General features: G+C 61.2%; 205 protein-coding genes and 8 pseudogenes (2 of these 213 cut by a window edge). 93 read left to right on the plus strand and 120 right to left on the minus strand.

The window, feature by feature from the left end; all coding sequences use genetic code 11:
* A protein-coding gene (gene ptrR / locus IDM28_RS11440; RefSeq protein WP_101323028.1) for a putrescine utilization regulator PtrR crosses the window boundary here: on the minus strand, nt 1-117 show its beginning. Its footprint begins 750 nt before the window's first position; the window shows 117 of its 867 coding nt (coding positions 1-117); the start codon lies at nt 115-117; its stop codon lies beyond the left edge, outside the window.
* Nucleotides 118-224: 107 nt separating this feature from the next.
* Here ptrR and IDM28_RS11445 point away from each other — a divergent pair, with 107 nt between their 5' ends.
* Nucleotides 225-1610 (plus strand): aldehyde dehydrogenase family protein, encoded by a 1386-nt coding sequence (locus IDM28_RS11445; RefSeq protein WP_150569218.1) that lies wholly within the window; start codon nt 225-227, stop codon nt 1608-1610.
* A 57-nt stretch (nt 1611-1667) separates the two neighbouring features.
* Here the strand turns inward: IDM28_RS11445 and IDM28_RS11450 are convergent, their stop codons facing one another.
* Entirely contained in the window at nt 1668-3581 is a 1914-nt protein-coding gene (locus tag IDM28_RS11450) for an AAA family ATPase (protein WP_188035963.1), read from the minus strand.
* Nucleotides 3582-3649: 68 nt separating this feature from the next.
* The gene (locus IDM28_RS11455) at nt 3650-4546 is read right to left on the minus strand and encodes a helix-turn-helix domain-containing protein (RefSeq protein ID WP_188035964.1); all 897 of its coding nucleotides are present in this window, start codon (nt 4544-4546) and stop codon (nt 3650-3652) included.
* A 149-nt stretch (nt 4547-4695) separates the two neighbouring features.
* On the opposite strand from IDM28_RS11455, the gene IDM28_RS11460 reads away from it, so the two are divergent.
* The 3 genes from IDM28_RS11460 (at nt 4696) to IDM28_RS11470 (ending at nt 8525) form a co-directional block, all read left to right on the plus strand.
* Nucleotides 4696-6054 (plus strand): glutamine synthetase family protein, encoded by a 1359-nt coding sequence (locus tag IDM28_RS11460; RefSeq protein ID WP_188035965.1) that lies wholly within the window; start codon nt 4696-4698, stop codon nt 6052-6054.
* A 72-nt stretch (nt 6055-6126) separates the two neighbouring features.
* The gene (locus IDM28_RS11465; RefSeq protein WP_188035966.1) at nt 6127-7215 is read left to right on the plus strand and encodes a polyamine ABC transporter substrate-binding protein; all 1089 of its coding nucleotides are present in this window, start codon (nt 6127-6129) and stop codon (nt 7213-7215) included.
* Between the two features lie 14 nt (nt 7216-7229).
* A complete protein-coding gene (locus tag IDM28_RS11470; RefSeq protein WP_181106200.1) occupies nt 7230-8525 on the plus strand; it encodes an NAD(P)/FAD-dependent oxidoreductase in 1296 nt (431 codons plus the stop codon).
* A 47-nt stretch (nt 8526-8572) separates the two neighbouring features.
* Here the strand turns inward: IDM28_RS11470 and IDM28_RS11475 are convergent, their stop codons facing one another.
* Entirely contained in the window at nt 8573-9880 is a 1308-nt protein-coding gene (locus tag IDM28_RS11475; RefSeq protein WP_103437375.1) for a serine/threonine transporter, read from the minus strand.
* A gap of 106 nt (nt 9881-9986) precedes the next feature.
* Nucleotides 9987-11363, minus strand: a complete 1377-nt coding sequence (locus tag IDM28_RS11480; RefSeq protein WP_188035967.1) for an L-serine ammonia-lyase — start codon at nt 11361-11363, stop codon at nt 9987-9989.
* Between the two features lie 146 nt (nt 11364-11509).
* On the opposite strand from IDM28_RS11480, the gene IDM28_RS11485 reads away from it, so the two are divergent.
* The gene (locus IDM28_RS11485; protein ID WP_101319567.1) at nt 11510-12454 is read left to right on the plus strand and encodes a LysR substrate-binding domain-containing protein; all 945 of its coding nucleotides are present in this window, start codon (nt 11510-11512) and stop codon (nt 12452-12454) included.
* 6 nt (nt 12455-12460) lie between these two features.
* Here IDM28_RS11485 and IDM28_RS11490 read toward each other — a convergent pair.
* The 12 genes and pseudogenes from IDM28_RS11490 to IDM28_RS11540 all read right to left on the minus strand — a co-directional run bounded on the left by IDM28_RS11490 (nt 12461) and on the right by IDM28_RS11540 (nt 26666).
* A pseudogene (locus tag IDM28_RS11490) lies at nt 12461-13880 on the minus strand (undecaprenyl-phosphate glucose phosphotransferase).
* Between the two features lie 252 nt (nt 13881-14132).
* Entirely contained in the window at nt 14133-14903 is a 771-nt protein-coding gene (locus IDM28_RS11495) for a WecB/TagA/CpsF family glycosyltransferase (protein ID WP_188035968.1), read from the minus strand.
* Nucleotides 14900-16090, minus strand: a complete 1191-nt coding sequence (locus tag IDM28_RS11500; RefSeq protein ID WP_188035969.1) for a glycosyltransferase family 2 protein — start codon at nt 16088-16090, stop codon at nt 14900-14902. The genes IDM28_RS11495 and IDM28_RS11500 overlap by 4 nt, the downstream gene beginning before the upstream one ends.
* On the minus strand, nt 16087-17289 hold the full coding sequence (locus tag IDM28_RS11505; protein ID WP_188035970.1) for a glycosyltransferase family 4 protein: 1203 nt from the start codon (nt 17287-17289) through the stop codon (nt 16087-16089). Before IDM28_RS11505 ends, IDM28_RS11500 begins: the two co-directional genes overlap by 4 nt.
* 43 nt (nt 17290-17332) lie before the next feature.
* Nucleotides 17333-19015, minus strand: coding sequence for a glycosyltransferase family 4 protein (locus IDM28_RS24030; RefSeq protein ID WP_316937008.1), 1683 nt, complete (start codon nt 19013-19015; stop codon nt 17333-17335).
* 393 nt (nt 19016-19408) lie between these two features.
* Nucleotides 19409-20311: pseudogene (locus IDM28_RS24035) on the minus strand (DUF535 family protein); the annotation flags it as partial.
* Nucleotides 20312-20318: 7 nt separating this feature from the next.
* Complete coding sequence (locus tag IDM28_RS11515; RefSeq protein ID WP_101319574.1) at nt 20319-21296, minus strand: glycosyltransferase; 978 nt, start codon at nt 21294-21296, stop codon at nt 20319-20321.
* A gap of 56 nt (nt 21297-21352) precedes the next feature.
* Nucleotides 21353-21874, minus strand: a complete 522-nt coding sequence (locus IDM28_RS11520) for a serine O-acetyltransferase (RefSeq protein ID WP_150571683.1) — start codon at nt 21872-21874, stop codon at nt 21353-21355.
* A gap of 8 nt (nt 21875-21882) precedes the next feature.
* Entirely contained in the window at nt 21883-22839 is a 957-nt protein-coding gene (locus IDM28_RS11525) for a glycosyltransferase family 2 protein (protein ID WP_188035972.1), read from the minus strand.
* Entirely contained in the window at nt 22832-23449 is a 618-nt protein-coding gene (locus IDM28_RS11530; RefSeq protein ID WP_101319580.1) for an acyltransferase, read from the minus strand. The genes IDM28_RS11525 and IDM28_RS11530 overlap by 8 nt, the downstream gene beginning before the upstream one ends.
* Nucleotides 23450-23571: 122 nt before the next feature.
* The gene (locus IDM28_RS11535; RefSeq protein ID WP_188035973.1) at nt 23572-25038 is read right to left on the minus strand and encodes an FAD-dependent oxidoreductase; all 1467 of its coding nucleotides are present in this window, start codon (nt 25036-25038) and stop codon (nt 23572-23574) included.
* A 251-nt stretch (nt 25039-25289) separates the two neighbouring features.
* The gene (locus IDM28_RS11540; RefSeq protein WP_101319586.1) at nt 25290-26666 is read right to left on the minus strand and encodes an oligosaccharide flippase family protein; all 1377 of its coding nucleotides are present in this window, start codon (nt 26664-26666) and stop codon (nt 25290-25292) included.
* A 93-nt stretch (nt 26667-26759) separates the two neighbouring features.
* On the opposite strand from IDM28_RS11540, the gene IDM28_RS11545 reads away from it, so the two are divergent.
* From IDM28_RS11545 to galE, 3 genes are all read left to right on the plus strand, one after another.
* The gene (locus IDM28_RS11545) at nt 26760-28283 is read left to right on the plus strand and encodes an O-antigen ligase family protein (protein ID WP_188035974.1); all 1524 of its coding nucleotides are present in this window, start codon (nt 26760-26762) and stop codon (nt 28281-28283) included.
* A 5-nt stretch (nt 28284-28288) separates the two neighbouring features.
* Nucleotides 28289-30877, plus strand: a complete 2589-nt coding sequence (locus tag IDM28_RS11550; protein ID WP_188035975.1) for a cellulase family glycosylhydrolase — start codon at nt 28289-28291, stop codon at nt 30875-30877.
* 123 nt (nt 30878-31000) lie between these two features.
* Nucleotides 31001-31963 carry a UDP-glucose 4-epimerase GalE gene (galE, locus tag IDM28_RS11555; protein WP_101319593.1) on the plus strand — a complete coding sequence of 321 codons (963 nt, stop codon included), beginning with the start codon at nt 31001-31003 and terminating at the stop codon, nt 31961-31963.
* A 31-nt stretch (nt 31964-31994) separates the two neighbouring features.
* Here the strand turns inward: galE and IDM28_RS11560 are convergent, their stop codons facing one another.
* The 8 genes from IDM28_RS11560 to IDM28_RS11595 all read right to left on the minus strand — a co-directional run bounded on the left by IDM28_RS11560 (nt 31995) and on the right by IDM28_RS11595 (nt 41775).
* Complete coding sequence (locus IDM28_RS11560; RefSeq protein ID WP_101319595.1) at nt 31995-32792, minus strand: CpsD/CapB family tyrosine-protein kinase; 798 nt, start codon at nt 32790-32792, stop codon at nt 31995-31997.
* Nucleotides 32793-32803: 11 nt separating this feature from the next.
* Nucleotides 32804-34369: a GumC family protein gene (locus IDM28_RS11565; RefSeq protein ID WP_188035976.1), complete on the minus strand. Its 1566-nt coding sequence runs from the start codon at nt 34367-34369 to the stop codon at nt 32804-32806.
* A 20-nt stretch (nt 34370-34389) separates the two neighbouring features.
* Nucleotides 34390-35505, minus strand: a complete 1116-nt coding sequence (locus IDM28_RS11570; RefSeq protein WP_188036367.1) for a hypothetical protein — start codon at nt 35503-35505, stop codon at nt 34390-34392.
* A gap of 26 nt (nt 35506-35531) precedes the next feature.
* Nucleotides 35532-36089, minus strand: a complete 558-nt coding sequence (locus IDM28_RS11575; protein ID WP_101319602.1) for a polysaccharide biosynthesis/export family protein — start codon at nt 36087-36089, stop codon at nt 35532-35534.
* A gap of 291 nt (nt 36090-36380) precedes the next feature.
* Nucleotides 36381-36557 carry an EPS-associated small membrane protein EppA gene (eppA, locus tag IDM28_RS11580; protein ID WP_178080767.1) on the minus strand — a complete coding sequence of 59 codons (177 nt, stop codon included), beginning with the start codon at nt 36555-36557 and terminating at the stop codon, nt 36381-36383.
* Nucleotides 36558-37002: 445 nt separating this feature from the next.
* Entirely contained in the window at nt 37003-38121 is a 1119-nt protein-coding gene (locus IDM28_RS11585) for a glycosyltransferase family 61 protein (protein WP_150571690.1), read from the minus strand.
* 82 nt (nt 38122-38203) lie between these two features.
* Nucleotides 38204-39358: a hypothetical protein gene (locus IDM28_RS11590; RefSeq protein WP_188036368.1), complete on the minus strand. Its 1155-nt coding sequence runs from the start codon at nt 39356-39358 to the stop codon at nt 38204-38206.
* Nucleotides 39359-39570: 212 nt separating this feature from the next.
* Nucleotides 39571-41775, minus strand: a complete 2205-nt coding sequence (locus tag IDM28_RS11595) for a putative bifunctional diguanylate cyclase/phosphodiesterase (protein WP_409035075.1) — start codon at nt 41773-41775, stop codon at nt 39571-39573.
* 175 nt (nt 41776-41950) lie between these two features.
* Here IDM28_RS11595 and IDM28_RS11600 point away from each other — a divergent pair, with 175 nt between their 5' ends.
* Both IDM28_RS11600 and IDM28_RS11605 read left to right on the plus strand, forming a co-directional pair.
* Complete coding sequence (locus tag IDM28_RS11600; RefSeq protein WP_150569200.1) at nt 41951-43570, plus strand: NADP-dependent glyceraldehyde-3-phosphate dehydrogenase; 1620 nt, start codon at nt 41951-41953, stop codon at nt 43568-43570.
* Nucleotides 43571-43659: 89 nt separating this feature from the next.
* Nucleotides 43660-44853: a hypothetical protein gene (locus IDM28_RS11605; protein WP_188035977.1), complete on the plus strand. Its 1194-nt coding sequence runs from the start codon at nt 43660-43662 to the stop codon at nt 44851-44853.
* Nucleotides 44854-44895: 42 nt separating this feature from the next.
* Here IDM28_RS11605 and yiaY read toward each other — a convergent pair whose 3' ends face one another.
* From yiaY to IDM28_RS11630, 5 genes are all read right to left on the minus strand, one after another.
* A complete protein-coding gene (yiaY, locus tag IDM28_RS11610) occupies nt 44896-46044 on the minus strand; it encodes an L-threonine dehydrogenase (protein WP_150569198.1) in 1149 nt (382 codons plus the stop codon).
* 105 nt (nt 46045-46149) lie between these two features.
* A complete protein-coding gene (gene ilvA / locus IDM28_RS11615) occupies nt 46150-47706 on the minus strand; it encodes a threonine ammonia-lyase, biosynthetic (RefSeq protein WP_262500074.1) in 1557 nt (518 codons plus the stop codon).
* A gap of 186 nt (nt 47707-47892) precedes the next feature.
* Nucleotides 47893-48324, minus strand: a complete 432-nt coding sequence (locus IDM28_RS11620) for a PACE efflux transporter (RefSeq protein ID WP_103437398.1) — start codon at nt 48322-48324, stop codon at nt 47893-47895.
* Between the two features lie 54 nt (nt 48325-48378).
* Nucleotides 48379-49674 carry an ATP-binding protein gene (locus IDM28_RS11625; RefSeq protein ID WP_150569196.1) on the minus strand — a complete coding sequence of 432 codons (1296 nt, stop codon included), beginning with the start codon at nt 49672-49674 and terminating at the stop codon, nt 48379-48381.
* Nucleotides 49675-49681: 7 nt separating this feature from the next.
* Nucleotides 49682-50383, minus strand: a complete 702-nt coding sequence (locus tag IDM28_RS11630) for a response regulator transcription factor (protein ID WP_101319619.1) — start codon at nt 50381-50383, stop codon at nt 49682-49684.
* A 157-nt stretch (nt 50384-50540) separates the two neighbouring features.
* On the opposite strand from IDM28_RS11630, the gene IDM28_RS11635 reads away from it, so the two are divergent.
* The 6 genes from IDM28_RS11635 (at nt 50541) to IDM28_RS11660 (ending at nt 66163) form a co-directional block, all read left to right on the plus strand.
* Entirely contained in the window at nt 50541-51716 is a 1176-nt protein-coding gene (locus tag IDM28_RS11635) for an efflux RND transporter periplasmic adaptor subunit (RefSeq protein ID WP_150571695.1), read from the plus strand.
* A gap of 11 nt (nt 51717-51727) precedes the next feature.
* Entirely contained in the window at nt 51728-54844 is a 3117-nt protein-coding gene (locus tag IDM28_RS11640) for an efflux RND transporter permease subunit (RefSeq protein WP_188035978.1), read from the plus strand.
* A gap of 60 nt (nt 54845-54904) precedes the next feature.
* Nucleotides 54905-55483: a molybdenum cofactor guanylyltransferase MobA gene (gene mobA / locus IDM28_RS11645; RefSeq protein ID WP_188035979.1), complete on the plus strand. Its 579-nt coding sequence runs from the start codon at nt 54905-54907 to the stop codon at nt 55481-55483.
* Nucleotides 55484-55844: 361 nt separating this feature from the next.
* The gene (locus IDM28_RS11650) at nt 55845-64502 is read left to right on the plus strand and encodes a GH36-type glycosyl hydrolase domain-containing protein (protein ID WP_188035980.1); all 8658 of its coding nucleotides are present in this window, start codon (nt 55845-55847) and stop codon (nt 64500-64502) included.
* Between the two features lie 120 nt (nt 64503-64622).
* Complete coding sequence (locus tag IDM28_RS11655) at nt 64623-65351, plus strand: Crp/Fnr family transcriptional regulator (protein WP_188036370.1); 729 nt, start codon at nt 64623-64625, stop codon at nt 65349-65351.
* A gap of 248 nt (nt 65352-65599) precedes the next feature.
* Nucleotides 65600-66163, plus strand: coding sequence for a DUF1003 domain-containing protein (locus IDM28_RS11660; RefSeq protein ID WP_150571700.1), 564 nt, complete (start codon nt 65600-65602; stop codon nt 66161-66163).
* Between the two features lie 51 nt (nt 66164-66214).
* On the opposite strand, the gene IDM28_RS23870 is transcribed toward IDM28_RS11660, so the two are convergent.
* From IDM28_RS23870 to IDM28_RS23745, 3 genes are all read right to left on the minus strand, one after another.
* The gene (locus tag IDM28_RS23870) at nt 66215-66502 is read right to left on the minus strand and encodes a hypothetical protein (RefSeq protein WP_150571701.1); all 288 of its coding nucleotides are present in this window, start codon (nt 66500-66502) and stop codon (nt 66215-66217) included.
* 541 nt (nt 66503-67043) lie between these two features.
* Entirely contained in the window at nt 67044-67265 is a 222-nt protein-coding gene (locus IDM28_RS11665; protein WP_188035981.1) for a hypothetical protein, read from the minus strand.
* Between the two features lie 228 nt (nt 67266-67493).
* A complete protein-coding gene (locus IDM28_RS23745) occupies nt 67494-67814 on the minus strand; it encodes a hypothetical protein (RefSeq protein ID WP_223175916.1) in 321 nt (106 codons plus the stop codon).
* A gap of 288 nt (nt 67815-68102) precedes the next feature.
* Between IDM28_RS23745 and IDM28_RS11670 the strand changes: the two are divergent.
* Nucleotides 68103-68585: pseudogene (locus tag IDM28_RS11670) on the plus strand (hypothetical protein); the annotation flags it as partial.
* A 308-nt stretch (nt 68586-68893) separates the two neighbouring features.
* Nucleotides 68894-69199, plus strand: coding sequence for a hypothetical protein (locus IDM28_RS11675; protein ID WP_188035983.1), 306 nt, complete (start codon nt 68894-68896; stop codon nt 69197-69199).
* A 7-nt stretch (nt 69200-69206) separates the two neighbouring features.
* On the opposite strand, the pseudogene IDM28_RS11680 reads toward IDM28_RS11675, so the two are convergent.
* Nucleotides 69207-69435: pseudogene (locus IDM28_RS11680) on the minus strand (DUF2514 family protein); the annotation flags it as partial.
* 98 nt (nt 69436-69533) lie between these two features.
* Between IDM28_RS11680 and IDM28_RS11685 the strand changes: the two are divergent.
* Nucleotides 69534-69914, plus strand: coding sequence for a hypothetical protein (locus tag IDM28_RS11685; protein WP_188035984.1), 381 nt, complete (start codon nt 69534-69536; stop codon nt 69912-69914).
* Between the two features lie 4 nt (nt 69915-69918).
* Here the strand turns inward: IDM28_RS11685 and IDM28_RS11690 are convergent, their stop codons facing one another.
* The 40 genes and pseudogenes from IDM28_RS11690 to IDM28_RS11885 form a co-directional block, all read right to left on the minus strand.
* Nucleotides 69919-70170, minus strand: a complete 252-nt coding sequence (locus IDM28_RS11690; RefSeq protein ID WP_410524671.1) for a hypothetical protein — start codon at nt 70168-70170, stop codon at nt 69919-69921.
* A gap of 92 nt (nt 70171-70262) precedes the next feature.
* Entirely contained in the window at nt 70263-70625 is a 363-nt protein-coding gene (locus IDM28_RS11695; protein ID WP_188035986.1) for a hypothetical protein, read from the minus strand.
* On the minus strand, nt 70622-71248 hold the full coding sequence (locus IDM28_RS11700) for a glycoside hydrolase family 19 protein (protein WP_188035987.1): 627 nt from the start codon (nt 71246-71248) through the stop codon (nt 70622-70624). The genes IDM28_RS11695 and IDM28_RS11700 overlap by 4 nt, the downstream gene beginning before the upstream one ends.
* The gene (locus IDM28_RS11705) at nt 71248-71877 is read right to left on the minus strand and encodes a hypothetical protein (protein ID WP_188035988.1); all 630 of its coding nucleotides are present in this window, start codon (nt 71875-71877) and stop codon (nt 71248-71250) included. Before IDM28_RS11705 ends, IDM28_RS11700 begins: the two co-directional genes overlap by 1 nt.
* A gap of 47 nt (nt 71878-71924) precedes the next feature.
* On the minus strand, nt 71925-72503 hold the full coding sequence (locus IDM28_RS11710) for a tail fiber assembly protein (protein ID WP_262500075.1): 579 nt from the start codon (nt 72501-72503) through the stop codon (nt 71925-71927).
* Entirely contained in the window at nt 72504-74258 is a 1755-nt protein-coding gene (locus IDM28_RS11715) for a pyocin knob domain-containing protein (RefSeq protein WP_188035989.1), read from the minus strand.
* A gap of 6 nt (nt 74259-74264) precedes the next feature.
* Nucleotides 74265-74855, minus strand: coding sequence for a YmfQ family protein (locus tag IDM28_RS11720; RefSeq protein ID WP_188035990.1), 591 nt, complete (start codon nt 74853-74855; stop codon nt 74265-74267).
* Nucleotides 74852-75892 carry a baseplate J/gp47 family protein gene (locus IDM28_RS11725; protein WP_188035991.1) on the minus strand — a complete coding sequence of 347 codons (1041 nt, stop codon included), beginning with the start codon at nt 75890-75892 and terminating at the stop codon, nt 74852-74854. Before IDM28_RS11725 ends, IDM28_RS11720 begins: the two co-directional genes overlap by 4 nt.
* Nucleotides 75882-76283 (minus strand): phage GP46 family protein, encoded by a 402-nt coding sequence (locus IDM28_RS11730; RefSeq protein WP_188035992.1) that lies wholly within the window; start codon nt 76281-76283, stop codon nt 75882-75884. Before IDM28_RS11730 ends, IDM28_RS11725 begins: the two co-directional genes overlap by 11 nt.
* A gap of 1 nt (nt 76284) precedes the next feature.
* Complete coding sequence (locus tag IDM28_RS11735) at nt 76285-76776, minus strand: phage baseplate assembly protein V (protein ID WP_188035993.1); 492 nt, start codon at nt 76774-76776, stop codon at nt 76285-76287.
* Nucleotides 76773-77885, minus strand: a complete 1113-nt coding sequence (locus IDM28_RS11740) for a phage baseplate assembly protein (RefSeq protein WP_188035994.1) — start codon at nt 77883-77885, stop codon at nt 76773-76775. The genes IDM28_RS11735 and IDM28_RS11740 overlap by 4 nt, the downstream gene beginning before the upstream one ends.
* A 4-nt stretch (nt 77886-77889) precedes the next feature.
* The gene (locus IDM28_RS11745; protein WP_188035995.1) at nt 77890-79296 is read right to left on the minus strand and encodes a DNA circularization protein; all 1407 of its coding nucleotides are present in this window, start codon (nt 79294-79296) and stop codon (nt 77890-77892) included.
* Entirely contained in the window at nt 79293-81680 is a 2388-nt protein-coding gene (locus IDM28_RS11750) for a phage tail tape measure protein (protein ID WP_316936998.1), read from the minus strand. Before IDM28_RS11750 ends, IDM28_RS11745 begins: the two co-directional genes overlap by 4 nt.
* 129 nt (nt 81681-81809) lie before the next feature.
* Nucleotides 81810-82109, minus strand: coding sequence for a phage tail assembly protein (locus IDM28_RS11755; protein ID WP_188035996.1), 300 nt, complete (start codon nt 82107-82109; stop codon nt 81810-81812).
* Complete coding sequence (locus tag IDM28_RS11760; RefSeq protein ID WP_188035997.1) at nt 82109-82456, minus strand: phage tail tube protein; 348 nt, start codon at nt 82454-82456, stop codon at nt 82109-82111. The genes IDM28_RS11755 and IDM28_RS11760 overlap by 1 nt, the downstream gene beginning before the upstream one ends.
* 58 nt (nt 82457-82514) lie before the next feature.
* Nucleotides 82515-84010, minus strand: a pseudogene (locus tag IDM28_RS11765) (phage tail sheath subtilisin-like domain-containing protein).
* A complete protein-coding gene (locus IDM28_RS11770) occupies nt 84007-84186 on the minus strand; it encodes a DUF2635 domain-containing protein (RefSeq protein ID WP_188035998.1) in 180 nt (59 codons plus the stop codon). The pseudogene IDM28_RS11765 and the gene IDM28_RS11770 overlap by 4 nt, the downstream one beginning before the upstream one ends.
* Entirely contained in the window at nt 84183-84782 is a 600-nt protein-coding gene (locus IDM28_RS11775) for a hypothetical protein (RefSeq protein WP_188035999.1), read from the minus strand. The genes IDM28_RS11770 and IDM28_RS11775 overlap by 4 nt, the downstream gene beginning before the upstream one ends.
* Nucleotides 84783-84790: 8 nt before the next feature.
* Nucleotides 84791-85225: a hypothetical protein gene (locus IDM28_RS11780; protein WP_188036000.1), complete on the minus strand. Its 435-nt coding sequence runs from the start codon at nt 85223-85225 to the stop codon at nt 84791-84793.
* Nucleotides 85203-85580, minus strand: coding sequence for a phage head closure protein (locus IDM28_RS24215; RefSeq protein ID WP_188036001.1), 378 nt, complete (start codon nt 85578-85580; stop codon nt 85203-85205). Before IDM28_RS24215 ends, IDM28_RS11780 begins: the two co-directional genes overlap by 23 nt.
* A gap of 2 nt (nt 85581-85582) precedes the next feature.
* Nucleotides 85583-86134 carry a hypothetical protein gene (locus tag IDM28_RS11790; protein ID WP_188036002.1) on the minus strand — a complete coding sequence of 184 codons (552 nt, stop codon included), beginning with the start codon at nt 86132-86134 and terminating at the stop codon, nt 85583-85585.
* A 2-nt stretch (nt 86135-86136) separates the two neighbouring features.
* Nucleotides 86137-86382: a hypothetical protein gene (locus tag IDM28_RS11795; protein WP_188036003.1), complete on the minus strand. Its 246-nt coding sequence runs from the start codon at nt 86380-86382 to the stop codon at nt 86137-86139.
* A gap of 54 nt (nt 86383-86436) precedes the next feature.
* Nucleotides 86437-87750, minus strand: coding sequence for a phage major capsid protein (locus IDM28_RS11800; RefSeq protein ID WP_188036004.1), 1314 nt, complete (start codon nt 87748-87750; stop codon nt 86437-86439).
* Between the two features lie 61 nt (nt 87751-87811).
* Nucleotides 87812-88774 carry a S49 family peptidase gene (locus IDM28_RS11805; protein WP_262500076.1) on the minus strand — a complete coding sequence of 321 codons (963 nt, stop codon included), beginning with the start codon at nt 88772-88774 and terminating at the stop codon, nt 87812-87814.
* Between the two features lie 8 nt (nt 88775-88782).
* Nucleotides 88783-90015, minus strand: a complete 1233-nt coding sequence (locus IDM28_RS11810) for a phage portal protein (RefSeq protein WP_316936999.1) — start codon at nt 90013-90015, stop codon at nt 88783-88785.
* A gap of 41 nt (nt 90016-90056) precedes the next feature.
* A complete protein-coding gene (locus IDM28_RS11815) occupies nt 90057-90245 on the minus strand; it encodes a hypothetical protein (protein ID WP_188036007.1) in 189 nt (62 codons plus the stop codon).
* On the minus strand, nt 90242-92050 hold the full coding sequence (locus tag IDM28_RS11820; protein WP_188036008.1) for a terminase large subunit: 1809 nt from the start codon (nt 92048-92050) through the stop codon (nt 90242-90244). Before IDM28_RS11820 ends, IDM28_RS11815 begins: the two co-directional genes overlap by 4 nt.
* Nucleotides 92010-92477: a phage terminase small subunit P27 family gene (locus IDM28_RS11825; RefSeq protein WP_188036009.1), complete on the minus strand. Its 468-nt coding sequence runs from the start codon at nt 92475-92477 to the stop codon at nt 92010-92012. Before IDM28_RS11825 ends, IDM28_RS11820 begins: the two co-directional genes overlap by 41 nt.
* 135 nt (nt 92478-92612) lie before the next feature.
* Nucleotides 92613-92933, minus strand: coding sequence for an HNH endonuclease (locus IDM28_RS11830; protein ID WP_188036010.1), 321 nt, complete (start codon nt 92931-92933; stop codon nt 92613-92615).
* Between the two features lie 3 nt (nt 92934-92936).
* The gene (locus IDM28_RS11835; RefSeq protein WP_410524663.1) at nt 92937-93251 is read right to left on the minus strand and encodes a phage holin, lambda family; all 315 of its coding nucleotides are present in this window, start codon (nt 93249-93251) and stop codon (nt 92937-92939) included.
* Between the two features lie 356 nt (nt 93252-93607).
* A complete protein-coding gene (locus IDM28_RS11840) occupies nt 93608-95206 on the minus strand; it encodes a hypothetical protein (RefSeq protein WP_188036012.1) in 1599 nt (532 codons plus the stop codon).
* 71 nt (nt 95207-95277) lie between these two features.
* Nucleotides 95278-95985 (minus strand): hypothetical protein, encoded by a 708-nt coding sequence (locus tag IDM28_RS11845; RefSeq protein ID WP_188036013.1) that lies wholly within the window; start codon nt 95983-95985, stop codon nt 95278-95280.
* A 12-nt stretch (nt 95986-95997) separates the two neighbouring features.
* Nucleotides 95998-96315, minus strand: a complete 318-nt coding sequence (locus tag IDM28_RS11850; RefSeq protein ID WP_188036014.1) for a hypothetical protein — start codon at nt 96313-96315, stop codon at nt 95998-96000.
* Complete coding sequence (locus tag IDM28_RS11855) at nt 96312-96569, minus strand: hypothetical protein (protein WP_188036015.1); 258 nt, start codon at nt 96567-96569, stop codon at nt 96312-96314. Before IDM28_RS11855 ends, IDM28_RS11850 begins: the two co-directional genes overlap by 4 nt.
* Nucleotides 96566-97864, minus strand: coding sequence for a tyrosine-type recombinase/integrase (locus tag IDM28_RS11860; protein WP_188036016.1), 1299 nt, complete (start codon nt 97862-97864; stop codon nt 96566-96568). The genes IDM28_RS11855 and IDM28_RS11860 overlap by 4 nt, the downstream gene beginning before the upstream one ends.
* On the minus strand, nt 97861-98286 hold the full coding sequence (locus IDM28_RS11865) for a VRR-NUC domain-containing protein (RefSeq protein WP_188036017.1): 426 nt from the start codon (nt 98284-98286) through the stop codon (nt 97861-97863). Before IDM28_RS11865 ends, IDM28_RS11860 begins: the two co-directional genes overlap by 4 nt.
* Nucleotides 98283-98579, minus strand: coding sequence for a DUF1364 domain-containing protein (locus IDM28_RS11870; protein ID WP_188036018.1), 297 nt, complete (start codon nt 98577-98579; stop codon nt 98283-98285). Before IDM28_RS11870 ends, IDM28_RS11865 begins: the two co-directional genes overlap by 4 nt.
* On the minus strand, nt 98561-98773 hold the full coding sequence (locus IDM28_RS11875) for a hypothetical protein (RefSeq protein WP_188036019.1): 213 nt from the start codon (nt 98771-98773) through the stop codon (nt 98561-98563). The genes IDM28_RS11870 and IDM28_RS11875 overlap by 19 nt, the downstream gene beginning before the upstream one ends.
* Entirely contained in the window at nt 98770-99453 is a 684-nt protein-coding gene (locus IDM28_RS11880) for a replication protein P (protein ID WP_188036020.1), read from the minus strand. Before IDM28_RS11880 ends, IDM28_RS11875 begins: the two co-directional genes overlap by 4 nt.
* Nucleotides 99454-99464: 11 nt before the next feature.
* A complete protein-coding gene (locus tag IDM28_RS11885) occupies nt 99465-100178 on the minus strand; it encodes a DnaT-like ssDNA-binding domain-containing protein (protein WP_188036372.1) in 714 nt (237 codons plus the stop codon).
* A 250-nt stretch (nt 100179-100428) separates the two neighbouring features.
* On the opposite strand from IDM28_RS11885, the gene IDM28_RS11890 reads away from it, so the two are divergent.
* Both IDM28_RS11890 and IDM28_RS24040 read left to right on the plus strand, forming a co-directional pair.
* Nucleotides 100429-100923 (plus strand): hypothetical protein, encoded by a 495-nt coding sequence (locus IDM28_RS11890; RefSeq protein ID WP_188036021.1) that lies wholly within the window; start codon nt 100429-100431, stop codon nt 100921-100923.
* 164 nt (nt 100924-101087) lie between these two features.
* Nucleotides 101088-102236: a helix-turn-helix domain-containing protein gene (locus tag IDM28_RS24040; protein WP_316937000.1), complete on the plus strand. Its 1149-nt coding sequence runs from the start codon at nt 101088-101090 to the stop codon at nt 102234-102236.
* Between the two features lie 424 nt (nt 102237-102660).
* Here IDM28_RS24040 and IDM28_RS11900 read toward each other — a convergent pair whose 3' ends face one another.
* The gene (locus tag IDM28_RS11900) at nt 102661-103014 is read right to left on the minus strand and encodes a hypothetical protein (RefSeq protein WP_188036022.1); all 354 of its coding nucleotides are present in this window, start codon (nt 103012-103014) and stop codon (nt 102661-102663) included.
* 249 nt (nt 103015-103263) lie between these two features.
* Between IDM28_RS11900 and IDM28_RS11905 the strand changes: the two genes are divergently transcribed.
* The 3 genes and pseudogenes from IDM28_RS11905 to IDM28_RS24220 all read left to right on the plus strand — a co-directional run bounded on the left by IDM28_RS11905 (nt 103264) and on the right by IDM28_RS24220 (nt 104390).
* Nucleotides 103264-103647 (plus strand): response regulator transcription factor, encoded by a 384-nt coding sequence (locus IDM28_RS11905; protein ID WP_103437451.1) that lies wholly within the window; start codon nt 103264-103266, stop codon nt 103645-103647.
* Between the two features lie 18 nt (nt 103648-103665).
* A complete protein-coding gene (locus IDM28_RS11910) occupies nt 103666-103932 on the plus strand; it encodes a hypothetical protein (protein WP_188036023.1) in 267 nt (88 codons plus the stop codon).
* Nucleotides 103929-104390, plus strand: a pseudogene (locus IDM28_RS24220) (hypothetical protein). Before IDM28_RS11910 ends, IDM28_RS24220 begins: the two are co-directional and overlap by 4 nt.
* A 53-nt stretch (nt 104391-104443) precedes the next feature.
* Here IDM28_RS24220 and IDM28_RS11920 read toward each other — a convergent pair.
* From IDM28_RS11920 to IDM28_RS11930, 3 genes are all read right to left on the minus strand, one after another.
* The gene (locus tag IDM28_RS11920; RefSeq protein WP_188036024.1) at nt 104444-104905 is read right to left on the minus strand and encodes a hypothetical protein; all 462 of its coding nucleotides are present in this window, start codon (nt 104903-104905) and stop codon (nt 104444-104446) included.
* A 3-nt stretch (nt 104906-104908) separates the two neighbouring features.
* Complete coding sequence (locus IDM28_RS11925) at nt 104909-105334, minus strand: hypothetical protein (protein WP_188036025.1); 426 nt, start codon at nt 105332-105334, stop codon at nt 104909-104911.
* A gap of 305 nt (nt 105335-105639) precedes the next feature.
* On the minus strand, nt 105640-105897 hold the full coding sequence (locus tag IDM28_RS11930; protein ID WP_188036026.1) for a hypothetical protein: 258 nt from the start codon (nt 105895-105897) through the stop codon (nt 105640-105642).
* Nucleotides 105898-105952: 55 nt separating this feature from the next.
* On the opposite strand from IDM28_RS11930, the gene IDM28_RS11935 reads away from it, so the two are divergent.
* A complete protein-coding gene (locus IDM28_RS11935) occupies nt 105953-106876 on the plus strand; it encodes a DNA cytosine methyltransferase (RefSeq protein ID WP_188036027.1) in 924 nt (307 codons plus the stop codon).
* Nucleotides 106877-106940: 64 nt separating this feature from the next.
* Here the strand turns inward: IDM28_RS11935 and IDM28_RS11940 are convergent, their stop codons facing one another.
* Entirely contained in the window at nt 106941-107513 is a 573-nt protein-coding gene (locus IDM28_RS11940) for a hypothetical protein (protein ID WP_188036028.1), read from the minus strand.
* A 131-nt stretch (nt 107514-107644) separates the two neighbouring features.
* Here IDM28_RS11940 and IDM28_RS11945 point away from each other — a divergent pair, with 131 nt between their 5' ends.
* Nucleotides 107645-108514 carry a hypothetical protein gene (locus tag IDM28_RS11945; protein ID WP_188036029.1) on the plus strand — a complete coding sequence of 290 codons (870 nt, stop codon included), beginning with the start codon at nt 107645-107647 and terminating at the stop codon, nt 108512-108514.
* Here the strand turns inward: IDM28_RS11945 and IDM28_RS11950 are convergent, their stop codons facing one another.
* The gene (locus IDM28_RS11950) at nt 108515-108937 is read right to left on the minus strand and encodes a hypothetical protein (protein ID WP_188036030.1); all 423 of its coding nucleotides are present in this window, start codon (nt 108935-108937) and stop codon (nt 108515-108517) included.
* A 391-nt stretch (nt 108938-109328) separates the two neighbouring features.
* Here IDM28_RS11950 and IDM28_RS11955 point away from each other — a divergent pair, with 391 nt between their 5' ends.
* Together IDM28_RS11955 and yejK are read left to right on the plus strand one after the other, a co-directional pair.
* The gene (locus tag IDM28_RS11955) at nt 109329-109700 is read left to right on the plus strand and encodes a hypothetical protein (protein WP_188036031.1); all 372 of its coding nucleotides are present in this window, start codon (nt 109329-109331) and stop codon (nt 109698-109700) included.
* 275 nt (nt 109701-109975) lie between these two features.
* A complete protein-coding gene (gene yejK / locus IDM28_RS11960; RefSeq protein ID WP_188036032.1) occupies nt 109976-110986 on the plus strand; it encodes a nucleoid-associated protein YejK in 1011 nt (336 codons plus the stop codon).
* Between the two features lie 54 nt (nt 110987-111040).
* Here yejK and IDM28_RS11965 read toward each other — a convergent pair whose 3' ends face one another.
* Nucleotides 111041-111622, minus strand: coding sequence for a hypothetical protein (locus tag IDM28_RS11965; RefSeq protein WP_188036033.1), 582 nt, complete (start codon nt 111620-111622; stop codon nt 111041-111043).
* A gap of 121 nt (nt 111623-111743) precedes the next feature.
* On the opposite strand from IDM28_RS11965, the gene IDM28_RS11970 reads away from it, so the two are divergent.
* Complete coding sequence (locus IDM28_RS11970; protein ID WP_188036034.1) at nt 111744-112289, plus strand: hypothetical protein; 546 nt, start codon at nt 111744-111746, stop codon at nt 112287-112289.
* Nucleotides 112290-112314: 25 nt separating this feature from the next.
* Here IDM28_RS11970 and IDM28_RS11975 read toward each other — a convergent pair whose 3' ends face one another.
* Together IDM28_RS11975 and IDM28_RS11980 are read right to left on the minus strand one after the other, a co-directional pair.
* On the minus strand, nt 112315-112611 hold the full coding sequence (locus tag IDM28_RS11975; protein WP_188036035.1) for a hypothetical protein: 297 nt from the start codon (nt 112609-112611) through the stop codon (nt 112315-112317).
* A gap of 165 nt (nt 112612-112776) precedes the next feature.
* Nucleotides 112777-113535 (minus strand): HEPN domain-containing protein, encoded by a 759-nt coding sequence (locus IDM28_RS11980; RefSeq protein ID WP_188036036.1) that lies wholly within the window; start codon nt 113533-113535, stop codon nt 112777-112779.
* A gap of 84 nt (nt 113536-113619) precedes the next feature.
* On the opposite strand from IDM28_RS11980, the gene IDM28_RS11985 reads away from it, so the two are divergent.
* Both IDM28_RS11985 and IDM28_RS11990 read left to right on the plus strand, forming a co-directional pair.
* Nucleotides 113620-113886 (plus strand): hypothetical protein, encoded by a 267-nt coding sequence (locus IDM28_RS11985; protein ID WP_188036037.1) that lies wholly within the window; start codon nt 113620-113622, stop codon nt 113884-113886.
* Nucleotides 113883-114620 carry a hypothetical protein gene (locus tag IDM28_RS11990; protein ID WP_188036038.1) on the plus strand — a complete coding sequence of 246 codons (738 nt, stop codon included), beginning with the start codon at nt 113883-113885 and terminating at the stop codon, nt 114618-114620. Before IDM28_RS11985 ends, IDM28_RS11990 begins: the two co-directional genes overlap by 4 nt.
* Nucleotide 114621: 1 nt before the next feature.
* Here IDM28_RS11990 and IDM28_RS11995 read toward each other — a convergent pair whose 3' ends face one another.
* Nucleotides 114622-115494: a hypothetical protein gene (locus IDM28_RS11995; RefSeq protein WP_188036039.1), complete on the minus strand. Its 873-nt coding sequence runs from the start codon at nt 115492-115494 to the stop codon at nt 114622-114624.
* Between the two features lie 269 nt (nt 115495-115763).
* Between IDM28_RS11995 and IDM28_RS12000 the strand changes: the two genes are divergently transcribed.
* The 11 genes from IDM28_RS12000 to IDM28_RS12045 all read left to right on the plus strand — a co-directional run bounded on the left by IDM28_RS12000 (nt 115764) and on the right by IDM28_RS12045 (nt 123558).
* The gene (locus IDM28_RS12000) at nt 115764-116234 is read left to right on the plus strand and encodes a hypothetical protein (protein ID WP_188036040.1); all 471 of its coding nucleotides are present in this window, start codon (nt 115764-115766) and stop codon (nt 116232-116234) included.
* Nucleotides 116235-116315: 81 nt separating this feature from the next.
* Nucleotides 116316-117011, plus strand: a complete 696-nt coding sequence (locus IDM28_RS12005) for a hypothetical protein (protein ID WP_188036041.1) — start codon at nt 116316-116318, stop codon at nt 117009-117011.
* The gene (locus IDM28_RS12010) at nt 117008-117280 is read left to right on the plus strand and encodes a hypothetical protein (protein WP_188036042.1); all 273 of its coding nucleotides are present in this window, start codon (nt 117008-117010) and stop codon (nt 117278-117280) included. The genes IDM28_RS12005 and IDM28_RS12010 overlap by 4 nt, the downstream gene beginning before the upstream one ends.
* Complete coding sequence (locus tag IDM28_RS12015) at nt 117277-117729, plus strand: ASCH domain-containing protein (RefSeq protein WP_316937001.1); 453 nt, start codon at nt 117277-117279, stop codon at nt 117727-117729. Before IDM28_RS12010 ends, IDM28_RS12015 begins: the two co-directional genes overlap by 4 nt.
* Nucleotides 117726-118100, plus strand: a complete 375-nt coding sequence (locus IDM28_RS12020; protein WP_188036043.1) for a hypothetical protein — start codon at nt 117726-117728, stop codon at nt 118098-118100. Before IDM28_RS12015 ends, IDM28_RS12020 begins: the two co-directional genes overlap by 4 nt.
* A 43-nt stretch (nt 118101-118143) precedes the next feature.
* Nucleotides 118144-118377, plus strand: a complete 234-nt coding sequence (locus IDM28_RS12025) for a hypothetical protein (protein ID WP_150568857.1) — start codon at nt 118144-118146, stop codon at nt 118375-118377.
* A gap of 268 nt (nt 118378-118645) precedes the next feature.
* Nucleotides 118646-119143 (plus strand): hypothetical protein, encoded by a 498-nt coding sequence (locus IDM28_RS12030; RefSeq protein ID WP_188036044.1) that lies wholly within the window; start codon nt 118646-118648, stop codon nt 119141-119143.
* A gap of 39 nt (nt 119144-119182) precedes the next feature.
* Entirely contained in the window at nt 119183-119515 is a 333-nt protein-coding gene (locus IDM28_RS23880; RefSeq protein ID WP_262500078.1) for a helix-turn-helix domain-containing protein, read from the plus strand.
* Nucleotides 119425-120549: a site-specific integrase gene (locus IDM28_RS12035; RefSeq protein WP_262500079.1), complete on the plus strand. Its 1125-nt coding sequence runs from the start codon at nt 119425-119427 to the stop codon at nt 120547-120549. Before IDM28_RS23880 ends, IDM28_RS12035 begins: the two co-directional genes overlap by 91 nt.
* 20 nt (nt 120550-120569) lie before the next feature.
* On the plus strand, nt 120570-122156 hold the full coding sequence (locus IDM28_RS12040) for an ABC-F family ATPase (RefSeq protein WP_188036046.1): 1587 nt from the start codon (nt 120570-120572) through the stop codon (nt 122154-122156).
* A gap of 211 nt (nt 122157-122367) precedes the next feature.
* Entirely contained in the window at nt 122368-123558 is a 1191-nt protein-coding gene (locus IDM28_RS12045; RefSeq protein ID WP_188036047.1) for an MFS transporter, read from the plus strand.
* Here IDM28_RS12045 and IDM28_RS12050 read toward each other — a convergent pair.
* Entirely contained in the window at nt 123526-124569 is a 1044-nt protein-coding gene (locus tag IDM28_RS12050; RefSeq protein ID WP_188036048.1) for an alpha/beta hydrolase family protein, read from the minus strand. The genes IDM28_RS12045 and IDM28_RS12050 overlap by 33 nt on opposite strands.
* A gap of 149 nt (nt 124570-124718) precedes the next feature.
* Nucleotides 124719-125330, minus strand: a complete 612-nt coding sequence (locus IDM28_RS12055) for an FMN-dependent NADH-azoreductase (protein ID WP_188036049.1) — start codon at nt 125328-125330, stop codon at nt 124719-124721.
* 132 nt (nt 125331-125462) lie between these two features.
* Between IDM28_RS12055 and IDM28_RS12060 the strand changes: the two genes are divergently transcribed.
* Complete coding sequence (locus IDM28_RS12060) at nt 125463-126365, plus strand: LysR substrate-binding domain-containing protein (protein ID WP_101319665.1); 903 nt, start codon at nt 125463-125465, stop codon at nt 126363-126365.
* Nucleotides 126358-126717, plus strand: a complete 360-nt coding sequence (locus tag IDM28_RS12065) for an MmcQ/YjbR family DNA-binding protein (RefSeq protein ID WP_188036050.1) — start codon at nt 126358-126360, stop codon at nt 126715-126717. The genes IDM28_RS12060 and IDM28_RS12065 overlap by 8 nt, the downstream gene beginning before the upstream one ends.
* Before the next feature lie 16 nt (nt 126718-126733).
* Here IDM28_RS12065 and IDM28_RS12070 read toward each other — a convergent pair whose 3' ends face one another.
* On the minus strand, nt 126734-127174 hold the full coding sequence (locus tag IDM28_RS12070) for a DUF1294 domain-containing protein (protein WP_188036051.1): 441 nt from the start codon (nt 127172-127174) through the stop codon (nt 126734-126736).
* 1 nt (nt 127175) lies between these two features.
* Nucleotides 127176-128006, minus strand: coding sequence for an undecaprenyl-diphosphate phosphatase (locus tag IDM28_RS12075; protein ID WP_188036052.1), 831 nt, complete (start codon nt 128004-128006; stop codon nt 127176-127178).
* 390 nt (nt 128007-128396) lie between these two features.
* On the opposite strand from IDM28_RS12075, the pseudogene IDM28_RS24225 reads away from it, so the two are divergent.
* From IDM28_RS24225 to IDM28_RS12135, 13 genes and pseudogenes are all read left to right on the plus strand, one after another.
* Nucleotides 128397-129068 (plus strand): annotated as a pseudogene (locus tag IDM28_RS24225) (cache domain-containing protein); the annotation flags it as partial.
* A 138-nt stretch (nt 129069-129206) separates the two neighbouring features.
* Nucleotides 129207-129941 carry a methyl-accepting chemotaxis protein gene (locus IDM28_RS24230; protein ID WP_371411612.1) on the plus strand — a complete coding sequence of 245 codons (735 nt, stop codon included), beginning with the start codon at nt 129207-129209 and terminating at the stop codon, nt 129939-129941.
* Nucleotides 129942-130058: 117 nt separating this feature from the next.
* Nucleotides 130059-130625, plus strand: a complete 567-nt coding sequence (gene pnuC / locus IDM28_RS12085; protein WP_150569160.1) for a nicotinamide riboside transporter PnuC — start codon at nt 130059-130061, stop codon at nt 130623-130625.
* Nucleotides 130622-131173, plus strand: a complete 552-nt coding sequence (locus IDM28_RS12090) for an AAA family ATPase (RefSeq protein WP_188036053.1) — start codon at nt 130622-130624, stop codon at nt 131171-131173. The genes pnuC and IDM28_RS12090 overlap by 4 nt, the downstream gene beginning before the upstream one ends.
* A 299-nt stretch (nt 131174-131472) precedes the next feature.
* Nucleotides 131473-131910: a hypothetical protein gene (locus IDM28_RS12095; RefSeq protein WP_101319680.1), complete on the plus strand. Its 438-nt coding sequence runs from the start codon at nt 131473-131475 to the stop codon at nt 131908-131910.
* 1 nt (nt 131911) lies between these two features.
* Nucleotides 131912-132484: an adhesin gene (locus tag IDM28_RS12100; protein WP_150569159.1), complete on the plus strand. Its 573-nt coding sequence runs from the start codon at nt 131912-131914 to the stop codon at nt 132482-132484.
* A 51-nt stretch (nt 132485-132535) separates the two neighbouring features.
* A complete protein-coding gene (locus IDM28_RS12105; protein ID WP_188036054.1) occupies nt 132536-133972 on the plus strand; it encodes a heme utilization protein in 1437 nt (478 codons plus the stop codon).
* 61 nt (nt 133973-134033) lie between these two features.
* On the plus strand, nt 134034-134714 hold the full coding sequence (locus IDM28_RS12110) for a C39 family peptidase (protein WP_150569157.1): 681 nt from the start codon (nt 134034-134036) through the stop codon (nt 134712-134714).
* Nucleotides 134715-134751: 37 nt separating this feature from the next.
* Nucleotides 134752-135498: a hypothetical protein gene (locus IDM28_RS12115; RefSeq protein ID WP_101319688.1), complete on the plus strand. Its 747-nt coding sequence runs from the start codon at nt 134752-134754 to the stop codon at nt 135496-135498.
* A gap of 46 nt (nt 135499-135544) precedes the next feature.
* Nucleotides 135545-136828: a hypothetical protein gene (locus tag IDM28_RS12120; protein WP_103437478.1), complete on the plus strand. Its 1284-nt coding sequence runs from the start codon at nt 135545-135547 to the stop codon at nt 136826-136828.
* A gap of 134 nt (nt 136829-136962) precedes the next feature.
* On the plus strand, nt 136963-139161 hold the full coding sequence (locus IDM28_RS12125) for an LTA synthase family protein (protein WP_188036055.1): 2199 nt from the start codon (nt 136963-136965) through the stop codon (nt 139159-139161).
* Between the two features lie 138 nt (nt 139162-139299).
* A complete protein-coding gene (locus tag IDM28_RS12130; RefSeq protein WP_101319692.1) occupies nt 139300-139686 on the plus strand; it encodes a VOC family protein in 387 nt (128 codons plus the stop codon).
* A 31-nt stretch (nt 139687-139717) separates the two neighbouring features.
* A complete protein-coding gene (locus tag IDM28_RS12135; protein ID WP_188036056.1) occupies nt 139718-140287 on the plus strand; it encodes a hypothetical protein in 570 nt (189 codons plus the stop codon).
* A 54-nt stretch (nt 140288-140341) separates the two neighbouring features.
* Here the strand turns inward: IDM28_RS12135 and IDM28_RS12140 are convergent, their stop codons facing one another.
* The gene (locus tag IDM28_RS12140) at nt 140342-142012 is read right to left on the minus strand and encodes an MFS transporter (RefSeq protein ID WP_150569155.1); all 1671 of its coding nucleotides are present in this window, start codon (nt 142010-142012) and stop codon (nt 140342-140344) included.
* Between the two features lie 263 nt (nt 142013-142275).
* Between IDM28_RS12140 and IDM28_RS12145 the strand changes: the two genes are divergently transcribed.
* Nucleotides 142276-147153, plus strand: a complete 4878-nt coding sequence (locus IDM28_RS12145) for an NEL-type E3 ubiquitin ligase domain-containing protein (protein ID WP_188036057.1) — start codon at nt 142276-142278, stop codon at nt 147151-147153.
* Between the two features lie 5 nt (nt 147154-147158).
* On the opposite strand, the gene IDM28_RS12150 is transcribed toward IDM28_RS12145, so the two are convergent.
* A complete protein-coding gene (locus tag IDM28_RS12150) occupies nt 147159-149624 on the minus strand; it encodes a UvrD-helicase domain-containing protein (protein ID WP_188036058.1) in 2466 nt (821 codons plus the stop codon).
* A gap of 223 nt (nt 149625-149847) precedes the next feature.
* Here IDM28_RS12150 and IDM28_RS12155 point away from each other — a divergent pair, with 223 nt between their 5' ends.
* Nucleotides 149848-150546 carry a pirin family protein gene (locus IDM28_RS12155; RefSeq protein WP_188036059.1) on the plus strand — a complete coding sequence of 233 codons (699 nt, stop codon included), beginning with the start codon at nt 149848-149850 and terminating at the stop codon, nt 150544-150546.
* An 18-nt stretch (nt 150547-150564) separates the two neighbouring features.
* Here the strand turns inward: IDM28_RS12155 and xerC are convergent, their stop codons facing one another.
* Nucleotides 150565-151479: a tyrosine recombinase XerC gene (gene xerC / locus IDM28_RS12160; protein ID WP_150569151.1), complete on the minus strand. Its 915-nt coding sequence runs from the start codon at nt 151477-151479 to the stop codon at nt 150565-150567.
* Nucleotides 151480-151692: 213 nt separating this feature from the next.
* Between xerC and IDM28_RS12165 the strand changes: the two genes are divergently transcribed.
* Together IDM28_RS12165 and IDM28_RS12170 are read left to right on the plus strand one after the other, a co-directional pair.
* Nucleotides 151693-152340 (plus strand): DUF1345 domain-containing protein, encoded by a 648-nt coding sequence (locus IDM28_RS12165; protein ID WP_188036060.1) that lies wholly within the window; start codon nt 151693-151695, stop codon nt 152338-152340.
* A gap of 175 nt (nt 152341-152515) precedes the next feature.
* Nucleotides 152516-152776 (plus strand): DUF1652 domain-containing protein, encoded by a 261-nt coding sequence (locus IDM28_RS12170; RefSeq protein WP_150571718.1) that lies wholly within the window; start codon nt 152516-152518, stop codon nt 152774-152776.
* Here the strand turns inward: IDM28_RS12170 and IDM28_RS12175 are convergent.
* From IDM28_RS12175 to IDM28_RS12215, 9 genes are all read right to left on the minus strand, one after another.
* Nucleotides 152773-154854 carry a putative bifunctional diguanylate cyclase/phosphodiesterase gene (locus tag IDM28_RS12175; RefSeq protein ID WP_188036061.1) on the minus strand — a complete coding sequence of 694 codons (2082 nt, stop codon included), beginning with the start codon at nt 154852-154854 and terminating at the stop codon, nt 152773-152775. The genes IDM28_RS12170 and IDM28_RS12175 overlap by 4 nt on opposite strands.
* 163 nt (nt 154855-155017) lie before the next feature.
* Nucleotides 155018-156523 carry an efflux transporter outer membrane subunit gene (locus IDM28_RS12180; protein WP_188036062.1) on the minus strand — a complete coding sequence of 502 codons (1506 nt, stop codon included), beginning with the start codon at nt 156521-156523 and terminating at the stop codon, nt 155018-155020.
* Nucleotides 156520-159627 (minus strand): efflux RND transporter permease subunit, encoded by a 3108-nt coding sequence (locus IDM28_RS12185; protein WP_188036063.1) that lies wholly within the window; start codon nt 159625-159627, stop codon nt 156520-156522. The genes IDM28_RS12180 and IDM28_RS12185 overlap by 4 nt, the downstream gene beginning before the upstream one ends.
* Nucleotides 159624-162722, minus strand: coding sequence for an MdtB/MuxB family multidrug efflux RND transporter permease subunit (locus IDM28_RS12190; RefSeq protein ID WP_188036064.1), 3099 nt, complete (start codon nt 162720-162722; stop codon nt 159624-159626). Before IDM28_RS12190 ends, IDM28_RS12185 begins: the two co-directional genes overlap by 4 nt.
* On the minus strand, nt 162719-163987 hold the full coding sequence (locus IDM28_RS12195) for an MdtA/MuxA family multidrug efflux RND transporter periplasmic adaptor subunit (protein ID WP_150569144.1): 1269 nt from the start codon (nt 163985-163987) through the stop codon (nt 162719-162721). The genes IDM28_RS12190 and IDM28_RS12195 overlap by 4 nt, the downstream gene beginning before the upstream one ends.
* A 211-nt stretch (nt 163988-164198) precedes the next feature.
* The gene (gene tpx, locus IDM28_RS12200; protein WP_101319724.1) at nt 164199-164699 is read right to left on the minus strand and encodes a thiol peroxidase; all 501 of its coding nucleotides are present in this window, start codon (nt 164697-164699) and stop codon (nt 164199-164201) included.
* A gap of 167 nt (nt 164700-164866) precedes the next feature.
* Nucleotides 164867-166159, minus strand: coding sequence for a serine/threonine transporter (locus IDM28_RS12205; protein ID WP_101319726.1), 1293 nt, complete (start codon nt 166157-166159; stop codon nt 164867-164869).
* Between the two features lie 216 nt (nt 166160-166375).
* On the minus strand, nt 166376-167572 hold the full coding sequence (locus IDM28_RS12210) for an aromatic amino acid transaminase (protein ID WP_150571723.1): 1197 nt from the start codon (nt 167570-167572) through the stop codon (nt 166376-166378).
* 142 nt (nt 167573-167714) lie between these two features.
* Nucleotides 167715-168740: an Ldh family oxidoreductase gene (locus IDM28_RS12215; protein WP_150571724.1), complete on the minus strand. Its 1026-nt coding sequence runs from the start codon at nt 168738-168740 to the stop codon at nt 167715-167717.
* A gap of 144 nt (nt 168741-168884) precedes the next feature.
* Here IDM28_RS12215 and IDM28_RS12220 point away from each other — a divergent pair, with 144 nt between their 5' ends.
* The 11 genes from IDM28_RS12220 (at nt 168885) to IDM28_RS12270 (ending at nt 181264) form a co-directional block, all read left to right on the plus strand.
* Nucleotides 168885-169757 carry a MurR/RpiR family transcriptional regulator gene (locus IDM28_RS12220; protein ID WP_150571725.1) on the plus strand — a complete coding sequence of 291 codons (873 nt, stop codon included), beginning with the start codon at nt 168885-168887 and terminating at the stop codon, nt 169755-169757.
* Nucleotides 169758-169782: 25 nt separating this feature from the next.
* Nucleotides 169783-170535, plus strand: coding sequence for a transporter substrate-binding domain-containing protein (locus IDM28_RS12225; RefSeq protein ID WP_188036065.1), 753 nt, complete (start codon nt 169783-169785; stop codon nt 170533-170535).
* 80 nt (nt 170536-170615) lie between these two features.
* Entirely contained in the window at nt 170616-171335 is a 720-nt protein-coding gene (locus tag IDM28_RS12230) for an ABC transporter permease (protein WP_188036066.1), read from the plus strand.
* Nucleotides 171332-172042: an ABC transporter permease gene (locus tag IDM28_RS12235; RefSeq protein WP_188036067.1), complete on the plus strand. Its 711-nt coding sequence runs from the start codon at nt 171332-171334 to the stop codon at nt 172040-172042. The genes IDM28_RS12230 and IDM28_RS12235 overlap by 4 nt, the downstream gene beginning before the upstream one ends.
* A gap of 16 nt (nt 172043-172058) precedes the next feature.
* Entirely contained in the window at nt 172059-173303 is a 1245-nt protein-coding gene (locus IDM28_RS12240) for an NAD(P)/FAD-dependent oxidoreductase (protein ID WP_188036068.1), read from the plus strand.
* 20 nt (nt 173304-173323) lie between these two features.
* The gene (locus tag IDM28_RS12245; RefSeq protein ID WP_101319742.1) at nt 173324-174106 is read left to right on the plus strand and encodes an amino acid ABC transporter ATP-binding protein; all 783 of its coding nucleotides are present in this window, start codon (nt 173324-173326) and stop codon (nt 174104-174106) included.
* A gap of 310 nt (nt 174107-174416) precedes the next feature.
* Nucleotides 174417-175229, plus strand: coding sequence for a gamma-glutamyl-gamma-aminobutyrate hydrolase family protein (locus IDM28_RS12250; protein ID WP_188036069.1), 813 nt, complete (start codon nt 174417-174419; stop codon nt 175227-175229).
* A gap of 358 nt (nt 175230-175587) precedes the next feature.
* Nucleotides 175588-176499 carry a 5-dehydro-4-deoxyglucarate dehydratase gene (gene kdgD / locus IDM28_RS12255; RefSeq protein ID WP_150569136.1) on the plus strand — a complete coding sequence of 304 codons (912 nt, stop codon included), beginning with the start codon at nt 175588-175590 and terminating at the stop codon, nt 176497-176499.
* Nucleotides 176500-176598: 99 nt separating this feature from the next.
* On the plus strand, nt 176599-177966 hold the full coding sequence (locus tag IDM28_RS12260; RefSeq protein WP_103437500.1) for an MFS transporter: 1368 nt from the start codon (nt 176599-176601) through the stop codon (nt 177964-177966).
* 78 nt (nt 177967-178044) lie between these two features.
* Nucleotides 178045-179598, plus strand: a complete 1554-nt coding sequence (garD, locus tag IDM28_RS12265; RefSeq protein WP_150569135.1) for a galactarate dehydratase — start codon at nt 178045-178047, stop codon at nt 179596-179598.
* Between the two features lie 85 nt (nt 179599-179683).
* Nucleotides 179684-181264: an aldehyde dehydrogenase (NADP(+)) gene (locus IDM28_RS12270; RefSeq protein WP_188036070.1), complete on the plus strand. Its 1581-nt coding sequence runs from the start codon at nt 179684-179686 to the stop codon at nt 181262-181264.
* Between the two features lie 32 nt (nt 181265-181296).
* Here IDM28_RS12270 and IDM28_RS12275 read toward each other — a convergent pair whose 3' ends face one another.
* Nucleotides 181297-182046 carry a FadR/GntR family transcriptional regulator gene (locus IDM28_RS12275; protein ID WP_101319755.1) on the minus strand — a complete coding sequence of 250 codons (750 nt, stop codon included), beginning with the start codon at nt 182044-182046 and terminating at the stop codon, nt 181297-181299.
* 205 nt (nt 182047-182251) lie between these two features.
* On the opposite strand from IDM28_RS12275, the gene IDM28_RS12280 reads away from it, so the two are divergent.
* Nucleotides 182252-182581 carry a hypothetical protein gene (locus tag IDM28_RS12280; RefSeq protein ID WP_188036071.1) on the plus strand — a complete coding sequence of 110 codons (330 nt, stop codon included), beginning with the start codon at nt 182252-182254 and terminating at the stop codon, nt 182579-182581.
* 42 nt (nt 182582-182623) lie between these two features.
* On the opposite strand, the gene IDM28_RS12285 is transcribed toward IDM28_RS12280, so the two are convergent.
* Both IDM28_RS12285 and IDM28_RS12290 read right to left on the minus strand, forming a co-directional pair.
* Nucleotides 182624-183550 carry a LysR family transcriptional regulator gene (locus IDM28_RS12285; protein WP_188036072.1) on the minus strand — a complete coding sequence of 309 codons (927 nt, stop codon included), beginning with the start codon at nt 183548-183550 and terminating at the stop codon, nt 182624-182626.
* Nucleotides 183551-183570: 20 nt separating this feature from the next.
* Nucleotides 183571-184545, minus strand: a complete 975-nt coding sequence (locus IDM28_RS12290; RefSeq protein WP_188036073.1) for a quinone oxidoreductase family protein — start codon at nt 184543-184545, stop codon at nt 183571-183573.
* Between the two features lie 206 nt (nt 184546-184751).
* Here IDM28_RS12290 and IDM28_RS12295 point away from each other — a divergent pair, with 206 nt between their 5' ends.
* The 10 genes from IDM28_RS12295 (at nt 184752) to IDM28_RS12340 (ending at nt 197210) form a co-directional block, all read left to right on the plus strand.
* Nucleotides 184752-185633, plus strand: coding sequence for a DMT family transporter (locus tag IDM28_RS12295; protein WP_188036074.1), 882 nt, complete (start codon nt 184752-184754; stop codon nt 185631-185633).
* Nucleotides 185634-185832: 199 nt separating this feature from the next.
* A complete protein-coding gene (locus tag IDM28_RS12300) occupies nt 185833-188016 on the plus strand; it encodes a type VI secretion system Vgr family protein (RefSeq protein ID WP_188036075.1) in 2184 nt (727 codons plus the stop codon).
* Nucleotides 188013-188900: a DUF4123 domain-containing protein gene (locus tag IDM28_RS12305; RefSeq protein ID WP_188036076.1), complete on the plus strand. Its 888-nt coding sequence runs from the start codon at nt 188013-188015 to the stop codon at nt 188898-188900. Before IDM28_RS12300 ends, IDM28_RS12305 begins: the two co-directional genes overlap by 4 nt.
* Nucleotides 188901-188910: 10 nt before the next feature.
* Nucleotides 188911-191559, plus strand: a complete 2649-nt coding sequence (locus tag IDM28_RS12310) for a T6SS effector BTH_I2691 family protein (RefSeq protein ID WP_188036077.1) — start codon at nt 188911-188913, stop codon at nt 191557-191559.
* Between the two features lie 221 nt (nt 191560-191780).
* Nucleotides 191781-192764: a DUF6708 domain-containing protein gene (locus IDM28_RS12315; protein ID WP_188036078.1), complete on the plus strand. Its 984-nt coding sequence runs from the start codon at nt 191781-191783 to the stop codon at nt 192762-192764.
* Nucleotides 192730-192987 (plus strand): PAAR domain-containing protein, encoded by a 258-nt coding sequence (locus IDM28_RS12320; RefSeq protein ID WP_150572562.1) that lies wholly within the window; start codon nt 192730-192732, stop codon nt 192985-192987. Before IDM28_RS12315 ends, IDM28_RS12320 begins: the two co-directional genes overlap by 35 nt.
* Nucleotides 192988-193055: 68 nt before the next feature.
* Nucleotides 193056-193739, plus strand: coding sequence for a class I SAM-dependent methyltransferase (locus IDM28_RS12325; protein ID WP_188036079.1), 684 nt, complete (start codon nt 193056-193058; stop codon nt 193737-193739).
* 137 nt (nt 193740-193876) lie between these two features.
* Nucleotides 193877-194857: an aliphatic sulfonate ABC transporter substrate-binding protein gene (locus tag IDM28_RS12330; RefSeq protein ID WP_150569124.1), complete on the plus strand. Its 981-nt coding sequence runs from the start codon at nt 193877-193879 to the stop codon at nt 194855-194857.
* Nucleotides 194858-194875: 18 nt separating this feature from the next.
* The gene (locus IDM28_RS12335; RefSeq protein ID WP_188036080.1) at nt 194876-196240 is read left to right on the plus strand and encodes an LLM class flavin-dependent oxidoreductase; all 1365 of its coding nucleotides are present in this window, start codon (nt 194876-194878) and stop codon (nt 196238-196240) included.
* A gap of 133 nt (nt 196241-196373) precedes the next feature.
* Nucleotides 196374-197210 (plus strand): bifunctional allantoicase/(S)-ureidoglycine aminohydrolase, encoded by an 837-nt coding sequence (locus IDM28_RS12340; RefSeq protein WP_101319782.1) that lies wholly within the window; start codon nt 196374-196376, stop codon nt 197208-197210.
* 74 nt (nt 197211-197284) lie between these two features.
* On the opposite strand, the gene IDM28_RS12345 is transcribed toward IDM28_RS12340, so the two are convergent.
* The 3 genes from IDM28_RS12345 to IDM28_RS12355 form a co-directional block, all read right to left on the minus strand.
* Entirely contained in the window at nt 197285-197551 is a 267-nt protein-coding gene (locus tag IDM28_RS12345) for a DUF1652 domain-containing protein (RefSeq protein WP_101319784.1), read from the minus strand.
* Nucleotides 197552-197768: 217 nt separating this feature from the next.
* On the minus strand, nt 197769-198653 hold the full coding sequence (locus IDM28_RS12350; RefSeq protein ID WP_150569122.1) for a pirin family protein: 885 nt from the start codon (nt 198651-198653) through the stop codon (nt 197769-197771).
* Between the two features lie 108 nt (nt 198654-198761).
* On the minus strand, nt 198762-199643 hold the full coding sequence (locus IDM28_RS12355; RefSeq protein ID WP_101319788.1) for a LysR substrate-binding domain-containing protein: 882 nt from the start codon (nt 199641-199643) through the stop codon (nt 198762-198764).
* A gap of 157 nt (nt 199644-199800) precedes the next feature.
* Here IDM28_RS12355 and IDM28_RS12360 point away from each other — a divergent pair, with 157 nt between their 5' ends.
* Together IDM28_RS12360 and IDM28_RS12365 are read left to right on the plus strand one after the other, a co-directional pair.
* Complete coding sequence (locus IDM28_RS12360) at nt 199801-200202, plus strand: MerR family transcriptional regulator (protein WP_101319790.1); 402 nt, start codon at nt 199801-199803, stop codon at nt 200200-200202.
* A 20-nt stretch (nt 200203-200222) separates the two neighbouring features.
* Nucleotides 200223-201122, plus strand: coding sequence for a hydroxymethylglutaryl-CoA lyase (locus IDM28_RS12365; protein ID WP_188036081.1), 900 nt, complete (start codon nt 200223-200225; stop codon nt 201120-201122).
* A gap of 542 nt (nt 201123-201664) precedes the next feature.
* On the opposite strand, the gene IDM28_RS12370 is transcribed toward IDM28_RS12365, so the two are convergent.
* Entirely contained in the window at nt 201665-202186 is a 522-nt protein-coding gene (locus IDM28_RS12370) for an MgtC/SapB family protein (RefSeq protein WP_101319794.1), read from the minus strand.
* 127 nt (nt 202187-202313) lie between these two features.
* Here IDM28_RS12370 and IDM28_RS12375 point away from each other — a divergent pair, with 127 nt between their 5' ends.
* The 3 genes from IDM28_RS12375 to mapR all read left to right on the plus strand — a co-directional run bounded on the left by IDM28_RS12375 (nt 202314) and on the right by mapR (nt 205532).
* Nucleotides 202314-202553, plus strand: a complete 240-nt coding sequence (locus IDM28_RS12375) for a DUF3203 family protein (RefSeq protein ID WP_188036082.1) — start codon at nt 202314-202316, stop codon at nt 202551-202553.
* 120 nt (nt 202554-202673) lie between these two features.
* Nucleotides 202674-204083: a cytochrome c oxidase accessory protein CcoG gene (gene ccoG / locus IDM28_RS12380; protein ID WP_188036083.1), complete on the plus strand. Its 1410-nt coding sequence runs from the start codon at nt 202674-202676 to the stop codon at nt 204081-204083.
* Nucleotides 204084-204122: 39 nt separating this feature from the next.
* Nucleotides 204123-205532 carry a GntR family transcriptional regulator MpaR gene (gene mapR, locus IDM28_RS12385; RefSeq protein ID WP_188036084.1) on the plus strand — a complete coding sequence of 470 codons (1410 nt, stop codon included), beginning with the start codon at nt 204123-204125 and terminating at the stop codon, nt 205530-205532.
* 557 nt (nt 205533-206089) lie between these two features.
* Here mapR and IDM28_RS12390 read toward each other — a convergent pair.
* From IDM28_RS12390 to IDM28_RS12430, 9 genes and pseudogenes are all read right to left on the minus strand, one after another.
* A complete protein-coding gene (locus IDM28_RS12390) occupies nt 206090-206836 on the minus strand; it encodes an SDR family oxidoreductase (protein WP_188036085.1) in 747 nt (248 codons plus the stop codon).
* Nucleotides 206837-206894: 58 nt separating this feature from the next.
* Entirely contained in the window at nt 206895-208430 is a 1536-nt protein-coding gene (locus IDM28_RS12395; RefSeq protein ID WP_150572569.1) for a DHA2 family efflux MFS transporter permease subunit, read from the minus strand.
* Nucleotides 208427-209620, minus strand: a complete 1194-nt coding sequence (locus IDM28_RS12400) for an HlyD family efflux transporter periplasmic adaptor subunit (protein WP_103437529.1) — start codon at nt 209618-209620, stop codon at nt 208427-208429. The genes IDM28_RS12395 and IDM28_RS12400 overlap by 4 nt, the downstream gene beginning before the upstream one ends.
* Before the next feature lie 30 nt (nt 209621-209650).
* Nucleotides 209651-210124 (minus strand): MarR family winged helix-turn-helix transcriptional regulator, encoded by a 474-nt coding sequence (locus IDM28_RS12405; protein ID WP_101323035.1) that lies wholly within the window; start codon nt 210122-210124, stop codon nt 209651-209653.
* 198 nt (nt 210125-210322) lie between these two features.
* On the minus strand, nt 210323-211960 hold the full coding sequence (gene pgm / locus IDM28_RS12410) for a phosphoglucomutase (alpha-D-glucose-1,6-bisphosphate-dependent) (RefSeq protein ID WP_188036086.1): 1638 nt from the start codon (nt 211958-211960) through the stop codon (nt 210323-210325).
* Nucleotides 211961-212046: 86 nt separating this feature from the next.
* A pseudogene (locus IDM28_RS12415) lies at nt 212047-214307 on the minus strand (ATP-dependent DNA helicase).
* Entirely contained in the window at nt 214304-215956 is a 1653-nt protein-coding gene (locus IDM28_RS12420) for a VRR-NUC domain-containing protein (protein WP_188036087.1), read from the minus strand. Before IDM28_RS12420 ends, IDM28_RS12415 begins: the two are co-directional and overlap by 4 nt.
* A 25-nt stretch (nt 215957-215981) precedes the next feature.
* Complete coding sequence (locus IDM28_RS12425; RefSeq protein WP_188036088.1) at nt 215982-217391, minus strand: hypothetical protein; 1410 nt, start codon at nt 217389-217391, stop codon at nt 215982-215984.
* Nucleotides 217392-217901: 510 nt separating this feature from the next.
* Nucleotides 217902-218924: a zinc-dependent alcohol dehydrogenase family protein gene (locus tag IDM28_RS12430; protein ID WP_101319824.1), complete on the minus strand. Its 1023-nt coding sequence runs from the start codon at nt 218922-218924 to the stop codon at nt 217902-217904.
* A 212-nt stretch (nt 218925-219136) separates the two neighbouring features.
* Between IDM28_RS12430 and IDM28_RS12435 the strand changes: the two genes are divergently transcribed.
* The 5 genes from IDM28_RS12435 to IDM28_RS12455 all read left to right on the plus strand — a co-directional run bounded on the left by IDM28_RS12435 (nt 219137) and on the right by IDM28_RS12455 (nt 226251).
* Nucleotides 219137-220051 (plus strand): LysR family transcriptional regulator, encoded by a 915-nt coding sequence (locus IDM28_RS12435; RefSeq protein WP_101319826.1) that lies wholly within the window; start codon nt 219137-219139, stop codon nt 220049-220051.
* Between the two features lie 1821 nt (nt 220052-221872).
* Nucleotides 221873-222526 carry a methyl-accepting chemotaxis protein gene (locus IDM28_RS24235; protein WP_410524672.1) on the plus strand — a complete coding sequence of 218 codons (654 nt, stop codon included), beginning with the start codon at nt 221873-221875 and terminating at the stop codon, nt 222524-222526.
* 394 nt (nt 222527-222920) lie between these two features.
* A complete protein-coding gene (locus IDM28_RS12445) occupies nt 222921-225044 on the plus strand; it encodes a TonB-dependent siderophore receptor (protein WP_188036374.1) in 2124 nt (707 codons plus the stop codon).
* 257 nt (nt 225045-225301) lie between these two features.
* Nucleotides 225302-225895 carry a GNAT family N-acetyltransferase gene (locus IDM28_RS12450; RefSeq protein WP_188036090.1) on the plus strand — a complete coding sequence of 198 codons (594 nt, stop codon included), beginning with the start codon at nt 225302-225304 and terminating at the stop codon, nt 225893-225895.
* Nucleotides 225892-226251: a cupin domain-containing protein gene (locus IDM28_RS12455; protein WP_101319833.1), complete on the plus strand. Its 360-nt coding sequence runs from the start codon at nt 225892-225894 to the stop codon at nt 226249-226251. The genes IDM28_RS12450 and IDM28_RS12455 overlap by 4 nt, the downstream gene beginning before the upstream one ends.
* Before the next feature lie 93 nt (nt 226252-226344).
* Here IDM28_RS12455 and IDM28_RS12460 read toward each other — a convergent pair whose 3' ends face one another.
* The 4 genes from IDM28_RS12460 to IDM28_RS12475 all read right to left on the minus strand — a co-directional run.
* Entirely contained in the window at nt 226345-228756 is a 2412-nt protein-coding gene (locus tag IDM28_RS12460; protein ID WP_188036091.1) for a TonB-dependent receptor, read from the minus strand.
* Between the two features lie 85 nt (nt 228757-228841).
* Nucleotides 228842-229789: a FecR domain-containing protein gene (locus IDM28_RS12465; RefSeq protein ID WP_188036092.1), complete on the minus strand. Its 948-nt coding sequence runs from the start codon at nt 229787-229789 to the stop codon at nt 228842-228844.
* Nucleotides 229789-230298: a sigma-70 family RNA polymerase sigma factor gene (locus tag IDM28_RS12470; protein WP_188036093.1), complete on the minus strand. Its 510-nt coding sequence runs from the start codon at nt 230296-230298 to the stop codon at nt 229789-229791. Before IDM28_RS12470 ends, IDM28_RS12465 begins: the two co-directional genes overlap by 1 nt.
* Nucleotides 230299-230471: 173 nt before the next feature.
* Nucleotides 230472-230686: the final stretch of a catalase family protein gene (locus IDM28_RS12475; protein ID WP_188036094.1), read on the minus strand. Its footprint extends 883 nt past the window's final position; the window shows 215 of its 1098 coding nt (coding positions 884-1098); its start codon lies off the right edge, out of view; its stop codon occupies nt 230472-230474.

Below are 230686 nucleotides of genomic sequence, written 5' to 3' on the forward strand. Positions count from 1 at the left end.
AAGCTGCTTGATCCGCGTGGTGAGGTTCGACGGCACGCGGTGAATCTGCTGGGCAGCGGCGCTGATGCTGCCGTGCTCTGCCACTGCCTTGAAAATTTCCAGTTGCACCAGATCCACAGTCATTCTCCAAACGTGAACGTTGCGCTCATTATTATTCAGTTTTCAATACGGTTGCACGCCACTAGTCTGAGCTTCGTCAACTTACAACAACGAGGACCTCCGCCATGAGCGAGATCAGCAGCCTGACCCACGCCATTTCTGTCGACCCGTTCAGCGGTGAGCAGATCGGCCACTATCCGTTCGACACCGACGCCGCACAGGAAGCGGCGCTGCAACGTGCCAAGGTTGGCTTCAACCAATGGCGCCAGGTGTCACTGGGGCAGCGCAGCGAGTATCTGAACGCCCTGGCCGATGCTCTGCAGGCCAATCACGAAGCATTGGCGGTGATGATCAGCCGCGAAATTGGCAAGCCGATCAGCCAGGCACGTGGCGAAGTGACCAAGTGCGTTGGCCTGTGCCAATGGTACGCCGAGCACGGCCCGGCGATGCTGGCTGCCGAGCCTACGCAAATTGCGACGGCACGTATCGAATACCGCCCACTGGGGCCGATTCTAGCCGTGATGCCGTGGAACTTCCCGCTCTGGCAAGTGCTGCGCGGCGCGGTCCCGGCACTGCTGGCGGGCAATACCTATGTGCTCAAGCATGCCCCGAACGTCATGGGCAGCGCCTATCTGCTGCTCGACGTGATCAACCAGGCTGGCCTGCCAGCAGGCATCTTCGAAGTGCTCAACGTCACCCCGGACGGCGTGACCCGGGCGATCAATGACCCGCGTATTGCCGCCGTGACCCTGACCGGCAGCGTCCGCGCCGGCATGGCGATTGGTGCCCAAGCCGGTGCTGCGTTGAAGAAATGCGTACTGGAACTGGGCGGTTCCGATCCGTTCATCGTACTGGCGGACGCCGACCTCGATGCAGCGGTCAAGGCAGCGGTGATCGGCCGCTATCAGAACACAGGCCAGGTCTGTGCAGCAGCCAAGCGCCTGATCGTCGAAGAAAGCATCGCCGAGGCGTTTACCGCGAAGTTCGTCGAAGCCACGCGTCAGCTCAAGGTCGGCAACCCGCTTGAGGCTGACACCTACATCGGCCCGATGGCCCGCTATGACCTGCGCGACGAGCTTGACGGCCAGGTGCAGGCAACCTTGGCTGAAGGCGCGGTGCTGCTGCTGGGTGGCAAGAAGGCTGAGGGCGTCGGCAACTTCTACGAGCCGACCGTATTTGCCGGCGTTACGCCGCAAATGACCGCGTTCAAGCAGGAGTTGTTTGGCCCGGTGGCAGCGATCATCAGCGCCCGTGACGCCGACCACGCCGTGGAACTGGCCAACGACAGCGAGTTTGGTCTGGCCTCGACCATCTACACCGCCAACCTCGAGCTGGCTGAGCGGATGACCTCGGCGTTGGATACCGGTGCGGTGTTCATCAACGGCTACTGCGCTTCTGACCCGCGGGTAGCGTTCGGCGGCGTGAAGAAGAGCGGCTTTGGCCGTGAGCTGTCGCACTTCGGTGTGCGCGAGTTCTGCAACGTGCAGACGGTGTGGCTGGATCGCAATTGACAGCAGCGTGAGTAAAAGGGGCAAGTCGCTTGTGCGGCTTGCCCCTTTTTTTGCCAGCTAGTTGTCGCGCACCTGGTCCTGCACCCAGTCGAGCATGCCACCCGGCACAATCAGCTCATGCCTGGCCCGCGAACAGGCGGTGTACAGCCCCGCGAGCATGCGCGCTCGCTCATTGCGGTTACCGGCGGCGGCAGGCGCAACCATCAGCTCTGGCGAGACCATGACCCGGGCGAACTCCATGTTCTTCACGTCGCGCACCCTGGCCAGGAACAACTTGGGCGCCTTGTCCCAGCGATAACGGCTCTTGGCCTTGGCGAAATCTTCCGGCGTGTAGCCCCTGCGCAGCAGGTTGGCCACAGCAGCAAAGGCCTTGTCGTCGCCCTTGTCCTGTTCCAGCGCCTGCCAGCTGGCATAGCGGAACAGCATGTTGTGCCGCGGGCGCGTGCCGTAGCGGTACAACTCGATGCAGTCCTCGACAAACAGCTCGAACTCCTTGCGCGCACCTTTGAGCAAAACAAACGGTACGCCCTGATGGGTCAGGCGCTGGAACCAGCCGAACAGACCCCATTCGTCATCCACCAGCAGCGCCGTAGGTTGCTCGGGCACCGTCACCGTGTCGAAGAAACTGACCCGGGTGTAGTGCTCGGCGCTGCCGGTAAAGGCCGCCTGCACTGCGGCCGGGTGGGCCAGGATCAGCGGGTTCAGCACGCCCTCCATGGCCGGCCCGGCACGCAGCGAGTGATCGATGCAGCGCTGGCGGATGAACTTGCCGTGGTGCGGGCTGAGGCCGTTGAGGTTCTGCAGGTCGTCGCCCAGGGTAATGATTGCCTGCGGGCTGCGGTCGAGCACGGCGAGCATGGGCGCCGACAGCTCGTGGGCTTCATCGACGATGACATGGCTGAACTGGCTGTCGATCACTTCCAGCGTCAGCGACAGCAGCTTGACCCGGTGATAATCGCGCACCGGCAGCTGAATCTCGCGCGCCGAGGGGCGGATCAGCTGTTGCCAGTACAGGCGCGCCTTTTCCAGCAGCACCTCCTGATCCAACGGCGAAAAGCCGTGGCCCATCCACGGCAAATGGTGCAGTTCGATGGCGGTGTCTGCGCTGCGGCAGAAGCTGCGTACCGCCTTGATGCACAGGGCGACCACTTCACGCGCCGCCAACGGGCCGATGTCCGGCACTGCCAGCCACTGTACGACTTGCGCCTCCTGCGGGCGCCACGACAGTTTGCTGCGGTAGACGTCGCGCAGGCGCCACCCGTTGCTGGTCAGGTCGCGGTCAAGAATTTCATCGGCCAACTGGCCAAAAGTGCGCGCGGTAAACGCCGAGGCGTCCTTGATCCGCGCCTGCAGGGCGCGTAGCTGGCCTTCGGTCATGGCCAGCAGCAAGGTCCGCTGCGGGTCGAGCAAACGGGCGAACTGGTTGATCAGGAAGGTCTTGCCGGTGCCGGCAAACCCCTGCACGGCCACCGACTCGTCAACCCCCGAGAGAAACTCGCGCAGCAAGCGGTTCTGCTGGTCACTCAGGCGCAGATTGCTCGGCAACGACGGCAAGCCGACCGGTCGCAACGGCGTTACCTGCTCGCGATAGGCATCGGCAAAAGTAAAGCTCCAGCCACCTTCGCTGTCGCGCAGGTCGGCAACATCGACAGGCTGCTCGGCCGCCAGCAGGCCGATGCCGTTCTCGCCGAGCATGCCCAGGCCCATGGCGAACACTTCTGGGTCAAAACGGCTGGCGACCTGCTGCTGGAAGCGCGACGGCGCCGCCGCTTCAACCTCATCGGCAATCCGCACGATCTCGGCAAAGCGCCGCTGCTGCGCTTCGACCGAAGGCGCACCCTGCTGGCGCGGCACATTCTGGATAAACAGCACCGCAGCGCTTTCCAGCAGGCTGGCCTGCACAAAGAACTCGCTGGCGTGTTGACTGGCCAGGCCGTCGGCCTGTTCGCTGGTCAGGGGCAGATAAAACATCAGGACCTCGGTACATTACTGCCGCGCACGATACCAGCAATGGCTCTGATCTGCAGAACTGTACCGGGCTACCTGGCCCGCTTCAGCGTCTCGCTGGGCAGCTCGGCAAACAGTTGCCGGTAACTTTCCGAAAAGCGCCCCAGGTGCCAGAACGACCACTGCATGGCCACCTCGGCCACGGTCGCCCCAGCGCCACGCAACAAGTCACGGCGGGCGCCGTTCAAGCGGCGCAGGCGCAGCCAGTGCGCTGGCGGCATGGCGGTGAAGGCCTTGAAGATCTGCTGCAACTGGCGCACGGACACCCCGGCAACTTCGGCCAGCTCGACGAGGTTGAGCGTTTCGTCGGGGCAATCGGCGGCCCAGTCGCTGACCCGGCGCATGACCGCGCGCGCCTCGCTACGCCGGCCATGAGCATCGCCCTGCAGGCGTTGGCTGGCATTGTCGAGAATGAACAGGCAATCCTCGAGCAGCTGTTCGCCCAACGCCCTGCCCTGCAATGGGCTGTCAGCCTCGCCCAGCCGGGTCAGGGTCGCGCTCAGCCAGCTGCCGAACAGGTTGTTCTGCACCGAGTCCAGCGGGGTCATGAACAAGCCTTCCAGGCGGGCGACATCCAGGCCATGGCACTGGAGAAAGTCGCGGCTGAACACCACCGCCACTTCCTGATAGTTCTCGGGCGTGATCCAGATATTGCGGCTGTCTTCGTTGAGCAGGTAAAGGCTGTTCTCGCTGCGATCAAAGCAGAACGTCAACGACCCACTGGGCGCGCTGAAAAACTGCTCAACGCGGGTGTTCAGGCGTTCTTCGTAGACCTCGACGCCCTCAAGCTCCAGGCTGCGCAGTTGGCCATTGAACAACCCCGGCGACATTTGCCGGTATTGCTGCTGCCAGCCGGGCGTTGTGCGCACCTGTTCACTGACATCACTGGTCTGGAAAGCCTGAACTTGCAAGCCGTTGGCGCTGGTCACGCGGCATCCTATATGCACTCTTTTGGTGCATTTGCTGACGAAAGAAGTGGATAGATCAACCCTGCGGGCTGCGCCCAAGATAGCCCCCAGCGCAGCGACTGGGAAGATCCCTTCGCCTGGCGCGATCAAAACCCAACCAAGAGGTCTGTATGAACGCCCCCTTCGATCAGCTTTCCACCTGGCTGAAAGAACACCGCATCACCGAAGTCGAATGCGTGATCAGTGACCTGACCGGCATCGCCCGCGGCAAGATTGCACCCACGGCCAAGTTCCTCCATGAGCGCGGCATGCGCCTGCCTGAAAGCGTGCTGCTGCAGACCGTCACCGGCGACTATGTCGACGACGACATCTACTACGACCTGCTCGACCCGGCCGACATCGACATGATCTGCCGCCCCGACCCGTCGGCGGTGTACCAGATCCCATGGGCCATCGAACCCACCGCCATCGTCATCCACGACACTTTCGACAAGAGAGGCAACCCGATCGAGCTGTCGCCGCGCAACGTTCTCAAGAAAGTCCTCAAGCTCTACGCCGACAAGGGCTGGCAGCCAATCGTCGCGCCGGAGATGGAGTTCTACCTGACCAAGCGCTGCGAAGACCCGGACTTGCCTCTGCAAGTGCCGATGGGCCGCTCCGGGCGCGCTGAAAGTGGCCGTCAGTCGTTCTCGATCGATGCCGCCAACGAATTCGACCCGCTGTTCGAGGACGTCTACGACTGGTGCGAGATCCAGTGCCTGGACCTCGACACGCTGATCCACGAAGACGGCCCGGCGCAGATGGAGATCAACTTCCGCCACGGCGACGCGCTGGACCTGGCCGACCAGATCACCGTGTTCAAACGGACCATGCGCGAGGCCGCGCTCAAGCACAACGTCGCCGCAACGTTCATGGCCAAGCCGATCACCGATGAGCCCGGCAGCGCCATGCACCTGCACCAGAGCGTGGTCGACATCGCCACCGGCAAGCCGATCTTCGCCAATGACGACGGCAGCATGAGCGAGCTGTTCCTGCACCACATCGGTGGCCTGCAGAAGTTCATCCCCAAGGTGTTGCCGATGTTCGCGCCGAACGTCAACTCGTTCCGCCGCTTCCTGCCGGACACTTCGGCCCCGGTCAACGTCGAGTGGGGTGAAGAAAACCGCACCGCCGGACTGCGCGTACCGACCTCAAGCCCCGAGGCCATGCGCGTCGAGAACCGCCTGCCGGGCGCCGATGCCAACCCTTACCTGGCCATTGCTGCGAGTTTGCTCTGCGGCTACCTGGGCATGGTCGGCAAGATCGAGCCGAGCGCTGCAGTACAAGGCCGCGCCTATGAGCGCCGCAGCCTGCGCCTGCCGATTACCATCGAAGACGCGCTGCAGCACATGGAGGAATGCGAAATCATCCAGGACTACCTGGGCAAGCAGTTCGTCCAGGGTTATGTCGCGGTGAAGCGCGCCGAGCACGAGAACTTCAAACGGGTGATCAGTTCGTGGGAGCGCGAGTTCCTGATGATGAGTGTCTGATCATCTGCGGGGCGCCGAGCGCCCCGCCTTACGCAACATCACGACCCAGAATAAAACCAGAGAGGTGTCGACATGCGTCATTTGCAGTCCGTGATCCCCGCAGCATTCGCCCTGATGTTCGGCGCCGCCGCTCAGGCCCAGCCGAGCGTCAGCGTGTACAACTGGACCGACTATATAGGTGAAACCACCCTGGCCGACTTCCAGGCCAGCAGCGGCATCAAAGTGATCTATGACGTGTTCGACTCCAACGAAACCCTGGAGGGCAAGTTGCTCGCCGGGCGCACTGGCTACGACGTGGTGGTGCCGTCCAACCACTTCCTGGCCCGCCAGGCCAAGGCCGGCGCCTTCCTGCCGCTGGACCGCAGCAAGCTGCCGAACTTCAGCAACCTCGACCCCAAGCTGCTCAAGCAGCTGGAGCAGAACGACCCTGGCAATAAATACGCAGTGCCGTACCTGTGGGGCACCAACGGCATCGGCTACAACGTCGACAAGGTCAAGGCGGTGCTGGGCATCGACAAGATCGATTCGTGGGCAGTGCTGTTCGAGCCAGAAAACCTGAAGAAACTGCAAAAATGCGGCGTAGCCTTCATGGACTCGCCGGATGAACTGTTCCCGGCCATGCTCAACTACCTGGGCATGAACCCGCGCAGCGAAAACGAAGCCGATTACAAGAAGGCCGAAGCCAAGCTGGTGGAAATACGGCCGTACATTACCTACTTCCACTCCTCCAAGTACGTTTCCGACCTGGCCAATGGCGATGTCTGCATCGCTTTCGGTTACTCGGGCGACGTATTCCAGGCGGCCAATCGCGCGGTTGAGGCGAAAAACGACGTAAAAATCGCCTACAGCATTCCCAAGGAAGGCAGCAATCTGTGGTTCGACCTGCTGGCCATTCCCAAGGACGCCAGCAACCCTGAACAGGCCCTGGCCTTCATCAATTACCTGCTCGACCCTGAGGTAATCGCCAAAGTCAGCACCACCGTCGGTTATGCCAACGCCAACCTCGCGGCCAAGGCGCACATGGATCCGGCGCTGGTCAACAATCCCGAGATCTACCCGCCGCAAGAGGTGCTCGACAAGCTCTATGTATCGAGCACACCGAGCCCGAAAATCATGCGGGTCATGACCCGTTCCTGGAGCAAGATCAAATCCAACCGCTGAGCCGAGCCTGTGCCATGTCATTAGAGAGCCAACACGCTGCTTCGTACTACGCCGCCACGGCGCGCAGCAGCGCGCCCTACCCTGCGCTGCAAGAACAACTGAGCGCCGACGTCTGCGTGGTCGGTGGCGGCCTGACCGGGGTCAATACTGCGCTGGAACTGGCCGAGCGCGGTTTGTCGGTGATCCTCCTCGAAGCCCGGCGCATCGGCTGGGGCGCGAGCGGGCGCAACGGTGGCCAGCTGATTCGCGGCATCGGCCATGATGTCAGCGGTTTTGCCCGCTATGTCGGCCAGGACGGCGTGCGATATCTGCAACAGGCCGGGATCGACTCGGTCGAGCTGGTGCGCCAGCGCATTACCCAGTACGCCATCGACTGTGACCTGCGCTGGGGCTTCTGCGAGCTGGCCAACACGCCCGCCCAGTTTGCCGCGTTCAAGGACGAGCAAGCGCAACTGGCCGAGCTCGGTTACCGCCATGCCACGCGCTTGGTTGATGCGGCACACATCGGTGAAGTGGTCGCCAGCGAGCAGTACGCAGGCGGGCTGATCGACATGGGTTCAGGCCATCTGCACCCGCTCGACCTGGTCCAGGGTGAAGCGCGCGCTGCGGCAAAGTTGGGCGTGCGTATCTTTGAACAAAGCCCGGTGCTGCGCATCGAGCATGGCCCGAGCGTGACCCTGCACTGCGCCCACGGCAAGGTGCGCGCGCAGAGCCTTGTGCTTGGCTGCAATGCGCACCTGGACGAACTCGAGCCGCGCCTGAGCGGCAAGGTGCTGCCCGCTGGCAGCTACGTGGTGGCGACCGAGCGACTGCCTGAACAGGTGGCACAGGCGTTGATTCCGCAGAACATGGCTTTGTGTGACCAGAAGGTCGGCCTTGATTACTACCGCCTGACCGCCGACAACCGCCTGCTGTTTGGCGGTGCCTGCCACTATTCGGGCCGCGATCCGAAAGACATCGCCGCCTACATGCTGCCCAAGGTGCGCAAGGTGTTCCCGCAACTGGCCGATGTGCGCATCGACTATCAATGGGGCGGCATGATCGGCATCACCGCCAACCGCTTCCCGCAGGTGGGCCGCTTGAGCCAATACCCCAACGTCTACTATGCCCAGGGCTATTCCGGGCATGGCCTGAACGTGACGCACTGGACTGCCAAGCTGCTGGCCGAAGGCATCGCCGTCGGCCACAGCCAGGGCCTGGATGTTTTCAGTGCGGTGCCGCACCTGACCTTCCCGGGCGGCAAGGCCCTACGCTCGCCGCTGCTGGCAGCGGGCATGCTCTGGCATCGGCTGCGCGAAGTACTGGGCTGAGCCCACGGGTGCAGGCCCGCGCCGAATCGGCGCGGGGTTGAGCTGGGTCAGGCGAAGAAGCTGTAGAAGATCGCCGACAAGGTGATCAAACCGATCAAGGTAACGAACACATTGGACAGCTTGCCCGAGTACTTGCGCAGCGCCGGCACCTTGCGTACGGCGTACATCGGCATCAGAAACAGCAGGCAGGCAATCACCGGGCCGCCCATGCTTTCGATCAGGCGCAGGATGCTCGGGTTGAGGGTGGCGACCGCCCAGCACGTCAGCACCATGAACAGCGCGGTAACCCGCTCCAGACGCTTGGCAGGCCAGGCTTTGCCGCGCCCGCGCAGGCTCTTGACGATCATGCCCTGGAAGCCCTCGCTGGCGCCGATGTAGTGGCCGAGGAACGACTTGGTGATTGCCACCAGGGCAATCAGCGGTGCCACGAACGCGATCACCGGGGTCTGGAAGTGGTTGGCCAGGTACGACAACACCGAGATGTTCTGCTCCTTGGCGGCCGCCAGGTCGGCCGGGCTCAACGCCAGCACGCAACTGAAGCAGAAGAACATCACCGTCAGCACCATCATCACGTGCGCGGTTGCCAGCGTGCGGCCGCTCTTGCGGTCAGCGTCGGCGCCATAACGGTGCTTTTGGTCGACGGCGAAGGCCGAGATGATCGGCGAGTGGTTGAACGAGAAGACCATGACCGGGATCGCCAGCCACAACGTCAGCAGCAATTTGTTGACGCTGATGCCTTCACTGGCCTGGGCGAGGAAGGCGCCGTTCCAGTTCGGGATCAGGCTCAGGGCCAGCAGCAATAGTGAGGCGACGAAGGGATAGACCAGGATGCTCATGGCCTTGACGATCATCTGTTGGCCACAGCGCACGATCACCATCAGACCGCAGATCAGCAGCAACGACAGCAGCACACGCGGCGGCGCCGTCACGTGCAACTGATGCTCGAGAAAACTGCTCAGGGTATTGGTCAGGGCAACGCTGTACACCAGCAGGATCGGGAAAATCGCCAGAAAGTACAGCAAGGTGATCAGCTTGCCGGCGCCGGTGCCGAAGTGCTCCTCGACCACCTCGGTGATGTCCTCATTGCCGCTCTTGCGACCGGACAGGACAAAGCGGGTCAAGGCCCGATGTGCATAGAAGGTCATCGGCAACGCCAGCAGCGCGAGGATCATCAACGGCCAGAAGCCGCCGACCCCAGCGTTGATTGGCAGGAACAACGTCCCGGCGCCAATCGCCGTGCCATACAGGCCCAGGGCCCAGGTGGTGTCATGGCGGTTCCAGCGGGTTGCATCCACCGCCGCAGCCGCAACGGCCGCATCCGCACGAACAGTCGTGGTGCTATGTACATCGGTCATCAGATATCGCCTTGTAGTTATTTTTGTCGCTGATACAGCGGGTAGTGCCTTGGAGCTGAGTGCACGCTGCCTTGGCAGATGCGCATTCAGCCCCGTCGAGTACGGGTCAGCACTCGACGTACGCAACGGCGAGGCCGCCGCGTGAGGTTTCCTTGTAGTTGGCGTGCATGTCGGCGCCGGTGTCGCGCATGGTGCGAATCACCCGGTCGAGGGAGATGAAGTGCTCGCCGTCGCCGCGCAGGGCCATCTGCACTGCGTTGATGGCCTTGACGGCGGCAATCGCGTTGCGCTCGATGCAGGGGATCTGCACCAGCCCGCCGACCGGGTCGCAGGTCAGCCCGAGGTTGTGCTCAAGGGCAATTTCGGCGGCGTTTTCCAGCTGCGGTGCGGTCGCGCCGAGCACCTCGGCCAGGCCCGCGGCGGCCATTGAACAGGCCGAACCGACCTCCCCCTGGCAGCCCACTTCGGCGCCGGAAATAGACGCGTTTTTCTTGCACAGAATGCCCACTGCCGCCGCCGCCAGCAGAAACGCCACGACATCGTCGTCGCAGGCGCTGGGGTTGAACTTCATGTAGTAATGCAACACGGCGGGGATGATGCCGGCGGCGCCGTTGGTAGGCGCGGTGACCATGCGCCCGCCAGCGGCGTTTTCTTCATTGACCGCCAGGGCAAACAGATTGACCCACTCCATCGCGCTCAAGGTCGAGCCGATCACGTTGGGCTTGCTGACTTCCTGCAGGCTGCGGTGCAGCCGCGCGGCACGCCGCTTGACGTTGAGCCCACCGGGCAGGATGCCGTCATTGCGCATGCCGTTGGCCACGCACTCGCGCATCGCGGCCCAGATTTTCAGCAGCCCAGCGCGGATGTCATCTTCACTGCGCCAGGCGCGCTCGTTGGCCATCATCAGTTGGCTGACGCTGAGGCCGTGCTGTTTGCACAGGCTGAGCAGTTCGGCAGCGCTGGAAAACTCGTAAGGCAGCTTGACCTGCTCGGCGTTGCTCTGTGGCGCATCGATCTCGGCTTGCTCGACGATGAAGCCGCCCCCGACCGAGTAATAGGTCTGGCTGAACAGGCAGCCCTGCTCGCCCTCGGCATTGAGCGTCATGGCATTGGGGTGGTACGCCAGGCTTTCGTCCAGCAGGAGCATGTCGCGGCCATAATCGAAGTCGACCGGCTGGCGGCCGTCGAGCATCAGGCAGCGCTCCTGCAGCAGCTGGGCGATACGCGGCTCGATGCTGTGCGGATCGATCTGGTCAGGCCACTGCCCCATCAACCCCAGCAGGCAGGCGCGATCAGTGGCATGGCCGACGCCGGTGGCGGACAGCGAACCATACAGGCGCACCTCGACCCGCTGTACCTGAGCCAGTAGCCCGCGCTCGCGCAGCGCCTGGGCGAAGGTTGCGGCGGCGCGCATCGGCCCTACGGTGTGGGAGCTGGAGGGGCCGATGCCAATCTTGAAAAGGTCGAAAACACTGATAGCCATGCTAATGCCTGACCGTGGCGGCCTTGAACACCTGCGCACGGCTCTCTGGAAAAATTGAACGGTGTTGCCAAGTTGGGCGATACTGCCGCGCCACCACGGCAATGACCAACGAAAGATTCTAAGCTAGCCTTTAGCAGGACTAAACGATGAGAAGGCAAATTACTGGCCAGTTCTATGTCTGGCTGCATGTGTTTTCCTGTGCGGCGCGGCACTTGTCGTTCACCCGCTGCGCCGAGGAACTACACATCACGCCCGGCGCGGTCAGCCAACAGATGCGCCAGCTCGAAGAGCATCTGGGCTACCGTTTGTTCCTGCGCAAGGCCCGTGGTGTCGAGCTTTGCGCCGAAGGCCAGCGCCTGGCGCTGACGGTCGCCGAAGCCTACGGCAGCATCGAAGCGGAGTTGCTGCGGCTGGACGCCGGCGATATTCGTGGCACCTTGCGCCTGCGCTCGATCCCGTCATTTCTGGCCAAGTGGCTGACCCCGCGCCTGCCGCGCTTTCAACAGCGCTACCCGGACCTTGAGCTGCGGCTGGTGGCCGAAGACAGCAACCAGGCCCTGCACCCGGATGATTTCGACCTGGCGATCGACCTCAATGACGGCAGCTATCCGGGCATGCTGTCGACGCCGCTGCTCGACGAGCAGATATTCCCGGTGTGCTCACCTGCCCTGCTCCGTGGCCGGCCGCCGCTGCACGGGCCGGCTGACCTGGTGCATTACCCGTTGCTGCACGACATGACCGCCTGGCGCGGCAGTTCGGAGTACGCTGAGTGGGAGTTTTATCTGCAGGGCATTGGTGCCGGTGAGTTGAATGTGCGCCGCGGGCACACCTTCAACCGCAATCACCTGACCATCGAAGCCGCCATTGCCGGGGTTGGCGTGGCGATAGCGCGGCGCACCCTGCTCAATGATGAGCTCGAGCGCGGCGCGCTGATCGTGCCGTTCGGCGTAGCGCTGGCCAACCACAAGCGCTACGTGCTGCATTACCCGCCCGGCGGCTTGAACCAGCCGGGCGCGCGTGCCGTGCATGACTGGCTGGTGGAAGAAGCGCAGGCGTTTCGCGCGCTCCACCCGCTGGCATTGGATGTGTGAGCCGGCTCAGTACGCCTGTTTGCCGGTGAACGCATTGAGCGTGCGCACCAGAATCACGAAGTCCAGCCACAACGACCAGTTGTTGATGTACTCGATGTCCGAGTCGACCCGCTGGATCATCTGGCCGATGTCCTTGGTTTCGCCCCTGAAGCCACGGACCTGGGCCAGCCCGGTCATCCCCGGCTTGATGTTGTGGCGGGCGAAGTAATCGACGATGTCTTGCGAATACAGCGTGTCGTGATGCAGCGCATGCGGCCGTGGGCCAACCAGCGACATTTCCACCAGTCAGCACATTGAACAGCTGTGGCAACTCATCCAGGCTGGTACGCCGGATAAAGGCGCCGACCTTGGTAATCCGCGGGTCGTTTTTCTGCGCCTGCTTGACCACGCCGTTTTCCAGCGGGTGAATGTGCATGCTGCGAAATTTCCAGATGCGGAACGATTCGCCGGTCCAGCCCATGCGTTCCTGGCGGAAGAACACCGGCCCCGGGCTGTCGATCTTGATCGCCAGGGCGATCAGCAGCAGCACCGGCGAAGCACAGAGCAAGATCAACGCGGCCAGCACGCGGTCTTCCAGGTTCTTGAGGAACAGGCTCATGCCGGTCAGCGGGGTTTCCGACAGAGTCAGCACCGGGATCCCGGCGATTTCCCGCACGCTGTGGTTGATCAGCCGCAGCGAGAAGATATCGGGCACCCAGTTGACCGCAATGCACTTGTCGAGCAGCTTCAGATAGACGTCGTTGATGACCTCCGAGCCGCCCAGCGGCGTCACCAGATACACCGTGCGGATCGCATGCTTGGCTACCAGCCCATCGAGCTCGGAGATGTGCCCCAGCACCGGCGGTTTGCCGTCACCGGCGACGCGGCTTTGCTCGTCGGGCTTGTCGATCCACACGCAGCCCACCACACGCTCGCCAAACCAGGGGTTGTTGCTGATCTTCAGGTAAAGAAAGTTGGCAAGATCGCCCGTGCCGATGATCAGCGCATTGTCGGTACGCAGCGCATTGGCCATGAAGCGCTTCTGCACTTCGCGCACTGTGTAGTGCAGGAACAGCTGCAGGAAATAGCCGCTGACGAACAGTTTGCCCACCAGCAAGCGTGAGTAGGTTTCGCTCTGCTTGGTCAGAAACGCCATCACCATCAAGAAACAGAACGTCGCCGACCACGCCTTGAACAAGCGAAACGCCTTGATCGACAGGCCGACGTTGCTGCGGTAGATACCGTAGTGGTCATAGATCACTGCCAGCGCACCGATCAGCAACAGCAGCATGATCACGTAGTCGGAAGTGATGTAGCCGAACTGATCAACGATCAGGTACCAGGCGATGCCAGTCACCGCGATACCGTCAAGCCCAGCCTGAATGGCGTTACTCACGCCACTTCTGCGCTGGAGCAAGGAACGACTGCTTCGGGGCTCGAAAACCATCATCAGACCTCATCAGATGTGAGCGCAGCGATACATCACTGCTTACAACTTTGGTATTACAACCAACTGACTGAACACACTGCCAAGCCAATGCTGCAAGCACGCCGACGATTGAATTCGGCGTAGTTCCGGGGGGGTTATGGGGCATTTGATATCACTGTAGCAGTACCACGGAGAGGCGACGGGGCGAATCATCGTGGCGACGGTTTTTGGCAGATTCGCAGTGTCCGGCACCACCCTCAGCAGGTCGTTTCAGATGCGCTTCGGCGCGGCGCGCAGCGCGCTCGCGGCAGCTTTTCGGTAGCGCAACGCACGCAGCATGAACAGCGGATTGCCGATCACATACCGCTTGAACAGACGCCTGGGCTCACTCAGCAAGCGGTAGGCCCACTCCCCTTTCAAGCGGCGCACCCAGTGCGGCGCGCGGGTGACTTTGCCTCCGAGAAAATCCAGGATGGCGCCGCCGCAGATGATCAGGCACGGCCCAGCGGCTGCAGCCAGTTGCGCTGCGATAGCCTCCTGTTTGGGCATGCCCATGCCCAGCACAATCAACTGCGGCTGATACTGCCTGGCGAGCTCAAGGTAATGTTCAGCGTTGGCAAACCCGTGCTCGACCGAGACCAGCTCGATTGCAAACTGCGCCTGACAGCGAGCACCGGCCTGGCTCACGAATGGCTCCTCGGTGCCCCACAGCGCAACCCGTTTGCCCCGGTACGCCGCGATCAGTTTGGGAATCAGGTCGGTCCCGTTCATGTTCAGGCCTGGCTCGAGTGCCAGTTGGCGATACAGCAGGCCCATGCCGGCGCCATCGCGCAGCAGCAGGTCAGCCGCGCTCAGCGACGCACAATAGCCCTCGCTGGCAGCCACCAGATTCAGCGCATGAGCATTGACGAAGCCCAGCACCGTTGCCTGGTCGGGCGCCGCAAGGGTCACAATCAGCTGTTGCTCGGCAGCCCCATCGACAACCACCAGCAGCTTGCCGAGGATAGCGTCCCAGCGTTGTTGCCATGGCCGCTCATTCATTGACTGTCATCCCGCTTCGAACGCACCCATTCCACCTGACGCTTGAGCAAAAAACCCACGTACAGGGGGATTTTTTTCGCTGCGTAGAATGGCGCATAGAGCAACACCGAGAACGGTATCAGCTCGCGTGAGAAGCGCGCCCAGGCCAGCACCACTGCTGCGCCCATCAGCACCAGCGCAAGGCTGGCGATGGCTGCGGCAAACGCCACGCCGAGCAGTGCGAAGGCCAGCCAACTGACGACGAAGATGGCCATCAGGGCCAATACCAACAAGGCCAATGGTGGCACCAGCAGGTCCAGCGCCATAGCCAACAACGGCCCGTTGCGTTGCAGCAAAGCGGCGCTCAGTAGCTTCGGCCCTTCTGCCAGCAACACGCCTAGATGGCCGTGTTCCCAGCGGGTGCGCTGGTTGCTGAGGCCGTCGTCGCTGGTGGGGAACAGGCTGGTGACCTGGGCCTGCGGGCAAAACAACGGCGGCTTGCCGTCACGGCAAAAATCCAGGCCCAGCTTCAGGTCTTCAACCAGGTGACCGGTGGCCAGATTGGCCTTCGCCAGATCAGCCCAGGCGAAGGCCATGCCGGTGCCCATCAACTGGCATGGCAGCCCTATCCGGGCCCAGCCGCGTGGCCGCACCAGATTCTTTACTCGCCAGGCGAACTCGGCGACTTGCACCTTGAGCCCGGCCCCGGCAGGCGCGCACATCAGGTCAAGGGCCTGCACCGGGCGGCCGGTGGCGAGGCTGCAACGCGCCAGAGTTTCAATCGAGCCAGCACTCAACAGGCAGTCGGCGTCGATGATGATCACCACCTCCGGCGGCGCCGCGGCCAGCTGACGCACGCCGTAGTCCAGGGCATAGCCCTTGCCCCGCAGGTGCTGATGCTCGCGCTCGACCACCTCGGCGCCGGCCGCGCGGGCGAGTGCTGCGGTGCTGTCAGTACAATTGTCGGCGACTACCAGCAGGCGATCACTGTCGAGCAATTGCTGACGGATGCTGGCCAAGGTGGCGCTGATACCCTCTGACTCATTGTGCGCCGGCACCAGCACGGCCACCCGCGGCCTGGGGCCGGCAGCCAAAGGCACCGGCCGCGCCGGCAGGCACGCCAGCACGACCTGGGCAAACAGCACCAGGACCGGCAGCAGAATCAACAGCGCCAACAGCGCCAGCAACCAACTTGTCAGTGTGATCATGCGCCCGCCCTGAAATAGCTGGCCAATTTGGCCGCTTCGGTATCGATGTCGTGGCGCTCCAGCACCCGCTGATGGGCCGCATCGCCCATACGCTGCAGCACCTCGTCCGGTTGCCCAAGGCAGTCGGCCATCGCCGCTGCCAGCTCCTGTACTGCCCCTGCTGGGAACAGCCAGCCATTCTCGCCAGGGCGCACCAGTTCAGGGATGCCCGCCACATAGGTGGTCAGCACAGGGCGGCGCAAGGCCATGGCTTCCATGATCACCACTGGCAGGCCTTCGGCAAAGCTGGGCAAGACCAGGGCGCGAGCGGCGAGTAGCTCCTCGCGAACCTGGCCGCTGCTGATCCAGCCAGTAATACGCACCTGCCCCTGCAGCCCATAGCGGGCAATCAGGGTCTCGAGCTCTGCGCGCATCTCGCCATCGCCGGCCAGCACCAACTCGAACGTCGTGCCTTGCGCGGCCAACTTTTGCGCCGCCTCAAGCAACAGCAACTGGCCCTTCTGCTCGCACAAGCGGCCGACACACACCAGCCGCGGCACTGCCGGAACCGGCACCGGCGGGCCTGCATGGAAGGCCGCTTCCAGCCCGCAGTGCACGACCTTGACCTTGTCCCAATGGGCGTGCGCCACCCAGCGATACAGCTGGCTGCGGCCGTAAGAGCTGACGGCGGCGACAAACGCCGCACGGCGGACCTTCTCACCGATATGCAGAAACTGCGGTTTGTCGAATTCCTCCGGGCCGTGCACAGTGAAGCTGTAGTGCGGCCCGCCCAAGGCATTTGCGAGCATCACCACCTCGGTCGAATTGGTGCCGAAGTGAGAGTGCACATGCTCGGCGCCAAAAGCCTGCAACCACTGCACCACGCGGCACGCCTCGGCCAGGTAGATCAGGTGATAAGGCCAGCTGCGGTCAGCCCGTCGGCCCATGCGCAGGGCCAGCCACAGCGCACGGAAAAACCGCCGCGGCTGAGCGCGCAGAACCTCGAGCAATGGCTTGAGCAGCCCTTTGACGCCATCTTCAAGGACGTAGCGGGTCTTGCTCCGCTCAGCGATATCGTCGTTGTCCTGCAACTCACCGTCCCAACCACGCAGGGCGATCCGCTGTACTTCAATGCCCTGGCGCTCCAACGCGAGGATTTCGCGGCGAATGAAGCTGTGGCTGACCTTCGGGTACTGATTGATGAAATAAGCTATGCGCATAGGCAATCGATCAATCCCTGAATAATTAAATGAACCGCGCCTGCTACTGGCAGCTGCCTAATGCCGAGGGCTCGCGGGCAGCCGCATCGGCCTCGCTGAGCACCTCGTCATAGAAGCCCAGCAACTCGCTGGCCTGGTCGCTGAAGACAATGATGTTGTCCTTGAATGGATTGCGGTGCCGAGCGAAGCGTGGCTGATCATCGAGAATCGCCACGATTGCCTGGCGCAGGTAGGTCTCATCGCCGCTCAAGGGAATGATCGTGCCGTTGACGCCCTCAATGATGTCCTCGACCGTGCCGCCTGAGTGAGTACTGATCACCCAGACGTCGCGAACCAGCGCCTCGCGTACTGCCAGGCCGAAGGTTTCTTTGCATTGAGTGGGGAACAGCAGCACATCGATGCCCGAGAAGAACGCATCCATGGTGGCCTGGGTGTAACCAGGGATGATGCTCACCGTGCCGGGGATCTTGATGCTGTGCCGGTTGAACGAGCGAAAGCCCATGTTCAGCAGGTTGTCGACCACCTTCAACTCGTAGTCGGACCGGTCCAGGCCGCTGAAGGCGCGGATGATCACGTCGATACCCTTGACCGTCGAATCACCGCCGACAAAGCCAAAGCGAATGGTCTGCCCCGGCTGCTTCTGGTAACCGGCCGCCGGCGCCATGATGCCGTTGCGGTTGACCTGGATGTGCTCCGGATCGAAGCCGTTGGCAGCGTACAGGTCCTTGCAGAAGCGACTCGGTGCAAGCAACAGGTTGGCTTGCTTGAGCGTGTCCGCCAGGAGCTTTTGCCGATGTTGGTTGAGCGCCGCGTCGTCGACGCAGGTAGCGCACACCGCCAGGTCAATGCTGGTCTGCCCGCAGTAACGGCCTTGATCGTTGATCATGAACTGGCGCCCGCAGATCCACCAGGCGTCATGCAAGGTCACCACAAATGGGATGCCGGCGCGTGCGCAGCAATCGGCCAGCTGCGCGCCGAGGCCCTGGATCGAATGCAGGTGCACCAGGTCCGGGGCGACGCTTTTGAGTACGGCCTCGAAGATCGGCACGGTGGAATGGTTCTCGAACATGTCCCGGTCGGATATCTGTTCCGACAAGCCCATACCCAGCACTGCCGCGCCCTGCGCCTCGTAGCGATACAGGCTGTAGCGTGGCACGTCGGTATCGGGGATGGCCGTGAATACGAACTGCTGCCAACGGCCGGTAGCGCCAGTCAGCCGCGACATCTGTTCGGCGATGACCGTGGCGCCACCAAAGCTGCGTGGCGCAAAAAAGATGTTGGCCGAGAGCAGACGGCGCCCACTCTTGCTGGGCGGCGCGGCAAGCACTTGCCCCAGCTGCTCTGCGGTCTCTACCAGACACACCTGGCTCGCCCCTGCCTCGCGCATGGCCGTGGCCAGCGGCGGGCTTGCCGCCAGCGCCTGGTCACAGGCCAACAGGGCCTGGCGATGCTGGTTTACGGCGGCCAGCAGGCGGTTGATGGTGTCTTCGCTATGCCCGACAACATCGTCGCGTTGGCCATAAGCCACCGGGTCGAAGATCAGCTCGTCGCTGTCCCACCAACAGTTGACCTGGAGCCGCTTGGCCTCGGCAAACAGCGGGGCCAGTTCGGCTACCGCCGGTAGCTGGTGGAAGATCACCACCGAGCAGGTTTGCAAAGCAATCTGACAGGCACCAGCATCGCGCCAGTCAAACGAAACGCAGTGATGACCCAGGTCTTGAAACATGCGTTGCAACTGCGCCGGGCGGCGTTTCGGCTGCTGGTTGGCGCTGAATTCGCTGAGCAGCAGAACATCCCGTGGGAACAGCTCGCTGGCAGCCACTGCCGGCGCGGCCAGCGGCACTTTGGTGCGGGTCGCCGCCGGGCTCTTCCAGAGCAGCCGCGGCCCTTGCTTGAGCAGCTCGCGAACGATCTTGCGCAAGGTCGGGTAGACACCCGCCTTGCGCAGGTAAGCTCGCAAGCGCTGATCTGCGCGCGGCTCGGTGGTCAGCAGGCGGATCAACTTGGCGACCTTGGTGCTGAAGGTTCGAGAACCGATCGCCGGCTCATCTTCAGGCAGCCTCAGTGCAGAGCCAAGCCGCTGCCGGTGGCTGTGCAACTGACGCTGGCCAACCCCGCCGGGAATGGCCGCCTCGATGCTGGCAAAGACCTGATCCAGCAGCGCGTGGCGGCGGCGATACATGGCCCGTTTCTTCGCAGCGATGTCGTCGGCCGAGCGTCGCGCCGCGGCCACAGGCAGGCTGTAGAAGTCCTGATGCGCGGAGGCTACCGCGCCATGCTCAAGCCAGATGACGTCGTAGTTGGCGGCCAGGTCTTCACCTTTGTCTGCCCCGAAATAGGCATGCCGGTGATGCCGGTAGGCGTCGGCCACGGCATAGATCCGCGTCACGCCAATGGTGCGTGCCAGGCTCTTGAGGGCTTCGATCAGGAAGCTTCTGGGGCGCATGCCTTCGAAGTCCTTGGTCAGGTCGCGATAGATTGCCAGCGAGCGTTCGCTGTCGATGCCTTTGTGGATGCCCTGCACCGCGCCGATTACCAGGTTCAACTGGCCGTCCATATGGCACAGGGTGAATGCCAGCGACGCGACCCGCAGATCCCCCTGGAACAGGTTGAGCACCAGTTCGCCTTCGCGTTTGAACCAGATCGGCCGGTCCAGCACCAGGCTGCAGCCCGGCGAATAGGCCGACAGGTCGCACAGTTGCAGCGACTCGTCGCGGCCCAGCAACAACAAGGTGGGCAGGTAGCGGCTGACCACCTCATAGTGCGAGGCCAGCACACTCAAGCGCAGCGGCGCCTTCCAGGACTTGCTGATGTAGGGCCATTGCACCACACCGATGCAGTCCACTCCGAGACGGGCCATGCGCTGCTTGCCAAGCACCGACGAGATGCGCTGCATGAAGGCGCTCAGCTCAGGCCACTGCCTGGCCATCGCCAGTACCAGCTTGAATTTGTTGTTCAGTGCCCGCAGCGAGTAGCCCGGTTGCAACACAAGCACGCTTTTCGCTAACGATCTAACCATCATCGGCATCTCACTTGTACTCGATCAAACCCGACTTGCCGGCGGCAAACCTGTTCAGCAAAAACTTGACCTGGCCGAGCATCTCGGGGAATTTCGCCAGCACCAGAAACACCGCCTGCAGCCAGTTCTCGCGCGGTGAGCGAGCGCCGCGACGGGCCAGCCGCAGCGCTTGTAGTGGATAGATCAACAGCAGCAGCAACCACACTGGCCCAAGCACCAGGCTGAGCAGGATGATCAACAGCGGAATCAGCAGGCCCCACAGCCAGGCTCGGCGAGACTCGCGCCGCCAGTGCCGCTCGGGCGCCGCGCCATGCAACCAGGCGCCCTCGGCAAAGGCATAGCCGCCGCGCAAGGTGCGCTGCCACCACTGGCTGAAACGGGTCATGGCCGCGTCATGCAAGGTCATTTCCGCGTCCAGCCGCCATATCTTCCAGCCCCGCTTGCGCAGGCGTACGCACAGCTCCGGCTCTTCGCCGGCAATCAGCTCCGGGCGAAAGCCCGACACCGACAAAAATGCCTCGACGCGCATCAACGCATCGCCGCCGCAGGCCTTGGCCTGGCCGATCGGCGTGTCCCACTCAAGGTCACACAGCAGGTTGTACACCGAGTGCTCAGGGAAGCGCTCACGGCGCCGGCCGCAGACCACCGCGACATCGCCCTGGGCATCGAGAAAAGCCTGCGCGGCGGGCAACCAGCCACGGGCCACTTCACAGTCCCCGTCAACGAACTGCACGTAGCGCATCCCGGGCATCAGCCGCTGCAAGCAGGCGAAACCTTCGTTGCGCGCTCGCGCCGCGGTGAACGGTATGGATAGATCCAGCGCCAGCACTGCCACACCATGATCAGCAGCGCGTTGCAGCGAACCGTCGCTGGAGCCTGAATCGACATACACCACCTGCTCCGCTGACCCTGCAAGCGAGGCCAGGCAACGCTCCAGTCGCAAGCCCTCGTTCCGACCAATCACCACTACGCCGATACCTGTCACCATGAGCCTCACTCGCCAAACCGGAGCGCAACCGCGCGCACCTGCTCACTCTGCTGTCATCAATCCTGCGCCAACAATGCAGGTTTTTTCAGTTTGACGGTTGCTGGCACTCCGACCGCCAGGGCGTCATCCGGCACATCGATCAACACCACAGCGTTGCAACCGATCACCACGTTGTTGCCAATGCGGATGTTGCCCAGCACTTTTGCACCCGCACCGATATCGACGTTGTTACCGATGATCGGCGCAATCGGCTCGCTGACGTTCTTCAGGCCAACCACCACGCCGTTGCGAATTCGGCAGTCGTCACCAAATCGAGCATAGCCACTGATGACGATGCCGCCGAAGTGATCGATGACGAAATTGCGCCCGACCACGACTTCGCAAGGCAGCTCGATGCCGGTAATGATCTGGACAAACTTGAACAGCACTTTGTAAATCAGCGAAAACAACTTGCGTAGCAGCGCCGGGCGCACGCCGTAACGCCAGCGGCCAAAACGGTAGACCAGCATCACCCAGAAGCCTTGGGCGCCCCAGTCGCCGCCGTAGGCCTGCAAGTCAGCGCGAATATTGTCGAACATGGGCTCTCCTAGCGTGTCGGTTGGCTGGCCAGGCGCGTGGCAAGCAGCAGCTTCCAGGTTGCCACGTTGTGCTGCCAGCACGCCTTGATCGCTGGCCAGCCGCGGCCTTTGAGCAAGGCCTTGAGGGCCAGGACCAGATCGCCCACGCACACCAGCAGCATATGCAGGATCAGCCCCAAGACGCCGTGGTGCTTGCGAAAATAGAGCAGTTCGCTTTCGATCTGATAAGCCGAGATCTGCCGGCTGGCAGCCTCGAGCTTGGCCACTGACTTGGAGCTCTCGCCGCCGATGTGCACCACCGTCGTGTGCGGATAGAACACCACCTTCCAGCCAGCCTGCTTGACCCGCTTGCAGTGGTCGACTTCCTCGTAATAGAGGAAGTAACGCGGATCGAACAAGCCGACCTGATCAAGCACTTCCCGCCGTACCAGGTAGTAACAGCCCGGCAGCCAGTCACATTCGCGGACCGAGTCATGGTCCCAGTTCATTTCATCGACCATCTTCACGCCCGGGAACAGGCGTTTGAGGCCGGTACGCGCAATGAACACGTTCAAGGGCGTGGGAAAGTAGCGGCAGCACGGCTGCAGGTCGCCCTCGCGTCCTTCCAGGCGCACGCCGAGCACGCCGCAGTCCGGGTGCTGGTCCATGTAGGCGATGGTTTTTTCAAGGGTGTCGCTGGCGACGAAGGCGTCGGTATTGAGCAGCAACGCATAGCGGCCCTGCAGGTGCTCGAGCAATTGATTGTTGGCGCGGCCAAAACCCACGTTGTCGCGATTGCTGACCAGCAGCGCCTCGGGACAGACCTCGGCCAGGCGTTCCAGCGAGTTGTCGACCGAGGCGTTGTCCACCACCAGATAGCTGGCCAGGGTTTCGCTGTCGGCGCGGCGCAGGGCATCGAACATCGGCTGCAACAAGGCGCCGGTGTTGAAGTTGACGACCATGACGTCGACCGGCTTGCTAGCCATTGTTGTTGTCTCCAAAGAAGTACTGGCGCCTGACCTCGGCCAGCATCGGTTCCAGTGCCGGGTCGTAGGCGCCCTCGCGCTTCTTGATCAGGTCGATCCAGGGGTAGGCATTGCAGCGTTCCTCGACGCGCTGGATCATCTCGGCAGTGGTGCAGATGAACCTGGCCGGGTTACCACCCACCACCGTGCCGGGTGGCACGTCTTTGGTCACCACCGAGCCTGCCGCCACTACCGAGTCGGGGCCGATGGTCACCCGCGGCATGACGATGGCACCGTGACCGACAAAGCAGTTGTCCTTGATGTCGATGAAGCCCACCGAATCGAGCTGTTTGCCGTAGCACACCTCGATCAGTGCCACCACGGCATCGTGGCCGATCAGGGTGCAGTCGGACAGGCCGACATTGCTGCCCAGGCGCAACAGCGCCGGGTCGGTGATGTTGCAGCCTGGGTTGATGTGGATATTGGTACCGACCGAATAGAACTTGCCCCAGCGCGCCATGTACGCGCCCCAGTCACGGGCATTGGGGTTGCAGATTTTTTTATAGGCTGCGCCACCGCGCCCGGTCGAGTACACAAACGACGTGATTGTGTTGCGTATCCATCCATACATGCTGCTTGCCTCGCCAATAAAGCAATCCCTGGACTGTTGCTGAGGCGTCTGCGGTCTCGTTTTGTCCTTGCGACCGTTTGCGCACCCAACCCGTTATCAACCGCAGTGAAGCAACTACTCGTTCAAACAACCGCACCGCTTGCTGCCCGGAGCCTGGCGTTGAGGTGATCGGCCAGGCGCAGGGCAAACTGGATCAGCGGCATGGTCGGGTTGGAGGCGCCGCCCTTGGCAAAAATACTGCTGCCGGCGACATACAGATTGTCGGTCGCGAACACCTTGCAGTCAGCATCCACCACGCCAAATTCAGGCGAAGCGGCCATGCGCGTGGTGCCCATGTGATGCGCATGCGGGGCCATCTTCAGTGGCACGCTGCTCTCGTAGACAAAATCGTTGAGCTTGACGAAGCCCAGGCCCATTTCGGCGAACTGCTTGGCCATCTCGGCGCCGATGCACTTGATGGTATGCCGGTCGTCTGCACTCACCACCCAATTGACATTGACCTTGGCCACGCCCAGCTCATCCTTCTCGTCGAGCAAGGAAATACGGCTTTGCCGGTTGGGAAACTGCTCGATCATGGTGCCGATGATGCCGTCGCCTGGACAACTGAACTTGGCGATGAACTCGACCTTGCTGGCCACGCCCATTTCACAGGCGAGGTTTTCCAGAAAGTGCTTCACCTCGGCAGTTCTGCCGTAGGTCTGTACATCGGCCAGCACCGCCGTGGAAACATTGCCCTTGCCTGCCTGGTACTCGGCAACGAAGGCGTCGGTGGTGTAGTACTGGCGCGACTCAGTATCCTCGCCGTCCTTGAGGATAAAGGTGCCCATATCGACGTTCAGGTGCTCCATGAAGCAGCGTCCGACCGGGCCGTCCTTGCTGACCACGCCAGCGGCGCGCAGCGACTCGCTGTTGAGCAACTGCCGGGCGTTCTCGATCGCGCCAGTGGCGAGGATGAAGTGCCTGGCCTGCAACCGCGCGCGCTGGCCGTTGTAATCGGACACCAGTACAGCCCCGACGCGGCCAGTATCCTGAGCGAATTCGATATCGACGCAGTTGCAGTTGATGAACACGTCCAGGCCAGGGGTGTCGTTGAGCGCTGCTGCGTATTTTTGCGCAAAGCGCGTGGGCGGGCTGAGCAGAAACCGGTCTGCTTCGAACTCGCCGCCCTTCAGCCCGGCATTCATGGTGTGAAATTCGGCGCCTGCGGGCAGATCGACGATGTCCATGGCAGCAGCAAGGTACTGCTCGATTTCCGCATAGGCGATTGGCCAGCCGGGCATTTCGCCGGGTGGTGCCACAGAGAAGTCCGATGCGGTGAAGGGGCGGCAGCGCCCTGCCCAATGGTTTGAGGTGCCGCCCAGATAGCGCAGGCGGGTTTCTTCAGCGTACAGCTCAAGGCCGGTCGAGGTGCATTTGTAGAATGCCTGCGACTGCGGGGTGTATTCATGACCGCCCGCTTCGAGCAGCACCACCCGCCAACCGCCTGCGGCCAGGCGCAGGGCCAGGGTGATGCCGGCTGGGCCGGCACCGACGATGCACACGTCGTAATCATTGCGCAGCGTTTTGTCTGCCTGATAGTCCTTGATCATGCCGGCCCGTCCCGAAAATAGTCAGCAGGCAATACCCAGCCGTTTATCACCACGAACCCGGCCTTTTTCTCGGCAGGCTTTGCCACCGCGCTGGCACTCACGCCAAACATCGCCCCGCCGATCCCCAACACCACACAACCCCGAAGAAAGCCTCTACGACCGGACAGCCGACTGCAAAATTCAAGCTTCCCCATAATTCCAAGACCTGTGCCCGTGGATTATTGACATCTTAGTAGCTGGCCCGACAAGCGTCAGAGCCAGGCGAAAAAATGCGTGACCGCAACGCCGAACAACGCCCCGACCGCCAGCATGGGCAGCACCACCAGCTCGCGCTTGAGGCTGAACATGCCCAGCTTGCAGTTGACGCAGACCACCAGGATCAATGTCGGCAAGGTGTGCAGGGCGACCCCCCAGATCGCGTATTCGACGCCGCCCAGGGCCAGCAACAGCGGTAATAAGGCCCACAGCGAAACCAGCCGGATGATGTTGTCCATGGCCTGATACTTGGTCAGGCCGAGGGCCACCCAGAGCTGATGCGACATGGTGTAACGCAGGGTGAAGAACGACAACGACAGAATCGCCAGCATCGGGCCGGCTTCGGCATAGCGCTCGTCATACATCCAGCCGATCAGCAACGGGCTGGCAGTCAGCAGTACGCCGCAGGTAAACAGCATGGCCAGGTCGACCAGCAGCTTGAACCGGTAATACAGGCGCTTGAGCCGCTCCATGTCGCCTTCCCGGACTGCCTCGCTGAACGCGGGCAAGGCCACCGAGCCGCCCAGGCGCAACAGCCCGGTCTGGATCGCGCCCAGAATCAACACTGCAATCGAGTACACCCCCAGTTGCGCCACCGTCATGCTCGCGCCGAACCACATGCGGTCGCCGTACATCGCCAGCACACCGACCATCGACGACAACAGGATCCAGCGGCCGAACACGATCAGCTCCTGCAGTGCGTCGCGGTCCCACTGCAGGCGGTTGCCATGGCCGTGCATCGCCAGGTGGCCAAGCAAGGTGCCTGCCAGCGCCGAAATCAACCCGGCCAGCACCAACGACCAGATCGAACGGGTGAAGTAACCAATCAGCAACATCGCCAGCAATCCGATGAACTGCGACGCCAGTTCGATCAAAACCACGCGCTTCTGTTGGAAAGTTCGCACCGCCACATCTATCTTGGTCGACTGAAAGCCCCAGATGATCGCCGACAGGCCAGTGGCAGCCAGCACCATCGGCAGCTCGGGGGCAGCGTAGGCCGACTCGGCAGGCCACAGGTCAGCCCGCTGGGCATACCAGGCGGCCAGTGCCAACAGCAGGGTCAGACCAAACAGCACGAAACCGCGCACGATCTGCACGGTCCAGGCGGTATTGAGAAACAGCGGATCGTCGCCGCGCGTGCTCTGGATGATGTTTTGCCGCAGACCGACGTCGGACAGCAAATGCAGGAGCATCGAAACCGTGCCGGCAATGACCATCACACCGAACATTTCCGGCAACAGCAGCCGCGCCATGATCAGGTTGCCGCCCAGCCGCATGCCCTGTGAAGCCAGCAGCGACACCAGGTTCCAGGCTCCGGCCCAGATTGCCCTGGAGCGCAGGCTCACGGCAGCGGACGCTTCAATCGACGGCATGACTTCAATCTCTGACTGAATGGCTAGAAGTCACTATAGTTTCAATTAGCCATGATGCGAGTCTCAATAATCCAGGGATAGGTGCCCTAGCCAATGCCAGAACATTTTCGTGCACTGATCGTTATTTTGTTCGTGGCCAGCGTGGTGTTTGTGATGGCGCGCAAACCGGCACTGGATATCATTCCGCCGGCGGACTTCAAGCGCCGCCGCAACCTCTGGTTTGGCCTGACCCTACTGGCGTTTTTTTCCCACAGCTTCTGGCTATATGCCGCCGCCACCGCAGTGATCCTGTATGTGGTGCGGCGCCGTGAACACAATGTGCTGGCACTGTTTTTCATCCTGCTGTTCCTGATCCCGCCGGCGTCGGTGGAAATACCCGGCTTCGGCGTGGTCAATTACCTGTTCGAGATGAACCACATCCGCCTGCTGTCGCTGTGCCTGCTGCTGCCCACCGCACTGGCCCTGAGCAGGCAAGGCGACACCCTGGCCTTCGGCCGCACCCTGCCGGACAAGCTGCTGGCGGCCAGCCTGATTCTGATGGGCCTGCTGTACCTGCGCGAAACCACCCTGACCGATACCTTGCGCCAGAGCTTCTATCTGTACACGGATGTGTTTCTGCCCTACTACGTTGCCAGCCGCGGCCTGAAGCAGATCAGCGACTTCAAGGATGCGCTGCTGGCGTTCGTGCTGGCGGCGTTTCTGCTGTCGTTGATTGCCGTGGCCGAGTTTTCCCGCCACTGGCTGCTATACAACGCGCTGACCGATGCCATGGGCACCCAGTGGGGCATGTCCGGCTACCTCAGCCGCGGCGGCTCGCTGCGGGCCAGTGCTACCACCGGCCAGGCGATTGCGCTGGGCTACGTGATCAGCGTGGCGATAGGCCTGTTCCTGTTCCTCAGTAGCTATGTACGCAGCCGTTTGCAGTGCCTGCTCGGCGCATTGCTGCTGGCGGCCGGGCTGATCGTGCCGCTGTCACGCGGGCCGTGGATCGGTGCGGTGGTCATTGTCGGCGTATTCATCGCCACCGGGCGCAACGCGGTCAAGCGCCTGAGCCTGCTGGCCATGGCCAGCGTGCTGGCGCTGCCGCTGCTGAGCGTGATGCCTGGCGGGGAAAAGGTGCTCGACCTGCTGCCGTTCATTGGCAACCTGGAAAAAGAGAACATCACCTACCGCGAGCGCCTGCTGGACAATTCATGGGTCGTGATCCAGCGCAATCCGCTGTTTGGCTCGTTCGACTTCCGCAATACCCCGGAAATGCAGTCGATGATCCAGGGCGAAGGCATCATCGACATCGTCAATACCTATATCAACCTGGCCCTGCGGGTCGGGCTGGTCGGGCTGACGTTGTTTGTCGGCTTCTTCGTCAGCATCCTGTTCGGCCTGCGCAAGGCGCTGCGCGCCTTTCCCGACCGCAACGAAGAAGGTCGCCTGCTCGGCCGCGCCCTGTTGGCGACGTTGCTGGGCATTTTGGTGATCATCTTCACCGTCAGCAGTATTACCGTGATCCCTGTCGTGTACTGGTCGATTGCCGGGGTAAGCGTGGCTTACATACAGATGGTGCGCCGTGCCCGCCAGGCCGAAGCCGGTAGCGCATTCGCCAGCCTTCAATCCAGGTAATGACAATGACCTCACTGCGTATGCGCCCCCTCATGCGGGCCTCGGCCCTGCTCGCTCTGGTGCTGCTGCCGCTGCCGGCGTGGACGGCAGAGTGGTCAGTCAGCGTCGACCAAAGCAATGGCCTGCCGAGCCTGACCCGTGGTGGCGGCCCGGTCATGGCGTCACGCTTCGACTTCTGGGGCGCGGACTGGAGCTGGACCGGCTTCTACACCGCGCTCAAGGTCAATGCGCCCTATGCGTACAGCCTGATGGGCAAGAGCAAGGACCTCGACTTTGATCTGACCGCGAGCATCGCCAAGCCGCAGGCACAGACCCTGAGCTGGGACATCACCCTTGACGCCCACAGCAGGAAAACCGACATCATGGGCGGCGGCATCGTGTTCAACTTCGACCCGGCGCTGATTGCCGGCGAGATGGGCAAGCCGGTGTTGCTGCCGGGCAACAGTGGCTGGTCGTGGGGCAACGATGCCCAGGGCCGACGCATCGAGATGCGCTTCCAGCCCGCCTTGGCCAGAGTGTTCATGGAACGCGGCGACCCCAGTGAAATACGTGCGTTTTTCTATGAGGACCCGATTGTACCCGGTCGCCAGCAGATCAAGGCGACGCTCACGGTCAGCGGCGATATCGACATTGGCCAGACCACGGAAGAACGTTTTGGCCTGGCCGACCCGAACAGTTGGCCGGATGACCAGCTCGACTGGCGCACCGCTCCGGTCGACCTGTCATTTCTCAATGCCGGGGAGAAACCGGCCGGCAAGCGCGGCTTCGTCAAGGCGGACGGCGAGCAGTTGGCCTTTGCCGACAACACCCCTGTGCGCTTCTGGGGGACCAATCTGTCTGCCTATGCGCTGTACAACACCCCCGACGACGAGATCAAGCAACAGGCCAAGCGCCTGTCAGCGTTGGGCTTCAACCTGATCCGCCTGCACCATCACGATTCGCCCTGGGTCAGCCCGAATATCTTTGGCGATGTCAGCAAACTGCGCGATACCCAACAGCTCAATGCCGAATCGCTGCGCAAGCTCGACTGGTGGATCAAGTGCCTGAAGGACGAAGGCATCTACGTCTGGCTGGACATGCACGTCGAACGGGTACTGACCATCAACGACCAGATCAGCGATTTCGCCGAGCTGGCCAAGGGCAAGAACTACATCGACCTCAAAGGCTATGCCTACGTCAACGCCTCGATCCAGCAAGCGATGAAGCGCTTTGCCGAGCAGTACGTCACCCATGTCAACGCCTACACCGGCATGGCCTACAAGGATGATCCGGCGATTGCTGCGCTGTTGCTGACCAATGAAAACGACATCGTCCAGCACTATGGCAACGCGCTGCTGCCGGACAAGGGCGTACCGCGCCACAGTCAGCGCTACATGGAGCTGGCCAAAACCTTTGCCCAGCGCCACGACTTGCCGGCAGACCGCACCTGGCGTGCCTGGGAACCTGGCCCGTCGAAGCTGTTTCTCAACGACCTCGAGCACCAGTTCAACGTCAGCCTGATCGAGCACCTGCGCGGGCTCGGCGTGAAAGTGCCAATCGTCACCACCAGCAGTTGGGGCGGCAATGGCCTGAGTACGCTACCGGCGCTGACCTCTGGCGACATGATCGATGCCCACAGCTACGGTGCCAGCGGCCAGCTGGAAAAAAACCCGCTGACCAGCGACAACCTTGTTAACTGGCTGGCTGCGGCACAGGTTGCCGGCCTGCCGATGAGCGTGACCGAGTGGAACGCCCAGCCGTTCCCCAGCCCCGATCGTCACTCGCTGCCGTTGTACATTGCCGGCACCGCCAGCCATCAGGGCTGGGACGCGATGATGCAGTACGCCTACAGCCAGCAGGCTTTCATCGCCCAGTGGATCCGCGCCGACAACTGGAACGCCTACAACGACCCTGGCCTGATGGCGACCATGCCCGCCGCCGCCCTGCTCTACCGGCGCGGTGATGTGCAGCCCGCGCAGACCCGCTACGTCTTTGCGCCCTCACCCGCCACCCTGTTCAACCGCCTGATCACCCCGGCCAACTCGGTCCTGCTGCGCAGCGCAATGGAAAAAGGCCAGTTGCAGATCGCCCTACCGGCCTCCCCCGAGCTGCCCTGGCTGCGGCACAGCCCCATCGCTGCGGGCGCGCAGGTGCTGCAGGATCCGGACCAATCGTTGCTGGCAGCCGATGCCAGCGAGTCCAGCTCTGACACTGGCGAGCTCAAACGCAACTGGCAGCAAGGCGTGTACACCATCGACACCCCACTGACCCAAGCGGCGACTGGCTGGCTGGGCGGGCGTTCGATGAGCCTGGCTCAGCTAGGGCTCGACCTGCAAACGCCATACGCGAGCGTGGCCGTGCAAAGCCTGGATGGCAAACCGTTCAGCCAGTCACGCGAGCTGCTGATCTCGCTGGGCACCCGCGCGGTGCCGCGCCCGGATGACATGACGCCGTTTCACGTCGAGCCGCTGCAAGGTCGCGTCAGCATCAAGGCTGGGCCAGGTTTGAAGCTGTATACCGGCAAACAGCAGCAGTTGCCCGTCAGCTACGAGGACGGGCGCTATGTGATCACTTTCGATGGCCAGCACATGAGTAATTGGCTGTTCTTGAAATAGCCATTTTTGCCACCTACCCTCTCAGAAGTCAGCTTTAGTCCGCGTTTGCTCGACCCGCCTTAGATGCACCTGTTTGACCCACCCAGGAGTGGACGGAACAACTACAGATTCCAGGAGAATTGGATGAAGTTTCTGGTTGTCGGCGGCGCAGGCTACATCGGTTCACATATGGTCAAGCACTTGCTGCTGGCGGGGCATCAAGTTGTGGTCGCCGACGTCATGCCGGCCCACAGTGGGGTCGTCTGGGTCAATCTGGACATCGCCGACCGGCCAGCACTGGATGCGCTGTTTGCCTCTCATCGCTTCGATGCGGTGTTTCACTTCGCCTCGTTCATCCAGGTGGGCGAATCGGTCAGTGACCCCGGCAAGTATTATCAGAACAACGTCGCCGCGACGCTCTGCCTGCTCCAGGCGATGATGCAGGCAGACGTCAGGCAGCTGGTGTTCTCGTCGACCGCCGCAGTGTACGGCGACCCCCAGTATGTGCCGATCGACGAGGCCCATCCAAAGGCGCCGATCAACCCCTATGGACGCAGCAAATGGATGGTCGAGCAGATGCTCGAAGACTTCGATCGCGCCTACGGGCTGCGCTCGGTGTGCCTGCGCTACTTCAATGCGGCTGGGGCTGACCCCGATGGCATGCTGGGCGAGTGTCATGAGCCGGAAACTCATCTGATCCCATTGATCCTGCAGGCGGCCTCAGGTCGGCGCCCGGCAGTGACCGTGTTTGGCCGCGACTACAGTACCTCGGATGGCACCTGCATCCGCGACTATATCCATGTCAACGACCTCGCCTCGGCGCACGCCTTGGCGATCGACTACCTGCAGGCCGGCGGCGCCAGTACGGCGTTCAACCTCGGCAATGGCGAGGGCTTTTCCGTGGAGCAGGTGATAGCTGCCGCTCGCGGTGTCACGGGGCGGTCAATCAATGTCATCGAGGCAGGACGCCGCGCCGGCGACCCGCCGAGCCTGGTGGCCGACGCGAGTAAAGCTCGACAGATCCTCGGCTGGCACACCCAGTACCCACTGCTTGATGACATCCTTGGCCATGCCTGGAACTGGGAGCAGCAATACCCCTGGCGCTAAACACCAAGGGTTGGTCAGGGTTGAACACTACTCAGTAGTAAGAGCGGGTCTGCGCTTCGGCCTTGTTCAGCACGGCACCAATCAGGTTGGCGGTGGCCAGGTGGTACAGGCAGTCTTCGATTTCCTTTTTGCTGTTGTTGCCGTTGGCGACCACCAGCAGCACGCAGTCGAACTTGGGCAGCACGGTGATTGCATCGTCGGAGCTCAGCAACGGCGGCAGGTCGAAGATGCAGATGCGTGACTCGTAACGCTCGCGCAGGTCATGGATCAGGTTGTTCACCTTGGGCGAGGACAGCACCTCGGTGGACAATGGCACCGGCTCACGGGTCGGCAGCACGACAAAGCGCGGCAGGGTCGGGTTGACCAGCACCTCCTCCAGCCCAGCCTGATTGTTCAGGTATTCGTTGAGCGCCTTGCCCATCGGCAAGCCCAGGCTGCTGCCGACCCGCGGCCGGCGCAGGTCGAAATCAACCAGCAGCGCAGTCTTGGTGGTGTGGTGGGCGATGCTCATGGCCAGGTTGATGGCCAGCACGGTCTTGCCGGCCTCAGGCGTTGGCGAAGTGATCGCCAAGGTCCGCCAGCCGTTCTCTTCCATGGTTTGCAGCACTTGCGTGCGCAACAGGTCGAAGGCCCAACTCATGTTCGAATTCTTGTTGTAGGCGACGATTCGATGCCGCTCCAGATGCTCCGCGCGCAGCGGCACCACCGTGGTGTTGACGTAATCGAACTGGCCCAAGGCCTCGGGCTGCTGCAGCACCGGTGCTGGTTGCGCGGCACTCGCTGTTACAGGATGAAGGTTGCTTCCAGTAGCCGGCGTACGTCTGTCCATCGCTGCTTTCCCTATTCAAACCGAGCCATAGCTTTATAAAGCAGAAGGTCCAATGGCATGTAGAACAGGTGGACCATGAGTAACATGATAGCCACCAGTGCCAGTGCAGCAAGCACCGCCAGTACTCGCCAGCGCCTGCGTTTGGCCAGTTCAGCCTGGGTGGCGATGAACGGCACCGCAACCAATACCCGCTTGCCGACCACACTTTCCAGTGCGCCAACACCGCGCACGCGCTGGTTGAGCATTTCCATCAGCATCACCAGTGCCGCGCCGCCAGCCGGTGCCAGTACCGCGCCGAGGGCGACGATCTTCTTGCGATTGGGCTTGACTGGTTTTTCCGGCAACAGCGGCGGCTCGAGCAGAACAAAGCGCTCGGCCTTGTTTTCCTGCTCCAGGCTCTCGGTGATTTTTGCGCCCATTTCCTTGGCGCGGATTTCCTCGTACTTCTTGCGGGCGTTGTCGTGGTCGCGCATCAACGTGACCAGGCCGCGTTCGACCTGCGGCGCCTCGAGAATCTCCGCCTCGTAGCCTTCGATCTTGGCCGAGAGCTGACGCTTTTGCTCAACCAGCGAGGCGATGCGCTGCTGCGCGGCGCCGATTTTGGTACGGGCGCGGGCAACCTCGAGGCTGACGCCCGAAGACGCTTTAGGACCGCCACCTGCCGCCTGCAGCGCATCAATCTTGCGTCTGACGGCAATCACATCGGGGTGGGCTTCGGTGTAGGTGGTCAGCAGGCGAGCGTATTCAGCCTTGAGGCTGGGCAGATCCTGCGGCAAGTCAGCTGCACCGCCGCGGCTGCCATCGGCTTTGCTGGTGACACCGGCGTTGGCGGCAGACAGCTCTACTTCAAGGTAGCGCAGCTCTTCCTGAGCGGCCTTGTAATCACGATCGATCTCGCGGAATTCAAGCTCGGCGCGGGACAACATGCTCATGCGCAACGCCTGGTTCTCAGGCAAGGTGTTGGCGTGCGCCTGTTTGAAGTCAGCCAGCTGATTTTCCAGGGTGGCCAGTTCAGCGCCCAGCTTGTTTGCCTCCTGGGTAAGGAATTCGGTGGTTTCGGTGGCGCGCTCGGTACGCTGCTTGACGTTTTCATTGAGGAACAGCGTGACCAGCTCGTTGGCGACTTCCTGAGCCACCTCGGGACGCTTGTGCTCGAAGGACACGTTGAAGGCTACAGTGGTTTCACCGCGGCCTTTGACGAAGGTGCTGAGGGTGTTGACCACGATCGTGTTGCGCATCTGATCGATCTTCTCCGACTCGCTGAACTGGCGGCCCTTGTCGGCAAACAATTGGTACTTGTCGATGATCCGCAGCAGATTGTCGCGGGTCATAACTCGCTGGCGAATCACCTCGATGCGCTCATCGGCGAAGCTGCTGTTGTTGGCCGAGACCAGTTCAGGCGAGATCTGCTGCGACTCGACCAGAATGGTGCCGGTCGACTGATACAACGGTGGCACGCTCAGCGCGACCGCCACGCTGATGGCCAGAATGACCACGATGGTCACCCCGAGCAGCAGCGCACGGTCCTTGATGATGGCGATGTAATCCTTGAGGGACAGCTCGTATTCAGACTTCATAGTGGCCACCAGGCTGAACGTCAGAGGTCGGGGATTCGGTAAGTGAGGGTCAGGCCGACAATGGTGCCAACGGCGTCACCCAGGTCGTTCTGCTTGCGCTCGCGGTGCATAAAGGACAAGCGCACGTCCCAGAACTGCGAAAGCTCCCGGCTGGCCCACACGCCGTAGGTCTGCAAGGTATTCGGGGTCTGGCCCTTGCTGTCTTGCCAGGCCGCGTCGACGCCGACCCGGGTCAGCTCATCGACTGCATAACTCCAGCTTCCGCGCACGGCGTCGACTTCGGCAAAGCCGCCCTCGGCACTGGCCACCGTGCTGCGTTCGGCAGTCAACGTGGCGTCATGCCGTTCGCCGTTGTAGCGCAGCGATGCACCGCCTTCCCCGCGGCGCCCGCCGCCATCACCAGAGACCTGGTTGACGCCTACGCGCAGGGTACCCTCGAGCCGCTCGGAGAACTGGTACTTGACCCCGACCACCGGCGCGTAGCTGTTGGAAGCGCTGGCGGTGGTGTCATCGTCAGGCTCGTAGCGCCTGGCGGTGATGCCGGTGAAGAACTGGGTCTGCGCACTCCAGGCGTAGGTCAAGGTGAGTTCGCTGGCCAGTTCGTCGTAGCCGGTAAGCGTGTTGATGTCGTAGCGGGCCCGGTTGTAGGTGGTTTCGTTTTCCAGGGTGGTCCGCTCGGTCAGCGCGCGGTTCCAGTTGCCGATCAGCGAATACAGCTTCTGGGTGCCGTCAGTGGTGACCACACCGGTTTCAAGCACTGTGCCGGAAAGTGTCGAGCTTTCGCTGTACAGGCCACGCAAGCCAAAACCACCGGTTTCGGTCTCACGCTGCCAGCCAATACTCAGATTAGGGTCTTCGCGGTCATCGACCACCGACTTGTCGGATGAGCGCAGCACCGTCAGACCCAGGCCGAAGCGCAGCTCATCGCGATCGTATTTGCCAACCAGGCTGTAATTGGGCGCAATGATGGTGCGCACCACGCTTTGCTCCTGGGAGCTGAGCAATAGCGGGTTGCTGTCGTATTCGACAGTGCTGGGCAATGTTGCCGAAGACTGCCAGACGGCAGCGTGGACCGAGGCCGAGTACGGCAACATGCAGATTGCCGTTACAACACCTGTTGCGCGAAGCAGCGGCACGGTCGATTTTGCGCTCACCAGCCCGCTCAAGGGACGACCAGCGTATCGCCAGCCTGAAGTTGGATATTGGTGGACAGATCACGCCCCGAAACCAAATCCTTGTAACGCACCGGCAAGACCCGCTCGGTATTGCCGACACGGCGGATCACCTTGATCGCGCTTTCATCGGCGAACTTGTCCAGGCCGCCGGACATGCTCAAGGCCTGCAGCACCGCTGTCGGCCCAGACATCTGTACCGGGCCAGGCTTCATCACCTTGCCTTGCACATAGACCAGGTTGCCGTTGACCTCAGTTACCACGACGCTGACGTTGGGGTCTGGCATGTACTTTTCGAGTTGGCGGGCGACACGGCTTGCCGCCGTGGTGACATCCAACCCAGCGACATCAACTCGGCCTGCCAGCGGGAAAGTGATGCTGCCGTCGGGCAGCACTTTGGTTTCCTGGCGCAGGCTGTTATCGCCCCACACCGAAACAGTGACCTTGTCGCCCGGACTCAGCAGATAAGGCGAACTCTTTTCATCGGCACTGACCGTACCGGACCAGACCGCAAGTACGCAGACCAGTGAACCTAACAAACGCACCATGGGGGTCCCTCCGGCCAGGCGGCCGTCAAAAGAGCACTGAATGAGAACTACGCACAACCTCTCGCTCTACTGCAAAGCTGCATTGCCACCGCTACAGCGGCTCTGCGCTGCTTTACGGCCGTTGCCTCAATGCCCTGTCAATCAACCGGCGTTAGCGCCACTGGCATCTGGAATATAGCTAGGCTTTGAGAATTGACAAGCCGCTCCTAGCCAACCCTGCTGCTCTATCTTGATCGATCAGACCTGGCGCCCACCCACACAATTGAAAACCAGCCAAACGCTTGAAGCCGATCAGATTTTTCTTCTATTGGCGACGGCGACAAAACCCACAACTGCAAACGCAAACAACCATGCCGCTGTCGTCAGCGGGATGACGCTGTTCTGGCTTACATATGAATCAGCGGCACGAGCAGCACCGCTTAACAGCACCAGCAGGAAAATCGATTTGATAAACAGGGTCGAACGCATAATCCCCTCCAGAAAGAGGACAAACAGATGAGTTGGGTGCAGATCGCATGGGGTGTTGAAATGAGCTTATGGGCACAATGATATTACGTCAATGATCCGACACCATAATAAAACTCAATCGGGGGGCACTGTTTTCGTCAAAAACACGACAACTGAAATATGCTGTTTTGCCTAATCAGCTAACAACGGCCAAAAGCGCCTATGCTCGCTAATCTTCGCGGTAAAAGCGGGGCTTGATGACCGCTGAAATGCGAACATTTCGCGTCAATGGACCATTGCGCGGGCGCAAATCAGAGTTTAACTGGTTAGCAAACGCGGCGCGGTTATTCCGCTTGGCGATATATATTTTCTGCAGGTGTTTCATAAACGAGAAGGCAATGTAATCAATTGCATTTAACACGTGCCAAGTAGACATCCACTTGCACAATTGCCAGGCAACGGGGTATTAGCCTGCTGGCAGCAGATCGAGAGTTCGGTCAAGTTCATCCCTATCGATAATAAAGCCGTCACCTTCTGGTTGACCGACGACAAACGCGAAATGTTGCCCATCGCGATCTGCCAAGTATTTGTAATAACTGACAAAACGGTTGGGTGGTTGCAGGGTCAGGATGGTTCCGCCCTCTCGCAATACGTTGACGCCGTGGACCAGTTGGCTGCCTTCGACACCCGCAACAATCCTGGCACCCGCGCACGCCGCCACAATGGTGGGCACATCGTTGCGCAGCGGGTCGATGACGCGAAACCCATACTGCGTGCGCAGGTGCTCGGCAATCGCCAGTTCGTTGCGCAGCAGGCGCAGCTCGCCAGCGCCGCCGCGCAGCAAGAACACACCCGGATGCGGCGCATGGCTGACATGGGATAGCAACTTGTCGCCCATGGCGCGATAGCGTGCATGCCGGCTGCGGTTGTGGCTCTGGTCATCGAACAGGACCAACTCGCGGAAGAAGGCCGTGTGCAGGCGCAGCGGGTTCATCCCCAACCAGGCCTCATAGGGCGGCGCCTGAGTGAACAGCGGCAAACGTGCCGAGGGCGCAGTCGTTACCGGCACTCCCTCATCGCATGCCAGCGCATAGGTCACGCAGTCTTCCATCAGCCAGGTGCCAAACCACGAATTGCCATTCTGCGTGCAGTAGATCGCTGCGCGCTCGATCTCGTGCTCCACCGCGATCCCGGGAAGGGTGCGCGGCTTGGCCGACAGCCATAGGCTGGCGTTGTCCTTGTACAGAACGCCATCGATAAGCCAGACATCCTTGAGCAAATAGCCCCGGGTGGGGCCATGTTCGACCTGGATGCCGCCGGCCATGGTCGGGCCGGGATGCACATAGGGGAAAAAACGCGCCTCCCAGCCGGTTACCCGCTGCATTTGATCAGGCAGGTAAATTGCCGGTGGCGTGATGGTGCGCTCACCCGGGGCGATGTCCCAGCTCTTTACTGCAAGGCTCTGCAGGGATCTGGCAGCTGACCGCGCCAACTTTTGCCGGGCAATGTTCCGATATGCGGCAAGCGTCCAGGTGTGCTGGCGCGAGGCTGGCTGGCCACTAAAATTCGAGATATTGCTTGGCATGAAGCCTCCTCCCACAGGACGGGTTCAACACAGGTCGGTTCAACACAGGGGCGGTGCGCCAATTCGTCCTGACTAGCAGCCGCTAGGTGGACACAACCCGCTCCATCGTGGGGGGCGATTGCAAGCTGGCATAGCGGCTGCGCAGGGTCTGCAAAAACCCTTCGCCATGGCCGTGGCCGCCGTACAGGTAGATCTTGTGCAGCCCGCCGAACACCATCTCGTGGTAGCGGCTGGCGACCTCGTCATCACTGGGCCCTTCGGGCAGCCCCAGGTGCAACGTCAATTTGTTGCCCTCGACCGCGAACAGGGGCGTATCCCAGAGAAACTGTGCGGCTCCCGTCTTGGGCAAGCGCACAAACATATAGGCATGGTTACCCAGCGAATCGACATCCCCGCCCCGCCGTCGCTTCCACTTGAGCAGACCATCATCCGGACGCGCCAGGCACAGGCCAATGTCGTAATAGTCATAACCATTGGCCAACGCCCATTCGAGGGCCATGTAGGTGGTGATGGAATTGACCTCACGCAGCTTCTTGGCATCGCTGAATATCGCTTCGCAGTAACCAAAGCGCAGAGTGCTCCAGTAACGCTTGCCGCCGCGGGTGATCTCGCAGCCAAGATGGCAGGCGACCACTTCATCGCCCAGCGTGATCAGGTCCAGACGGCCGACACCCTTGGCGATGCGAAACACCTCTTCAGTGGCAAACTGGGCAGCATGAATGCCCTGCCGGGCGGTGGCGTAGGGGCGCAACAGTTCGCGGTCAGCCATGGCGATCTCAGCATCGTCGAGAGTCTGACGCATCTGGTACAGCGGCCGGTGCTTGCGAATGCTGCGGCGTAGTTCGCTGTCATAGCGGGCGGTGATGTCTTCCAGGGGACGACCCAGCGGCACCACGGCGCTCAGATAATGCGGCACCGACAACGCGCCGCTGGTGGGCATTTCGCTGATCACCACGGTTTGAGCGGCGCCACCTGACGACGCCACCGCGTAGGTTTCGGCGACAGCGGCCTGGCCCTTGCCGGCGATCAACAGCTTGGCCATTTCGCGCTGCTGCTTTCTGCCGATGTAGAGGATCTGATAAGGGCTCTCTTGCTTGAGCCGAAAGCGGCTGACTTCCCAGCGCCAGACACAGGCACGGCTGAGCACATCACGTAACCGATTCGAGACATGCCGCATCTCGTAGCGCATTGAGGGAGAGATGAATTTTCGAGCAACTGCCTGCAGGTTCTCTTTCATGTCTTCTTCAATGTCCTTGGCAAAAGCCATCCAGGCAAAACGCAGGGTCATCATCAACGCGCAGGAAAACGCGCCTAACTTATTGAAAGTTAATGCAATAGCTGTATGACTTCGCACTCATAATTGGTAACAATTAAAGATGCAAGGTAGCCCCTTTGCAAGCGGCATTTTGACAGCATGGCGCATGCTTTTATGGCGTCAAATTTTATCTTTCAGGTTGTACTGACTGGGCTGCGTTGACGCGCTGCCAGCCACGCCTGCAGGGCGGCTGCGGGCATCGGCCGCGCCATCAGATACCCTTGCCCCTGATCGCAACCTGCGTTGCGCAGGAAGTCGTACTGCGCCTGGGTTTCGATCCCCTCACCGGTGATCCGGAAACCCAAGGCATGGCCCAGGTCGATAATTGCCCGGGCAACGGCTACCGCGTCATCATCGTCAGGCAGGTCCTTGATGAACGCACGATCGATCTTCAGGTGATCGATGGGCAGCGAGCGCAGATAGGCCAAGGATGAGTAGCCGGTACCGAAGTCATCGACTGCAGTCGCCACGCCCATTGCCTGCAGTTGCGCGAGCACGGCGCAGGCCTGTTGTTGGCTCTCCATCAACAGGCTTTCGGTAATTTCCACTTCCAGCAACTGCGCTGGCAGCCCATGACTGGCCAAAGCGCCGGCCAGGCTGCTGACGTAATCACTGCGCTCGATCTGCAGCGCCGCAACGTTGATGGCCAGCGGTCCTGGCAAGCAGTCTGTGTTGCGCCAGCTGGCCAACTGCGCGCAGGCCAGTTCCAACACGCGCTCGCCCAGCGGGATGATCAAACCGGTCTGCTCGGCCAAAGGCACGAACTCGCCCGGCGCCACCAGACCATGCACCGGATCACGCCAGCGCAGCAGCGCTTCGACGCCTTCTACCCGGCCGCTGAACAGATCGATCTTGGGCTGATACCACAACTCGAATTCATTGTCCTGCAAGGCGCGGCGCAGGTTGCGCTCCATCTCCAGACGCTGCTGCAGGCGTGCAGTCATGTCCGGATGGTAAGGGCGCCAGGCATTGCGGCCGTTTTCCTTGGCGACGTACATCGCGGTGTCGGCATGACGCAGCAGGCTGTCGACATCATTGCCCTGCTGCGGGCACCAGGCCAGGCCGATGCTGCCGGTGACCAGCGCCGCGTTGCCATTGAGATCGAAGGGCCGCTGCAACGCCCGCAAGATCCCCTGCACCTGCTGGCTGACCTGGCTCTGGCTGCCCTGCAGCATGAACACGAACTCATCACCGCCCATGCGGCAAACCCGATCGCCTTTGTTCAGCTCTTGCAGAAACCGCGCCGTTGCCTGTTGCAACAACAGGTCGCCCATCGCGTGGCCGAGGCTGTCGTTGACCTGCTTGAAGCCGTCGATGTCCAGCATCAATACAGCCAGGCCATGGCCTTGATTGATGGCAGCGGCCAACTGCTGCTGGAACAACACTCGGTTGGGCAGCCCGGTAATGGTGTCGTAGTGGGCCAGCCGCACAAGCTGCGCCTGCGACTCGCGCAGCTCGCGGTTACGCCGTTGCAGCAGACGCCGGCTACGGTTGAGCTGAGCAACGAACAAGCTGAACAAGCCGGTAAAACTCAGGGCGAACAGGAACAGCGGCGAAGTGAACAAGGCCAGCGCAGGCCAACCTTCGCGAGGTTCGGCGACCAATTGCCAACGGCCACCCGGCACCTCGACGGTCTGCGTCAGCAGCGGCTCCTTGAACAGCCCGGCATTGCCCCAGATCATGCCGCCTTCGGCACCTTTACCGTCGCTGCCGCGCACGGCCAGGTCAATCGGCAGTTCCGGGCCGATACCGGCGGCCTGCAGCAAACGGTCGATATCGGCAACGGTAGAGACATTGCCCCAGTAGAATTTGACCCCACGCTTGCCGTTGACGAACACCGGGCGCCGGTAAATCAGCGCTTCACCGCCCTGGTGGAGCTTGACCGGGCCGGCCAGTACAGGCTGTTGCCGTTGCCGGGCGAGCTCGAGCATGGCGTATTGGTCAGGCAGGGTATGGTAGTCCAGGCCAATGACGGACAGATTGCCCCCACGTGGGTGCACGTCATTGATCACATCGCCTGGGGCCAGGGCCACATGGCGCATGTACGGCACCGAGGCCAGCGCCTCACGCGCCATGCCGCGAAAGTGCTCGGCGCTGATCACGCCATCGGCCGTGATCAGCTGGGCGATGCCCTCGGTCTCGCCAAACGCAGCGCGCAATTGCGCCTCAAGAGCGACCCTCACCCCCGATAATTGTGTAGCCACATGCGCCACCTGCTCGAGCTGCTGGCGCTGCATGTCTATGCGGCCCAGCAAAACTGACAGACCAATACCGATCAAGGCAAAGCCTACCGGCAACAGGCGGTTGATACCGCGCCGCACCGGGTTGGCGGCGGGCACTGAGGGATCTTGGTCGAGGAAAGCACTGATCATGAATGCGCGGTCGCAGGTCGATTGATTGTGTATCGGCGCAGGTTGGGCAATGTTGAGCCAGACTGGTGTTTTTCCTCGTGCGGGCGCATGCTCGGACAGCTGAAGCGTTTCACCCATACACTAATCGTGAGGTGCAGTATTCATGGACAGTCTGCTCGATTCGTTGTTTCCAACCGCCGATGACATCCCCGAGGCCTGGCGCCTCGGGCCGCCGCTGGAGCAACGCGATTATCTGGTCAATGGCGAACTGCGCCAATGGCCTGGCCCGCTGGCCACCGTGCGCAGCCCGATCTGGCTCAAGCATGGCGATGAAGAGCAGCAAGTCATCCTCGGCAGCGCACCGTTGCTGGACGCCGACACTGCACTGACGGCGCTGGACGCTGCAGTCCACGCTTACGACAAAGGCCGCGGTGCCTGGCCGACCATGCGTGTGGCCGAGCGGATCGAGCATGTGCAGGCGTTCCTTGACCGGATGCGCGAGCAACGCACGGCGGTGGTCAAGCTGCTGATGTGGGAAATCGGCAAGAACCTCAAGGATTCCGAGAAGGAGTTCGACCGCACCTGCGATTACATCGTCGATACCATCAATGCCCTGAAAGACCTCGACCGACGCTCCAGCCGCTTCGAGCTCGAGCAAGGCACGCTCGGCCAGATCCGGCGCGCGCCGCTGGGCGTAGCGTTGTGCATGGGGCCCTACAACTACCCGTTGAACGAGACCTTCACCACGCTGATCCCGGCGTTGATCATGGGCAATACCGTGGTGTTCAAACCGGCCAAGTTCGGCGTGCTTCTGATCAGGCCGCTGCTGGAAGCGTTCCGCGACAGCTTCCCGCCGGGGGTGATCAACGTGATCTACGGCCGCGGGCGAGAAACCGTCAGCGCGTTGATGGCCAGCGGCAAGGTCGATGTGTTCGCCTTTATCGGTACGCACAAGGCCGCCAGCGACCTGAAAAAACTCCACCCGCGCCCGCACCGCCTGCGCGCAGCGTTGGGCCTGGATGCCAAGAACCCAGGCATCGTGCTGCCCCAGGTCGACCTCGACAATGCAGTCGACGAAGCCGTCACCGGCGCGTTGTCGTTCAACGGCCAGCGTTGCACCGCGTTGAAGATCCTGTTCGTGCACGAGGATGTGGTCGACGCGTTCCTCGACAAGTTCCAGCGTAAACTGGCTGCCCTCAAGCCTGGCATGCCGTGGGCCCCGGGTGTGGCACTGACGCCGCTGCCCGAGCAAGGCAAGGTCGACTACCTCAACGCCCTGGTTGCCGATGCCACTGGCAAAGGTGCACGGGTGCTCAATGAAGGTGGTGGCCAGAGCCGCGGTTCGTTCTTCTTCCCTGCCCTGCTCTACCCGGTCAGCGCCGACATGCGCGTCTATCAAGAAGAGCAGTTTGGCCCAGTTGTACCGGTGGTGCCGTACCGCGACCTGGAGACGGTGATCGAGTACGTGCTCGACTCAGACTACGGTCAACAGCTCAGCCTGTTCGGCAATGACCCGGCCACCATTGGCAGCCTGGTCGATACCTTCGCCAATCAGGTTGGCCGGATCAACCTCAATGCGCAGTGCCAACGCGGGCCGGACACCTACCCTTTCAACGGGCGCAAGAACAGCGCTGAAGGCACCTTGTCGGTGCACGACGCACTGCGGGTATTCTCGATCCGTACCTTGGTGGCCACCAAGTTCCAGGAGGCCAACAAGGAGCTGATCAGCGAGATCATCCGTAATCGCCAGTCGAGCTTCCTGACCACCGATTACATCTTCTAGCCGCCTGCAAGGGGTCGGCCTCCAGCTTCAAGTTGAAAGCAGCCGCGCTTTGCTTGAAGCTTGGGGCTTGTAGCTGGGAGCTGCTCCACATGCGAATCATCGAAAAAAACGCCAGCCTGGTGCGAAGCCTGACCCTGGCCGAGGAAGAACTGCTGGCAGGCTTTGCTGCCGGCAGCCTGACCGGGCCGGCGGTGCTGCAGGCCAATCAGATGCTGATGAAGGTGCGCAGCGCCAACCAGTGGCTGGCCTGTGACTGTCGCAAGGACGCCTTGCCGGTGCTTAACATTGCCCTCAATGGCGATACTGGCAGGCTGGTCCTGCGCAATAATCCGGACACCCCCGAACATACCCCTGGCTGCCCGTTCAGCAAGGATGAGCGCGAGGCTGAACAGAGCCGCCACGAGAGCACGCCGCCGCCCGCGTGGCTTGCGCCGGACACGCCGCTGGGCCTGATTGGCGACTTCCGCAAGGCCAGCGAGCAAGGCCCCGCCGGCCCGGTCAACGAGGCTGCCGAACGCCGGGCACAACAGCACCTGCTGTCGCTGCTGCTGACCTGGATCGAAATCAGCGGCCTCAACGTCTATGCCAGCCACCTGAAAAAGGACCTCACCGCGCAGTTCGCCGAGCTGCGCAGCGTGGCCAGCCGTTACCCATTGCTCGAGCGCGTGCCGGCCAGCAACTATTTGGAAACGCGGCTGGACATGAAGCACATGATGATGCTCAAAGCACGCCTGCGTGAGGCGACGGTGTTCGGCAATCACCGTCGGCATGGCTTGCTGCTCGACTGCGTCGATCAGATCAAGGGGCGCAAGCTGTTCAATGCCCGCAGTGAGGATGGCTTCGACTTCCAGGGCCATCATCTGTACTGGGGTGGCAACCGCACCAGCGGTCCGCTGCTGGCCCTGGCGCTGTACTCGCCGGCCACTGCCGGGAGCAACTTCTATGAGTTGATCCACGTTGCCAGCGTGCCGGTGCTGTCACGCGCGCATCTGTTCCCGGTGTACCGCGACGAAGAACGCGAACCGCTCAAGGCGTTGGTGTCGCTGATCGACTGGATGGCCAGCAAAGGGGTCAAGGTGCTGATGCGCCGGCCGGTGATTGGAGGCCAGGTAATGGATGAGCTGGTGCTGACCTCGGATCAGGACCGGGTGTTGTCAGTGTCACTGCTGGAACAGCCGGTCGGGCCGGAGCCCGACACAGAGCACTTCAAGCGTTACGCCGACTTTAAAAGCCTGGAGACCTTCCGCAAGTTTGTCGCCGGGTTTTTCATGCGCGAGCGCTGAAGCGGCCTGGCCCCGCGTGGGGCCACCCCGCGCTGGAACGGTTCAGAACGCCGCGCGGAAGATTGCTTCGATTTCCGCCTGGCTGGCGGTGCGTGGATTGGTCACGCCACAGGCGTCCTTCAACGCATTTTCAGCCAGCAGCGGCACGTCCTGCATACGCGCGCCAAGTTCTGCCAGGCCTGCAGGAATGCCAACCGCCACTGCCAGGTGCTCGATCGCCGAAATCGCTGCGCCAGCGCCTTGCTCTGCATCCAGCCCACACACCTTGATCCCCATCGCCTTGGCGACGTCGCGCAAACGCGGCGAGCTGACCTTGGCGTTGAAGCGCTGCACGTGCGGCAGCAGCACCGCATTGCACACGCCATGGGGCAAGTCATACAAGCCGCCGAGTTGGTGCGCCATGGCATGCACGAACCCCAACGACGCATTGTTGAAGGCCATGCCGGCCAGGAACTGCGCGTAGGCCATGTTCTCCCGCGCCTGCAGGTCGCTGCCATCGGCGACGGCCTGGCGCAGGTTGTCGCTGATCAGGCTGATGGCTTTTAGCGCGCAGGCGTCGGTAATCGGCGTGGCAGCGGTGGAAACGTAGGCTTCGATGGCGTGAGTCAGGGCATCCATGCCGGTGGCTGCAGTCAGGCCCTTGGGCATGGCAACCATCAGCGCCGGGTCGTTGACCGAGAGGATCGGCGTCACGTTGCGGTCGACAATGGCCATTTTCACATGGCGGGCTTCGTCGGTGATGATGCAGAAACGGGTCATTTCGCTGGCGGTGCCGGCGGTGGTGTTGATCGCAATCAGCGGCAGTTGCGGCTTGGTCGAGCGGTCAACCCCTTCGTAGTCACTGATCCGCCCACCATTGGTAGCGCACAGGGCGATGCCCTTGGCGCAGTCGTGGGGCGACCCGCCGCCCAGCGAGACGATGCAGTCGCAGTGTTCACGTTGCAACACGGCCAGGCCTGCTTCGACGTTGGCAATGGTTGGGTTGGGCCGCGCGCCGTCAAACACCACGGCATCGATATCACGCATGGCGAGCAGGCCGGCAATGCGCTCGGCAACGCCAGCCCGGGCCAGGCCCTGGTCGGTGACGATCAATGCCTTGCGCAGGCCGTAGCCAGCGATGGCAGTCATCGCTTCGTCCAGGCAATCAATGCCCATGATATTCACGGCGGGGATGAAAAAGGTGCTGCTCATGGGGGCGGATCCTCAAGGTCTGTCTACCTTGAGAATCTGCCCAATCGCGGCCCACAGTGTTGATCCACAGCAACGATCAATCCGCCAGGCAGACCGACTATCGGTTTAGCCGAGGAATAGCCGATAGGCAGGGTTGTCGGTCTCGTCCCAGTAGCGGTAACCCATCTCATCCAGCGCAGCCGGCAGGCCCACCAGCTCCTCGTCGGGGACTTCCAGCGCGGCGAACACCCGCGCTTCGGCGGCACCATGGTTGCGGTAGTGGAACAGACTGATGTTCCAGCGTTTGCCCAGGCGCTCGAGGAAGCCCATCAACGCCCCTGGCCGCTCCGGAAACTCGAAGCGCAGCACCCGCTCATTGCTGCCTAGGGCAGCGTGCCCGCCGACGGTATGGCGCACATGCAGCTTGGCCAGTTCGTTGTCGGTCAGATCGAGCACCTGATAGCCCTGCCCGCTCAAGCTGGCCAACAACTGCTCGCGAGGGTCAGTCAGCGGGTGGGTCTGCACGCCCACGAACAGGCGGGCTTCCTTGCCTGGGTAAAAGCGGTAGTTGAACTCAGTGATCTGGCGCTTGCCCAGCGCTTGGCAGAAGGCGCGGAAGCTGCCGGGCTGCTCGGGAATGGTCACGGCAATGATCGCCTCGCGCTGCTCACCCAGCTCTGCCCGCTCGGCAACATGGCGCAGGCGGTCGAAGTTGACGTTGGCGCCGGAGTCGATCGCCACCAGCGTTTGCCCTTTTGCGCCCTCGCGGGCGACGTATTTCTTGATCCCGGCCACGGCCAGCGCGCCGGATGGCTCGGTGATCGAGCGGGTGTCGTCATAGATGTCCTTGATTGCCGCACACAGCTCGTCGCTGCTGACGGTGATCACTTCATCGACAAAGTGCCGGCATAGCTCAAAGCAGTGCGCGCCGATCTGCGCCACCGCCACACCATCGGCAAAGGTGCCGACCTGGGGCAGGATCACTCGTTCGCCCGCCGCCAGTGCCGCTTGCAGGCAGTTGGAATCGTGCGGTTCGACGCCGATCACCTTGATCTCGGGGCGCAGGTATTTGACGTAGGCAGCAATGCCGGCGATCAGGCCACCGCCACCCACCGGCACGAAGATCGCATCCAGCGCGCCCGGCTGCTGGCGGAGGATTTCCATGGCTACGGTGCCTTGCCCGGCGATTACATCGGGGTCGTCGAACGGCGGCACGAAGGTCGCGCCATGCTCGTCGGCCAAGCGCAGCGCGTGGGCCAGCGCATGGGGGAAGCTTTCGCCATGCAACACCACATTACCGCCGCGCGAACGCACACCCTCGATCTTCAGGGTTGGCGTGGTGGTGGGCATGACGATAGTTGCCTGCAAACCCAGATGGGCAGCGGCCAGGGCGACGCCCTGAGCATGGTTGCCGGCAGAAGCGGTGATCACGCCGCGCTCGCGCTGGGCTGCGGTCAGGCGCGATAGGCGGGTGTAAGCGCCGCGGATCTTGAAGGAGAACGTCGGTTGCAGGTCTTCGCGCTTGAGCAGGACCTGGTTGCCAAGGCTGGCCGACAGCGCCGCAGCGCCTTGCAGTGGAGTTTCAATGGCCAGGTCATACACCGGCGCAGCAAGAATACGCCGCACTTGCTCGGTTAGCAGTTGCGCGGGCGTGAGACGCGGGTTGACGTTGAGATTGGTCATCGATGACTCCTGGTGGTTGCGGTATTGCCCAGGAGTCAGAGAAAACAAACCCGCCTCCAGGGCGGGTTAGGTGCACGTACGCGCTAGCCCGCCAATCCGATAGTGGCGGTAATAATAATGTTCAGGGCGCGACGCTGCGGGAAGGTATTCATGGGTAAGGAACTTATCCTGTTGCGCTACAAGCCGTCAACACTTGGCTTGCTGCGCCGAGAGCGGCACATCGAAGACCTTGTCGAAGCCCCACTGGAACACGAACGCGTAGACGAAGAAAAACGCGAACAGCGCCAGGTTGGTGAGCAATGCCGCCCACAGGCTGATATCCAGCCAGTACGCCACCAGTGGCAGCAACAACACAACCAGCCCGCCTTCAAAGCCCAGTGCGTGGAGGATGCGCCGCAGGACAGTGCGCTTGCGTTTGGCCTGGCGCGCCTCCCAGCGCTCGAACGCCCAGTTGAAGGCCATGTTCCAGCTCATCGCAACCCCGGACATAAGCACCGACAGCGCCGTCGAGTGGGCCATGCCGGCATCGAACATCAGCGCCAGGGCGGGGGCTACACAGGCCACGGCGATGACTTCGTAGCAGATGGCCTGAACGATCTTGCGGGCCTTGCCTTGCATGTACGACTCCTGGGAGAAACGGCCCGCAAACGGTACGCCGCTTGTCGGCGGTGTTCAAGCCGCCGGCAAGCGTATGCGGAACTGCGCCCCGCCGAGCGCCGACTGGGCAACCGTGAGTGTGCCGCCCTGCCCTTCGATTGCCCGCCGGCTGATCGCCAGGCCCAGGCCAAAGCCGCCGCTATTGCGATCGCGGCTGCGGTCCAGCCGATAGAACGGCTGGAAGATCCGCTCGCGCTCCTCCTGCGGGATGCCGATGCCGTCGTCCTCAACCGTAAGCAGACAAGCGCCGTCCTCCAGGCGCAGGCGCAGCAGCAGCTTTTCGTCGCAATAACGCATGGCATTGCGTACCAGGTTTTGCACGGCGCGGGCGGTCAGGCGCGGGTCGAGGACGAAGCGCGGCAGGTTGGCCTCGGCTTTGACTTCCCACTGAACACCACGACTATCAAGCTCCTCGGCAAAACCGCCAAGGACGCTGTCGACCAGCTCCAGCAGCGACACTTCCACCCGTTCGTTGGCCTGCCCGGCGGTTTGCAGCCGGCTGTAGGACAACAACTCGAGGACCAGCTCATCCAGCTCGCGAACGTGGCCGACCAGCTCCAGCAAGCGCTTGCGGTTGGCTGGCGGCACTTCGTCAAACAGCAGCACCAGGCCAAAATCCAGCCGGGTCAGCGGCGTGCGCAGTTCGTGCGAGACGGCATTGAGCAGTTCACGTTGTTCGTTGACGTGCCGCTCCAGGTCGCTGGCCATGGTGTCGAACACACCGGCCAGTTCACCGATGTTGGAGCGCGCAGATATCTGCGTGCGCGCGGTTAGTTGCCCTTCGCCGAGACGCCGCGCGGTTTTCTTGAGCCGCTGCAGATCCCGCCAGTGTGGCCACACCCAGCCCAACAGGCAGCCGAGCAAGGCGGCACCGATCAGCACGGTCACGCCCCAGGACAGCAGGTTGATGTCGACCGGATCGGGCGGGCTGTGCAGGCTTACCAGCCACTCGCTGTTAAGCGCCGCCATTGCCGTTCGGTAGTAACCCCAGTCGCCCAGGCGCACAACATGCAAGCCTGCCTGCAGGCGCTCGCGTTCGGGCGCCGTTAGCGCAGCCTGATCCCAGCGCAGCAGTTGCACCTGCAAAGGGCGGAAAATATCCGCCACTTCACGCTCGACAGCCGGCCATTGCTCAGCCGGTGCCTGCTGGAACTGGCGCACGATCAGGGTTTGCACGCCCCTGGCCTGGTCTTGATTGAAGGCCATGAAACGTTCATGGAAAGCACCGACGATGGCATCGGGGATCAACAACAACGCGCCGGCGTAGGCAACGATGATCAGTAGGTAAAGGCGTACCAGAATCTTCAGCATGGTGCCTTCAGTACTCCCATTCGCCGCGGCTGAACAGGTAACCCTTGCCCCACACGGTCTTGATTTTGCGCGCTTCGCCGGCGTTGTCGTCGAACCTGCGCCGCAGCTTGGAGATCGCCACGTCCACCGAGCGATCGGTGCCGTTGAACTCGATGCCCCGCAACTGTTGCAGGATGCGGTCGCGGCTGAGCACTTCACCGGCGTTGCGCGCCAGCACCACCAGCAGATTGTACTCACCGCTGGACAGCTCGACTGCCTCGCCGCGCCAATTCACCGTGCGCTCGGCCAGATTGATAAGCAACCCGCCGACCTGGATCACATCGCTTTCCAGGTGCGGTTCATTGACGCTGCTGCGGCGCAGCAAGGTACGTACTCGGGCCAGCAGCACCCGCGGCTCGCAGGGCTTGCTGACATAATCGTCAGCGCCCATTTCCAGGCCCAGCACCTGGTCGTGGCTATCGTCGCGGGCAGTCAGCATGAGAATCGGCAGGCACTGTGATTCCTGGCGCAGCAAACGGCAGACCTGCAAACCATCCAGGCCGGGCAGCATCAGGTCGAGGATGACCAGATCAGGCCGCTGCCGCCGGCATTCGTCCAGCACCTGATCGCCGCGAGCAATGACGGTGACGTGGAAATCGTTGCGCTGCAGGTAGCTGGCAATCAGTTCGGACAACGCGCTGTCGTCTTCAACCAGAAGAATGTTCGGCATAAGTAGCTTGGCTGAGGGAAGTAAGTAATGAGGATATAGATCCTACGCAGCCGCAGCCGTTTTCCTTACACTTTTTCACATACGCCCTACAGTGCTTCACAGCTTATTGGTGGCCAAGTGCTTTAGCATAGCGCCGGTCATTATCGGAAAGCTGCGTATGTCTAACTATCCAACACTCCCCCTGCGCCATCTGGCGCCCTTGGCGCTGCTCGGTGTACTGCTCGCCGGCTGCGACAGCGCTGCCAAGCCAGACGACCAAGCGCCTCCGGCGCAGGTGCGGGTTGAGACCGTGCAGGTCCAGCCGCTGGCGATCACCAGCGAACTGAGCGGTCGCATCCTTGCCCCGCGCACCGCCGAAGTGCGTGCACGGGTGGCTGGCGTGGTGCTCAAGCGGGTTTATCGCGAGGGCAGCGACGTCAAACAGGGTGATGTGTTGTTCCTGATCGACCCGGCGCCGTTCAAGGCAGACCTCGACAGCGCCCGCGCCACCCTGGCCCGCGCCGAGGCGACCCGCTATCAAGCGCGCCTGCAGGATCAACGCTACGGCGAGCTGGTGGCCGACAAGGCCGTCAGCCGCCAGGAATACGACAACGCCCACGCCGCCTTGCTGCAAGCCGACGCCGAAGTTGCCCAGGCCAAAGCCGCGCTCGATCGGGCCCGGCTGAGCCTGGGTTATGCTACCGTCACAGCGCCGATTGCCGGGCGCATTGGCCGCGCGCTGGTCACCGAGGGCGCGCTGGTCGGCCAGAACGAAAGCACGCCGCTGGCGACGATCCAGCAATTGAACCCGATCCACGCCGACGTCACCCAGTCGACCCGCGAGCTGACCGCCCTGCGCCGGGCGCTGCGGGCCGGTGAGCTAAGCCAGGTCGGCGAGGATCAAGCCAAGGCCACCCTGATTCAGGATGACGGCAGTGCCTATCCGCTGCCGGGCAAGCTGCTGTTCTCGGACATCAGTGTCGACCCGAGCACCAACCAGATCACCCTACGCAGCGAATTCCCCAACCCGGACCTCGACCTGCTGCCCGGCAGCTACGTGCGCGTGCGCCTGGAGCAGGCGGTACAACCCAAGGGCATCAGCGTGCCGCAGCGGGCCATCCTGCGTGACAGCGCAGGCGTGGCCAAAGTCATGCTGGTCGATCAGCAGGACCAGGTCGTTGCCCGCGAAGTGGTCCTGGGCAATGCCCAGGGCGATCGCTGGATCGTCAATGAAGGCCTGCAGCCTGGCGACCGCGTGGTAATCGAAGGCCTGCAACACATCAAGGCCGGCGATCAGGTGCGGGTTGACCCAAAAGCTGACGCCAATCCCATCGTCCAGCACAACGGCCAGTGAGGGCCTGATTCATGCCGCAGTTTTTCATTGACCGGCCGATTTTCGCCTGGGTCGTAGCGCTGTTCATCCTGCTTGCGGGGGCGCTGAGCATTCCCAAGCTGCCGGTGGCGCAGTATCCCAACGTGGCGCCGCCACAGATCGAGATCTATGCCGTCTACCCGGGTGCTTCCGCTGCAACCATGGACGAGAGCGTGGTCAGCCTGATCGAGCAGGAGCTCAACGGCGCCGACAACCTGCTCTATTTCAACTCGCAAAGCAGCCTGGGCAGCGCCACCATCACCGCCACCTTCGAGCCGGGCACTCAGCCGGACCTGGCTCAGGTCGATGTGCAGAACCGCCTCAAGGTGGTCGAGTCGCGCTTGCCGCGGCCGGTCACCCAGCAAGGTTTGCAAGTCGAAAAAGTCTCGACCGGTTTCCTGTTGCTGGCCACCCTCACCTCCGAGGACGGCAGCCTCGATGAAACTGCCCTCAGCGACATCCTTGCGCGCAACGTGATGAACGAGATCCGCCGCCTCAAGGGTGTTGGCAAGGCGCAGCTGTACGGCTCGGAACGGGCCATGCGGATCTGGATCGACCCGGCCAAGCTGATCGGCTTCAACCTCACGCCCAACGACGTCTCGGTGGCCATCGCCGCGCAGAATGCTCAGGTGGCACCCGGCAGCATTGGCGATCTGCCGAGCCGGCCAACCCAGGAAATCACTGCCAACGTGGTGGTCAAGGGCCAACTGAGCACGCCGCAGGAATTCGCCGACATCGTCCTGCGGGCCAACCCGGACGGTTCCAGCGTGACCGTCGGCGATGTCGCCCGGGTCGAGATCGGCGCGCAGGACTACCAGTTCGGCACGCGCCTGAACGGCAAACCGTCGACGGCCTTTGCCGTGCAGCTGTCGCCCGGCGCCAACGCCATGCAGACCGCGACCCTGGTTCGCGAGAAGATGGAGCAACTGGCGCCGTTGTTCCCGGCCGGGGTCAAGTACGACATCCCGTATGACACCTCGCCATTCGTCAAGGTGTCGATCCAGCAGGTCATCACGACCCTGTTCGAGGCGATGCTGCTGGTGTTTGCGGTGATGTTTCTGTTCCTGCAGAACATCCGCTATACGCTGATCCCGACCCTGGTGGTGCCGGTGGCGCTGATGGGGACCTTTGCCGTGATGATGGCGCTGGGGTTCTCGATCAACGTGCTGACCCTGTTCGGTATGGTTCTGGCCATTGGCATCCTGGTCGACGACGCCATCGTGGTGGTGGAAAACGTCGAGCGGATCATGGCCGAGGAAGGCCTGCCGCCCAAGCAGGCAACGCGCAAGGCGATGGGCCAGATCAGCGGCGCTATTGTCGGCATCACCCTGGTGCTGGTCGCGGTGTTTCTGCCGATGGCCTTCATGCAAGGCTCGGTGGGGGTGATCTACCAGCAGTTCTCGGTGTCGATGGCGGTGTCGATCCTGTTCTCGGCCTTCCTTGCCCTGAGCTTGACCCCTGCCCTGTGCGCCACCCTGCTCAAGCCGGTAGCCAAAGGTGGCGAGCATGCCAGCAAGGGCTTCTTTGGCTGGTTCAATCGCCGTTTCGAGCGCATGAGCGACGGTTACCAGCGCTGGGTGGTGCACGCGCTCAAGCGCAGCGGTCGCTATCTGCTGCTGTATGGCGTGTTGCTGGCGGTGCTGGGGTATGGCTTCAGCCAGTTGCCGACGGCGTTTCTGCCGACCGAAGACCAGGGCTACACCATCACCGACATCCAACTGCCGCCGGGCGCCAGCCGCGCCCGCACCGAACAGGTGGCGGCGCAGATCGAGGCGCATAACAGCGGCGAGGCTGGAGTTGGCAATACCACGTTGATTCTTGGCTTCAGCTTTTCAGGCAGCGGGCAGAATGCCGCGTTGGCGTTCACCACGCTCAAGGACTGGTCCGAGCGTGGTGCTGCCGACAGCGCGCAAGCCATCGCGGACCGGGCCAATCAGGCGTTCAGCCAGATCAAGGACGCCGTGGCGTTCTCGGTGCTGCCGCCGCCCATCGACGGCCTCGGCGAGTCGACCGGCTTCGAGCTGCGCCTGCAGGACCGCGGCGGCCTTGGCCATGCGCAACTGATGGCCGCCCGCGACCAACTCCTGGCCGAGGCAGGCAAGAGCAAGCTGCTGGTCAACGTGCGTGAGTCGTCGCTGGCGGAAAGCCCGCAGATTCAGCTTGAAATCGACCGGCGTCAGGCCAACGCGCTGGGCATCTCGTTCGCTGATATCGGTTCAGTGCTGGATACCGCGGTGGGCTCAAGCTACGTCAACGACTTCCCTAACCAGGGCCGCATGCAACGGGTAGTGGTCCAGGCCGAGGGCGATCAGCGCAGCCAGGTCGAGGACTTGCTGAAGATCCACGTGCGCAATGACAGCGGCAAGATGGTGCCACTGGCAGCGTTCGTGCAGGCCAAGTGGGTCACCGGGCCGGTGCAATTGACCCGCTATAACGGTTATCCGGCGGTTTCCATCAGCGGCGAGCCAGCGCCTGGTTACAGCTCAGGTGACGCCATGGACGAAATGCAGCGCCTGGTCGATCAATTGCCTGCCGGCACTGCGCTGGAGTGGACGGGACTGTCGCTGCAGGAGCGCTTGTCCGGCAGCCAGGCACCGCTGTTGCTGGCCTTGTCGCTGCTGATCGTGTTCCTGTGCCTGGCGGCGCTGTACGAGAGCTGGTCGATCCCGACGGCGGTGCTGCTGGTGGTACCGCTAGGCGTGCTCGGTGCAGTGCTGGCAGTGACGCTGCGCGGCATGCCCAATGACGTGTTCTTCAAGGTTGGTTTGATCACCTTGATTGGCTTGTCGGCGAAGAACGCCATTCTGATCATCGAGTTCGCCAAGAGCCTGGTCGATCAGGGCCATGATCCGGTTGATGCCGCGGTACAGGCGGCAAGGCTGCGGCTGCGGCCGATCGTGATGACGTCGCTGGCGTTCATTCTCGGCGTGGTGCCGTTGGCGATTGCCAGCGGTGCGAGTTCGGCGAGCCAGCAGGCGATCGGTACCGGGGTGATTGGCGGCATGCTCAGCGCGACGCTGGCGGTGGTGTTCGTGCCGGTGTTCTTCGTGGTAGTGATGCGCTTGGCTGGGCGACGCAAGGCTGGCGTTGAGGCAAGCGAGCGCGGCTGACTGGACAAGCTGGGTGTGACATGGGAGGGTTTCTGGCTTGACTGCCAGGAGCCCTTTTTTATGTCTGCGCAATTGCCTGCCTGTTCTGTATTGATCCTTGCCGGTGGCCGGGGCGAGCGTATGGGTGGGCGCGATAAGGGGTTGCTGGAGTGGCGTGGGGAGCCATTGGTGGCGCATGTGCAGCGGGTGGTGCGGCCGTTGACCGATGATGTGGTGATTTCCTGTAACCGAAATCAAGAGCTGTACCGTGGGTATGCCGATCAGTTGGTGGCTGATGCCGAGGCGGATTATCCGGGGCCCTTGGCTGGGGTGATTGCGGGGTTGGCGGTGGCTCGGCATGACTGGGTGGTGGTGTTGGGGTGTGATGCGCCGTTGATTGACCGTCGCTTGATCGAGGATTTGCTTGAGCTTGCGGTTGGGCAGGATTTGCCGGCGATGGTGCGTCAGGGGGGGTATTGGCAGCCGATGTTTGCGGTTTTGCCTCGGCGGGTGTTGCCGTTGTTGCGGCGGGCTTGGTTGGAGGGGGAACGGAGTTTGCAGCGGGCTCTGGTGGGGGGTGGGGGGTGCTGTGGGCTGGACTGTGCTGTGGGGGATCCCAGGTTGTCGAATTTCAATACTCCGGAGTTGCTTGGGTCGTGATCTTTCGACTTTAGATGCTGGCTTAGGTTTGTGCTCTAATATACTGATATTTATCAGATTTTGTATTTTAGATGATGATTACTAGTTAGCCTTTCGTGGAGGACAGCCAATGGCCGATTGCTGTCTCTCGCCAAAAGCAGCAGCCAGCCAAAAGCGGCCTCTTGGATCGTGCACCTCTAACACAGCCCGTAGCGGCGATCCTGCCTATGTTCGCTAGCGAACAGACTCCCCCCCATGAACACCCCACACTCGTCAGTGGAACGCTGCACCCGGCGGCGCAACGCCCCGCACACCTGGCCTGGCGTAGAACCGCCTTCATTCCACATGCGACTTGCCCTGCGCGGGTCGTGCGAAGGAATTCATGCAAAATATCCTGACTCGCACCCTGTCCAGCCTATGGCGCTCACCGGCCATCTGGCTTCGGTGGAGTGCAGCGCGGCACAAGTTCGAATACGAGCCCATCCTGCGTTCCGACCTGTTCAATGCGCAGCAGATGGCAGATCACGGCATCGTACTGGCCCGTCAACATGTGCTCGGGCGCCTTTCAAGAAAGGACGCCTTGCTGGGCCGCCTGACTGACAATCAACTGCTGCTGGAACGCAGCTGCGCAGCGCTCATGACCGTGCAATTGTCCAGCCGACGCGCCACCCCTGCGGCAGAATGGCTGCTGGACAACTTCTACCTCATCGAAGAAAACATCCGTACCGCCAGAACCCACCTGCCCGACGGCTATAGTCGCGAGCTGCCACGCCTGGCCGAAGGTCCTTCGGCCGGCCTGCCGCGGGTTTACGACATAGCGCTGGAAACCATCGCTCACGGCGATGGCTGGGTTGATGCGCCCAGCCTGGATTGTTTCATCGCCTCTTATCAGACCATCACCCCGCTGACCCTGGGCGAGCTGTGGGCCATCCCGATCATGCTGCGCCTTGCGCTGATTGAGAACTTGCGGCGCGTGGCGTCTCGGGTCATGGCAAACCGCGATGACCGTAACCTTGCCGATGACTGGGCCGATCGCCTGATCGAGATGGCCGAGCGCGACGCCAAGAGCGTGGTCTTGACCGTTGCCGACATGGCGCGATCGGCACCGCCGATGACGCCATCATTCGTAGCAGAACTGGCGCGCAGGCTGCACGGGCAAAGCGCAGCATTGATATTGCCGATGGCCTGGATAGAACAAACGCTAGGCGAGTCGGGCCTGACCGTAGAACGCCTGGTGCAGATGGATGCCCAGCAGCAAGCCGGTGACCAGGTGTCCATCAGCAACAGCTTCGCCAGCCTGCGGTTGCTGACGGCGACCGACTGGCGCGAGTTCGTTGAGCTGCTCAGCCATGTCGAACAGGTCTTGTGCACGGATCCGGCAGGCGTCTACGCGAACATGGACTTTGCCACCCGCGATCGTTACCGCCATGTGATCGAACGCCTCGCCCGGCATTGCGTGCAGTCTGAAACCGAGGTGGCACAAGCGGCCATCGAACTGGCTAGCACTCCACAGCTCGTGAGCCATGTGAACGGGCATGTGGGCTATTACCTGGTGGCTGGCGGTTTGCCCCACCTTGAGCAGGCGCTGCACGCCAGCGTGCCGCTGCACCAACGCTGGAAGCGCCTGCTGCAGAGCGCCCCGTTGAAGTTCTACCTGTGCCCTGCACTGCTGCTGACGCTGCTGTTAGCCTGGCCGTTTCTCAGCAGCGCTTATCACCGCGGCACGCCAACCTGGGGCTTGGTCCTGCTCGCCGTGCCAGCGCTATTGATGACCAGCAGTCTGGCGATTGGGCTGGTCAACTGGCTGGTGACCCTCACGGTAGTCTCCTCGCTTCTGCCGCGCCTAGATTACAGCAAAGGCATACCGGCCGAGGCACGGACGCTGGTGGCGGTGCCGACGATGTTTGCCAACGCCGACGACATCGAGGTGCTAGTGGAAGGCCTGGAAGTGAGATTCCTGGCCAATCGCGATGCCAATCTGCATTTTGCGCTGCTCAGTGACTTCATGGACGCTCCTGCAGAGGTGATGCCCGAGGATGCCGAACTGCTCGCTCTGGCGCGGCAATTGATCGAGGCGCTCAACCACAAATATGCCGATGGCCAGGTCGACCGGTTCTTCCTGCTGCACCGGCCCAGGCACTGGAGTTCGACCGAACGGGTCTGGATGGGGTATGAACGCAAGCGCGGCAAGCTCGCGGAGCTCAACGCATTGCTGCTTGGTAAAGGAAAGGAGCGCTTCGCATTGATCGTCGGTGATGTCGCGCCACTGAGCGCGGTACGCTTCGTCATCACCCTGGACACCGACACCTTGCTGCCCCGCGATGTCGCGCGTCAGTGCATCGGTACCATGATGCACCCGCTTAACCAGCCGGTATTCGATCTACAGAGCGGTAAGATCGTCAGCGGCTACGCCATCCTCCAGCCACGCGTAGGGATCAGCTTGCCGAGCACGGCACGTTCGACCTACGCCCGCCTGTTTGGCAGCGATGCGGGTATCGACCCCTATACCCGCGCCGTCTCCGATGTTTACCAGGACCTGTTCCACAACGGCTCCTTCATCGGCAAGGGCATCTATGCCGTCGATGCCTTCGAACAGGCACTCGAAGGCTGCCTGCCCGATAACCGCATCCTCAGCCATGACTTGATCGAAGGCTGCTACGCCCGCTGCGGGTTGCTCAGCGATGTACAACTGTATGAGGAATATCCGTCGCGCTACAGCGCCGATGCCAAGCGCCGACACCGCTGGATTCGCGGAGACTGGCAAGTGCTGTACTGGGCCTTGCCGTGGGCACCGAAGCCCGAGGGAGGATTCGCACGCAACCCCCTGAGCAACCTTGCCCGCTGGAAGATTCTCGACAACCTGCGCCGCAGCCTGGAGCCAGGCGCCTTCCTGGCCATGCTGGTCTGGGGATGGTTGGGTTCGAGCGAAGCCATCTCCTGGACATTGGCGGTGGTCATCCTGGTCTTTGTCCAACCGACGCTGCAGTCAGTACTGGCGCTGGTGCAGAAAGCGGCCGATATTCCCCTGGGACAACACCTCAGCGCGGCATTACGGACCTCGGGCCAGCATTTCATGCGCGCGCTCTTGTCGATTGTCTGGTTGCCGTCCGATGCGTTGTTGAGCTTCGATGCGATTGGCCGCTCATTGTGGCGCATGCTGATCAGCAAACGCCGCCTGCTGCAGTGGCAACCTTCCCGTGAGGTGGAGCGTTCCAGTGGCACCGGTCTGTCAGACATGTATAAAAGCATGTGGATTGCCCCGGCACTGGCGCTGCTGCTATTCGCGGCCCTGCTCCCCTCCCTCGCCGTACTCGCACTGGCGGCGCCTTTGCTGCTGGTGTGGTTGGCAAGCCCGGCGATTGCCTGGTGGATCAGCCTGCCGACCACACCCGCGGGGTTTAGTCCGTCAGCGCAAGACCTGCGTTTCTTGCGCATGCTGTCACGCCAGACCTGGGCGTTCTTTGATCGTTACGTGAGCCCTGAGAACAACTGGTTGCCGCCGGATAACGTCCAGGAAGTACCCAAGCTGACCATTGCGCACCGGACCTCCCCGACCAACATGGGCATGGCCTTGCTCTCGCACCTGGCGGCCCACGATTTCGGTTACCTGAGCGGCGGGCGCTTGCTGGAACGCATCACTGCAATGCTTGAATCCATGGCGGGCCTAGAGCGTCATCAAGGGCACTTCTACAACTGGTACGACACCAAGACACTGCAGCCGCTGGCGCCTAGGTATTTGTCCACCGTGGACAGCGGCAACCTGGCGGGCATGCTGCTCACCTTACGACCGGGGCTGCTGGGATTGATCGACACGCCTCTGTTTGACCGAAGCACCCTGAGCGGCCTGGGCGACACCCTCGATGTGCTTCAACAGGCGTTAGAGGGCGTAAACCTCGATGACCGTGCCGTGCTTGAACTGCGCGTAAAGGTAGAGTCGGCGCTGGTCCAGGACACCCCGGACAACCTCCTGCCATTACTCGATCTAACGGCTGCTTTAACAATCGACAGTCCGCCCAGGGCTGCTGAAGAAGCCCATTACTGGCTACAGGCATTACAGGCGCAGTGCACGGATCTGCGGGCAGAACGACTACTCTTCGAGCTACCGTCGGCACCCGCCCGGGACAAGCCACCCGCACTCACCCTGCGGCAAATGGCCGAGCTCGATTGCACCCTGTGGCTGCCCGCAGATCAGGCGCAAGTTCAGGAGGTACAACGCCTGGCCCGCGCACGAATCATTCATCTTGAGCACCTGGCCGAATTTTGCGCGTCACTGGCCAGCATGGACTTCACCTTCCTCTACGATGCCCAGCGTGACCTGTTCTCGATAGGCTACAACGCCGACGAACGCAGGCTGGACCACGGCTATTATGATCTGCTCGCTTCAGAGGTACGCCTGACCAATTTCGTGGCCATCGCCCAGGGCCAGCTGCCGCAACAGGCCTGGTTCACCCTCGGACGCCTGCTCAGCAACAATCGTGGGGTGCCGGTGCTGCTTTCCTGGTCCGGATCGATGTTCGAGTACCTGATGCCCAACTTGATCATGCCTAGCTATGAAGGGACGCTGCTGGAGCAGACCTGTCGCGCGGCCGTCGCCTTGCAGATCGAGCATGGGAACCAGTTGGGCATCCCCTGGGGCGTGTCCGAGTCGGGTTATAACACCCTCGACGCCCACTTCAATTATCAGTACCGGGCCTTCGGCGTTCCAGGCCTTGGGCTCATGCGCGGGTTGGCCGAGGACACCGTGATTGCACCGTACGCCAGCGCCCTGGCGCTGATGGTCAAGCCGCAAGCGGCCTGTCGCAACCTTCAACGTCTGGCGGCCCAGGGTTCGGCAGGGCGCTATGGCCTGTACGAAGCGGTCGACTACACCGAGGCGCGCCTGCCGCGCGGCCAGCGCTATGCGGTCGTGCGCTCGTTCATGGCGCACCATCAGGGCATGAGCCTGCTGGCCTTGACCAGCGTGCTGTTGGACCTTCCCATGCAGCGCCGTTTCGAGTCGATCCCGGCCTTCCAGGCGACCGTGTTGTTGCTGCAGGAGCGCGTACCGAAAACCGCCGCGCCCTACCTGCATGCAACCCAGGCACGTGCCACAGGGGAAACCCCAGAGACGCAGGAAACCAGGCTGCGCGTATTCGCCGATCCCGGGCGCAAACGCCCCGCTGTGCAGCTGCTCTCCAACGGCCGTTACCACGTCATGCTCAGCAGTGCCGGGGGCGGTTACAGCCGTTGCAACGACATCGCCGTGACCCGCTGGCATGAAGACGCGACCCGCGACAACTGGGGCATGTTCTGCTACCTGCGCGATGTCAGCAGCGGCGTATTCTGGTCCTCGGCCCACCAGCCGACCCTGCACCGGCCAGAGAGCCATGAGGCGATTTTCAGCGACTCCCGGGCCGAGTTTCGTGTTCGCGAGCTCGACTTCGATACGCACACGGAGATCGTCGTGTCTCCCGAAGACGATATCGAACTGCGCCGGCTGCACATCACCAACCGCGGCCGCGTAAGCCGTAGCCTGGAGATTACCTCCTACGCCGAGGTGGTACTGGCGCCGGCGGTCAGTGATGCCATGCACCCGGCCTTCAGCAACCTGTTCGTGCAGACCGAACTGGTGCCGGCGCTGCAGGCCATCGTCTGCACCCGCAGGCGGCGCTCCACTGAGGAAGCCGTGCCCTGGATGTGCCACCTGCTGGCCGCCCACGGCGTGGACATCGACGCCATTTCCTACGAGACCGATCGAGCGCGATTTATAGGTCGCGGACGCAACGCTTGCGCACCGGCGGCGCTCGATGGCCATGTCCAGCAGCTGTCCGGCAGCGCAGGTTCGGTGCTGGATCCGATCGTAGCCATCCGCTGCCGTATCACGCTGGAACCCGGGCAAACGGCGACCATTGACCTGGTGACCGGCGTCGCGGACAGCCGTGACGGCTGTCTGTACCTGATCAATAAATACCGCGACCGCCACCTCGCCGATCGGGTCTTCGACCTGGCCTGGACCCACAGCCAGGTGTTGCTGCGCCAACTCAATGTCTCGCAGGATGATGCACGCCTGTTTGAACAGATGGCTGCTTCGATCCTCTACGCCAATGCCTCGTTGCGCGCGGAAAACAGCATCTTGATGGCCAATCGACGTAATCAATCGAGCCTGTGGGGCCAGGCGATCTCCGGCGACCTGCCCGTCGTCCTGCTGCAGGTTTCCACCGTCGAGAACATCGAACTCGTGCACCAGATGGTCAAGGCCCATGCCTACTGGCGGCAAAAGGGGCTGATGGTCGACCTGGTGATCTGGAACGAAGATCAGGCCGGCTATCGCCAGCAACTCCAGGACTTGATCATAGGTGTGGTGACATCCGGCAGCGAAGCCTCGTTGATCGATCATCCCGGGGGCATTTTCGTGCGCCCGGCACAGCAGTTGTCGAACGAGGACCGTACGCTGATCCTGTCGGTTGCACGCCTGGTGCTGAGCGAAGACAACGGCGGCATCGCCGAGCAGGTTCATCGGCGCCATGCCATCCCGGTACACCCGGCGCTCGTCCCCACGTTCAAGCACCAGGCAAAGGCAACACAAGCGACCCTGCCGGCTATCGAAGGTCTGCTGCTGGGCAATGCCTATGGCGGCTTCAGTGCCGATGGCAGCGAGTACGTCATGACCTTGCAGCCTGGCAGGCCGACGCCGGCGCCATGGGCCAACGTATTGGCCAACCCGCACTTCGGCACGGTGATATCCGAAAGTGGTGGCGCTTACACCTGGATGGAAAACGCTCACGAATTTCGCCTGAGCCCCTGGCATAACGACCCGATCACCGACGCCAGCGGCGAGGCGATATATGTGCGCGATGAAGAAACCGGGTATTTCTGGTCGGTGACGCCGCAGCCTTGTCCCGGTACTGGCGCGTACCGGACCCGGCACGGCTTTGGCTATAGCGTATTCGAGCACGACGAAGACGGAATCCACACCGAGTTGTGGGTGTATGTGGCGCTGGACGCTTCGATCAAATTCTCGCACTTGCAGATTCGGAATCGCTCAGGCCGCGCCAGACGCCTGTCGACGACCTGCTATGTCGAGTGGGTACTGGGCGACTTGCGCAGCAAATCGGCGATGCATGTGGTGACGGAAGCCGACCCTAGCAGCGGCGCATTGTTCGCCAGGAACGCCTATTCGATCGAGTTTGGCGAACGGGTGGCGTTCCTTGATACCGACTCGAGCGACATTCGCATCAGCGGCGATCGCACTGAATTCATCGGTCGCAACGGCAGTCTCAAGACACCAGCGGGACTGCAGCACGCGCGGCTGTCGGGCCGTACCGGTGGCGGCCTGGATCCCTGCGCGGCAATACAGGTTGCCCTCGACCTCGACAACGGTGAAGAGCAGGACGTGGTCTTCCGGCTCGGTGCAGCCAGGGATAAGGCGTCAGCCCTGCGCCTGGTTCATCAATACCGCGGCCTGGCGGCGGCCAGCGCGCAACTGGCGGCGGTACGCGGGCATTGGCGTGCGCAACTGGGCGTGATTCAAATCCAGACCCCCGACCCGAGTATCGATGTCATGGTCAATGGCTGGCTGATGTACCAAGTGATCGCCTGTCGCTTCCAGGCCCGCAGTGGCTACTATCAGTCCGGCGGGGCCATCGGCTTTCGTGATCAACTGCAAGACAGCATGGCGATGATCCATGCCGACCCCGCCAGCGTGCGTGGTCATCTGTTGCTGTGCGCAGCCCATCAATATGCCGAAGGCGACGTGCAACACTGGTGGCATCCGCCGCTCGATCGGGGGGTGCGCAGTGGCTGTTCAGACGATTACTTGTGGCTGGCATTGGCGACCAGCCACTATGTCAATGTCACCGCCGACCTCAGCGTGCTGGCAGAACCCGTGGGTTACCTTGAGGGCCGTCCGCTCAATGTCGGGGAAGAATCCTATTACGACCTGCCGGGCAAATCGCACCTCGTGGAAAGCCTCTACCAGCACTGTGTCCACGCCATCGAACACAGCCTGCAGCGCGGCAGCCACGGCCTGCCCTTGATCGGCACGGGCGACTGGAACGACGGGATGAACCGGGTCGGCCAGCTGGGCCGCGGTGAAAGCGTGTGGCTGGGCTTCTTCGGCTTCGACGTTCTGCAGCAGTTTGCCATCACTGCCCAGCTGCATGGAGACCCTGTTTTCGCCCAACGTTGCTCCCGGCAGGCCGCCCTGCTGCAGGCCAGTCTCGAGGAGCATGCCTGGGACGGCGAATGGTACCGGCGCGCCTGGTTTGACGATGGCCAGGTCCTGGGCTCGGCCAACAATGACGAATGCCGCATCGACTCGATCTCGCAAAGTTGGTCGGTACTGTCGGGCGCCGCCTCGCAGACCCGACGCCGCACGGCCATGGCCTCGGTCGAGCAGCACTTGGTACGGCCCGACACAGGCGCGGTCCTGCTGCTCGATCCACCTTTCGACAAGGGCGCGCTTGAGCCCGGCTATATCAAGGGCTATGTGCCGGGTGTACGGGAAAATGGTGGCCAGTACACCCATGCCGCCGTCTGGGCCGGCATGGCCTTCGCCAAGCTTGGCGACAATGCCAGGGCGTGGCGGTTGCTCCACATGATCAACCCCGCGGGCCATGAAGTCGCCAAGCGGATCGAAACCTACAAGGTCGAGCCCTATGTCATGGCTGCCGACGTCTATGGCACGCCGCCCCATGCGGGCCGTGGGGGGTGGACTTGGTACACCGGGTCGGCCGGCTGGACGTACCGCTTCATCGTCGAGTCATTGCTCGGCTTGCGGCGTGTCGGCACTTCATTGCACATCGAACCGCTACTGGCGCAGGGATGGCCTGGTTACACGCTGCACTACCGTTATGGGGCAACGACTTACCATATCGAAGTGCGGCCAGGCACGACCACTACGCTTGCGATCATGCTGGACGGCGAGTTGCTAGGCCAGGACACGCTTCAACTGTCGGATGATGGCAAGCAACATCAGGTATTGGTGACATGCCCGGTCAAAGCGCATCAGCCAGAAATACAAGGGCACGACACAACTGTCGAAGCTGATCTTGAGCGCTGAAATTCAGCGCTCTTGACGAACCTGGGTTATTGCGGCGGCGAATTCGGTGCCTTGCCGCGCTTGGTGCGCTTTGGAGTAACCTGTCCCCCTCAGGAAATTTTCCCTCGAAGGGCGGCTGATATGTTCGTTGTACCCAGGCCACAACAGAACTACCTGCTGGCAGCGCTTCCGGGGCCAGCGCTGGAACGCCTGCTACCCCATCTCGAACCGGTCGAGCTGCCACTGGGCAAAGTGCTCTATGAATCCGGCGGTGCCCTGCGACATGTGTACTTCCCCACCGATTGCATCGTGTCACTGTTGTACGTGATGGAGAACGGCGCCTCGGCCGAGATTTCGGTGGTCGGAAACGAAGGCCTGATCGGCGTGGCAGTCTTCATGGGCGGCGAAAGCACACCCAGTCGTGCGGTGGTGCAAAGTGCCGGGCATGCCTATCGCTTACCCGGCCAGCAACTCAAGGACGAGTTCAACCGCCATGAAGAGATGCTGATGCTGATGCTGCGTTACACACAGGCACTGATCACGCAAATGGCCCAGACGGCGGTATGCAATCGCCACCACGCCATCGACCAGCAACTGTGCCGCTGGCTGCTCTTGTCGCTTGATCGCCTACCAGGCAATGAACTGATCATGACCCAGGAATTGATCGCCAACATGCTGGGTGTACGCCGCGAAGGCGTGACCGACGCTGCCGGCAAGCTCCAGCGGCTGGGGGTCATCGAATACAGTCGGGGACATATCAAGATCCTGGACAGGACTCGCCTGGAGGAGCTGAGTTGCGAATGCTACGCCGTGGTCAAAAGAGAAACCGAACGATTGCAGCCTTACTTTCCATGTCCAAGCGACCCATGACGATGTCCGAAAGGCGGCGTTGGGTCGATAGAGGACATCGGCTAACCCCTGTCGCAGGTTGACCGATTCCTTGCGGACATCGATTTTCACCATTCCTCACTCACCTGAGCTTCTCACGCGCCCCCCCCCGCTGCCCGCCAGCGCCTTCCCCTATTCAACGATAACGCCTGCTCGCTAAAGGCGGCGCGCACTGGGAATTCTGGGGGCTAGTCTAGACTGGACATGAGAAATCACCACGGAGCCAGCAGATGGACCCGTTAACCTCTGATCAGTCTAAACCTCATGAAGCTCCTGAAGACGTCGACCATCTCAGGTTTCATCGCGCCCATGAGCATATGCACCACCCCTTTGGTAATGATGCATTTGCCCGCAGAGCCGAAGCTTTCGCCCGTTTTTTCGGCACACCGTTGTTCCTAGGTTCCCAGTCACTCGTGGTTCTTATCTGGATTGGTATCAGCTTATCGGGACTGTCAGCGTTCGATCCCTACCCCTTCATTCTACTGAATCTAGCGTTTAGTCTGCAGGCGGCCTACGCGGCCCCTTTAATTCTTCTGGCTCAAACTCGCCAAGCCGACCGTGACAAAGCGACCTCTGAAGCAGACGCACGACATCGAGAGGCAATTGCCATGGCCAATCAAAGACGGCAGCGGGACGCAGAGATTCACAGCCGGCAGCTACTGCAGTTACTGGAGCAAAATACACACCTCACGGAAGTAACAAAGCAAATGAGTGAAAGAATCGAGGTACTCACTTCGCAGATGCACTCGCACTTGCTTACTTCGTCAGAGAAAGCGCCTACATCTAGTAACTAAGACCCCTCATCTATTACCAGTTTCAAACAGCCCTAACGCCCGCCAGCGCCTTCAGAGCACATCCGAGGCAGGCAAACCTTCAGTGGCCACGCGCCGTGCCCGGCCCACGCCCCAAGCCAGCGCCCTGCTCATCGACTCACCAGGACGTGCATCGTAGGCCTCCTCATGAATGGCCATACCACGTGGTGCATATACCCCGATGAACATCTGAGTGCTACCAGTTCGCGACAGACGTACCTGGACATCAATAAACGTTCCATCGTCCAAAGTCTCATCATGAATTCGGTGGTGAAGCGTGGGGTCAGCCCAACCCCAGAAAATATCGCCGCGGATTCGCATGCCGTACTCCTACGACTCAGATAGTTATGGGGTTGTAGTAAGCAAGATAGCGAAAGCGAGGCGGTAATCAACTGCGGCTTAAGAGGCCGAGGGCTTCACCGGACGAGCGGAACCGCCTTACGAATCGACATTGGGCTTATCCAGAGTTGCGGCGAAGCTCATCCATTCATCGAACGCCTTCCGATGCTGGGCGCAGACATAGTCCCATCCAGCACCAGTAGTGCACCCGTAGGCCACTTGGCTCATCGTCGCAGCGGTTTGCATGTCCAGCTTCCGTAGCAGCTCATAAGCTTGAAATTGCCTCTCCCTGACTAGCTTTGTCACTGTAATCACCGATGTCCAAGGCCAGCCGAATGGCACGCTTATTCGGTAGACCCTTGCAGTACCACTTAAGTCATTAATCCTCCCGATTACACCGAATGACCTCAGAAGTGCGGCCAAGGAATCGTCATGTCTGAAGATAACAAGCTGATCCAGCCAGCGCCCTGGCCTGCCTGACTTCTAGGAGGGTGATGTCGACCGGTGCAAAGCCTGGCGCGCCTCAGGGCCGGATGGTTACAGTCGGGCGCATGCCGCCTATCTGTGCATCGGCATATTCAATCCAGCGCGCGAAGGCATCACGGTGCTGGCGGCACGTTTCCTCCCAATCAATCTGTTCCATCTGCTCGTAGGCTATTTGCTTCATCGTGTCAGCAGCCAAGTCGCTCAGATCCTTGAGAGCCTGGTACGCCTGATATTGGCGCTCATGCCTTTCAGTGTCCATGAGAGTTCATCCGCAAGTAATTAATAGTAGCCACTGATCAAGCGACCTTGGCAAGCGGCGTGAAGGTTCGCTACTTACTCAAAAAGCCGACGAGCGACACTAATATTCACCGCCTACGAAAGCGGAGCCGGCGGAGCCAAGACCAAGATTGAAGCCGTGCGCAACGGAGAGCATCTGATCGAACCTATCTATTGGGTGAAGTCATGATCGCCGTTGCTCAACTCCGCTCTATCCGGCTCTCAAACTGCGGTGGGTAGTCAGCACTCCCTTCTCATCAAACAAGAAAATCATCTGGTTTCCGCCCTTGTCCTGACAAACAACTCCATCAGTGTTCCCGTCAACAATTCCTTGGCAAGCCATATTCCATACATATGGACGGATTTGACACTTCAGGGTTTTGCCATCTTGGATAATTAGGTGGTTGGTAGCAGAGATATCTTTTGGATCGGGCTTGGGGCAAGCGCCTTCACCCCAGTTGACACCCTGATGATTTGGTTGCGAAGCACAGCCGGCCAATAGCAGAAGGGGTAAAAAACACCTGAAATTCATGAGCACCGTCCTTGGTTATGAAGACATATTCGAGGGTCGTCCATAGAAGCCCCTCTTATTGTGCGTCATTTCGCAGTGGCATTTGAAGGCTGTGGAACGTGACTCTCGACGATTGGCACGCTGACAGGCTCAGAAACAACTCATCTTGCTCGACTTGTCTGAAGACGTCTGAATCAAGTACGGCGGCCGGATCATCTACAGCAAAAGGAGATATGACGAATGGCTGGAAAGCCAATGGATCTACCCAAAGGGGTCGAGATCTTCCGCAATTCCCTCCGCACTCGTTTCACATGGACCCTGCTCCGCCGCGTCATCGCTGAAACAGACTGGACGTCAGCCAACGTGAAGCGCAACGCGATCACCAGACTCGCGACGATTCTGGATGCCGCAACCCGTGAGGGTCTGCTTACCAAGAACCCAGCAGTGCTGGTTGAGTTGCCAAAGCGCTCGAGGAAAGAAATCGACCCGTTCACCCTGGCTGAGGCCAACACCATCATCAGGCAGACGTCGGATCCACACAAACAGTGGGTGCCGGTGCTGAATGAAATGGGGATCAGACGTCGCCCCCCATACAACTGCCGCCACACCTATGCGACAATGTGCGCAATGTCCGGCCTCAATCCCGCATTTATTGCCCAACAGCTGGGTCACAGCGTTCAAATGCTGCTGTCGACGTATGCCCGTTGGCTCAACTCAAGCTCCGATTGGAGCGAGCTGGAAAAACTCAAGATTGGTATCAAATCGGTATCAGCTGAAAAGCCAGCCCCGTAAGTGACTGATAGGTAAGCCCTTTGATCTCCACCGCTAACATCACCATGCGCTAATGGATGGGGTTTAGCGGGGGGTAACGGGTTCATTTCATTGGGCTAAACACCCCTCACCTACCCTGCGAAACGCACCTGCTGGTTCGGCGATTGGTCCGGCAGGCTCCCTTCGCATCTTATGCCGAACAGGCATACCTCCGGCGTTCTGCCGACCCTCAAAGACCATTCGGACGCACCCTTCGGAAACGACCTACACCCAACCCGCTACGCCTCTGGATACCCTTCTCAGGCCAACCGCCAATGAGCAATCATTCCATGAGTAAAAACAATTTTATCATCACCTACAGGATCAGGAGCGACGAGACCTACCAGGCGCGTTACGACTCGTTCATTCGCACGCTCAAGGCCAGTGGCGACCAGAAATTCTGGAACGAAACATCATCCTTCTTCGCCCTGGGCGCCAAAATGACCGCCCAAGAACTGTGCTATGACCTGTGCAACAAGACCGGCTTCAACTGCGCCACCGACATGGTCGTTGTTCTTGATACTTCCAATAGGGAGTTAGCCTCAAGCGGTGTGATTCAGGACCCAGAACTGCTGAGTGATTGCTTAGGGTTCTGATGGCCGATCAGCATGCACTCATGCCGTCGTACTCCCCCTCGCACTGCTCTCCCGCTATCAGGGCACGGTCATACGCTTGCGCCAGCTCTCACGCTCGAGCATCAGCCCGTGCCAGCAGGTCGGAAAGCACCATGGCGGCGCGGGCGGCTGCATGCCCTCGGGCGATAGCGGCAGTATCCGTACCGGGGGCTGAGGGTGGCAGCGAAGTAGGCTGCATCGTTGCGCTGCCGGTTGCCACTAACAACGACCCCAAAGCTAGACTTCCGTTTCACCTGACATCTAGATTTCAGGTCGTCAGCTAGAATCCATCGCTACCTCTTCTAGAGTTATGGCTATGAGCAATTACTGGGTGGTGGGCGCAATGTTTGGGGGTTCAGAAGACCAATTACCAAAGTTCATCGAGCGGGGATATTGGTATTGCTGGGACCCCGAAAAGGTTCGAAAGCGCGAGATCCCTGTAAAAGCGCAGAGGCTTTTCCCGATGATCAAGCCAGGCGATCGAATTGCGGTGAAGAAACTGCAGGGGCAGGGTGCAAGCAAGATGTCCGTTCGAGCACTTGGCGAGGTAACCGCTGTTGACCATGACGAGTGGCGAATCTACGTCCGATGGCTAGTTACCAACATTAATCGTGAGGTACCAGTCGCAGGGTGCATGAGCGCTATTCAAGGTCCATTCAAAGAATCAGAGTGGCGCTCATCCATCTTCAGCATATAACGGCTCATCGACAGGCATCTATCGCAGCCTCCAGCTGCTTCTCATAGCCTATCCGCTGCCGCCGCTCAGCCAGAAGGGCCCGCACCTTCACTTCCAGGCTGTCCTCCTTGCGCAGGCCCGCCGCAGCCCATGGCGGCACTGCAACCTCAGGCGCGCGGCATGGCACCTGCACCGGAACTTCGACGCGCACATACTGGGTTTTAGGTTCAGCCCTCCCCGCGCAGCCGGCCAGCACCAGCACCAGTACCAGCACCAGCCCGCTGCCGCAGGCTAGGCCAAGAATTGCGCGGCCTGCAGCGCGAAAAAAGCCCTCCTCGCTCCCGCAGGAGCGCGCGGTAAGCACCAGTATCATAGGCCCAGCTCCTTATCGATGATCCAAGTGGCAGCGGCGCACTGGTCGCCGCCGGTCCGCTCCTGCTGCAGGCGGTTCGCCGCGGCGTAGTCGGTGTCGGCACTGGCCTTGGCCACGCCCACGGCTCGCTCGGCGGCAGCCTGGCGGTCGGCGGCGGCAAGCATCAGGCCGCCAATTGCTTTCCCTTGCTCCGTGGCCAGCCCGGCCAGGCTGTCGCGCGCGGCGGTGCACTGGGCGGTCTTGTCCTGCTGGTCGTCCAGCAGCGGGCGGAAGTGGTGAGTAGTGGCCCAGGTGCCAACGGCCATGCCCAGCAGGATCAGTAGGGCGGCCCCGGCGAGGCGCAGCGCCCAGGCGCTCATGCCAGCACCCGTACGGCGATGTCATACAGCGCCTTTCGCTCAGCGGCACCGTGTGGCACGCGCCCTGGCTTGCCGGTATTGATGATGCTGCCGATGTCCTGGATGCGGCCGGCGTCAGCCAGTTCGTTGAGCCCGTGCTTCGCCCACCACCAGGCAGCGGACTGAGCTGCGTGCTCGGCTTGCTTGAGCAGCTCGGGTTGATCCTCCAGCGGCAACCCCAGCGCAGCGCCAGCCGCCCGGTAGTTGTCGCGCCCGGTGAGCTGGATCAGACCGCGCCCGCGGTACCGCCACCCGTCTCCCGACGACTCGTGGCCATTTCCCATCCTGGCGCTGTAGACGCGGTTGGCGATCTTCTCCGGCTGCCGGGCATATGCCGGCGCGGTGTCGGCGGTGAACCTGGAGGGCCAGGTGCGCACCAGCGCCTCGGCGCTGTAGTTCAGGTTCTCGACCAGCACGCGCAGCTGACCCGACTCCTGGCCGATCTGCGCCAGGAAGGCGGCGGCGCGCAGCCGGCTATCGATCTTCCAGCGCAGCATGGCGCGGTTGATAGCAGGCAAAAAAATGCCCGCTACGGTGCGGGCCTTGGGCAGAACTTGCAGCATTTGCTGCTCAGTAATTGGCATCACGAGATGTCCTTGAATAGGTTGATTTCAAACGTCATGCCGGCCCACTGCCGGGAAGGGTCGCCGGCGTAATCCTCGGTCCAGTCTTTCGGCTCGCCCTTGAAACCGATCTGAACGACCAACGCCCGAGTCGCGGACAACTCCCACACGCCGTAAAATCCGTAATAGCGGCGCCCGGTTTGCTTGTGCGTAGCCAACAGAAAGCGCCGACCGCCCTGCCCCGGTCGATCCTCGACGTTCTCGTCGCCCCAGTAGCGGTAATCGCACTCTGTCACCGGGCAGCCGAACAGCGGGGAAAAGCGCATGTTGTTGGCCGGGTTGCGCAGGGCCAGCCACCAGAGCTTCGAGAGCCAGTGATAGGCGCCCAGGCCAAACGGCGCATTCAGGTGCCACCAGCCGCGCTTGTCGCCCAGGGCGCCGTCGCGATCGTTCGACCAGAGCCAGGCCCACGCAGGCAGCACGACCAGTTGCCAGTTGCCCGATGCCCGGGTGAAAGGCACCGCAGTGCCAAGGGTTCGGGCAAACGGCAGCGCCAGAGGCACGGCCAGCGCGCCGGAGAGGATCAGCGCAACGCGCACAGGGAACAGCAGCAGCCACTGGATGGCCGCCCGTATCAGGTGTTCAAGCATGTAAACCTCGGATTGCAGGTAGAAAAAAACCCCGTCAGTGCGGGGTTTCAGGAGGTGGTAACGGCCTGTTCGTCAGGCCAGGTGATTTCATGCGGAAAGCCGAGCTGCTGTTCCAGTCGGTTGAGTTCGACGCGGTAAGCTTTCCAGAAGCGTAGTTGCTGCACCTCTGCAGGCGTGGCGCTGTCGAGGTCGACTGCATCCTGCAGCGGCGCAATGCGCAGTGCGGCGGCAGTCAGTAAACGATCACGCTTCACCTTGGCCAAGATGACCAGGTCTTCTGCGGTGACGGTCGGGGCCACAGCTACCGGATAGCCATCAGGACCGTGCTGAATCGAGTTTCCCGCCGACTGGGCAAACTGTAGTTCCTGATAGAGCGCATGCGGGATTTCCACCAGCTGTTCAACCGGCGGCAGCATGCAGTCAGGGTTGGGCACGGTGATCGTGGGGGGTACGGCTGACCAGTCCAGCACCTCGATCATCGGTGCATCGCCTTCTCCATTCCAGCCAGGATCAATCTCCGGCACGGTGGGTCGCTGCCACTCGGGATCAGGAACCGTGAGTTCACGCGCACCATGGGCAAGCGACGAATAGAAACCGCCGTCCGCTCCGTAATAGATCAATTCCATTTATCGCCCCTTAGCGCGCCAGTACACGCTGTTAGTTGTGTTATTGCCGCTAACGCGCAGCATGAAGCCGGTTTTTGTGGGGCTGGTAAAGGCCGTCACGTCCGAACCCGAAGTGCCCGGATCACTGGCAAACGTTGCTGAGCCGTTCAAGCATTCGACCGGGAATGCGATCGGAAACGTGACGCTCAGCAGGGTGTTATCCGAGACGCCGGTAACTACTCCCCACTGCTCGACTTCGCCGGTGTCGGGGTCCTTCGACCAGCCATTAGCCAGCAATGAAGCAGTGTTCGGTGAACCCTTGTTGTACGCCAAGTCACGCACTATCTTGAGGGCGTAGGAACTGGCAGCCGTTGCTTGATCGTCGGAGGTAACGCTGTGATTCAGTTTCAAAATCCCGGCACGAGACCCGGTGGCAGTCGGGATCAGGCCAGGCAACGAATACTCGGTGACGTCCTTGTCCCAATCACTCCACACACCGTCATAGCGGCTTCGGGTAAAGGTCCCACCTCTGGCGGTATAGGGAATCAGACGCTGCGTCAGGGTACTGATGGAATACTCGTACACTTCGACATAGAAATAGGCCGCGACACCGGGACCATTGGTGTGAGTGCCATAGACGATGTACTCATAGCAACCCGGCGTGACAATGGCGTTGAAGTTAACGCCGGGGGTCGCCGGGGGTAACGATGCCCGCGCCCGAAACGCAGTATCACGGATCGCCTCGACGGTTTCGATCTTCGTGTAGGTCTCAGCCTTGTTCGCCTTGCCAGCCAGATGGTTGAGCATGGTGGTGGCGAAGTTAGGGTCGTTGCCGATCGCATCCGCCAGTTCTTTGAGCGTATCCAGCGCCGCCGGCGACGAAGCGACCAGCGCGGCGATGGCCGATTGCACAAATGCCGTGTTCGCCGCCTGCAGGGTATTGGTGCCTGCAACTGCCGTGGGCACCGTGGGGCTGCCGGTAAAGGCCGGGCTGGCCAGCGGCGCCTTGGCGGCCAGCAGTGTGTTGACCTGGCTTTGCGTGTAAGCATCATTGATGCCGTAGCCGGCCAGCGTCGTGGCATTGTCCGCCTTGCCCGCCAGCAGACTGTCCGTCTGCGTCTTTGTGTAGACGTCGGTGATGCCGTAGCCGGCCAATGTGGTGGGGTTGCTGCCAGCCGTTACGCGCCCCTGCACATCAATGGTCACCGAGCGATAGGTGCCAGCGGCCACGCCGGTTTTGCCGAACACCCGGACATACACCAGAGGAGTGGTGCCAAGGGTGGGTAGCGTGGTGTTCGACAGTTGCCAGATTGCCCCGCTGTGGGTGGTACCGCTCTCGACAATCACCAGGTGACCGGGTACGCATTCGGCACTTTCGTTGGTGTCCAGGGCGCGCACCCAGGCGCCGACTGCCACGGTGTAGATGCCGTTCTGCGAGCCGGATGCTTGATCCTTCACCAGCACCCTGTTGCCGACCGCCAGGGCAATGCCGTCGATGGTCTGCACACCCGACAGCGCAATAGCGCCAGTGGTGGCGACACGCACGCTGCGTTTAACGTCACTGGCTGCCAGGGTCTGAATCGCCTTCTGCAGCTGGCTCAGGTCGTTTTCGCTTGGCGTCAGGCCAGCCGCGACGATCACGGCCAGCAGTTCGTCAGTAACCGAGTTGCCCCAGGTCGCCGGAATCAGCGATCCGGGCTGCCCTGAGCTGGTGTTTTCGTCAACAAACTTGCCGCCGACCAAACCCACATTGGGCGTACTTTTCGGGTAATCCATAGGTGCTTATCCGTATTTGATTGTTTCAAGTGTGTGTGCCGGCGCAGCTCGGCTGACCAGGCACTCAAGCGCCCCGCTAGAGGCGCCGCCGAAGGTCTGCGCCCAGTGGCTAAATCCGAAGCGGCTCCCCTGAGCCAGGCGCGGCCCCGTCTGCAAGGTCCACATGAATTGCGCCGACCAAGTGCCGAAGCGGGCCGACCCCATGCGCGAGCGGCCAAAGCGAGGTGCCCGGTGCTCAATCACCCGCGCTTGCCGATAACCCATGCTGAACGCCAGTTCGACGAAGTACGCCGGGGTCTGCCCGCCCACCTCCAGCAGCCGCCGACGTACCGCCAACTGGCGGTCCTGAAACGTTGGGCTTTCGCCCATGCAAGGGTCAGGCAGACTCATGACACGCTCCCAGTCGGGCACCAGTTCGCGCACCGTGGCCGGTTCGCTCTCGGCAAGCAGCGCTGCGGCGCGCAGATCCTCGCGGGCCAGCTCCTGGGCAGCGGCCTGCAGGATTTCATCAATGCCCGGGTTAAATTCCCGCTCCCACGCCGGCCCCGGGGGCAACAGCGCACAGAGCTGCGCGTAGTAGTCGTCTGCCGTTCTCATACCCAGTTCACCCCGCCATAGGTCAACAGCTCGTTGCGCGCTGCAGACACGTTGCCGAGGGGCGCCAGGACCTTGTGGTCAACCTCGCCAGTCGCCGCGCTGATGGCCTCGCTGATGTGGGTGGCCAGCAACACACCACCCAGCTCGGACTCACGGTTGTGCAAGTCGATCAAGGCCGCTTCTACGGCGCGGCGCACTGCGCTGCTGTCAGGGGTCACGGACAACCGGTAGGCCACCAGCTTTTCCGCCGGCGCTAAGACGTAAACCTCGGCGGTAACCGGGCGTTCCTGCCCGATGTAAGCGGCCACCGTGGCGATCGCCTCGGCGTTGGGGATCAGGTTCACGTCACCGTCACGCACGAAGAACACCGCCACGGTGCCCGGGCCGAGCCACTGCCGAACGACCCAGGCGCGCGTCACGCCGGCCACCTCCAGCGCCCACGTTTCGTAATCGCTCTTGTTGCCGCCGTGGGGAATGACGCGGTAGGAGCGAATCACCCGACCGCGCAGCGTCTCGATGCTCTCCTGCTCGGTACCGCCAGTAATGCCCGGGGCGGTCACGGTGAACACCTCGTTCACGCCGAGTACTGGCGATACCAGGCGCAACTGGATGCCGACTGGCGTGTTGCCCAGTTCGCCGGCTTCCAGCGCCTCCAGTTCCACGCTGCCGGCGGCGGCGGTCAATTTCACCGAGGCCCGCACGCGAAACAGCACCTTATCGTCGCGCTGCAGCAGCGCGCCGGCGTCGAGCAGCGCCGAGGCGCCACCGGTGAAGGCGGCAGGCCCGGACGCCTTGACGGCCTCCAGACGGCCCCGCTTGAGGCGGGCATACGCCATACGCAACAGCGTTTCTTCGTCGGCGGTGTCGGGCAGGATCTGGTCGGCGATGTATTGCTGATGGCCATAGCGACCGTAGGCCGCTGCGCCCAGCACCCTGGCCAACACCTCGGAATCAGAGCGGACCAGCGCGCTACCGCCGGCCAGGTCGGACTGTGAGCGGGCAATCAGGGCGGGTAACGTAGGGGTTTCAAACGGCATTGATCACCTGCCATAGCGTGTCGAGTTGAATATCAATCAGCGTGCCGTCACGCAGGGTCAGCACGACCAGCATGTCGAGCCGGTCGACTCGGCGTGACGCCGTTACGGTAACGGCGCGGACTCTGTCGTCATCGGCCAGCCAGGCCAGCGACTCGCGGGCGAACGATTCGGCGTCGCGCACCGTGTCATCGGTCAGCGTGCGCCGGCGCAACTGCCACAGCCGCGAGCCGATGCGGTCGCGCTCGACCGTGGGGAACGTGTCGCCCCACCAGCCGTAACGCTCGTCATCGTCCAGGACGTCGCCGCCCTCGGCGCGCCGCCAGGTCAACAGGCTGATCACCACGGCGCGCCGCCAGGCCTGTTCGGTGGCTTCGTCGGTGAATAGCTCCATGTCAGGCCCCTTTGACTGGGCGCTTGTCCGAGCCTTCATGCACGTGCAGCGAGGTGCTGACCTCGGCGGCTACCACGTCGCCGGCTGCCTCGATGCGGCCAGTGGTGCGAATCAGTGGCGTATCGAAGTCCACCCCCGCCTGCGCCTTGATCTTGAGCGTCATCGTCTCGACCTCGATCACGCGGCCGCGCTTGAAGTGCAGGAAGTCGCCCTCGTCGGTATACAAAGCGACCTCGCCGCTCTCCAGCGCCTGCAGGCGAAAGCGCCGGTCCGAGACGCACACAACCACCCCGTGCGAGCGATCGCCGCCCAGGAACAGCGCCACGGCCTCGGCGCCGGGCTGCGGGTTGGATGTGAAACCGTAGGGTTCGAAGTGCTCCATGCCATCTTTCACTTCGTCGGCGGTCAGGCGCATCTGCAGACCCTGCAGCTTGCTACCGGCATCGACCAGGGCGACGACGCCCCGGGCAATCAGGTTTCTAAGGGGCTTCATTGGCTGGGCTTCCAGTCGGCGGGGATCAGGTACTCGAAGTTGTCGGCCTTGCCGCCCTTCTTGAGCTTGCGGGCCTTGTGCGGGTCTTTCGGTTCAGGGTCGAAGCTCTCGGGCGGGGCTAACACGATGTTGGCCACGGTGCCGGCGTCATCGAGCACGTATTCGATTTCACTGATCAGCATGTCGCGGTCGATGCCGATCAGCGGGTCGACCACCCGCACCACCATGTTGGCCAGCCACAGCGCGCCGTTGGACTGCCGCCACCCCTGCACCTTGTAACTCAGGGTCATCGCCTTGCCCATGCGGGTGCCGCGCTCCCAGTTGGCCCGGGCCTGTGCCAGCTCCGGGGTCATCTGGCCGCTCTCGTGAATCAGCAGCACGCGGTTGCGCGTGGCCCGAGGATCGACCACGCCGGACTTGACCTCACTGGCCTCGACCCCGAACGCGGTGTTCGATCCCGAGCGCTGGCCCGTTACGCGGTACTCGGAAAACACCCCGGAAAAGTCCAGCTCGGCACTGCCGGTCAAGATGTTCTCGCCCAACTGCAGGCGATCGACCGCCCGCCCCGCGCTGCCCGGGCGGATGATCACCACCCGGCCTTGTGCGTCATCGGTGGAAAGCAGCCGGGAAAGGGTCAACAGGCGGTCGATCGACTCGAACACCGTTTCGCCCGGCTCAATGCTGTGATCGCTCAGCTGCGTGGTTTCCGGCACCTGGCTCAGCACCTTGACCTTGTAGGGTTCGGCCAGCGACTGGACGATCTTTTGCACGCTCTGCCCGCGCCACTGCCCGGGCTTGTTGACGGCCGAGCTGTCGACCAGGTCCGCCGTCAGCGATCGGCCAGTGACCGAGCGATCGACGGTCTTGCTGTCGTACCTGATCGGCGTGGAAAAGACCCAGCCAGTCAGCACCAGGTCTTCACCGATCCGCACTTCGCAAAAGTCGCCCTGCCGCACCGGAATTTCTACATCTTGCCCGGGCCAGCGCCACGTCACGCCCAGGGTGAAATCGCGGCTTTGCCGCTCAATCCCGGCGCTGATGCTGACTTTCTTCCAGCCGCGATAATCCAGGCCGTTCACGCTCAGCGTGACAGCGTTCATGTTGTCCATAGGCTTACTCTTGAGCGATGGCCAGCGGCCCGGCAGGCAAGAACCCCGGGTGCTGCACTTTGTTACGCGTAACGATTTCCGAAGCGCGGGTAGCGTCGCCGTATTGCCGGTAAGCCAGCACCACCGCCGGCACGCTCTCACGCGCCGTGACAACGGTCAGGCGAACCCCTGCGCGGGCCACCTCAGTCAGGTGCGCCCGCACTTGCTTGCGCACCACCTGCAGCACCTCGAAATGTTCATGCGGCGCAACCTGGCCGGCCGACCACAAAGCCGCCTCGATCGCATCACGCACCGCCACCACGTCGGCAGTGACGGGCACGTCAGGACGCTGGATAGGCGCGATCGCTTGCTGCTCCAGAGACGGGAAACCGCTCAGAGGCTCAGGCGCCCGCACCACCGGCATGGCTGCTGCAGTACGCACGGCCAAAACGATCAGCGCATCACGGACCAGCTCGCGGGCGGCGTTCACCACCTGCGCCGTGGCCGTGCCGCCCAGCACTGCGGTGACGCTGTTACCCGAGCTGCTGCCGCTGCTCGCGGCCGCCTCCAACACTTCGGCTGCCAGCAACTGGGCCTGCTCGATATGGGCCGTGATCGCCCGGGCCGAGTCGGCGAAGCTGGCAAACTCCGGCTGCTGCTCGGGTAGCGCCGCGACCGTGCGGGCAAACTCGGGGTCGGCCTCCAGACTCGCGGCGGTTGCCGACGAAGCGCTGTCGGTTGCCCCCCAACGGTAACCCGACGACCGCGAGCTGCCACCGACACTGGCGAACTGCCCTCGGATCATCGCCGCGAAGTTGCCCGGGGCATTGATCAGCATGTCCACCAGCGCTTCAACCGAGCTGATCAGGCCGGTGATCTGGCGCAGCTCGGCAGCGATGGCCATCTGAATGCCAGCGATACCGTTCTGCAGCGCAACCACCGCCAGGCGCGCCCGATTGACCACGGCCATGACGGCCTTGTAACGGGCGATCGCCGATTCCAGCAGGCTTTCGGATGAATCCTCCAACTGGCGCGCTGTGTTCGGCACGCCTGCAGGAAAGCCCTTTTCGCCATCCTCGACAAACATCAGGCTAAACCGGGCCATGCCCCCTTCCCGGCGCTCATGGCTGACGTCGCATTCGGTGGCCGTGGCCATCAGCCGCCCATACCACGGGTGGATAAGCTCCCCGGCGCCGGGCTTGTCCAGCGCATTCAGCAGGTTGTCACGCAGCTCAATGAACTGCTCGCCGATCACGAACGCTTCAAGCTTGATCTCGCGGGTAACGCGGCCCATGTCCTCCACCAGCGGCTTGTCCCGCTGAGGGTATTCATGAACCTGCGTGCGCCGCCCGGCGGGCATGCTGTCGCTGTCGACAAAAAACGGCACCCCCCGAAAGGAGGCCGGGTGCAACTGATCACGCCACGTTGTCATCCCTCACCCCTTCCTAACGATCGGTAACCCACCTGCGGACTGACCTGCAGACCTGGCTGATTGGTTTGCCCCTGTTCCACGCGCATGCCCGGCGGCGCGCCCTCGAAGCGCACCACCATTGAGCCTTCGAGCTGGGCTTTGTTGGCCCGCCCCGACTGCTCGACCAGCGAACCCCGCGACGCCGGCAAGCTGCCCGGCGCACCTGCCTGCTGGACCAGTGATGGCCCGCCGGCGGGCTGCGCTTGCGGGGCCATCAACCCCGCCCCGGGGAAGCGCACCTTATTGGCCGTCAAAGCCGGTACCAGGAACGGGTCTTTACTGCTCGGGTCACGCGGGTCATAGGACACAGCAGGCAACGGCGCCGGCTTGGCGATCGGCACCGGGGCCTTCTGACCCAGCGGCATTGGCTGGAACGGTGCCGCCGGCGTCCGTAGCAAGCTGGCCGTACTGGTGGCAGCCGGCATCAGCTGCACCGGCTGAGCCGTCGGCTTGACCAACGCGCCCGGAACCGGCTGCATTTCGCCGTTACGCGCCTGCTGCTGCTCGGTCCAGGCATTGACCTTTTGCGTCGCTGCCTGGATCACCCCGCCGCCGTCCGAGTCAAAGCCCATGAACTTCATCATGGGTTCAACGATCGGGCGCAGCTTGTCCCATAGCCCTTTGAAGTAAGCCGTAATCGGCTCCCAGTGCTTGACGATCTGGCCCAGCGGGCTGAAATCAAACATGGTCCCGAGGAAGTCCAGGAACGGCACAGACACCGCTTTGACCAGCCCCCAGAGGCTGCCAAAGAATTCGCTGATCGGCCCCCAGTTGTTGACGATCATCCCTAGCGGGGTGAACGCAAACAGGGTTTTCATGAAGCCCATGAAGGGCACAGCCAGCGCTTTGACCAGCCCCCACAGGCTGCTAAAGAAGCCCACCAGTGGCTGCCAGTTGGCCACGATCTGGCCCAGCGGCGTCCAAGCGAAGGCGGTTTTCATCCACCCCCACACGGCCATCGCCGGCCCCTTGATCATGTCCCACACTTTTTCGAAGTACGGCCCGACGGTCGACCAGTTCGCGATCAGCACGCCGGCGGCCAGCGCGACACCGCGCACCACCAGCCCGATCGGACTCATGCTTGCTACGCCGTTCATCAGTGCCAGCGCTGCAGTAGCACCGGCAGTTGCCAGACGCAGCACGGTGAAGCCCACCGCGGCGCCGAGCACGCCCTTGATCAACCACGGGTTAGCCGCGGCTAAACTGGTGACGCCAGACACGATCGGGCCAATGGTCGCCATGAAGTCGTTGAGCGGCGGCAACAGCACCGTGCCGACGCTGATACCCAGGCGGGTTACCCGGTTCATCAACAGTTGCATGGCGTTCTGCGTGGTCGCTGCTCGAGCGGCATACTCGCTGTTCATGGAACCTGCGTATTCGCTCGCGTCCCCCACCGACTTAAAGTTCTTCTGCAGGGTGGGCAAGCTGGTCAGCAGCGGCGCGATCGCCCCCACCGATTCCTTGCCGAACAGATTGGTCAGCACTGCCGCCTGCTTGCTTTTCTCGACCTTGGCCAAGGTCTGCAGCACGCGGGTGATGGTGCCTTCGCTGTCGGTCTGCATCCCCTTGGCCATCTCGTTGGCGTCCAGGCGCAGCGCCTTATAGGCCTCTTTCTGCGATTTGGTCGCCGCCGTGCCGGCAGTCAGGGTCAGCATGAAGTTTTTGATGCCCGTCGCGGCTACGTCCTGCGCGATACCCACGCCGGCAAGGGTGGAACCCATCGCCGCCAACTGAGCCGCACTGACGCCGGCCACCTCACCCAGCGGGCCGATAGACGTCAGGATGTTGGAAATCTGCCCGGTGCTGGCCGCGCCGGTGTTGCCCAGATAGTTGATCTGGTCGGCCAGGGCTACCACCTCGTTCTGGTTCATCTTGAACGCGGTTCGCCACTTGGCCATCATCGAACCAGACTGTTCGGCGGTCGTGTCGAAGGCTACACCCATCTTTACCGCGTCTTCGGCAAAGCGGTTGAGTTCTTCCCGGGCGATGCCCGACTGTCCGCCGGCGGCGACGATCTGAGCAATGCCCTCGGCCGCCATCGGCAGCCGCTCGGACAGGCCCAACACGTCGTCACTCATCGCCTTGAACTGCTCCGGCGTGTCGAAGTTAACCACCTTCTTAACGTCCGCCATGGCGCTTTCAAAGCCCATCGCCGCCTTGATACCCATGACGAACGGCGCCGCAATGGCACCGCCCTGCAGGGCTTCACCAAAGGTGATCTTGCCAAGGCCCGAGCTGTTCAGTTGCTTGCGCAGCATGGCCGCGTTTTTACGCACGCCGCTGAGCACCGGCGACAGCTTGTCGACGCCGGTAATCAGGGCCTTTAGCTGGAATTTATCCGCCACCACCACCCCCAGTCAGGCTATGAATCCGCCACGCGTTTTCTTCACACTCAAAGAGCGTGTCGAGGGTCCAGCCCAGCGCCTCGCCCGGGGTGGTTTTCCACCACCAGGCAAGGTCAAAAGCCAGCTCGGTCAGGCTTCCGACTGATTCGAATCGCGGGGCATGAAAAAACCCACGATGAGCCAGGCAATGGCGTTCAAGTCAGGCAAGCCCAACTGATTCACCGAGCTGGACGGGATGGCGGCGCATACGGCGATGTACTTGGCCGCGACTTCCACGTCGAGAATGGGATAACCGCTTTCCCCGATGGTGTAGGGCAGCGACTTGATAGCGCGGCACTCCTGGACAGTAGGACGGCGCACAGTCAGCTCTTTGACTTCTTCGTTGTGGGCCTGAATAGGTTCTGCGAGTTTATGGTTAACGGTGCTCATTACTGCCAGTCTCCTTGGATGCCTTCGAATTTGAGCGAGACCTTGGCGTCATCGCCGGTCACTTTGGTGTCATCGACCAGGTACGCACCGCTCAGCACGTACACCGAGCCATCGGCGAGTTCCGCCGTGACGGTCATCGAAATGCCCGCGACCAGCTTGGCCCGGGGGAAGTTGGCAGTTTTCACCGCATCGACAATGACGTAGGGGGTCTGGTCTTCTTCTTTGAAGTAACCGGGAACGATGGTTTCGCGCTTCACAGCGGACAACGGCGCTTCGACGCCGCCGGTGATCACCAGCTGATCGCCGTCGACCTTGACAAAGCAGGTGCCTGCGACTTTCTGACCCATTAAGGGATCTCCCAGAAAAAAGCCCGCACGAGGCGGGCCGGGGGTTTAACGATGCGGATCAGGCCGCGTCGGGGTACTGCAGGCGGAACTGGTACAACAGCGCGAACACGCGCAGCTGGTTCACCAGGTCCGGCGGGAACAGCACGCTCAGCCGGTTCGGGTTGTTCGGGTCGCGCTCAACGATCAGGTACTGCTTGAACATCTCGGCGTTCTCGACAATGCCGTCGCGCTCCATGGCGCCGTAGGCCGCAATCAGCTCGCCGCGAATCACCTTCGGCGTGACGATCGCCTGGCCGGGACCAAAGCGGGTGCCGTCGTTGGCCAGCTTATGGCGCCCGTACTTGCTGGTGATGATGCTGCGCAGGTTGCGGATCACATACGCCGACTGGTGCAGCGTTTCGCTGTCCAGATAGGAGTCATCCGGCTGCCCGTAGGCGTTGCGCTGGTAGGTCGTAACTGCCCGTTCGATGCGGTAGCTGCCGCCGCTGTACACCGCTGTAGCGACGCCGCTGGTCAGCAGCGACTGACGTTCAGTCAGCGTGAAACGATCGCTCGCGGCTGCAGGGTCGATCCCTACCAGCACGCCAGTCTGGGTGGCCGGGCTGGGTCGGCGCTGATGAACACAGCGGTGCGCGCTGCCCAGACCGCTGTCACTTCCCACACTGGTTGCGGCACGCCGCGTTCAAAGCCGTGCACGCTGACATGCGGGTCATTGCGCAGACGTCCCGCCGCGACCAGCTCGCCGAGGGTGCCGCGCTTCGCGCTGTAGACGTGGCCGTACAGCTGCTTGGCCCACGACCAGCGACCGGCGCTGTCGTCCATCGTTTCTTTCCAGCCGTCCAGCGTCGCCGAATCGGTCCAGGGCTGAGCGATGAACTCGAATTCTTCATCGCCCAGCGCCGCCAATGCCGTGACCACATCAGGCGAGCCAGACCCGCCCGTCATGACCGAGGTCACAACCGTCAGGCCCGCCGGCGTGACTTCGCCGTTGACGCGCCCGAGTCGATTGAGCTGCAGCTGAATGTCATTGCCCAGGTCGCCCTTGAACTTGGCCACGACGGTGACCACTGCGTTTTCAACAGTGGCCGTTACCGGCAGATCAATCGCGTCATTGATCGCCGCTGCCAACGCGGTGGCCACCGCTTCGGCGGATGCGCCGGCAACCACCGAGGCGCGTACCCGCTGCCCGGCTACGTGCAGGTTGACCAGGCCCGCCGACTCGACCGACCCCGTTACGGTAACGGTGGCCTTTGCAGCGGCGCCGGCGGTCAACTTGAGCGGCAGACACCAGACCTCGCCGGCCACGTCCACGGAACGCCAGCGAGCGTGCATCGCCGCCAACATCGAACCATTGCCGCCGATGTCCTTGGCTTCGCTGGTACGCGACACCAGTACCAGGCGACCGATTTCCGGGCCGGTGGCGTCGTCGTTGACCTGGCCGACGATCAGCCGGCGCAGGCTGGACGCCCCGCTGTTGGCCATTGAGTTGTCGACTTCGGCGTAGAACAGCGGCACGCGAATGTCGCTGGGAATGTTGCTGAAACTCACGCTCATGGCGTCTTGCTCCCTCGGGTGCTGGCTTTCTGCTCGACGGCATCACCGTCGCTGATGCGGCGCTCCCAGTACACGTTACGGGGCACCGTGGCGCCGCCGGCGGGCAGCAGCTCGCGGGGGTTGTGCGGCATTGGGCAGTCGCGCCCGGGTGCCGGCTTGAGGTCTACGGTTCTCATGGGGTCAGGTTCTCCCGAGTGGTGAACTCGACTCGCCCGTCAGGGCCGGGGGCCGTGACGTTGGAGTCTTTCAGGGGGTTGATGAAGTCAAAGCGGGTGTCGATCCCCTCCAGCTCTGGCAGGCCGGCCAGCTTCCATTCCTGCCAGGTCTGCGGCTTACCCTCGCCGGTCTGCTCCCAGCGACCCAGTTGCAGGTCGGCATAAAAGCGGTAGCGGTAAACCACCCGCTCGCGGTCAAGCAGCAAGAGCTGGCCGCCGTCGTACAGCAATGGCCCCGTTTCCGGATCAGGCTCAAAGCCCACCAGCGCACGCCACAGCTGGGCGCGCACGTCGTGCAGTACGTCGACCACCGACTGCCCGCGCTCGTCGACTGTCGGCAGCACCACGCACACGTCGATAGCGTCGCGCACGCCTTGGGTGATCACGTTCTGCGCGCTTGGCTCATCGGCCGAGTCGCCTACCGCAATCACATAGGCCGCTGGAATCTCCAGCTTTGCGCTGTCGGCGGTCGGGTCCCAATCCAGGCCGCCGGCCACGCGTTGTTCAAAGCCAGGCGCATAGGCGCGCAACTGCTCGATCACAGGCGTGATTTTCATGTCGGTTCTCAGTTGAGCAGCGCGGCGGCGAAGGCCTGCTGCAGGATGCGTTGCACGTCGGCGCGACTGTCGGTCAGTGCGTCGGTCATGTAGTCGTCGCGGGGCTTGATGCGCCACCCACCGCCCTGCTTACGGCGCACGCCGTAATGCAGATAAGCCGGGTAGAACGCCTGCATGCTTGCAGTCTTGTTCGGCGCGACCCGCACCAGAAAGCCCGAGCGCGACAACTTGAAGCCGATAGAATCGGTGGTCGCACCCGTCCGATTGATCGGGTAGCCGTCCTGGCCACTGCCAAGCGCAAGGTTCATCTGAGCCCGCCCGGTGATCAACTGGCCAACCTTGCGCATGCCGGCGCGAATCTTGCGTTTGTTGAAGGCTTCGCGATCGAACTTGTCGAAACCGTCGACGTGCAAATAGCCGTCAATCGAAACGGAGTTTGCCATTTGGCCTGCCCTCCTCTGGGCTCACCGGCCCTAGCTCCTCAACCTCGACCACTGACCAAACCTGGCGGCCGGCGAGATCCGTAGGGCGCCTCACCCGATAAACCCGCCCGCGGCCTACAAACTCGAAGTCCGACTGCAAATCAGGGATGAAACGACAGTAGAGGCGATGGGTTATCCCCGATTTGGTTTGTTGAGCATGGGCGTAGGTCGCCGTTCCCAACGGTTCGACCCTCACCCAACGGCGGCAGACGAGCGTGAATTCTGGCTCCAGGCCCGGCCCCACAGGCTTGTCGGACCTTTTCCTCACTTCCATCCGGTGCTTCAACTCGCCGGACGCAGGCTCGCGTATGTCCATGGCTAGAACCTCGGAGGCACGGTGATATCCGCCAGCAGATAGTCCAGATAGCTGGAGGGCATTTCAGCCAGTGATTGCCCGACAACCAGCATTCCCCGCTGCGTAAAGGCCGTTTCGGCGGCCATCAGCAACCAGTTCAACACCCCGGGATAAGCCGCCACATCTACGCCAGCGCGGTAGCGAATGCGCAGCCGACCGTGCGGCCGGCCACTCGGAAAGTGCAGGTAGCTCTCCTTCCCTCCCCGGCTTAACTCGGACGGACCAGTAAACGGGATGACTTGGCCCCCATCCCCCAACAGCAGAACGGACTCGACGGCGACCACCTGGCCGATGTCCAGCGGATGCCCCGACGGGTAGCGCTGCGGCCAGTCCTCCTCATAAATCGCTTCACGGATCGCCGCGCCGGTCTTCGACTCACCCTGGCTCGTCACGCCCGGGATGATGATCTGGTCAATGAGTTCGGGCTGAAGATCCTCTGGCTCGGCCCTGCATTGATATGCCACCTGCTCTAACGTCAGCACGGGTGGCCCGGTGTACTCAATGCGGCGCGCCATGGTCAGGGCTTCCCGTCGGTGTCCGGCTTGGTATCAGACTTGGCAGCCGCGTCACCATCAGGCCCGGCGTCATCGGTCGCCGCTCCACCGCTCGCACCAGCCCGCGATTTCTTGGTGGCCTTTTTGTCAGCCTCGACCGCATAACCTCCGTCAATCAGGCCCTCGGCAAGGCTGGACTCAAAGCCAGCGGTTTCTCCGGCGGCATAGCCGCGCCAGTTTTTTTCAAAAGTCACGATTACTTTGGACATGGGATGCTCCCCTAAGCCGAATGCAAGAAAGCCCGGGATTCCGGGCCAGTGGTGTTAGAGGGCGCTACCCCATTTGACGCCAGTCATTACCGCTACCGACTCCACGTGGCGCGGGCCGAAGTCGTGCTTGGCAATTACGCGCACCAGCGTCTGATCGCGCTGGAAGGCGCTAATGACGTTGCCGCTGCTGTCCTTGTAGGTAGCCTCTTTGCTGAAGTCGATGACCATGGCGTCGTCTTCGCCAATGAAGCAATCCGCGAAGTCGGCGAAATGGATTTCCGAAGCATCGCCATCGCCGCCCAGGTTAATCGGGATCTGGGTCGTGGAACCGACCGGGAAACCTTTCAACAGGTTTTGATCCAGCTCTGGATAGGCCTTGTTGCCATTGCCATCACGCAATGCAGCAAGCCAGCGCTTGGTCCGCGGCGCCATGGCAAAGCCGGGTGCCGTCATGTTCGAGTTGGCGTTTTCCAGGCGCAGGATCAGCGCAGACAAGGCGAGCTCAACCGCCTCGAGCGTCACCGCTGCGGGCGCCGCAAAAACGTTGAAGGCAGGCGCCCAGAAGCGCAGGCCCTTCGGCAGGTTCCCGGTACCCGCGCCGCGCAGGAAAGACAGGTCTTCCGCTGTTGCCACCGAAGCGGTCAGGTCATTCACGACGAGCCGGTCAACGCTGGGGTTGGTGCCCGAGTACGCCAACAGGTCGTTGCTGATCGGCACCAGCGCCGCCAGTTTTTTCGACGACAGCTTCAAGTCATCGAACTGCAGATCGGTCGTCGGCATATCCTCTTCGCTGCCGATGTAGCCAACCACTGCACCGCCCTTGATCCGCGGCACAGTCAGGTTGCCATTTTGCAGCGGCAGGGAAACGGCGCCGAGCTTGCGAACCACCGACTTCGGTCGCAGCAGCTCAATCACTTCGCTGGAGAAGCTCTGCGGAACCAGCACGCCGCCTGCGCCAGGCGTCACCGTGCTGAGTGCCATGGCGATTTCAGGGTTGTAGCCAGAGCTCTGAGCCATCTTGGCTGCAGCGTGCTGATCCCCGCGCGCCGCGGCCAGTACGCGAACCATCTGGGCCATATTGGCGCCAGGCACAGGCTTGGCAGTGAATGGACCGCTGATGTGGCTGGGCGGCCCATTCAGGCCTTGAGCCCCCTCATCCACGGGCACCGCGCTGGCTGCTGCCATCTGCTCGGCGGCCTCGGCACGGGTGAGTTTCTCGGTGAGGGTTTTGAACTGAACGCTGAGCTGTTCGAACTGCGCGAGCTGCTCTGCGCTGAGGGCGGTACCGGCGACTTCCAGCTGAGCCAAGGCCTGGATCTGGCTGTTGATAGTGGCGCGTTCGCTACGCAATTGAGTTACGAGGGACATGCTGCCTCCTGGGCATAAAAAAACCGCCAGCTGGCGGTTGGGGTCACTGCCGCGAACGCGGTCAGAGTTGAGACTGAATGGCGAAGGCCGAGGCCTGCACACTGATGCGCTGCCTGACCTGCGCGCCGCCCAGTCGCTGGGCGCGACTGAAGGCAACGGCCTGGGACAAGTTGTCGACCGCAAGCTGGGGTGACTCCAGGCGATCCGCCAGACCAGCAGCGATGGCGGCTGATCCCCGATAGCAGGCAGCCTGGGTCGCGATGATGTCGGCCACATCGCGGCCGCGGTACTCAGCTACGTGCGTGGTAAAGAGCTGGTAGCTCTCTTGCACGATGTCGTTGAGCACTTGAAGTGACTGCTCGGTAAGCGGTTCGTTTGGGCTCAGATCGTTCTTGTGCGCCCCTGCAAACACCGTGGTGACCTTGACGCCCATGCCGTCGATCATCTTCGAGCGGTCCATATGGCTGGCGATGACGCCAATGGAGCCCACGCCTGATGTCAGGCTGACCACGACCTCGGAACATGCGGCGGCAATCAGGTAGCCGCCGGAGTACGCCATGTAATTGACCAGGCCGGTGATGGGCTTCACTTTGGTTGCTGCGCGAATATCTGCCGCCAGCTCGAAGGCACCGACGGCGCTCCCGCCAGGGCTGTCGATATCCAAGACGATATGCTCGACCATCGGGTCGGCAACCGCCTGGTTGAGGACAGCACGCAGCCCTTCGTAGCTGGTCATGGTTTCACAGGCATTTAGGTGACTGCCCCGGCTCACCAGCACACCGTGAACCGGAATCACCTCCACGCCTGTCTGGGCGATCGCAGCTCTCCGTTGCTCCTCGCGGCGATCCTGCTGGGCCTGATAATCATCTTCGTCGTAAAACATCCTGGGATCGGCCTGCGCACCACCCATGCTCAAGTTGACGATGTTCAGGCTCATGGTTTGGTTGGCCCAGCGCACGGCAAGGTCCAGCATGTCGGGGGTCGTCAGCAGCGGCTGATTGAACAGCAGGCTGGCGGCGCGCAAGTGTCGTTTCATGCGGCAAGCATCCTCAAGAGATCGTCACGCTGCTGCTCGAGCTGAGCGCGAACGTCTGGGTTGTTCATATTGGGCAGACCATGCGCCACGTCGGTCATGTTCAACGGCTGCAGGTAGCTGTCGCCGTTGGCTACTGGCGGCATGTTCTCGAGGCGGCGAATGTCATTGATCGACAGCCAGCCCCACTGACGGCCAATAGCGTATGCGTCGTACCGGCTTTTTTGGTCGCCTCGCAGCAAGCCGGAAAGGTTGAACTCGATGAAGTAATCTCGCCGCTCCCCTGGCAGGAGAAAGTCACGCATCATGGCCTGCTCATGCCGCTTGACCCACGGCATCAAGGCAAAGATCACGTACTGGATCAGCAGCTGTTCCAGGCTGTTGTAGCTCGCCTTCTCCAGGTCATTGACCATATGTGGCGGGATCTTGTAGATGCGCGCCAGATCAAGGCCGGTGGCCTTGAGAATGCCAAGCAACTCGGCATCAACGTTGTTCATCGACACCGGCTTGAAAGTCATCCCCTCCTGCAGCATCGCGACCTTCTTTGCATTGTCGATGCCGGAGAATTTGTTACCCCACTGATCGAGTATGCGATCGATACTGCCTTGTTCCTTGATCGGCGCGGCACCTACAGGGCGTTCAATCACCCCGCTGACCGCGGTACCGTTGGCAAATGATTTGCCTGCGTATTGCCGGACAGCCTGAGCCAGGCCCACCGCGTCGGCGTGCAACTCGATGGGTGAAAGCCCTGTGTAGTGATTCTTTGTATGCCACCGCACATGATGAATCAGCCGCATGGGCAATGGTTGGTGCCCACCGATTCGGTATACCGGCCGGAGATCGCCGCCCTTCATCACCAACACTTTGTCGTTGCGCAGTGGGTAGAGAGCCTTTACCGCACCATCATCACCCCTTTCAATAAAGCTGTAGCTGTTGCCTCGCAACCCCAACGCCAACTGGCTGGCTTCGCGGTACTCATACGGGGTCTGCCAGGGGTTCGGTTGGTAGCGAAGTACGTCGTAAAGCGGATGGTCTGACGCGGCTTCGCGCTTGCCGTCACCGAGCCGGCGGTACATCTCGAGCGGCAATTGGGCGATGCTCTCAGCCAGCAGCGTGACGCAGTTCTGCAACACTGTGATCGCCAAGGCGCTGTCTGGGGTGACCGTCACGCCCGATGACGCACGACCAGAGCCGATCAAACTGCGCCAAAACCCGCCACCGGCATCTGACACCACGCCCTCGCTGGCACCAAGCACATTACTGAAAAACATGCCTAGCCCCCTTCAGGATTGCGTTTGCGATGAATACGGGCAGCCGCTTTGTCAGCCAACCAGGCCCAGCCGATCAGACTAAGTCCAGAGAGGATGAACGCGCCGGGCACGTTGATCAGGGCGACCCCGTAGGTCAGCAGGCCGAAACCGACCAAGCCGGCCAACCAGGCCGCAATAGCTATGATGTTCAAACGCCGACTCCTTCGTCATAAATTGATGAGCCGGCACTTCCGGCTGAAACCGCCCCGCTGACGCCTGTGGCCATGATTGCAGCGATGATTCCGTCAATCCTGCCCGTTGCTTTGGCCTTGTCCGCTTTGCGGTTGTTGGCTGGATCAGAAACTATTACGGCGTTACCGGCACACCAGGTCATTACCGGATTGCCGTCATGCCGCAAGGACTCCACCGTTTCGACCGGCATGGCATCGTCAAAGAATTCCGATGAGGTATCGCCAGCGTCAGCGCGTAGCTCGGCCATCCCAAGGAGACGGCGCTCGAACTCGTCTACCGCCGGCCCCATATCCTTGAAGCCCTGACCAAACTCAACCAGTGGGGGCAACTCGATGCCGTACTCCGTCATAAGTTGGCGCATGTCCTCAATCCGCCACCGGTCAAATGCAATCTTGTCCACCTGGAAGAAGTCGCAGATTGTTTGCATCCGGCGAAGCACATGCAGCTTGCTGATAGCGCGGCCCGGTGTTGTTTCAAGGTCTCGCGATTTAACCCAGGCCGCATACGGCACTTTGTCCCGGGCCTCGCGCTTATCCAGCTCGTAGTCAGGGATCCAGAAGTACGGGAGTAACCGCCAGTGCTGATCCTCATGGGTTGGGTAGAACAGCAGGACAAAAGACGTCAGGTCGGTGGTGCTGGAAAGATCCAGCCCACCCACACAAGGCCGGTTACGCAGAAGCGACATCGGTACGCGCTCTTCCGCCTGGCTCCAGACATCCCATGAAATCCAGGGCGATTCGGCCCCCGTCCACTCACAGAAATTCAGCCGGCGCACCATGGCCTCTTTGCTCGGCATCCCTCGCGCCTCGGTTACCTGTTCGCGGAGGTACTTCATGCCGGGCAGATCGGCGTCCTGCAGTGACGGATTGGATTTGAACCAGCAGCTTTCATCCTGAATGGGATCATCACCTTCATCCAGGGAGCAGATGTAGGCAAAAAAACCATCGTCGACGAGCGCCCCGGAAGCCACCCTAGCGCCGTATTCGTGATACTCCCAGCACGGGCCGCGCTTGTTCGAGCCGCTGTTGGTGATCATGAAAATGAGTGCTTGCTTACGGCTCTTGGTGCCGGCTCGCATCATCTCCACGACCAGGTTGGTTTTGTGTTCGTGCACCTCGTCGATCAGCGCCATGTGCGGCCTGGGGCCGGACTGGCCATCGTCCGAGCTGATCGGCCGGAAGAACGACCCGGCTTTTAGGTAGGCGAGGTTCCAAATGTTCTGACCGGTGCCGCTGTAGGCGAGACGCTTGGTCAACTCCGGCGACTGCTGCACCATTGCGACAGCGTCGCGGAACAGGATCATGGCCTGATCCTTTTTGGTTGCAGCGGCGTAGATCTCGGCGCGGGCCTCGTTGTCCCCAACCAAGCCCCTCAATCCAACACCTGCAGCCAACGGTGATTTGCCCGAACCTTTGCCGCTTTCGACGTAAACCACTCGAAACCGCCGATAGCCGTCACTGCCTTTCCAGCCGAAAATGCTGCCGACGATGAATTTCTGCCAGGGCAGTAGCTCGAACGGCTGCCCTTCAAACTCGCCGCCATTGAGTTTCAGAACGGCGCGGTAGAAACGTATGGCCTTGTTGGCCTCTTCAAGATCCCAGAACAGCCCGCGCTTTGGCCCCTCCTCCAGGTCCCGAAGGTGCCGAGCGCACGCATTTCGGATGTCCGGCCCTGCGGTCCGGTCGCCCGAATGTACTTCTCTGGCGTACTGGGTCGCAGGATCGTCAACCGAAGTGCTCCGCGAGCGGGTCTTCTTCGTCGTCATTCTGCTTTACCTGAACTTTGGAACGGGCGGCTGGAGTGAGGCCGAACTCGACCAGATAGCTTTTAAATCGGCGATCAACGTCGGCGAGCATTGCAACGGCCGGGTTTGCCTTGAGCACCAATTCACCCTGGGTGCTGGTGGTCTCGTAGGTTCGTCCCTGCGCGTCGACGATTTCGCGCAGCGCGAGAATTTCGGCATAGCAGTCGCACAGCCGCTCGAGGGCAAAGCCGTCCGCTTCAGTGAGCACGCCCATGCGATCAAGCAGGACCGTCAGACGCCCCCAGGCCACCTGGGCTTCGTTCGTCAAATGCGCCGGGGCGCTGGGGATACGCCTGGCGGGTTTGGGTTCGTTCTTGTTGATGGCGCGCTTGCCGGGGTTGCCCCTGACAAGCTTCAGCTCTGTCGGGGTGGGTCGTCTCCCGGCCATTTTTTGGTCCCAAAAAAAATCATTTCATTTCGCGGTTGTGCGCACGGAGAAGGGCGAACGGTCAGGAAAGGTGTGCGAAAAAACATTTCCAACCCCCTCCCCACTGAAATCGGGCGCCGTAACGCCTGGAAGCCCTCAGGCGAGTCGATTCCAGTGATGTCCAGGGTCCAGCGGTCTACCGCTGACGTCGCACCCGGCCTCACGCCCGGACTTCTCAAGGCGCTGCTTGTAGGAGCTGTGGCAGTTAGTGCACAGCGATTGCCAGTTGGTCCGATCCCAGAAAATAGTCATGTCGCCGCGATGCGGCTGGATGTGGTCCACAACAGCAGCTGGCTTAGTAAGACCTGTCTGCTTGCAACGAACGCAGACTGGGTTTTGCTGTAGCCAACCTTCGCGGGCCTGCTGCCAGCGATACCCATACGGCTTAGAGCGCTTACCTGCTGAGGTATTCGACATGAGTCAACCCTCTACCTTCTTGCTCATGAACCGGTCGGAGTACTCGCGCAGCTTGTCGACCCCAATGAAGCCAACCATGCAGCCAGCGAACACGGATAAATTGGGCGGCAGAGCAAAATACTCCAGCACTGGCAACAAGCTGATTGCGATAAGTCCGCAGATGGCTCCTTCGAGAACCATTTTCCGGCCTCGCCCGCCGCCGTAGATAACGCGGCACATTGCCACTGCGGCGGCAATGCCCCCCGTATAAAGCTGCGGTTGGTGCGCCACCAGCCAGGCCAGTGCAGCGGCCCACAGGCCTGGGTCCTTCTCGGGCATGTTTGGCATCTCGGTTGCTCCCCTTTGGGGAGCGGAATAGATTCGACCCCAACCGCACACCCAACTCGGGGCGATGGGTGTGGCGGGGCCGAAAACAAAAAAACCCCGGCAAGTGCGGGGCTTCGAATTGGTGGATATATTGACCCTGTTAGGCCAATCTCGTGGAGTTCACATTCCGTCCACATGCTGACCGTTAGCACACTCCCGGCTAGCTTTAAACATCCCCACAAATGACAAAGCCCGACGCGAAGGCCGGGCTTTCTTTGTCAACCTAACAAGCGCAGGAATGACAGCATGTGCATAAATTCGCTCATTCGCTCACGTTAGTCAAGCAGATTTTCAGAGCATCGTATCAATCAGAAATCCAGATGCTTCCCGCAATGGCCTATAACGAGTTTTTTTTCCGACGCTGACCAATCAAAATGCACTCGCAACGTTTCTGCCGCACTGTCTTTAACCCCATGTTTCAAGTGACGATCCATAAAAATTTTCTGTCCTCTGTAGTCGAATGTGCGTCTTTTACGCCCTTCTTTCGACAGAGATGCCTCATTAGCGGTAAAGGAGTTTCCGAACACACTTTTCGCCTGCTGATCGCCGTGCCCTTCCGCCATTAAGAGCCAATATGAATTAGCAAGCACCTCTAACAAATCGTAAGCTTTAGAGCTATATTTGAAACCAGCCTTATCGGATTCTTGGGCGGACGAATAAGCCGACTCCAAAACAACAATTCGATCTGAGTAGAGCGCACCAATTACGCTCAAAACCTCAAATAACATCGCCGAATCATTTCTAATATTTATATAAGCTTCGCGAATAGTCAAAAATACTCGAGAAAGCTCACTATCATCGTCCTCTGCCGCAAGCCTGCCTTCAATGCGATGTTTCAGCCCTTCTATAGTTGACTGCGCACGCCTCAAATCCGCCTCATAGCTTTCCAGCCTTACAGTTAGCGCAGCAACTTCTGAATCTTTGCACGCCAAGTCTTCATCAGCCGCTTCTAACAACTGAGCATAAACCTTCATTTCCTCAGAGCTATCTTCTGATCTGGCTTTGGCTGCAGCATTACCAAGCTTACTTCTCAACACCTCAAGCCTAACTGCTTCGCTTGAAATGTGGGCACGCTGAAGTGAAATATTGCTCCTGTGAGTGATTACAGCCAAAACCTCAGATGCCAGTGTCGGAACATCTCGCCCAAATCCAGCATAATCCTCTGACCGCAAAAGAACGGTTTCTACGTAGCTTCCCGAACTAGAGTCCCGAACAGGAAATACAACTCTTACCCCCCCGGAAAAAGACATATATCTACGACCCACAATTTCTTCTAGCTGAAACGTATCCTCATCAGCAGGTATACAAACCACATTTGCCAACCCCAAAACTTGACGCCTAATGCTCTCAGGATTTACTGGGTATTCACCATCCCTGGCACTGACGACAACAAGCGGACTCACACGAGATTCGTTATGTACATCGGCCAAATACGCGAAAGCGTTTTCTATTTCAAGACTTTTGGGATATAACCCGGGAGTTCCTGATACGGGCCTGCACTTTTCAACCAGCGAATTAACAAGACTGGGCCTTGTCACTTTGATCTGCGATACAACCTTCGCGCTGACTTCGTCAGCTTTCAGAAGTACGGAGCATTCGACTATATCGCTACCTGGGCGCTGCCTCACCCCAACCTCGGTTATCCACTGGCGACCTTTCAATTTGCTGTCCTGATGCACCAAGCGGAAATTAAATAAGTAAGGGGTATTGAGTTCATCGACCACCGCGCTATTGGTCCACGAAGAGATTGAATATCCATTTACTGAAAAATTACGTATGCCTCCATTTAGCTTAATAGGATCAACAAACGTTTTAGCAGTCCGACCGGCCCAAGCGGCGATGATTTTTATGACCTCATCAGCACCGTATTCAGGCTCGAAATCAAACTTATTTGCATAAACCAGCATCTCTCAACTCCTTTTGAAAATTTGAGATAGCATTATGCCACGATGGCAATCCATGACCACCGTCCGCTGATCTACGATTCTGCTGACGATCGAGCAGCATAGCTCGCCTCTAGCAAACCTTCTGCACGAAGGATCTGCTCTACATCTGCTAAGGCGTCCGCAACGAGCCCTTCCAGTTTGTCGTAGATATCCCCCCTCCATCGACGGCGGGTCGATTCTGGCGTGGCTTCGAGATCCCACGTGTTCATGTCGTAGAAGCAGTCCGGCAGGATGATTACATCCTCAGCGAGCGCCTCGATACGCTTCTTCGCAGCATGGGCGGCGGCAACCGCAGCAATCACAGTGGCCTCGCGACGCCATGGCGACGAATCCAGCGGGATATCCACGGAAACAGTTTGTGGTGCCTTGCGGCGTGCACCCTTGAGCTTTGGAATGGCCCAGGCAGTAACCGCCTTGTAGATGAAGAGTGTCGGCGCAGGGCTCGCAATCAGCGGCCGTACCAGAGTGATCGCCCGCACCTTCTTGGCCTTGTTGGTGCTGTACTTGGCGACTAATGCATCCCAATGCCTGCCCTTGAGCATATGGTGGAGGCGCGCCGACAACCAGTAATCGACCTGCGTGCGGTCGGAGCCGCCTGATTGACCTCCCAACGAGGCTAGGCAGCCGCGCCCCTCCTCTGCCGACTTGTACAGCTTCTGCCAGGCCTGACCTTTTGCCGCCCCCTTCTCGCCCGCCGCCAGAGCGGCAACTACTGCACCCGAAACGCTGCTGTAAACCATGATCCTTTCTCCTCAATCCCCGGTGTAGTTGGTGCCGCCGGCGCCGCGGCGGTTATTCAATTGGTACTGCGCCTCTGCGCCCTCAGTGCGCGGTGGTCGCTCGCGGTCAACCTGCTGCTCCAGCTCGCGCACTCGCAGACCCAGCTGTGTTACAAGTTCTTCTAGAGGTAGCGCTTGCCCCGTCACCGCCGAAACCCACCCCGATGCATTGCACAGGCCGTAGGGCAGCTCATAGAAGACGCCCTTGATGAACGCTTTCCCTCGGCAGTCGTAGCATTGCGTCAGAACGATCATTTCCTTCTTGAGCGCCGGGCCGTGGCTCTTCCTCATGCCTGCCCTGCCTTCACCCAGCGTCGAATCCTCATTTCGCATCCCGAGATCAGGCACACGCCATTTGCGAACCCCAGATGGGTTTTGTTCGTCTCGCAGCCGTAAGCGCATTTCGGCTGACGACCTGAGCGCTCTTTGCGCAGTTCCATGTAGCGGATTTGCCCTGGCTGACCACCGACCTGGCCCCATCCGGCAACACCACCCCGCATTGCAGCTGATCGCGCTGCCGGCGAAAGATCATTCAAATTGGTCATTTCGAATCCTCGCTAGTAACAAATTCAGTAAGGTGGCCCGAGGCCTCGCCGATAGTCGCCTGTAGCGAATTCTGCGGGATTTCAAATAAGGCCTCTGTAAGGCCGTGGATGGTTGCGAAACCGATCTGATCAAGCCACGCATGCCACTTCTCCAGTGCCGCCCGACGCTGCTGCATGGCCTGGGTATGGATATAGGTGCTGGCGATCTTGCCGAGCGTGTGGTTCAGCAACATCTCGCCGATGTGCCCGTCGATGCCGAGGTCGGTCCAAGTTGTGCGGGAGACCTTGCGCAGGTCGTGGCTGGTCCAGGCGCCCTGCCCCAGACGAGTGAACACGGCGCTGGCCTGGGTCTCGGTTAAGGGCTCACTACGGCGATTCGGGAACAGGTAGGCACCGTCATAGCCTTGAGCCTGCTGGATCGCCCGGTAACGGGTCAGCAATGCCTTGAGTTGAGCAGTCAGCGGCAGGCGGTGCTCGATGCGGGTCTTGGTGTGCACAGCGGGAATGAACCACTCGGCGGCCGCCAGCGATACATCCGCCCACCGCGCCAAACGGGTCTCACCGATTCGGGTGCCGTGGCTCAGCATCATCAGGGCCAGCATGGCGTCACCCGGTGTCATCGCGAATGCCGGGGCCAACTGCTGCATCAGCTCAGGCAACTGCACGTCACGAAGGTGCGCCGCCTTGGGCAGGATCCTTGCCTTGGTGAAGTCGCTGAATCGCATGCCGGCCATGGGGTTGCCATCGATCATCCCCAGCTTTGATGCTTGGCGAAATGCGGTAAGCAGCAGCGCGAACATCTGACGCAGATAGGACAGCGACACCTCGGCCTGGCACGGCCACATCAGGTGTTTATCCAGAGAGTCAGCGGTAATGCGCGCCACGGTCAGGCTTTCCAGGCGCGGTTTCAGGTGCTGGGCAATGGCCGAACGGGCGCCGGCCTTGCGCTTCGCAGAGAGCGAGCGGTCCCGCGACATACGGTCGCCGTACCAGTCCAGCAGCTGACCCACAGTCACCATGCCAGAAGCTACCAACGCGGTGGCTGGATCGCGCAGCAGGCGCTGACGGATCGCAGGCAGTTCAGCCACAACCGCGGCCACGCTCAGGTCCGGCCAGCGGGCGATCGGTACCCAGCGCTTGCCACGAACCAGATGCCAAGTGCCACGGTCGCGGCTACTCCAGAAGCGAAGGTACAGACCGGGATGGCGCGGGTCGCGTAGGTCGCGCACCGACCTGTCAGCACCATGCCGGCGAATCTCCGCCTCAGTGAGCTTTACAGCCCGCGTCGAGTTCATGCAGCCACCGTGGCGGGCAGCAGCAGATAGGCCCGCAGTTGCTCCATGGCGTCGAAGTGCCCACGGCAAACGATGGCCAGGTAGCCCTGGGCATTCAGCCGGCGCAGGCTGTCCTTCTGGCTGATCGAGACCGGCGCAGGTTCGACGGTCGCCTTGAATTCGATGTACAGGCCGAAGTAGCCGCCGCGGGCCATCGGCAGCACCAGGTCAGGGATGCCGGCCTTTACGCCCTGAGCCTTGAGCTTGGCGGCAATAGCCTTCACCCGATGACCGCCGTTCGGGACGTGGTAGATCAGCTCGAAAACCTCTGGGTAACGGAGCTCGATTTCCCGCATCAGGGCGGCCTGCTCTTGGCCTTCGCGGTCGACGGGCCTGGCGCGTGGGACGCGCGGCTTAACTGAATGGATACCGAGCGGTTTCATGCGACCAGCACCCCTTCGTTGAGGAGTGCAGCCTGTGTACGCATTACGCCCTCTGCGTGGTACTGACGGGCGGTGTCGCGGTCGACAGTGCGACTACGGCCGTCGCAGGGATCATGGCAGGCGCTACAGCACCAGGCGCCCTGCATGTCGTGCGGTTTCCTGCCGACGCCACAGGTGTCAGCCAAACGATAATGTGCGAGCACGGTGGTTTCCGGGTTGCCGTTGCACACCTCAGGAATGCGCACCTGGCACTCCCGACCGCGCGCGGCCTTGGTCAGTTTCGATTGCCGCATAGGCTGTCTTCTCCGTGAAGATCGATAATCGTGTACGCGCTCGGCCACATGAGTTGGCCATGGGCGATGGCCAAAGCCTCATCCCGATAGAGCGCGATGGGTGGGTGCTCGGTGACTGCAAGGCCGAACAGATCGCCACGGCAGTACAGGGCCCAGCGGTACTCGACGGGGTCGGGCGCTGGCAGCTTGATCATTGGCCTGCCATCCGGGCGCGGAGCGCGGCCAGTGCGGCGTTACCAACTTCCGGAGTACTGCGCGTCGCGACCTCGGCCGGAAGAGCCAGCGGCATCTTCTGCAGCGGCTCGCCAGCCACCAAGCGGCGTACTGCGATCGTGTAATTGCGTTCGAAAAGCTTCAGGCTCAGGTCGGTCGCGAGGCGGTGCAAGCTTTCGAAACCGCCCTCTTTCGCGGCGTGCCACACGGCGTCATGCGACCATTTGGCCTGGCCGGCCATTGAAGGATGGGCGTTGCGGCACGCCTCTCGGAATGCAGCGGCCAGTGGGGGCAGGCCAAGCATTTCAGGGGATGGCTGGCACCATTCGATGAACTTGCCCGGCGCGGGAATGAACTCGCGACCAGATTGGCGGCAGCGCATCAGACCGAACTGCAGCTGCTCCGTAGTGTTGATTCCTGCCTCGAGGAAGGCGGTCAGCCATTGCTGCTTGGCGGCCTTGTAAGTCGCCTCATCTGGCCAAGCCTGCTTCCAGGCACTGCAGATCGTGCGCAGGTCGCGGAACAGGTCGTTGATCACGGCAGCGGTTTTTCGGTTGAGTTCAGCCTTCACGTCAGCCGGGATTGAATACTCAGCGGGGATTGGCTGCCCCGACTGGACTTTGGCCCAAAGGCCATGAGCGACCACAGATACCTGGTTCATTCGCTGCCCCTCTAGTCGATCCATGTGGTGTCTTCATCATCGAAGCTGCTGCTCTGCCCACCGTCAGTGCGTGGAGTTACAGCGCGAGCTGCTCGAGCAAGGTCGGTCTTCACCCAATTGACCAGTGCTGCCAGCCACTGCTTCTCAGTGCGGGCAAGGCCCTTCGCATCGTGGTGGAGTACGAATCCCGACATTGCGTCGGCGGTGAAGTGATCGAGAGTCAGACCGGCCCGAACCGCGTAGGCTTTCAGCTGATCCTGATCTGGCGTCCAGTCGAGTGACATTTCGAAAGGGTCGCGCAGAGAGTGAGTAGAATGGTTAGTTAACGTATTGGGTGCAGCTGCTGCACCCCGTTCTGCGTTTTCCTGCACCCCGTTCCGCTGTGAGCTGCACCCCGTGCGGTTTCCTGCACCCTGCTCAGGACGAGGTGCAGTAGATGCACCCCGCTTTAGCTGAAGGTCATAGACCACCGGGCGACGATCGCGGCGGTCGATGTAAGCTGCAGCGATGGCCTGGTTACCCTCTACAATCCACCCGCCAATCGATAACTCATCCAGTTTCAGGCGTACCGTGCGCTCAGAGAGGCCCGTGTCCAAGGAGAGGGTTCCAGCAGAAGGGAAAGCCCCGCGGCCGTCGCTGCCGGCATAGTTCGCGAGACATAGAAGCACATGGCGCGCCGCAGGGTTTTCCAGCGAGGTCTTAGGAATGGCCAATGCCCAGGTCATAGCTTGAACACTCACCACTGAGCTCCTTGCGCAGCATGGCGCGACAGACTGGTGAACACAGGCAAAGCTGATGCAACAGGCTGGGTATTGCCTGTATCGATTGCGGACTGCATAATCGACCTCGTAGTTGTTTCAGAAGACCGCCCCGCCAGGCGGTTTTTTTATGCCCGCAGTTCGGGCGTTATTGGTGTCCAGCGCATCCGTGGTAGCTTTTTGCTTCCACACGAAAAGCCGATCGGAGGCCGGACATATGAAGCTGGACAGAGACCTTCAAAAGCGCATTCTTAACGCCTGCGCAGCCCACTACCCTCGCGCACTGCCTATGGCAGAGTGGGACGCGGATTTTGATGCGCTCGAAGAGCAGTTGCTCGCGGCAAACCTGGTATACCTTCACCAGCATGGCCTGTTGAAAGAGGCTGTCCGAATTGGGATGGGCGGCGACATCCTCTTCAATGTTTCGGGTATGTGCTGCACTGAGGCAGGGATGGATTTCATTGCCGATGACGGCGGCCTGAGCGCCATTCTCGGCACGGTTACAATCAAGATTCACGAGGACACCCTCCGTGAGCTCCTGGAAAGGAAAATCCTTGAGAGTGACACTGCGCCCGAAGAGAAGAGTCGCCTCGTGCAAGGTCTGAAAGGACTCTCCGCCGAGGCCATAAAACACCTGACATTGAAACTATTGGATGAGGGACTGGAGCGTTTGCCTGGAGCAGTTGCGCTAGTTGGTAAGTTCCTTCCGTAAGGCACCTTGGGCTGCTGGCTTCTGAGCGTTCGAACTTCGCATATCCCAGCAGCTCACTCTTCCCGCCAACCCCAGTCCAAAGCTCAAGCCAAAAAAACGGAAGCTCAAGACCGGTAATCGAAAGGATCAACTCGGTGCTCAGCTGCGAACAGCGGCCAGCCATCATGACCAGCACTGCTTGTCCCTGTGTAATCCTGTCCATCCACTCTCTCCTACTGGTTACATTCACAGGTGTTTTGGTCATCTACTGGCGCAATGCCAACAAGCCCACAATTCGGTTGTGGTCGTTATCAAGCAGCAGTCTTCGAAGGCGCAGTTTCAGCAAGCAGGCGCTGAGGCTTAAAAGGCTTACCGTTTGCCTTAGCCAGCAAAGCGATTTTCTCGGCGTAGTTCGTCTCGCCGGTGTATTCCGTACGAGGGAGGCACCCGGCGACCAACCACTTGTAGACGGCTCTGCGCGTTTTCCCGCAAGCGATCGATACAGCGGCAACACCGCCAGCATCATCGACTGCCTTCTTGAGTGCCCGCATGTGGCCTCCCAGACATATGAACTGATAGTACATATTATGTCGGAACTGAAAGTACATGCAAGCGCATGCGATATTGAACCTATGGTTCACATAGACGAAATCCGGGCAGCTTTTTCGGCGCGCCTCAAGAAAGCGCTTGCCGCCAATGACATCCCTGCATGGGGTGCGGGCGCTCGCCTGGCAGAAATAGCCAAGGTGACACCTAAGGCCGCAAGCAAATGGCTCAACAGCGAATCCATCCCCAGCGGCGCAAAAATGCTAGCTCTCGCCTCTGCGCTGAAGGTTCGGGTTGAATGGCTCGAGTACGGCAAGGGCGGGATAACGGAGGAAACCTCAGGCTTTGATGCGAACGTAGAGCCGATATCGGGTCCTGTCAGATACTACGAATACCCGGAAATAAGTTGGGTTCAGGCTGGGATGCCGATGGAAGCTGTTGACATTTCAAACGTCGCCTCGTGCGAGCTCCATCCCTCGGACGCATGGGCAGGCCCCCATGGCTTCTGGCTCAAGGTCAGGGGTCCTTCGATGACATCGCCAAATGGCATGTCCTTCTCCGAGGGCATGGTTATCCTTGTCGCGCCAGGGTTCGATGTGGAGAACGGGCAATTTGTCGTGGCCAAGTTAATCGACTCGAATGAAGCGACCTTCAAGCAGTTCATATGGGATTCGGGCAAAGCCTATTTGAAGCCTTTAAATCCTGCTTTTCCTACTGTCGAAGTGGACAACACCTGGTCCATCGTTGGCCGAGTCGTAGACGCGAAGTGGCCTAGATCCGTCCTCTAAATTTATAGCTCTCCCGTAGATCCAAGCCCGCCAATTGAGCGGGCTTTTTTGTGCCCAAAGAAAAAATATGTACTTTCGGTACTTGACCACTGTGAACCAGTGGTACATATTTGGCTCGTCGCTGGTGTTAGCGCTCGCGACAGGCAGCTACGGCAGCCAACGCTCTTTACACAACCAGACGTGACCACCTCGACGCACCCAGGCCATGACCTGGGTCGGGACAAGCTAAGTCGTCGACCATGCAGCCTCTGGATAGCTGCCGGACTCCGCCATCGGAGGACGCCAAACCATGCAGCCAGCCGGGAAGAACACCGAACACGAAATGTGTGACCCGGCCAGGTGGGGACAGCCGCGGCATAGGCATGGGGAGGACACCGATTTCACTGGCTGGCCTTGGCGACAGGGCCAGACGGGAAATCACCAATCAAATGGCTGAGACCATTGCCGACACCATGGGCCACCCTCTCAAACATCCGAGAGCAGCAACCGAGATGGATAGCGCGAACAGGATAAGCCCTGGGGCATTGAGGCGCCGCGGCCTTCCTGACAGCTTCCCCCATCCCGGGCCGGCGAAATCCTCTACCAAAATTTCCCGATATGGCCGACATGCCATTTCACCGATACCCCACAGCAATCCTGACAGCGAGAAAAAGCCTACTAGAACGTTGTCGACCCTCAGCTCTACTGTGAGCGACACCACGAAAATCAAGAAACAGAGAATCGCCATGATTTTGAACCACTCGTCTGCGACGAATTTTGCAACCACCGAAACCGCCAAGGTTGCGCCCTCCTTTGCTGGCTGTGTTGTGTGAGAGCGCTCAGCCTAGCGCAAAGACCGTCACCTGGGCAGTGGTGAGCTGGCCGCTGGCCACCAACCAACTTGGTACGCGTCAGCCTGACGTTAACTGCCCGATCTACCTGGTCCCACATCACCAGGCTGCATCGGTCGTGACGTTCGCCCTCCCCTTGGTCCGGGAGGTAACGGCAGCGAGCTTCACGACCAATGCAGCCCACCGAGAGACACTTCATGGAAACGATCACCTGCGGCTCATGGATTGGCCAGCTCGGAAAGGCGCTGGCTCCCCGCGAGCTCGAAGCAATCCTGTGGGTGGCCCAAGGCCTCACCACCAAAGAGATCGCCCGCCAGATGGCGGTAAGCCCGGGCACCGTGGCCAACCGCATCGAGGCCGCGCTGTTCAAGCTGGAAGCAGGCAGGCGCATCGAAGCTGTCACGAAGGCAATGCGCCAACAGATCATCAGCCCGCTCTGCATCCTGCTGGTCGGGATCATGGCCATGCACTCAGCAGTTAACGACGGCGACCCCATCCGACGCGATCGCCGCGCACCAGAGCGGCGCACCGCCCAAGTTCGAATCGTTCGCAGGGCTGAGGCCTTCGAACTTCACGCCTGACCATCAGAGGATTGATCAATGCTCCAAGCCACTCAGCAAAGCGCAGCAGCCCTGACGACCATGCGCGAAAGAACAATCATGGCCACCGCCGACTTCTACGCCAAGATCGGCCGCGAGGCTCCCCAGCCACGCCCCCGGTTCTACGTCACAGCCAAGGGCGCAATGTGGCACATCATCGACAGTGTGAGCGGCAAGACCTGCGCTTTCCGAGGTACTCACGCCAAAGCACTGCAGGTGCTCGATGGCTTGGAGGCCGGCGCAGCCAGCAAGAGAGACCAGCAATGAGCAAGCGCAAACCCCACAACATGCGCGCAAGGCTCGAGCGCGATTGCCGCGCGCTTGTAGGCGCCAATCACGCAGCCGTGGTCAACATCGATCCGAGCGTTCAGCAGGTACTGGTCAACTGGAAGAAGCTCAAGCAGATCCGCGTGAAGCAGCTGGTGGACGCCGTGCGCGACATACCCCATCGCTAGACCATCTACCTCAGCATGATGTGCGAGAAGCCGAATGGCCAGCAGTACTGCAAATCGGTAGAGGTAGCTCCTGACGGCAACTACTTGGCCTCGCATCTGACCGACGTGAACGAGGCGACATACCTCGACCTGCGCAGCCAGGCCAACCCGAATCACCTGGTAGCGCCCGGCTGGTCCGCTATCCCTACCTACAGGCAGAGGCCACCAAGCTCCTTTGCCGCAGTCGGCGCCGGAAGCAGAAAAATACCATACGCTCAACAACCCGCATGACTGATACCGCCATAACATGCCCTAGACCATAAAAGCACACAGTCATTCTTAGTTCAATTATTGGTCTGACCATCTGATAATTTTGCAGGGTCTGCCTTGTTTACTTTCATACCCAGTGGATCCGGCTGCTTGGCTATTGCCACCAAATGCTCATTGAGCTCAATGAGGTGCCCTTCAATTACCACTACCTGCGCCTTATTTCGCACGGACAAGATATGCTGCCTTGCATCTGGCTGCAAATTTTCATCGGCCAAAGCAGTATCACATTTCGCAAGAAGGGTATTAAGCTTATCGTTGGTTCGCTTAGAGTCTCGCCAGCTTTTGAAAGCTTGCACAGCTTGGGCATATATAGATGCAGAAGCAACTGACAAGAACGGAGTGACAAACATCAGTAACTCTGCCAGACCGCCGTCCACAACCTTGTACTTGACAGCCAACAAGGCAAGAGTACCAACTCCGCCCCCCGCCCCAACCTCTGTCCACGTGACCTTCTTGTCATTATCTTTATTAGACATGGCTTATATAAAACCCGGAAAGTCCTGATTAACTTCTGCTACAGCAGCATTGATTGAGCCCATCGCACGCTCGTACAATCGCGCAAACTCTGAATCATCAAGAAGCCACATTTCAGCAGCTAGAGTAAACGCAACGTGCGGCCCCCGATCAACTGTAAAGCACTTAACAACCTTATACGTAGAGTTTACATGATTCACAACGTCAAATGACCGCTCTTTAGTCACCCCATCATCCATTGCAATGGACAAACTGAGAGAAACATACTCCCTTTCTTTCGCATCCAAAGAAATCATGTAATACAAACCATTTCTTTTTATTGAAAAATCGTAGTCCCCCCCAGCCTCATCAAACTCACAATCTAGACCGGATATCATCTCCCGAACCCGATTAGCGTTTAACTCTTTCGTCAAAACTTTCTTATAACTCATAATTACTCACAAAGTTAACTTGAAATCCCAAGTTGTCAAAACAATCGCTTTAGAGTCATGCACAAGACCATGCGCCTACCCAAGTGCTGCGGCACTATACCGAACCACCGTTTTGGTGCCTATCAGTTGACCGCAGCACTGGGTGACTTCGCTCAGCCCAAAAGGTGATCTGCGGTGGCCGTGGCTCGCGAGCCAAGCGAATTCACCAACGGTATGACCCTCCCGCGCTGCCAGCCAGCGCCTTCCCCCTATTCAACGACAACGCCTCCCCGGCGAGGGCGGCGCCATCGAGCAGAGCAGTTTTGCTACAGAACTTCCATCCATGATGGATTATTTTGAAGTGCTTCGTTGCACTTGCTCCAGAATCGTACAAGCTCCGCTTTCGCTTCATCCACAGTATCGAAAGCGCCACTCGGAATTGCAACGCCCCTGACCACATGATCAACCTCGATGCGGAACTGCTCCTCGCCACCCAGGCGAATTACGCGTCCCTGAGTCCCACGCCCGACGTTGATGAACTCGACCGCCTTCAGCTCAGCAATTACTTCATATACCTGGACCATCTCTAACCCTCCGCTGGTAAGTTGTGGCACTTTAGCATGCACTTGAGATTTTCCTATGCCCACCGCAATCGACCTGTTCGCCGGACTCGGCGGATGGAGCACCGGCGCGCGCGCCGCAGGCGTCCAGGTTCTCTGGGCGGCAAACCACTGGCCGGTGGCCGTTGAATGGCACAGCGCCAACCATCCAGACACTCAACACGTCTGCCAGGACCTGCACCAGGCGCGCTGGGAGCAAGTGCCGGCGCACGACATCCTTCTTGCCTCCCCCTGCTGCCAGGGTCACGCTAAGGCCCGCGGCAAGAAGTCTGGCAACCCTGAGCACGACGCATCGCGCTCGACGGCCTGGGCGCCAGTATCGGCCCTTGAGTTCCACCGGCCGCAGGCAGCAGTGATCGAGAATGTGCCGGAATTCACAGACTGGGTGCTCTACCCTGCTTGGCTGCAGGCCGTGCAGGCGCTGGGGTATCAGGCAGCGCCGCACATCGTGGACTGCGCCGACCTTGGAGTGCCGCAGCACCGGGTGCGCCTGTTCATGGTGCTGACGCGCAGCAGAGCCCCGCTGATGCTTCAACTGCCGCAAGAGCGGCATGTGCCCGCCGCCAGTTTCCTCGACTTCGACGCCGGTCGCTGGTCGCCGATCGAGAAGCCAGGCCGGGCACAGGCCACGCTTGACCGGGTGCGCAACGGCCGCCAGCGCTTCGGCGACCGATTCATCATGCCGTACTACGGCAAAGGCTCCGGCACCACCGGCCGCGACATTAATCGGCCGATCGGCACCATCACCACTCTGGACCGCTGGGCCTTGGTGGACGGTGCTCGAATGCGGATGCTTAGCGCCAGCGAGGCCCTGGCCGCAATGTCGTTCCCAGCTGACACTCTGCGCCCGGTCAGTCATCGCTTGACTATGCATATGGCTGGCAATGCTGTGCCGCCTTTAGCCGGGCGACGAGTAATTGAGGCCCTAATAAAAGCCGCCTGAACCTCCAGTGCTACAGGCCAGATCCGCGCCAAATTTTGATAGCTGGCCACTTGGGCCAATGATGTCAGTCTACATCCGCAGCGTCCTTTGGCTTAGTAAATATGCTCTTTAAAGCCCATCCGGACAACGCAATAACCGCTGCACCAATCGAAGTAAGCAAGAGCATTAAGATCCCCCAAAGCCGATCATAGTCCAGCTTAGCTGCAACTACGGAGTCCTTAAATTGCTTTGCAAGCAACTCATGATCTTTGCGGAGCATAGGAACTACCAGCGCTTTCTCAGGATCACTGGAGATGGCATTTTCCAAAATCTTTAACCGCCGCGCCAAGTCATCAACTTTTCCGTCCAACACTGCCAGATCCATGTTTGGATAGCTTTTGTTCGCCGAAACTTTAATTGATTCAATTAGAGCATTAACAGACTTCAGCTCGGAATTCATTCGATCAAGCTTTTCTTTTTCAGAAACACTCAAACCAGGTTGGCGCGTCAAAACCTCTACCCAGTCAGAGCTTTGCCTCTTTGTGTCAACAAACTCCGTGAATGTGTAGTAAGACGATGCGATTGTCATCAACATTACTCCGGCCACCGAAACTGCTGACAGCGCCTTGTACTTATTTACATAGCTCTCTGAACTCATCATCAAACTCGTCAAAATCACCCTATCCCTGCCAGCATTTCGCCAGCAGTCGTGCAGCATACAAAATAGGTGTCTCCATGCCCACAGAAAACCGATCCAGCAACACAGATGGCTGCTACCCGGAGGTCGCCATGAACCCCTACCAGATCACTGGGCCGGCGCAGATCGGCGTCAGTGGTGGCCGCACCAGCGGGCACATGCTCTGGAAAATCCTTGAGGCCCACGGCGGCAAGCTCCCGGCAGACGTGCACGCCTTCTTCCAGAATACCGGCAAGGAGCGCGAGGAGACGCTGGTCTTCATCGATGCCATGGCCAAGCACTGGGGCGTCAACATCGTTTGGATGGAGTGGTGCCGTGTTTACGGGCAGCCGGATGATGCGCCCTGGTACAAGATCGTCGACTTCGAGACGGCCAGCCGCAACGGCGAGCCTTTCACGATGATGCTCGAGTACTACCAGGCATACCGGAAAGCGGAGAAGAACCTGCCGGCGGTGCTGCCCAACTTCAGCAACAACATGTGTACCGCCTACCTGAAGGTGAAGATCGGCGAGAAGCACATGCGCGCCTTGGGCTACGACGAATGGGACTGCATCGTCGGCATCCGCTACGACGAGCCGCGGCGCTACAGCCGCATGATGACAGCCAACGAGCGCGGCAATGCCCGCTGGGACAGCGTCTGCCCATCCTACGTTGCGGGCATCATCAAGGAAGACGTGGCGGCCTTCTGGGCCGAGCAGCCATTCGACCTCGGCATGGATTCGGATTACGGCAACTGCGACCTTTGCTGGAAGAAGAACGAGGCCAAGCTGATCAGGACCATCCAGGAAGACCCGTCGAGGGTGATCTGGTGGTCTGGCACCGAGGAGCGGTTCGGCCAGGTGTTCCGCCAGGATCGCCCCAATTACCGGGCGCTGGCCTGGTCTGCTGACCAGCGCGCAAGACAAACGGACTTCGACTTCGATTATCTGGCAGAAGACATCGACTGCTTCTGCGGCGACTGATTATTTGAAAGCGGAAATCAACCCAGCTATCGAACCAATCACGCCAACCGCTATGGCAAACCAGTAGTTAACCGACTCACGACGATGCTTCTGCTCCTCCCTGATCGCATCGCGGACAATTTTGAATCCTTTGTCGGTGAGGTAGATCGGCTGCCGTATGTCTTTGTCCCATTCGACTTGCTCGTACATGCCTTCCTGTTCGAATGATGGCATCTGAACTAGCAGTCTGTCGGCTTTTCCGCGGAAGTACTCAGTCTGGGCAATGCGCCTCCATACGTGGAGATCGTTGAACTCTTCGATGAATGAAGCCATCTGCCCGGACTCATACGCCTCCGGAATATCCGGTGGGCATCGCTTTTCCAAATCTTTTTGGCGTCTGGCTATCTTCCACAGCGCCAGCTTGTACCTAAGGTAGCTAAGCATATCCAAACAACTCCTTTTGACGTTCGGCGAACTATAGCCGCGAGGTATCCCCATTCCCACAGAAAACGCGGAGGCCGCATGAAGCCCATCCCCCGCTCCTGCTCTCGGCCCCGAGTCGGCATGCCCCAGTTCACGCTTTCAAACGTATGCGACGAGTGCGGTGGTAGTCGCGCACACGGCAACCACAAGGCCTGCTCGAAGAAGCGACAGGCAAGGTATCAATCGGAGAAAGCAGCTGTCCCGAATCCTGCGCGAGTTCGACCTGGACTTCCCAACGACCGCCGAGAACAAAGCGAAGCGAAAGCGATGAAACGCATCACCGCGCGCGTCCGGCACGGCCGGCGCCAGCAGCACATCAATCTGCCGCCAAGCGGCTTGGGAGGTATCGGTCATGGCCGAGCAGAAGACGGGTGTCGCGAAGCACTCAGCGGACTACCGCGACCGCCAGAAGAAGAAGGCCGAGAAGCTCGGGATCGAGCACGTGACCATCACGATGCCAGCGGGGATCAAGAAGGCACTCGCCGCAGAGATCAAGCGCCACGACTACAAGCAAGTTCAGGAGCTGTGGCAGGATATGGCCTTGTCGTGGATCGCGCAGGATGCTGACGAGAGGGCGCGGCGCCTAGAACGCGCTGACGCGCCAGCTTTTTACATCTCACCAAAACTAGCGCGTCAGTTCGAAGATGGAAGCATGGCGAAGCTAAGGCGCGGTCCGGGGGACGAAATCGAGTATCCCGAAGGCTATGCCGGATCGCTCATTTAACTCAGTCCTTTCGGCGCTGCTTGTCACCACTCTTTTGCGCTGGCGTTCTGTCATCGCCCTTGTTTGAGCGATGATCATGCCCGCCCGTTTCTTTCTGACGTCCAGTCGAGATGATCCCTCTCCGAGTTGCGTCATCGTTAGAACCAAAAATGCTCATGAGACCCTCCTTGTTTTTTGGGCATGTAAGTTAAAGAACCGGAGTACCCGGTCTTTTGTAATAGCTCACCTACGACCCAATCGCCACCATGCCTACTACCGGCCACGGAGGATTACCCATGCCCATTCGCCATGCAGTGATGCACTTGATCGACAAAAAGCCGGACGGCAGCCCAGCGGCACTTCACCTTGCCATCAAAGACCTGCCCGTAACCGGCGCCGTTGAGAACCTGGTGTACGCCGTGAACAGCGCCTACAACAGCAAGGCGGGCAAGGTCTGGGGCTTCTTCCACGGAGAGTCAGGCGCCTACCCGCTCAGCGGCTGGCTGGCCAAGGTCGTCAGCGGCGAGATGGAGTTCATCGACTTCACCCGCATCGCGTCTGAGCACCTCTGCAAGCTGATGGAGGAATCGAATCTCGCTGTGGGTGGGCACGTGCTGTTTGCTCTCCAGTCGAATGGGCCGACTGAGTACCTGACGGTTGCCGTGCTGCAGCAGGTCGAAGCCGTAGCAGTGGCATCCGATCTGACGGTGGCAACTTCGCGCCAGCTCGACGTTGGCTCGATCCAGATGGGCGCACTTATCAACCTGACCGAGTGGAAGAACAACCCCGCGTCGCGCCAGTACATTTCGTTCATCAAGGGCAAGAACGGCAAGAAGATCTCAGCCTACTTCCAGGACTTCGTCGGCTGCCAGCAAGGAATCGACGGCGCAGGCGAGACCCGCACCCTGCTCAAGGCGTTCAGCGACTTCGTGGAGAGTGAGGAGCTGCCGGCAGACGCCGCCCGCGAGAAGGCGCAAGCCCTGGCCGAGTATGCCACTGCCCAGATCAAGCTGGGCGAGCCGGTGACCCTGCAAGGGCTGTCCGAGTTGCTCGATGAGGATCGCCCTCAGAACTTCGCCGACTTCATCCGAAACGCCGACTACGGTCTGTCGCCAGTGATCCCCGCTGACAAGCGCACGCTCAAACAATACTGCCGCTTCACAGGGCGCGCCGAAGGCATGTCGATCAGCTTCGAAGCGCACCTACTCGGCGAGCGCGTTAAGTTCGACCAGGCAAGCGCCAGCCTGACCATCAAGAACCTGCCGACGCAGTTAGTCGTTCAGCTTAAGAGAAGCGTATCAGGCTGAGTACATACACCACGGCCTTATCGCGACGACAGACCTTCAGCCTAGGGCCACGCCTTAAACGTATGCCTTCAGCTTTATCTTGGATAGAGGTCCGCCGCTGATCTGAAGGCAGAGAGCGTCCATGGCGTCTTCACATTCTTCGAGCCTGGCCGTCCCGTAGGAAGGCAGGCCTTTGACGAAGTGCTTTATCTCGTCGTCTTCTGAGAGATTGATGAAATGGTTACGGACATGATTTGCCTCAGCAAGCTTTTCGTAGACCCTGCTGACAGCGGCAAAGAGATCCTTGTCAGTCTCGGCGAGCCCCACGTACACCTTCTCAAAAACCGATGTATGCACCGGGCAGAGAGTATTGGACTCCGATAGCTTCTTGATGTTGAACCGGATCCTTTCGGTGCCTGCAGGTGATTTGTAGTACGACATGGCAGTGAAATCAGGCTCAGCGATCAGCCGGCACATTTCCTTCAGCGAGTCAACAGTCCAGGCGTTTTTACGCAACTCCTCCAGTATTAACTGCTTGTAAGCGGTGATCTTCCTTTGCCGCTCCCCCCGACGCTTGAAAAACTCGATGGTCTCTTTCAGAGCGAACAGCAATATGGCTGCTATGACGGTTACCGGAAGAATGCTTTCTACGTTCAATTCGTTTGCTCACCCTTGAGTCACCGGCCACGCGCCGGCGGGCACCATATAACCCACCTTTCCACAAATATCCACCATGCCGCATCCGGCCACGGAGGGCGGCGCATGCATGGAGAAAGCCATGAACGTCGAGATATCGACCGTCACCAAGCTGCTGATCACCGGGGCCGAAGGCCTGGACCCTATCAGCGTGTACCTCGAAGACCTGTCACCCTGCAAAGGCAAGATCACCGTCAGCTGCTACGACAAGACCTGGCACGCCTACTGGGGCGGCATGTGGGACGGCCTAACCATTGGCCAGTTTTTCTGCAAGCTGCACAACGCCTACATCATCGGCTACTTCGACCGGGCGCTGAGCTCTCGCCGGTTCGGTGCTGAAGCGCTTGCCGATAAAGCGCGGAAGGTGATCGTGCAAATGCGGCGTGACAGGGATCTGGACGCAGAAGACGCCCGGAGCCTGATCGACGAAGCAGAGGACGTTCGACACACCAGCTCGCTCGACGAGTGCGGCGGCGCCCACCGCGAGTTCATGCACCGCGTATTCGGTGACGACTGGTGGAACCTGCCAGCTGACGCCATGGAGTGCAACCCTGACTGGGACTACCTCTGCCGCATCGTCGCAACAGTGCAGCAGGCTCTGGCCAAGCAGTTCTCGATCGCCGCCTAACCTTCCTGCGCTGCCCGCAAGTGCCTCAGGAGCCTTCGCTTTTCACCTGGCAAATGCCATTGGCCCGGTTCTTTCCGGTATACGAGACATCAGGCGAGCCGTCAGGGTTGATCGACAGTGAGATTGTCACCCCACTACCCTTGGCTTCGAAGTAGTTATCGTTGAACTTCTTCAGCTTTCCTTCTTTGCCATTGATGTAGATGGGACCGCCCTTGTCGGCGTGCACCTCAATGTTTCCTGGGCACGTGGCGTTCACCAGCGGGATGCCAGCCTGAGCAGCGCCCGAGGCAGCCAGCACAGCACAAATCATTAGTCGCTTCATCTCACGATCCTTGAGTGGATTGGCCTAGAGGGAAGCAATAGTCCAATTCGGCGCTGCTCGCCAGCGCCTTCCCCTATTCAACGATAACGCCTCCCCGGCGAGGGCGGCGCCTGCACTACCGATTGCACGAACCAATTCGCAATTGAAGGATTCACCTCATCCTTTCTATGCTGCCGCGTCGACTGGCTCAGCGGCCACCAAATCGAGCTGAGCCACCAAAGCATCAACCTTGTCTTGGGTGAATTCCGCACATGGGGAAAAACCGAGCGTCGCGGTTAAATAGTCCCTGACCGCATTGTGAGTTTTCCATGAGAGCCTAACTACCAGCTTTGCATATTCAAGTACTTTCTGCTTCACAACGGCATCATCAGCTACGGCCCTATGAGCAATTGCGCCACGTAGTTCAATCAGCGCAATGACTTTGTTGACAGCGGTTGAGTGGCGCATTTTTCGCCACTTCCAATTCCCCGTCATAGAGTTAAGCCCAATCAGCTCCGCAAATAGTATATCAATCTTCTCCCCACTCGGAGTATTGAAGCTGCTCCTAACAATGTGTTTATCCAACACTTTTTGTCGATGATTCGTAAACGCTGACTTCCATCCGGAGCCTAACATTGTCATGGCAGCAGTGGTATTGCTGGATTTCAACTCCTTCCAAACGAGGTCCTGCACCTGCCTAGGGAAGACATTATGATCAGCGGCATTCGCCAACATACACTCAAAAGCATTTTGAGCCAGGTCCTCAACAAATGCTTCCCAGGTTGCAAGAATCAATACGATTGCAGACTTATTCAAGCATTCGAGACCGTATCGCCGACCTTGTTTGTCTCCCGCAAGCAAACGATGGATCTCAATTAAACGAGTTACGTCCGAGAAGTTTCCTTCAAAGTTAACTAGGTGACTATCACTGCATTGCACAGCCATCGAGCCCGTCCTTTATGCGCAAAATTCCAAGGCGCAAAAATTACTCGAATTCATATCATAACGCCAGCACGAGCGCACACATCCATGCCCACAGAAAACCGATCCAGCAACACCTACCGGCACACGTTCACCGCAACCTGCCCCGGTGATGGAGAGGTGATCGTCTACAGCCTAGAGATCCGCAGCCAATCGATGATCCGCGTCGAGCACATCAAGACTGCCACGGCGCTGATCAAGCAGGGCTGGCACGAGCAGATCGCCGACCAACTGGCCGAGCGCTTCGGCGGCGACCAGGTGATCAAAGCGGTGCACCAGGGCGTCGAGATTGAAACGGTGAGGTTGAGCGGATGATCCACTACCACGGCACGCCAATCGGCGGCACCCGGCAAGACGCGGCGCGGCTGCTGGCCGGCCGGCACGCCTTGGTGCCTTTTCCGCGCCAGGACGACATGGGCATCGTCGCCGAGGCCTGCCAATCCTTCGTTTTCGACAACGGTGCGTTCACCGTCTGGAAGAAAGGCGGTCAGGTCGATGTGGACGGATATACCCGCTGGGTAGACGGCTGGCACAGGCACCCGGGATTCGACTGGGCGCTGATCCCTGACGTGATCGACGGAGACGAAGACGCCAACGATCGGCTGCTCGAGCAATGGCCTAGCCATCTGCCCGGTGTGCCGGTCTGGCACATGCATGAGTCGATCGAGCGCCTGCAGCGCCTGGCCAAGTCCTGGCGCACGGTTGCCCTGGGCAGTTCAGGCCAGTGGCGCTCGCCGGGCACCGCAGCATGGTGGAAGCGCATGGGCGCAGCGCTGGATGCGATCTGCGACGACCTGGGTCGACCCATCTGCCGCCTGCACGGGCTGCGAATGCTTGACCCGGCGATCTTCCAAAGCCTGCCCTTGGCATCCGCCGACAGCACCAACGCGGCGGTAAACGGCGGCAGCATCAACAGGTTCGGCATTTATACACCGCCATCGGCCGGGCAGCGGGCCAGTGTAATTGCGGACCGAATCGAAGCTCACAATAGCGCGCCGATATGGCAGCGGAGTTCTCAGACTGAAATGGCGTTGTCTTGTGGCGATTAAGTCAGAGCGCTTCCGAAGCAATTCTCAGGTCCTCAGCCTGCAAGTGCTCCTTATGAAGCACACTACAATACCCTTTTACAAATTCTTCAATCTCTTGAATCCCGCCCAGCATAGGTGAAAGCTCAATCATACTAGGCCCGAAGTCATTCAAATATGGATATATTCCATGGATGTAAACCCTATTTGGCAATGACCATCTATAGTCATCCCAAACATACCGCCAATAAATTTCAGCATCTTCGACCAAAAGAGGCTCGCAAGGCGGTCTTTTCATTTCATACACTTGTGTTGCTAGCTGCGTCTGGGTTAATTCGGCAGACAAAATCCCAGGTGGAACAGGTAAGCGTGACCTAATCAGCCCAACCAGGTCGCGCTTTGAGCGCAAAACACGAACCACATCCGGTCGCGAACTTCCACCCATCTTCATCCACTCTGGGATTTTTGCTGCTACGAATGCACCGAAATCAACAGCGTCTTTAACATAGCTTAAATCCCTAGCAAGTTGAGGTGTCAGTTCAGCTACAGGTATTTGGGCTAGCTGATCTGTGAGGGCCTGCCAAGCGCGGCCACGGTGGAACATTTCGTAGCGCATCATCTCCTGCCGCTCGCGCTCTGGGCAATAGAACAGGTTCGCAAGGAGGTGTAGCGACTCAGTGGCATCATCTGAGATCACCCGCAGTATTTCAGCCAGCGACTTTCGCTTAAGTTCTATAGAACGGTTGCTGTGCCAAATAGGGAAATAAGCGGCAACAACGATTGCTGCGATTGACCCCAAAGCTTGGACCCAACTAGCAAGTTCGGAGCTAGTGGGGCGAGCCCATACAAAAAAAATGAGAATAATTGAAAATAGTGTGATCGCATTCGGAATCGACACACCTGGCTTAATTAGCTTTCGACAAACCCTACGCATAGATTAGTACGCCCCTTCCTTGCCAGAATCATATATCAGAGGTACATCCATGCCCACAGAAAACACGGAGGCCGCATGAAGCCCATCCCCCGCTCCTACTCCCGGCCCCGAGTCGGCATGCCCCAGTTCACGCTTTCCAACGTATGCGACGAGTGCGGCGGTCGTCGCGCCCACGGCAACCACAAGGCCTTCTCGAAGAAGCGACAGGCAAGGTATCAATCGGAGAATCGAGCATGAGCAATAACCAGATGGTCAGCGTGCCGCCGTACATTGGCCTGGAGCCGCTGGTTGGACGTTACTACCCAGCCCAATGCCGACGTTGCGGCTGGGTTGGAAGCTCCGAAGAGTTGACCGAGGACGATGCTCAGTGCACGCGCGACGTCGGCGAACGCCTGTGCCTTGGCGACTGCGATGAACTTGAGTGCCATGATCTGCTGAGTATCATCCAGGCTATGGCCGAGCAGCACCAGGTAGCGCCAGAGCTGACTGATGATCTCCGCGAGATCCTGGGGCGCCCGAACTTCACCTGCCACTTCATCGCCAAGGCGCTGCGGGTTATGGGCCATTCCATCGCTCACAAGTCCGAGGATGAGCAGGCCGCGGTGATTCACTGGCTTCTTGGCATCTACCTGAAGCACGGCTCCGACTGGCGCCAGCGCGCTTCGGCTGAGCTGGAAGAAGCCAGCACAGCGTTCAAATCCTGAAAAGAGCACATCTGTACTCCACCCAGCTGTAACCCCTCTCCCCTCTATCCACTGCCGCGAAATGGCGGCCAAGGCGAAGCTATGTCTCAAGCAAAGGAACGCCCGATCCTGTTCAGCGGGCCGATGATCCGCGCCCTGCTGGATGGACGCAAGACAGTCACCCGGCGTCCTATCAAGCCGAGCATGCGGGGATTCGACGTGTCGTTCGAACTTCACCAGCAGGATGACGGGTCTTGGCGACCCATGCACACATTCGACGAAAGCTGCATGGATGACCAAGGCACCGAGCACCCAGTCGTTTGTCCTTATGGCAAGCCAGGTGACCTCCTCTGGGTGCGCGAGACCTGGTACTGCGATCACTTCGAAGTGATGCGTGGCCCCTATCTGAAGCCAGCTGATCTGGACGTTGCCGAGGCTCGCGGCGACGGAACGCTGGCCTACGCCGCAGACGGGCTGACCCCTTACGAGGCTGATCAGCCGATCTGGAAGCCATCGATTCACATGCCCCGCTGGGCCAGCCGCATCCTGCTGGAGATCACCGACGTACGCGTCGAGCGGCTGCAGGACATCAGCGAGCACCAGGCCCTTGCCGAAGGCGTCCGGCTCTACACAGATCATGCTGAGCTGGGCGACTGGTACCACGTCGACGGGATCGAGACCTACAGTGCCGACCCGCGCAAGTCTTTTGAGCTGCTCTGGACCAGTATCAACGGTGATGAGTCGTGGAGCGCCAACCCATGGGTCTGGGCAGTCGAGTTCAAGCGGGTGCAGCCATGACCCGCCTCGCCCTCTGCCTCCTGCTGCTGGCCAACGGCGCCAGCGCAGAACAACTAACCGACGACATCAAGGTCGTGCACGACCAGAAGCGCGGCGCGACCTGCTGGGTGCCGTACGGCAGCTATGGCAGCCCGCAAGGGATCTTTTGCATCCCCGACAGCCTGCTGCAGGCCGGCAACGAGCGCCAGCTCTCCCCGCACGAAAAAGATTCAGGACCTACACCCGCACTGGCGCCTGGACGCTGGATTGATGAGAGGTATGAGCTGTGAAAGCACTTTCGATTCGACAGCCTTGGGCTTTTCTGATCATCAGCGGTGGCAAGGACATCGAGAATCGAACCTGGCACACGAAATTTAGGGGCCGGTTCTTGGTGCACGCCGCCGCCGGCATGACCCGTCGCGAGTTCCTTTCTGCGTTCGACTTCATGGCGCAAAGGGGAATCAAGCCGCCATTCCCGGTGCCGCCTGACAATCTGCTGCGAGGCGGAATCATCGGTTCAGTTGAGCTTGTCGACAGCGTCGACCACAGCGAGTCACCTTGGTACATGGGTGAAAAAGGGTTCGTGCTGCGCGACCCAAGGCCGCTGCCGTTCATCCCGATGAAGGGGCGCCTTGGATTTTTTGACGTGCCTGCGGATGCGGTATGCACCTGCCCATCCGGCGACGGCTCACTGCGCTGGCCGTGCCCGGTTCATCCGCCGAAGGAAGTGACGCCATGACCGAAATTCACCGCTACAAAGTCATCCAGATGGTTTCGGAAGGGGGTGGCAGGATCGGCTACGACCCTCACGGGCCTGATGTGGTGATGGCAGAGGCATACGACCAGCTCAAGGCCGAGAACGACACGCTGCGCAAGGATGCAGAGCGCAGCAAGCGCATGCTGTTGGATACCTGCGTGTCCATCGGCAGCATTGGCGAAGCGCTCGGCCTGGACATGGACGCAGACGCCGACGCGATGATCGGCACAGCCAGAGACCTAATCGATGGGCTGAACCGCATCATCCAGGAATGCCCGCTGGGAAGCCCAGGATTTGCCATTGCCACCGAGGTGATGGGGGAGCTTGGTGTGCAGCAGGAGGACCAGACGTGATCGCCCTCGCCTACATGGCCTACCTGATCGCAAGGGGGCCGCGATGAGTCGATTCATTGCTGTGGTGCACGGCTGGCACGTCGAGAGCAAAGGCTTCGACGTCCACGACCTGACCGCCAGTACTGCACAGGCTGCGGATGACGAAGCATGCCTGATAGCAGCGCGCCGTGACGCCGCGTTCGACCGCACAGCCTATGTGGTTGTCGAGGTCGATAACCGCGAGCACCTACCCCGGCGCCTGACCTGGCGTGAACGGCTCACCGGCCGAATCAAGTAACCCCTCACTACTACTCAAGCCCGCCGACGTGCCGACCAGAAGTGCGTCACGGCCAGCAGTACACCAGGTATGGCCATGCCAAGGCCGCTATAGATGAATGCAGGCTGCTCTGTCATCAGCCCACTGAAAGCGAACCCGGCACCAGTTGGTATCAGGGTGACTGCTGCATAGCCCCACGGCTTTCTAGTTTCCTTGGCCATATAGCCCCTCCTATTGAACCCCTATTTAACCATGCGTGCCCGCCGACATGCGCGGGCGAGGATTCCTTATGTCCGCAACCAACCGATTCCACCAAGTTGCCAACGACGCGCTGGTCATGATCAGCGAAAACCTGAACCCAGGCGCCAAGCTGGCACTGGTGATCTACACACCAGGCAATCCGGAGCTGGACATTGTCCTGAAGGACAGCAGCCTCGAGGTTGATGAGGTCGTAAACACCCTACGGCGTCGTGGCGGGTTGAGCCTCGGCGGCGACAACGGCTACAAGCGCGGTGTGTGCGACGTGATTGTCGGCGCATTGGCCAGCGGCAAGCAGGACAACAGTCCGCCGCCTGAGGGTCACTGGGGGCACCGGTTCTGGGACATCGGACGGGCCGAGGGCGAACTGCAAGAGCATCTGGTCCGCGCACTGCGCCTGGCGCGCAAAGAGCTGGATGCCTGCCAGCGGGTGATCCATTACGCAGGAGGATTCGATCCGGCCTACGTCAATGATGCCCAAGCGGCGCTCAAGGTCGCCGACGCGGCACTCGAAAAGACGCCAGCCTGACCACCAATCTGCCGCCACCGGCGGCGTGGAGACCATCCCATGGAAACTCAAGCAACCGGTGACGCCGACAAGATCACCGAGAAGCTGATGGCCGAATTGATCGGCTGCACCAAGCGAGCCCTCGAGCGCAGGCGCCAGGACGGGAAAATCCCCGAAGGCGTCTGGATGAAGCACGGCGGCCGGATCATTTACAGCAAGAAGAGGTACGACGAATGGCTGGAAAGCCAATGGATTTACCCCCAGGAATTGACGTCCACTATGGCTCGCTCCGGCTCAGGTTCATGTACGAAGGTTCTCGTCGAAGCGAAACCCTTCCCTATCCCCCGACACCGCAAGGCATCAAAGCTGCATCCAAGCTTCGCGATCAGGTAGTAGGGCTGATCAAGCTGCGGTTGCTGGACGAGGACAAGTACGCGGAGCTTTTCCCAAGCTCCGCAACTGTGGCGGGAGGAACACCGTCATTCGGGGAGTACGCCCAGCTCTGGCTCGACAGTCGCGAGATCGTCAAGGGCACGCGAAATGGCTACAAGAGTGCGCTGAACCTGTACTGGGTTCCGCACCTGGCCCTCGTCCGAATCGACTTCATCACGACCACGCTGGTGCGAAGGATACTGGCGGGCACCAACTGGACATCTCCTTCCGTGAAGCGAAATGCTCTCGTCAAACTATCGACCATCATGCGCTCAGCGGTAGAGGATGGGCTGATTCAGAAAAACCCGGCTGACTCGATCCAGCTGCCTAAGCGGGTCAGAAAGGAGGTTGATCCCTTCACGCTTGAGGAAGCGGACAAGATCCTTGGGCGCATGTACGCCGGAACGTTCTGGCCCAGTTCTATCTACGCGGCGTTCTTCGAGTTCGTTTTTTTCACTGGCCTGCGGCTATCCGAGGCTCTTGCGTTACGTTGGGATGCGGTGGACTTGGACAAGAGGGTCGCGCACATCAAGCGTACGGTTGCCCTGGGGGAAGTCGTCGAACGACTGAAGGTAGGTAATGACCGGTTCGTGCTTCTGAATGAGCGGGCGATCCACGCCCTGGAATTCGCCAGGCAGTATGCCGAGCGCCGGAAATCGGGAAAGGGGCGCGTGACAGAAACGCCGTACATTTTCCCGCCTTCGAAGAACGGTGAGTACGTGAAGCAGACGTCAGACCTGCACCACCAATGGCGACCAATCCTAAAGGAACTGGGGATCAGATACAGGCGCCCGTATAACTGCCGTCACACGTATGCGACAATATGCTTAATGTCTGGTCTCAACCCCGCATTTATCGCCCAACAGCTCGGGCACAGCGTGCAGATGCTCTTGTCGACTTATGCACGATGGATCAACTCGGCCAATGACTGGCAGGAGCTGGAAAAGCTCAAGATTGGTCCGAAATTGGTCCGCAGCTGCGAAGACGTCACATAAGTTATTGATAGGTAAGCCCTTTGATCTCCACCGCTAACATCACCATGCAATTCGGCGCCAAGCCGCTGTTCGAAAACGTTTCGGTCAAATTCAACAACGGCAACCGCTACGGCCTGATCGGCGCCAACGGTTGCGGCAAGTCGACCTTCATGAAGATCCTCGGCGATGACCTTGAGCCGTCCGGTGGCCAGGTGATGCTCGAGCCGAACACCCGCCTGGGCAAACTGCGCCAAGATCAGTTCGCCTACGAAGACTTCACCGTGATCGACACGGTCATCATGGGCCATGAGCAACTGTTCAAGGTCAAGGCCGAGCGTGACCGCATCTACTCGCTGCCGGAAATGAGCGAAGAAGACGGCATGGCTGTCGCCGAGCTGGAAACCGAGTTCGCCGAGATGGACGGCTACACCGCCGACTCGCGCGCCGGTGAGCTGCTGCTTGGCCTGGGTATCCCGCTGGAGCAGCACAACGGCCCGATGAGCGAAGTCGCACCGGGCTGGAAGCTGCGCGTATTGCTGGCCCAGGCGCTGTTCTCGGACCCGGACGTGCTGCTGCTCGACGAGCCGACCAACCACCTGGACATCAACACCATTCGCTGGCTTGAAACGATCCTCACGGCGCGTAACAGCACCATGATCATCATTTCCCACGACCGGCACTTCCTCAACAGCGTCTGCACCCACATGGCTGACCTGGACTACGGTGAGCTGCGCCTGTTCCCTGGCAACTATGACGAGTACATGACTGCTGCGACGCAATCGCGCGAACAGCTGCTGTCGGACAACGCCAAGAAGAAAGCCCAGATCGCCGAGCTGCAGACCTTCGTCAGCCGCTTCTCGGCCAACGCCTCGAAAGCCAAACAGGCTACGTCGCGGGCCAAGCAGATCGACAAGATCCAGCTGGCCGAAGTCAAGCCGTCGAGCCGGGTCAGCCCGTTCATCCGCTTTGAGCAGAACAAGAAGCTGCACCGTCAGGCCGTGACCATCGAGAAGATGGCCAAGGCGTTCGACAACAAGGTGCTGTTCAAGGACTTCAGCTTCACCGTCGAAGCCGGCGAACGTGTTGCCATCATCGGCCCCAACGGTATCGGCAAGACCACCTTGCTGCGTACCCTGGTCGGTGAACTGCAGCCAGACGCAGGTGCGGTGAAGTGGACCGACAGCGCCGAGGTCGGTTACTACGCGCAGGACCACGCCCACGACTTCGAAGATGACGTCAGCCTGTTCGACTGGATGGGTCAGTGGACCCAGGGCGAGCAGATGATCCGTGGCACCCTGGGCCGGATGCTGTTCTCCAACGACGAGATCCTCAAGTCGGTCAAGGTCATCTCCGGTGGTGAGCAAGGCCGCATGTTGTTCGGCAAGCTGATCCTGCAAAAGCCCAACGTACTGGTGATGGACGAACCGACCAACCACCTGGACATGGAATCGATCGAAGCGCTCAACCTGGCGCTGGAAAACTACCCGGGCACGCTGTTGTTTGTCAGCCATGACCGTGAGTTCGTGTCGTCGCTGGCCACTCGCATCCTCGAGCTGACGCCAGAAGGCGTAGTCGACTTCAGCGGTACCTACGACGACTACCTGCGTAGCCAGGGCGTCGTGGTCTGATCTGTCGCTGACAGGTTGAACCCAGCGCGGGGCAAGCCTGCGCTCATGTGAACCGAGGCATTCGGTCATTTGGGCGCGGGCTTGCCCCGTCGTCGTTTACAGGGCCACGCCAATGCACGCCGTAGTACCGGCAATTCGTTAGCCTGCTTTCATTTCCCTCGCGCAACCGCCATGATGGGGCACGCCCCACCGCCCGCCAGCGAACGAGCCCATGACTGCACAAGTGCCCTCCCCTGATCAAGGCTTTGCCATCACCCGCCAGATTCTTGCGATCGTTTTCTACACCTTCATTACCTTTCTCTGCATCGGCCTGCCGATCGCGGTACTGCCCGGCCACGTGCATGACCAACTCGGCTATGGCGCGGTAATCGCCGGGGTGACCATTGGCCTGCAATACCTGACCACGCTGCTCAGCCGCCCGTTTGCCGGGCGGGTGGCGGATAGCCTGGGCGGCAAACGTGCAATTGGCTACGGGCTGTTGGCGATCATCGGTTGCGGAGTGCTGACGCTGTTCTCGGCCTGGACATTGGCTTGGCCGCAAGCAAGCCTGGCGCTGCTGCTCGGCGGCCGCGTGCTGCTCGGGCTGGCGCAAGGCCTGATCGGTGTAGCGACCTTGAGCTGGGGCATAAATCAGGTCGGTGCCGAGCACACCGCACGGGTGATCTCCTGGAACGGCATTGCCTCGTATGGTGCCATTGCGATAGGTGCACCCGTCGGGGTGCTGCTGGTGGCTGGGCTTAACTTCAGCGTGCTCGGCCCGTTGCTGGTGATCCTTGCAGTGGTTGGCCTGTTCGCCCTGCGTCAACGACCCGATGTGGTGGTAGTGCGTGGCGAGCGCCTTGGCTTCTGGTCAGCGTTCGTGCGCGTGGCGCCGTGCGGCACGAGCCTGATGCTGGCGTCGATCGGCTACGGCACGCTGACCACCTTCGTCACCTTGTACTACCTCGAACGCGGCTGGACCGGCGCTGCGCTGTGCCTGAGCGCCTTTGGTGTGTGCTTCATCATTTCGCGCTTGTTGTTCGTCAACGCGGTCAATCGCTTTGGCGGTTATACGGTGGCGATAACCTGCATGGCGACCGAAGTGGTCGGCTTGACGTTGCTGTGGCTGGCCCCCTCACCGGGATTTGCTCTGCTCGGCGCTGGCCTGACCGGCTTTGGCCTGTCGCTGGTGTACCCGGCGCTCGGCGTCGAAGCGATCAAGCATGTGCCACCGAGCAGCCGTGGTGCCGGCCTGGGCGCCTATGCGGTGTTCTTCGATTTGGCGCTGGCCATTGCCGGCCCGGTAATGGGCGCGGTCGCCGTACATCTAGGTTACGCCTCGATCTTTTGCGTAACCGCCCTGCTGGCGCTATCAGGAGTAGGCCTGACGCTACTGCTGGCGCGGCGAAATCAACGCGGCTGAGCGTTCTGCCGGTTCTGGTGCACCAAGCGCCTGGGTAAAGAAATCAGCCGTTTCACGCTGCAACGAGCGGTGGATCTGGCGCCGGTCGATACCGGCAGCGTCCTGGCAGAGCAGCGGCATGCGTGCATGTTGCTCGTCATCGCAAGGCGCCATGAATACGAAATGCCCGGCGCCGGCCAGCAGGCGGTAATCGGGTGTCACCGGCAACTTGCGCGCCAGCGCATCGGCGTTGTGCTCCAGCGCGAGCAACTGGTCGTTGTCGCCGCTGTACATCAGTACCGGCAGGTGGACGTTGCTCAGAGCATGCCTACCAAACATCAGGCTAAGCGGCGCCATCAACACCATAGCGCCGACGCGCGGGTCGGCATGGGGCGCCAGTTCACTGCGGTCGGCAATCAGCACACCATGGGTTTTACAGGCATCGGCGTCGGTCGGCCGTTCCTGGCAATAGCGCTGCAGACGCTCCAGATCAGGCTGCGCACCGGACAGGATCAGCGCGGTCTCGCCACCTGCCGAATAGCCGATCACGCCGACCTTGCCGTCGTCCAGATAGGGGCCCAGCAACGCATCTGCCCGGGCGGCAGTGATCGCCGCGCTGACCTGCAGCGGGCGCCCGTACAGATTGCTCAGGGTACCCAGCCGGCTCGGATCACGGGCGTTGTCACCAGGGTGGGTCAAGGCGATGACCACAAAGCCCTGGCGGGCAAGGCCTGTGGCCAGGTCATGCAGCGCCAGTGGGCTCCCGGTATTGCCGTGGGAAATGACCAACAGCGGAAAATGCCCAAGCGCCACCGGCGCTTCCTCGGCAGCGCGCAGCTGATAGCCGTCGATACGCAGACTGTGGGTCGCGCCACTGGCAGGATAGAAAGCCAAGGCGTGCATGGGCCGCGCATCCACCGGATCGGTGAGTTGCAGAGCGTGCAGGCCAGCGACCCAAGGCGCGGCATTCGCATGGCCAATCAGGCTGGTGAGCACTACCAGCGCGGCAATCGTTCGTGAGAGGTAGGTCACTGGCGTCTCCCCCGCAGATGGGCGGATGACATCAGCTTAAGGCCCTATGGCTCAGGGCAGATGAAAACTGGATGAAACACACAACGATTGCGGGCAGATGAAAGCCAAATTCGCCGCCATCTGCCCGCTTCTAGCTGGTTGAACCGTGATCAGGCGGCTGCGAACAACTCGCCGGCGATCTGCGTCTGGGCAGCGTCGATGGCTGCAGTGCGCTGCTCTGGGCCATAAGCCAGACCGTGAGCGCGGACGATTTCCAAATCGGTGACACCAATAAAGCCCAGGAACACCTTGAGGAAATCTTCATGACCAGCGCCAGTGGCCTGGCCGGCGTGCAGGCCGCCAGCAGTCGACACCAGGATCACCTTCTTGTTGCCGCACAGGCCTTCTGGGCCGGCCTCGGTGTAGCGGAAAGTCTTGCCGGCTACCGCAACGCGATCGATCCAAGCCTTGAGCTGGGTCGGCACGCTGAAGTTGTACATCGGCGCACCGATCACTACCGCGTCGGCAGCGAGGAATTCGTCCAGGGTTTCCTGGCTCAGCTTGGCCTCGAACGCCTGGGCGGCATCACGCGCTTCTTCAGCGGTGCCTGCAGCCAACAAGGTGGCAGCCGAGAAATGGCTGATGGCGTCGGCAGCGAGGTCGCGGTACACCACTTCGATGCTGGCGTCGGCAGCCTGCCAGGCCTGGACCACTTCGCGGCTGAGCTGGCGCGAAGCGGAATTGTCGCCGAGGATGCTCGAATCGATGTGCAACAGTTTCATGGGGACTCTCCAGGATTGGCGACCGCGATAGGAGCGATCTCGATGGAGAGAATCCTACAGAGCTATCGAATAGATGATTAGTAGCTAAGAATGCACTAGATTGTCCCATCGGTAGAACAATGGGCTACGTGAATGCAAGATCTTAACGACCTGTTTTATTTCGCCAGGGTGGTCGAAGCCGGTGGCTTTGCCGCCGCCGGGCGCCAGCTGGGGATACCCAAGTCACGCCTGTCGCGGCGCATCGCCGAGCTGGAAGAGCGCCTCGGCACGCGCCTGCTGCAACGCACCACCCGCCAGCTGAAGCTGACGGCGATCGGCGAACGTTACCTGCAGCACTGCCAGGCCATGCTGCTCGAGGCGCAGATGGCCGACGAAGCGGTCGCAAGCATGACCAGCGAACCGCGCGGGCGGCTACGGGTGTCGTGTCCGGTAGCGTTGGCTCATACGTTCCTGCCGGAGGTGATCAATCGCTTTCTGCTGGCATACCCGCTGGTGCAGCTCGACATGGTCCTGCTCAATCGGCGCGTGGACCTGATTGGCGAAGGCATCGACGTCGCCATGCGGGTACGCGATCTGGGCGATGAAGACCCTGCCCTGGCTACCCGACGTCTGCGTCAGGCACAGATGCATCTGGTGGCCGCCCCAGGGTTCGCCGAAGGCCTGACCGAGCCGGCGCAGTTGGCGACGCTGCCGGTCCTTGGCGCGACCGAAGCGGATCGGTTGGTGCACATCCGCCTGCTCGGGCCCAATGGCCGTGAGCAGGAGCTGGCGCTGGAGCCACGGCTGGCGATTGATGACTTCATCCTGCGCAAGGCTGCGGTGCTCGCCGGGTTGGGCTTCACACTCCTGCCAAGCCTGTACTGCGAAGAAGAGCTGGAGCGTGGCGAGCTGGTCAGGCTGCTCCCGGAATGGTCGCTGCCTGGCGCTTGGCTGCAGGCAGTTTACCCGCACCGGCGCGGCATGCTGCCCGCGGTGCGTGTGTGGATTGATCACCTGGCAGCAGCCTTTGAGGCCTGTGGAGAGCGGTATGTCTGAAGCAAGCATGAACCCCGAACAAGCAGCAGCCTTCTGCCTGGGTTTACCGGGCGCGCGAGAAGATTACAAATGGGGCGGTATCCGGGTGTTTTCGGTGGCCGGCAACAAGATGTTCGCGGTGCTTGATCTGGGCGGTGCCGGGCTGTCGTTCAAAGTCGCCGATGAGCTGTTTCTCGGCTACGTCGACCGTCCGGGGGTGAAGCCTGCGCCCTACCTGGCCCGTGCCCGCTGGATCAGCGTGGCAGCGCCCTATGCGATGGGGCGCGAGGAGCTGGCTGACTTGCTGCAGCGCTCGCACCAGCTGGTGGTGCACAAGCTGCCAAAACGGCTGCAAGCGGGTTTGTTGCTTTGAGCGGCAACGCTGCCGCTTACATAGGCAGCAGCGCCAGCCAACGCCCACCCAGCAGCACCTGATCCAGCCAGAACAGCTGGTGCAACGCAACGATGGCCCAGAACGTCAGCTGAAACGACAACTTGCGCGTCTTATGCCGGAAAAGCTGCTGCGCCAGCAACGCTCCGGGCCAGCCGCCCAGCAGCTCGCTGGCATGCAGGACCTTTTCTGGCGTGCGCCAGGCCTGGTTGCGAGCCTGTTGTTTATCCTGCCAATACAGCAACAGGCTGATCAGGCTCACACACGGATACAGCGCCAAGGGCAGCCATGACTGCCCGTTCCAGGCCATCTGCGCGGCGCCGAGTCCCGGCAGCAAACACAACCCAGCCAATGCAAGCAGCTTCAAGCGCAGGTTGCGCGCGCCATCGCCAGGGGCCTGGCCGCGCGGGCGTGAGGTTGCCGGCTGCGGGCGGGCCATATCAGCCTTGCGCCGTTGCCCAGTCGATCAAGCCAAACTGCCAGGTCGCCAGGATCAGCAGGCCGAACACGATGCGGTACCAGGCAAACACCGCATAACTGTGGTTGGCGATGAACTTGAGCAGTCCACGCACGGCAATCATGGCGAAGATGAACGACACCACAAAGCCAATGGCAAACACCGGCAAGTCGGCGGGCTGGAACAGGTCGCGGTACTTGTAACCGGAGTACACCGCAGCGCCGACCATGGTTGGCATGGCCAGGAAGAACGAGAACTCGGTAGCTGCCTTGCGCGACAGGCCAAACAGCAGGCCGCCAATGATGGTCGAACCAGAGCGCGAAGTGCCGGGGATCATCGCCAGGCACTGCACCAGGCCGATTTTCAAGGCGTGGGTCCAGTTCATCTGGTCGACGTGCTCGACTTCGATGCGGTGGTCGCGGCGCTCGGCCCAGAGCATGATCACCCCGCCGACGACCAGGGCCGCAGCCACGGTGATCGGGTTGAACAGGTGATGGTGGATGAAGTCGGCGAACAGCACCCCAAGCACCACTGCCGGCAGGAACGCTACCAGCAGGTTGACGGTAAAGTGCCGTGCGCTCGGCTCACTGCGCAGCCCCAGCACCACCTCGATGATCTTGCGGCGAAACTCCCACACCACCGCCAGGATTGCACCGAGCTGGATGATGATGTTGAAGGCCATCGCCCGCTCGCCGCCAAAGTCGATCAGATCGGCGACAATGATCTGGTGGCCGGTACTGGAAATCGGCAGAAACTCGGTCAGTCCCTCGACGATGCCTAAGATGATTGCCTGAAAGGCACTCCAAAAATCCATTGTTCCCCCGCTGTGGCACTGCTGACTGCAGCGCCGTTGTTCTTGATTTACTGATAGTGGCCGCGTCGCGGCCCGGCAGTTTTACAGCGACTGTTGGTCGCTACGCCAGTCGAAAAGTTCGAGATGCCTAAAGGTTTCATCTTGAGCGGCCGAGATGCTAACAGACGAGCCTGTTTTAGGCTTGCCTGGATCCACCATGAAATGCCGCGCCAGGCACTTGGCCTTTGGTCGAGTACGGTTCGCAGGCCACACATGCTTGGATGCCCCTGAATAACAAGAACAATCCGGGAGTGCCCTGTTATGAAGACCTTGAGGTCGATGTCGATCAGCCGTCGCTTGTGGCTGATCCTGCTGGTGGCAGTGGCAATGCTGGTGGTCCTCGGCCTGGTGATGCTGCGCCAGATCCATGGTGACCTGTATCGGGCCAAGGCTGAAAAGACCGAGCACGTGGTACAGACCGCGGCCGGGGTGCTGGCCTACTACCAAGGGCTTGAGGCCGCAGGCACGCTCAGCCGTGACGCCGCGCAGCAACAGGCGCTGCAAGTGGTGCGCGGCCTGCGTTACGACGTGCAGGACTATTTCTGGATCAACGACCTCGGCCCGCGGATGATCATGCACCCGGTCAACCCCAAGCTCGATGGCCAAGACCTGTCGGCCATTCGCGACCCGGACGGGTTTGCCCTGTTCAACGAGATGGTCACCGTGGCTCGCAGTCAGGGCGCCGGGCAGATCGACTATCGCTGGCCCAAGCCCGGCGCCAGCGAGCCGGTGGCGAAAACCTCCTATATCCAGCTGTTCAAGCCGTGGGGCTGGATCATCGGCTCCGGCGTCTATGTCGATGACGTGCAAGCCGAGTTCGCCCGCCAGGTACGCGATGCCTGCCTGATCGGCCTGGGCATCGCCTTGCTGATGGCGCTGCTGGTGATGCTCATCGCGCGTAGCATTGCCCGTCCGTTGCAGCAGGCCGTACAGGCGATGGGCACCATTGCCAGCGGCGAAAGCGACCTGACCCAGCGCCTGGATACCCATGGCAAGGATGAAGTCACCTACCTGGGCGAGCACTTCAACCGCTTCAACGGCAAGTTGCAGGGGGTGATTGGCCAATTGCAGGGTGCCGCCCATGCCCTTGCCCAGTCTGCCGGCCAGGTCGGCGACAACGCCGGGCAAGCGCAACTGCGCAGCACCCAGCAATCGCTGCAGATGGACCAGGTGGCCACCGCAGTCAACGAAGTCACCTATGCCGTGCAGGATGTGGCCAAGAACGCCGAACAGGCCGCCAGCGAAATGCGCGCCGCGCAAGCGCAGGTCAGCCATGGCCAGCAGGCGATCCACGGTAGCCTGGCGCAGATCGACCGCCTTTCGCTGACCATCGACGAGGCCGTTCAGGTGATTCGCCAACTGGCCGGGCACAGCACCAAAATCGGCGGTGTACTGGAGGTGATCCGCTCGATTGCCGAGCAGACCAACCTGCTGGCCCTCAACGCTGCCATCGAAGCAGCGCGGGCCGGCGAGCAAGGCCGCGGCTTTGCCGTCGTGGCGGACGAAGTACGCTTGCTGGCGCAACGTTCGGCGCAGTCGACCGCCGAAATCCAGACCATGATCGAGCACCTGCAAGGCCAGTCCGAGGCTGCGGTGAAAGCCATCGATACCTCCAGCGAGGCCTCGCGCCAGACTGTCGCACAGGCCCGCGAAGCCGGTTCCAGCCTGGATGCGATCAGCCAGGTGCTGAACAACCTGACTGCGCTCAACGCCTCGATTGCCAGTGCCACCCTGCAGCAATCGCACGTGGTCGAGGAGATCAACCGCAATGTCACCGACACTGCCGGGCTGTCGCTGGAAACCGCCGAGGCGGCCCGCCAGTCAAGCGCTGCCGGCCTCGCCCTGGGCCAGTTGAGCGAAGAACTGGAACAACTGCTGCGCCAGTTCCGCGTCTGATGCCTACAGCCACTGGATCAGCTCTTGCTGCCTGATCCAGTGGCCTTACGCAGACAGCTACACCTACCCCGTCCCACAGGCTACAATCGCGCCCTTCCCCTGCCCCAAGGATCGCCGATGTCCGGCCTGGAACTCTTCGCCGCCGCCCTCGGCGTCATCGCCGTATGGCTCACGGTCAAGCAGAACCCCTGGTGCTGGCCGATCGGGCTGGTGATGGTGGTGCTGTACAGCTGGGTCTTCTATGAAGTGAAACTGTACTCGGACATGCTCCTGCAATTGATCTACGCCGTGTTGCAGCTGTATGGCTGGTGGCAGTGGACTCGCCCTGGCCACCGCGAAGACGCCCGCCAGGTCTCGCGCCTGCAGACCACACCGATGCTGACCGGGCTGGGCCTGGGCCTGCTGGCCAGCCTGGCACTGGGCGCGGCGATGGCGCACTGGACCGATGCCGCGCAGCCCTGGCTGGACGCAGCGCTGACCGGCTTCAGCCTGGTGGCACAGTTGTGGATGGCGCAGAAGCGCCTGCAGTGCTGGACTTTGTGGATCGTACTGGACGTGATCTTCGTCGGCTTGTTCCTGTACAAAGGCCTCTACCTGACTGCCGCGCTGTATGCACTGTTCACGCTGATCGCCGTACGCGGCTGGTTCGAGTGGCGCCGCGACCCTGCCCTGGTGCAGGCATGAAGGTACTGGTGCTGTGCGGTCCGGAGTCCAGTGGCAAGAGCTGGCTCAGTGGCGAAATCCAGGCACACTTCGGCGGCGAACTGGTGGGCGAGTACGTCCGCCACTTCATTGACGAGCAGGGCCGGGATACATGCTTCGCCGACATCCCGGCCATTGCCCATGGGCAGCTGGCCTGGGAGGACAGCGCGCGGGCCCGCCAGCCTGATCTGTTGATCCTCGATACCCACCTGCTGAGCAACATGCTCTGGAGCAAGGCTCTGTTCGGCGATTGCCCGCCTGATATCGAACAGGCGCTGTTGGCGCGGCGCTACGACCTGCACCTGCTGCTCGACCCGGCCGGGTCCGACTGGGTCGCCGATGGTCAGCGTTGCCAGCCGGACCTGCACGAGCGTCAGGCCTTTTTTGCAGACAGCCTGGACTGGCTGCAACGCCACCAGCAACCGGTGCAAATCATCGGCGGCAGCTGGCCGCAACGCAGCGCTGCGGTTTTAGCTGCAGTCCAGCGCCTGCTTGATGGCAAATCGCCGGCCTGCGCTACCGAGTGTTAACTCGCTGACACACCGAACTGGGTCCAAGTCCCTGTGTTTACGTGCCCTGCGGCGCAAACAGCGGTGCTGTCACGCTGGTGATACAGCTTCGACCAAACGCCGTTCAGGTATGGCCAGAGCCGATGCGTCGCTTGTTTGCCCGGGAAACTGTGTCAGTGCTGAAACAGCTGCTGCGATGCGTAAACAGCATGTGGCCGTAGCTGTCTGATTCCCAAGCAATTAGTAAAAGCGGCACGGCTCCTGCTCTCCTCCTTCGCAACGCTGATCAGGGCCAGCGATCCGAAGAAGGAATTGCCACCGTGGCGACACTCGATAAAGGCACCTTTCACCTGTTACTGGCAGGTTGCGCACTGGGGGCAAGCCTGGCGCTGCCGGCCCAGGCCGACAATGGGCTGATCGTCATCACCCGCGATGTGCAGACGCGCAATGCAGTGCGGGCACCGCTGATCCCCGACCCGAGCCCAGTCACCGTCAACACCAACCCTTCCGCGCAGATTCTCAGGCAAACCAACGAGCTCAGCGATGGCGACTTCGCCTCGATCAGCAGCGGCGCAGGCATCAGTTCGCTGATCACCCAGCAGACCACCAACCTGGGCGGCAACATCAGCACCCAGAACCAACTGCCGAATCTGGCCGGCGGGCGTTCCACAGGCTCGGGCAGCGGCATCGCCAACATGGTCAACTCCAACGTGCAGCAAGGCCTCGGCGTACTGAAAAGCATCGGCGGGGGCCAATGACATGAAGCGCTCATTGCTGATGCTGGCCACGCTCCTCACAGCCCCTGCGTTCGCCCAGTCACCCATCGTCAACAACGCCAGCATCGACAGCTCCGGCGCCCAGTACCAGGGCAACATGGCGGTCAACCAGGCTGCGGGTGATTTTTCCCAGCAAGCCAACGCCCGCGCCCTTGCCAATGGCCACGGCGCCAGCGCCACCACGCAGATCCGCCAGCGCCTGCACACCACGGTAGACGCCAACATGGACGCCACTGCCAGCATTCAAGGCAACGCCTTTACCAATGGCAACGGTGTTCTGGGGGTAAACCAGAGCAGCGGCGCCAGCAACCAGCAAGCCAATGCGCTGCGCATCAGCATCAGTGACCAGCCGCAAAGCATCGACGACAGCGTCCTCATGCAACAGAACGTGGCGCTGCTCAACAACTCCGATCCAGCTGACCCGAACCTTGGCAGTCGCCAGGTCACTACCGGTAACCAGGCATTCACCGGCAGCCGTGGGGTCATTCAGTTGAATCAGAGCGCCGGGGTAGGAAATCGAACGGCCAACACCCTGAGCGTCCGGGTCGTGGACTGACCCAAACAGGTAAGAACAACACTTAACCTAAAATAAGTACGGAGAATCACCATGAAACCTTCGATGGCAATCAAGCCTCTGGTTTTCGCAATTGCTGCGATCATGGCTGTAGCTGTACAAGCTGATGATCGGCGTGGCAACGGGCATGGCAATGGCAACAACAACCAGCCCCGCACGACCATCATCCCTATTAGCGCAACTGCCAATGCAATCGACCGCCAAAGCAGTACAGGCAACACGATTCACAATGAAGGCACCATCAACGAAGCCGAAATGAGCAGCTCCGGCTCCGGCGCCAGCGGCAACGTCGGCGTCAACGTTGCGGCCGGTAACGGCAACCAACAGGATAACGCCGCGGCCATCGCCAACGCTGCTTCTGATTCCAGCCTGGACAACAGCTTCGTGTTCGGCACCGCCACCGCAACTGCCGACGTCAAGCAATACAGCAACAACAACAAGGTCAACAACTGGTCGACCCAGAGCTCGGCGGTGATGTCCGGTTCGGCGTCTGGCACCAGCGGCAACGTCGGTATCAACATTGCCGGCGGCGACCTCAACCAACAGAAAAACACCATGGCGATCGCCAATACCAACTCGCCTATCGGTAACTCGGTCGCCACTGCCCGCGCCGATCAAAGCGGCCCAGGGCTAACCGTCAACAACCGTGCAGATCGCAGCTACACCGTCGAAACGCTGAGCTTCACCACCTCCTCCAGCGGTTCGTCGTCACGCGAAGGCACCTTCAATTCGACCGACGACCGGAGTTCCTCGTCGAGCCTCAACCTGAGCGGCTCCAACGCCGCCGCGTCGAGCGGCTCGCACAGCTCCAGCGCCAGCGGATCGAACAGCTGGTCAGCCAGCGGCTCGGGCAGCGCCAACGCCAGTGGCTCCAACAATGCCAATGTCAATGGCTCGGCCAGCGGCAACGCCAACAGCAGCAGCTCGGCTTCGCTGAGCGCAACGCTTGCCGCCGCAGCCGACGCAGCGCGTTCGGTGACCTTCACCAACGGCGACCGTGAACGCACCCGCAGCGAAACCGCCAGCGGCTCGCTCAACGCCTCGCTGGACGCTTCGGTCGATACCTCGCACCAGACCAGCTACGATTCTTCGTTCGAAAAATCCTTCGGCTCTTCGTATGACAAGTCGCGTGACTACTCCTACGACAAAGCCCGCGATTCTTCCTACGATAAATCCCGCGAGTCTTCCTACGAGAACGCTTCTGCTTCTGCCTATGAAAAATCAGTCGAGGCGGCTTCCGAGTCTTCCAACGACATTTCCAAAAGCTACAGCGAAGCCAACTCGTATGACCTGAGCAACACTGTTTCCTTCCAGGTCCTGACTCCTACCGGCTGGGCCAACCCTGTGACCAACACCGCTACCCTGAGCGGTTCGGTCAACGGCGGCAGCGGCAACCTGGGCGTCAACGTCGCATCCGGTGTCGGCAACCAGCAAAGCAACTCGCTGGCAATCTCCAACACCTCGTTCTGAGTGTTGCCTCGAAGGCCCCCTGCCAAGGGGGCCTTTCTCACCCGAAGCAGAAGGCCCGATCATGCGCATTATCGCCCTGGCGTGTTTGCTTTGCCTGGCCAGCCTGAGTGAAGCGGCGCAAATGCCACTTTCCGTGCTGCCCAATGGTGCGGTGGTGTACAAACCCATTCAAAGTGTTCGCGAGCGCAAGTTCGCTGACCTGGTGCAGCAGAAGACCGACTTCAGCTGCGGCGCAGCAGCGTTGGCAACCATTCTGCGCCAGGCCTATTGGCTGGACGTCAACGAAGAACAGATCATCGAGGGCATGCTTGCCCACGCCGATCAGGACATCGTCCGCGTGCAAGGCTTCTCGATGCTGGACATGAAGCGCTATGTGGAAAGCCTGGGCATGCGCGCTCGCGGCTACCGCGTCACCACCGACACCCTCAACAGCATCCGTATCCCGGTCGTGGTGCTGATGGATATCCGCGGTTACAAGCACTTCGTGGTGATGCAGAAGGTCGACAAGGGCTTCGTCTATATCGGCGACCCGGTCCTGGGCCACAAACGCTACAAGACCGAAGATTTCATCAAGGGCTGGAACGGCATCATCTTCGCCATCATTGGCCAGGGCTACGACAAGAGCAATGCCCTGCTCGACCCACCCCAACCTTTGACCGCCAAGAGCCGCGTCAATGGCTTCACCCCGCTGCAAGACGCCGAGTTGATGGACTTCGGCTTTATCCAGAGCGACTTCTTCTAACACTAACAACAGGGGCAGCAAGCTCCGGGAGCACGCGATGAAGATTCCACTGTGGCTGGCACTGACCTGCCTCGCCGCCAGCCTGCCAAGCCATGCCCAGGTACTGCAACCGATCGAACTCAAGGACCAGGAACTGGCCAACCTGCGCGGCCGCTACGTGCTGCCGGGGCGCATTGTCAGCTTTGGCCTGGTCATGAGCAGCACCTGGGAGAACGCCAAAGGCGAGGTGATCGGCGCACGCTCGTCGATGCAGATCCAGCAATCCACCATCAAGCCGCAGTTCTATGTGTCCTTGATTGACGAAAAAGGCACCGGCACAGCTTCGACGCAAGCCCCTGGCACTGGCACCGTGACAGGCGGCAACGGACTCAACAGCACCACCGGCGTCACTCAGGTAGTGCGTGCCGCTGGCGATCACAACACCGCCTACAACGATGTCGACATCAATGTCAGCCGCGGCAACCAGGCTCCTGCCAGCGAACCCCAAGGCCAGGTATTAGCGGCCGGCACGCAGTTGGTCGGCGCCAACGGTGCAGGCTCGTTGAGCGTTTCTTCAAGCGGTTCCGGTATTCAGTTGAACATCGCCGCAGGCAACAACCAGGGCAGTACAGTGCAACGCCTGGCCCAAGGTGGACTGATGCAAAACACCACGTTGCTCGGCGCTGGCAACCAGGTTCGCAACATCACCTCGCTCAATGTCGTGCTGCGTGACAACGTCGCCGGCGCGGGTGCCATGAACGGTAATCTGGACCAGCTCAAAGGCATTCGCACTCTAGGATTCTGATCTACGCTCTGTCTCATCACATGTAGTCAGAAGGGACGGCTAACCCATGCATCGATTGACCACGATCAGAGCTATCGTTTGTCTGAGTAGCCTGACTCCGGCGACATTGCTTTACGCCGCTGCCGACCCTCAGGTCGAAGCGCTCAAACAAGAACTGATCGAGCTCAAACAGCGCTACGAGGCGCAGCAGAATGCGCTGATGGTGCTTGAGCAACGAGTGCGTCAGGTTGAAGCTGCGCCACCGGCCGCGCCACCGCCCAAGCGCCTGACCCGTTCCCCTGCCGAATCGGTCAAGGGTGGCCAGAGCGTGGCCGCCGGAGCGCCAGGTGCATCCGGTAGCTCGTACGGGCAGTCTCTGCAGGACGACTCGGAGCCGGCGCAGAGCGTTTCCAACCTGTATGACGAGGCCAGCGGCTTCTTTGGCCGCGGCAAGTTCAGTGTCGAAACCGGCATCACCTACACCCACTACGACACCCGCGCACTGACCCTCAATGGTTTCCTCGCGCTGGATTCGATCTTCCTCGGCAACATCAACCTGGACCGGATCAAGGCCGACAACTGGACCCTCGACCTGACGGCGCGCTACAACCTCGATCAGCGCTGGCAGTTCGATATAAACGTGCCTGTGGTGTACCGCGAGTCGACCTACTCTTCAGGCGGCGCTGGCGGAGCCGGCCCCGTCACCTCGGATGCCACCGTGACGCGCGACCCGACCATAGGTGATGTCAACGTCGGCGTTGCCTACAAATTCCTCGATGAATCGGAAGATTGGCCGGACGCGGTATTCACCCTGCGAGTCAAAGCCCCGACCGGCAAGGATCCGTACGGCATCAAGCTGGTCAACGACCCCACCAACGACAACCTGTCGGTGCCCGAAAGCCTGCCGACCGGCAACGGCGTATGGGCGATCACGCCGGGCATCTCGCTGGTCAAGACCTTCGACCCGGCGGTGCTGTTCGGTAGCTTGTCTTACACCTACAACATGGAAGACTCGTTCAGCGACATCAGTGCCCAGGCCAACAGCAAGGTGCCGGGCGACGTCAAACTGGGCAACTCGTGGCAGATCGGTGCCGGTATCGCCTTTGCCCTGAACGAGAAGATGAGTATGTCCTTCTCGGTGTCGGACCAGTTTGCCAGCAAGAGCAAGATCAAGCCTGACGGTGGCGACTGGCAGTCGATCAGCAACAGCGACTACAACGCTGCCAACTTCAACATCGGCATGACCCTGGCTGCGACCGACAACCTGACCATCGTGCCAAACCTGTCGATCGGCCTGACCGACGACTCGCCAGACTTTTCCTTCAGCTTGAAATTCCCTTACTACTTCTGATCCGGCAAGCACACGCGGGCGCTTCGGCGACCCGCGTTTTGGTTACTTGCCTTGTCCAATCCGGCCTCGCCGAGCTACGCCTGTTATCATCCAACAGATTTGTGTGACTGTTTGATGGCAGGAAGGACGCTTTGGTGAAAATTATACTCGGCCACCCCCGCGCACGGTTGTGGGCGCTGACCGTACTGGTCTTGCTGATCCCCTTGGGCGTGCGCGTTTTGTTGGGCTGGTCCAACCCATTTGGTTACTTATCCGATCTGGCCATTGGCAGCCTGCTGGTGCTGGCTCTGCACCGCTGCGCCTGGTGGCTGGCGATGCCCGTATTGATCGCCTGGGCAGCGCTGCTGGTGGCCTCGGCGGAGCTGGTCAGCGCGGTAGGCAGGCTGCCGGCCAGCGCCGACCTGAACTATCTGTTCGACCCCCAATTCATGGAAAACTCCACAGGTGGCGCCCTCGCCCACGCCTGGCTGCCCTGGGTGTTGCTGGCAGCCGTAGTGGCCTGGCTGGCGAGCATCTGGCTGACGCGCGGCGCCGTGCCGCAGGCATTGCCGCGCGAAGCCTGGGCACTGCCAGTACTGTTGCTTGGCACGCACTGGGCCGGCCAGCACCTGCTACCGTCCGACGCTGACCAGTGGCGCCAATTCAACCTGCCCCACCAGTTGCTTTCGGCAGGCGCGGGTGATCTGCAGCGCAAGGCAAACAAGCACTTTGGCGACAATCTGCCGGTCCCGGTGCTGGAAAGCGCCGGTCTGACCCAGTCCGACCTCAACGCGCCGCGGCTGCTCGATGGCCCTGGCAGCGCCCGCAACGTCCTGGTGATCACCCTGGAGGGGATTCCCGGCGCTTACGTGCGCGCCAACCGCAAGGCCTTGCACAGCCGTTTTGACGAGGAGCTGATGCCCAACCTCAGCCGCTGGGCCGAGCGTGGCATGAACACTCCGGATTACGTTCTGCACACCCACCAGACCATCCGCGGGCTATATGCGATGCTCTGCGGCGACTATGACAAGCTCGCCAACGGCACCCCCAAGGGTGTCGAACTGCTGACCCAGGAGCAACGCAACCAGGCCTGTCTGCCCGCGCAGTTGCGTCAAGCGGGTTTCAGCACGCATTTTCTGCAGGGCGCCGGACTGCGCTTCATGGCCAAGGACCGGGTCATGCCGCACATTGGCTTCGAAGATGTGCATGGGCTGGAGTGGTTCAGCAACGCCAACTATCTGGAGTTCCCCTGGGGCAAGGACGACCGCGCGTTTTTCGAAGGCGCTCACACCTACCTGAGCCAACTGCGCAAACAGAACAAGCCGTGGATGCTCAACCTGCTTACGGTAGGCACTCATCAGCCCTACTCAGCACCTGAGGACTACCTGCAGCGCTTCGACAGCCCGAAGCAGGCGGCAGTGGCGTATCTGGACGATGCGCTGGGCGCGTTTCTCGATACGCTGGAGCGCGAGGGCGTACTCAAGGACACGCTGGTCGTGATTACCTCGGATGAATCCCATGGCATCGACGGTGTGCGCCTGGCTTCCTCCTGGGGCTTCAACCTGACCCTGGCGCCGGAACAGGCCAGCCTGCCACAGATAAAGAACGGCACCTATGGGCATGTCGACCTGACCACGTCGATTCTCGATTACTTCGAATTGCCGATCCCGGCGGCGCTGGGCGGCCGCTCGTTGTTCCGCGAGTACGATAGCGGTCGCGAGATGATCTCGTTCACCAACGGCATGCTGCGCTACCACAACGGCCAAGGCACCTATACCGAGTGTGACTTCCAGCAGCGCTGCCGCAATTACGCCAGCACTGGGTTCATTGCCGACACGGCCAAATACCTCGGCCCGAGCAGCGACGACGTCGGCCAGCAATTGGCCGATCTGGCCACCACCCTTGACCGCTCGCTGCTGCAAAGCCCGCTGAACCTGCGCTACCAGTTTGGCGGTACCAACCGCATCGCCTTGGGCAAACACGCCGACAATGACTGGACAGACAACCTCATCGGCGCGCAGTACCTGGAAATGCCCGAAGGTTCGCGCACGCGCATTCGCCTGGAGGTTCGCGCATTGGACCCGGCCCATGTCGCGCACTTGCAGCTCAAGGCCAAGGAGTTCGAACAGGACGTGCAAGTCGGCCTGCCGGAACAAATGGTCGCGACCGCCGACGAGCCCATGGTTCTGGAGTTCGATTTCGATAACCCGAGTGTACGCAAGGCCTTCTCGTTCCACCTGCTGGGCTACGGCGAAGGCGAGATCGAAATCAGCGACTTCAGTGTGATCACCGCCATGCCTGGCGAAGAAGACAACCTCGACGAGCTGGACGGGCACGTCGCCCAGTCCAGCTGACGCTACTGCAACGCTATTGTGCAGCCGCCAGGGAACTCGGCAAAGCGGCGCTGCCTCTACTTGAAAGACGCACTGGTGAAGTTCACCCGAGCTTCTTTACTTGAATAAAAACAATAGCGTCACAGAGGGATGTGCCCCATGAAGATTGTGGTCACCAGTATTCTTGTCGACGATCAGGCCAAGGCTTTGGCTTTCTATCACTACGTATTGGGTTTTGCCCCCAAAGAAGATGTACCCATGGGTCGGCATCGCTGGCTGACCCTGACCTCGCCTGACGTTCCCAACGGCGTCGAATTGCTCCTCGAGCCTGACGACCACCCGGCGGCAAAAGCCTACAAGATCGCCATGCGCCAGGACCAGATCCCCGCCACCTCATTTGCGGTCAAGGATATCCAGGCTGAGTACACCCGCCTCTGCGCAGCCGGTGTCGCCTTCACCAAACCACCTACCGACCTCGGCGCGGTCACCGTCGCCGTGTTCGATGACACCTGCGGCAACCTGATCCAGATCGCTCAGCGCCACTGAGCACCAGCGTCGTCAACGCAAGGAATGGCCCATGCGCTACGAATTCAACGAAGTGCTCAACGATCAGATTGATTATTTTCTGCTTGGCGACATCCAGCTGCTCGCCCGTTTCAAGGAAGAAAACGGCCTGCCCGACGACCTTGCCTATGAATTTACCCACACTGACAGCGGGGATCGGGCAGTGCTGGAAGGCGTGGTGCTGCCTCTGGCCGGCATCGAAAACCTGCCCTATACCGTTATCTTCAGCCTTGATGAAGTCAGCGCCGCCCTGCTCCAGCCAGGTAGCCAGCTCAAACACCGCCGAGAGGGTTATTGGTTACGCGTGGAAAATCGTGCGGTGATGCTGTTCACCTGGCGGATCCTGCAGCATTTCACCAACAAGACCATGGGCGATCTACTGGCGCGCTATCAAATGCGCAACCGGCCGATCATCGAGCTGGAAAACGGCTGGTACCAGGTTGAGGTACTGGCCGGTGCCGTGCTGCGCGATGGCCTGTATGAGCCCACGTTCGAGTTCATCTTAGAATCTGCTGCGCGGCGCATTGACCGCGCGCCAGTCGACACCGCTTACGCCTTCACGTTACGCGCTGACATAGCCTGAACCGAGACCCGACGGGAGCCGGCCGAGGCCGCTCCCGCAGGCAGTCCCAGGGCGTCAGGTAATGTCCCGATCCTTGGTTTCGGGCAGGAACAGGATCCCCAACACCGCCGTCATCAGCGCAATGATGATCGGGTACCACAGCCCATAGTAGATATCGCCCGTGGCCGCGACCATGGCGAACGCCACGGTCGGCAGAAAACCACCGAACCAGCCGTTGCCGATGTGATACGGCAGCGACATCGAGGTGTAGCGGATGCGCGCCGGGAACAGCTCGACCAGCCAGGCGGCAATCGGCCCGTAAACCATGGTCACGTAGATCACCAGAATCGTCAGCAGCAACAGCACCATGGGATAGTTGATCTTGTTCGGGTCGGCTTTTTCCGGGTAGCCGGCTTCTTTCAAGGCTGCGCCGAGAGTGGCGGTGAACGCGTCATTGCGGAGTTTGAACTCTGCACTGGCCAGGCTGCTGCCATCAAAACTGGGCACCTGCCGCTCGCCGATCTGGATCTGGGTCAGGCTGCCAGGTTCGGCGTGCTGGTTCTGGTAGGGAATCGCACGCTTGGCCAGCAAGCTCTTGGCAACGTCGCAAGAGCTGGTGAATTTGGCTTTGCCCACCGGATCGAACTGGAACGAACACTGCTCAGGATCGGCAATCACCACCACAGGGTTCTGCGCCTGGGCGACAAACACGTCCGGATTACCGTATTGAGTCAGGGCCTTGAAGATCGGAAAGTAGGTGAACGCCGCAATGATGCAACCGGCCATGATGATTTTCTTGCGGCCGATGCGGTCGGACAGGCTACCGAAGATGATGAAAAACGGGGTGCCGATCAACAACGAGCCAGCAATCAGCAGATTGGCCGTCTGCGGGTCGATCTTCAGGGTCTGCAGCAGGAAGAACAGCGCGTAGAACTGCCCGGTGTACCACACCACCGCCTGCCCCGCAGTGCCGCCAAGCAGCGACATGATCACCACCTTCAGATTATCCCAGCGGGCGAACGATTCGGTCAGCGGTGCTTTGGACTGCTTGCCCTCAGCCTTCATCTTGAGGAATACCGGCGACTCGTTGAGCTGCAGGCGGATGTATACCGAGACAGCCAGCAGCACGATCGACAGCAGAAACGGTATACGCCAACCCCATGCTTCGAACGCCTCGGTACCCAGCGCAGTACGACAGGCAAGGATCACCAGCAGCGAGAGAAACAGGCCCATGGTCGCGGTGGTCTGGATCCAGGCGGTAAAGAAACCCCGCTTGCCCTTGGGTGCGTGTTCAGCAACGTATGTCGCGGCGCCACCGTACTCACCGCCCAGCGCAAGGCCTTGCAACAGCCGCAAGGTAATCAGAATGACCGGGGCTGCTACACCGATGGTCGCGTAACTGGGCAACAGCCCGACCACTGCGGTAGACACCCCCATGATCACAATGGTGATCAGGAACGTGTGCTTGCGCCCGATCATGTCGCCGAGGCGGCCGAACACGATTGCGCCAAACGGGCGCACGGCAAAGCCTGCAGCAAAGGCCAGCAGCGCGAAGATGAACGACGTGGTTTCGTTGACACCGGCGAAGAAGTGCTTGGCGATGATCGCCGCCAGCGAACCGTAGAGATAGAAGTCGTACCACTCGAAGACTGTGCCCAGGGACGAGGCAAAGATGACCTTGCGCTCCTCCTTGGTAATGCTGTGCTTGGGCGCGCTGCCCGTCGATGTGCTGTTGATCGCCGCCATGGGTTGCCTCCGTCGTGCATGAGTAGGCCGGAGTACTACACAGTCGAGCACCGCACCCTGGCCCTTGGGCTTTTCTTGGATCACGGTTGCGCGAAGCACGACGAAGCAGACCGCCTCGGATCGCAGCAAGGTAAGTTCAAGCATAATCGCCTTTGCCGGGATCGCCAGCCGGCTACAGATGTCGCGCCTGAACAGCGTTATATACCGCCAGGGCCGATCTGCCGTAGGGTTCGATGGCGCTCCGATTCGACAGGAGTGCGACCATGAGCAACCCCCCGTTTCATCACGCGCAAATCGTCCGTAGCCTGCCCGCCTGGAGCAAGGAGCTGCACCCTGACCATGTCAAACAGGTGCTCACCCGCGCACGCAAGGACTATCTGGATTCCACGGGCGCACCTTACCCGTGGTACGCCAAGGCCCTGCCCATCGAGCAGGATGCCATTCGCCGGGCAGTTGCTGAGCGCGACCGCAGCCAGCAGATGCTGAAAGCGTTGCTGAGTCCGCTCAAGGGCATCAGTACCTTCTGCCGCCCGCTACTGCAACAGCGGCTTGCGCTCAGCACTTCGGTTGACCAGGCACAGTATGTCTATCAAGCCACGCAGGTCGAGCAACCGACCGTCCCGCCGTGTGGGCCGAGCGTGCCAACCACGCCGTTGCCGGTGATTGCCAAAGGTCAACCACAACTGCGCAGTTTGCTTGAAGCTGCCCTGCACAATTTTGAAGGGCCTGAAGACACCACGCGCCTGAGCCGGCTGCAGAGCAGCGCAGAGCAGATCACTGGCCTGCCGGAACTGAGCCTTGCCGACTTCATCGGGCACTGCCGGGCGCTGGATCTGGGCCAGAAGTTTCAAGATCACTTGAGCAGTGTCTATGACGGCACGCAGGCCAGCCAGATCCGCGATGCCGCGATCAAGGCGCGCCGCGACGAGTTTCGACTGCAGGCACGCATTGCCTCGCTCAAAGGCCTGCTGAGCAGTCAGAACGCCGCCGCAGCGCACGCGCTGAGTGCTGACAACGCCAGCGCCGACCAAGCACTGCAATGCTCGCAGATCCTGCTGCTGGGCGTACCGATCCACGAAGTCATGTTCATCTCTCGGGCGGGAAGTGCCGAGGGCGGCCCGGCCATACTGTACATCCCCGGGACAACAGATCAGATCAGGGAATATGCATCGATCGCAGACAGTTTCACTGCCTTCAAGCAGGCACTGCTCGACCCGCAGGTGCGCAAGCGTTTGCTCGCTTTTGTCCCTCAGAGCCAGCAATCGCAGCTAAAGGTCAAACTCATGCGGGCACTGTACGAGAACAGCGAGGACCACGACGGGCAGGCGCTGGTCCCACGGCGATCGGTTCATCTGGATATCGTCTTCACGCCGTTGCCCAGCCAACCCTGGTCAACCCTCGAAGCGAGGCACGTGGCCAGGCTCAAGAGCGATGCGCGCAGCATTGCCGTGCCCACTGCCGACATCGACGCCAACGTGCGCGAGAAACAACTGCTCCACTGGTTGGACATGGGCATGACGATACTTAACGTAGCCGCCTTCTTCATCCCGGTGCTAAACCCGCTCATGCTTACGCTGGGCGCAGCGCAGATCATGGGCAGTGTTTTCCAGGGCATCAGTGCCTGGGAAGACGGCGACAACGCCGAGGCCATCGCGCAGCTGGAATCGGTCCTGCTCAATATTGCGGTCGTCGGCGCAATCGGCGGCGGTGGCGCTGTCCTCAAGGCCTCCGGCTTTATCGACGCAATGCAGAGTATCCGCGTGGGCGATGAAGAACGACTCTGGCATGCAAGCCTGTCCGGCTACGCCAGCGACATCCAGATATCTGCCTTGCAGGCACCCGATCAAGCGGGACTGTATCACCTCGACGGGCAGACCTACGTACGCATCGATCAAGCACTTTATCAAACGGAGCAAGCTGCGGACGATGCCTGGCGGGTACTGCATCCGCAGAATCGCCAGGCGTATTCACCGGCGCTCGAGCGTAGCGCCGGCGGAGCCTGGCGGCTGGCCCACGAATCGCCACTGGAGTGGGATCGCCCGACGTTGCTGCGCCGGCTTGGCCGCTTGGCTGAATCATTGAGTGCGTCCGACCTCGACAGCGCCTGGCGCAGCACGGGGCTTGACGACGGCGTGCTGCAACGCGTGCATGTGGCAGGCGAGAAGATGCCGTCACTGCTCGAAGATGCCCTGGCCCGCCTTGAAGCCGATCGACAAGTCAGCGAGATCATTGATAGCGTACGCTACGCCCGCCCTCTGGCGGCCTCTTACAACTTCGCCCTGCCCGAGCTGGTGCAGCTACCGCGCTGGCCGCAGGATCATGTCATTCAGGTCTTCGAAGGCAGCGAACGCTGGGGTGCGTCGACCTTCTACAGAGCTCAGGCGCAAGCCTTGGGTGAAGTGGTGATCCAGATCAGCCGCAGTGAACTGGAAAACGGCGAGCTGGCCGAGGTCGTTCTGTCGCAGATGGAAGATGCCAGCGTCCTGAGTGACGCCAGCGTGACCGAAACAGAGCGCGCGCAAGCCTTGCAGAACCAGTTGGCCGACAACCTCGAAGCCAGCCGTCAGGACGTGTTCGACAAACTTTACCCCGGTTCTCAGGCACCAGCCACGACCGCGGTCACGCGCCTGCGCGGACAATTTGCCGGCCTGCCCCGAGTGGCTGCAGAAGAAATCGAAGCACACGCCAGCAGCGTCGAACGCCAGCAGATGAATGCTCAATCGGGGCGTATTCCGCTGCGTGTGCTTGAGGAGGCACGCCTGATGCAGGCACGCGCGCGCCTCGATCGGGCGATTCTTGGCCTGTATCGCCCGTTTCTCGCCAACACCGACACCAGCCTGTTGATCGAGGGTCTGCAAGCCCGCCAACCTGAACTGCGTGGCATGCAGCTGTTCAGCGCGGCAGCAGCTGACCGTGCCCAGGCTGCCAAGCTGATCGGGCAACAGCCGCTACCCTCGAGCGTGCGTTCACCACTGCGCCTGGCAGACGGGCGGATCGGCTATCCCCTCAGTGGTCGCGGTGTACCACGACCGCGCGGAACCACTCCAGCACGACGACTGCAAGCCCTGTACCCAGAGCTGGACAGCAGCCAAATCAACCAGTTACAAGCCGAACTGGCCCAGGGCGACAACCTCGCAGCAGCCATTCAGCAGCTGCAAACCGAGCAGCGGACCCTGCACCATGAACTGGCACGATGGACCAATGCCGCAGCGGACATCCTTGAGCGTGACGAGCGCCAGCACTGCGCCGAGGTGTTGAAACGTTCCTGGCGCCGTGAAGGTGGTGCCGAGCGCGGCACGTTGACACTTGAACACATTCGCTTGGCCGAGCTGCCGGTACTGACCGCGCGTTTCCCGCACATTCGCTCGTTGAAAATCGACGGTCTGCAGTTGCAACGACTTCACGCCGATTTCTTTGCAAACTTCCCGAAGCTGGAAAAACTGACCTTGATTAGCCATCCGCAACTGCCCGGCGAAGCGATTTTTACCGCGCTGCGTGGGGCTCCGGATCTGATCCAGCTGAAGATTTCCGGCTGCGCCCTGAGTGAACTCTCTACCACTGCACATCAAGTTCTGGGGGCCATGCGTCGCCTGCGCATTCTCGATCTGGGTTATAACCAGCTCACTCTGGATCATGCCCAGATGACCTTTCTGGCCACCCTGCGGCTCGACGCACTGAGACTGAGCAACAACCGCATCGTCCTCGATCAGGCATTGGCCGAGGCCTTCCAGAACCTGATCAACCTGCAGGCCCTGCATCTGGACTTCAACCCGCTGGGTGTGCCGCCTGACTTGAGCTACATGGCACGTTTGAATCAATTGTCGCTGGGCCACTGTCAGTTGCAGGCCTGGCCACCGGGCTTGACCACCCTCATGAGCCAGCCACAGTACCAGCTGCGCCAGCTGGAACTGTCATTCAATCGGATCCACACCGTACCGGACCTCGCGGCGGTGATGCGCACGCCGTACGCTCGAGACCTGGGTGCGGGCTTGCCGGGGCGAATCTGGCGTTTCAACTATAACAACCTGGAGGCAGAGACACGCTTGCGCTTGCTGAACATCGGTGTCAACGCCTACGAGCACGAGGCAGAGGTGGCGCAGTGGCAAATGTTCTGGCGAGGCAATGCCACGCCGGCACAGGAGCAACTCTGGATCTCACTCTTCGATCATGGCGAGAACACTGAACTGTCCGGGGTGCTGGAACGACTGGTGCAGTCTGCCGAAGCGCGTCGTCAGCCTGAGGCGCTGGCCAAGCGCGTCTGGGCATTGCTCGAGCAAGCTGCGGCAGACAGCGCGCTGCGTCAATCGCTCGACGAGGTCGCCCAGGCGTTCCCGCCAACGTGTGGGGATGCCGGCACGGATGGCTTCAGTGCACTGGAAATCGAAGTACTCACTCACCTTGCCAGCCGCAGTGAAAGCCCTCTGGCAACTCAGTTGCAGCTCTACCGCAAGTTGTTCAGGCGTGCTCAGGTCGACGCGCTGGCCGACCGCATCGCGCTGCGTCGCACCTTGCGCAAGGCCGCGCTGCAAGAAGCCGACCTCACCGGTGACGAGGTCAACCTGCCAGCGCTGGACCCGCTCGACGACGTCAACGCCGCACCGGACTTGGAGCTGCATGCAGGGCTGATCGACGACATCGAGATTCGCCTGGCCTTGCGTCAGCAACTGGCGCCCGTTCTCGACTATCCGGAACCGAGCAGCGGCATGCTGTACGAACAGATAGCGATGCTCAACGCGCAAATCCGCAGCAACGTAGCCAACGAAGTCCGCCGCCTTGATCTGGACACTCAGGCCCGGCACAGCTGGTTGCTGGAGCAACCAGCGTGGGAACATAGCGTGCGCCGGCAAAACGCTGATCAGTTCCTGGCGTTGACCGACTACTGGCGTGCCGGGCTCGACTACATCGACTACTGCCTGGACGAAAGCAACGAGCCGGTCACCCAGCTCTCGGCATCGGTCATCAATACATTGCAGACGGCGCTGGGCCTACCCTTGCTGGACACAAGCGGCAATCTGCTGAGGATCCCGCTGAACTCGGCTCAGTATCAAACCGCGATCGATGCACTGCTACTGGAGCAGAAAGCCGTTGAGCAAGGCTTGTTCGAGAGCATTACCCGGAGCCTGGAAAGCACCACCGCCTGACGCTGCTAACTGCCGCGCAGGTCTTCGAAGAAGGCCTGCCGGCCATCTACCTGGGTAGCCGCCCGCGGCAGTTTTGCGGTTTCGCTGCGGGCCGCTTCGACATGCCAATAGCAGTGTCTGACCGCTCGGGTCATGGCGACATAGGCAAGCCGCTGCACCTCTTCCTTCTGCGCCGTGTCAAATGCCTGCGCATCACCGGCGCGGCCTAGCCCAGCCAGACGATAGACCTGATTCTTGTATGGAGAGCTGGTCAGGTACTGACAGTCCCCGAGCATGAATACCGTATCGGCCTGCAGCCCCTTGGCGCTGTGGTAGGTCAGCTGACGCAGTCGACGTTGCGCTGCCGGCACACTCGCATCCATCGCGCATACTTCTTTTATATGCTCTGAAATCAGAAGCTTATCGCTGCTTTTTCGAAACAGTATCATCACTGATTCGCCGCGTTTATAGTGCTCGATCACCGTCTGACCAAGCGCAGCCTCATCCCGCTCAAGCACCTTGACCGGCGACAATGGCAGGCTTGCCGCGGGGCCACTGGCCCGGGCTTTCTTACCGGCGATCGCCGCGGTGCCCTTGACCATGTGCTCTGCCGCATCGATCACGTGCTGCTGACTGCGGTAATTGTCGATAAGCATCACCCGCGTGTTCGCCGGCGACGGGAACGTCTTGCTGAATTCGATGAAGTACTTGGGCGAACTGCCTCGCCAGCCGTAGATCGACTGCCAATCATCACCCACACACATCAGTGATGCATGCTGGGCGTTGCGTGCGACATGCATGGCTGGGCCGCGCCGTCGAATCTCCGCGAGGCTGGCTCGCAACCAGCTGACGATCTGTGGCGAGACATCCTGAAACTCGTCAATCATCAGGTGCGCCAACGGGCGCAGCAATGGATCGGGCAACAGCCGCAGATTTTCTGGGTTGTTCTCGCCAAACAAGGCGAACATGCGGTTGTAGCTCATCACCGGTGGAGACTGCGCCAACAGATGTGACTCCAGCGCTTTCCAGAACAACGCCAGCGCCTCGAAAAACACCGCATCGTTATCGCCAGGAGGGAAACTCATGGCGCTCACAGCGGCGCTGACATCCAGGCCGAGGTTCTCGATAAAGCCGGCGGCGCTGACAAATGCATCGAGCAAAGGCGCCGGGGCAAGCTCGCCATTGACCTTGTACTCAAAGCCCGGACCAGCCACCGCATCACCTGCCAAAGTGGCAGCCAAACGCTTGGCGCTCGCGTAGTTATCCAGCCAAATCAGTGGCTTATCGCAGAATGCTTGAAACAGGGTGCGCTTCACCGCCCATTCTGCACGGACGGTAAGCTTGGCCCCGGGACGCTGGTACTGGGCGCTTTCGCTTGGATCAAAGCCAAGTACCACCAGGGCGTCCTGCCCAGCCAGGCGGCCGTGCACGTGAAACTGGCTACCGCGGATCTGCACCGTTTCGCGGCAAGGCTCGATGCCCTTGATCGGCCAGGCGCCCGCGCCGAACCACAGATCCTCAATCACATCACACAGTTCTTCATCCCGCTGAGCAGCCAGTTGGGTCACTTGCGCGCGCTTTTGCACATCCGGGTGATCCGGGTCCAACGGCTTGAGCTGCAAGGCCTCGCGACGCAGAGCTGAGATCAGCTCGGCAAAGCGCGGACTGCCCCCAAGCAGGTCGCTGTAGCAGCTGTTCAGTTGCTGGCGCTGGGCATCATTGAGGCGCAGATCGAATGGGTTGCTATCGGCTTCGCTCAGACCCTCGTTGTCGTTGCCCAGGTTCTCGAATGCGCGGAGCTGGCCAAAGCCCGGCAGGCTGCGCACCAGCGGCAGGATACGCGAATGAAAAGTACGCACCAGCTCACGGGCTGCAGCGGGCGCCAGGCTGATCTGCCAGTGATCGAAGACCTGCTGCAGACGCTTGATGAAATCCAGCCGTGACTCGCGGGTAAAGGTCACCACGGTCATCGCATCCAGCTCGTAGCCCAGGTAGTGGCGCAACAACAAGATGCGCAAGACCAGCGAAGTCGACTTGCCAGCGCCTGCGCCCGCTACCACACAGGTCGACGGTGTGTCGCTGAAGATCAGCTTCCACTGCGCGGCGCTGGGCTGCGCAGCTGCGGGCAGACGCTGGGCAACATCAGCCTTGAAACGCTTTTTCAGTTCAGCAGTGACCGGCAAACGCCAGTCGTCGAACAGGTTGTTGTCTTGCCCGGGGCCTGCGCCGTGCTCTGGACGGGTATCACGAATCACCAGTACCTGCCGGCCGGCTTCATAACCCTCGGCGCGGCCCTGCTCAAAGCCCTCGCGCAAGCCATCGACATGGCCACTGCGCTGCCCGGTGGCGTGGCCGAGAAACCACGAGTCGCGGTGCTGCGCTTGCAGCCGGCTCAAGCCTCGGCCCAACAGTCGTGCGGCCAAACGGCGCAACCAGGGCAACTGGGCAGGTGGAATCAGTTGGGCGGGGCTTTGGGGAAGCTCGTGCGACACGGTCACTCCAGTGCGATCAATACATCGGCTTATGGTGGCTGCAACGCGTAAAAATCGCCAGCAATTGCTTGCACATCAGCCTATTAGCCGATGAATCGCATAATTGACTGCAGCTCTATACATCGGCTAAGGCGATGGTTTTAAGCCGTTATTTACGCTTATATTCGATTCTTTTTAGCTGCATCATGGCGTCCATCCAACGCTATTCAGGGAGCCGACTGTCATGCTGCACCTCAGACCTTTTGCCAGCCTGGGCCACGCCAATCACGGCTGGCTCGATGCTCATCATCATTTTTCATTCGCTGAATACTACGACCCAACGCGCATGCACTGGGGCAACCTGCGGGTCTGGAATGACGATCTGATCGCCGCCGGCAGCGGCTTCCCGCCGCATCCGCATCGGGACATGGAGATCATCACCTACGTCCGTGAAGGGGCGATCAGCCACGAGGACAGCTTGGGTAACAAGGGCCGTACCGAGGCCGGCGATGTGCAGGTCATGAGTGCTGGCAGCGGCATCGTCCACAGCGAGTACAACCTGGAGAAGGTCGACACGCGGATTTTTCAGATCTGGATCATCCCTGAACGTGTTGGCGCAGCACCGGCCTGGGACGTTCGCCCGTTTCCCAAAGGCGAACGCGGTGAAGGCTTTGTGACCCTGGCCAGCGGTCGCAGCGGCGACGAGCAGAGTTTGCAGATCCGTGCCGACGCAAGATTGGTAGCCGCCACCTTAAGGGCCGGTGAAACCGCACGCTACAGCTTCGATGAAGGCCGCCGGGGCTATCTGGTACCCGCCAAAGGCAGTATCGAGGTGAACGGCGTGCGGGTGGAGACGCGTGATGGTCTGGCCATCGAGCAAGAGCCGGAGCTGACCGTGACGGCGCTGGAAGACAGCGAAATCGTGCTGATCGACGTCGCCTGACCTGCATAGCCAAGCGCCTCAGTAGTCGAACCGATCCACCGCCCTGCGCCGCTCGTTGTCATCGCGGCGGTCGTAGGCCGCCGTGGTCTGGATATTGGCATGGTGGGCCAGCTTCTGCGCAATCGACAGATCATGCTCTTCAATGACCCGGGTAATGAACGCCCGGCGAAAATCATGCGGCATGATCTTGACCCCGACCTGCGCGCCGCGCTGGCGAGCGATGTAATAGATCGCATGCTTGGTGATGCGCGCGCGGGTGATGTGGTTGCCGCGGCGGATGCGATTGAACAGGAACTCATCATCGGCTTCGCCGACAGGTAGCTGCTCACGGCGCAAGTCCAGCCACGCCTGGAGTTTTTCGAACGCCCAGGCCGGTGCGTACTTGACCAACTGCCGGTTGCCCTTGCCCACTACCTGCAAACTGCGCTCGGTGAAATCGACCTGCGCCAGGTTGATATCCACCGACTCGGACTTGCGCATGCCGGTGCCGTACAGCAGTGCAATGATCGCAGCGTCCCGCACACCTTGCGGCCGCGAGTCGGCGGCGCAGGCATCCATCAGTTCACGAATCAGGCTGCGCCGCAGATTGCGCCCGGGCGGCAGCCGGCTGCCGGTCGCCGGTTTGACCTCACGCATGCGCAGCAGCTGTTCATGCCCTATCAAGCCCTGGCGCCAGGCTTCGTTCATCACCCCACGCACGGCATTGACGTACAGCGAAGAGGTATTGGGCGCGTAACCGTCTGTGCGCAGCGCCGCGACCAGGGCGATGATGTGCCCAGGCTCAAGCCGGTGCCAGGGCACGTCGGCGATATCACAGTCGATGAAGCCGAGCCGGTCGGCGGCGTCCTGCAGAATGTAGCGCATGGTCAGCTGACTGGAAGGCGCCAGCCGGGCAAGATACTGCAACAGGGGGTTTTGCAGAGAATCGGTCAAAACATGAATCCTATTCCTTGAACTTCAAGCTGCAATCAATGCCATCATCTTGATATGCAACAGGTTTGGCCCTTCGAGCTGCCCTGATGGTACCGGAAACACCACGCCGTTGCTGACCAGCAAGTGCCCGTGTGCACCGACGCTTGCGATGTTATGCACCGCGCCAGCCCAAAGCGCTAAAGTAACGCTCACCGCCCCTGCCAGCGAGGCCCTATGGCACTGCACCGTCTGACCCGCTCTCACCCTCGCCTGACGATCGCCACCCTTGCCGGGCTGGTTGGCGGCTGGTTGATTCCGGCCGAAACCCTGATCCAGCACCTGCTGGCCGGCTGGAACCTGGGTGTCTGGCTGTATGTGCTGCTGGTGCTGTGGCTCAGCTGGCGGGCCACACCGGCCAAGGTTCGCCAGGTCGCGCAGATCGAAGACGAGAATGCCGGCCTGGTGCTGTTCGCGGTCTGCCTGGCGGCAATTGCCAGCCTGGCTGCAGTGGTACTGCAACTGGCAGCCAGGCAAGACCTGCACGGTAGCGAGTTGACGGTGCACTACCTGTACACCGGGCTGACCGTAGCCGGCTCCTGGCTGCTGATCGGCTGCATCTTCAGCCTGCATTACGCGCGACTGTTCTACACCTCGGCACTGCCAGAACCGCCCCTGCGCTTTGCCGATGGCGAGCGCAACCCGGACTACTGGGACTTCCACTACTTCGCTTTCACCCTCAGCGTGGCCGTCCAGACCTCCGACGTCGGCGTTGCCGACCGCGGCATCCGCCGGGTGGTTCTGGCGCAATCTCTGGTGGGTTTTGTCTTCAATACGGCGATTGTGGGGATCACCATCAATATCGCTGCGGGCTTGTTGGGCTGAATATGCCGACGAAAACGTTTGCCTCAATGCGCTAGCCGTGACCGAGGTCAAGCATTGGTATAAATGTCATCTTTTGTACGAGAAACTACCGCCTCAGGTGCTAAGGTTACAGTCCTTGGCGCCAATTGACAGCGCAACACTCAACCCTTTCCTACACAAGGTCGAGGAGGCAAGCATGAACAAGATGACGTTTCCCAATGCTTGCCAGGTGATGCGCTGGCACTTCCATCCTTTGGGCTTTGAAGCCAGCATGGATGCCCCGCGCAGCATGATTGTGCGCCTGTTCGATCGCGAGTCGGGCGAAACCGTGCTGGCCATCGCCGGTATCCCCTGCAGCGCGATCATGGCCGCCAGCGATGTCGAGCGCATCATTGAAGCTGTCGAAGATGCAATGGCCGCTTTCATCCCCGCCTTTGTCCTGCGCACTGCGGTCTAGCTGACCTGGGGCGCTACGCGCGGCGCGAGCCCTGCCATGAATTGCTCTGCCGGCACCGGTCGGCCCATAAGATAACCCTGCAACGAGTCACAGCCCAGACGGGTGAGAAAATCCTGCTGACTGTCGGTCTCGACACCCTCGGCAACGATACGCAGGCCCAGCGCCTGGCCTAGAGCCACGATTGCCGAGACGATCGCTGCATCGTCGCTGTCATGCTCCAGGTCGCGGACGAAGCCGCGATCGATCTTCAGCTCATTGGCCGGCAGACGTTTGAGGTACATCAGGCTCGAGTAGCCGGTACCGAAATCGTCGATGGAAATATCCACGCCCATATCGGACAGCCTCTGCAATACCAGCAGGCTGGCATCCGCGTCACGCATGGCGGTGGTCTCGGTGATCTCCAGGGTCAGGTTGTTGGCGGGCAGCTGATTGCGCTGCAATGCCTGGGCAACCCCGTCGACCAGACCGGCGTAGCAAAACTGGATGGCCGACAGATTTACCGCGATGCGCCAGTCTTCATGCCCCTGCTCGAGCCATTGACGCATCTGCCGACAGGCTTCGCCAAGCACCCATTCACCGATTGGAATGATCAGCCCGGTTTTCTCGGCCAGGCTGATGAAGCGGTCCGGGTACAGCAGGCCATGTTGCGGATGCTCCCAGCGCAGCAAGGCTTCGGCACCGATCGGCACCCGCCGGACGGCGTCGAACTTGGGCTGGTAATGCAGGCGGAACTGGCCCTGTTGCAGCGCGACACGCAAGTCCTGCAGCAACTGCAACTGCTGGCGTGCATCGCTGTTCATCGAGACGTCGAAAAAGCTGTAGCCGTTCTTGCCAGCGTTTTTGGCGTGGTACATCGCCGCATCGGCGTTGCGCAGCAGCTCGTGCTGATCCATGCCGTTGCCTGGATAAAGCACGATACCAATGCTGGCAGTCAACTGCAGGTCGTGTTCCGCCACTCGATACGGCCGCGACACCAGGTTCACCTGCTTGATTGCGACGCCCATTGCGTCACCCGGCTCTTGCAGCTCGACCAGCAGCACAAACTCATCGCCACCGATGCGCGCCAGCGTGTCCTGGCTGTGCAAGTGGCCACGCAGGCGCTCGGCCACGGCCTTGAGCAACTGGTCGCCGACATGATGGCCGAAGGCATCGTTGACTGGCTTGAACCCGTCCAGGTCGATGAACATCAGGGCAAAGCAGGTGCCCTGCTCGCTCGCCTTGCCGATGGCCTGCTCTATGCGGTCAGCCAACAGCGTGCGATTGGGCAGGCCGGTGAGGATATCGTGCAGGGTCAGCTGGGTCAGCTCCTGGTTGGCCAGCGTCAGCGAGCGGGCGAGTTCGGTAGTCCGCGCAATCAGGCGTGCATCCAGCACCGACGTGAGCAAGGCCACTGCAATTACGGCGAGGGTGGTGATCAGTACCAGGTAGACCAGACCATCGCCTTTCAGGCCTGTGCCAAGCGCGCCGCAGTAACTGCCCTCAGGAAAGCTTGCCGCGGCCATGCCGGTGTAGTGCATGCCAACGATCGCAATGCCCATCAGCACGGCCGCAGCGCCGCGGATTTGCCGCACGTAAGGGGTCTGCCGGCGCAGGCGGAATGCGATCCACAGCGCTGCTGCGGATGCACATACCGCAATCGCCAGTGAAGCGCTGAACAATTGGGGATCGTAATCGATTCCTGGTTGCATGCGCATCGCGGCCATGCCCATGTAATGCATGCTGCTGATGCCGGTGCCCATGATCAACGCGCCGCAGGCCAGTTGCAGCAGAGGCAGGCTGGGTTGGTTGATCAACCACAGGGCAAAACCTGAGGACAGCACCGCGATCAGCAACGACACCAGTGTCAGAGTCAGGTCGTAGCCCAGGTCGATCGGCAGGCTGAAGGCGAGCATACCGATGAAATGCATCGACCAGACCCCGCTGCCCATCGCCAGCGCCCCGCCGCACATCCACAGATGAACGGCACGCCCCTTGGCCGTGGCAATGCGCCCGGTCAGGTCCAGTGCGGTATAGGACGCAAGAATAGCCACGCACAGTGAGATCAACACCAGCGCGGGGGAATAACTACCGATTAGCATGGGGGTTCCGGCATCGGGCGCAGGGAGGGCCCGGAAAAGCCGCTGATTGTACTCAAGCCTTGGCGAAACGCACGGCATTTCGCGGGACTGGGCCATAAGAATGCCAGTACACAGAAAGGGCGCGTCCAAACCGGGCAAAACGCCGCTTTCACGGCGTCAAACCCTAGTCGGATTCGCCCTGTTGTTGCGCTTGGCTGAACGCCTGCTGACTATCCCAACCACCACCCAACGCGGCGATCAATTGCACGCTGGCGATCAGCCGCCCTTGCAGCAAATTGAGCACGCTGCGTTCGTTGCTCAGCGCAGTGGCCTGCACATTGACCACGTCCAGGTAGCCAATCAGGCCGGCCCGGTACTGGTTTTCGGTCAGGCGCAGCGACTGGCGTGCGGCCTCCAGCGCTTCCTGGCGTACGACTGCTTCATCGCCATAGACCTTGAGCTGGACCAGGTAGTTTTCCACTTCCCTGAAGCCATCGAGCACGGTCTGCCGATACTGCGCCACGGTCTGGTCGTACACCGCGACGGTGCGGTCCACTTCGGCGCTGCGTTTACCGGCATCGAACAAGGTCATGGCCAATGACGGTCCGACCGACCAGAAGCGGTTCGGCAGCTCGATCCAGTTGCTGAAGCTGCTGCTCGAGTAGCCGCCGCTCATGCTCAGGCTCAAGTCCGGGAAATACGCCGCGCGGGCCACGCCGATGCTCGAGTTGGCAGCCATAACACTGCGCTCCGCCGAGGCAATGTCAGGGCGCCGTTCGAGCAATTGCGAAGGCAGCGCCAGAGGCACCTGCGGCAGTGCCGGGACCGACTTGCTGTCAGCGAGGGCAAAGTCCGCGGGGGCCTTGCCCATCAGCACGGCAATTGCGTTTTCATACTGGGCGCGCTGCCAGATCAGGTCGATCAGGTCGGCCTGGGTGCTTTTGAGCTGGGTGCGCGCTTGGGCGACCGCATCCGGCCCGGACACGCCAGCTTGGTACTGGTTTTCGGTCATCTTCAACGAGCGCTCGTAAGCGGCCACGGTGGCCTCGAGCAAGCGCTTCTGCTCATCGATCACACGCAGTTGCAGGTAGTTCTGCACCAGCTCCGACTGCAAGCTCAGGCGCATCGCTGCCAGCTCGGCAAAGCTCGCCTCGGCACTGGCTTCGTTGGCATTGAGGGTTTCCCGCAGCTTGCCCCACAGGTCGATCTCCCAGCTCACCCCAAGCTGGGTGGTGTAGGTGTTGCGGATACCGCTGCTGTTGTTCGACAGGCTCGAGCTACTGCTACCGGTGCCCTGCGCCGAGCGGTTCTTGCCTGCCGACAGATCGAGGCTGGGGAACAACGAGGCGCGGCTGCTGCGGATCAATGCGGTGGCCTGACGATACTGCGCTTCGTACTGGGCAACGGTCTGGTTACTGCGGTTGAGCTCCTCGACCAGGCTGTTGAGCTGGGCATCACCGTACAGCTCCCACCAGGCGCCACGGGCAATCGCATCCGACGGTTTGGCCTGAGTCCAGCCTTCGGCCTGCTTGAACTGGGCAGGCGTGCTCAGCTCGGGCCGCTGGTAATCCGGGCTCAAGGTGCAGGCACTGAGCATCAGCACGCAGAGGCTGGCGCCAAACAGGCGCGAGCCACGGCCGCGGCCCAGCAGCTGCAAGGCACGGTGAAGCGGAGTTTGGGCAAAATTCATAGCGGGGTATCCAGTGCAGCGTCGGTACGTACACCGCGCCAATGGTTGAATCGGTGACGCAGGCGATCGAGGTAGAGGTAGACCACAGGCGTTGTATAAAGCGTCAGCACTTGGCTGAAGACCAGCCCGCCGATAATCGTCAGGCCCAGCGGTTGGCGCATCTCGGCGCCTTCGGCATTGCTCAGCAACAGCGGCAAGGCGCCGAGGATGGCGGCAATGGTGGTCATCAGGATCGGGCGCAGGCGTAGCAGGCAAGCACGCCGGATCGACTCTTCCGGCGACAGGCCTTCGTTGCGCTCCAGTTGCAGAGCCAGGTCGATCATGAGGATGGCGTTTTTCTTGACTACGCCGATCAGCAGGAACAGCCCCAGCAGCGAGATCAGGCTGAACTCGCCGCCTGTTACGTACATCGCCAGCAGTGCACCCACGCCAGCAGATGGCAGGGTCGAGAGGATGGTCAGCGGGTGGATGTAGCTTTCATAGAGAATCCCCAGCACCAGATACACCAGCACCAAGGCGCCGAGGATCATCAGCGGCTGGCCTTCTTGAGTCTTGCTGAACGCATCGGCGGTACCGCCAAGCTTGGCGATCACGTCTTCCGGCAGGCCCAGCCGGGCCACTGCCCGCTCGACCGCGGCCATGGCCTGATCGGTGCTGTAGCCCTCGGCCACGTCAAAAGCGATGTCTTCCGAGGCGAACTGACCCTCGTGGCTGACTCGGTCGTTGGCCAGGCTGTTCTCGTAGCGGGCAAAGGCTGACAACGGCACCCGCGCGCCGTCGGCGGTGATCACCTGGACTTGCTCCAGCGTGCTTGGGTCCCAGGCATACTTGGGATTGATCTCCAGCACTACCTGATACTGGTTGAGGCTGTCGTAGATGGTCGAGATCTGCCGCTGGCTGTAGGCGTTGTTGAGCACCGTGGTGACCATCTCCATATCAATGCCCAGGCGCTTGGCCTGATCACGATCGACCACCAGCGTTACCTGCTGAGTGCCGGCACCGTCATGGGCGTCGATGGCGGTCAGCTCGGGCAGCGCACGCATCGCCGCAGTGACCTTGGGGAACCACTCGCGCAGCGCAGCCAGATCACCGCTCTGCAGGGTGTACAGGTACTGCGAAGAGGTCTGGTCGCGGCCACCGCCGCCCAGCTGCAGGTCCTGGTCGGCCATCAGGAACAAGCGCCCGCCGGGTACTTTGGGCAGCTCTTTGCGCAGGCGCTCGATCACCTGCTGGGCATTGATCTTACGCTCGCTGATCGGCTTCAGGCGCACCAGCACCATGGCATTGTTGGTGCCGCTGTTGCCGCCGATGAAGCCGGCCACGCTTTGTACCGCCGGGTCAGCCAGCAGCGCCCGCCGGTAGATTTCCATTTTCGGCTGCATCACGGTAAACGACAGGCCGTCGTCGCCACGCACAAAACCCATCAGTTGGCCGGTGTCCTGCTGTGGCATCAGGGTCTTGGGTACCACCACATACAGCAGCACATTGACGCCGATGGTCAGCAACAGGCTGAACAAGGTCAGGCGACGATGGCGCAGGACCCAACCCAGGCTGCGGTCGTACCCGGCGACCATGCGCTGATGCTGGCGGTCGCTCCAGCGCTGCAGGCGGTTGGGCTGTTGCTCGTGGGGCTTGAGCCAGCGCGCGCAGAGCATTGGCGTCAGCGTCAGCGAAACGATCAACGAGACGATTATCGCCGCCGCCAGGGTGATCGAGAACTCCTGGAACAGGCTGCGCACGATGCCGCCCATGAACAGGATCGAGACGAACACCGAGACCAGCGAGACGTTCATCGACAGCAGGGTAAAGCCCACCTCTTTGGCGCCGAGAAACGCCGCGCGCATGGGCGGCTGGCCGTTCTCGATATGCCGGGAGATGTTCTCCAGCACTACGATGGCGTCGTCGACCACCAACCCGGTGGCCAGGATCAGCGCCATCAGCGACAGGTTGTTCAGCGAGAAGCCACACAGATACATGACCGCAAAGGTGCCGACCAACGACACTGGCACCGCAAGGCTTGGGATCAGCGAGGCACGCAGGTTGCCAAGGAACAGGTAGACCACCAGGATCACCAGCACCACGGCGATCAGCAAGGTGTGCTCGGCTTCCTTGAGCGTCGCGTTGATCACCGGCGAGCGGTCCATGGCGATGTCCAGCTTGACGCTGGCGGGCAACAGCGACTGCAGCGCGGGCAGTTGCTGCTTGATCTGCGCCACGGTCTCGATGATGTTGGCGTTGTTCTGCCGGTTGATCACCAGCAGCACCGCGCTCTGGTCGTTGAAAAAACCACTGTTGTAGCGGTTCTCGACGCCATCGGTGACCGTACCGACGTCCGACAGACGCAGGATGGCGCCGTCCTTCTGGCGAATCACCAGCGACTGATAGTCCTTGGCTTTTTCCAGCTGATCGTTGGCGCGCACCTGCCAGTTGCGCTCCGCATCCTCGACAAAGCCCATCGGCCGACGCTGGTTGGCATTGCTCACCGCCGTGCGCACCTCATCCAGCGACAGGCTGTACTGGTTGAGCAGCTGCGGCTCGAGCGCGATGCGTACCGCCGGCAGCGAGCTGCCGCCGATCTGCACTTCCCCTACTCCACTGACCTGGGCCAGGCTCTGCGACAGAATGGTATCGGCCAGGTCGTACAGCTGCCCCTTCTGCAGCACGCTGGAGGTCAACGCGATGACCATCACCGGCGCCTGCGACGGGTTGATCTTCTTGTAGGTGGGCATGCTGCGCATACCGCTGGGCAGCAGGTTGCGGGTGGCGTTGATCGCCGCCTGCACTTCCCGCGCGGCACCATCGATGTCGCGGCCCTGCTCAAAACCGATGATGACCCGGGTCGAGCCCTGGTTGGAGCTGCTGGTCAAGGTGGTAACGCCAGCAATGGCACCAAGCTTGCGTTCCAGCGGCGTGGCTACGGTGGAGGCCATCACCTCGGGACTGGCGCCGGCCAGGTTGGCCGAGACCACGATTACCGGAAAGTCCATCTGCGGCAGCGGCGACACCGGCAGCAGACCAAAACTGACCCCGCCCAGCAGCATGATCGCCAGGCTCAGCAGCATGGTCGCGACCGGCCGGCGAATGAATGGCCCGGACAGGTTCATGCTTGCGCCTGCTTGGCGTCATCGCGTGGCCGCCAGCGCTGGGCCAGGCGGTCGAAGTACAGGTAGATGACCGGTGTGGTGAACAGTGTCAGAACCTGGCTGACCAGCAGCCCGCCAACCATCACCAGCCCCAGCGGCTGGCGCAGCTCGGCGCCGGAGCCGGTGGCAAGCATCAACGGCACCGCGCCGAACAACGCCGCCAGCGTAGTCATCAGGATCGGCCGGAAGCGCAGCAGCGCCGCCTGGTAGATCGCATCGTGTGGGGTCATGCCTTGGTTGCGTTCGGCCTCCAGGGCAAAGTCGATCATCATGATCGCGTTCTTCTTGACGATACCAATCAGCAGGATGATGCCGATGATGGCGATCATGCCCAGGTCATTGCCGCTGATCAGCAGCGCCAGCAAGGCGCCGACCGCCGCCGACGGCAGGGTCGAGAGGATGGTGATCGGGTGGATGTAGCTCTCGTAGAGCACGCCGAGCACGATATACATCGTCACCACAGCCGCCAGAATCAGCAACAAGGTGCTCGACAGGGATGCCTGGAAGGCCTCGGCAGCGCCCTGGAAGCGGGTCTGCACGCCAATCGGCATGGCGATCTCCTGCTGCACCTGCTCGATCGCCGCCACCGCCTCACCCAGCGCCACACCGGGTGCCAGGTTGAACGACATCATCACCGCCGGGAACTGACCGATGTGGGAGATCGCCAACTGCGCCTGGCGCTGCTCGATACGTGCCAGTGCCGACAGCCGCACCTGACCGCCATCACTGGCCTTGACGTGAATCGACTCCAGCGCCGCCGGGCCGATATTGGCGGCGTTCTGCGACTGCAGGACCACTCGGTACTGGCTGGCCTGGGTGTAGATGGTGGAAATCTGCCGCTGACCGAAGGCGTCATACAACGCGTTGGTGATCTGCGAGACGTTGATGCCCAGCCGGCTGGCCATATCCCGATCGATCACCAGGTACACCTGCAAGCCCTGGTCTTGCAGGTCGCTGGCCACGTCGCGCAGTTCGGGCCGCTGTTGCAGGGCCTGAACCAGTTTGCCACTCCAGGTGGCGAGCATGTCGGCGTCTGGCGACGACAAACTGAACTGGTACTGGGTACGGCTGACCCGGTCTTCAATGCTCAAGTCCTGCACCGGCTGCATGAACAGGCGGATACCGACCAGCTTGTCGACTTGCGGCTGCAGGCGTGCGATCACTTCAGTGGCGCTGACGTCGCGCTCACCGTGGGCTTTGAGGTTGATCAGCAAGCGGCCACTGTTCAGCGTGGCGTTGTCGCCATCCACGCCAATGTAGGACGACAGGCTTTGCACCGAAGGGTCCTGCAGGATGATCTTGCTCAGCGCTTGCTGACGCTCGCTCATGGCGGCGAACGAGGTCGACTGCGGCGCTTCGGAGATGCCCTGGATCACCCCGGTGTCCTGCACCGGGAAGAAGCCCTTGGGCACTGCCATGTACAGCACCACGGTCAGCACCATGCTGGCGATGGCAACCATCAGGGTCAGCGGCTGGTGGCGCAATACCCAACGCAGGCCGCGGCTGTAGTGCTCGATCAACCAGTCAATCCAGGCGCCGCTGGCGCGATAGAAACGGCTCTGCTCTTCTTCCTTGGGCTCGCGCTTGAGCAAGCGGGCGCACATCATCGGCGTCAGGGTCAGCGATACCACCAGCGAAATCAGGATCGCCACCGCCAGAGTGATGGCGAACTCGCGGAACAGGCGGCCGACCACGTCAGCCATGAACAGCAGCGGGATGAGGACGGCAATCAGCGAGAAGGTCAACGAGATCAGGGTGAAGCCAATCTGCCGGGCGCCCTTGAGCGCGGCCTGCATCGGCGTCTCGCCCTCCTCGATATGGCGGGAAATGTTCTCTAGCATGACGATTGCGTCATCGACGACAAAGCCGGTGGCGATGGTCAGCGCCATCAACGTCAGGTTGTTGATGGAAAAACCCGCCAGATACATGACACCAAAAGTACCGATAAGCGACAGCGGTACGGCAATCGACGGGATGATGGTGGCACTGACCCGGCGCAGGAACACGAACGTCACCATCACCACCAGCACGATGGCAATCAGCAACTCGTGCTGTACATCGGTAACCGCAGCGCGGATGGTCTGAGTGCGGTCAGTCAGCACCATCACATCCAGGCCTGCCGGCAGGTTGTCGGTGATCGACGGCAGCAGGTCCTTGATGCGGTCGACCACTTCGATGACGTTGGCGCCGGGCTGACGCTGAATATTCAGCAGCACTGCCTGGTTCTCGTTGGCCCACGCCGCGAGGCGTTCGTTTTCGGCGCCATCGACGATTTCAGCCACGTCTTTCAGGCGCAGCGGTGCACCATTGTTGTAGGCGAGGATGAGGTTGGCGTATTCCTCGGGGGAGCGCAGCTGGTCGTTGGCATCAAGCATCGACACCCGGGTGGGGCCGTCGAAGTTACCTTTGGGCTGGTTGACGTTGGACGCGCCGATCAAGGTGCGTACGTCTTCCAGGTTGAGGCCGTTGGCCGCCAGGGCATCGACGTTGACCTTGATCCGCACGGCCTGGCGCTGGCCGCCGGCAATGCTGACCATGCCCACACCGCTGATCTGGGCAAGCTTCTGCGCAACCCGGGTATCGACCAGATCGTTGAGCTTGGGCAACGGCATGGTCTTGGACGAGATTGCCAGGGTCAGTACCGGCGTATCAGCCGGGTTGACCTTGTTGTACACCGGCGGCGCTGGCAGGTCGCTGGGCAACAGGTTGCTGGCGGCGTTGATCGCGGCCTGCACCTGTTGCTCGGCAACGTCCATGTTCATGTCGAGGCTGAAGCGCAGGGTCAGCACCGAGGCGCCGCCGGAGCTGGTCGAGGCCATCTGGGTCAGGCCCGGCATCTGCCCGAACTGGCGTTCCAGCGGCGCAGTGACGGCGCTGGTCATGACCTGCGGGCTGGCACCGGGATATAGAGTCATGACCCGGATGGTCGGGTAATCGACCTGGGGCAAGGCCGCTACCGGCAACAGCTTGTAGGCAATCAGGCCAGCCAGGACCAACGCCAGCATGCTCAGCGTGGTGGCGACCGGGCGCAGGATGAACAGCCGCGAGAGGTTCATGCGCCCGCCTTGCCCGACGTGCCAGCCTCGCTGGTGCCGCTGCCATCCTGGCCTTGCAGATGCTGACCGGGGGTGGTCGGTACTTGCGAGCTGTCCTCCACCACTTCTACCGCGCTGCCTTCACGCAGGCGATCGGTACCTTCCAGTACCAAGCGGTCACCGGCGACCAAGCCGTCGAGGATCACACTGCGCTCGCCATCACTCGGGCCAACCTTCAGTTTGCGGATATTGACCTTGCTCTCTGCGTTGACCACATAGGCAAAGCTGCCATCGTTGCCGAACTGGATCGCAGCCGCTGGGGCCATGACCACCTGTTTGAGGGTGTCGGCGAGCAGGCGCACGTTGACGAACTGGTTGGGGAACAGCGCCTGATCCTTGTTGGCAAAGCTCGCCTTGAACTTGAGAGTACCGGTGGTGGTGTCGATCTGGTTGTCCAGGCTGCCGAGCACGCCACTGGACTGCAGCTTGCTCTCGTTGCGGTCCCAGGCCTCGACGGGCAGAACAGCGCCGCTGCGATAGCGCTCGAGCACGGTGGTCAATTCGGTTTCCGGCAAAGTGAAGGCGACGCTGATCGGCTCGGTCTGGGTGATCACGACCAGCGCCGTGGTGTCGTTGGCCGCGACCAGGTTGCCCAGGTCGAGCTGACGCAAGCCCAGGCGGCCGCTGATCGGTGCGCGGATCTGGGTGAAGTCGAGGTTGAGCCGGGCGTCGCTGACTGCGGCCTGATTGGTCTTGATCAGGCCCTGGAACTGCGCCAACTGCGCCTCGGCGGTGTCCAGGGTCTGTTTGGCGATGCTGTCTTCGGCGTACAGGCCTTTATAGCGGGCCACGTCAACCTGGGCGTTTTTCAGCTGCGCCTGATTCTGCGCCAGGGTGCCTTCGGCCTGCTGCAAAGCGATGCGGTAGCTGCGCGGGTCGATCTCGGCCAGCAGGTCGCCGGCCTTGACCTGCTGGCCTTCCTTGAAGTGGACCTTGACCAGCTCACCGGCGACGCGGCTGCGCACGTTGACCGTGTTGTTGGCGGTCACGGTGCCCAGGGCCTTGTAGTACAGCGGGAAGTCGCCCACCTGCACCGGCTCTACCCGCACTGGCACGGCCTCGGCAGAACTGCCAAAACCAGGCCGGCCGCTCTTGCCTGCGCGCCCGGCTTGATCCTTGGGCGTCGACGCGGCAGGCCACAGCCACCAGGCCAACAGGGCCACCAGGACCAGGATCAGCAGGCCAAACAGCCAGCGACGGGGGGAGCGGGAGACAGGAGCTTGCATGGCTTGAACGAACCTTGTTCGGAAACGGCGACTTGGGAGGGTGAACGATAAGCACTGATATCGGTTTAGCAAAGCAGCTTTACAGGGCATTTACCTTGGGCTGACGTTGCTAACGCGATGAACTTTAAATGAAAACGGCCTGGAGCAGGGTCCAGGCCGTTTCAGGGTATTGCTTGTTGCGTGCGCGGACCGCAGAGCGGCCCCGCTGCGCTTACTTCAAGACAGCCAGGACCGCCTCGTAGTTCGGCTCTTCGGCGATTTCGCCAACCAGCTCGCTGTGCAGCACTTTGTCGTTCTCGTCGATGACGACAACAGCGCGTGCCGCCAGGCCAGCCAGCGGGCCGTCAGCAATGGCTACGCCGTAGTTTTCGAGGAATTCGCGGCCACGCAGGGTCGACAGGTTCTGGACGTTTTCCAGGCCTTCGGCACCGCAGAAGCGCGCCTGAGCAAACGGCAGGTCGGCCGATACGCACAGCACAACGGTGTTGTTCAGCTCGTTGGCCTGGGCGTTGAACTTGCGCACGGAAGTCGCGCAGGTTGGCGTGTCAACGCTTGGGAAGATGTTCAGCACTTTGCGCTTGCCGGCGTAGTCTTGCAGCGACTTGTCAGCCAGGCCATCACCAACCAGCGAGAACGCAGGTGCCTGAGCGCCAGCTTGCGGGAGGTTGCCTTTGACCTGAACCGGGTTGCCTTTGAGGGTCACTTGAGCCATGAGCGGAATCCTTATGCGGGTGTTTGAAAAGGACACCGAGTTAAGCATGAAGCGCCGCTCAAGCCTATGGGTAGCGATGAAATTGTTCTACTGCCGGGGAATTCGTGTGAACAAAAAAATGCCCGGAGCGCAGCAGGCGGTCCGGGCATCCTCTTATATGGAAGCCATCACCAGCCGAGCACGCTGGCGGCCAGCGAGTAGACTACCGAGCTGATCGCGACCAGGCCGACGAAGACCACAAACAGGTTGGACATCGCCCCGCTGTACTTGCGCATCGACGGCACCTTGCGGATGGCGTACATCGGCATCAGGAACAGCAGCGCGGCAATGATCGGCCCGCCAAACGATTCGATCATGCCCAGGATGCTCGGGTTGAGGGTGGCGACGATCCAGCACACCACCAGCATCAGCGCTGCGACCATGCGGTCCAGAGCCTTGGCCCCGGGGCGCAGGCCAGTCTTGCCGATAATGCCTTTGAGGCCTTCGCTGGCACCGATGTAGTGGCCCAGGAACGACTTGGCGATGGCAATGAAGGCAATCAGCGGTGCAGCAAAGGCAATGGTCGGGTTGCTGAAGTGGTTGGCCAGGTACGACAGGATCGACAGGTTCTGCGCCTTGGCTTCGGCCAACTGGGCGCTGTCCAGGGTCAGCACGCAACTGAATACGAAGAACAGCACCATCGCCACCATCAACAGGTGCGCACGCGACAGGATCTGCCCGCTGCGCTCGTCGGCGTGCTCGCCGTAACGGCGCTTCTGGTCGACAGCAAACGCGGAAATGATCGGCGAGTGGTTGAACGAGAACACCATCACCGGGATTGCCAGCCACACGGTGTGCAGGAACGCCGAGCCCGATGGCACCTGCATCGCGGTATCGAGAATACCGCCACTCCAGTGCGGCACCAGGTACAGCGCCAGCAAGGCCAGGGCGACGATGAACGGGTACACCAGCAGGCTCATGACCTTGACCGTAGCCTGTTCACCGCAACGCACGATGGCCAGCAAGCCGAGGATCAAGCCAAACGACAACAACACCCGCGGTGGCGGGGTCATGTGCAGTTGATGCTCCATGAAGCTGCTGACGGTGTTGGTCAGGGCCACGCTGTAGATCAACAGGATCGGGAAGATCGCGAAGAAGTACAGCACGGTGATCAGCGCGCCAGCCTTGAGGCCGAAATGCTCCTCGACCACCTCGGTGATGTCGCCGCCACGCCCGGACAGCACGAAGCGGGTCAAGCCGCGGTGGGCGTAATAAGTCATCGGGAACGCCAGCGCGGCGAGGATCAGCAGCGGCCAGAAACCGCCCAGGCCTGCGTTGATCGGCAGGAACAGGGTGCCGGCGCCAATCGCGGTGCCAAACAGGCCGAGCATCCAGGTGGTATCTTGTCGTGCCCAGCTGCCGAGGGTGGCACTGGTGGTTTGTTCGAAGCGTTGTTCAACGCTTGAGGCCTGCTCATTCATCCGGGTGCAACTCCACTCGCAAGACTGCAACAGGCTGAGCGTGGCGAAACACTAGGCTCGCGCACCTCAACCGAAAAAGAGGGGCGCGATTGTGCACTGAAAGGTGGCGCTTGCGAAGCCCTGTCCGAGCGGCGGTTGCACTTGTCATGACAACCCAGGGGCAACCCCGTGTTGCCAGACCGGCTGGAAGGGGCCGATTGCCGGCCCCTGCCCTGATTAGCGCTGGACTGCGGCGAACGCCTCGGCAACCTGGCGCAGGTTGCTTGGACGCAGGCCGGACATGCACACCCGGCCACTGTCGATCAGGTAAACGCCGAACTCGTCACGCAAACGGCGGACCTGCTCGACGCTGAAGCCGGTGTAGCTGAACATGCCGCGCTGTTCGAGGAAGAATGTGAAGTCCTGCCCTGGCAGCAGCTCACCGAGCAGGTCGACCAAACCTTGGCGCATCTCGAGGATACGCAGGCGCATCACTTCGACTTCTGCTGCCCACTGTGCATTGAGGCTGGCATCGCCGAGCACGCCGGCAACCAGTTGCGCACCGAATGCTGGTGGGCTGGAGTAGTTGCGGCGCACGGTTGCCTTGAGCTGGCCAAGCACGCTCTGGGTGCTGGCCTGGTCGTCGCACACCACCGACAGACCGCCAACGCGCTCGCCGTACAGCGAGAATATCTTCGAGAACGAGTTGCTGACCAGGCACGGCACGCCGGCACGGGCCATTTCGCGGATGGCGTAGGCATCCTGCTCCAGGCCTTCGCCGAAGCCTTGGTAGGCAATGTCGAGGAACGGGATCAGCTCGCGTGCCTTGACCACTTCGACAACCTGCTGCCACTGGCTCTGGTCCAGATCGACACCGGTCGGGTTGTGGCAGCACGGGTGCAGCAGCACCACGCTGTTTGCGGGCAGAGTCTGCAACGCAGCCAGCATGCCGGCGAAGTCGACGCCACGGGTAGTGGTGTCGAAGTACGGGTAGGTATTCACCTTGAAACCCGCACCTTCGAAGATGGCGCGATGGTTGTCCCAGGTCGGATTGCTGACCCAGACTTCGGACTGCGGGAAGTAACGCTTGAGGAAGTCGGCGCCGACTTTCAACGCGCCCGAGCCGCCTACGGTCTGCACGGTAGCCACACGGCCGCCGGTCACTGCCGGGTGGTCGTTACCAAACAGCAGCGCCTGGATCGCCTGGCGATAGCTGGCCAGACCTTCCATTGGCAGGTACAGCGAAGCCTCGTGAGGCTGGTTGGCCAGGCGTTTTTCAACCTCGGCCACTGCCGCCAACTGCGGCACGATGCCGGCAGCATCGTAGTACAGGCCGATGCTCAGGTTGACCTTGGCCGCACGCGGGTCGGCCTTGAAGGTTTCCATCAACGAGAGGATCGGATCGCCGGCATAGGCATCGACATGTTTGAACACAGCGCACAGCTCCTTGAATCAGCACAGTTCGGAAAAGCTTGAGCGAGGATACCCGGAGTCGGGGCAGAGAAACATCACCTTGCTGCAACGGGTCTGTGCAAGGTTGCACGGCCCAGGTATTTCAACCCATGCAACATGACGATCAGCCGAGCAATTGGCGCAGGCCCTGGAGCTCGGTTTCGCTCAGTGCGACACCTTCGCGCTCGGCCGTGGCACGCTCACGATAGCGCCGCTCGCCGGGCATGCGTGACAGGCCGGCCGCCTGCATCTGCTCCAGCAAATGACGGCTGCGCTGCGCAAAACGCTCGCCTTCGGCCTTGCTCGGGTCGATGACGATCAGCAGTTGCCCGGTCCATGGCGTCTTCGCCCCGGGATGCGCTGACCAGTCGAACTCCCAGGAGAAGTTACCGCCGGTCAGCGCCGCCGCGAGCAACTCGACCATCATCGACAGCGCGGAGCCTTTGTGGTCGCCAAACGGCAACAGCGCGCCGCCGTCGAGAATCGCCTGCGGGTCGGTGGTCGGCTGGCCCTTGGCGTCTACCCCCATGCCCAGCGGCAATTGCCGCCCCTCGCGGGCCGCGATCTGGATATCGCCATGGGCCATGGCGCTGGTGGCCATGTCGAACACGATCGGGTCATGCTCGGCGCAGGGCGCGGCAAAGGCAATCGGGTTGGTGCCGAACAACGGCTGGCGAGCACCGTGCGGGACTACACAGGTCATGCTGTTGACCACGCTCAAGGCCACCAGGCCTTCATCGGCGAACGGTTCGACGTCCGGCCACAGCGCCGCGAAGTGATGCGAGTTATGGATCGCCAACACCGCGATCCCGGCACTGCGCACCTTGGCCAGCAGCAACGGCCGCGCCGCCGCCAGCGCGGGCTGGGCGAAGCCACCGCCGGCATCGACGCGAACATAGCCGGAGGCGACGTCGGTCACCGCGGGCAGCGCCTTGCCGTCAACCCAGCCACTGGCCAGCGTCGACACGTAGCCCGGGATACGAAACACCCCATGGCTATGAGCGCCGTCGCGTTGGGCACTGGCACAGTTGAATGCCAGCGCTGCCGCCACCGGCTCGCTGCAACCGTGCTGTTCAAGGATCGCCTGCAATAACGTCTGCAGTTCGGCAAAGGGCATGCGCACGGTACCGCTGGTCGAAGATGCAGACATCTGGAGCTCCTTGTTGAAATTGTTTGGCTCGGAGTGTGCCACGAGTGAAAACTGTCAGCCACATGACAGCTATCTGTCAATTGTTGACTTGATGACAGAAAACATTCATTTTCTATTCCACGCCCTACCCGACCGGAGTCCGACATGAGCCAATCGATCAAGCAACGCCTGGAGAACAGCCTGCACGGCGCAGCTGCCTCAGGCCGCACGATCGCCAGCTACATGCTCGGCAACCTGCATGAAGTGCCGTTCCAGACCTCCGCCAGCATCGCGGAAAAGCTCGGAGTGAGCGAATCCAGCGTAGGCCGCTTCTGCCGCTCGCTCGGCTACGCCCACCTCAAGGCGCTCAAGCAGGACCTGCAGAACGACCTCGGCGACGGGCCGTGGCTGGTCGGTGACCGCTTGCAGGAATACCGCCAGCAGCACGACGACAGCCAGAGCGCCGGCAGCCTGGAGCTGGAAATCGCCGCACTGGTGCGCGTCCATGAATACAGCCGTAGCGAGGCCTGGCACCGGGTTGCTCAGCGCCTGGCGCAGCGGCCACGGGTATATGTCGCAGGGTTTCAGACCGAACGCGGCGTCGCCCAGTGCATGACCCATTTGCTGCACTACCTGCGCGATGGCGTACAGGCTGTGGATGGCAGCGCCGGGCACTTTGGCGACGTGCTGCTGACTCGCCCCGAACACTGCGCGCTGGTGGTGTTCGAGGCCCGCCGCTATTCGCGCCATGCCCTGCTGCTGTGCCAGAAGGCACGCCAGGCAGGCATCCCGGTCACGCTGGTGACCGACACCTTCTGTGACTGGGCCGATGCCAACGCTGATGAGGTGTTCCGCATCCCCACCGAATTCAATCTGTTCTGGGAATCCACCTCGGCGATGCTGTCGTGGGTGCACCTGATGGTCAACGAGGTCTGCAAGAAGCTCGGGCCGGATGTTGAAAAACGCTTGGAAGCGACTGCCGCTCTACATAACGAGTTCGTCGGCTACACCTCGTGGCCCGCGGACAAACAACAATAGCAAGAGTGCAACCCAGAGGTGCGAGATGAACAAGACCATGGCTATGGTGGGTGCGTGTGCCCTGCTGCTGGCGGGTGCGGCCAGCGCCGAGACCCTGCGTTTCGCCACAGAGGGCGCTTATCCGCCCTTCAACTATGTCGATGCCGATAACAAGCTGCATGGCTTTGACATCGACATCACCCACGCCCTGTGCGAGCAGATGAAAGTCGAGTGCACGCTGGTGGCGCAAGACTGGGAAGGCATCATCCCGGCACTCATGGCGAAAAAGTACGATGCCGTAGTCGCCTCGATGATCGACACCGAAGAACGGCGCAAGAAGATCGCCTTCACCGACCATTACTACCGCACACCACTGTCCGTGGCGGTCGCCAAGGACAGCCCGATCACCGATGCCCAGACCGACTTCAAGGGCTACACGGTCGGCGCCCAGTCGTCCTCGACCCAGGCTATCTATGCCGAGGACGTGTATGGCCCGGCCGGCGCCAACGTCAAGCTCTACCCGACCATGGATGAGGCCAATGCCGACCTGGCTGCCGGCCGCCTGGACGGAGTCATCGCCGACAAGTTTCCGCTGCTCGACTGGCAGCAGAAAAACGGCAAGGAGTGCTGCAAGGTGCTCGGTGACGTCAACCAGACCAAGGCCAATGCGGCAATTGCCGTACGCAAGGACGATCAGCAACTGCGCGAGCGGCTGAACAAGGCGCTGAGCGAGATTGTCGCCAACGGCACCTATCAGAAGATCGCCAGCAAGTACTTCGCCTTCGACATCTATAACTGATCGGTCAGCGCAAGGCAGGCTTCGCGCCGTGGGCGCCCTGCCTTGCGCGCCGCCACGTTCACCTGGCTGGGGAAACACCCATGCTCGATCAATTGTCTTTGTTGTCTTTTGCCAGCGGTGGTTGGGGCCCGGCGTTGCTGGCCGGCGCGCTGGTCACGGTGTCACTGGCGCTGGCCTGCCTGCCGATCGGCTTGCCGCTGGGACTGCTGGTGGCAATGGCCGCGCGCTCACGCAAGCGCCTGCCGCGGGCCTGGGCTACCACCTTTTCTACGGTGTTTCGCGGCCTGCCTGAACTGCTCACGCTGCTGATCATTTATTACGGCTGCCAGATCGCGGCACAAAAGCTGCTGGCGGCGATGGGCTATGAAGGTGAGGTACTGATCAATACCTTCCTGGCCGCCATGATCGCCTTCAGCCTGGTGTTTGCTGCGTTTTCCAGCGAAATCTGGCTGGCGGCGCTCAAGACCCTGCCCAAGGGCCAGCTCGAAGCCTGCTCGGCCCTGGGGCTGAGCAAACGCACCGGTTTTTTCAAGGTGGTACTGCCGCAACTGACCCGGATCGCCCTGCCCGGCCTGTCCAACAACTGGCTGTCGCTGCTAAAGGACACGTCGTTGGTCTCGACTATCTCGCTGGTCGACCTGATGCGCCAGACCAACCTCGCCGTCAGCGTGACCAAGGAGCCGATGTTCTTCTATGGCGTCGCCTGCCTGGGCTATCTGCTGTTCTCGGCGTTGTCCGGGCGCGTGTTTGCCTTCATCGAACGGCGCTATAGCCGCCACCTGCAAGGAGCGCGGGCATGAACTTCGAACAATTACTGGCGCTGGTGGTCGACCCCGACCTGCTGCAGCGCTACGGGCCGCGCTTCATCGATGGTCTGCTGGTGACTGCCAAGCTGGTGGCCATTTCGTTCACCCTCGGCGCCATGCTTGGCCTGCTGCTGGCGCTGGCGCGGATCTCCAACAAGACCGTGCTCAATCGCATGGCGGCTGGCTATATCTACTTCTTCCGCGGTTCACCACTGCTCGCGCAGCTGTTTCTGCTGTATTACGGCCTTGGCTCGTTCAAGAACTTTTGGCAGGACGTCGGGCTGTGGTGGTTCTTCCGTGAGGCCTGGTACTGCGCGCTGCTGGCATTCACCCTGAACACGGCCGCCTATCAGGCCGAGATCTTCCGCGGCAGCCTGCTGGCAATCGCCCCAGGCCAGTTCGAGGCCGCCCGCGCGCTCAACCTCAAGCGTTCGACCACGTTCTTCAAGGTGGTCATGCCGCAATCGCTGCTGGTCGCCATAGGCCCGCTGGGTAATGAGCTGATCCTGATGATCAAGGCCAGTGCGATTGCCTCGCTGGTCACCATCTACGACCTGATGGGCGTGACCAAGCTGGCGTTTTCACGCAGCTTCGACTTCCAGATCTACCTGTGGGCCGCCGTGCTCTACCTGCTGATCGTGGAAATCGTCCGGCGCACCCTGAAATACCTGGAAGGCCGCCTCGGCCGCCACCTGAACTGACCCAAGGATACGCTCCATGCATTGCCAAACCATTGTTCTGGGCGCCGGGATCGTCGGTGTCAGTACCGCGCTGCAGTTGCAAGCGCGCGGCCGCCAGGTCGTTCTGATCGACCGTGACCAGCCCGGCAGCGGCACCAGCCATGGCAACGCCGGCCTGATCGAACGCTCCAGCATCATCCCCTATGCCTTCCCGCGCAACGTCGGCGCACTGCTGCGCTATGGCCTGAACCGCCAGCCGGATGTGCGCTACAGCCTGTTGCACCTGCCCAAGGCGGCGCCCTGGCTGCTGCGTTACTGGCGCCAGTCAGCACCCGGCCGGCTGGCCGGCGCCGCCGCCGATATGCTGCCGCTGGTGCAGCGCAGCGTCGAGGAGCACGACGCGCTGATTGCCGCTGCCGGGCTGAGCGAACTGGTCCAGGCCAAAGGCTGGATCGAAGTGTTTCGCGACCCGAGGCTGTTCGCTCAGGCCAAGGAGGACGTAAAAAACCTGGCGCGCTATGGCCTGCAGTACGAAATCCTCGAACGTGACCAACTGCAGGCCCGCGAGCAGCAACTGGACGGCGGCGTGGTAGGCGGCATTCACTGGCTCGACCCGAAGACCGTGCGCAACCCTGGCGGCCTGACCCGCGGCTATGCCGCGCTGTTCGTTCAGCGCGGCGGGCAGTTCCTCCATGGTGATGCACGCAGCCTGCGCCAGCTTGACGGTCAGTGGCAGGTGCAGAGCCAGCGTGGCGCGGTCACGGCCGACGAGGTGGTGGTCTGCCTGGGGCCGCAATCGGCCGAGCTGTTCGGCCCGCTGGGCTATCGGTTTCCGCTGGGCATCAAGCGCGGCTATCACATGCACTATGGCACCCGCGGCGACGCGCAACTGCAGCATTCGATCTGCGACACCCAGGGTGGTTATGTGCTGGCGCCGATGGCGCAGGGCATCCGCCTGACTACCGGCATCGAGTTTGCGGCCAGCGACGCCCCGGCCAACGAGATCCAGTTGCAGCGCTGCGAAGCCCTGGCTCGTCGGCTGTTCCCCGCGCTCGGCGAACGCCTGGATGAGCAGCCCTGGCTGGGCCTGCGTCCCTGCCTGCCGGACATGCGCCCGATAATCGGCCCCGCACCGCGGCACAAGGGCCTGTGGTTCAACTTTGGCCACGCCCATCACGGCCTGACCCTGGGCCCGGTGACCGGCCGTCTGCTCGCCGAGATGATGACCGGCGAGCAGCCGTTCACCGACCCTGCGCCTTACCGCGCAGCACGCTTTGACTAAACCAGCGGGAGAACAACAACATGACCGCACCTTTGAACCTTGCCAGCCTTGCCCCTGAAGCCGATAGCCGCCCAGTGCTGATCGACATAAAAGGCTTGAACAAACACTACGGCGCCTTCCACGTGCTGCGCGATATCAACCTGCAGGTCCGCGAAGGCGAGCGTATCGTCCTCTGCGGACCCTCCGGTTCAGGCAAATCGACCTTGATCCGCTGCATCAACCGCTTGGAGATCGCCGAGCAAGGCAGCGTTCATGTCGACGGCATCGACCTGGCCAAGCCCTCGCGTCAGGCCGCTCAGGTGCGCAGCGAAATCGGCATGGTGTTCCAGCACTTCAATTTGTTCCCGCACATGAGCGTGCTCGACAACTGCCTGCTGGCCCCAACCAGCGTGCGCGGGCTGTCGCGCAAGGACGCCGAAGAGCGGGCACGGATGTACCTGAGCAAGGTCGGCATCGCCAGTCAGGCCGACAAATACCCCAGCCAGCTCTCCGGCGGCCAGCAGCAGCGCGTGGCGATTGCCCGCGCCCTGTGCATGAAGCCGCGGATCATGCTGTTCGATGAGCCAACCTCGGCGCTCGATCCGGAGATGGTCGCCGAGGTCCTGGATGTGCTGGTGAAGCTCGCCGGCACCGGCATGACCATGCTCTGCGTCACCCATGAAATGGGCTTTGCCCGCCAGGTGGCAGAGCGTGTGCTGTTTCTTGAGGGTGGCCAGATCATCGAAGACAGCCCGCCACAGACGTTTTTTGGCCAACCCAAAACTGCCAGGGCCCAGGCATTTCTCAAGCAGATTCTGCACTGATAAGCCGTAGTGCAAGGGCTGGATCATTGCAGCGCTGCAATGATCCAACTGCGTCGTTAATTATATTTACCAAAACCCCTGCCAAACCCTTGCCAGCCAAGGCTCCGCTTCCCTCAAGCGCCCTGAAACCGGCGCCAAAGCGCTCACGCCTCGTTTGACATATCGAACGGCTCTGGCAAGCTAGAGACAAGCCCCGACCGGCATCGCCTCCTTCAGCGAGCCGGCAGTGCTCGGGGCTCCAGGCCGCACACAAGGCCCAGGCCGTGCGCCTGCACAATATCGACAGGAAGCACCTGTCCCAAGGTGACATATGTCCAACAGCAACATTGGCAACAAGCAAACTTCCCTCCGCAAACCCGTCGTCCTGATGACCATGGGCAGCCAAGAGCGCAAAGGCCATGACTATCAGGTCATGACCCACAAATACATTACCCCCCTGGTCGACTTCGCCGACTGCCTGCCTGTGCTGGTTCCGACCTGCTGCGGCACCGATGACCTCGAGCGTTATCTGGATATGGCCGACGGCGTCTATCTGACCGGCGCTGGCAGCAACATCGACCCGGCCCTGTACGGCCAGGAGAACGAGACGCCAGGCAAAGGCCAGGACAAGAACCGCGATCTGTTCGACATCCCGCTGGTCAAACTGGCTCTGGCCCGTGGCCTGCCAATCTTCGGCATCTGCCGCGGCATGCAGGAAATCAACGTCGCACTGGGCGGCGATATCTACCAGAAGGTGTACGCCGAGCCGGGCTTCAACGATCACAGGGAAAACCCCGAGGATCCGGTTGAAGTGCAATACCAGGCCGTGCACAGCGTCACCATCAAGCCGGGCAGCTGGCTGCGGGATGCCTTGGGCACTGACCAGATCCGAGTCAACTCGTTGCATGGTCAAGGCCTGCGCAAACTGGGTGAGGGCCTTGAGCCAATCGCCCAGGCTGAAGACGGTTTGGTCGAAGCCATCCACGGCCCGAGCATCTCGCCCTTCCTGTTCGCTGTGCAGTGGCACCCCGAGTGGCAAGCGGCGAAAAACCCTGACTCGATCAAAATTTTCGAGGCGTTTGGCGATGCTTGCCGCGCTCAGGTCCGCAAGTCCCAGGCCAGCAAGCGTAACCAGGCTGCCTGAGTCCCTGCTTCGTTAGTTTGATCGCGGGGCGGCGCAAGGCCGCCCCCGCTTCCCCGGTCACCCTCTGCTGGTCCCAGAACACCTACCGTGGCAGCGCGGGGCGGGCGTGTGCCTGTGCCCGCGATCCTTTTTTCTGCCATCCGTGCAGAGATATGATGACTAACGGCTGCTTTATTATTTCCCTCCATCCCGCGCACTGACCTCACACCTATCCCCCTGCGAGTACCTGCCGCATTTGTGCGGAAAGCGACTATGAGAAAAAATCTGTGGCAAGGGACTAGTCATTTCTTAGGTTGTACGATAACTTACCTCTCAGATTGATTCACCACCCCAAAAGCGCCACAGGAAACCAATAACAATGAATCCACTAGAGCTGCAGTCCATCCTCTCCCACGGCCTGCTGTCGTTCCCGGTAACCGACTTCAATGCCCAGGGCGACTTCAATCAGGCGGGCTACATCAAGCGTCTGGAATGGCTTGCCCCGTATGGCGCGACTGCGCTGTTCGCCGCCGGCGGCACCGGTGAGTTCTTCTCCCTGGCCGCCAGCGAGTACAGCCAGGTGATCAAGACTGCAGTCGATACGTGCGAGCATTCGGTACCAATTCTGGCCGGCGTCGGTGGTTCTACTCGCCAGGCCATCGAGTACGCCCAGGAAGCCGAACGTCTGGGTGCCAAAGGTCTGTTGCTGCTGCCGCACTACCTGACCGAAGCCAGCCAGGACGGTGTAGCCGACCACGTTGAAGCCGTGTGCAAGTCGGTCAAGATCGGTGTAGTGGTTTACAACCGTAACGTCTGCCGCCTGACCGCGCCGCTGCTCGAGCGCTTGGCCGAGCGTTGCCCGAACCTGATCGGTTACAAGGATGGCCTGGGCGATATCGAGCTGATGGTGTCGATCCGTCGCCGCCTGGGCGATCGCTTCAGCTACCTCGGCGGCCTGCCGACCGCTGAAGTGTATGCAGCTGCCTACAAGGCGCTGGGTGTGCCGGTGTACTCTTCGGCGGTGTTCAACTTCGTGCCCAAGACCGCGATGGACTTCTACCACGCGATCGCTCGCGAAGATCACGCCACCGTCGGCAAGCTGATCGATGACTTCTTCCTGCCGTACCTGGATATCCGTAACCGCAAAGCCGGCTATGCCGTCAGCATCGTCAAGGCCGGCGCCAAGATCGCCGGTTACGACGCAGGCCCAGTGCGTTCGCCACTGACCGACCTGACCGGCGAAGAGTATGAAATGCTCGCCGCCCTTATGGACAAGATGGGCCCGCAATAAGCGACTCCGCGGCCTGCCAATGCCGCAACCGGAGCGAGGCCACGCCCGCTCCGGTCTTATCGATCCCCGCACAAAAATAACTAGTGGGAGTACACCTTCATGCAAGCGACGAAAAAAACGCATGTACGTTATCTGATCTTGTTCATGCTCTTCGTCGTGACCACGATCAACTATGCAGACCGAGCGACCATTTCGATCGCTGGCTCCAGTCTGCAGAAAGATTTAGGGATAGACGCGGTCACCCTCGGTTATATCTTCTCGGCCTTCGGCTGGGCCTACGTGCTCGGGCAAATCCCCGGCGGCTGGCTGCTCGACCGCTTCGGTTCAAAGAAGGTTTACGCCTTCAGTATCTTTACCTGGTCGCTGTTCACTGTGCTGCAGGGCTTTGTCGGTTACCTACCGGTGGCCAACGCGATCATCGCCCTGTTCATGCTGCGCTTCATGGTCGGTTTTGCCGAGGCGCCGTCGTTCCCCGGTAACGCCCGCATTGTGGCGGCCTGGTTCCCGACTGCTGAACGCGGCACCGCATCGGCCATCTTCAACTCGGCGCAGTACTTCGCCACGGTCCTGTTCGCACCGCTGATGGGCTGGATCGTCCATGCCTGGGGCTGGGAACACGTATTCGTGGTCATGGGCGTACTGGGTATCGCCTTCTCGGCGGCCTGGATGAAGCTGATCTACAACCCTAAAGAACACCCGATGATCAGTGCCGAAGAACTCGACCATATCGAGCGCAACGGCGGCCTGGTCGACATGGATAAACCCAAGGCAGCCGGCGCCAGCGGGCCGAAGTGGGCCTACATCAAGCAACTGCTGAGCAGTCGCATGATGGTCGGTATCTATCTTGGCCAGTACTGCATCAACGGCATCACCTACTTCTTCCTGACCTGGTTCCCGGTGTATCTGGTGCAGGAACGCGGCATGTCGATCCTCAAGGCGGGCATTATCGCCTCGTTGCCAGCGATCTGCGGCTTCGTCGGCGGTGTATTGGGTGGCGTATTGTCTGATGGTCTGCTGCGTCGTGGTCATTCACTGACCTTCGCCCGCAAGGCGCCGATCGTGGTCGGCCTGTTGCTCTCTACCAGCATGGTCATTTGCAACTACGTCGACGCCGAATGGATGGTGGTGGCGATCATGGCCCTGGCGTTCTTCGGCAAAGGCCTTGGTGCGCTGGGCTGGGCGGTGGTATCGGACACCTCGCCCAAGCAGATCGCCGGGCTGTCCGGCGGCATGTTCAACACCTTCGGCAACATCGCCTCGATCACCACGCCGATCATCATCGGTTACATCATCAGTGCTACTGGCTCGTTCAAGTGGGCACTGGTGTATGTCGGTGCCAACGCCCTGATAGCGGTGCTGAGCTACCTGGTGATCGTCGGCCCGATCAAACGTATCGAGCTGCGTGACGTGCCCAACGATGAACCGGCTCAGCCGGCCAGCAGCGAACTGGCCAGCTCGCGCCACTGAGTGATTGCGCCTGCACCTGCTGAAGCGGGTGCAGGCGTCTCGAACAAAGCCTGAGATAACTACAAGAAGGGCCTGAACATGCAGCTGATCGAAACTTCCGACTCGCCCCGCTACGTGCGCCTGCACGAGGATGACAACGTAGTGGTGGTGGTCAACGACGGTGGTTTGGGCGAAGGCGCCCGCTTTGCCGACGGCCTGACTCTGGTTGAAGCAGTACCACAAAGCCACAAGGTCGCCACGCTGGATATCGCCCAGGGCGAACCGGTGCGGCGCTACGGGCAGATCATCGGCTATGCCCTGGAACCCCTACGCAAAGGCAGCTGGGTGCAGGAAAGCCAGCTGGCGATGCCCGCCGCCCCCGAACTCGACAGCCTGCCGCGCTGTGACGCCGTCCCTGCCCCTCTGCCGCCGCTGGAGGGTTTTACCTTTGAAGGGTTCCGCAACGCCGACGGCACCGTCGGTACGCGTAATATTCTTGGCATCACCACCACCGTGCAATGCGTGACCGGCGTGCTCGACCATGCGGTCAAACGCATCCGCAGCGAGTTGCTGCCCAAATACCCCAATGTCGATGATGTGGTGGCACTGACCCACAGCTATGGCTGCGGCGTGGCAATCAATGCCCGTGATGCCTACATCCCGATCCGCACCGTGCGCAACCTGGCGCGTAACCCGAACCTGGGCGGCGAAGCGCTGGTTATCAGCCTGGGCTGCGAGAAACTGCAGGCCGGCCAGGTCATGCATGAAAACGACCCCTCGGTAGACCTCAGCGACCCGTGGCTGTACCGCCTGCAGGACGCCAGCCTCGGTTTTGTCGAAATGATCGAACAGATCATGGCGCTGGCCGAAGCGCGCCTGATCAAGCTCGACCAGCGCCGCCGCGAGACCGTGCCGGCCGCAGAGCTGATCCTGGGCATGCAATGCGGCGGCAGCGATGCCTTCTCCGGTATCACCGCCAACCCCGCGCTGGGTTTTGCCGCCGACCTGCTGGTGCGCGCCGGTGCCACCGTGCTGTTCTCGGAAGTAACCGAAGTCCGCGATGCCATCTATATGCTTACTTCCCGCGCGCAAACACCGGCCGTAGCCGATGCACTGGTGCGCGAGATGGACTGGTACGACCGTTACCTGGAGCAAGGCGCGGCCGACCGCAGCGCCAATACCACCCCGGGCAACAAGAAAGGTGGCCTGTCGAATATCGTCGAGAAGTCGCTGGGCTCGATCGTCAAGTCCGGCAGCGGCGCCATTCAAGGGGTGGTTGGCCCGGGTGAACGGGTCGAGCGCAAGGGCCTGATCTTCTGCGCAACCCCTGCCAGCGATTTTGTCTGCGGCACCCTGCAACTGGCGGCGGGGATGAACCTGCACGTGTTCACCACCGGCCGCGGTACGCCGTACGGGCTGGCCATGGCGCCGGTGGTCAAGGTGTGTACCCGCACCGAGCTGGCCCAGCGCTGGCCAGACCTGATCGACATCGACGCCGGGCGCATCGCCACCGGCCGCTCGAGCATCGAAGAGTTGGGCTGGGAGCTGTTCCATTACTACCTGGACGTGGCCAGCGGCCGCAAGCAGACCTGGGCCGAACAGCACCGCCTGCACAACGACATCACCCTGTTCAACCCGGCACCGATCACCTGATCGCTTTGCCCTCTGCCGCCGCGCTTGCAGCGTGGGCCGCAGAGGGATCTGTCCTATCCATTGTGTACTTCAACAGGAGCAAGACATGCCTGAGATTCTTGGCCACAACTTCATCAACGGCCAGCGCAGCGCCGCTGGCAGCCAACGCCTGCATAGCCTGGACGCCACTACTGGCGAAGCGCTGCCGTACAGCTTCGTGCAGGCCACCGAGACCGAAGTGGACCAGGCCGCCCGCGCTGCCGCCGCAGCATTCGTTGAATTCCGCCAGCTGGCACCTGCCCGTCGCGCCGAGTTCCTCGATGCCATCGCTGCCGAGCTGGACGAACTGGACGACGCCTTTGTCGCCATTGTCTGCCGCGAGACCGCCCTGCCCGCTGCCCGCATCCAGGGTGAGCGCGGCCGCACCAGCGGCCAGATGCGCCTGTTTGCACAGGTGCTGCGCCGTGGCGACTACCTCGGTGCGCGCATCGATCTGGCCCTGCCTGATCGTCAACCCTTGCCGCGGGTCGATCTACGCCAGATGCGTATTGGTGTCGGCCCGGTCGCGGTGTTTGGCGCAAGCAACTTCCCGCTGGCCTTCTCCACCGCTGGCGGCGACACCGCAGCAGCATTGGCCGCAGGCTGCCCGGTGGTGTTCAAGGCGCATAGCGGCCACATGGCCACGGCCGACCTGGTCGGTTGCGCGATCACCCGCGCCGCCGAGCGCACCGGCATGCCCAAAGGCGTGTTCAACATGGTCTTCGGTGGCGGCGTCGGTGAGTGGCTGGTCAAGCATCCAGCGATCCAGGCGGTTGGCTTCACCGGCTCGCTCAAAGGCGGCGACGCACTGTGCCGCATAGCCGCAGAACGTGCGCAGCCAATCCCGGTATTTGCCGAGATGTCGAGCATCAACCCGGTGATCGTCCTGCCGGGCGCGCTGGCCAAGCGTGGCGAAGCCATCGCCCGCGAGCTGGCAGGCTCGGTGTGCATGGGCGCGGGGCAGTTCTGCACCAACCCAGGCATGGTCATTGGCCTGCGTTCTGCTGAGTTCAGCACTCTGCTGGCCAATGTTGGCGAGGCGCTGGACGCTCAGGCCGGGCAAACCATGCTCAATGCCGGCGGCCTGCGCAGCTATGTCAGCGGCCTTGAGCATCTACAGGCTCATGCCGGCATCGAGCACCTGGCGGGTCAGGCGCAGGAAGGCTCACAGGCGCGTGCGCAGCTGTTCAAAGCGGACGCCAGCCTGCTGGTCAATGCCGATCCACTGCTGCAGGAAGAGGTGTTTGGCCCGGCCACCGTGGCGGTCGAGGTGCAGGACAACGAGCAACTGCGCGCAGCCCTGCAAGGCCTGCGTGGCCAGTTGACCGCAACCCTGATCGGCGAGGCAGAAGACTTCGAGGCGTATGCCTGGCTGGTCCCGCTGCTGGAAGAGAAAGTTGGCCGGATCCTGGTCAACGGCTATCCGACTGGCGTTGAGGTCTGCGATGCGATGGTCCACGGCGGGCCATATCCGGCAACTTCGGATGCGCGCGGGACCTCGGTGGGGACATTGGCGATCGATCGCTTCCTGCGGCCGGTGTGCTACCAGAACTACCCGCAGGCGTTGCTGCCTGAGGCGCTCAAGGATGGCAATCCGCTGGGGTTGCGTCGGTTGGTGAATGGGCAGTGGAGTGACGGCTCGCTTTAAGCTTTTTGGGGCCGCTGCGCGGCCCCAGAAATCTACACCCCTTGCGCCTCTGCCGCCTCATGCGCCTGGCGCAGCCGCTCACGGCTATTGGACAGATGCATGCGCATCGCCATCTTCGCCCCTTCGCTATCGCCCCGCACAATCGCCTCGTAGATCGCTTCGTGCTCGTGGCGCAGACGGCTCATGTAATGCGCCTGGTCATCCTGGGCAATACGCGCCGAATTGAGCCGCGTGCGCGGGATGATGCTGGTGCCGAGGTGATTGATGATGTCGGCGAAATAATGATTGCCGCTGGCCTGGGCGATCCGCAGGTGGAACTGGAAGTCTGCCGATACCGCATCGGACGCGTGCGCAGCGCCTTCGTTGATCTCATCCAGGGCCGCACGCATCCCGCTCAACTGCTCGTCGGTACGGCGCTGCGCCGCCAGCCCGGCAGACTCGATCTCCAGGGCGATGCGTAGCTCCAGCACCGCGAGCACTTCACGCAGGGTGACCACGGTGGCGGGATCGATGCGAAAGCCACTGCCAGGTGAGGCCTCGAGCACGAATGTGCCGATACCGTGACGGGTCTCGACCTGCCCGGCAGCCTGCAGCCGCGAGATAGCCTCACGCACTACGGTGCGGCTGACGCCTTCCTCAGCCATGATCTGCGACTCGGTCGGCAGCTTGTCGCCGCGCTTGAGCTGACCACTGCGGATGCGTTCGGTCAGCACCGTGACCAATTCCTGGGCCAGACTGCGCGGCTTGCGCCGGGTCCTTGCCTGTACCTGCTGCTCTGTCATGCCCTGTAGTTCACCTTGAGAGACAGGCACCATGATAGCGCAAGCAGTTGTACGATCACATACGCAGACTGCGGGTTTTTATTGATACTTTGGCACTGCCTGTTTCGTACCTCGGCGTCCGTGCTGGATGGCGGCAAATTGCTGGCCCCCAAACCTCGAAAGCGAAGGCAAACTTCGTTCTCCTTCAGAAGCTTAGGACAGCATCATGCGGGTATTTCTAGCAACCATGGCCGGCTGCCTGCTGGCGACCTTCGCTATCACAGGCCAGGCCAAAGCCTTGAGCCAGAACGATCGCAACGTGTGTAGCTGGGGGTCGCAGATTGCCGCTGAGGCGCAGCAAGCCAAGCTTTCCGGGGTCAACGTGTACGCCACGCGCAAGCGCCTGCAGGCGCGCAAGTTCCCCAAACCGTGGATGCGCATGACCGCCTTCGGGATCACGGAACAGACCTACAACAGCCGCTCCCGACTCAAGCCTGCGGCCATCAAGAAAACCTATTATGACCAATGCGTGCAACACGCTATTGCCAAGCGATAACGCCATAAATCAGTAACTTATAAGAACTTTCTGATAAATATTCTAGGCCTTGATTCGCCATGGTGGCCCTGAATGGAATGAGCGCTGTAGCCAGTCCTTGAGTGAGCCGACGGCTGCAGTGTGCAATCGCGCCGAGGGCCGTACCAGGTAGATTCCGGCCGTGACATCCAGTTGCCAGTCTGGCAGCACGCGTACCAGCCTGCCGGCGGCCAGGTCTTCGATCATCAACCAGTCGCCGCCAGCGATAATGCCGACACCCCGGCGGGCAGCCTCCAGCAAGGCTTCATTGTCATTGCTGCGCAGTGAACCTGAGACCTTGACGCTTACATGCCGCGCGCCGGCCGTTAGGTTCCATTCAGGAAACGAGCGCAAGCCACTGAAACCCATGCAGTTATGCTCAGCAAGGTCAGCAGGGACTTGAAGCGTGGGATGTTTGGCTAGGTACTCCGGCGATGCGCACAGAATGCGCAGATGATCGCAGAGCTTTTTTGCCACCAACCGGCTGTCCGCCAGCTCACCGATACGGATTGCCGCGTCAAAACCTTCAGCCACCAGATCGACAAAACGGTCTGAGTACTCGACCTCCATCGTTACCTGCGGATGCGCCAGGACGAAGTCGGCCAGCAGCCCACTCAGCCAGCGCCTGCCCATCGCCGCCGGCAGCGCCAGGCGTAGACGCCCCCGGACGGTCGCAGCGCCCTCGGCCGCTTCCTGTTCGGCTTCATCGATCAAGCGGCTGGCCTGGCGCAGCCGCTGCACCAGTCGCTCGCCCTCATCGGTGAAACGCAACTGGCGGGTAGTGCGTTCAACCAGACGAATTCCCAGGCGCTGCTCGAGCGCACTCAAACGCCGCGACAGCACCGACGGGTGGCGGTCGAGCTGGCGCCCGGCAGCGGCGAATGAACCTTGCTCGTGCAAGGCCAGCAAGCTTGCCAGTTCATCCGCGCGGCGGCTGTCGAAGGCGTCCATGGGCAGGCTCTCAAACAAGGTCAAGGGATCAGTATCAGCGCCCCCTCGGAACGACCCTGCTCCAGGTCCGTATGAGCCTGGGCAACATCAGCCAGCGGGTAGCGGCGCCAGATACGCGGCAGGATGATACCTTGGCTGACAGCCTCCAGCACGTCTGCCGCGCGCTGCTGATATTCCTCGGCAGTCTGGGTATGGGCGGCCAGCGATGGCCGTGTCAGGTACAGCGAGCCCTTGGCATTGAGCGTGCTCACCTCGATGGGTGCAGGGGCACCCGAGGTCGCCCCGAACGACACCAGCAGCCCGCGCGTTCGCAGACTGTCCAGTGAGGCCTGCAGCGACACTTTACCGATGCTGTCATACACCACGTCCACGCCCTGCCCCGCAGTCAGTTCCTTGACTTGGGCGGCCAAGGTCGCCGCATCAAATACCAGCACGTGCGCGCAGCCTGCCTCCTGTGCGCGACCGACACTTTCAGGCCGGGACACAACACCAATCACCGTCGCCCCCAAGTGCCTGGCCCACGCCACCAGCAACTGGCCCACCGCGCCACCAGCACCGTAGACCAGTAGCTGACTGCCGGGACCTACTGAATAGGTAGTCTTGATCAAGTACTGTGCGGTGATGCCCTTGAACAACACTGCGGCGGCCTGTTCATCACTGACCGAGGCCGGCAACTTGACCAGACGCTCGGCCGGGTACAAGCGGCCACTGGCGTAGCTGCCAATCGGGCCGGTGGCATAGGCAACCCGATCGCCAACCTGCAATGAGGCGACGCCCTCGCCCACAGCCTTTACCCGCCCTGCACCCTCCAGCCCCAAGCCACTTGGCAGCACCAGCGGCGCAGCACCTTTGCGTTGCAGCAGGTCGAGCGGGTTGACGCCGATGGCCGTCTGTTCAAGCCAGACCTGACCCGGCCCCGGCTGCTGCGGTTGCACAGTATCCAGTTGCAGTACATCTGTGGTGCCGGTGTCGGTCAGAACGATTCGTGCGGACATGGCCAATTTCTCGGTTGGTGGAATGCCGTTGCAGCTTAGATAGCCATCTGCCGTCGAGCAATCAGGCCTGGCACAGATGATTCGTGCACCTGACGAAGCAATACATCTTGAAAGTACCGTTGCGGTCCAGCCCAAGCCCGGCAAGACTACGTCCACGACCACCCGACGCAGGCTTGCTCGCCAAGCCGTTCAGGCCACTGTTGCTTATGCACGACAAGACCACGTTCAGCGTGCCGGTAACCCACCGATCGCTGCTGCTGCCCATTCTTCTGAGTTTGCTGGCGTTTGCCGCCAACTCGGTATTCTGCCGTCTGGCCCTGCGCGACGGCGCCATTGATGCCACCGCCTTCACGGCAATCCGGCTCGGCAGTGGCGCGCTAGTGCTCGCCGCATTGGTGTACTGCACTCGGCGGCCTCGCAATCCGGCAGGCAGCTGGACCGGAGGACTGGCCCTGTTCGCCTATGCCTGGCTGTTCTCGCTCGCCTACCTGCAACTGGGTGCAGGCACCGGCGCGCTGATTCTGTTCGGGGCAGTACAGATCAGCATGTACGCTTTCGGCATGTGTCGAGGCGAACCGCTGCAGCGCAAGGTGCTGCTAGGGATGTTGATTGCCTTCGCCGGACTGCTTGCATTGCTGTTACCCGGCACCGACGCACCGCCGCTTGCCAGCGCGTTGGTCATGCTTACAGCAGGCATTGCATGGGGCGCGTATTCACTGCTGGGCAAAGGGTCAGCCGACCCGCTGGCGGCAACTGCAGGCAACTTCCTGCGCAGCTTGCCGCTGGTGCTTGGCGCTGTTGTGGCAATGGCGCTGAGCGGCGCATCGCTGCACTGGAGCGGCGAAGGCGTGCTGTATGCGCTCGGATCCGGCGTGCTGGCCTCCGGTGCCGGTTACAGCCTCTGGTATAGCGTGGTCAGGTGCATCAGCTCGCAGCAGGCGGCGACCATGCAGTTGAGTGTGCCGGTGCTGGCAGCGCTTGGTGGGGTGTTGTTGCTCGGCGAGCCACTGACCTGGCGCTTGGGCCTGACTTCGCTGGTGGTGCTCGGTGGGGTTACGTTGGCGTTGCTGCCGACGCGTCGGGCCTAGGTAGCCAGCCGGGTAGCCTTTCACCCTCGATAGCGAATTTTCCTACGCCCTTATCAGAAGCCGGATAGGTCCCTCAAAAGCCCTACCCCGGTATGGTTGGCAGGCAATCAAAGCCGTGAAAACAGCGGCCCGCCCCCAGCCCCGTCGGCAACTCATCGGCCCTATCGGCGACGCTTGCAGACGCTGAAAAGGACGTCCCATGCCCAGCCAATCCGACCTGAGCTTCCGCTTCGAGCCTCTGGCCAGCCGCACGCCGTTCGAAGTGGTGTCGTTCACCCTCGAAGAAACCCTCAGCACGCCTTTCAAGCTCACGCTGGAGCTGATCAGCTACCGAGCTGATGTCGATTTCGCCGAGCTGATTGACAAGCCAGCGCTGTTCACCATTTGCCGCGACCAGCAGCCAGTACGCTACGTGCATGGTTTGATCAGCAGCCTTAGCCAGGGCGAAAGTGGTTTCTATCGCACCCGCTATCAAGCTGTCATCGAACCACAACTGGCACGCGCACGCCTGCGCTCCAACTGGCGAATCTTCCAGCAGCAGAGCGCAGCGCAGATCCTCGAGGTCATGTTCAAGCGCCAAGGCCTGACCCAGATCGAATTCAGCACCACGTGCGACCACCAGGTCCGCGAGTTTTGCGTGCAAGCCGGCGAAACCGACCTCGACTTCATTGCACGTCTGGCTGCAGAAGAAGGCTACATCTACAGCTTTGACCACAGCGCTACTGCCCACACCCTGCGCGTGACCGACCGGGTGATGAGCCTCGGGCAGATCAACAGAAGCGTCATCAAGCCCGCAGACGATCTACGCAGCTATGCCGAGGATGGCACCGCCGACCCGCTCAGCGTGCTGTACCACTCCAACAGTGGCGGCGATCCCGCCGGCCCTTGCCTGCGCAGGCTTCGCTATTGCGAGCAGGTGGCAACCACCCACCAGCAGCAGCGCGACTATACCTTCCTGCGGCCAGCCTACCGCCAACAACACGGGGTGGTTGCCAGCCAGTGGAAGCTGCCCTGCAACAAGTACGAACGCTTCGACTATCCCGGTCGCTACAACCTCGATGTGGTTGGCAAGCCGTTCACCCAGACGCGGCTGACCGCACGCCGCCACGCGGTGCGCCTGGCTGAAGTCGAAGGCGACGATGTTCGTCTGCAACCTGGGCTTAGCTTCAATTTGATCGATCATCCCCGTGAGGACCTCAACGCCCACTGGCGGGTGATCAGCGTGCGTCACGTCGGCAGCCAGTTCACCAGTCTGCAGGAAGAGGCGGCGGATGCCGATCAGGGCACACACTATGTCCAGCATGCTGAGCTGGTACCGGGCCGCATCGACTGGAAGCCCGCTTTGTTGGCCAGGCCGCGCATTGACGGGCCGCACATGGCGACGGTGGTCGGGCCGCCCGAGGAAGAGATTTATTGCGACCAGTGGGGGCGGGTCAAGGTCAGCTTTCCCTGGGACCGAGAAAGCAAGGACAACCAGTTCAGCTCGTGCTGGATCCGCGTTGCCCAGGGCTGGGCAGGTGGCAGTTGGGGATCGATGGCCATACCGCGAGTCGGCCAGGAAGTGATCGTTCAATACGTCAATGCCGATCCCGATCAGCCATTGATTACCGGCCGCACCTACTGCGCCAACCAGCTGCCGCCCTATGATTTGCCGCAGCACAAGACCCGTATGACCATCAAAAGCCAGACCCACAAAGGGCAAGGCTTCAATGAGCTGCGCTTCGAGGATGAGCTGGACCGGCAAGAGGTGTTCATTCACGCCCAGAAAGACCAGAACAACGTGGTCCGGCACAACGAAACCACCAAAGTCGGCAATGATCGCGCCGAGCAAGTCGAGCGTGACGAAACCCTCAGCGTCGGCCATGACCGCACAGAGTCGATCGGCAATGATGAAAAGGTTTCGATTGGCCAGGATCGTCAGCATCAAACTGGTCGCGATGACGTCCTCGAAATCGGCCGCCACCACAGCATCACTATCGCTCAGGACCGCATCGAGCAGGTCGGCAACCACCGCCGCGACACCACAGCTGCCAACCACACCGTCGATATCGGCGGGCACCTCGAACAACAGGTCGCTGGCCACGTCGACCTGAAAGCCGGCCAAGCGATTCGCTACCAGACCCAGGACTTCGAGATCGAGGTCGCTGGCAGCTTCTCGGTCAAATCGCCGGGCGGCACGTTACGCCTGGATGCTTCCGGGATAACCCTCGACGGTGTCGCGATAAATTTCAAAGGGCCTATCGGTCAAGCACCTGAGGGGAGTTCCTACGCCTTCAGCATCAGCGGCAAGCCTGAGCCGGGTGAGCCTGTCTGCGTGAGTTGCCTGCTCAAAGCGATTCAAGAGGGGCGCAGTGTTGTCCGCCTCGAAGGGGTCAACGCATGACCACAACGGCCACCAATCTTGGAAACGAGATCGTCGAAGTACTGCGCAACCCGCGTTACCGCCTGACTGGCATCGTCGAGATAAGCCGCTTGAGCGAGCGAGATCGCAGCGAACTGCTGCGCCGTATCAAGGAATACGCGCTGCCATTACTTCAGCAGCCCGAATTCGCCAACCTGCAGGCGCTTGGACCACGGTTGATCACTCCAGCGCCCGACTATGGCCTGGACGGTCAGTGGGGCAACTACTGGGATGTCGAACACTACGGCAAAGAGGGCATCTGCGCGTGGATCGTCAGTTCGATGCCGCCGCCAGAACTGCTCGTGCACCTGAGCCAGGCCAATCGCACGGTCGCGCCTGATGGCAATAGCTACCTGCTGCGTTGGCACATCGCACGCAGTCTCCAGGCTCTGCATGCACGGCGCGACTTGCCGGCGGTACGCGAGTGGCTCGCGCCTATCCATAAAATATGGCTACCGGTACCTGACCCAGGTCGCGAGCGCTGGGTATGCCTCGAGGGAGAGGATCGCGCGCCGATCAGCCAAGGCAACGCCTTCGAGCTGGACTCCGCGTGCTGGCAGGCGCTGACCGGCGACCCGCTGGAATACACCTTGGCCGACGCCATCGGCACAGCGATGGCAGCTGCGGGCATGACCGGCCAATGCCACGCCATTCGCCTAGGCATTGCTCGCGCGCATTTGCGTGCAGCTCGCAAAGCTGGCCTGAGCCGCCAGCAGGACCTGATCAGCTACGTGACCATGATGACCCTCAACGGCGATGCGCTGGCTGAGTCGGCCGCATGGACGCAGGCCGTTGCCGAAGCAAGCGAGCTCAAACGCCCGCTGGCAGACGCCCTGCAAGCGCCCCTCTCCTGCCAGCCTCGATAAGGACGCCACCATGATCAGCATGGACAAGCTCTTCGCTATTAATCGGGCTGCCTGCGAGGCCCTCAGCGTACCGTTAGCCGCAGGCCCTGCAGTCAGTTGCACCCGCAGCTTCACCATTCTGCCACTGCGCTACGCCGCCGTCGGCGGCAACTCCGGCTTGCGCGAGCGCCTGCCGCAATTGCCAGACAACCTGCATCACGCGCATCAGGCTGGCGCCTTGACTCAGGCTGCCTACGCGATACGGCCACTGCGTGAAGGATTTCTTTACGTCATGGAAGCTCGCCGAATAGGCAACAGGTTGTTATTTCTTGACCCTTTCCGCATTTCGGCAGATGGCTCACTGGCCATCTCCAGCTTCGATGACCCCTGGCAAGCCCCGCCGGCCTCGCTGACGGCGCAGGACGTGACGCGCAACCTGGCATGGGCCCTGACTATCCACGATGTCGATGACCTGATCGGGCTGCGGCTGTTCTACAGCCCTGACCCACTGAGCAGAGCTACGCTGATGCGGCTGTTCCACCAGGCTTCCAGCTTGCCGGCTGTGAACGTGGCCAAGTATGCCGCACCCTCCTGCTCGGTCCCTGAATCCCATGTACTGACTTATGGGCAACTCGACCTGGTGGCCGATTTCGCCGCAGAGAACGATCCAGACCTGCGCAAGATGCTTGACGCACAGCTGTCTTCGACGCCGAAGATCATGTCGCTGGTGGCCTCTCGGCAGATGCTCAAGCCAAAGCCGAACAGCGATACGCCGCGAGGTATCGCCATCGTGGTGGAAGACGCGATCGGCATTACCCAGGATCTCAATGCCTGGCGCAACGCGGGCCTGGAACACCTCAAAGGCTGGCTGGAAACCACCACCCCCGGCGCTGAACCAGAGCAGCCGGGGATCAGCAACGAGCGCAAGGTGCTGGTGGCACAAGCGTTCACTCAACTGCACGCCGAGTTCAGTGAGCGCAAGGTCGGCGCGCTGCTGAGCCGCCACACGCAGAGCCTGCGGGAGTACCTGACAGATGGCGCACAAAGCCTGCCGCCCGGTCCAACCCGCGAATGGTGGGCGCAGACACGCGAAGGCATTCTTGAAGTTGATGCGCAGTTCAAGCGCAAGGATCTCGAAGCGCGTGCTGCCACTGGCGAGTTTGCCAAGGCTTTCGAAGAGCGCTACTTGCCAAGAGTCGATCTGCCCGCCATGCACGTTCAGCTGGGCTGGTTCGAGACCGTCAGCCGCGAAGCGCAACGCCAGGCTGATGCCCGGGCAGGCGACCACCTGATGTGGCTGCAGCATCCGCGCCTGCTTGCAGCGCTGGACCTCTATGACCAGGAAGACCTCACCAGCGGTCTGTGCTTTGCACACCAGACCGGCCTCTGCGTGCTGGGTATGGAAGGCACCGTCAAAGGCGCGCAGTTGCTCAGCCGTTGGTGGCAGAGCGGCGAAGTTGAAGCGAGCAACTTGGCCATGCGCGCTTATGTGTTCAATCAGAAATCGGTTGCCGAGGTACTGGCAAAGACCCAAAGCGATATGCGCATTCTCCACGGGCCAGCGGACGACTGGCAAAAACTGGAAACCGCACTGCAACAAGCCAAGGCACTGGCAGCTCAATTCGGCGCAATCGACAGCCATTTGGAGCGGTTAGCCCAACATGGCCACGTCAATACTGCCGGCGCACTTGCATGGATTGGTCATCTAGGGCGTGAAGCCCTGAGCGCCGGTGCGCCCAACGCTGTAGACCGAGCACTGCATAGGCGTCTGGTAACTCTCCTTACTGCTTCGCTGGGTGAGCAAGCACTCAACTTGCGCATGGCCGAACACGCCCAAGCCAGCCACACCCCCTCACCGAGCCGCGTTGCCGCACCGATCATGCGCCGGCTTGATCAGGCCTATGTCGACAGTCTGAACGGCGCGCACAGCAACAGCTTCTACCGCCTGCGAGTCAGCAGCGCGCTGCTGTTGCTGGAAGCGAGTCTGTTGCTGCTGCAAGGCAGGCGAGAAGATAAGGATCGACGGTTCTGGAGCGAGGTGGCTGCGGGGGCGTTGACGAGTGCGGCGGCGGGGATGGAGTTGTTGGCTGTGGGGACAGAGCAAGCACTGGCATCTCTTGAAAGGAGGAGTGCCTCGGCGAGGGGAGCGAGCATTAGTCTAGGCCGGTATCGTGTCTGGGGGGCCGCAATGGCCAGCGCAGGAGGAGCAGTGAGCATCGCGTGGGACATCAACGATGCCCTCAGCGCAGGCGCCAATTACAGAGATACACGCGATCTCAAAAAAGGCATGTTAGCCGGAGCCTACTCAACGAGGGCTTTCGCGACCTTTATCCTTCTGAGCGGGCAAGGAGGAATCGCGTTCTCCCAAGCAGGCGCCTACTTCCGGCGGCTAGCACTAAATGCATCTAGTAAACACATAAGCGGCCCCGCGAAACTTTTGGCTGCATTCTCCAAGACCCTAGCAGGGAATCGCGCACTGCTATTGCTATTAAGTCGAATGGGGTGGATAGGTGGCGTAGTAGCTATCGGAATGACGTTTACACTCTTGGTAATAGATGAGAACGAACTGGAGAAATGGTGTGAAAAATGCTGCTTCAGCCGAAGCAAAAACACCAAATTTTATGAGCTAGACCAAGAAGAACTTGCATCATTTATTAATGCCGTATCGGAGACCCTCTAATGTTCTTATTTGAATGGGGCTACTGGCAGACTGTAATACGATCTGAGACTGATGAACCACGAAACAAGCTCCCTACCGACATTGATATTACGGACATACCCGCGTATGAAAGCGACGAAATCGAAAGCCTTGCTGCCGCTAGATTGAGTGCTAGCTTGGCACCCGCTTCAAGGGGGGCGGTTTATGTATACGATGATACGAATATAGAAATGAGATGTGGCATGGGGGAAGGCAAGCGCGGCCTTATCACCATATTGTCCTTAGCGTTGTTTGCCACTATCACAGCAGGGATAGCAGGCTCGTTAAATTTCGCCTTCGCCGTACCGTATGAAGATCCCACCGACGGTTCTACCGTGGACTTTTTCGCACTTGCACTCAGCATCTACCTTGGACTTCTGAGCTCTGGCTTTACGATTGCATACATTAAATTAGGACTACCAATATCGCGACTGGAGATATTCACGTCACGACACTTAATCATACGCTTCAATCGCAAAACTCAACAGGTCTATCTACATCGACCGCACTACTGCGGTGGTCTAGTGACACTCCCATGGATTGGCGTGAGCAGTTCAGGAGCTAATTACAACTCTGCAATCGCAGGAGGGGTTGGTTTTCCGCTATTCCTATATTGGTCACAATCGTTTACACGAAGCCACTATCCAGAGTGTGCGTGGGTTGGCAAAGCAGGAAACGATCAATCTGAAATCCAGGCCGAATGGGAATTCATCCGCCGTTTCATGGACGAAGGCCCCGAGGGCCTACCCCGCCCACGCATCACTTCACACTTCCCTTGGCCATGGCAGGCATTCACTCCGCAGTTCGAGGGCCTTACCCACTACTTCTGGAATTCGTCGCGGATCATCAAGTTAGGCCTCATTCTTATTTCGCCCGCCTTCCTCATTCTCGGTTTGGGCCACTGGCTAAGCCTGCTGCTGTGCTGGAAACCTCGGTGGCCAAAAATCATCCGCGAAGCAGGATTGCCCGGCAAACCCATCCCGCCGCTAACCACTTTGGCCGACAGGCCGCCTCATATCCAGGAGCGCCTGCGTGCGAACGCCCATCTGTGGGCCATACGCCCGGGCCAGCGGCCGGCGAAAAAACCACGCGCTACCCGTAGACGAGCCAAGCCCGGCAACCAGTCCACTACAGCCAAGGAGTCCTTCACCGATGAAACCCATTGTGCTGATCGGCCACAAACATGACTGCCCAATTCACGGCATCGGCGAAGTGGTCTCGGGCACTTCTGCGACAAGGGTCGGCGGGCGCGAGGTTGCTTGTGTTGGCGACCGCATAAGCTGCGGCGCCGTCATTGAAAGCGGCTCGCCAAGTTACGCCATCGCAGGCAAGGCCGTGGCCCGACTTGGGGACACCACTGACCATGGCGGCACGCTGATCGAGGGCGACAGCGGCTGGCTGGTCGGCTGAAGTATCGATGTCACTGGGCCCAGTGCACCGCCTAAGCTTGTACCTATCTGTCACTGCCGGAGCCAGCCATGTCCTCCCCTGCCCCTGAAACCCGCCTCCAGCAAAGCTGGCATGACAACGCCCACGCCTGGATCGAAGCCGTGCGCAGTGGCAGTATCGAAAGCCGCCGCCAGGTCACCGATCAAGCGATCCTGCTGGCCATCCTGTCACGCCAGCCACAGCGGGTTCTCGACCTCGGCTGCGGTGAGGGATGGCTGTTGCGCGCCCTCACTGCTCGGGGTATCGAAGCCGTAGGCGTGGATGGCGACTCAACCCTGGTCGAGGCAGCACGCGCAGCCGGCTCAGCACCCGTCCACCACTGCAGCTACGAACAACTCGCCAGCGGCGATGTGGGACTCGGCAAATGCTACGACGCGATTTGCGCCAACTTCGCACTGCTTCATCAGGACATCATCCCGCTGCTGAGCGCGATGACCACCTTACTGGCTCCGGGCGGCGTCCTGGTGATCCAGTCGCTACATCCATGGAGCGCCGCCGACGGTGATTATCAAGATGGCTGGCGTGAAGAATCCTTCGCTGGGTTCGAGGGTGATTGGAAGCCGATGCCGTGGTACATGCGCACGTTGACAAGCTGGCTCGCGGCGTTGGACATGGCCGGACTAACCCTCCTCCAATTGCAGGAACCGCAGCATCCACAAAGCCCCGTGCCGCAATCGCTACTGCTGGTCGCAGAGCTGAAACACAAGGAATAACGCTGAAACCCCGTAAACACAAAAGGATATAAAAATAACAAAACAATCTAACCAAATGGAATAAAAAAATTGAAAGCCCTGAGCCGCCTCCCTTACGCTGGAGCCCACATTCCAGCCTTCGCTCAGGAGCACCCGCCTTGTCCAACCGTGCCTTTTCTCCTCTTCGCCGCCTATTGGTCGGCGGCCTGCTGGCCAGTGTCGTCAGCTCCATACTGCCTTGGTCACAAGCCATAGCCGACGATGCCAAGACCTTGCGCATCGGCTACCAGAAATTCAACAGCGTAAACATCCTCAAGGGCACGGGCGCCTTGGAAAAGGCGCTCGCTGCACAGGGCGTGAAAGTCAGCTGGCACGAATTCGCCGCCGGCCCGCAACTGCTAGAAGCGCTGAGCACCGGTGCGATCGACCTGGGTCACGCCGCTGATGCACCGTCGGTGTTCGCCCAGGCCGCTGGCAAGCCTGTGGTCTATCTGGCGGCTGAACAGCCCTACCCGCGCGGGATTGGCCTGGTGGTACGCGAACAGGATCACATCACCAGCGTGCAGGAGCTCAAGGGCAAGCGAGTTGCCACTGGCCGCGGCTGGAATGCTCAATACCTGCTGGCCGTGGCGTTGCAGCAAGCTGGCTTGAGCTATCAGGACATTACCCCGGCATACGTCAACAACGCCGCCGATGCCGTCGCCGCGCTACAGTCGGGTAGCGTGCAGGCTTCGACGCTGTGGGACCCATTCCTGGCAGCAGCCGAGCAGCAACCGGGCTTGAAAAACCTGCGCGACGGTAGCGGCCTGACCAACAACCGGACCTTCTACCTCTCCACCGCGAGCTTTGCCGACCAGCACCGCGAATGGCTGAAGACGTTCTTCAGCGAGCTGGCCAAAGTCAGCCAGTGGGCCAATGCCAAGCCAGCGGAAGTCGCCAGCCTGCTGGCACCGCAACTAGGGATCAAGGCTGAGGTGCTGGAAGTAGCCAGCGAGCGACGCAATTACAACGCCGTGCCGATTACACCGGCAATCGTTGCCGAACAGCAAAAACTGGCCGACACCTTCCAGGGCCTGGGTCTGATCCCACACAAGTTGACCGTGGCTGACGCGGTGTACCCGACCGCCGTCCTGCCCTGACGCCAAGGAACGCTTCGCATGCCCCGCCCGATTCGCTTCAACGCCTTCAGCATGAACGCCGCCAGTCATCAGTCCCCCGGACTGTGGCGCCATCCGCGCAATACCAGCGTGGCGTTCAACCGGCTGGACTACTGGACTGACCTGGCTCGTCTGCTTGAGCGTGGCCTGTTCGACGCGCTGTTCATTGCCGATGTCATGGGCATCTACGACGTCTACCAAGGCGGGCCCGAAGCGGCCCTGCGTGGGGGCGTGCAGGTCCCGGTCAACGATCCCCTGCTGCTGGTCCCGGCCATGGCCGGGGTTACCGAGCATCTGGGCTTCGGCGTGACCTTCTCGCTGACCTACGAGCACCCGTACCCGTTCGCCCGCCGCATGTCGACCCTGGACCACTTGAGTAATGGCCGGGTCGGCTGGAATATCGTCACCGGCTACCTGGACAGCGCTGCACGCAATCTTGGCCTGGCTCGGCAGTTGGGCCATGACCAGCGCTACGACCTGGCCGATGAATACCTGCAGGTGCTGTACAAGCTCTGGGAGAAAAGCTGGGATGACGATGCCGTATTGCTGGATCGCGAATCGGGCCGCTACATTGAACCCTCGCGGGTCCATCCGATTGGCCATCACGGCGAGCATTTCCAGGTCCCCGGGATGCACCTTTGCCAACCCTCGCCGCAGCGCACGCCTGTGCTGTTCCAGGCCGGCGCCTCCGCGCGCGGTCAGGCTTTTGCTGCGGAGCACGCCGAGTGCGTATTCATCAGCGGACCGACGCCGACGGTGCTGCGCCGCTATGCCGACGGCGTGCGCCAGGCCAGCGCCGCGGCGGGACGCGGCCCTGACGAGGTGCTGATTTACGCGCAGGCGCTGTTGATCGTCGCGGACAGCCGTGAGCAGGCGCATGCGCGCTTTGCCGAATACCGCAGTTATGTGGATCTTGACGCCGCGCTGGCGCTGCTGTCCGGCTGGACCGGCATCGACTTCGCCGGCCTCGATCCGGATGCGCTGATTGAATATGTCGAGAATGATGCTGGCCGCGCAGCCCTGGCCGCCTTTACCGCGGCCGACCCAAGCCGGCAGTGGACAGTGCGCGAAGCCGCCGAATTCATCGGCCTTGGCGGCCGCGGCCCAGTCTTGATCGGCTCCGCCAGCGAGGTTGCCGACCAACTGGAGCGCTGGCTCGACCAGACCGGTGTCGATGGTTTCAACCTCACTTACGCCGTACAACCGGATGATTTGAGCAATGTCGTCGAGCTGCTGATTCCAGAGCTACAACGGCGCGGTCGCTACCCTGTGGCCTACGCGGAAGGCACCCTGCGCCACAAGCTGTTCGGCCAAGGTGATCGCTTGCCCGAGAACCACGCGGGGCGCAAGGTGAGCATTCAGTAATCGAATAGCGGGTATTTCAACATTTAATTTGTGGATGGCTGTGCACGGACCCTATCCTGTCCGTGCATCCCCTGCGGCGCACCGGCCGGTGCGGTTTCCGGCACGGGGAGAGAACAACAAGTCGAGACTGTCCATGTCGAATCATTCCTACTTCGCCCCTCACGGTGGGCACCCCGCTCAAACCGAGCTGCTGACTGACCGTGCCATGTTCACCGAAGCCTATGCCGTTATCCCCAAAGGCGTGATGCGTGACATCGTCACCAGCCACCTGCCGTTCTGGGACAAGATGCGCATGTGGGTTATCGCTCGCCCTCTGAGCGGCTTTGCCGAGACCTTCTCGCAGTACATCGTTGAAGTCGCTCCGGAAGGCGGCAGTGAGCGTCCAGAGCTGGACCCGAACGCCGAAGCGGTATTGTTCGTGGTCGAGGGTGAAATCGACATCACCCTGCAGGGCAAGCATCACACCCTGGCTCCTGGCGGTTATGCGTTCATTCCACCAGGCGCCGAGTGGAGCCTGCGTAACCACAGCAAGGCCAACGTCACCTTCCATTGGCTGCGCAAACATTACCAGCGCGTCGAAGGCCTGGATATTCCAGAAGCGTTCGTCACCCACCGCGACAATGCGACCAAGATCGAGATGCCGGGCACCAACGGTGGCTGGGTCACAACGCGCTTTGTCGACATGGCCGATATGCGCCATGACATGCACGTCAACATCGTCACCTTCCAGCCCGGCGGCGTGATTCCGTTCGCCGAGACGCATGTGATGGAGCACGGTCTTTACGTGTTGGAAGGCAAAGCCGTGTACCGCCTGAATCAGGATTGGGTTGAAGTTGAAGCTGGCGATTTCATGTGGCTGCGCGCGTTCTGCCCGCAAGCTTGCTATGCCGGCGGCCCGGGTCCGTTCAGCTACCTGCTGTACAAGGATGTCAACCGTCATGTGCACCTGACACTCAATCCGCAGCGCTGAGTCAGCACAACGGGGCCGCTTAGCTGCGGCCCTTTGCCGCGATCGGCGCCGCAGCACACATCGACGGCTCGCTGTCAGGCGATCCGCTTGGCTGCAACCGGCTGCTGTGCCTGACGTTGCTGAGCGCGCAGCTCTGCAACCAAACCCACCAGATCGCGGCAACTGTTAAGGCTGTCGATTGGCACATCAGTCAGGGTTACGCAGTGCTTCAAGCTTTGGCCCTCGCCCAGCCGGATGGTCAGGCTGGCACCATCAGGGCAACTGACCTCGCACCGATCAGGCAGGCAGGCCTGTTCGATGATTTGCCGCATTTCCAACATTGAAACACCTATCAACGACATGGTACGACCCTCTTCATGGGATGGCCTGTTGTCTTTGAGTGCACCGTCAAGGGCGAGGCGTCAGCTGAGGTTGCTCAATCTTCAAGCGGCGGTCCATTCGCCAGAACATCCACTGCCCAGCCACCCATTAGCACCTTAGTGGAAGATCGCCGAGCCATGACGACCGTTCGATCTGCCATCGCCCTCGCGCGACGGGCGGTCCGCCGATGCCTGCCGCTCAGTGGGCGGCGCCATGCCTACCACCCATACGTCCAAATCGACCCGCTTGAAAGTCATCCAACGCCTCGGCAATCTGCGCCTGGCTATTCATCACAAAAGGCCCGTAGCCAACGATTGGCTCGTCGATCGGTTCACCGCTGAGCAGCAGCAGGACGGCACCCGCCTGCGCCTCGAGGTGGACCCCCGCGCCGGCTCGGTCAAGCAGCACCAAACTGGCCGGGCCGGCTGCGCGGTTACCATTGACCGTTACGCTGCCGCGCAGCACGACTATGGCGGCGTTGCGCCCAGTGGCGACCGGCAGTTGCAGCGTTGCGCCGGCGTTGAGGCGCACATCCCAGACATCCATCGCAGTGAATGTGCGCGCCGGGCCCGCGGCGCCCTCGAACTCGCCGGCAATGACTCGCAGGCTGCCGCACTGGTCTGCCAGCGGCACAACCGGAATATTGGCTGCCAGCAGTGTCTGGTAACCCGCCGGGGCACGCTTGTCCCGCGCCGGCAGATTGACCCACAGCTGCACCATCTCCAGTGCTCCGCCGCTGCGGGCAAACGCTGGCGAATGGAATTCTTCATGGATGATGCCATCGGCAGCGGTCATCCACTGCACATCCCCCGGCCCGATCAAACCGCCGGCGCCCGTGGAGTCGCGATGCTCGACTTCGCCCTGGTAGACGATGGTCACGGTCTCAAAGCCGCGGTGCGGGTGTTCGCCAACGCCGCGCCGAGCGGTGGTGGGCGCAAAATCGTGCGGGCCGGCGTAGTCCAGCAGCAGAAACGGACTGATATGCCGAGCCAGTTGGTCATAAGTAAACAGGCTGCGCACCGGAAAACCATCGCCCACCCAGTGCCCGGCAGGGGCTTGATGAACGCCCAGAATGTCTTTCATGAGAGGTCTCCTTTTTGACTGGGTACAAGCTTACCTGCGGTGATAATCGTGCAATAGACGGTGTGAACAGCACTGATTGTCTCGCTGACAGGACAATCTGCGTGCCTGTCAGATGGCATGGACCATCAGAAGCTCTGTCAGCACCTGCGCCAACGAGCGCACCATCTGCTCGGCAGTTGGCCTGTGCACTATGACAATCTCGTAGCTGTCGACCTCCGGCAAACCGTGCTCGGTACCCAGTACGCGGTGTTCAGCCGTCGCAGCACGCGGCGGCAGCAGGCTCACACCCATACCATCGGCAACCGCCGCTTGAATCCCGCTCAGGCTGGAGCTGGTGAAGCTGATGCGCCAGCGCCGGCCCATGCCTTCGATGGCGTTGATCATGTCATCGCGGTACAGCCCACGCGGGGGGAAGGTCACCAGAGGAATTGGATCGAGTTCGAACGCCGGCAGCCGCGCACTATCGATCCACTGCAGGCGCTCGGGCCAGCAGGCCACCCCTTCGCGGCTGTTGCGCCGCTGTTTGAGCAGCACCAGGTCCAGCTCACCATTGTCGTAGGCTTGGCTAAGGTCGCGACAAAGCCCGCTGGTCACCTCGAGTTTGACCTGCGGATGGCGCCGGCTGAAGTCAGACAGCGCATTGGTCGTGCGCCCGCCGACGAAATCCTCCGGCACCCCAAGCCGCACCGTAGTGCCGACCATCGCGCCGGCCAGGGCTTCGAGCATCTGATCGTTGAGCGCCAGCATGTGCCTGGCATAGCCAAGCAAGGTCTGCCCGGCATCGGTAGGCAACACATCACGATTGCCCCGCACCAGCAGGCGATGGCCGACCATTTCTTCCAGCCGCCTGACTTTTTGACTGATGGTCGATTGAGTCGAGTGCAAGCGGGCTGCGGCAGTTGTGAAGCTGCCGCAATCGGCCACCACAACGATCGCCCGCAACAAGTCGAGATCGAACAACGCCCTATTCGATTTAACGCTGATAGACATCAGAGGATTCAATTTATAAATGATCAGTCTGACTTTTAGCATGCCTGCCAGCGCTGAACCACCCACGTGCTCCGCCAAGGGCGGATAAGCCCAGGATGCCTTGACGTAAACGTAAAGCTCCCAGTAGCTTAGTGCGATAAATCTTCCGAGCCCAAGCATGAGCACCCAGACCTACAGCATCTCCGACCTGTCCCGTGAGTTGGACATCACTACTCGGGCCATCCGCTTCTATGAAGAGCAAGGCCTGATCAGCCCTGAGCGGCGCGGGCTGGAGCGCATCTACAGTGCCCGCGACAAAGTCACGCTCAAGCTGATTCTGCGCGGCAAGCGCATCGGCTTTTCCCTGGCCGAGTGCCGCGAGCTGATCGAGCTCTATGACCCGAGCGGCGGCAACTTCAAGCAGCTCAACAGCATGCTGGTGAAAATTGCCGAGCGGCGCGCTCAGCTGGAGCAGCAGATGCTCGATATTGAGCAGATGCACCTTGAACTGGATACCGCTCAGGAGCGTTGCGAGCAAGCGCTTGCCGCCACGCCCAAACCTTCCGACAGCACGTGCTGACTCGCCACAGGAACCCTGCCATGTCATTGCCAACACACGTTCGCCTGGTTGAAGTCGGCCCGCGCGACGGCCTGCAGAACGAAGCCCAGCCGATCAGCGTCGCCGACAAGGTGCGCCTGGTCGATGATCTGAGCGAGGCCGGTTTGTCCTACATCGAGGTGGGCAGTTTCGTCTCGCCCAAGTGGGTCCCACAGATGGCCGGCTCGGCCGAAGTATTCAGCGCGATCAAGCAGCTTCCTGGGGTCACCTACGCAGCGCTGGCGCCGAACCTGCGTGGTTTTGAAGACGCGGTTGCTGCGGGTGTCAAAGAGGTAGCTGTATTCGCCGCTGCTACCGAGGCGTTCTCACAGCGCAATATCAACTGCTCGATCAGTGACAGCCTGCAGCGCTTCGAACCGATCATGGAAGCAGCGCGCAGCCATGGTGTGCGGGTGCGCGGGTACGTGTCGTGTGTGCTTGGTTGTCCTTATGAAGGCCGGGTCAGCGCCGAGCAGGTTGCTCCGGTCGCCAAGGCGCTGCATGACATGGGCTGCTATGAGGTATCGCTGGGCGACACCCTCGGTACCGGCACTGCCGGTGACACACGCAGATTGTTTGAAGTGGTCTCGGCGCAGGTGCCGCGTGCACAACTGGCCGGGCACTTCCATGACACCTATGGCCAGGCCCTGACCAACGTCTACGCGAGCCTGCTGGAAGGTATCCAGGTGTTTGACAGCTCGGTCGCCGGGCTTGGCGGCTGCCCTTATGCCAAGGGCGCTACCGGCAACATCGCCAGTGAAGATGTGCTGTACCTGCTGCAGGGGTTGGGGATCGAAACCGGCATAGACCTCGACCGGCTGATCGCCGCCGGCCAGCGCATCAGCCAGGTGCTGGGGCGACCGACAGGCTCGCGTGTCGCGCGGGCCCGTAGCGCACAATGAGTCACACTAATGTCATCAATGTGTGGGCCTGGTGTTACCGCCCCCACGTTGCGCAGCGGAAATTCGGGTAACAGGGAAACAATTCGACAGAATTTCCCGCAGTGAGAAGATGCAGAAAATAGCCAAGCCCTTGATTTTCAAGGCTTTTAAAAAGTTGGCACGCCACCTGCTATATCTCTGACATAACAAGAACAAAAACGTGACACCCAATAAAAACAACAGGTAACGGCTCTGACATAACAAGAACAACACGGCAGAGGCGTAGCAAGCAGATTTTTTTGGAGTAGAACTGGTTTCCTGGGGGTTAACCCCGCGGCCTGACACAGAACAACAAAACTACCTTCAGGTAGCCACAGTCACGGTCGGATCAACATGATGAAAGCAGGTCAGCGCTCAAAAAAATACGTTTGCTCTTGACCCCGCATGGGGGTTGCTCGCAGCACCGAGGCAGGCTTACAAAAACAACAAAAGGCCCGTCTTCAATAATAACAACAGAGCAGGCAGCAACGATTTGAGGGGAGCTTCGGCTCCCCTCAGTGCTATCAGCCCTCTTCTTCCCGCTGCTTCTGATCGTTGCCTCCTTCGACCTTGTCTACCAGCTTGGGCATGGTGCTCAGCACCAGCAGCGCCAGGATCGTACTGATCAGCGCAGTCGCCTCCCGCCCCATCCCGGCAGCCGTCCCAATGGCTGCGGTCATCCATAAGCCAGCCGCAGTAGTCAGCCCCTTGACGTGGCTGGGATCCTTGCCATTGCCTTTGAGAATGGTACCCGCACCCAAAAAGCCGATACCTGCAACGATGCCCTGGATTACCCGGCTCAGCGCCTGAGCATCTGCGCCGGCCATACTCGGCGCCAGCACGAACAGTGCTGCACCCACGGAGACCAGCATGTGCGTACGCACGCCAGCAGACTTGCCGCGGTGTTCACGCTCAAAGCCCAGCACGGCGCCCAACACCGCGGCCATCAGCAAACGCACCAGAATGCGTGTGACCTCCTCGACGTTGGTCACATCGGCAAACTCGGTCTGGATAGTAACCAGAATCCTCTCCCAGCCGCTTTCCATCAACATCCTCCTCTGCCCGTGTTGACGGTTGACCCCTCAGCCCACGCCGAAGTGCCGTTCGATCAGCCAATGCAGCAACCCGGGTAACCGTGCGGTCACTAATAACAACCACCGAGAGGACGCTGACATGCCTATAGAAGTTGACCAGAACAGCCGCCACTGCACGCTCATCGGCGACAAGCTGCGGATCGAGGGCACTGGACCGGAAGTCGAGATCATCACTGACGAGCAGCTGCGCATGTCCGTCGCTGTGCTTGCAGGGGAGCGCGTACCGATCACCGAAGCGGAGGCTGACGCGCTCACTGTTATCGGTGCGGTAGATAGCCGCAGGCATCTGAAGGCAAGTGAGCCTGGCTCGGTAATCTAAGGGTTTGCCGCGGCCCACGAGATAACTGATACGGTTTTTATCGCCTTAGCTGAGTCTGTGCTGCAAACAGTCACCGGCCCATAGTGCCCGGGTCTGTTGAAGCCTGATGAGCCACGCGACATGAGCGATAAGATTCCGTACCACGTGATTGAGGTAACACCCCCAGCAGCCCAAAGAGGCAGCGGTTACAGCGGCGGCGCCGTTCACACGCGCAGCTTCAGCGGCATCTACCGCAATCTTCGGATCGGTTTTGCCGGTGCCTTGTTTGCCTTGTTCTTCGGTACGGCCTGGCTGGACTGGGATGGCCGCCAGGCAGTGCTGTGGGATCTTGCTGACAGTAAATTTCACGTATTCGGTACCACCTTTTGGCCGCAGGACTTCATCCTCCTGTCGGCGCTGCTGATCATCAGCGCCTTTGGCCTGTTTGCCATCACCGTCTTCGCAGGCCGAGTCTGGTGCGGTTACAGCTGCCCGCAGAGCACCTGGACCTGGTTGTACATGTGGTGCGAAAAAATCAGCGAAGGCGATCGCAATCAGCGCATCAAGCTGGCGGCGGCGCCATGGAGCGTAAACAAAATTGCCCGGCGGAGCTTGAAACACGCGCTGTGGCTGGCCATTGCCGTACTTACCGGGCTGACTTTTGTCGGCTACTTCACGCCTATCCGCCCCCTGGCGCAGGAGCTGCTGAGTTTGCAGCTGACGGGTGTTGCCCTGTTCTGGGTGCTGTTTTTCACCGGCGCCACGTACCTCAATGCCGGTTTTCTGCGCGAAGCCGTGTGCATGCACATGTGTCCCTACGCGCGCTTTCAGGGTGTGATGTTCGACAAGGACACCCTGGCCGTCGCCTATGACCCGCATCGCGGCGAAGCGCGAGGCCCACGCAAGAAAGGCAGCGACCCGCGCGCGCAGCAGCTGGGCGACTGCATCGATTGCACGTTGTGCGTGCAGGTCTGCCCGACCGGTATCGATATCCGCCAAGGCCTGCAGATGGCCTGCATCGGCTGCGCCGCTTGCATCGATGCCTGCGACGGGGTGATGGACAAGATGGGCTACCCGCGCGGGCTGATCGGCTACAAGTCCGAGCACACCTTGCAAGGCGGCTCCACCCACTGGCTGCGCCCACGCCTGCTCGGCTATGTAACCGCGCTGGTGGTCATGATCGGCGCCCTGGTGCTCGCCCTGCAGGAGCGGTCGATGGTGTCGCTGGATGTGATCAAGGACCGCGGCTTGTTCCGCGAAAACGCCTTGGGCCAGATCGAGAACATCTACTTGCTCAAGGTCATCAACAAGACCCAGCAGCCACAGCGCTACCAGCTGCGCCTGGTGGATGCGGACGGCTTCGAGCTGCACGGCAGCACCGAATTCACCTTGCGCGCCGGCGAAATGGGCGAGCTGCCGGTATCGGTCGCGATGCTTGCAGAGCGGCCTAGCAGCAGCGCCCAGGACCTGACCTTCGAAATCCAGGACAGCGACGAGCCAAGCATTCGCAGCAGCGCGCGCAGCCGCTTCGTCGCGCCGTTGAACCGCTGATCCCTTACACTGAGCCTTCACCATGCCTGCCGACCGCCCATGAAACGCTACGAACGCTTTGCCGATGACATTGCTGAACTGATCCGCTCCGGGGTACTCGGCCCTGGCCAGCGGGTGCCCTCTGTGCGCTACGCCAGCCAGACCCACGGGGTCAGCCCGTCGACAGTGTTTCAGGCCTACTACCTGCTCGAGCGGCGAGGTTTGATCCGTGCCAGACCGCGCTCAGGCTATTTCGTCAATGCGCATGCGCCGCAGCAGATGAGTGAGCCGCAGATCATGGCGCCAGTCAGCGAGTCAACCGAGGTTGACGTCAGCGGGCTGGTATTTTCCATCCTCGACTCGATCAAAGATCCCAATACGGTTGCGTTTGGCTCGGCATTCCCCAGCCCTGCGTTGTTCCCACTGCAACGCCTGTCGCGCTCATTGGCCAGCGCCAGCCGCGCGATGGACCCGCGCATGGCGGTCACCGACCTGTCGCCCGGCAACCCGCAACTGCGCCGGCAAATCGCCCTGCGCTACATGGTCGCCGGGCTGATGTTGCCGATGGAAGAGCTGTTGATCACCAATGGCGCGCTCGAGGCATTGAACCTGTGCTTGCAGGCAGTCACCGAGCCAGGCGACCTGGTGGCCATCGAAGCGCCGGCATTTTATGCGTGCCTGCAGGTACTGGAGCGGCTCAAGCTCAAGGCTGTGGAAATCCCCGTGCACCCGCGTGAAGGGATGGACCTTGGGGTGCTTGCACAGACCCTGGACAAGCACCCGGTCAAGGCGGTGTGGTGCATGACCAATTTTCAGAACCCGGTCGGTGCGAGCATGCCTGAGCACAAGAAGCAGGAACTGGTAGAACTGCTGCGGCACCATCAGGTGCCGCTCATCGAAGACGATGTATATGCTGAGTTGTACTACTCGCAGCAAGCGCCCAAACCGGCCAAAGCCTTCGACACCGATGGCCTGGTAATGCACTGCGGCTCGTTCAGCAAAAGCCTGGCGCCGGGGTATCGCATTGGTTGGGTCGCGGCCGGGCGCTTTGCGCAGAAGGTAGAGAGGCTCAAATTGATGACCTCGTTGTGCGCATCAATGCCTGCGCAGGCGGCCATCGCCGATTACCTGCAGCACGGCGGCTATGACCGTCACCTGCGCAAGCTTCGTTATGCGCTGGAGGGTCAGCAGGCGAGCATGTTGGCAGCGATTGCGCGCTACTTCCCGGCGCAGACGCGGGTCAGTCAGCCCTCTGGTGGATATTTCCTGTGGCTTGAGCTGCCAGAACAGATGGATGCGCTGAAGCTGTTTCACATGGCTGCCGCACAAGGCATCAGTATTGCCCCTGGGCCGATCTTTTCGCCGACCCGGCGCTTCGGCAACTGCATCCGCTTGAACTACGGCAGCCCATGGGATGCGAGCGCCGAGCAAGCCATGGAAACCTTGGGGCGAATTGTGCGCTCGTTCTAGTGGTGACCGACCAGTCAAGCTACAGTTGCGCAGTGAGACATAGCGCAGGATGCAAATATGCACGACCCTCAACTGCGCGCCTTGCGCCAGCAACTGGACGCCTTGCAGCAACGCAACAACGCCCTTGAAGCACAACTCGCGCAGCGCCAGTGAAGCGAGCAAAGTCTTTATCGCTTTGTCTTCGACACCATGGACATGGGCTGTTGCATCATCGAATTCTTCGACGGCCCGGCAGGCCCGCTGAGCGACTATCGGCATGTACTGACTAATACAGCTTGCTTCACCCATGCCGGGATCGACCCACTGGGCAGAACTATTCGCCAGTTGCCACCCGTCAGGCGGAATTCTGGGTCGAGTTCTACGGCCAGGTCTTGCCCTCCGGTGAGCCAAAGCAGCTCGAGCAGACGCTGGACGCGACAGGCACCGACAACGGCACAGGCATGAATTCGCAGATACTGCTCAAACCTTTTGACCTTAAGACCTTGGCCCAACGCGTCAGTCAACTGTTGGCGGCGTCAGCACCATCGCAAGCCGGTCCTGAATGACGGGGATTTCGGCTAGCGCCCGCCGCCTAGTTCGATAAAGCTGCCGGTCGAGTAGGACGCCTTATCCGACAGCAGCCAGAGAATCGCCTCGGCGACTTCCTCTGGTTGGCCGCCCCGCCCCATCGGCAACCCTGCCTCAAGTTTGTGCACGCGCTCGGCATCACCGCTGAGCGCATGAAAGCCGGTGTGAATATAACCGGGCCGCACCCCATTGACGCGCACGCCTTCGCCGGCCACTTCTTTGGCCAAGCCAATGGTGAACGTATCCAACGCGCCTTTCGACGCAGCGTAATCAACGTACTCCGCAGGTGAACCAAGGCGCGCCGCCAACGACGACACATTGACGATCGCCCCACCCTGGCCGCCGTGCCGACGGGCCATGCGCAGCAAAGCATGCTTGGCACACAGCATCGGCCCGACCACATTGGTTTTCATCAGGTTGAGCAGGCGGAACTCGGACATGTCTTCCAGGCGGCTCTGCGGGCCGATGGTACCAGCGTTGTTGACCAGTGCCGTTACCGGCCCAAGCTCATGGTCAACGCGCTGGAACAGCTGGATGATCTCGTCCTCGACACTGGCATCGGCACGCACGGCAATCGCTTCGGCACCGCGCTCGCGGACCTCGGCGAGGATGCGCTCGGCTGCCTGATCGTCAGCATGATAATTGATGCAGATACGATAGCCTTGCTCAGCGGCAAGCCGCGCTGAAGCAGCGCCGATGCCACGGCTGGCGCCGGTAATCACGATAACCTTGTCCATCGATTGCCCCTGGGCGACTGATGGCACAAGGCTAACGCTTGCTTGCCTGAGTTGACAACTAATGTCCCGCTGAGGCCGGCCCGGCCTTGGCCGTAAACGGCGGCTTGGCAAACCATACCAACAGGATCAGGCCGGCGAATACCCAGGTCATCAGGGTGAAGTAGTCCACCGTCGACATCATGTAGGCCTGGCTGTTGACGATCTGCTCAAGCTGCGCGTAGCTCTGCGGGCTGGCACCCCCCAGTTGCTCAAGCGTATGCCGAGTGGCGGGATCGTACTGGCTGATGTGCTCGCTCAAATAGGCGTGATGCTGATCGGCCCGGCGAATCCAGATCCAGGTTGTCAGCGATGCCGCAAAGCTGCCGCCCAGGGTCCGCAGGAATGTCGCCAGGCCTGAGCCATCGGCGATCTGCTGCGGTGGCAGGTCAGACAGCAGAATGCTCAAGGTCGGCATGAAGAACAGCGCCACGCCGATGCCCATGAACAGCTGCACCAGGGCAATGTGCTGGAAGTCCACCTCGCTGGTGAAGCCGGCGCGCATGTAACAGCTGGCGCCGATCGCGAGAAATGCCAGGCCGGCCAGCACCCGCAGGTCGAAGCGGTGCGCATACTTGCCCACGAAAGGCGACATGATCACCGGCAGCAAGCCAATCGGCGCCACGGCCAACCCGGCCCAGGTGGCGGTATAGCCCATCTGCGTCTGCAGCCATTGCGGCAGGATCAGGTTGATGCCGAAAAAGCCTGCGTAGCCGCCAACCAGCACGATTGTGCCGACGCGAAAGTTGCGATGGGCAAACAGCCGCAGGTTCACCACCGGGTGGCGGTCGGTAAGCTCCCAGATGATGAAGATGGCCAGGAACACCACCGAGATCAGGCTGCCCATGATGATGAACGACGACTCGAACCAGTCCAGGTCGTTACCCTTGTCGAGCACTACCTGCAACGCTCCCACCCCAATGATCAAGGTGATCAAACCGATGTAGTCCATCGGTTGCCGGCTGGTCACGACCGGTCGCGTGCGCATCTGCTGGCGCACCACGGCAGCGGCGAACAGGCCAATTGGAACGTTGATGAAGAAAATCCACGGCCAGCTGTAGCTGTCAGTAATCCAGCCGCCCAGGATCGGCCCGGCAATCGGTGCAACAACCGTCACCATCGCCAGCAGCGCCAGCGCCATCCCCCGCTTGGCCGGTGGATACACTGCAATCAGCAAGGTCTGCGTCATCGGGTATAGCGGCCCGGCGACCACCCCCTGCAGCACGCGAAAGCCAACCAGCTCAGGCATCGACTGGGCGATCCCGCACAGAAATGACGCCATCACGAACAACAGCGTCGCCCAGATGAACAGCTTGACCTCACCAAAACGCCGGCTTAGCCAGCCGGTCAGCGGCAAGGCAATCGCGTTGCTCACCGCAAACGAGGTGATCACCCAGGTGCCCTGCTCGTAACTGACACCGAGGTTGCCGGAAATGGTCGGCAAGGCGACGTTGGCGATGGTGGTATCGAGTACCTGCATGAACGTCGCCAGCGACAGACCAATGGTGGTCAGCAGCAGGCTTGGCGGAGTGAACTGCGCAGCGCCGTTGTTGTTCATCGCTGCGCCGTCTTGCCTGCGGCGCTGTTGTCATGAATCAAGCGCGCGATCAGCCGGTCAGCGTCGACCAGTTGGCGCTCATACACCTGGGTGCTGTAGCTGGCTTGTTGCGGAGGCTGTTGCGCCAGGGTCGGGCCGGTCTGATCGTGCAGGTCGACTTCAACCACCGTCGACAAGCCGATGCGCAGCGGATGATCGCGCAGCTGCTCGGGGTTAAGGTGCACACGCACTGGCACCCGCTGGACGATCTTGATCCAGTTGCCGGTGGCATTTTGCGCAGGCAGCAAGGCAAACGCGCTGCCGGTACCGGCGCCGAGACTGTCGATGGTGCCGGTGTACTTGATGTCGCTGCCATACAGATCGGCGCTGATCTCTACCGGCTGGCCGATGCGCATATTGCGCAGCTGGGTTTCCTTGAAGTTGGCGTCGATCCACACCTCATCCAGCGGGATCACGGCCATGGTCGCAGTGCCCGGTTGCAAGCGCTGGCCCAACTGCACGGTGCGTTTGGCAACATAGCCTGTAACGGGTGCAACCAAGGTAGTGCGAGCGTTATCCAGATACGCTTGGCGTACATCGGCAGCGGCAGCCATCACCTCCGGGTGCGAGGCCAACAGCGTGTCGTCAACCAGCGCAGTACTGGTGTTCAGCTGCTGCTGGGCGCTGTCCAAGGCACTTTGCGCGGAACTCAGGTCATCCTGGGCATGGGAGATCTCTTCGCGGGAGATCGCCCCGCTGTCGGCCAGGACCTTGCGCCGGTTGTAGTTATCGCGGGCTTTCTTCAATTCCGCAGCGCGGCTTTGCATCTGTGCCTTGAGCGAGTCGACGTTACTGTACAAGCCGCGGACCTGGCGCACGGTACGCGCCAGCTTTGCCTCGGATGACTGCAAGGCAACCTCGCTGTCGGCGGGATCGAATTGCAGCAAGACCTGGCCGGCCTGCACCAGATCGCCATCGTCGGCGCCGATACTGGTAACCGTGCCGGTCACCAGCGGGGTGATTTCCACCACGTTGCCGTTGACGTAGGCGTCATCGGTGCTCTCGTGCCAGCGCCCGACCAGGCTGTACCAGGCCCAGGCAGCAGCGCCACCGAGTATCACCAGCAAGAGCACGGCCAGCAGCCAGGTCTTGCGCTTGCGCGAATTTTCGGGAGCCGGGGAAGATTGGGTTGTGTCCGCAGGAGTGGCCATGACAGTACCTTGGAGAATTCGTAACAGGGATCAACGATCGCCGAAGCGGCGGATCGTCAGAGGGTCGCCGGCATTGAGCAGGACCTTGGCCAACAGGCCTTCGAGGGTCTGCAATTCTTCAGGCTGGAGCACGCCGACCAGTTCGTTCATTGCCGCTGCGCCTACTTCGGGCACGCGATCTGCCAGGCGCTGACCGTCGGCGGTCAGGGCCAGGCGCACCTGACGGCGGTCGTCCGGGCAGCGATTGCGCAGGATCAGCCCTTTGTGTTCGAGGCGGTCGAGCATGCGCGTCATCGAGCCGCTGTCCAGGCCCAGGTAGCGACACAGCTCGGCCGGGGTGTCGACCTGGTACTGAGTGACGATGATCAGCACCTTGAATTGCGCGGCCGTAACCCCTTCGCCCTCGAGATGCGCGTCAAGAATGCGGTCCTTGAGCAGCGCCGCTCGGCCCAGCAGCATGCCGATCGTGCAGGTCTGGAAGTTTTCAGGACTGAAATGCGACATCGGCTTGCGGCCCAGCTCAGACAAATGTGTGTGCAAATATTACTGCTTAGGCAGTGAATGTCAAAGCCTTGATTAGGTGGCTATGTAAATTGCCGATAATTGGCCGCAATGCCATAACTCTGAAGGCCGCAAGGCTCGCCCACAAAAAAGGGGCACAAGGCCCCTTCTCTGCTTTCGATATTCAACTCAGCTCGCTGGTCAGGCGATAGCTGCATCCACCAGCACCTGAGCCTCCTTGACCAGGCGCTGCAAGTGCGCCTCGTCGATAAAGCTCTCGGCGTAGATCTTGTAGATGTCTTCGGTGCCCGACGGCCGCGCGGCAAACCAGCCATTGGCCGTCATCACTTTGAGCCCGCCGATCGCCTGAGCGTTACCCGGCGCGTGGCTGAGGATCTGCTCGATTGGCTCGCCCGCCAGTTCAGTCGACGTCACCTGCTCGGGCGCCAGCTTGCTCAGCAGGGCTTTCTGCCGTGGATCGGCCTTGGCCTCGACTCGGGTTGCGTAGGGCTTGCCCAGCTTCGCAGTGAGGTCGGCATAGATCTGGCTCGGGTTACGTCCGGTGCGGGCAGTCATCTCCGCGGCAAGCAAGGCTGGAATAAGCCCGTCCTTGTCCGTGGCCCAGACCGATCCGTCGCGACGCAGGAACGAGGCGCCGGCACTTTCTTCGCCGCCAAAGCCTAGCGAGCCGTCGAACAGACCCGCAGCAAAGTACTTGAAACCGACTGGCACTTCGTAAAGGGTGCGGCCAAGCGCTGCAGTCACGCGGTCAATCAAACCACTGCTGACCACGGTTTTGCCCACTGCAGCATCGCTGCGCCATTGCGGGCGGTTGCGGAACAGGTAGTCGATGGTCACGGCCAGGTAGTTGTTGGGTTGCAACAGGCCCTCGGCGGTGACGATGCCGTGGCGGTCGTGATCAGGATCGCAGGCAAAGGCCACATCGAAGCGGTCGCGCAGGCCGATCAGGCCCTGCATGGCGTAAGGCGAGGACGGGTCCATGCGGATCTGCCCGTCCCAGTCGACGCACATGAAGCGGAAGGTCGGGTCGACCTCGGTGTTGACCACTTCCAGGTTCAATTGGTAGTGGTCGGCAATCGCCTGCCAGTAACGTACCCCGGCACCGCCCAGCGGATCGACGCCCAGACGCAGGTTGGCCGAGCGGATTACCTCGAAATCGATCACGTTTTCCAGGTCGGCGACGTAATTGCCCAAGTAGTCGTGACGCTGGGTAGTCGGCGCTTGCAGCGCTTGCGCATAGTCCATGCGCTTTACCCCAGCCAGATCTGCGCCAAGCAGTTCGTTGGCCTTGGCCTCGACCCACTTGGTCACGTCGCTGTCGGCCGGCCCGCCATTGGGCGGGTTGTACTTGAAGCCACCGCTCTGCGGTGGATTGTGCGACGGCGTGATGACAATGCCATCTGCCATGCCGCTCTGGCGGCCGCGGTTGTAGCAAAGGATCGCGTGCGACACCGCAGGCGTTGGGGTGTATTCATCGTCCTTGGACAGCATCACCTGCACGCCGTTGGCGGCCAGCACTTCCAGCGCGCTGGCGGCCGCCGGCGCGGACAACGCATGGGTATCGGCACCGATGAACAGCGGCCCGTCGATGCCTTGCTGCTCACGATACAGGCAGATGGCCTGGGTGATCGCCAGCACATGCGCCTCGTTGAAGCTCAACTCCAGCGACGTACCGCGATGCCCCGAGGTGCCGAAGGCCACGCGCTGGGCTGCCACGGACGCATCAGGGCGGCCGGTGTAATAGGCGGTCAACAGGCGGGGAATATCGACCAGCACACTGGCCGGAGCCGGCTTGCCTGCCAAAGGACTGAGCGTCATGCAGAAACCTCGAGTTCAACGAATGTGAGTGTTGGAACACGCAGTGTACTGGGAGTTGCAATGCCGTGCGATGGGGCCTGCGGGGATTATTCGCTAGCTATCTGCCACCATTTGGGAAACATCTGCTGAACGCGTGTTTCAGCGAAGCGCTCGTCGATCAACAGCAACACGCCGCGGTCCTGATCGCCACGAATGACCCGCCCTGCGGCCTGGATTACCTTGCGAACGCCGGGGTACAGATAGGCGTAGTCAAAGCCGGCGCCGAACTGCCGGGCCAAGCGTTGCTTGAACTGCTCATTGATCGGATTGACCTGTGGCAAACCCAGCGTGGCAACAAATGCGCCGATCAAGCGGGTTCCCGGCAGGTCGACGCCCTCTCCGAATGCGCCGCCAAGCACCGCAAAACCAATGCCCTCGCCATCCGGGACAAAGCGCGCCAGAAACGCTTCGCGCGCAGCTTCGTCCATGCCGCTGGCCTGCTCCCAGCGCGGCAACTGCGGATAGCGCTCGGCAAGCAGTGCGGCCACCTGTTGCAGGTACTCGAAGCTGCTGAAAAAGGCCAGATAGTTGCCAGGCTTGCTGCGGTACTGCTCGGCGATCAGCTCGACGATGGGCGCCAGTGACGCCTGCCGTTCGCGGTAACGCGTCGACACCTGGCTGATGATGCGTACCTGCAATTGCTCGGCCTGGAACGGCGCGGCAACATCGAGCCAGGCCGTGTCGGCCGGCATCCCAAGCAGATCGGCATAGTATGCCGAGGGCTGAGCGTGGCAGAAAACAACGTGACACTGCGCGCAGCGCTCATGCGCGGCCCAAGCAGGCGGGCCGGGACCACATTACGCAGGCATAGCGTGCTCAGGCGTCTGTTACGCGGGCCATTACGCACGCTGACATCAAACAGAAAGTGCTCGTCGAACAGCTCGGCAATGCGCGTGAACTGCAGGGCCTGGAAAAAAAACTGCAGCAGCAGCGGATCAATGCCCAGCGGCGATTGGTTGAGCTGCTCCTGGATCAAGCCAACACATTGCTGCAACGCCCCGATAAAGGCTTCTGGCAGGCGCTCGCCGGCTTGATACGGTACACGCTGGTCTTTATGCAGGGCATTCCATTGGCGGTTGAGCCGATCCAGCGCGCTGCTCAGCCCTTGCGGTTTGCTTTGCCGAAGCGTCAGCAACTGGCCCTGATCGAAACTGGCGCTGTACATCGCCCGACCACGCTCGATCAGGTTGTGTGCTTCGTCCACCAGCACTGCCACGCGCCACTGATTGAGCTGCGCGAGGCCAAACAGTAATGCGTGGGCATCAAAGTAATAGTTGTAGTCCGCCACGACCACGTCAGCCCAGCGCGCCATCTCCTGACCCAGATAATAAGGGCACACCTGATGCGCCAACGCGACCTCGCGCAACGCTTCGCGATCCAGCAGCGGCACAGCGCCAGCGGCCTCGCGGGCAGCCGGCAGGCGATCGTAAAAGCCTTTGGCCAGTGGGCACGACTCGCCATGGCAGGCGTTGCCTGGATATTCACAGGCCTTGTCCCGAGCGATCAGCTCAAGGCTGCGCAGAGCCGGCTGCGGGCTGGCGGCGGTGAGCTGGCGCAGGGCATCCAGGGCCAGTGCCCGCCCCGGGGTCTTGGCGGTCAGGAAGAACACTTTGTCGAGCTGCTGCGGCACCACCGCCTTGAGTAATGGAAACAACGTGCCGAGTGTCTTGCCGATGCCGGTACTGGCCTGAGCCATCAGACAGCGACCGGTGCTGACGGCCTTGTACAGTGTCTCGGCCAACTGGCGCTGGCCCTGGCGAAACTGCGGGTAGGGGAAACTCATTGCCTGCAAGCCCTGGTCACGCGCTTGCAAACGTTGCTCCTGTGCCTGGGCCCAGGCAAGAAAGCGTTGGCATTGAACCTCGAAAAACAGCTGCAGATCTGCTGCGCTGTAGTGCTCGCTGATCAGCGTTTGGCGGTCGCTGTCGACATCCAGATATACCAGCGCTACGTCGATGCTGGGCAACTGCCGCGCCTGGCACAGCAACCAGGCGTAGACCTTGGCCTGCGCCCAATGCAACTGGCGATGGTTGGCTGGCTGGCGCGCCAGATCACCGCGGTGGGTCTTGATTTCTTCGAGGCGGTTGCGCGCCGGATCATAACCATCGGCGCGGCCACGTACCTGCAGGCTGAGGTATTGGCCCTGCAGGCTGACTTCAGCTTCATAACCCACCTCGCGGCGTGCCACTACCCGGCGATGGCCGGCGATGCCCTCCTGCGCAGTGGGTGATGGGGTAAAGCGCAGGTCGAGGTCGCCGACCTTGGCGCTGAATTCGCACAAGGCGCGCACGGCGACGGTATAACTCATGCCTGGGCAGCCGCCCAACGCACATGGCAGACGGTAACCGGCAGGCCGTGTTCGCGGCAGAATTCGATCCAGCGCAGCTGATTGTCCTGGAGCCGATCGCCCGGTCCTTTGACCTCGATCATGCGATAGCTGCCCTGCTCCGGCCAGAACTGAATCAGGTCAGGCATGCCTGTGCGGTTGTTGCGGATGTCCTGCAGCAAGCGCAGGAAGCACTGTTTCAGATGCATTGCCGGCAGGCAGCTCAGGGCCAGTTCAAGCAGCTCCGTGGGCAGCATCGACCAGAACACGAACGGCGACTGCAGGCCATATTTGGCCTGATAACACGCGCGGATCAACTCGCCATGGCTGGCATCATCGAGCCGCCCCAGGCAGCTGTCGAACAGCGCGCTGCGGCGCTCGCGAAAGTCAGCGTCATGCAAGTCCTGCGGCGCGCTCTGAAACGGGTGAAAAAACGCCCCGGTCACGGGCGCGAAGATCGGCTCCCAGCACAGCAGCCCGAACAAGCTGTTGAACAAGGTGTTCTCGACGTAGTGCACCGAGCCACCCTCCTGTGCCAGGTGCTCCTGCACGGCCCGCTCGACACCCAGCGCAGCCATCTCGGCGGGCAGTTCGAGTTCGAGGAGGGTAACCGCACCAACCCGCCGCCGCGGCGTCGGTGGCCCGCCGAGCTTGCGTGCCAGGCGCGGCAGCATGCGCGCCAGGGCCTGTGTTTCGAGCGGGTTGGCAGGCGCACTGGCCATCTGCTCAGCAAGCCTGTACGCCTTGCTCCACTGCTCGCTGCGCTCGTGTACACGCACCTGGCGAATACGTGCCTCAGGGTGCAGGCTCTGCTCGTAGACCGCCAATGCCAGCTGCCATTCGGCCAGGCGTTCGCAATGCTGACCAACACTGAACAACAACCGCGAGCGCCGCCGCGCCAGCCAGGGGTTGTCACTGTGCAGGCCGTCGAGTTCCGCCAGCAAGGTTGCCGGCGCCTCGCCCTGCTCCAGGCGCTCGGCGCAGTGATGTAGGGCCATGGCCAGGTCGACTTCGGCACGTTTGCGCAGGGCGCGCGAGTCATCACTGAAAGGGACTTTTTCAAAGCGCAGCACGCCGGTATCGGCGAGCACGAAGTCTGACCAATCCTGGTAGAGGTTGCCAAAAAACAGCAGGCGCAACCGATCACACAGGGGCTGCAATCGCCAGTGGATGACCTTCACATCAAAGCCGGCGAACCATTGGGCCAGCGGCCTTGGCTCCAGCTGCAGGGCTTGCAGTTGCAGCAGCAGATCAGCCTTGGCTGCCCGTGGCCTGACCAACTGCGCGGCAAAGCACGCTGCCAGTTCGTCTTTGCGCAGCAAGGCAAACAACTGCTCGATCGTCAGTGGCGCGCGCTCGCAGATCCAGCCCAGCTCTCCCAGCGGTCGCAGGGCTGAGTGGGCATCACCAATCTCGGCATAGGTCAGCTTGTCAGTGCGAAACAGCTCACCTTTGCGCATCACCATACGTACCAGCAGCGCTTGGGCGGGCTGCGGCAGGCGCTCGAACGCAATCAGAAAAGCCTGCTCGGACTCATCGAGCAGATCGTGGTAACGCTGGGCGACCCACCCCAGCACCTGGCGAAAATTATGCAGGTAGTAGAGCGGGTCTTCGACGGAATGGGCAATCACGATACGGGTCAGCCAGCGGGGACAGCTACTGGTTATACATACAGACAGCTGATCCTGGCAAGCACTCCGGATCAGTGGTCGTCAGCTCATCGGCACTGCGCAGCAAGCACAGGGCCATGTCGCGTCGGGCCAGGTACTCCAGCATGCGCCTGGCGGGCTGCCCCACCTGCCGCCCATATACCGCACGCAACTGCACCAGGCTCAAGCCGCTTGCCTCGACCAGCCAATGCAGGACGCCATCGGGGCATGTTTTGCCCAGCAGGGCCCGATGCAGGTAGGGCATGGCCACCAGCATCCCCGGGTGATAGCACTCGATAAAGCTCACCAGGCCAGCACCGTGACCGGCAAATGGGGCATGCAGCAAACAGATCAACTGCTTCTCGGTCAGTTCCAGCACCTGCATCAGACGCGCTTGCGCCATTTCGTCGGCGGCCTGTTCTGTGCGTGGTTTAAGGCCCAGCCGCAGGTTTGCGCCCTTGACCCGACGCTGGACAATGCGCTCGCGCAACTGGCGAAGCTGGATCAAGGCATCCACCTCAAAGCACACTGCCAGCGGTGGCAAACACTCAGCCGCGACGAGGGGCGCTTTCAACAGCCGCTCGAACTCAAGGTCTGCCGGCTTTTGATCGAGCAGGTCGCCAACTGCGATCACCTGCAAGGACGCACCATCGCTGCTATCGGTTGGCGCAAGCGCAGCTTGCGACGGCGTAGCGACAACGTCATGCAGCCAGGCCAGCGCCTTGATCAGGTAGGCGATATCCAGCGAGAGCGGGTGCAAGCCGGGCTCGTCAGCCAGGCGCAAACAACGCCGGCACCACGCCAGGTAGCGGTAGCGCTGGCGGGGCGGCAGCATGGTGATCAGTGCCAGTACGCCTTGCGCATCGCTCAGCACCTGGTTACACGCGCTGGCCATCTGCAAATGCAGGCGGCTGCCAAACAACGCCTCCGCCGCGCCGCCATTGAGATGACCAAACAGCAATATCGCATCGCGGGTCGGTATCCAGTCCGCGTGCTGTGTTTGCGGCCTGCGGCTGAAGGGCACCAGGTGCTGGCCCTGGATCATCAGCAACTCCACGCGCGGATCGTCCTGCAGAAACAAGGTGCTGAAACACCGCTCGTGATAGTCCAACACGGCCTCGCTGGCCGCCGGCAGCGAGGCAACCAGCACTTTCAGCCTGAACGTCTGCGGCGCACGCTGGGCGATGGTCAGCTGAGCTGCGCGCAGCGTGCTCAGCAACAAAGCGCTGTCACGGTCTGCGCCGTGAATCACCAGCAGTTGAAACTGGCCAAGACAGTCAACCCCTCCCGCTGCGACCATCAGCCGTTGAATCAGCAGCTGCATCGAAGCGCGCAGTGCTTGCGACATATGCCCCATCAAGTGATCAAGCACTTGCGTGTAGACATATTCCAACGCTTGTTCATGGATATTGCTCATGACGGCACTCCCTGTTTCAGACCACTCATCCTCGAACTACCAAGTATGGGCAATCTCAATATGTCGATAAACTTTTGGGAAATTTCCCACAAGCAATTGCGAAACCATGATTTAGTTGCTGAGCTACACACCTTCTAGACACACGTGCTCGCTCGCCCCTCTTCCGGACCAGCACCTGAGCGCCTGCGACTGCGGCGAGTCCTGTGAGCCTTGCAAGCTGATGAGTTCGTCCTGGGCGATTAACGCCACAGTTCTGGGAATAAACGCTTCATCCAAGAATTAACGAGAAAACCATCAGCAAGCAAGCACAACAATCAAGCAGCTCAATCGTAAATTAGACGGAGAAGTTTCAGCGACAGGGTAAGCTGTAGGATATTTACTTAAAGCGTGTAGGATTTATCCGAAGTAACGCTTTGATACGGAATTAGCCGCAATCAACAACGAAAAAGGGCCGCAATGCGGCCCTCTCAAAGGTGGGACTGATTACCGCCAGCCTGGCGGCAGCAGGTTTCAAACCTGGCCCATGTCCAGTACCACCCGGCCACCGCATGGGCACTCGTCCATGTAGCGATGAGCCTCGACCACCTGGCTGAACGGATACACCTTGATGATCTGCGGCGTCAGCAACTGGTCAGCCGTGAACTGGTTGATATCGCGTAGCGCGCGCTGCAAGGCGACCTGGTCCTGGCTGATACCCAGCTCCGGCTTGCCGATGAAGTTGCCGATGCAGTGCACGTAGAACTGGATGTTCTTCTGAAACGCCGCGCACGCTGGGAACGGCGTCTGGTTGCCACCTTGCAGGCCATACAGCACCAGGCTGCCACGCGGCGCCAGAACATCGCCCAACAGCGACATCTGCGGCCCACCCAGGCCGTCGAGGACCATGTCCACGCCGCGCCCATCGGTGTACTTGCCGATCTGCATGAGCAGATCCTGCTCCTCGGTGACGATGACCTTGTCAGCGCCCAGGCCCAAGAGGTATTCGCGCTGTTCCGGGTCCTTGGTTGCAGCAAACACCTTCAAGCCCAGCGCCTTGCCCAACTGGACAAATGCCGGCCCGGCGCAGTGGCTGGCATCAGTGACCAGCGCGGTCTGGCCGGCCTTGGCCCGCGCCAGATCAACATAGGCGAAGTAGGCGATCAGCAGCGGCGTGTAATGCACGCTCGCTTCGACCGGAGAGAGAATATCCGGGTAGCGGGTGATCGCCGTGCGCGGCAAGACGATAACGTCACCGTACACCGGATGATCATTGGCGCTGGTGGCCGGGAAGCTCGCTACCCGATCACCAACAGCTATATCGTCGACGCCAGCGCCTACTGCGGTGACCACGCCGGCCATTTCCTGGCCGATGCCGGCTGGCAAGCGCGCCTTGGACGGTGCCAGGTTCTGCCGCCAGAGCACGTCATACCAGCTGACGCCAATCGCTTCGACGCGGATCTGCAGCTCGCCGGCAGCGGGCGACGGCGCGCCCTGCTCCTCGATGCGGAGCACATCGGCGGCGCCGAAGGAGTGGAATCGGATCATGCGGGACATCGCATACCTCGCCTGTGTGAATCTCGTATTACCACGAACTTTATCCGGGCTTTCACCGTTAGACCATCAGTGGCGATTAATAGTCGACATGCCTGTCATTGATTGGGCCCCCTGCAAATTCGCAGATTGGCTCCCGGAAATCGGTGCAGGGTAACAGCCTTTGGCCGTAAGATTCACCCCTGCCCACCTCTGGCGATAGGCTAAGCGCATCGATGAACCGTAACGACCTGCGTCGTGTAGACCTCAACCTGCTGATCGTGTTCGAGACCCTCATGCACGAACGCAGCGTGACCCGCGCCGCCGAGAAGCTGTTCCTCGGCCAGCCCGCGATCAGCGCTGCGCTGTCGCGCCTGCGCAATCTGTTCGACGACCCGTTGTTCGTGCGTACCGGCCGCAGCATGGAGCCTTCGGCGCGTGCTCAGGAAATCTTCGCCCTGCTCTCCCCCGCGCTCGACTCGATCTCCACCGCCGTCAGCCGCGCCGCCGAGTTCGACCCGGCTACCAGCACCTCGGTGTTTCGCATTGGTTTGTCCGACGACGCCGAATTCGCCCTGCTGCCGCAACTGCTCAAACGCATCCGCGCCGAGGCGCCAGGTATCGTGCTGGTGGTGCGCCGAGTCAACTACCTGTTGATGCCGACCCTGCTCGGCTCAGGCGAAATTTCGGTAGGAGTGAGTTACACCAATGACCTCCCGGCCAACGCCAAGCGCAAGGTGCTGCGGCGCAGCAAGCCCAAGCTGCTGCGTGCCGACAGCATGCCCGGCAGCATCACCCTGGACGACTTCTGCGCTCGCCCGCATGCGTTGGTGTCGTTCGCTGGCGACCTGTCCGGGTTCATCGATGAAGCGCTGGATGAGCTTGGCCGCAAGCGCCATGTGGTGCTGGCGGTGCCGCAGTTCAATGGGTTGGGGAGTTTGCTGGGCGGGACCGACATTGTCGCTACGGTGCCTGATTACACCGCCGCAGTGCTGACAGCAGGCGGTGGGTTGCGGGCGGAGGATCTGCCGATTGAGGTGCAGAGCTTTGAGCTGCACATGGCTTGGCGTGGAGCGCAGGATAATGACCCGGCAGAGCGGTGGTTGAGGTCGCGGATACAGATGTTTTTTGGCGATCCGGACAGCTTGTGACTGAAATCCCGGGGGATTCAGGTAGCGTGCGATTTCGATTTTGCAGCACGGTCGTAATCGGTAGCAAATGGAGCACGCTTGCAACAGCCCCCACACACAACCTTTCACTCGCTCATCAACCAGCATTTTTCAGTGCATGCAGAGCTCCTGCGCACCACGTTGAAGCACCCAGGCTCATAGGCTCAAGCGCGCGCAACGCTGCCGACCGCAGACGACCTTACGATTAAGGTAATTGGTAGGGTGCTTACGACCTGGCTTGCTATTTGCTATCAATTTGCCATCCGAGTGTCGCGGTTGGAGAGGCAAATGTCGCTTTCAAGTAAAGTCATGCAGTTATCCTCTAGCGAAAAGAACTGGCTACCCTGGTTCGGCAAAACAGGAAAGATTGCGATGGGGTGGTCATGCCGGCTCAATCGGTCGGCCTATCCTGTGATCGAACAAACCTTTGAAGCCATTGCACAAACCCGCGTGCAGTTGCTACACAACTGGACCCGCGAGCAATGGGAACACCTCGCGGAACTGGCGGAAACGCTCGGTCGGGATATTGCCCATACCGACAGGCGTGCGCTGATGGACAAGCTCAGCCAAGCCGAAGATTTCTCCGAGCTGTTTGTTGTGGGTGTCGACGGCAAGGTCATCACCTCCACCTGGAGCGGACGCGGCAACAATAAGCTTGAGAACACCCGCGCATTGGCCGAAGGATTGAAAGCACCGTTTCTACATGGTCCCTACATCGATCCATTGACGTTGCAGATCGGTCCATCGACTTCACGCTTTCACGATGAAGTCACGTTGATGTTTTATCAGCCATTGATGGCCGAAGGAAAAGTTCTAGGCTGCCTTTGCGGTCGTGTGCCAAACGATGTCTTGGGCGATCTTATACAACGTGAGGCCGGGCACATCTATGCCGAGTCGGGCGACAATTATCTGTTCATGGCGCAATCACGCTTTGATCCTGCGGTCGTGCCGGGAACCGCGTTGTCGCGTTCACGTTTCGAGGACGGCACGTTTACCCACGCAGACAATCTGAAAAGTGGCGTACACACGCCCTACAAGACCGTGCAGATTCAACGGCACACTGAGTTGGAACTGCGCTTCACCGACCCGGCGACCCAAGAGTTGCACCCAGGTGTGCGCGAAACAATCCGCATGGGCTCCAATCTGTTCGTGACGTATCCCGGTTATTCGGACTATCGGCACATCCCGGTGGTGGGCAAGGGAGTTACGTTCCAACTGCCAGGATCACCTGATCGCTGGGGAATGATGTGCGAGGCCGATCTGGAGGAAGTTTACCGTCGACGCTCACTCAGTTATGGCCTGATGAAACCTTATCTCGCAACCATGACAGGGCTCTTTGCCTGCAATTACACGATTCAACATTACAGCGGCCTCACACAGGGCATGATCGATGCCCTGGAGGTTTTGGGCATGGTCTGCGCCGCTGCGTTGTTCAGCCTGTTGGGGCCTAAACGGCTTGCGCAACGGTTGAGCGAGATGACAGGCGTGATCAGGACCATTGCCGAGGGCGAGGGCAACCTTCGTCAGCGTCTGGACACCGCGCGAATGGCCAACGACGAGACCGGCGACATGGGGCGTTGGATCAACAGCTTCATCGATAATCTGGACTCGGTGGTCGGCCAGGTAGTGAAGGCCAGTCGCACCGTCGGCGCCACCAATCAGATGATGCTGGGGCGCAGCCAGGAAGCCGGCATCACCTCGGCCGAGGTGGCCGAAGCGGTGCATTGCATGATGATCATCGTTGAAGAGCAACTGGGTGAAATTCAACAAGCCTCTGCCAGTGCCGAACAAATGAAACAGGCGATGGACGAAGTCGTAACCCGTGCTCGCGAACAGTTTCTCGCGGTGCAGACAGGCACCCAGTCGATTCGGGATGTGGTCGAGCGCTCTTCCGCAAGCGTGCAGTTACTCGACAGCCGCATGACGCAAATCGGCAACATTACCGGGCTGATCAGTGACATCACCAACCAGACGAACCTGCTGGCACTCAATGCTGCCATCGAAGCCGCGCGCGCAGGCGAACATGGGCGAGGTTTTGCCGTGGTTGCCGATGAGGTACGTAGCCTCGCCTCACGTACCTCTCGGGCTGCCGATGATATTCGGCAGATGGTCGAGGGCTTGCAGAATGAAACACAAACCGCCGTCAGCTTCATGAAGGAAGGCGTCAAGGACGTCGATAATAGCTTGCGCCTGGCCGAAGATGCGTCCTCGGAAAACGTGCAGTTGCATCAAGCGGTGGAAAGTATGTTTGCGGTCATTCAGCAGTTGAACAAGCGCAGCCTTGACTATGGCAAGACAATCAAACAGGTCGACCACTCTTCGGCGCAGATGCGTGAGACGGTAGTGGTGTTGCAAGGCAGTGCCGAGACCGTGCGGCTCAATGCCAACAAACTGCAAAAACTGGTGGGGCAGTTTGAAGTGAGCAGCATCAGCAGCGGACAGGTGGCGGCTGCTTGATAACGCCGCAAGGGCGCCAGCAATGCAGCGCACCCCATTGATGTGTCCAGCCATGGCTAATCAGATGATCAACGATCACCACGCCGTGGCCGGCAATCTCTTGTCAGGCATCATCCAAGCTTCGGAGCATGTAAAGGCCATAGCTTGCAGCAACGACTTATCAATAACTATTATCATAGTGCAGGTGCAAATCCTTCTTATTTAGGTGTAAAGTTCGCGCGCTGTTGCTGACTGCCATCGCGCACTGCCGTGAAGGGCCACAGAGCGTCCTCCGCTTCGCGCGAAATATGAGAAGATCAAAGGATGTTCCTTCGCCATGCGCCAGGTTACCCACCCAAGCCCCGAACATTTCGCCCGACGCCCAGCCTGCAGCCTTAGCGCACTGGCACTGACCATGGCCAGCCTCGGCTCAGGCAGCCTGCAGGCCGCTGAGGCCAATCCGGTACCCGCGCCCGTGGAGATTGACGCCACCAATGTTACCGGGCAAAGCCTCGAACGGCCCACCGAGCATGTGCTCGGTTACGTCGCCAAACGCAACATGAGCGCGACCAAGACCGACACGCCGATCATCGAGACGCCGCAGTCGCTGTCGGTAGTCACGAGCGACGAGATCCGTGACCGCCAGGCGGAAACGATGGCCCAGGCGCTGAGCTACACCCCAGGGTTCACGGCCAGCTCGACCGCTTTCAACCGGACTGCTGACCGCTTCCGCATCCGCGGCTTCTCGGTCGAATCCGCCACCGGCGGCTCGCTGCGCGACGGCCTGCGTCTGCAGACCAACTCCTACGACGGCATTCAGGAACCGTACGGCCTGGAGCGCGTCGAGGTCATTCGCGGCGCTGCCTCGGTGCTCTACGGCCAGCTCTCGCCCGGTGGCATGGTAAACGGCGTCAGCAAGCGCCCAACCGAGGCGCCGCTGCATGAGCTGAATCTGCAGGCGGGCTCCAATGACCGCAAGCAGCTCTCCGCCGATTTCAGCGGGCCACTGGCCGGTAGCGACACCCTCAGCTATCGCCTTACCCTGCTCAGCCGCAACAGCGACACCCAGCAGGATCATCTGAACGACGACAGGTTCTACATCGCCCCGGCGCTGACCTGGCGCCCTGACGAAGACACATCGCTTACGCTGCTGTCCTTCTACCAGAAGACCGATACGCGTTTCCCCGCGCCTCTGGCCTATCAGTTGGTCGAAGGTGTGGGCAAAGGTGCTTTCACTATCGGTCGCCACGACTTTATCGGCGAGCCGGACTACGACGACATGAACGGCGAGATGTCGGCCCTGGGTTACGAGTTCAGCCACAACTTCAACGAGCACTTCACGGTCAATCACAAGCTGCGTTATTCCGAGTCCGATGTGAAGTGGAGATACCTGCAAGCGCAGACGTCCGCGGCTGCTATCCGCAATGCCGCCAATACCGGCATCCTTGCACGGCAATACAGCGATCGCCATGAGCGTGCGCGAACCTTGGCCACCGATACCAACATCGTATCCAAGTGGCAGCTCGGCAGCGTCGAGCACACTGCTCTGGTCGGTTTTGACGGCTACGATATCTCTTACGACTCGCATAACTTCCGAGGGGCAGCCCCCAGCCTGGACTTGAGCCGCTACAACTATGGTCAACCCGTAGTGGTCAACAGAAACCCCGCCACAGACCGTGGCTCGCAGCTCGATACCCTGCAAAAAGGTGTCTATTTCCAGGATCAGATCAAGTTCGACGACAAGTGGGTCTTGCAGTTGGGTGGCCGCCACGACTGGGCCGACCAGCAGCAGAAGGCGCACCGCAATGACGCCAAAGCCAGCCAGAGCGACGAGGCCACCACTTGGCGAGCCGGCCTGGTTTACCTGGCGGACAATGGCCTGGCGCCCTACATTAGCTATAGCGAGTCGTTCTTCCCGGTTTCCGTTGCGGAAGTCACTGGCCAGAGATTTGATCCCACCGAAGGCAAACAGTACGAAGTGGGTGTGCGCTATCAGCCCAAGGACAGCAATCTGCTGCTGAGCGCAGCAGTCTATGAGCTGACCCAGACCAATGTACTCAAGCAGGATCCAGCCACCGAAGAGTACCGCCAGACCGGCGAAGTGCGCTCACGCGGCCTGGAGCTGGAAGCCAAGGCGGATATCACCTCGGCACTCAGCATGATCGCTACCTACGCCTATACCGATGCACGCATCACCAAGAGCGCTATTGCCGCCGAAGTGGGTCAACGTACCGACGAGACCCCCTACCACCAGGCAGCCCTGTGGACCAGCTATGACTTCGTCAACTGGGGCATTGCGCAACTGACTGTGGGGGCCGGCGCCCGTTACATGGGTACAACACAGGCCTCGGGCGTCGATTCGGCCACCCCAGCCTATACCCTGTTCGACGCCATGGCACGCTACCGGATCGACGACAACTGGGCCGTGACCGTCAACGCCAACAACCTGACCGACAAGCGTTACGTGCAGTGCAGCTTCACCTCCTGCAGCTACGGTGACGAGCGCACCCTGCTGACCTCGGTGAACTTCACCTGGTGATCTGCAGCGCCGCGCGCTGAGCAAGCAACTTGCTGCGGCGCGCGGCCTTACCTGCCTAATGCAAGGCAGCGCGACCGATCAAGAATAGCCAGGCACAGCGACTCCTCAGATAACCATGAGCATGAGCGCAACGTCGCATGTCGTGCTGACGGTGTTCGCCCAGAGCATGATGGGTAGCGTCCAACTCGCCTACCCTGCCCGCTGCTAAAGGCGCAATCCTTCAAAACTAGCCACCCGAGCCCATGGAAGCACCCCACATGTCTATTAACTTCAGACCCGCTCACGCCTCGGATGCGCACGACATCGCGCGCTTCTTTCAACTGACTTCGGAGGGCATGGCCGATTACATCTGGAGCAAGCTCGGCGCACCAGGGGAAGCGTTGCTGAGTGTCGGTGCGGCACGCTATGCCCGGGAGCAAGGCGACTTCTCCTACAAGAACTGCCTGATGGCCACGTCCGACGGGCGCGTCATCGGCATGATGCATAGCTATGCGTTGCGCGCGAGCCCTGACGCGCCTGCCGAGACCGACCCGGTCCTCGCGCCTTATGCCGACATGGAAATACCCGACACCTTGTACATCTCCAGCCTGGCGCTGGATGAGGCATGGCGCAGCCAGGGGCTGGGCGTCGAGTTTCTCCGCCACGCGCAGCAGCGCGCCGACGACGCTGGGCTGGATGGGCTATGCCTGATCGACTATGCGGAAAACCACGGTGCCCGCCGCTTTTACGAACGTCACGGTTTTCAAATCGTCAAAACCTGCCAGATCGTTGCGCACCCGATGCTGCGCGTGAGCGGTGAAGCCCATTTGATGTATCGCCCTATCCACAACGTGCCCGAGAACAATCAATGAACAAGAGTCTCACCGTATTCCGCGAACTGGATATCCAACCGGTACGCGACCTGCCCTTTTTCGAAGAAGTCCTGGAAGGCACCCCGCACACCCTGACGTCCAAGTACTACCACGATGAACAGCAAGGTCGCATTTGCGGGGAATGGCAAGCCAGCATCGGCGCTTGGCGCATCGACTACAAAGTCTGGGAGTTCTGCCACGTCCTGAGCGGCCGCTGCGTCATCGAGCTTGAGGGCTGCGCCCCGGTCACATTGGCCGCTGGCGACACGTTCATTATCGAACCGGGCGCCAAGGGCAAGTGGACTGTGCTGGAAGACATGAAGAAGAACTTCGTGATTCTGGTGCCGGCGGGCTAGGTTCTGCACGAAGACCAACCTGACCACGACTCGGTCACGGACACCCGCCCGGCGCCACACTCCCGCGCCGGGCCAGCCCTTCAAGCCTATCGATCAAAACCCAACAGTCGCCGAAACCAGATACGTCCGCGGCGTTGACAAGCTCAACCCAGGCTCACTGTCATCCGACGCCCCGGCCGAAACCCAGTAGCGATCATCCAGCACGTTCTCGACGCTGGCTCGCACCGTCACATCCTTGTCCGAAACCTTGAAGGCGTAGCGCGCACCGAGGTCGAAGCGCTCCCAGCCGTCGATTTTCTTGCTGTTGGCCTGATCGAGGAACTGTGAGCTGGAGTGAATGCCGCGCGTGGTCAGGGTCAATCCTTGCAGCGCAGGTACGTCCCATTCGGCACCCAGGCTGACGTTGTATTCAGGCGTGGCCGGGGCGCGGTTGCCGTCGGCAATGCCGCCGACCGTGCCGGTCAGCTCGCTGTCGATGAACATCACGCCACCGAGCAGGCGGACGCCCTCGAGCGGCTCGCCGAACACACTCAGCTCGATGCCCTTGTTTTCACGCTTGCCGTTGGGGCCAAACACGCGCGTGGCAGCGTTGGTTTCGTAGGCAGGTTGCTTGATGCGAAAGGCGCTGGCGGTCAGGCCGAAGGTACCGAGGTCGTACTTTGCGCCTACCTCGATCTGGCGGCTGATGAAGGGCGCGAAGATGTCGTCAGAATTGCGCGAGGTCGAGGGTGCAATCTTGCCCTGGCTCAGGCCTTCCATGTAGCTGGCGTAAAGCGACAACTGCTCGCTGAGCTTGAACACCACACCACCCGACGGCGAAAGCTTTTCCTCGTCGTAGCCGGTAAGGCCTTTCGCGCCATTGCGCCAGTCGTCGACTTTGACCCGCTGCCAGCGTGCGCCCAGAGTCAGCAGCACTCGGTCGTCTAAAAAGCCGAGCGTATCGGCCAGGGCTACGCCGGTGAACCGGTTCTCGGTGTACACCTCGGCATCAGGGCGGGTCGGGGTGCCGGGTGTTGGGATGGCGCCCGGGTTGTACAGGTTGCTGGGGCTTGCGGCGTAGCGTGCGCCGCCGTTGGTGAAGTCCATGTAGAAGTAGCTGGCTGACAGGTTCAGCTCATGGCTGACCGGGCCGGTAGTGAACCAGTTGCGCAGTCCGGCCATTGCAGTGCGCACCGATTCGTCGCGGGTAAAATCGCGCGGCAGCACACTGAAATCGCCGGCGTCATTGCTGACCGGCACGTTGTGGCGCAAAAAGTCGTGGTTGCTCTCGCGCGCGCCGAACGCGGCATAGGCCATCAGCGAATCGCTCAAGTCATATTCGCCGTTCACCGTGCCGAAGGTGTCCTCGGTACGCGCCTTGGTCCAGGCCTGGGCGTAGTTGCGATGTACATCCCTGGCGTCTGGCACCTTGGCGTCGGCACCGATCAGCACTCGCTCCTGCGGGGCGTCGGTGTCGCGCTGGGTGTGGCCGAGGTCGGTCGACAGCCGCAGCCGCTCACCGCGAAAATCCAGGCCCAGCACGGCCATTTCACGGTTGACGCTCTGGTGATCCCAGGTGGTGTCACCGGACTGCTTGACCGCGTTGAAGCGCAAGCCGAACTGATCACCCTCACCAAAGCGTCGGGCGATATCCACGGCGCCGCCCGCCTGGCCGTCCGAGGCGTAGCTGCCGGTAAACTCGGTGAGCGGTCTGTCCCCTGCCCGCTTGGGTACGACGTTGATGCCCCCGCCGACGCTGCCACGCGGCGAAATGCCATTGATCAGTTGGCTGGGGCCTTTGAGGATATCGACGCGGTCGGCCATTTCCATGTCGATGGAATACGTTGGCAATACACCGTACAAGCCGTTGTAGGAAACATCGCTGTTGAACAGGCTCAGGCCACGGATGGTGAACTGCTCGAAGCGGCCACCTGCAGGGTTGGTCGCGCGCACCGAGGGGTCACTGGCGACCAGATCGTTGAGGGTGCGCGCCTGCAGGTTCTTCACCGTCTGGCTGGTGTAGGTGGTCATGCTGAACGGCGTGTCCATGAAGTCACGCGAGCCAAGCAGGCCCTGCGAGTTGCGGCGAGCGACCTGGCCACCGGCGTAGGGCACGCCGTCATCGGCCGCGTGCCCACTGCTGATCGTGGTCGGCGCAATTTCCAGGGTACTGGCATCCTGCGTTACTGGCACCACGGTGTACGCATCAGCGCCTGTCGACTGCAGCCGCAATCCGCTGCCTTGCAGCAATTGGGCGAAGCCTTCCTCGACGCTGTAGCTGCCCGAAAGCCCGGCACTGGAGCGCCCATTGACCAACTCAGGGCTCACCGACAGGCTCACCCCTGATTGCGTGGCAAAACGGGTCAGCGCGACACCCAGGCTACCAGCTGACACTGCGTAACTGCGCCGGTCAACGTCATCGGCCCAACTGACCGGGACGAAAAGTGGTGTAGCACTCAGGCTCAGCACCAGGCTTACGCGCAACAAAGACTCACGGCCTGAACGACCAGGCATCACGATGGACATAGGGGGCAAGCTCTCGTTTTCAGTTCACTTACCTGGAATGACCGGTGAGGCGAAAAAAAGGGACATGGGTTACGCCTGAGTTTTGTTACACATGAGCGTTGAGGGGCAGCAAGGTGACCCAATAGCGGGTGCGTGACTGCACCTCGAGCGGCAGGCTCGCCGCCAGCAGAGACAGCACACGGTCGGTATCGTCGAGGCGAAAGCTGCCGATCACCCGCAGGTTTTCCAGTTCAGGCGCCCAACGCAACAACCCCGGGCGGAAGCGCCGCAGCTCGCGCAGGAAATCGCCCAGCGGCTGGTTCTGGGCAATCAGCACACCCTCGCGCCATCCGGGCAGCGAAGCATCGAAGCGACCGACCTCACCCGCCCCGCCAGGCCGCAACCTGACCTCCTCACCTTCACGCAAGAACAGCGCCGGCCCCTGCAACGGGTGTAATTGGGCTGCACCGCTGGCGACTTTGATCTGGCAGTCGCGGTCATTGAGGCGCACGCACAAATCACTGCGGCCAACCACAACCCGACCGTACGGCAAGTGAATGGTCAGCCCAGCGCTGTCATTCACCCTGAGTGCCATCTCACCGCGCACCAAGGTCAGCTCACGCTTACTCAGGTCGACGTTGACCGCGCTGTCGGTGTTCAACTGCAACAGGCTGCCATCGGCCAGTTGCAGGGTTTTCTGTTCGCCGATGGCGGTGTGCACATCGGCCAGCCAAACCTGCACGGGCACCTGCCGGGCGATCAACCAGGTGGTTGGCAAGACTGCGGCAATACCCAATGCGCGCTTGATTGCGGCACGGCGCGCAAGGTCGGGACGATCCAGTGAAGCCATGGCCAAGGCCGGCGGCAGCGCTTCAAATCGCTGGCGCAGTTGCTGCGCTTTCTGCCAGATGTGTTCATGGTTGGCGCTGCTGTTGCGCCAGTGCTGGAGGCGGATGTGATCTGCTTCGGTGGCCGTGCCTGACTCCAGCAACGCCAACCAGCGCGCCGCTGCGCGGGCAACCTCTTGCATCTCGCTGGTGGGCGCCGTGCGCATCAAAGCTGCACCAGCAAGCAGTGTTCGTAGGCTTGTGCCATATAGCGCTTGACCGTGCGCTCCGACACGTCGAGCCGCTCGGCGATCTCGCGATAGCCCAGGCCGTGCAATTGGCTCCAGAGAAATGCCCGGCGCACCAGCGGTGGCAGGCCATCCAGCAGTTCGTCCAGCGCCTGTAGCGTTTCCAGCAGCAGCCAGCGCTGTTCTGGAGACGGCACGCACTCCTCAGGCAGTTGCGCCAGCGCTTCGAGGTAGGCCGCCTCCAGGCTACGCCGGCTGTAGAAGTTGCTCAGCAGACGCTTGCCCACGGTCAGCAGATAGGCCCGTGGCTCGCGTAACTCCTCGAGCTTTTGCGCGCTGGAGAGTACCCGCAGGAAGGTATCCTGACTCAGATCGGCCGCATCCCAGCTATTGCCGACGCGGTGGCGCAACCAGTTCTCCAGCCAGCTGCGATGCTCGCGGTACAGGACGCTCAGGCGCTGATCGGGTGGCGTAACGGCGTCAACCATGGGTGAGGCTCTGCACTTCAATGAATGGTATTGATTCTATTTAACAATAGAGTCGGTTACCAGATCATTTCCTCCACCGGGTCAGCTACTCAACCAGGGCGGTAAGCCGGATACTCATGCGCTGCTCGCTGGTAGCCCGCACTGATGCAGTGCTACCAGCGCGTACAGCACTTCTAACGGGGTTCGTGAATAGGACAGCCGTTATGGCTACCCCTGAACTCCGACGACATCTCGTAAGAAGGCTTGCGCACTCGCATTACGCCCCCGAGCGGACGATGGGCAGCCAGACCATGCCAAGGACTGAAAGCCATGCCATCGTCGATTTCATGAACCTTGGCGTCATCCCACGAAGGCTGCGCTTCGACCTCCAGTCGAGCGACCGTGAGAT

Source organism: Pseudomonas sp. EZ-C24 (assembly GCF_014525325.1).
GTDB classification, from domain to species: Bacteria; Pseudomonadota; Gammaproteobacteria; order Pseudomonadales; family Pseudomonadaceae; genus Aquipseudomonas; species Aquipseudomonas shirazensis.

Excerpts from the sequence above, each read along its gene's own strand:
- IDM28_RS11635 (WP_150571695.1), top strand. The coding sequence starts at position 50,541 with ATGTCTAACTATCCAACACTCCCCCTGCGCCATCTGGCGCCCTTGGCG.
- IDM28_RS12325 (WP_188036079.1), top strand. The coding sequence starts at position 193,056 with ATGTCCTCCCCTGCCCCTGAAACCCGCCTCCAGCAAAGCTGGCATGAC.
- IDM28_RS12075 (WP_188036052.1), bottom strand. The coding sequence starts at position 128,006 with ATGGATTTTTGGAGTGCCTTTCAGGCAATCATCTTAGGCATCGTCGAG.
- IDM28_RS11675 (WP_188035983.1), top strand. The coding sequence starts at position 68,894 with ATGAGTAAAAACAATTTTATCATCACCTACAGGATCAGGAGCGACGAG.
- IDM28_RS12375 (WP_188036082.1), top strand. The coding sequence starts at position 202,314 with ATGCCTATAGAAGTTGACCAGAACAGCCGCCACTGCACGCTCATCGGC.
- IDM28_RS12105 (WP_188036054.1), top strand. The coding sequence starts at position 132,536 with ATGAAACCTTCGATGGCAATCAAGCCTCTGGTTTTCGCAATTGCTGCG.
- IDM28_RS12260 (WP_103437500.1), top strand. The coding sequence starts at position 176,599 with ATGCAAGCGACGAAAAAAACGCATGTACGTTATCTGATCTTGTTCATG.
- IDM28_RS12455 (WP_101319833.1), top strand. The coding sequence starts at position 225,892 with ATGAACAAGAGTCTCACCGTATTCCGCGAACTGGATATCCAACCGGTA.
- IDM28_RS12020 (WP_188036043.1), top strand. The coding sequence starts at position 117,726 with ATGACCGAAATTCACCGCTACAAAGTCATCCAGATGGTTTCGGAAGGG.
- IDM28_RS11860 (WP_188036016.1), bottom strand. The coding sequence starts at position 97,864 with ATGAACTCGACGCGGGCTGTAAAGCTCACTGAGGCGGAGATTCGCCGG.
- IDM28_RS11640 (WP_188035978.1), top strand. The coding sequence starts at position 51,728 with ATGCCGCAGTTTTTCATTGACCGGCCGATTTTCGCCTGGGTCGTAGCG.
- IDM28_RS11735 (WP_188035993.1), bottom strand. The coding sequence starts at position 76,776 with ATGAAGCCCCTTAGAAACCTGATTGCCCGGGGCGTCGTCGCCCTGGTC.
- IDM28_RS11530 (WP_101319580.1), bottom strand. The coding sequence starts at position 23,449 with ATGTATGGATGGATACGCAACACAATCACGTCGTTTGTGTACTCGACC.
- IDM28_RS11585 (WP_150571690.1), bottom strand. The coding sequence starts at position 38,121 with ATGCCAAGCAATATCTCGAATTTTAGTGGCCAGCCAGCCTCGCGCCAG.
- mobA (WP_188035979.1), top strand. The coding sequence starts at position 54,905 with ATGTCTGCGCAATTGCCTGCCTGTTCTGTATTGATCCTTGCCGGTGGC.
- IDM28_RS11775 (WP_188035999.1), bottom strand. The coding sequence starts at position 84,782 with ATGAAAATCACGCCTGTGATCGAGCAGTTGCGCGCCTATGCGCCTGGC.
- IDM28_RS12320 (WP_150572562.1), top strand. The coding sequence starts at position 192,730 with ATGAAACCCATTGTGCTGATCGGCCACAAACATGACTGCCCAATTCAC.
- IDM28_RS11630 (WP_101319619.1), bottom strand. The coding sequence starts at position 50,383 with ATGCCGAACATTCTTCTGGTTGAAGACGACAGCGCGTTGTCCGAACTG.
- IDM28_RS12405 (WP_101323035.1), bottom strand. The coding sequence starts at position 210,124 with ATGTCGCATTTCAGTCCTGAAAACTTCCAGACCTGCACGATCGGCATG.
- IDM28_RS11985 (WP_188036037.1), top strand. The coding sequence starts at position 113,620 with ATGCCCACAGAAAACCGATCCAGCAACACCTACCGGCACACGTTCACC.
- IDM28_RS11925 (WP_188036025.1), bottom strand. The coding sequence starts at position 105,334 with ATGAGTTATAAGAAAGTTTTGACGAAAGAGTTAAACGCTAATCGGGTT.
- ccoG (WP_188036083.1), top strand. The coding sequence starts at position 202,674 with ATGAGCGATAAGATTCCGTACCACGTGATTGAGGTAACACCCCCAGCA.
- IDM28_RS12360 (WP_101319790.1), top strand. The coding sequence starts at position 199,801 with ATGAGCACCCAGACCTACAGCATCTCCGACCTGTCCCGTGAGTTGGAC.
- mapR (WP_188036084.1), top strand. The coding sequence starts at position 204,123 with ATGAAACGCTACGAACGCTTTGCCGATGACATTGCTGAACTGATCCGC.
- IDM28_RS11505 (WP_188035970.1), bottom strand. The coding sequence starts at position 17,289 with ATGCGCATAGCTTATTTCATCAATCAGTACCCGAAGGTCAGCCACAGC.
- IDM28_RS11940 (WP_188036028.1), bottom strand. The coding sequence starts at position 107,513 with ATGAGTTCAGAGAGCTATGTAAATAAGTACAAGGCGCTGTCAGCAGTT.
- IDM28_RS11910 (WP_188036023.1), top strand. The coding sequence starts at position 103,666 with ATGCTCCAAGCCACTCAGCAAAGCGCAGCAGCCCTGACGACCATGCGC.
- IDM28_RS12175 (WP_188036061.1), bottom strand. The coding sequence starts at position 154,854 with ATGCTAATCGGTAGTTATTCCCCCGCGCTGGTGTTGATCTCACTGTGC.
- IDM28_RS12245 (WP_101319742.1), top strand. The coding sequence starts at position 173,324 with ATGACCGCACCTTTGAACCTTGCCAGCCTTGCCCCTGAAGCCGATAGC.
- IDM28_RS11840 (WP_188036012.1), bottom strand. The coding sequence starts at position 95,206 with ATGCTGGTTTATGCAAATAAGTTTGATTTCGAGCCTGAATACGGTGCT.
- IDM28_RS12355 (WP_101319788.1), bottom strand. The coding sequence starts at position 199,643 with ATGTCTATCAGCGTTAAATCGAATAGGGCGTTGTTCGATCTCGACTTG.
- IDM28_RS11795 (WP_188036003.1), bottom strand. The coding sequence starts at position 86,382 with ATGTCCAAAGTAATCGTGACTTTTGAAAAAAACTGGCGCGGCTATGCC.
- IDM28_RS11790 (WP_188036002.1), bottom strand. The coding sequence starts at position 86,134 with ATGGCGCGCCGCATTGAGTACACCGGGCCACCCGTGCTGACGTTAGAG.
- IDM28_RS11975 (WP_188036035.1), bottom strand. The coding sequence starts at position 112,611 with ATGAAGCGACTAATGATTTGTGCTGTGCTGGCTGCCTCGGGCGCTGCT.
- IDM28_RS12155 (WP_188036059.1), top strand. The coding sequence starts at position 149,848 with ATGCTGCACCTCAGACCTTTTGCCAGCCTGGGCCACGCCAATCACGGC.
- IDM28_RS12205 (WP_101319726.1), bottom strand. The coding sequence starts at position 166,159 with ATGAATGAGCAGGCCTCAAGCGTTGAACAACGCTTCGAACAAACCACC.
- IDM28_RS12395 (WP_150572569.1), bottom strand. The coding sequence starts at position 208,430 with ATGAACAACAACGGCGCTGCGCAGTTCACTCCGCCAAGCCTGCTGCTG.
- IDM28_RS12035 (WP_262500079.1), top strand. The coding sequence starts at position 119,425 with ATGTACGAAGGTTCTCGTCGAAGCGAAACCCTTCCCTATCCCCCGACA.
- IDM28_RS12240 (WP_188036068.1), top strand. The coding sequence starts at position 172,059 with ATGCATTGCCAAACCATTGTTCTGGGCGCCGGGATCGTCGGTGTCAGT.
- IDM28_RS11465 (WP_188035966.1), top strand. The coding sequence starts at position 6,127 with ATGCGTCATTTGCAGTCCGTGATCCCCGCAGCATTCGCCCTGATGTTC.
- IDM28_RS11700 (WP_188035987.1), bottom strand. The coding sequence starts at position 71,248 with ATGCCAATTACTGAGCAGCAAATGCTGCAAGTTCTGCCCAAGGCCCGC.
- IDM28_RS12115 (WP_101319688.1), top strand. The coding sequence starts at position 134,752 with ATGAAGATTCCACTGTGGCTGGCACTGACCTGCCTCGCCGCCAGCCTG.
- IDM28_RS11780 (WP_188036000.1), bottom strand. The coding sequence starts at position 85,225 with ATGGCAAACTCCGTTTCGATTGACGGCTATTTGCACGTCGACGGTTTC.
- IDM28_RS12090 (WP_188036053.1), top strand. The coding sequence starts at position 130,622 with ATGAAGGTACTGGTGCTGTGCGGTCCGGAGTCCAGTGGCAAGAGCTGG.
- IDM28_RS11480 (WP_188035967.1), bottom strand. The coding sequence starts at position 11,363 with ATGGCTATCAGTGTTTTCGACCTTTTCAAGATTGGCATCGGCCCCTCC.
- IDM28_RS11565 (WP_188035976.1), bottom strand. The coding sequence starts at position 34,369 with ATGAAGTCTGAATACGAGCTGTCCCTCAAGGATTACATCGCCATCATC.
- ilvA (WP_262500074.1), bottom strand. The coding sequence starts at position 47,706 with ATGACCAATCTCAACGTCAACCCGCGTCTCACGCCCGCGCAACTGCTA.
- IDM28_RS11445 (WP_150569218.1), top strand. The coding sequence starts at position 225 with ATGAGCGAGATCAGCAGCCTGACCCACGCCATTTCTGTCGACCCGTTC.
- IDM28_RS11500 (WP_188035969.1), bottom strand. The coding sequence starts at position 16,090 with ATGATCACACTGACAAGTTGGTTGCTGGCGCTGTTGGCGCTGTTGATT.
- IDM28_RS12250 (WP_188036069.1), top strand. The coding sequence starts at position 174,417 with ATGTCCAACAGCAACATTGGCAACAAGCAAACTTCCCTCCGCAAACCC.
- IDM28_RS12070 (WP_188036051.1), bottom strand. The coding sequence starts at position 127,174 with ATGGCCCGCCCGCAGCCGGCAACCTCACGCCCGCGCGGCCAGGCCCCT.
- garD (WP_150569135.1), top strand. The coding sequence starts at position 178,045 with ATGCAGCTGATCGAAACTTCCGACTCGCCCCGCTACGTGCGCCTGCAC.
- IDM28_RS12280 (WP_188036071.1), top strand. The coding sequence starts at position 182,252 with ATGCGGGTATTTCTAGCAACCATGGCCGGCTGCCTGCTGGCGACCTTC.
- IDM28_RS12190 (WP_188036064.1), bottom strand. The coding sequence starts at position 162,722 with ATGAACCTCTCGCGGCTGTTCATCCTGCGCCCGGTCGCCACCACGCTG.
- IDM28_RS12030 (WP_188036044.1), top strand. The coding sequence starts at position 118,646 with ATGTCCGCAACCAACCGATTCCACCAAGTTGCCAACGACGCGCTGGTC.
- IDM28_RS12165 (WP_188036060.1), top strand. The coding sequence starts at position 151,693 with ATGGCACTGCACCGTCTGACCCGCTCTCACCCTCGCCTGACGATCGCC.
- IDM28_RS12390 (WP_188036085.1), bottom strand. The coding sequence starts at position 206,836 with ATGGACAAGGTTATCGTGATTACCGGCGCCAGCCGTGGCATCGGCGCT.
- IDM28_RS11955 (WP_188036031.1), top strand. The coding sequence starts at position 109,329 with ATGGCCGAGCAGAAGACGGGTGTCGCGAAGCACTCAGCGGACTACCGC.
- IDM28_RS11745 (WP_188035995.1), bottom strand. The coding sequence starts at position 79,296 with ATGACAACGTGGCGTGATCAGTTGCACCCGGCCTCCTTTCGGGGGGTG.
- IDM28_RS12340 (WP_101319782.1), top strand. The coding sequence starts at position 196,374 with ATGTCGAATCATTCCTACTTCGCCCCTCACGGTGGGCACCCCGCTCAA.
- IDM28_RS11525 (WP_188035972.1), bottom strand. The coding sequence starts at position 22,839 with ATGGCTAGCAAGCCGGTCGACGTCATGGTCGTCAACTTCAACACCGGC.
- IDM28_RS12145 (WP_188036057.1), top strand. The coding sequence starts at position 142,276 with ATGAGCAACCCCCCGTTTCATCACGCGCAAATCGTCCGTAGCCTGCCC.
- IDM28_RS11710 (WP_262500075.1), bottom strand. The coding sequence starts at position 72,503 with ATGGAATTGATCTATTACGGAGCGGACGGCGGTTTCTATTCGTCGCTT.
- yejK (WP_188036032.1), top strand. The coding sequence starts at position 109,976 with ATGCCCATTCGCCATGCAGTGATGCACTTGATCGACAAAAAGCCGGAC.
- IDM28_RS11875 (WP_188036019.1), bottom strand. The coding sequence starts at position 98,773 with ATGATCAAGCTGCCAGCGCCCGACCCCGTCGAGTACCGCTGGGCCCTG.
- IDM28_RS11575 (WP_101319602.1), bottom strand. The coding sequence starts at position 36,089 with ATGGTGCGTTTGTTAGGTTCACTGGTCTGCGTACTTGCGGTCTGGTCC.
- IDM28_RS11935 (WP_188036027.1), top strand. The coding sequence starts at position 105,953 with ATGCCCACCGCAATCGACCTGTTCGCCGGACTCGGCGGATGGAGCACC.
- IDM28_RS23745 (WP_223175916.1), bottom strand. The coding sequence starts at position 67,814 with ATGAATTTCAGGTGTTTTTTACCCCTTCTGCTATTGGCCGGCTGTGCT.
- IDM28_RS11800 (WP_188036004.1), bottom strand. The coding sequence starts at position 87,750 with ATGTCCCTCGTAACTCAATTGCGTAGCGAACGCGCCACTATCAACAGC.
- IDM28_RS12135 (WP_188036056.1), top strand. The coding sequence starts at position 139,718 with ATGCGCTACGAATTCAACGAAGTGCTCAACGATCAGATTGATTATTTT.
- IDM28_RS11605 (WP_188035977.1), top strand. The coding sequence starts at position 43,660 with ATGCGAATCATCGAAAAAAACGCCAGCCTGGTGCGAAGCCTGACCCTG.
- IDM28_RS12230 (WP_188036066.1), top strand. The coding sequence starts at position 170,616 with ATGCTCGATCAATTGTCTTTGTTGTCTTTTGCCAGCGGTGGTTGGGGC.
- kdgD (WP_150569136.1), top strand. The coding sequence starts at position 175,588 with ATGAATCCACTAGAGCTGCAGTCCATCCTCTCCCACGGCCTGCTGTCG.
- IDM28_RS12140 (WP_150569155.1), bottom strand. The coding sequence starts at position 142,012 with ATGGCGGCGATCAACAGCACATCGACGGGCAGCGCGCCCAAGCACAGC.
- IDM28_RS12065 (WP_188036050.1), top strand. The coding sequence starts at position 126,358 with ATGTCTGAAGCAAGCATGAACCCCGAACAAGCAGCAGCCTTCTGCCTG.
- IDM28_RS12335 (WP_188036080.1), top strand. The coding sequence starts at position 194,876 with ATGCCCCGCCCGATTCGCTTCAACGCCTTCAGCATGAACGCCGCCAGT.
- IDM28_RS11730 (WP_188035992.1), bottom strand. The coding sequence starts at position 76,283 with ATGGAGCTATTCACCGACGAAGCCACCGAACAGGCCTGGCGGCGCGCC.
- IDM28_RS11520 (WP_150571683.1), bottom strand. The coding sequence starts at position 21,874 with ATGTTCGACAATATTCGCGCTGACTTGCAGGCCTACGGCGGCGACTGG.
- IDM28_RS11990 (WP_188036038.1), top strand. The coding sequence starts at position 113,883 with ATGATCCACTACCACGGCACGCCAATCGGCGGCACCCGGCAAGACGCG.
- IDM28_RS12225 (WP_188036065.1), top strand. The coding sequence starts at position 169,783 with ATGAACAAGACCATGGCTATGGTGGGTGCGTGTGCCCTGCTGCTGGCG.
- IDM28_RS11475 (WP_103437375.1), bottom strand. The coding sequence starts at position 9,880 with ATGACCGATGTACATAGCACCACGACTGTTCGTGCGGATGCGGCCGTT.
- IDM28_RS12435 (WP_101319826.1), top strand. The coding sequence starts at position 219,137 with ATGAACCGTAACGACCTGCGTCGTGTAGACCTCAACCTGCTGATCGTG.
- IDM28_RS11590 (WP_188036368.1), bottom strand. The coding sequence starts at position 39,358 with ATGAAAGAGAACCTGCAGGCAGTTGCTCGAAAATTCATCTCTCCCTCA.
- IDM28_RS12425 (WP_188036088.1), bottom strand. The coding sequence starts at position 217,391 with ATGAGCAATATCCATGAACAAGCGTTGGAATATGTCTACACGCAAGTG.
- IDM28_RS12370 (WP_101319794.1), bottom strand. The coding sequence starts at position 202,186 with ATGGAAAGCGGCTGGGAGAGGATTCTGGTTACTATCCAGACCGAGTTT.
- yiaY (WP_150569198.1), bottom strand. The coding sequence starts at position 46,044 with ATGAGCAGCACCTTTTTCATCCCCGCCGTGAATATCATGGGCATTGAT.
- IDM28_RS11620 (WP_103437398.1), bottom strand. The coding sequence starts at position 48,324 with ATGCAAGGCAAGGCCCGCAAGATCGTTCAGGCCATCTGCTACGAAGTC.
- IDM28_RS11665 (WP_188035981.1), bottom strand. The coding sequence starts at position 67,265 with ATGGACACTGAAAGGCATGAGCGCCAATATCAGGCGTACCAGGCTCTC.
- IDM28_RS12185 (WP_188036063.1), bottom strand. The coding sequence starts at position 159,627 with ATGAACCTGTCCGGGCCATTCATTCGCCGGCCGGTCGCGACCATGCTG.
- IDM28_RS11865 (WP_188036017.1), bottom strand. The coding sequence starts at position 98,286 with ATGAAACCGCTCGGTATCCATTCAGTTAAGCCGCGCGTCCCACGCGCC.
- IDM28_RS11725 (WP_188035991.1), bottom strand. The coding sequence starts at position 75,892 with ATGCCGTTTGAAACCCCTACGTTACCCGCCCTGATTGCCCGCTCACAG.
- IDM28_RS12180 (WP_188036062.1), bottom strand. The coding sequence starts at position 156,523 with ATGAATTTTGCCCAAACTCCGCTTCACCGTGCCTTGCAGCTGCTGGGC.
- IDM28_RS11850 (WP_188036014.1), bottom strand. The coding sequence starts at position 96,315 with ATGAGGAAGAGCCACGGCCCGGCGCTCAAGAAGGAAATGATCGTTCTG.
- IDM28_RS11950 (WP_188036030.1), bottom strand. The coding sequence starts at position 108,937 with ATGCTTAGCTACCTTAGGTACAAGCTGGCGCTGTGGAAGATAGCCAGA.
- IDM28_RS12270 (WP_188036070.1), top strand. The coding sequence starts at position 179,684 with ATGCCTGAGATTCTTGGCCACAACTTCATCAACGGCCAGCGCAGCGCC.
- IDM28_RS12430 (WP_101319824.1), bottom strand. The coding sequence starts at position 218,924 with ATGTCCCGCATGATCCGATTCCACTCCTTCGGCGCCGCCGATGTGCTC.
- IDM28_RS11450 (WP_188035963.1), bottom strand. The coding sequence starts at position 3,581 with ATGTTTTATCTGCCCCTGACCAGCGAACAGGCCGACGGCCTGGCCAGT.
- IDM28_RS11920 (WP_188036024.1), bottom strand. The coding sequence starts at position 104,905 with ATGTCTAATAAAGATAATGACAAGAAGGTCACGTGGACAGAGGTTGGG.
- IDM28_RS12010 (WP_188036042.1), top strand. The coding sequence starts at position 117,008 with ATGACCCGCCTCGCCCTCTGCCTCCTGCTGCTGGCCAACGGCGCCAGC.
- IDM28_RS11970 (WP_188036034.1), top strand. The coding sequence starts at position 111,744 with ATGAACGTCGAGATATCGACCGTCACCAAGCTGCTGATCACCGGGGCC.
- IDM28_RS24030 (WP_316937008.1), bottom strand. The coding sequence starts at position 19,015 with ATGTTTCAAGACCTGGGTCATCACTGCGTTTCGTTTGACTGGCGCGAT.
- IDM28_RS11655 (WP_188036370.1), top strand. The coding sequence starts at position 64,623 with ATGTTCGTTGTACCCAGGCCACAACAGAACTACCTGCTGGCAGCGCTT.
- IDM28_RS12220 (WP_150571725.1), top strand. The coding sequence starts at position 168,885 with ATGAGCCAATCGATCAAGCAACGCCTGGAGAACAGCCTGCACGGCGCA.
- IDM28_RS24215 (WP_188036001.1), bottom strand. The coding sequence starts at position 85,580 with ATGGACATACGCGAGCCTGCGTCCGGCGAGTTGAAGCACCGGATGGAA.
- IDM28_RS11945 (WP_188036029.1), top strand. The coding sequence starts at position 107,645 with ATGAACCCCTACCAGATCACTGGGCCGGCGCAGATCGGCGTCAGTGGT.
- IDM28_RS11755 (WP_188035996.1), bottom strand. The coding sequence starts at position 82,109 with ATGAGCACCGTTAACCATAAACTCGCAGAACCTATTCAGGCCCACAAC.
- IDM28_RS12045 (WP_188036047.1), top strand. The coding sequence starts at position 122,368 with ATGACTGCACAAGTGCCCTCCCCTGATCAAGGCTTTGCCATCACCCGC.
- IDM28_RS11495 (WP_188035968.1), bottom strand. The coding sequence starts at position 14,903 with ATGAATGAGCGGCCATGGCAACAACGCTGGGACGCTATCCTCGGCAAG.
- eppA (WP_178080767.1), bottom strand. The coding sequence starts at position 36,557 with ATGCGTTCGACCCTGTTTATCAAATCGATTTTCCTGCTGGTGCTGTTA.
- IDM28_RS12470 (WP_188036093.1), bottom strand. The coding sequence starts at position 230,298 with ATGGTTGACGCCGTTACGCCACCCGATCAGCGCCTGAGCGTCCTGTAC.
- IDM28_RS11845 (WP_188036013.1), bottom strand. The coding sequence starts at position 95,985 with ATGGTTTACAGCAGCGTTTCGGGTGCAGTAGTTGCCGCTCTGGCGGCG.
- IDM28_RS12305 (WP_188036076.1), top strand. The coding sequence starts at position 188,013 with ATGACCACAACGGCCACCAATCTTGGAAACGAGATCGTCGAAGTACTG.
- IDM28_RS12315 (WP_188036078.1), top strand. The coding sequence starts at position 191,781 with ATGGGGGAAGGCAAGCGCGGCCTTATCACCATATTGTCCTTAGCGTTG.
- IDM28_RS24040 (WP_316937000.1), top strand. The coding sequence starts at position 101,088 with ATGACCAGCACTGCTTGTCCCTGTGTAATCCTGTCCATCCACTCTCTC.
- IDM28_RS11740 (WP_188035994.1), bottom strand. The coding sequence starts at position 77,885 with ATGGACAACATGAACGCTGTCACGCTGAGCGTGAACGGCCTGGATTAT.
- IDM28_RS11870 (WP_188036018.1), bottom strand. The coding sequence starts at position 98,579 with ATGCGGCAATCGAAACTGACCAAGGCCGCGCGCGGTCGGGAGTGCCAG.
- IDM28_RS12215 (WP_150571724.1), bottom strand. The coding sequence starts at position 168,740 with ATGTCTGCATCTTCGACCAGCGGTACCGTGCGCATGCCCTTTGCCGAA.
- IDM28_RS11535 (WP_188035973.1), bottom strand. The coding sequence starts at position 25,038 with ATGATCAAGGACTATCAGGCAGACAAAACGCTGCGCAATGATTACGAC.
- IDM28_RS12285 (WP_188036072.1), bottom strand. The coding sequence starts at position 183,550 with ATGGACGCCTTCGACAGCCGCCGCGCGGATGAACTGGCAAGCTTGCTG.
- IDM28_RS24235 (WP_410524672.1), top strand. The coding sequence starts at position 221,873 with ATGGACGAAGTCGTAACCCGTGCTCGCGAACAGTTTCTCGCGGTGCAG.
- IDM28_RS11905 (WP_103437451.1), top strand. The coding sequence starts at position 103,264 with ATGGAAACGATCACCTGCGGCTCATGGATTGGCCAGCTCGGAAAGGCG.
- IDM28_RS11470 (WP_181106200.1), top strand. The coding sequence starts at position 7,230 with ATGTCATTAGAGAGCCAACACGCTGCTTCGTACTACGCCGCCACGGCG.
- IDM28_RS11485 (WP_101319567.1), top strand. The coding sequence starts at position 11,510 with ATGAGAAGGCAAATTACTGGCCAGTTCTATGTCTGGCTGCATGTGTTT.
- IDM28_RS12450 (WP_188036090.1), top strand. The coding sequence starts at position 225,302 with ATGTCTATTAACTTCAGACCCGCTCACGCCTCGGATGCGCACGACATC.
- IDM28_RS11885 (WP_188036372.1), bottom strand. The coding sequence starts at position 100,178 with ATGACCTGGGCATTGGCCATTCCTAAGACCTCGCTGGAAAACCCTGCG.
- IDM28_RS12120 (WP_103437478.1), top strand. The coding sequence starts at position 135,545 with ATGCATCGATTGACCACGATCAGAGCTATCGTTTGTCTGAGTAGCCTG.
- IDM28_RS12170 (WP_150571718.1), top strand. The coding sequence starts at position 152,516 with ATGAACAAGATGACGTTTCCCAATGCTTGCCAGGTGATGCGCTGGCAC.
- IDM28_RS11980 (WP_188036036.1), bottom strand. The coding sequence starts at position 113,535 with ATGGCTGTGCAATGCAGTGATAGTCACCTAGTTAACTTTGAAGGAAAC.
- IDM28_RS12400 (WP_103437529.1), bottom strand. The coding sequence starts at position 209,620 with ATGGCCACTCCTGCGGACACAACCCAATCTTCCCCGGCTCCCGAAAAT.
- IDM28_RS12130 (WP_101319692.1), top strand. The coding sequence starts at position 139,300 with ATGAAGATTGTGGTCACCAGTATTCTTGTCGACGATCAGGCCAAGGCT.
- IDM28_RS12005 (WP_188036041.1), top strand. The coding sequence starts at position 116,316 with ATGTCTCAAGCAAAGGAACGCCCGATCCTGTTCAGCGGGCCGATGATC.
- IDM28_RS11545 (WP_188035974.1), top strand. The coding sequence starts at position 26,760 with ATGCCAGAACATTTTCGTGCACTGATCGTTATTTTGTTCGTGGCCAGC.
- IDM28_RS12310 (WP_188036077.1), top strand. The coding sequence starts at position 188,911 with ATGATCAGCATGGACAAGCTCTTCGCTATTAATCGGGCTGCCTGCGAG.
- IDM28_RS11560 (WP_101319595.1), bottom strand. The coding sequence starts at position 32,792 with ATGGACAGACGTACGCCGGCTACTGGAAGCAACCTTCATCCTGTAACA.
- IDM28_RS11825 (WP_188036009.1), bottom strand. The coding sequence starts at position 92,477 with ATGGCCGGGAGACGACCCACCCCGACAGAGCTGAAGCTTGTCAGGGGC.
- IDM28_RS23870 (WP_150571701.1), bottom strand. The coding sequence starts at position 66,502 with ATGCGAATCCGCGGCGATATTTTCTGGGGTTGGGCTGACCCCACGCTT.
- IDM28_RS12055 (WP_188036049.1), bottom strand. The coding sequence starts at position 125,330 with ATGAAACTGTTGCACATCGATTCGAGCATCCTCGGCGACAATTCCGCT.
- IDM28_RS11720 (WP_188035990.1), bottom strand. The coding sequence starts at position 74,855 with ATGAGAACGGCAGACGACTACTACGCGCAGCTCTGTGCGCTGTTGCCC.
- IDM28_RS12060 (WP_101319665.1), top strand. The coding sequence starts at position 125,463 with ATGCAAGATCTTAACGACCTGTTTTATTTCGCCAGGGTGGTCGAAGCC.
- IDM28_RS12000 (WP_188036040.1), top strand. The coding sequence starts at position 115,764 with ATGAGCAATAACCAGATGGTCAGCGTGCCGCCGTACATTGGCCTGGAG.
- IDM28_RS11770 (WP_188035998.1), bottom strand. The coding sequence starts at position 84,186 with ATGAGAACCGTAGACCTCAAGCCGGCACCCGGGCGCGACTGCCCAATG.
- IDM28_RS12235 (WP_188036067.1), top strand. The coding sequence starts at position 171,332 with ATGAACTTCGAACAATTACTGGCGCTGGTGGTCGACCCCGACCTGCTG.
- IDM28_RS12110 (WP_150569157.1), top strand. The coding sequence starts at position 134,034 with ATGCGCATTATCGCCCTGGCGTGTTTGCTTTGCCTGGCCAGCCTGAGT.
- pgm (WP_188036086.1), bottom strand. The coding sequence starts at position 211,960 with ATGACGCTCAGTCCTTTGGCAGGCAAGCCGGCTCCGGCCAGTGTGCTG.
- tpx (WP_101319724.1), bottom strand. The coding sequence starts at position 164,699 with ATGGCTCAAGTGACCCTCAAAGGCAACCCGGTTCAGGTCAAAGGCAAC.
- IDM28_RS11685 (WP_188035984.1), top strand. The coding sequence starts at position 69,534 with ATGAGCAATTACTGGGTGGTGGGCGCAATGTTTGGGGGTTCAGAAGAC.
- IDM28_RS11855 (WP_188036015.1), bottom strand. The coding sequence starts at position 96,569 with ATGACCAATTTGAATGATCTTTCGCCGGCAGCGCGATCAGCTGCAATG.
- IDM28_RS11930 (WP_188036026.1), bottom strand. The coding sequence starts at position 105,897 with ATGGTCCAGGTATATGAAGTAATTGCTGAGCTGAAGGCGGTCGAGTTC.
- IDM28_RS11600 (WP_150569200.1), top strand. The coding sequence starts at position 41,951 with ATGGACAGTCTGCTCGATTCGTTGTTTCCAACCGCCGATGACATCCCC.
- IDM28_RS11540 (WP_101319586.1), bottom strand. The coding sequence starts at position 26,666 with ATGCCGTCGATTGAAGCGTCCGCTGCCGTGAGCCTGCGCTCCAGGGCA.
- IDM28_RS11515 (WP_101319574.1), bottom strand. The coding sequence starts at position 21,296 with ATGGTGACAGGTATCGGCGTAGTGGTGATTGGTCGGAACGAGGGCTTG.
- IDM28_RS11705 (WP_188035988.1), bottom strand. The coding sequence starts at position 71,877 with ATGCTTGAACACCTGATACGGGCGGCCATCCAGTGGCTGCTGCTGTTC.
- IDM28_RS12275 (WP_101319755.1), bottom strand. The coding sequence starts at position 182,046 with ATGACAGAGCAGCAGGTACAGGCAAGGACCCGGCGCAAGCCGCGCAGT.
- IDM28_RS12025 (WP_150568857.1), top strand. The coding sequence starts at position 118,144 with ATGAGTCGATTCATTGCTGTGGTGCACGGCTGGCACGTCGAGAGCAAA.
- galE (WP_101319593.1), top strand. The coding sequence starts at position 31,001 with ATGAAGTTTCTGGTTGTCGGCGGCGCAGGCTACATCGGTTCACATATG.
- IDM28_RS11660 (WP_150571700.1), top strand. The coding sequence starts at position 65,600 with ATGGACCCGTTAACCTCTGATCAGTCTAAACCTCATGAAGCTCCTGAA.
- IDM28_RS12290 (WP_188036073.1), bottom strand. The coding sequence starts at position 184,545 with ATGTCCGCACGAATCGTTCTGACCGACACCGGCACCACAGATGTACTG.
- IDM28_RS11890 (WP_188036021.1), top strand. The coding sequence starts at position 100,429 with ATGAAGCTGGACAGAGACCTTCAAAAGCGCATTCTTAACGCCTGCGCA.
- IDM28_RS11830 (WP_188036010.1), bottom strand. The coding sequence starts at position 92,933 with ATGTCGAATACCTCAGCAGGTAAGCGCTCTAAGCCGTATGGGTATCGC.
- IDM28_RS11820 (WP_188036008.1), bottom strand. The coding sequence starts at position 92,050 with ATGACGACGAAGAAGACCCGCTCGCGGAGCACTTCGGTTGACGATCCT.
- pnuC (WP_150569160.1), top strand. The coding sequence starts at position 130,059 with ATGTCCGGCCTGGAACTCTTCGCCGCCGCCCTCGGCGTCATCGCCGTA.
- IDM28_RS12350 (WP_150569122.1), bottom strand. The coding sequence starts at position 198,653 with ATGAAAGACATTCTGGGCGTTCATCAAGCCCCTGCCGGGCACTGGGTG.
- IDM28_RS12445 (WP_188036374.1), top strand. The coding sequence starts at position 222,921 with ATGGCCAGCCTCGGCTCAGGCAGCCTGCAGGCCGCTGAGGCCAATCCG.
- IDM28_RS12100 (WP_150569159.1), top strand. The coding sequence starts at position 131,912 with ATGAAGCGCTCATTGCTGATGCTGGCCACGCTCCTCACAGCCCCTGCG.
- IDM28_RS11880 (WP_188036020.1), bottom strand. The coding sequence starts at position 99,453 with ATGAACCAGGTATCTGTGGTCGCTCATGGCCTTTGGGCCAAAGTCCAG.
- IDM28_RS11760 (WP_188035997.1), bottom strand. The coding sequence starts at position 82,456 with ATGGGTCAGAAAGTCGCAGGCACCTGCTTTGTCAAGGTCGACGGCGAT.
- IDM28_RS12365 (WP_188036081.1), top strand. The coding sequence starts at position 200,223 with ATGTCATTGCCAACACACGTTCGCCTGGTTGAAGTCGGCCCGCGCGAC.
- IDM28_RS12345 (WP_101319784.1), bottom strand. The coding sequence starts at position 197,551 with ATGTCGTTGATAGGTGTTTCAATGTTGGAAATGCGGCAAATCATCGAA.
- IDM28_RS12295 (WP_188036074.1), top strand. The coding sequence starts at position 184,752 with ATGCACGACAAGACCACGTTCAGCGTGCCGGTAACCCACCGATCGCTG.
- IDM28_RS12300 (WP_188036075.1), top strand. The coding sequence starts at position 185,833 with ATGCCCAGCCAATCCGACCTGAGCTTCCGCTTCGAGCCTCTGGCCAGC.
- IDM28_RS11625 (WP_150569196.1), bottom strand. The coding sequence starts at position 49,674 with ATGCTGAAGATTCTGGTACGCCTTTACCTACTGATCATCGTTGCCTAC.
- IDM28_RS12195 (WP_150569144.1), bottom strand. The coding sequence starts at position 163,987 with ATGCAAGCTCCTGTCTCCCGCTCCCCCCGTCGCTGGCTGTTTGGCCTG.
- IDM28_RS11695 (WP_188035986.1), bottom strand. The coding sequence starts at position 70,625 with ATGAGCGCCTGGGCGCTGCGCCTCGCCGGGGCCGCCCTACTGATCCTG.
- IDM28_RS11835 (WP_410524663.1), bottom strand. The coding sequence starts at position 93,251 with ATGCCCGAGAAGGACCCAGGCCTGTGGGCCGCTGCACTGGCCTGGCTG.
- IDM28_RS11460 (WP_188035965.1), top strand. The coding sequence starts at position 4,696 with ATGAACGCCCCCTTCGATCAGCTTTCCACCTGGCTGAAAGAACACCGC.
- IDM28_RS12465 (WP_188036092.1), bottom strand. The coding sequence starts at position 229,789 with ATGCGCACGGCGCCCACCAGCGAGATGCAAGAGGTTGCCCGCGCAGCG.
- IDM28_RS12460 (WP_188036091.1), bottom strand. The coding sequence starts at position 228,756 with ATGTCCATCGTGATGCCTGGTCGTTCAGGCCGTGAGTCTTTGTTGCGC.
- IDM28_RS11550 (WP_188035975.1), top strand. The coding sequence starts at position 28,289 with ATGACCTCACTGCGTATGCGCCCCCTCATGCGGGCCTCGGCCCTGCTC.
- IDM28_RS11715 (WP_188035989.1), bottom strand. The coding sequence starts at position 74,258 with ATGGATTACCCGAAAAGTACGCCCAATGTGGGTTTGGTCGGCGGCAAG.
- IDM28_RS11650 (WP_188035980.1), top strand. The coding sequence starts at position 55,845 with ATGCAAAATATCCTGACTCGCACCCTGTCCAGCCTATGGCGCTCACCG.
- IDM28_RS24230 (WP_371411612.1), top strand. The coding sequence starts at position 129,207 with ATGGACCAGGTGGCCACCGCAGTCAACGAAGTCACCTATGCCGTGCAG.
- IDM28_RS23880 (WP_262500078.1), top strand. The coding sequence starts at position 119,183 with ATGGAAACTCAAGCAACCGGTGACGCCGACAAGATCACCGAGAAGCTG.